Genomic DNA, 224,889 nt, shown 5'->3' on the forward strand with positions numbered 1-224,889 from the left:
GGTGCGCTCAGACCGGTCGGAAATCGGTCGTAGAGTATAAAGGCAAAAGCGCGCTTGACTGCGAGACACACACGTCGAGCAGGTACGAAAGTAGGTCTTAGTGATCCGGTGGTTCTGTATGGAAGGGCCATCGCTCAACGGATAAAAGGTACTCCGGGGATAACAGGCTGATACCGCCCAAGAGTTCATATCGACGGCGGTGTTTGGCACCTCGATGTCGGCTCATCACATCCTGGGGCTGAAGCCGGTCCCAAGGGTATGGCTGTTCGCCATTTAAAGTGGTACGCGAGCTGGGTTTAGAACGTCGTGAGACAGTTCGGTCCCTATCTGCCGTGGACGTTTGAGATTTGAGAGGGGCTGCTCCTAGTACGAGAGGACCGGAGTGGACGAACCTCTGGTGTTCCGGTTGTCACGCCAGTGGCATTGCCGGGTAGCTATGTTCGGAAGAGATAACCGCTGAAAGCATCTAAGCGGGAAACTTGCCTCAAGATGAGATCTCACTGGAGCCTTGAGCTCCCTGAAGGGCCGTCGAAGACTACGACGTTGATAGGTTGGGTGTGTAAGCGCTGTGAGGCGTTGAGCTAACCAATACTAATTGCCCGTGAGGCTTGACCATATAACACCCAAGCAATTTGCGCGTAAGCCGAATTGTGGTGGTGAAGACGAAGCAACCGAAGATTCGTAAGACCACAAATATCGCATATCCGAATTGGCTGGCATGTCTGCAAGGACGTACTGGCAACCGAATTTCTTGACGACCATAGAGCATTGGAACCACCTGATCCCATCCCGAACTCAGCAGTGAAACGATGCATCGCCGATGGTAGTGTGGGGTTTCCCCATGTGAGAGTAGGTCATCGTCAAGATTCATTTCGCAAAACCCCTATCTGCGCGAGCAGGTAGGGGTTTTGTCTTTGTGCTTTTGGTAAGTCACCCCTCCCTTGTAGGAGCGCGTCGTCTGCAGCGCCATCGCTAGCCCTTTTCCTATGCAAGCCCTCGGGGCGTGGCTATCATGCCAGCCTTATTCCGAGTCGAGATTGGCATGCTGAAGTTGTTGAACCTCCTCAAGGATGGCCGGTTCCATTCCGGAGAAGCCCTGGGGGCCGCCCTTGGGGTGAGTCGCAGCGCCGTTTGGAAGCAGCTGCAGCACCTGGAGAGCGAACTGAACCTGACCATTCACAAGGTCCGTGGCCGCGGCTATCAGCTTGCGGCGCCGTTGAACCTGCTCGAAGCGCAGGCGATCGCCAAGTTCTCACATGGCGAGCCATGGCCGGTGTTCATTCACGAAACCATCGACTCCACCAATGCCGAAGGGCTGAGGCGGATAGCGCAAGGGCAGGCGGCGCCGTTTCTGGTGCTGGCCGAGCGCCAGAGTGCAGGTCGCGGTCGTCGTGGGCGCCCGTGGGTCAGTCCTTTTGCTGAAAACCTCTACTACAGCCTGGTCTTGCGCATCGATGGCGGCATGCGTCAGCTCGAGGGCTTGAGCCTGGTGGTCGGCCTGGCGGTGATGCGTACACTGCAGGCGTTCGGGCTAAAGGATGTGGGGCTCAAGTGGCCCAATGATGTCCTTGCCGGCGGGCGCAAGATCACCGGAATACTCCTAGAGCTGGTCGGGGATCCTGCGGACGTCTGCCATGTGGTGCTGGGTATTGGTATCAATGTAAACATGCAGGGCAACGAACAGATCGATCAGCAATGGGCCTCGATGCGTGGTGAAGCTGGGCAGCTGGTGGATCGAAACCACCTGGTGGCGGTGCTCAGCCAGCAGTTGCAACACGAACTTGGTCGCCATCGCCGCTATGGTTTCGCTGCGTTCCAGGAGGAATGGGAGCAGGCGCACCTGTGGCAGGGGCGTAAAGTTTCGCTTGTCGCGGGCACTTCGCGTATCGAAGGCGTCGCGCTGGGGGTGGATGGGCAGGGCGGCTTGCGTCTGGAGGTCGATGGTGTGGAGAAGAGCTTCAGCGGCGGTGAGCTGAGCCTGAGGTTGCGTGATGATTCTTGAGCTCGATTGTGGAAACAGCTTTATCAAGTGGCGCGTCATCCATGCAGCCGACGCCACCATCAGCGGTGGTGGCATCGTGGACTCCGATCAGGCATTGGTCGCAGCTGTCGCAGGGCTCTCCAGTCTGAGTCTGACTGGTTGTCGCATGGTCAGTGTGCGCAGTGAAGAGGAAACTTCATCGCTGTGCGCACTGATCCAGGCCTCGTTCGGAGTCGAGGTAAACGTGGCTCAGCCTGTGCAGGAAATGGCCGGCGTGCGCAATGGCTATGACGATTATCAGCGTCTGGGCATGGACCGCTGGCTGGGCGCGCTGGGCGCCTATCACCTGGCCGGGCGTGCTTGCCTGGTCATCGATTTTGGCACTGCGGCCAAGGCCGATTTCGTCGCGGCCAATGGTGAGCACCTTGGTGGCTACATCTGCCCGGGCATGCCGCTGATGCGTAGCCAGTTGCGTACCCATACCCGGCGTATTCGCTATGACGATGCGTCGGCCGAGCGCGCCCTGAACAGCCTGGCACCGGGGCGCTCGACCGTCGAGGCGGTCGAGCGTGGTTGTGTGCTGATGCTCCAGGGCTTCGCCCGTACCCAGATCGAGCAGGCCAGGGCGATGTGGGGTGAGGACTTCACTGTCTTTCTGACCGGTGGGGATGCGCCCTTGGTGCAGGAGGCGGCGCCGAAAGCTCGGATCGTGCCGGACCTGGTATTCGTCGGTTTGGCCATGGCCTGTCCATTGAACTGAGGTGACTGACTATGCGCTGGTTGTTTCTGCTGTTGGTTGTGCTCAACGTCTTTTATTACGTGTGGCATCAGCAGGAAGCTCCCCTGAAGGTCAAGGAAGTCGCCCCGTTGGCTTTGTACAAAGGTTCCCAGCAGGAAATCCGCCTGTTGCGTGAAACCGGAGTTGCGGCGCCCGCCCGGCGCCGTGACGAATGCCTGGTGGTTGGGGGCATGGCTGCGCCCGAGCAGCTCGAGGCCTTGCGTCAGCGGCTGGTGAGCCTGGATATCGCTGCCCTGCCAGTGGTTGGTCAGCTGCCGGGTGCCGACGGGCTCTGGCTCAAGGTTGCCCCAGAAAGCGAGCGTTTGCTGGACCCGGCTGTGCTCTCGACTCTTTCCAAGGATTTCAAAGACTTAAAACACAAAATTATTTTGTGCGAGGGTATTGCAACTGCCGAATAGCTTGATAGAATGGCGCCCGCTTCACAGGGAACATCACTTAGGTGGTAGATCTGGAGGCAGTGTCAAAGCAGCTAAGTTTCAGATTTGATTGAAAAAATTTGAAAAAACGCTTGACACTGGGGCGGCAGACAAATAGAATGCCGGCCACATCTGGAGGGATTCCCGAGCGGCCAAAGGGGACGGACTGTAAATCCGTTGCGAGAGCTTCGAAGGTTCGAATCCTTCTCCCTCCACCAGTTTTAGCGAGAGCCGCAAGCTCCGCGGGTATAGTTTAGTGGTAGAACCTCAGCCTTCCAAGCTGATGATGCGGGTTCGATTCCCGCTACCCGCTCCAAGTTTGCTGTTGTTGCACAAAGTGTTTCGCTCTTGTAGCTCAGTTGGTAGAGCACACCCTTGGTAAGGGTGAGGTCAGCGGTTCAAGTCCGCTCAAGAGCTCCATATAAACAAGGCAGATATGAGAATATCTGCCTTTGTTTTATCAGCGGTATGACTATTTCTTCTGCGGAGGACTGTATCGATGGCTAAGGAAAAGTTTGATCGTTCGCTACCTCACGTTAACGTCGGCACCATCGGCCACGTTGACCACGGTAAGACCACTCTGACTGCAGCGCTGACCCGCGTCTGCTCCGAAGTTTTCGGTTCGGCCGTCGTTGAGTTCGACAAGATCGACTCGGCTCCGGAAGAAAAAGCTCGCGGTATCACCATCAACACCGCGCACGTCGAGTACAACTCGAACATTCGTCACTACGCTCACGTTGACTGCCCAGGTCACGCTGACTACGTGAAGAACATGATCACCGGTGCTGCCCAGATGGACGGCGCGATCCTGGTTTGCTCGGCCGCCGATGGTCCGATGCCACAAACCCGTGAGCACATCCTGCTGTCCCGTCAGGTTGGCGTTCCGTACATCGTGGTCTTCCTGAACAAGGCTGACCTGGTAGACGACGCTGAGCTGCTGGAACTGGTCGAGATGGAAGTTCGCGACCTGCTGTCCACCTACGACTTCCCAGGCGACGACACCCCGATCATCATCGGTTCGGCTCGTATGGCGCTGGAAGGCAAAGACGACAACGAAATGGGTACCAGCGCTGTCAAGAAGCTGGTAGAAACTCTGGATGCCTACATCCCTGAGCCAGTTCGTGCCATCGACCAGCCGTTCCTGATGCCAATCGAAGACGTATTCTCGATCTCGGGTCGTGGTACCGTTGTTACCGGTCGTATCGAGCGTGGTATCGTCCGCGTTCAGGACGCCCTGGAAATCGTTGGTCTGCGTGACACCACCACCACCACCTGCACCGGTGTTGAGATGTTCCGCAAGCTGCTGGACGAAGGTCGTGCCGGCGAGAACTGCGGCGTTCTGCTGCGTGGTACCAAGCGTGACGACGTTGAGCGTGGTCAGGTTCTGGTCAAGCCAGGTTCGGTTAAGCCGCACACCAAGTTCACCGCAGAAGTCTACGTCCTGTCGAAGGAAGAAGGCGGCCGTCACACTCCGTTCTTCAAAGGCTACCGTCCTCAGTTCTACTTCCGTACCACTGACGTGACCGGTAACTGCGAACTGCCGGAAGGCGTTGAAATGGTAATGCCAGGTGACAACATCCAGATGACTGTCACCCTGATCAAGACCATTGCAATGGAAGATGGTCTGCGTTTCGCCATCCGTGAAGGCGGTCGTACCGTCGGCGCTGGTGTCGTAGCAAAAATTATCGAATAAGTAGTTGATTTACTTGATTAGGCCGGTATAATGGCCGGCCTGATACAGCGTTACAGGTCAGTAGCTCAATTGGCAGAGCGACGGTCTCCAAAACCGTAGGTTGGGGGTTCGATTCCCTCCTGACCTGCCATTCACCTCGGTGTGATTGGCTTTCTTCTTACAGGATCCTCCCCGATGACTCCCAAAACTGAAGCCCAAGAATCGCGTTTCGACTTGTTCAAGTGGCTGGCTGTAGTGGCTTTGGTGGTTGTCGCCGTTGTGGGTAATCAGTATTACTCCGCGTCGCCGATCCTGTACCGCGTTCTTGCACTTCTCGCCCTGGCTGCGGTTGCAGGCTTCGTTGCCTTGCAGACTGCGAAGGGTAAGTCGTTCTTCACGCTGGCGAAGGAAGCGCGGACCGAGATCCGTAAAGTCGTGTGGCCGACCCGCCAAGAAACCACTCAGACCACGCTGATTGTCGTGGCTGTTGTTCTGGTTATGGCGCTGCTGCTGTGGGGTCTCGACTCCCTGCTCGGCTGGGCGGTCTCCTTGATTGTTGGCTAAGGGTGTCCCGTGGCTAAGCGTTGGTACGTAGTGCATGCTTACTCGGGTTACGAGAAGCATGTGATGCGCTCCCTGATCGAGCGCGTCAAGCTGGCTGGCATGGAAGACGAATTCGGCGAGATCCTGGTTCCGACCGAAGAAGTTGTTGAAATGCGCAACGGCCAGAAGCGCAAGAGCGAGCGCAAATTCTTCCCTGGCTATGTATTGGTCCAGATGGAAATGAACGAAGGGACTTGGCACCTTGTCAAGGATACCCCTCGGGTCATGGGGTTCATTGGTGGTACCGCAGACAAGCCTGCGCCGATCACTGATAAAGAGGCCGAGGCCATCCTCCGTCGCGTTGCCGATGGTAGTGACAAGCCGAAGCCGAAGACGTTGTTCGAGCCGGGTGAAGTGGTTCGAGTCGTTGATGGTCCGTTTGCTGACTTCAATGGCACCGTCGAAGAGGTTAACTACGAAAAGAGCCGCCTGCAGGTTGCAGTGCTCATTTTCGGTCGCTCTACTCCGGTGGAGCTCGAGTTCGGCCAGGTCGAGAAGGTCTAGCAGGACGAAGCATCCCATACCCCGCAGCCCTATGTGCTGCGGGGTTTTGTCGTCACTGGGATAAAACGCAAGTCATCCGGGGAGCCATCTGGCGTTTGTACCCGATTTTGGAGTAGCTCATGGCTAAGAAGATTCAGGCTTACATCAAGCTGCAAGTAAAGGCCGGCCAGGCCAACCCAAGCCCACCCGTTGGTCCAGCACTGGGTCAACACGGTGTTAACATCATGGAATTCTGCAAGGCCTTCAACGCCCGTACTCAGGGTCAAGAGCCAGGTCTGCCGACTCCAGTGATCATCACTGTCTACAGTGACCGTAGCTTCACCTTCGAAACCAAGAGCACCCCTGCCTCGGTTCTGCTGAAGAAAGCTGCTGGCCTGACCAGTGGTTCGGCTCGTCCGAACACCGTTAAAGTCGGTACCGTTACCCGCGCTCAGTTGGAAGACATCGCGAAAGCCAAACAGGCTGACCTGACTGCCGCTGACCTGGACGCTGCTGTACGCACCATCGCTGGCTCTGCCCGCAGCATGGGCCTGAACGTGGAGGGTGTGTAATGGCTAAGCTGACCAAGCGCCAAAAGGCAATCGCCGAAAAAATCGAAGCAGGCAAGGCCTACAACTTCGAAGAAGCGGCAACTCTGCTGGCCTCGCTGCCTGCTGCCAAGTTCGTCGAGTCCTACGACATCGCCGTCAACCTCGGTGTTGACCCGCGTAAATCCGACCAGGTCGTACGTAGCGCTACCGTGCTGCCGCACGGCACTGGCAAGACCGTACGTGTTGCCGTCTTCACCCAGGGCCCGGCTGCTGAAGCCGCTCTGGCTGCCGGCGCTGACCGCGTAGGTATGGACGATCTGGCTGCCGAAATGAAAGGCGGCGACCTGAACTATGACGTCGTTATCGCATCGCCTGATGCCATGCGTGTTGTAGGTCAGCTGGGTCAGGTTCTGGGTCCTCGTGGCCTGATGCCTAACCCGAAAGTCGGTACCGTTACCCCAGACGTAGCCACTGCCGTTAAAAACGCCAAGGCTGGTCAGGTTCGCTACCGTACCGACAAGAACGGTATCATCCACACCTCCGTTGGCAAGATCGGCTTTGAAGCTGGCAAGCTGAAGGAAAACGTTGAAGCCCTGATCGCTGATCTGAAGCGTATCAAGCCGGCTTCCTCGAAAGGTATCTACGTCAAGCGCGTTACCCTGAGCACCACCATGGGCCCAGGTCTGATCATCGATCAGAGCTCGCTGGACGTGTAAGACCATGCCGGCGAGTGTAAGCTCGCCGGCAGCAAAAATTGGGGTCCCTGCCTGGCGGGGGCTATCCAAGACCGTAGGCGGCGCAAGCCTTAAACATCCAGCCTACGCAGATGGTGCTCCCGGTTCCTTACCGAATCAGACACCAAAACGACATCCGGCTTCGGCCAGATGAAACGGTAACAAGCAGGAGTTTTACCCGTGGCAATTAAACTCGAAGACAAGAAGGCCATCGTCGCTGAAGTCAACGAGGCTGCCAAAGTCGCTCTGTCCGCTGTCGTGGCTGATGCCCGTGGTGTGACTGTAGGCGCAATGACCGGACTCCGTAAAGAGGCTCGTGAAGCTGGCGTATACGTACGTGTCGTACGTAACACCCTGCTCAAGCGCGCTGTTGCCGACACTGAATTCAGTGTCCTCAACGACGCCTTCACTGGCCCGACCCTGATCGCTTTCTCCAACGAACACCCGGGCGCCGCTGCTCGTCTGTTCAAAGAGTTCGCCAAGGGTCAGGACAAGTTCGAGATCAAGGCAGCTGCGTTTGACGGCAAGTTCATTGCAGCGAACCAGATCGACGTGTTGGCTACCCTGCCGACCCGCGACGAAGCCATCGCGAAGCTGATGAGCGTGATTCAAGGCGCTACCAGCAAGCTGGCCCGTACCCTGGCAGCCATTCGCGACCAGAAAGAAGCCACCGCTGCCTAAGGCACCGGAAACTCTTTCAAATCATACGTTTAATTTGATAGCTGCGTAGGCTGTCACCCCAATACAGGATTTAAGTCATGTCTCTGACTAACGAGCAAATCATCGAAGCAATCGGCCAGAAAACCGTTCTGGAAGTTGTTGAGCTGATCAAAGCAATGGAAGAAACCTTCGGCGTTACCGCTGCTGTTGCCGCTGCCGGCCCAGCTGCTGCCGCTGCCGTTGTTGAAGAGCAAACCGAGTTCAACGTTGTCCTGGTTGAAGCCGGCGACAAGAAAGTGAACGTGATCAAGGCCGTTCGCGAGCTGACCGGTCTGGGCCTGAAAGAAGCCAAAGAGAAAGTCGATGGCGCTCCTCAGGTTGTAGCTGAAGGCGTTTCGAAAGAAGCCGCTGAAGACGCTAAGAAGAAGCTGGAAGAAGCAGGCGCTAAAGTCGAGCTGAAGTAATTTCGACTTTGCGATGCCAGCCCGAGCGTTGAGCGAAGGGCTGATGGCTGGTGGCTTATGCCACCGGCCTTTTTCCGTTATTGGTGGCCGATCAGGTCGGCCCCGATAACGAGCTGCAAGACACCCAAGAGGGTGGCGCAAACCAAGGGGTTTGCACGATTTTCTGGCTGCTCCCGCCGGGAGATGCCAAACAAGCAGGTGACCAAGCTGGGGAATGCTGATGGCTTACTCATACACTGAGAAAAAACGTATCCGCAAGGACTTTAGCAAGTTGCCGGACGTCATGGATGTGCCGTACCTCCTGGCCATCCAGCTGGATTCGTATCGCGAATTCCTGCAGGCGGGAGCATCCAAGGATCAGTTCCGCGACGTCGGTCTGCATGCGGCCTTCAAATCGGTATTCCCGATCATCAGCTACTCCGGCAATGCTGCCCTGGAGTACGTCGGCTATCGCCTGGGCGAGCCGGCTTTCGATGTGAAGGAATGCGTCCTGCGCGGTGTGACTTTCGCGGTCCCGCTGCGGGTGAAGGTGCGCCTGATCATCTTCGACAAGGAATCGTCGAATAAAGCGATCAAGGACATCAAAGAGCAAGAAGTCTACATGGGTGAAATCCCCCTGATGACTGAAAACGGTACCTTCGTTATCAACGGTACCGAGCGTGTGATCGTATCCCAGCTGCACCGTTCGCCTGGTGTGTTCTTCGACCACGACCGTGGCAAGACGCACAGCTCCGGTAAGCTGCTGTACTCCGCGCGCATCATCCCTTACCGCGGTTCGTGGTTGGACTTCGAGTTCGACCCGAAAGACTGCGTGTTCGTACGTATCGACCGTCGCCGCAAACTGCCGGCCTCGGTACTTCTGCGTGCCCTGGGTTACAGCACCGAAGAGGTTCTGAACACCTTCTACACCACCAACGTGTTCCACCTTTCCGGCGAGAAGCTCAGCCTGGAACTGGTACCTCAGCGTCTGCGTGGTGAAGTTGCGGTCATGGATATCCATGACGACAGCGGCAAGGTCATCGTCGAGCAAGGCCGCCGTATTACCGCGCGCCACATCAACCAGCTGGAAAAAGCTGGCGTGAAAGAGCTGGACGTTCCGCTGGAGTACGTACTGGGTCGCACCACCGCCAAGGCGATCGTGCATCCGGCTACCGGCGAGATCATCGCCGAGTGCAACACCGAACTGACCACCGACCTGCTGGTGAAGATCGCCAAGGCTCAGGTCGTTCGCGTCGAGACGCTGTACACCAACGACATCGACTGCGGTCCGTTCATCTCCGATACCCTGAAGATCGACACCACCAGCAACCAACTGGAAGCGCTGGTCGAGATCTACCGCATGATGCGTCCAGGCGAGCCGCCAACCAAGGACGCTGCCGAGACCCTGTTCAACAACCTGTTCTTCAGCGCCGAGCGTTACGACCTGTCCGCCGTTGGCCGCATGAAGTTCAACCGTCGTATCGGTCGCACCGAGATCGAAGGTTCGGGCGTGCTGAGCAAGGAAGATATCGTCGAGGTCCTCAAGACCCTGGTCGATATCCGTAACGGCAAAGGCATCGTCGACGACATCGACCACCTGGGTAACCGTCGCGTCCGTTGCGTCGGCGAGATGGCCGAGAACCAGTTCCGCGTTGGTCTGGTGCGTGTTGAGCGCGCGGTCAAAGAGCGTCTGTCGATGGCTGAAAGCGAAGGCCTGATGCCGCAGGACCTGATCAACGCCAAGCCGGTTGCGGCGGCGGTGAAAGAGTTCTTCGGTTCCAGCCAGCTCTCGCAGTTCATGGACCAGAACAACCCGCTTTCCGAGATCACCCACAAGCGCCGCGTTTCCGCACTCGGCCCTGGCGGTCTGACCCGTGAGCGTGCTGGCTTCGAAGTCCGTGACGTACACCCGACCCACTACGGCCGCGTGTGCCCGATCGAGACTCCTGAAGGTCCGAACATCGGTCTGATCAACTCCCTGGCGGCCTATGCCCGCACCAACCAGTACGGCTTCCTGGAAAGCCCGTACCGCGTGGTGAAGGAAGGCGTGGTCAGCGACGACATCGTGTTCCTGTCCGCCATCGAAGAGGCCGATCACGTGATCGCCCAGGCTTCGGCCGCGATGAACGACAAGAAGCAGCTGATCGATGAGCTGGTAGCTGTTCGTCACCTGAACGAATTCACCGTCAAGGCGCCGGAAGACGTCACCCTGATGGACGTTTCGCCGAAGCAGGTAGTTTCGGTTGCCGCGTCGCTGATTCCGTTCCTCGAGCACGACGACGCCAACCGTGCGTTGATGGGTTCCAACATGCAGCGTCAGGCTGTACCGACCCTGCGCGCCGACAAGCCGCTGGTAGGTACCGGCATGGAGCGCAACGTTGCCCGTGACTCCGGTGTCTGCGTGGTTGCTCGTCGCGGTGGTGTGATCGACTCGGTCGACGCCAGCCGTATCGTCGTTCGCGTCAATGACGACGAAGTCGAGACCGGCGAAGCTGGTGTAGATATCTACAACCTGACCAAGTACACCCGTTCGAACCAGAACACCTGCATCAACCAGCGTCCGCTGGTCAGCAAGGGTGACAAGGTTCAGCGCAGCGACATCATGGCCGACGGCCCGTCCACCGACATGGGTGAGCTGGCACTGGGTCAGAACATGCGCATCGCGTTCATGGCGTGGAACGGCTTCAACTTCGAAGACTCCATCTGCCTGTCCGAGCGTGTGGTTCAGGAAGACCGCTTCACCACGATCCACATCCAGGAACTGACCTGTGTGGCCCGTGACACCAAGCTTGGCCCAGAGGAAATCACCGCGGATATCCCGAACGTCGGTGAAGCTGCGCTGAACAAGCTGGACGAAGCCGGTATCGTCTACGTGGGTGCCGAAGTCGGCGCTGGCGACATCCTGGTCGGCAAGGTCACTCCGAAAGGCGAGACCCAGCTGACTCCGGAAGAAAAACTGCTGCGTGCGATCTTCGGCGAGAAGGCCAGCGACGTCAAAGACACCTCCCTGCGTGTGCCGACCGGCACCAAGGGTACCGTCATCGACGTACAGGTCTTTACCCGTGATGGCGTTGAGCGCGACAGCCGCGCCCTGGCCATCGAGAAGATGCAGCTGGACGAGATCCGCAAGGACCTCAACGAAGAGTTCCGCATTGTCGAAGGCGCGACCTTCGAGCGTCTGCGTTCCGCTTTGAACGGCCAGGTGGTCGACGGTGGTGCGGGCCTGAAGAAAGGCACCGTGATCAGCGACGACGTGCTGAACGGTCTGGAGCACGGCCAGTGGTTCAAACTGCGCATGGCCGAAGATGCACTGAACGAGCAGCTGGAAAAGGCTCAGCAGTACATCGTCGATCGCCGTCGCCTGCTGGACGACAAGTTCGAAGACAAGAAGCGCAAGCTGCAGCAGGGCGATGACCTGGCTCCGGGCGTACTGAAGATCGTCAAGGTCTACCTGGCAATCCGCCGTCGCATCCAGCCGGGTGACAAGATGGCCGGTCGTCACGGTAACAAGGGTGTCGTCTCGGTAATCATGCCGGTCGAAGACATGCCGCACGACGCCAACGGTACTCCGGTCGACGTCGTACTGAACCCGCTGGGCGTACCTTCGCGTATGAACGTCGGTCAGATCCTTGAAACCCACCTGGGCCTCGCGGCCAAGGGGCTGGGCGAGAAGATCGACCGCATGATCGAAGAGCAGCGCAAAGCCGCTGAACTGCGCACCTTCCTCACCGAGATCTACAACGAGATCGGTGGTCGTCAGGAGAACCTGGAAGAGTTCACCGACGAAGAGATCATCGCCCTGGCGAACAACCTGAAGAAAGGCGTGCCGATGGCCACCCCAGTCTTCGACGGTGCCAAGGAGCGTGAGATCAAGGCCATGCTGAAACTGGCAGATCTGCCAGAGAGCGGCCAGATGGTGCTGTTCGATGGCCGTACCGGCAACAAGTTCGAGCGTCCAGTGACCGTTGGTTACATGTACATGCTCAAGCTGAACCACTTGGTGGACGACAAGATGCACGCGCGTTCCACTGGTTCCTACAGCCTGGTTACCCAGCAGCCGCTGGGTGGTAAGGCGCAGTTCGGTGGTCAGCGTTTCGGGGAGATGGAAGTGTGGGCGCTGGAAGCATACGGCGCGGCATACACCCTGCAAGAAATGCTCACAGTGAAGTCGGACGACGTGAACGGCCGTACCAAGATGTACAAGAACATCGTGGATGGCGATCACCGTATGGAGCCGGGCATGCCCGAGTCCTTCAACGTGTTGATCAAAGAGATCCGTTCCCTCGGTATCGATATCGATCTGGAAACCGAATAACACGTGACGCGAGGGGAGTGGGCAGGTAATGCCCACTCCCTGCTCCGCCAGGAGGAAAGGCCTTGAAAGACCTACTGAATTTGCTGAAAAACCAGGGTCAAGTCGAAGAGTTCGACGCCATCCGCATCGGTCTGGCGTCGCCTGAAATGATCCGTTCGTGGTCGTTCGGTGAAGTCAAGAAGCCGGAAACCATCAACTACCGTACGTTCAAGCCTGAGCGTGACGGCCTGTTCTGCGCCAAGATCTTTGGCCCAGTCAAGGACTACGAGTGCCTGTGCGGCAAGTACAAGCGCCTCAAGCACCGCGGCGTGATCTGCGAGAAGTGCGGCGTTGAAGTTGCCCTGGCCAAGGTTCGTCGTGAGCGCATGGCGCACATCGAACTGGCCTCGCCGGTTGCCCACATCTGGTTCCTGAAGTCGCTGCCGTCCCGTATCGGCCTGCTGATGGACATGACCCTGCGTGACATCGAGCGCGTGCTCTACTTCGAGAGCTACGTGGTGATCGATCCGGGCATGACCACCCTCGAGAAGGGTCAGCTGCTGAACGACGAGCAGTACTTCGAAGCGCTGGAAGAGTTCGGTGACGACTTCGACGCCCGCATGGGTGCCGAGGCTGTCCGCGAACTGCTGCACGCTATCGACCTGGAGCACGAGATCGGTCGCCTGCGCGAAGAAATTCCGCAGACCAACTCGGAAACCAAGATCAAGAAGCTGTCCAAGCGCCTGAAGCTGATGGAAGCTTTCCAGGGCTCGGGCAACCTGCCTGAGTGGATGGTCCTGACCGTTCTGCCAGTCCTGCCGCCGGACCTGCGTCCGCTGGTACCGCTGGATGGCGGCCGCTTCGCGACCTCCGACCTGAACGACCTGTATCGTCGGGTGATCAACCGTAACAACCGTCTGAAGCGCCTGCTCGATCTGTCGGCGCCGGACATCATCGTGCGCAACGAAAAGCGCATGCTGCAGGAAGCGGTCGACGCCCTGCTCGACAACGGCCGTCGCGGTCGCGCCATCACTGGTTCGAACAAGCGTCCGCTGAAGTCCCTGGCCGACATGATCAAAGGTAAGCAAGGTCGCTTCCGTCAGAACTTGCTCGGTAAGCGCGTGGACTACTCCGGTCGTTCGGTAATTACCGTAGGCCCGACCCTGCGTCTGCACCAGTGCGGTCTGCCGAAGAAGATGGCCCTCGAGCTGTTCAAGCCGTTCATTTTCGGCAAGCTGGAAATGCGTGGTCTGGCGACCACCATCAAGGCCGCCAAGAAGATGGTCGAGCGCGAGCTGCCGGAGGTGTGGGACGTTCTCGCCGAGGTGATCCGCGAACACCCCGTACTGCTCAACCGTGCGCCGACCCTGCACCGTCTGGGTATCCAGGCCTTTGAACCGGTACTGATCGAAGGTAAGGCTATCCAGCTGCACCCGCTGGTCTGCGCCGCGTACAACGCCGACTTCGACGGTGACCAGATGGCCGTTCACGTGCCGCTGACCCTGGAAGCCCAGCTCGAAGCGCGCGCGTTGATGATGTCGACCAACAACATCCTGTCGCCAGCCAACGGTGAGCCAATCATCGTTCCGTCGCAGGACGTGGTACTGGGTCTGTACTACATGACCCGTGAAGCCATCAACGCCAAGGGCGAAGGTCGCGTATTCGCCGACCTGCAGGAAGTCGACCGCGTATTCCGCGCCGGCGAAGCCGCCCTGCACGCGAAAATCAAGGTTCGTATCAACGAAACCGTGAAAGATCGTGATGGCAGCATCACCAAGAACACCCGTATCGTCGACACCACCGTCGGCCGTGCGCTGCTGTTCCAGGTAGTACCGGCCGGCCTGCCGTTCGACGTCGTCAACCAGTCGATGAAGAAGAAGGCGATCTCCAAGCTGATCAACCAGTGCTACCGCGTGGTGGGTCTGAAAGAGACCGTGATCTTCGCTGACCAGCTGATGTACACCGGTTTTGCCTACTCGACCATTTCCGGCGTTTCGATCGGCGTTAACGACTTCGTTATCCCGGACGAGAAAGCCCGCATCATCGGTACCGCTACCGACGAAGTGAAGGAAATCGAGAGCCAGTACGCCTCCGGCCTGGTAACCCAGGGCGAGAAGTACAACAAGGTCATCGACTTGTGGTCCAAGGCGAACGACGAAGTGTCCAAGGCGATGATGGCCAACCTCTCGAAAGAGAAGGTCGTCGATCGCGAGGGCAAGGAAGTCGAGCAAGAGTCCTTCAACTCGATGTACATGATGGCCGACTCCGGTGCGCGTGGTTCCGCCGCTCAGATCCGTCAGCTGGCCGGTATGCGTGGCCTGATGGCCAAGCCGGACGGCTCGATCATCGAGACGCCGATCACCGCGAACTTCCGTGAAGGTCTGAGCGTACTGCAGTACTTCATCTCGACCCACGGTGCTCGTAAAGGTCTGGCGGATACCGCGTTGAAAACCGCGAACTCCGGTTACCTGACTCGCCGTCTGGTAGACGTTGCCCAGGATCTGGTCGTGACCGAGATCGACTGCGGCACCGACCAGGGCCTGCTGATGACCCCGCACATCGAAGGCGGTGACGTTGTCGAGCCGCTGGGTGAGCGCGTACTGGGCCGTGTCATTGCCCGTGACGTGTTCAAGCCAGGCACCGAGGACGTCATCGTCCCGGCCGGTACCCTGGTCGACGAGCAGTGGGTCGAGTTCATCGAGCTGAACAGCATCGACGAAGTCGTCGTGCGTTCGCCGATCAGCTGCGAAACCCGCTACGGCATCTGCGCCAAGTGCTACGGCCGCGACCTGGCGCGCGGTCACCAGGTGAACATCGGTGAAGCTGTCGGCGTTATCGCTGCACAGTCGATCGGTGAGCCGGGTACCCAGCTGACCATGCGTACGTTCCACATCGGTGGTGCTGCAAGCCGTACTTCGGCTGCCGACAGCGTCCAGGTGAAGAACGGCGGTATGGTGCGTCTGCACAACCTGAAGCAGGTCGAGCGCGCCGATGGCAACCTGGTTGCCGTATCGCGTTCCGGCGAGCTGGCCATTGCCGACGAATTCGGCCGTGAGCGTGAGCGTTACAAGCTGCCTTACGGTGCCGTGATTTCGGTCAAGGAAGGTGACAAGGTCGAAGCTGGCGCCATTGTCGCCAAGTGGGACCCGCACACCCACCCGATCGTTACCGAGCTGAAAGGTACCGTGACCTTCGTGGGCATGGAAGAAAACATCACCATCAAGCGTCAGACCGATGAACTGACCGGCTTGACCAACATTGAGGTTCTGGACGTCAAGGATCGCCCTGCCGCAGGCAAGGAAATCCGTCCGGCAATCAAGATGGTCGACGCCAATGGCAAGGACCTGTACCTGCCAGGTACCGACGTACCTGCCCAGTACTTCCTGCCGGCCAACGCCCTCGTCGGTGTGGCTGACGGTGCCCAGATCGGCGTCGGTGACGTTATCGCGCGTATCCCGCAAGAAACGTCGAAGACCCGTGACATCACCGGTGGTCTGCCACGCGTTGCCGACTTGTTCGAAGCGCGCCGTCCGAAAGAAGCCTCGATCCTGGCTGAAGTCAGCGGCACCATTGCGTTCGGTAAAGAGACCAAGGGCAAGCGTCGTCTGGTCATTACTCCGACCGACGGTAGCGATCCGTATGAAGAGCTGATTCCGAAGTGGCGCCACCTGAACGTCTTCGAAGGCGAACAGGTAAACCGCGGCGAAGTTATCTCCGACGGTCCGAGCGATCCGCACGACATCCTGCGTCTGCTGGGTGTGAGCGCGCTGGCGAAGTACATCGTCAACGAGATCCAGGACGTTTACCGTCTGCAAGGCGTGAAGATCAACGACAAGCACATCGAGACCATCCTGCGTCAGATGCTGCGCAAGGTCGAGATCTCCGAGTCGGGCGATTCCAGCTTCATCAAGGGCGACCAGATGGAACTGACTCAGGTCCTGGTAGAGAACGAGCGTCTCGCCGGCGAAGACAAGTTCATCTCCAAGTTCACCCGCGTGCTGCTGGGTATCACCAAGGCCTCGCTGTCCACCGAATCGTTCATCTCGGCGGCTTCCTTCCAGGAAACCACCCGCGTACTGACCGAAGCGGCGGTAACTGGCAAGCGTGACTACCTGCGCGGCCTGAAAGAGAACGTGGTCGTGGGTCGTCTGATCCCGGCCGGTACCGGTCTGGCCTATCACAGCGAGCGCAAGCGTCGCCGTGATGCCGACAAACCGCTGCGTGTGAGCGCCAGTGAGGTGGAAGCCGCACTGACCGAAGCACTGAATTCCAGCGGTAACTAAGTACAGGGCAGGGCCCCGGCAAGCCTCGGGCGGGCATCGGCGACATGATTTGTTGCCGATGACCGGGCGAGGAGGGCCGGGGCCTCGTCTTGACTGGGTGCAAGATCCTCTTTAGACTTTTGTACCCTTAAATTTGGTGAGGCTCCGTCTCGCCAATTTTTGGCTTTCTTGCAAGACAATAGAGTCGCAAGACAATCAGTGGAGCTAGTAGATGGCAACTATCAACCAGCTGGTACGTCAGCCGCGTAAGCGTTCGGTCGAGAAGTCCGACGTTCCTGCGCTGCAGAACTGCCCGCAGCGTCGTGGCGTGTGCACCCGCGTGTACACCACCACGCCGAAAAAACCTAACTCGGCACTGCGTAAAGTATGCCGTGTGCGTCTGACCAACGGTTTCGAGGTTTCCTCGTACATCGGTGGTGAAGGCCACAACCTGCAAGAGCACAGCGTCGTCCTGATCCGTGGCGGCCGTGTAAAAGACTTGCCAGGTGTTCGTTACCACACCGTTCGCGGCTCTCTGGATACTTCGGGCGTCAAAGGCCGTAACCAGGGTCGTTCGAAGTACGGTACCAAGCGTCCGAAGTAATCGGCCGTTTGCACATATCCAATTTTTTGAGTCGATAAGAGTAAGGTCGGGCAGGGGTCGAAGACCCACGTCCCGGGCTAACCTGAAGACCGTTTGAGGGCTTATCATGCCAAGACGTCGTGTAGCAGCAAAACGTGAGATCCTGGACGATCCGAAGTACGGATCCCAGATCCTCGCCAAGTTCATGAACCACGTGATGGAAAGCGGCAAGAAGGCCGTGGCCGAGCGCATCGTTTACGGTGCCCTGGACGCAGTCAAAGCACGCAAGAACAGCGACCCCCTGGAAATCTTCGAGAAAGCTCTCGACGCCATCGCTCCGCTGGTCGAAGTAAAGTCCCGCCGTGTCGGCGGTGCCACTTACCAGGTCCCGGTTGAAGTTCGTCCGTCCCGTCGTAACGCTCTGGCAATGCGCTGGCTCGTAGACTACGCCCGCAAGCGCGGCGAGAAGTCGATGGCTCTGCGCCTGGCCGGTGAACTGCTGGATGCTGCCGAAGGCAAAGGTGCTGCAGTCAAGAAGCGTGAAGACGTTCACCGTATGGCTGAAGCCAACAAAGCGTTCTCGCACTACCGCTTCTAATTCAAGCATCAATCATTTTGCGAGGGCTTTATGGCTCGTACTACAGCAATTAACCGCTACCGTAACATTGGTATCTGTGCCCACGTTGACGCGGGCAAGACCACCACTACCGAGCGGATCCTGTTCTACACAGGTCTGAGCCACAAGATGGGCGAGGTGCATGACGGCGCCGCGACCACCGACTGGATGGTGCAGGAGCAGGAGCGCGGTATCACCATTACCTCCGCTGCCGTTACCACCTTCTGGAAAGGTTCCCGTGGTCAGTACGACAACTACCGCGTAAACGTCATCGATACCCCCGGCCACGTTGACTTCACCATTGAAGTAGAGCGTTCGCTGCGTGTACTCGACGGCGCGGTCGTTGTGTTCTGCGGTACCTCCGGCGTTGAGCCGCAGTCCGAAACCGTATGGCGTCAGGCCAACAAGTACGGTGTTCCACGTGTTGTCTACGTGAACAAGATGGACCGTGCTGGTGCCAACTTCCTGCGCGTTGTCGGTCAGATCAAGAACCGTCTGGGTCACACCCCGGTTCCGGTCCAGCTGGCTATCGGTGCGGAAGACGACTTCCAGGGTCAGGTTGACCTGATCAAGATGAAAGCCATCTACTGGAACGACGACGACAAAGGTACTACCTACCGCGAGGAAGAGATTCCTGCTGAGCTGGTGGACCTGGCCAACGAATGGCGCAGCAACATGGTCGAGGCTGCTGCCGAGGCCAACGAAGAGCTGATGAACAAGTACCTTGAAGAAGGTGACCTGTCCGTCGAAGACATCAAGGCTGGTCTGCGCGCCCGTACCCTGGCGAGCGAGATCGTTCCTGCTGTCTGCGGTTCCTCGTTCAAGAACAAGGGTGTTCCCCTGGTTCTCGACGCCGTTATCGACTTCCTGCCTGCGCCAACCGAGATCCCTGCGATCAAGGGTATCCACCCTGATCTGATCGACGTGCCGAAGGATGAAGTTACTCCGGAGCAGTACGACGAGCGTCCTGCTGACGACAACGAGCCGTTCTCGGCCCTGGCGTTCAAGATCGCTACCGACCCGTTCGTTGGTACTCTGACCTTCGTCCGTGTCTACTCGGGCTTCCTGACCTCCGGTGACTCTGTCATCAACTCGGTCAAGGGCAAGAAAGAGCGCGTTGGTCGTATGGTGCAGATGCACGCCAACCAGCGTGAAGAGATCAAGGAAGTACGTGCAGGCGACATCGCTGCTCTGATCGGCATGAAGGACGTCACCACCGGTGACACCCTGTGCAACGCCGACAAGCCGATCATCCTTGAGCGTATGGACTTCCCTGAGCCGGTGATTTCGCTCTCCGTAGAGCCGAAGACCAAGGCTGACCAGGAGAAGATGGGTATCGCACTGGGCAAGCTGGCCCAGGAAGACCCGTCGTTCCGCGTCAAGACCGACGAAGAAACCGGCCAGACCATCATCTCCGGTATGGGTGAGCTGCACCTGGACATCCTCGTTGACCGCATGAAGCGCGAGTTCAACGTCGAGTGCAACGTCGGCAAGCCGCAGGTTTCGTACCGCGAGAAGATCACCAAGTCCAACGTCGAGATCGAAGGTAAGTTCGTTCGTCAGTCGGGTGGTCGTGGTCAGTTCGGTCACTGCTGGATCCGTTTCTCGGAGCCGGACGTCGACGAGAAGGGCAACATCACCGAAGGTCTGGTGTTCGCCAACGAAGTCGTTGGTGGTGTGATTCCTAAGGAATTCATCGCCCCGATCCAGAAGGGTATCGAAGAGCAGATGAAAAACGGCGTTGTTGCCGGCTATCCGCTGCTCGGCCTGAAGGCTACGGTATTCGACGGTTCGTACCACGATGTCGACTCCAACGAAATGGCGTTCAAGATCGCCGCTTCGATGGCGACCAAGCAACTGGCCCAGAAGGGCGGTGGCGTGGTCCTTGAGCCGATCATGAAGGTCGAAGTTGTAACCCCGGAAGACTACCTGGGTGACGTGATGGGTGACCTGAGCCGTCGTCGCGGGATGATCCAGGGTAATGAAGACTCGGTGTCCGGCAAGGTAATCACTGCTGAGGTACCGCTCGGAGAGATGTTCGGTTACGCAACCGACGTTCGTTCCATGTCTCAGGGTCGCGCAAGCTACTCCATGGAATTCTCCAAATACGCCGAAGCTCCGTCGAACATCGTCGAAGCACTCGTTAAAAAACAAGGCTAATCCCCTTTAGGCAAGAGGTTCACTGTCGTGGCTAAAGAAAAATTTGATCGTTCCCTTCCCCACGTTAACGTCGGCACCATCGGCCACGTTGACCACGGTAAGACCACTCTGACCGCAGCTCTGACCCGCGTCTGCTCCGAAGTTTTCGGTTCGGCCGTCGTTGAGTTCGACAAGATCGACTCGGCTCCGGAAGAAAAAGCTCGCGGTATCACCATCAACACCGCGCACGTCGAGTACAACTCGAACATTCGTCACTACGCTCACGTTGACTGCCCAGGTCACGCTGACTACGTGAAGAACATGATCACCGGTGCTGCCCAGATGGACGGCGCGATCCTGGTTTGCTCGGCCGCCGATGGTCCGATGCCACAAACCCGTGAGCACATCCTGCTGTCCCGTCAGGTTGGCGTTCCGTACATCGTGGTCTTCCTGAACAAGGCTGACCTGGTAGACGACGCTGAGCTGCTGGAACTGGTCGAGATGGAAGTTCGCGACCTGCTGTCCACCTACGACTTCCCAGGCGACGACACCCCGATCATCATCGGTTCGGCTCGTATGGCGCTGGAAGGCAAAGACGACAACGAAATGGGTACCAGCGCTGTCAAGAAGCTGGTAGAAACTCTGGATGCCTACATCCCTGAGCCAGTTCGTGCCATCGACCAGCCGTTCCTGATGCCAATCGAAGACGTATTCTCGATCTCGGGTCGTGGTACCGTTGTTACCGGTCGTATCGAGCGTGGTATCGTTCGCGTTCAGGACGCCCTGGAAATCGTTGGTCTGCGTGACACCACCACCACCACCTGCACCGGTGTTGAGATGTTCCGCAAGCTGCTGGACGAAGGTCGTGCCGGCGAGAACTGCGGCGTTCTGCTGCGTGGTACCAAGCGTGACGATGTTGAGCGTGGCCAGGTTCTGGTCAAGCCAGGTTCGGTCAAGCCGCACACCAAGTTCACCGCAGAAGTCTACGTCCTGTCGAAGGAAGAAGGCGGCCGTCACACTCCGTTCTTCAAAGGCTACCGTCCTCAGTTCTACTTCCGTACCACTGACGTGACCGGTAACTGCGAACTGCCGGAAGGCGTTGAAATGGTAATGCCAGGTGACAACATCCAGATGACTGTCACCCTGATCAAGACCATCGCAATGGAAGACGGTCTGCGTTTCGCCATCCGTGAAGGCGGTCGTACCGTCGGCGCCGGCGTCGTAGCCAAAATCATCGAGTAATCACTCGACCGATTGAAAAAGCCCCCGCTCAGCGGGGGCTTTTTTTATTGGGTTGACACTAAATTGGGGCGTCTATAGAATCACGCCTCCTTTTAGCGGGCGTAGTGCGTCCGTTGGGAACAGCCTGGAGTCTGAAATCCAATGCAAAATCAGCAAATCCGTATCAGGTTGAAGGCTTTCGACCATCGCCTGATCGACCAATCCACCCAGGAAATCGTGGAAACCGCGAAACGTACTGGTGCACAAGTGCGTGGTCCAATTCCACTGCCTACCCGCAAAGAGCGTTTCACCGTTCTGGTCTCCCCGCACGTCAACAAAGACGCGCGTGACCAGTACGAGATTCGCACTCATAAGCGTGTTCTGGACATCGTCCAGCCAACGGATAAAACCGTTGACGCGCTGATGAAGCTCGATCTGGCGGCCGGCGTGGAAGTACAGATCAGCCTCGGCTAAGACTTCGGTCTGGTCGTGTAACGCTCTGAAATGGGCGGCCATAGCGGGTGAAAGCCCCGTACACTCATGAGGTTTACAACATGACTATTGGTGTAGTCGGTCGGAAAGCGGGCATGACCCGTATTTTCACCGAAGAAGGTGTCTCCATTCCGGTCACGGTCATCGAGATCGAGCCGAATCGCGTCACCCAGTTCAAAACCGAAGAAACTGATGGCTACCGTGCAGTGCAAGTCACTGTCGGCGAGCGTCGTGCTTCGCGTGTGACCGCCGCTCAGGCAGGCCACTTTGCCAAGGCCAACGTTGCCGCTGGTCGCGGTGTCTGGGAGTTCCGTCTTGAAGAAGGCGATTTCCAGGCTGGCGATCTGATCAAAGCTGAACTCTTCACTGCAGGCCAGCTGGTAGACGTAACCGGTCAGTCCAAAGGTAAAGGCTTCGCCGGTACCATCAAGCGCTGGAACTTCCGTGGTCAAGATAACACCCACGGTAACTCCGTATCGCACCGTGTCCCTGGCTCCATCGGCCAGTGCCAGACTCCTGGTCGTGTATTCAAGGGCAAGAAAATGTCCGGTCACATGGGCGCTGAGCGCGTGACTGTGCAGTCCCTGGAAGTAGTACGCGTAGACGCTGAACGCAACCTGCTGCTGATCAAGGGTGCCGTTCCAGGCGCTACTGGCGGCGACGTGGTTGTGCGTCCAGCTGTCAAGGCTCGCGGGTAAGGGGAAACTGACATGCAACTTAATGTAAATGACGCTCAGGCGATCGAAGTTTCCGAACTGACTTTCGGTGGCGAATTCAACGAGACGCTGGTACACCAAGCAGTCGTGGCCTACATGGCCGGCGGCCGTCAGGGCACCAAGCAGCAGAAGACCCGTTCTGACGTGGCCGGTGGCGGTAAGCGCCCATGGCGTCAGAAAGGTACTGGCCGTGCTCGTGCCGGTACTACCCGTGGTCCGATCTGGCGTGGCGGTGGTGTAACCTTCGCAGCTCGTCCTCAAGATCACTCGCAGAAGCTCAACAAGAAGATGTACCGCGCAGCCCTGCGCTCCATCCTCGCTGAGCTGGTGCGTAGCGACCGTCTGGTCGTGGTTCAGGACTTCGCTGTTGAAGCACCGAAAACCAAAGATCTGCTGAACAAGCTGAACGGCATGGGTCTGAGCGACGTACTGATCGTTTCGGACGCTGTTGATCAGAACCTGTACCTGGCTGCTCGTAACCTGCCGCACGTCGACGTACGTGACGTTCAAGGTTCCGACCCGGTCAGTCTGATCGCATACGAGAAAGTGTTGATCACTGTCTCGGCCGTGAAGAAATTCGAGGAGCTGCTGGGATGAACCAGGAACGCGTATTCAAAGTCCTCCTTGGCCCGCACGTTTCCGAGAAGGCTACCGTTCTGGCTGAGAAAAAAGGCCAGTTCGTATTCAAGGTTGCTACCGATGCAACCAAGCTGGAAATCAAGAAAGCTGTCGAAGGCCTGTTCAACGTAAAAGTTGAAAACGTGTCGACCGTTAACGTTCTGGGTAAAACCAAGCGTACCGCACGTGGTCTGGGCAAGCGTAATGACTGGAAGAAGGCGATTGTCTCCCTTCAGCCAGGCCAAGATCTCGATTTCAGCAGCAGTGCTGAGTAAGGAAGGGGTGCATCATGGCAATCGTTAAATGCAAACCGACTTCCCCTGGCCGCCGTTTCGTGGTCAAGGTGGTCAACAAGGAGCTGCACAAAGGCGCTCCTCACGCACCGCTGATCGAGAAGAAATCGAAGTCTGGTGGTCGTAACAACAATGGCCGCATCACCACGCGTCACGTGGGTGGTGGTCATAAGCAGCACTACCGTCTGGTCGACTTCCGTCGCAACGACAAAGATGGCATCCCAGCCACTGTCGAGCGTATCGAATACGATCCAAACCGTACTGCTCACATCGCCCTGCTGTGCTACGCAGACGGTGAGCGTCGCTACATCATCGCCCCTAAAGGCGTGAGCGCTGGCGACCAGCTGATCGCAGGTGCCCTGGCCCCAATCAAGGCCGGTAACTCCCTGCAACTGCGCAACATTCCAGTAGGTAGCACCATTCACGGCATCGAACTGAAGCCGGGTAAAGGTGCTCAGATCGCTCGTTCCGCTGGTGCCTCGGCTCAGCTGATCGCTCGCGAAGGTGTCTACGTGACCCTGCGTCTGCGCTCTGGTGAAATGCGTAAAGTCCTGGCTGAGTGCCGTGCGACCCTGGGCGAAGTCTCGAACTCCGAGCACAGCCTGCGTTCGCTGGGTAAAGCTGGTGCCAAACGCTGGCGCGGCGTTCGCCCAACCGTTCGTGGTGTTGCCATGAACCCGGTTGACCACCCGCATGGTGGTGGTGAAGGTCGTACCTCCGGTGGTCGTCATCCGGTATCGCCATGGGGCTTCCCAACCAAGGGTGCTAAAACCCGTGGTAATAAGCGTACCGACAACATGATCGTCCGTCGTCGCAAGTAACTAGAGGGATACGACAGTGCCACGTTCTCTGAAAAAAGGTCCTTTTATCGATCTTCACCTGTTGAAGAAGGTCGAAGTGGCGGTGGAGAAGAACGATCGCAAGCCAGTTAAAACCTGGTCGCGCCGTTCGATGATCCTGCCACAAATGGTCGGTCTGACCATCGCGGTACACAACGGTCGCCAACACGTCCCAGTTCTCGTGAACGAAGACATGGTCGGCCACAAACTGGGCGAGTTCGCCGGTACCCGCACCTACCGCGGGCACGTGGCTGACAAGAAAGCCAAGCGTTAAGGGGTAAGGAAATGGAAGTAGCCGCTAAGTTGTCGGGCGCTCGCATCTCCGCCCAGAAAGCCCGCTTGGTCGCCGACCAGATCCGCGGGAAGAAGGTGGGCGAAGCGCTCAACCTGTTGGCCTTCAGCAGCAAAAAAGCCGCTGAAATCATGAAGAAAGTCCTCGAGTCGGCCGTTGCCAACGCCGAACACAACGAAGGCGCAGACGTTGATGACCTGAAGGTCTCCACCGTCTTCGTCAACGAAGGGCGTTCGCTGAAGCGCATCATGCCACGTGCCAAAGGCCGTGCTGATCGCATCGTCAAGCGGTCTTGCCATATCACTGTCAAGGTTGCGGACAAGTAACGGAGTCGATCAGATGGGTCAGAAAGTACATCCCACTGGCATTCGCCTGGGAATCGTCAAGGAGCACACCTCCGTCTGGTACGCAGACGGCGCGACTTACGCAGATTACCTGCTGAAGGATCTGCAAACTCGCGAGTACCTCCAAGACAAACTAAAAAGCGCGTCCGTTAGCCGTATCGATATTCATCGCCCGGCTCAAACTGCACGCATCACCATCCACACCGCTCGTCCCGGTATCGTTATCGGCAAGAAAGGTGAAGATGTTGAGAAGCTGCGTCAGGACCTGACCAAGCAGATGGGTGTGCCTGTGCACATCAACATCGAAGAGATCCGCAAGCCGGAACTCGACGCCATGCTGGTTGCTCAGAGCGTAGCCCAGCAGCTGGAGCGCCGCGTAATGTTCCGTCGCGCCATGAAGCGCGCCGTGCAGAACGCCATGCGTATTGGTGCCAAGGGCATCAAGATCCAGGTGAGCGGTCGTCTCGGCGGTGCCGAGATCGCACGTACCGAGTGGTATCGCGAAGGTCGTGTGCCCCTGCACACCCTGCGTGCCGATATCGACTACAACACCTACGAAGCTCACACCACCTACGGTGTGATCGGTGTGAAGGTTTGGATCTTCAAAGGCGAAGTTATTGGTGGTCGCCAGGAAGAGCTGAAGCCGCAAGCACCAGCGCCTCGTAAAAAAGCTGCTAAGTAAGGGGTACGCCAAATGTTGCAACCAAAGCGTACAAAATTCCGCAAGCAGATGACCGGCCACAACCGTGGTCTGGCACTGCGCGGTAGCAAGGTCAGCTTCGGCGAGTTCGCTCTGAAAGCTGTCGCCCGCGGTCGTCTCACCGCTCGCCAGATCGAGTCGGCACGTCGTGCCCTGACCCGTCACGTTAAGCGTGGCGGCAAGATCTGGATCCGTGTGTTCCCGGACAAGCCGGTTACCAAGAAGCCTCTCGAAGTGCGGATGGGTAAAGGTAAGGGTTCCGTGGAATACTGGGTTGCCCAGATTCAGCCAGGCAAAGTCCTGTACGAGATCGAGGGTGTTTCTGAAGAGCTGGCGCGCGAAGCTTTCGCCCTGGCTGCTGCAAAGCTGCCACTCGCCACCTCCTTTGTTAAGCGGACGGTGATGTGATGAAAGCGAATGAACTTCGTGAAAAATCCGCACAGCAACTGAATGAGCAACTGCTCGGCTTGCTGCGCGACCAGTTCAATCTGCGCATGCAGAAAGCAACTGGCCAGTTGGGGCAGTCGCACCTGCTCTCGCAAGTTAAGCGTGACATCGCTCGCGTGAAAACTGTGCTCAACCAGCAGGCAGGTAAGTGATCATGGCTGAAGCTGAAAAAACCGTCCGTACGCTGACTGGCCGTGTCGTCAGCGACAAAATGGACAAGACCATCACCGTTCTGATCGAGCGTCGCGTAAAGCACCCGATCTACGGTAAATACGTTAAGCGTTCGACTAAGCTGCACGCGCACGACGAAGCCAACCAGTGCAAGATCGGCGACAAGGTTTCCATCCGTGAAACCCGTCCGCTGGCCAAGACCAAGTCCTGGGCACTGGTTGAAGTCCTCGAACGCGCTGTTGAAGTCTAAGGGCTAGGGGTCGGAGAAATTTTATGATTCAGACTCAATCCATGCTCGATGTGGCCGATAACAGCGGCGCTCGTCGCGTCATGTGCATCAAGGTGCTCGGCGGTTCCCACCGTCGTTACGCCGGTATCGGTGACATCATCAAAGTTACCGTCAAGGAAGCAATTCCTCGCGGTAAGGTCAAAAAAGGCCAGGTGATGACCGCTGTTGTCGTCCGTACCCGTCACGGTGTACGTCGCGCTGACGGTTCCATCATTCGTTTCGACGGCAACGCTGCTGTTCTGCTGAACACCAAGCAAGAGCCGATCGGTACTCGCATCTTCGGGCCAGTGACCCGTGAACTTCGTACCGAGAAGTTCATGAAGATCGTTTCGCTCGCCCCTGAAGTGCTCTAAGGAGATCCGACATGCAAAAGATTCGTCGTGACGACGAGATCATCGTGATCGCCGGCAAAGACAAGGGTAAGCGCGGTAAGGTGCTGAAGGTTCTGGCTGATGACCGTCTGGTCATCGGTGGCGTGAACCTGGTCAAGCGTCATACCAAGCCTAACCCGATGGCGGGCGTTCAGGGCGGTATCGTCGAAAAAGAAGCGCCACTGCACGCTTCCAACGTTGCCATCTTCAACAGCGAAACCAACAAGGCTGACCGCGTTGGCTTCAAAGTAGAAGAAGGCAAGAAAATTCGTGTCTTCAAGTCGACCCAAAAAGCGGTTGATGCTTGAACACTGCTAGGTAGAAGACCATGGCACGACTGAAAGAGATTTACCGGAACGAAATCGCTCCTAAGCTTAAGGAAGAACTTAAGCTGTCGAACGTGATGGAAGTTCCGCGCGTTACCAAAATCACCCTGAACATGGGTCTGGGCGAAGCGATCGGCGACAAGAAAGTCATCGAGCACGCTGTTGCCGACCTGGAAAAGATCACCGGTCAAAAGCCGGTCGTGACTTTCGCTCGTAAATCCATCGCGGGCTTCAAAGTCCGTGAAGGCTGGCCGATCGGCGTCAAGGTGACCCTGCGTAGCGACAAGATGTACGAGTTCCTGGACCGCCTGCTGGCGATCTCCCTGCCTCGGGTTCGCGACTTCCGCGGCCTGAATGCCAAGTCCTTCGATGGTCGTGGCAACTACAGCATGGGCGTGAAAGAGCAGATCATCTTCCCGGAAATCGACTACGACAAGATCGATGCTCTGCGCGGTTTGGACATCACCCTGACCACCACTGCTCGTTCGGACGACGAAGGCCGCGCTCTGCTGCGTGCTTTCAAGTTCCCGTTCCGCAACTGATTGGAGTAGGAAAATGGCCAAGAAGAGCATGAAAAACCGCGAGCTGAAGCGTCAGCTCACGGTAGCCAAGTACGCCAAAAAGCGTGCCGAGCTGAAAGCGACCATCGTCAACCTGAACGCCTCTCCAGAAGAGCGTTTCGCTGCCGTTGTCGCCCTGCAGAAGCAACCACGTGACGCCAGCGCTTCGCGCATGCGTAACCGTTGCCGCATCACCGGTCGTCCGCACGGCGTGTACCGCAAGTTCGGCCTCGGCCGTAACAAGCTGCGCGAAGCCGCCATGCGTGGTGACGTGCCGGGTCTGGTCAAGGCCAGCTGGTAATCCCGGTTGGTGTGACCACCGGTGGAAGGGGAGCGATCTTCCGACCGCCGGTGACCTCGCATTGAAACAAGCCCCTATATGGGGCTTGTTTCGTTTCTGCCTTGTGTCTAGAATGACCGGCTCACCTGAGCCCGGGTTTTTTGCCCTGCCTGTTCGGGTGGTTGTGATAGCCGCAAGGCTAATAATTCTTGTATCAGGAGCATCTAGCCCATGAGTATGCAGGACCCGTTAGCGGACATGCTAACTCGCATCCGTAATGCCCAGATGGCTGAAAAGTCTGTCGTAAGCATGCCTTCTTCTACCCTGAAGGTCGCGGTTGCCAAAGTACTGAAAGACGAAGGCTACATCGCTGGCTACGAAGTCAACGGCGAAGCCAAGCCTTCCCTGTCGATCGAACTGAAGTACTTCGAAGGCCGTCCGGTCATCGAGGAACTGAAGCGTACCAGCCGTCCTGGCCTGCGCCAGTACAAGGCCGTCACTGAGCTGCCGAAAGTACGTGGCGGCCTGGGCGTGTCTATCGTCTCCACCAACAAAGGTGTGATGACTGACCGCGCTGCGCGCGCTGCCGGTGTCGGCGGCGAAGTTCTGTGCACAGTGTTCTAAGGGGAGATAGGCATGTCTCGCGTCGCTAAGAACCCCGTTAAGCTGCCAGCAGGCGTCGAAGTCAAATTCGCCGGTCAGCAGCTTTCGGTGAAGGGTGCCAAGGGCACTCTCGAACTGAACGTTCACTCGTCTGTTGAAGTTACCGAAGAAGCTGGTGAGCTGCGTTTCGTCGCTCGCAACGGTGACCAGCAAGCTCGCGCCATGGCCGGTACTACCCGCGCCCTGGTGAACAACATGGTCCACGGCGTAAGCCAAGGCTTCGAGCGCAAGCTCCAGCTGGTCGGTGTTGGTTACAAAGCTCAGGCCAAAGGCACCGTCCTGAACCTGGCTCTGGGCTTCTCGCACCCAGTGGATTACGAACTGCCAGCCGGTATCACCGCTGAAACCCCAAGCCAGACCGACATCCTGATCAAGGGTATCGACAAGCAGCTGGTGGGTCAGGTGGCCGCTGAAGTCCGCGGTTTCCGTCCGCCAGAGCCTTACAAGGGCAAGGGTGTGCGTTACGCGGACGAAGTAGTCCGTCGTAAAGAAGCCAAGAAGAAGTAGGGCCTAGCAAATGACCGACAAAAAAGTTATTCGACTGCGTCGCGCTCGCAAAGCACGCCTGAAAATGCACGAGCTCGAAGCCGTGCGTCTGTGCGTGTTCCGCTCCTCGCAGCACATCTATGCCCAGGTCATTTCGGCCGACGGCAGCAAGGTTCTGGCAAGCGCCTCGACCTTGGACAAAGAACTGCGTGATGGCGCCACTGGCAACATCGACGCGGCCACTAAGGTTGGCAAGCTGGTAGCTGAGCGCGCGAAAGCCGCCGGTGTATCTCAAGTTGCCTTTGACCGTTCCGGCTTCAAGTACCATGGCCGCGTCAAAGCGCTGGCTGATGCTGCTCGTGAAGGCGGGCTGGAGTTCTAAGTTATGGCAAATAACGATCAAAAGCGCGACGAAGGCTATATCGAGAAGCTGGTTCAAGTTAACCGCGTAGCCAAAACCGTTAAAGGCGGCCGTATCTTCACCTTCACCGCGCTGACCGTGGTAGGTGATGGCAAGGGTCGTGTTGGCTTTGGCCGTGGCAAATCGCGCGAAGTACCTGCCGCGATCCAGAAAGCCATGGAAGCTGCTCGTCGCAACATGATTCAGGTTGACCTGAAGGGCACCACCCTGCAGTACGCCACCAAGGCCGCCCACGGCGCCTCGAAGGTCTACATGCAGCCTGCCTCGGAAGGTACCGGTATCATCGCCGGCGGCGCAATGCGTGCCGTCCTGGAAGTTGCTGGTGTTCAGAACGTCCTGGCCAAGTGCTACGGTTCGACCAACCCGGTGAACGTGGTTCACGCCACCTTCAAGGGTCTGAAAGCCATGCAATCCCCTGAGTCCATTGCTGCCAAGCGCGGCAAGACTGTTGAGGAGATCCGCTGATCATGGCAACCGTCAAAGTAACGCTGATCAAGAGCGTCTCGGGCCGCATCCCTAACCACAAGCTGTGCGTGAAGGGTCTGGGTCTGCGTCGTATCGGTCACACTGTAGAAGTCCAGGATACTCCCGAGAACCGCGGGATGATCAACAAGGCTTACTACATGCTGAAGGTCGAGGGTTAATCGATGAAACTCAATGATCTGAGTCCAGCGCCGGGTTCCCGTCGCGAGAAGCACCGTCCGGGCCGTGGTATCGGTAGCGGTCTGGGCAAGACTGGTGGCCGTGGTCACAAAGGTCAGACTTCCCGTTCCGGTGGCTCCATCGCTCCAGGCTTCGAAGGCGGTCAACAGCCGCTGCACCGTCGCCTGCCGAAGTTCGGCTTCGTTTCCCTGAAAGCCATGGACCGCGCAGAAGTGCGTCTGTCCGAGCTGGCCAAGGTGGAAGGCGATCTGATCACCGTTCAGTCCCTGAAGGACGCCAACGTGATCGGCCAGCACGTACAGCGTGTGAAAATCATGCTGTCGGGCGAAGTCACTCGCGCAGTCACCCTCAAGGGTATCGCCGTCACCAAAGGTGCACGTGCGGCTATCGAAGCAGCTGGCGGCAAGTTCGAGGAATAAATGGCTAAGCAAGGTGCTCTCTCTTCGCTCGGTAAGGGCGGGATGTCGGAACTCTGGGCTCGTCTGCGTTTTCTGTTCATGGCGATCATCGTCTATCGGATTGGCGCGCACATCCCGGTACCAGGCATTAACCCGGACCGTCTCGCGGATCTGTTCCGGCAGAATGAGGGGACCATTCTTAGCTTGTTCAACATGTTTTCCGGCGGCGCGCTGGAGCGCATGAGCATCTTTGCACTGGGGATCATGCCGTACATCTCGGCATCGATCATCATGCAGCTCATGACCGCTGTCAGCCCGCAGCTGGAGCAGTTGAAGAAGGAAGGTGAAGCTGGCCGTCGCAAGATCAGCCAGTACACCCGCTACGGCACCGTTATCCTGGCGCTGGTTCAAGCCATTGGCATGTCCATTGGCCTGGCCAACCAGGGCGTGGCGTTTTCTGTTGGCCTCGGCTTCCATGTCGTCGCCGTCTCCACCTTCGTGGCGGGCGCGATGTTCATGATGTGGCTGGGCGAGCAGATCACCGAGCGCGGTGTGGGCAACGGTATCTCGATGTTGATCTTCGCAGGTATCGTTGCCGGTCTTCCGAGAGCAATCGGGCAGTCTTTCGAGTCTGCACGCACAGGCGATATCAACATCTTCGCCCTGGTCGCAATCGGTTTGCTGGCAGTAGCGATTATCGGCTTCGTGGTGTTCATCGAGCGTGGTCAGCGTCGTATCGCCGTTCACTACGCCAAGCGTCAGCAGGGCCGCAAGGTCTTCGCTGCGCAGACCAGCCACCTGCCGCTGAAAGTGAACATGGCGGGCGTAATCCCGGCCATTTTCGCGAGCAGCATCTTGCTGTTCCCGGCTTCGCTGGGTGCCTGGTTCGGTCAGTCTGAAGGTATGGGCTGGCTGCAGGACATCTCGCAGTCGATCGCTCCTGGTCAGCCGTTGAACATTCTGCTGTTTAGTGCAGGGATCATTTTCTTCTGCTTCTTCTACACAGCGTTGATGTTCAACCCGAAAGACGTAGCGGAAAACCTGAAGAAGTCCGGTGCCTTTATTCCGGGCATCCGTCCTGGTGAGCAGTCGGCGCGCTACATTGATGGCGTTCTGACCCGTTTGACCATGTTCGGTGCTCTTTACATGATGGCCGTGTGCCTTCTGCCCCAGTTCCTGGTGGTAGCAGCAAACGTGCCGTTCTACCTTGGCGGGACCTCGTTGCTGATTGTGGTAGTGGTTGTGATGGACTTCATGTCCCAAGTACAATCGCACCTCGTTTCGCACCAGTACGAATCCCTGATGAAGAAAGCCAACCTGAAAGGCTACGGCGGCAGCGGTCTGCTGCGCTGATTTAGCCCCTTAAGGTTCGAGGAGTCGGTAATGAAAGTTCGTGCATCGGTGAAAAAGCTGTGCCGCAACTGCAAGATCATTCGTCGCGAAGGTATCGTGCGCGTGATCTGCAGCGCGGAACCGCGTCACAAGCAGCGCCAAGGCTGAGTGTGATCCGCGCTTCAAACCCAGCAGCTAGTGTGCTGCTGGGTTGATTATTCGTTTCTACAGCGATATTATCTCGCGCCCTATTTCTTGGCTTCCGGGGCGTAGGTAGCTGTCAATTGGAGTCCCACTGAATGGCCCGTATTGCAGGCGTCAACATTCCAGATAACAAGCATACTGTTATCTCGCTGACCTACATCTATGGTGTCGGTCGCACAACTGCACAGAAAATCTGTGCGGATGCTGGTGTAAACCCAGCCGCTAAGATCAAGGATCTGAGCGACGAGCAAATCGAAACCCTGCGTGGCGAAGTCGCGAAGTTCACCACCGAAGGTGACCTGCGCCGTGACATCAACATGAAGATCAAACGCTTGATGGACCTGGGTTGCTACCGCGGCCTGCGTCATCGTAAAGGTCTGCCGGTTCGCGGTCAGCGCACCAAGACCAACGCACGCACCCGTAAGGGCCCGCGTAAGCCGATCCGCAAGTAATCGCCCAGGAATATAGACATGGCAAAACCTGCTGCTCGTCCTCGTAAAAAAATCAAAAAGACAGTGGTTGATGGCATCGCCCACATCCATGCGTCTTTCAACAACACCATCGTGACCATCACCGACCGTCAGGGCAACGCACTGTCCTGGGCTACTTCCGGTGGTTCGGGTTTCCGTGGTTCGCGCAAATCCACCCCGTTCGCAGCACAGATCGCTGCTGAGCGTGCTGGTCAAGCTGCGCTGGAATACGGTCTGAAGAACCTCGACGTGAACGTCAAGGGTCCAGGTCCAGGTCGTGAGTCCGCCGTTCGTGCACTGAACAGCTGCGGCTACAAGATCGCCAGCATCACCGACGTGACGCCAATCCCGCATAACGGGTGCCGTCCGCCGAAGAAGCGTCGCGTGTAATCAGGAGACAGATAAATGGCACGTTACATTGGTCCAAAATGCAAACTGTCTCGCCGTGAAGGCACTGACCTGTTCCTGAAGAGCGGCGTTCGCGCTCTGGAATCGAAGTGCAACATCGAAGCAGCCCCAGGTATCCACGGCCAGCGCCGTGGCCGTCAGTCCGACTACGGTACCCAGCTGCGCGAGAAACAAAAAGTCCGTCGTATCTACGGTGTTCTGGAGCGTCAGTTCCGCGGTTACTACCAAGCTGCTGCCTCGAAAAAAGGCGCAACCGGTGAGAACCTGCTGCAACTGCTCGAGTGCCGTCTGGATAACGTCGTTTACCGTATGGGCTTCGGCTCGACTCGTTCCGAGTCCCGTCAGCTGGTTTCGCACAAAGCGATCAGCGTCAACGGTAAAACTGTAAACATTCCATCCTACCAAGTTCGTCCGGGTGACGTGGTCGCCGTTCGCGAGAAATCGCTGAACCAGCTGCGCATTGTTCAAGCCCTTGAACTGTGCGCCCAGCGTGGCCGCGTTGAGTGGGTAGACGTAGATTCCGCTAAGAAGTCGGGCGTTTTCAAGAACGTTCCTGCTCGCGGCGACCTGTCTGCCGACATCAACGAAAACCTGATTGTCGAGCTCTACTCCAAGTAAGGGCTAGAAAATAGGTGCATCCATGCAGATTTCGGTAAATGAGTTTCTGACACCCCGCCACATTGATGTGCAGGTTGTCAGTCCAACCCGCGCCAAGATCACGCTCGAGCCTCTCGAGCGTGGCTTCGGCCATACCCTGGGCAACGCGCTGCGCCGCATCCTGTTGTCCTCCATGCCTGGCTGTGCAGTAGTCGAGGCCGAGATCGATGGCGTACTCCACGAGTACTCCGCGATCGAAGGTGTACAGGAAGACGTCATTGAAATCCTGTTGAACCTGAAAGGCCTGGCTATCAAACTGCACGGTCGTGACGAAGTTACGCTGACCTTGTCGAAAAAGGGTTCGGGGGTGGTTACCGCTGCCGATATTCAGCTGGATCACGATGTCGAGATCGTCAACCCCGATCACGTAATCGCGAACCTGGCGTCCAACGGCGCCCTGAACATGAAGCTCACCGTAGCTCGTGGTCGCGGTTACGAGCCGGCCGACTCCCGTCAGACCGACGAAGACGAAAGCCGCAGCATTGGCCGTCTCCAGCTGGACGCTTCGTTCAGCCCGGTGCGTCGTATCGCCTACGTGGTCGAGAACGCCCGTGTTGAGCAGCGTACCAACCTGGACAAGCTGGTCATCGATCTGGAAACCAACGGTACCCTGGATCCTGAAGAGGCCATCCGTCGTGCCGCGACCATCCTGCAACAGCAGCTGGCCGCGTTCGTCGACCTCAAAGGTGACAGCGAGCCGGTTGTGGTCGAGCAGGAAGACGAGATCGATCCGATCCTGCTGCGCCCGGTTGACGACCTGGAACTGACCGTACGTTCGGCCAACTGCCTCAAGGCGGAGAACATCTACTACATCGGCGACCTGATTCAGCGTACCGAAGTAGAGCTGTTGAAGACTCCTAACCTGGGCAAGAAGTCCCTGACTGAAATCAAGGACGTCCTGGCCTCCCGTGGTCTGTCTCTCGGCATGCGCCTCGACAACTGGCCGCCTGCAAGCCTTAAGAAAGACGACAAGGCGACTGCCTGATCGTCGTAATCACCGAACGTTGTGTTTGGTAAGGAATGAATCATGCGTCATCGTAAAAGTGGACGTCACCTGAGCCGTACCAGCTCTCACCGCAAAGCTATGTTCCAGAACATGGCTGTGTCGCTGATCGAGCACGAGCTGATCAAAACCACCCTGCCGAAAGCCAAGGAACTGCGCCGCGTTGCCGAGCCGCTGATCACCCTGGCCAAGGAAGACAGCGTTGCCAACCGTCGTCTGGCCTTCGACCGTACCCGTTCGAAGTCCGCCGTTGGCAAACTGTTCAACGACCTGGGCAAGCGCTACGCCACCCGTCAGGGCGGCTACCTGCGTATCCTGAAGTGCGGTTTCCGCGCTGGCGACAACGCGCCTATGGCGTACGTCGAGCTGGTTGATCGTCCGGTCGGTGGTGCTGTAGAAGCTGCCGAGTAAGACGTTCTGTCTGCTACAAGAAACCGGGCCTAGGCCCGGTTTTTTGTTGTCTGGTGAATTGTTATTTTCTATTGATATAAGTCACTTAATGAATTTGTCCTTGTAACCTCGCTCGACAATACTCTCCTCAAGCCGATTAGCCGGCAATTCAAGACCGATCAGGAGAGCCCATGAGCAAGATTCTCACTACCGCCAGCGGTGCACCCGTAGCCGACAACCAGAATTCCCGTTCCGCAGGCCCCCGTGGCCCGCTGCTGCTCGACGACTTCCACCTGCTCGAGAAGCTTGCCCACTTCAACCGCGAGAACATCCCGGAGCGCCGCGTGCACGCCAAGGGCTCCGGCGCCTACGGTACCTTCACCGTCACTCGTGATATCACCGAGCTCACCAGTGCCAGGCTGTTCGACGCTATCGGCAAGCAGACCGAGACGTTCCTGAGGTTCTCCACCGTGGGTGGCGAGCGCGGTTCCGCGGACACTGAACGCGACCCGCGTGGTTTCGCGGTGAAGTTTTACACCGAGGAAGGTAACTGGGACATCGTCGGCAACAATACCCCGGTGTTTTTCATTCGTGATCCGCTGAAGTTCCCCGACTTCATTCACACCCAGAAGCGCCACCCGCAGACCAACCTGAAGAACGCGCAAATGATGTGGGACTTCTGGTCGCATTCGCCCGAGGCACTGCACCAGGTCACCATCCTGTTCTCCGATCGCGGGATTCCCGATGGCTACCGCCACATGCACGGCTTCGGCAGCCACACCTACAGCCTGATCAACGCCCAGGGCGAGCGGACCTGGGTCAAATGGCACTTCAAGACCCAGCAAGGCATCAAGAACCTGGCGCCGGCCGATGCCGCCCGCCTGGCCGGGAGCGACCCGGACTACGCCCAGCGTGATCTGTTCGAGTCCATCGAGCGCGGCGATTCCCCGCGTTGGACCGTGTGCATCCAGGTGATGAGCGAGGCCGAGGCGGCCAGCCGCGACGAAAACCCGTTCGATGTGACCAAGACCTGGTCGCAGAAGGACTACCCGTTGATCGAAGTTGGTGTGCTGGAGCTCAACCGCAACCCGCTCAACTACTTCGCCGAAGTCGAGCAGGCGGCGTTCGGGCCCAGCAACATGGTCCCCGGGGTTGGCCTGTCGCCAGACCGCATGCTGCAGGGCCGTGTGTTCGCCTATGCTGATGCGCATCGCTACCGCGTGGGCACCAACCACCAGCAACTGCCGGTCAATGCGCCGCGTAGCCCGGTGAACAGCTACCAACGCGATGGCTCCATGGCCATTGGCGCATACGGCGGTGCTCCTAACTACGAGCCCAACAGCCATGCAAGCGCGCCGAAGCAATCGCCGCGGCACGCCGAGCCCGCACTGGCCCTGAACGGCTCGGCGGATCGTTACGATCACCGTGAGGACAACGATTACTACAGCCACGCCGGGGCGTTGTTCCGCCTGATGAACGATGAGCAGAAGGCGCTGTTGATCAACAACATCGCCTGGGCCATGGCCGGTGTCAGCGACGATGTCATCCAGCGTCAGCTGCAGTACTTCTTCAAGGCTGATCCGGCCTATGGGGAAGGGGTCGCCAAGGCATTGGGTGTGAATCTCGGCTAAGTCGAAGTGATAAGAAGAACCGCCCTCATTTGGGCGGTTTTTCAATGAATATCACTACTGTTTAGCCGATTTTTTGCTTCTAATTGCGCGTTTTTCAGTGACCGCGAGCAAAACCTGGTTCACACTAGGCCCTATTGACGTATTCACACGGAGAAGCAGGGCAATGCAAGGTCACCCGGACGTAATCAACTATCTCGTCACGTTGCTGAAGGGCGAACTGGCAGCACGCGATCAGTACTTCATTCACTCGCGCATGTACGAAGACTGGGGCCTGACCAAGCTCTACGAGCGTATCAACCACGAGATGGAAGAAGAGACGCAGCACGCCGATGCCCTGATGCGCCGTATCCTCATGCTCGAAGGTACTCCGGACATGCGCGCCGACGACCTGGAAGTGGGCAGCACCGTACCGGAAATGATCGAGGCCGATCTCAAGCTCGAGTACAAGGTGCGTGCCGCGCTGTGCAAGGGCATCGAGTTGTGCGAGCTGCACAAGGACTACATCAGCCGCGACATCCTGCGCGCGCAGCTAGCCGACACCGAAGAAGATCACACCTACTGGCTGGAGAAGCAGCAGGGTCTGATCAAGGCCATTGGCCTGGAGAACTATCTGCAGTCGCAGATGTAAGTTATCCACAGCCCTACGAAAAAGCCCCTGGCACCGACGGTACCAGGGGCTTTTTCATGTCAGCGACTCCACTCAGGCCCGGTCACGTTCCAGCAGTGGCTTGAGGTAGTGGCCGGTGTACGACTGCTTCATCTTGCTCAGCTCCTCTGGGGTGCCACAGGCAATGATCTGGCCACCCTTGGACCCGCCTTCCGGCCCCAGGTCCACCAGCCAGTCGGCGGTCTTGATCACATCCAGATTGTGCTCGATCACCACCACGGTGTTGCCGTGGTCACGCAGGCGGTGCAGTACATCCAGCAGTTGCTGGATATCGGCGAAGTGCAGGCCGGTGGTCGGCTCGTCGAGGATATACAGGGTCTTGCCGGTGTCGCGCTTGGACAGCTCGCGAGACAGCTTGACCCGCTGTGCTTCGCCGCCTGACAGCGTGGTCGCCGATTGCCCCAGCTTGATGTACGACAGGCCTACATCCATCAGAGTCTGCAGCTTGCGCGCCAGGGCAGGCACCGCGTCGAAGAATTCGCGGGCATCCTCGATGGTCATTTCCAGCACCTCGTGGATGTTCTTGCCCTTGTACTTGATCTCCAGGGTCTCGCGGTTGTAACGCTTGCTCTTGCACACGTCGCATGGCACGTAGATGTCCGGCAGGAAGTGCATCTCCACCTTGATCAGGCCGTCGCCCTGGCAGGCCTCGCAGCGCCCACCCTTGACGTTGAACGAGAAACGCCCCGGGCCGTATCCGCGCGAGCGCGATTCCGGCACGCCGGCGAACAGCTCGCGGATCGGCGTGAAGATGCCGGTGTAGGTAGCCGGGTTCGACCGTGGCGTACGGCCGATCGGGCTCTGGTCGATATCGACCACCTTGTCCAGGTGCTGCAGGCCATCGACGCTGGCGTGCGGCGCCGCTTCCAGGCTGCTTGCCCCGTTGAGCGCAGTGGCGGCCAGGGGGAACAGGGTGTTGTTGATCAGCGTCGACTTGCCCGAGCCGGACACACCGGTCACGCAGGTCAGCAGGCCGATCGGCACTTCCAGGTCGACGTTCTGCAGGTTGTTGCCACGCGCGCCCTTGAGCTTGAGCGACAGCTTCTTGTTGCGCGGGGTGCGCTTGGCCGGCACGACGATCTTCTTGCGCCCGGACAGGTATTTGCCGGTCAGCGAGTCGGGATGCGCCATCACCTCCTCGGGCGAGCCCTCGGCGACGATCTGCCCGCCATGCACGCCAGCGCCCGGGCCGATGTCCACCACGTAGTCGGCCAGGCGGATGGCGTCCTCGTCGTGCTCGACCACGATCACTGTGTTACCGAGGTCGCGCAGGTGGTTGAGCGTCGCCAGCAGGCGGTCGTTATCGCGCTGGTGCAGGCCGATCGAGGGCTCGTCGAGGATGTACATCACTCCCACCAGGCCTGCGCCGATCTGGCTGGCCAGGCGGATGCGCTGGGCCTCACCGCCAGACAGGGTATCGGCGCTGCGGTCGAGGGTCAGGTAGTCGAGGCCGACGTTGACCAGGAACTGCAGGCGTTCGCAGATCTCCTTGAGGATCTTCGCCGCGATCTCTCCACGCCGACCGGTGAGGCTCAGCGCGCCGAAGTAATTACTGGCTTCGCCGATCGGTAGGTTGGTCACTGCCGGCAGGGTCTTCTCGCCCACCCAGACATGGCGCGCTTCGCGGCGCAAGCGGGTGCCGCGGCAATCAGGGCAGGGCTGGGTGCCGAGGAACTTGGCCAGCTCTTCACGCACGGTGGCCGACTCGGTCTCGCGATAGCGACGCTCAAGGTTCGGCACGATACCTTCGAACGGGTGCGAGCGCTTGACGATGTCGCCTCGGTCGTTGAGGTATTTGAAGTCGACACTCTGCTTGCCACTGCCTTGCAGGATGACCTTCTGGTGCTCGGCGGACAGCTCGCCGAATGGTTCTTCCAGGCTGAAGCCGTAATGCGCGGCCAGCGAGCCGAGCATCTGGAAGTAATAGACGTTGCGCCGGTCCCAGCCGCGAATCGCGCCTTCGGCCAAGGTCAGCTCGGCATTGACCAGGCGCTTGGTGTCGAAGAACTGCTTGACCCCCAGGCCGTCGCAGGTCGGGCAGGCGCCAGCCGGGTTGTTGAAGGAGAACAGCTTCGGCTCCAGTTCGCTGATCGCATGGCCGCACACCGGGCAGGCGAAGCGCGCCGAGAAGATCACTTCTTCGCCTTCCTCGTCGTCCATCGGCGCCACCAGGGCGATGCCGTCGGCCAGCTTGAGCGCGGTCTCGAAGGACTCGGCCAGGCGCTGCTGCAGGTCGGCGCGGACCTTGAAGCGGTCTACCACCACATCAATGCTGTGTTTCTTCTGTTTGTCGAGCTTGGGCAACTCGTCGAGCTCGTAGAGCTTGCCGTTGACCCGGGCGCGTACGAAGCCCTGGGCGCGCAGCTCGTCGAACACCGCCAGGTGCTCACCCTTGCGCTCGCGGATCACCGGCGCCAACAGCATCAGCTTGCTGCCTTCGGGTTTTTCCAGCACCAGGTCGACCATCTGGCTGATCGTTTGCGCCTCGAGCGGGATGTCATGGTCCGGGCAGCGTGGGGTGCCGACGCGGGCATAGAGCAGGCGCAGGTAGTCGTAGATCTCGGTGATGGTGCCTACGGTCGAGCGCGGGTTGTGCGAGGTCGACTTCTGCTCGATGGAGATGGCCGGCGACAATCCTTCGATGGTGTCGACGTCGGGTTTCTCCATCATCGACAGGAACTGCCGGGCATAGGCCGACAGCGACTCGACATAGCGGCGCTGGCCTTCGGCGTACAGCGTGTCGAACGCCAGCGAGGACTTGCCGGACCCGGACAGGCCGGTGATCACGATCAGTTTGTCCCGGGGCAGGGTCAGGTCGATGTTCTTCAGGTTGTGGGTACGCGCCCCACGGATCAGGATCTTGTCCACTACGGCCTCGCTCGGCGGGCATAAACAAAGCAGTATACGGCGCGCTGCCAGTACGCGGCAAAGCGTCGCGTATATGCCGTCAAGGCGTCGGACTGATAGAATCGCCGCCGGTTCACACGAGGTTAATCCATGCACGACACCCACAACGAGCGCATGAGTGGCAGCGAAACCCGCGCCGCGAGCGGCCTGGCCCTGGTCTTTGCCTTTCGTATGCTGGGCATGTTCATGGTGCTGCCGGTGCTGGCCACCTACGGTATGGACCTGGCCGGCGCCACACCGGCCCTGATCGGCCTGGCCATCGGCGCCTATGGTCTGACGCAAGCGTTGCTGCAGATTCCGTTCGGGGTGATTTCCGACCGTATCGGTCGCCGGCCGGTGATCTATGTGGGGCTGGTGATCTTCGCCCTGGGCAGCGTGCTGGCGGCCCAGGCCGACTCGATCTGGGGCGTTATCGCCGGGCGCATCCTGCAGGGTGCGGGGGCGATTTCCGCAGCGGTCATGGCGCTGTTGTCCGACTTGACCCGCGAACAGCACCGGACCAAGGCCATGGCCATGATCGGCATGAGCATCGGCTTGTCGTTCGCCGTGGCGATGGTGGTCGGTCCGTTGTTGACCCGCGCCTTTGGTTTGTCAGGATTGTTCCTGGCCACTGCAGGACTTGCCCTGGTCGGCATCGCGCTGATCGCCTTCGTCGTGCCCAGCTCGCACAGTGTGCTGAGCCATCGCGAGTCCGGTGTCGCCCGCCAGGCCCTCGGCCCGACGCTGCGCAATCCGGACCTTCTGCGTCTGGACATCAGTATTTTCGTGCTGCACGCGATCCTGATGGCCAGCTTCGTGGCGCTGCCCCTGGCCTTCGTCGAGCGTGGCGGGCTGCCCAAGGAGCAGCACTGGTGGGTGTACCTGACCGCGCTGCTGGTTTCATTTTTTGCAATGATCCCCTTCATCATCTACGGGGAAAAGAAGCGCAAGATGAAACGCGTGTTGCTCGGTGCGGTCAGTGTCCTGCTGCTGGTGGAGGTGTTCTTCTGGCAGTGGGCTGACAACTTGCGCGGACTGGTGATCGGCACCGTGGTATTCTTTACTGCATTCAACCTGCTGGAGGCATCCTTGCCTTCGCTGGTCAGCAAGGTGTCGCCTGCCGGCGGCAAGGGCACGGCGATGGGGGTGTACTCCACCAGCCAGTTCCTTGGCGCGGCACTGGGTGGCATCCTCGGTGGCTGGTTGTTCCAGCACGGTGGCTTGAGCATGGTGTTCCTCGGCTGCGCTGGCTTGTGCGCCTTCTGGCTGCTGACGGCGTTGCGCATGAACGAGCCGCCGTACGTGACCAGCCTGCGCATGCCGCTGACGCCGGAAGCGGTCCGGGAAGCCGGGCTGACCGAGCGCCTGATGGCCGTGCCGGGTGTGACCGACGCCGTGGTGGTGGCAGAAGAAGCCGCCATCTATATCAAACTGGATACGAAAATTTTGGACCGTGCGACCCTCGAGCGTCTGGTGAACCCAGCCTCTGCGGCGTGCGAAGCCTAGGAGAACGTTATGGCCCGTGGGGTTAACAAAGTCATTCTGGTCGGTACCTGCGGTCAGGATCCCGAAGTCCGCTACCTGCCCAACGGTAACGCCGTGACCAACCTGAGCCTGGCCACCAGCGAGCAGTGGACCGACAAGCAGTCGGGCCAGAAGGTCGAGCGCACCGAGTGGCACCGTGTCTCGCTGTTCGGCAAGGTCGCCGAAATCGCCGGCGAATACCTGCGCAAGGGTTCGCAGTGCTACATCGAGGGCAAGCTGCAGACCCGCGAGTGGGAAAAGGACGGCATCAAGCGCTACACCACCGAGATCATCGTCGACATCAACGGCACCATGCAGCTGCTCGGCGGTCGTCCGCAGGGCCAGCAGGGTGGTGGCGACCAGTACAACCAGGGTGGTGGCAACAACTACAACCAGGGCGGTCAGCAGCAACAGTACAACCAGGCTCCGCGCCAGCAGGCCCAGCGCCCGCAACAAGCGCCGCAGCGCCCAGCGCCGCAACAGCCGGCTCCGCAGCCTGCCGCTGACTTCGACAGCTTCGACGACGATATTCCGTTCTGATCCTTTCCTGTGGGCACTAGGTGCCACAGGTGAACGGAGCTGTGGCAAGAAACCCGCTTCAGGCATGAAGCGGGTTTCTTTTTGCCTGTCAGCTTTCTTCGAGCGCCGCCTGGGCAAACTGTGCATCAAGCTCTGGTGTTGCTCCGCTGATGCCTATACCGCCGATATGCCTGCCGTTCGCATCCATGATTGGCAACCCGCCTTCCAGCAAAGTGAAGCCGGGCAGCGAAGCGTAGGGATTGGCTGGCAACCCAGCGCTGCGTTCACCCAGTGAGCGGGATGAAAGTGGAAAGCGTGCAGATGTAGCGGCTTTGAGCTGCGCTACCTGGATGCTGCCGCTGCTGGTGCCGTCCATGCGGTGGAAGTGCTTCAGGTTGCCATGGTTATCGACAATGCTGATGACGATGGCGAAGCCCTGGGCGCGGGCGGCGCGTTCAGCGGCATTGGCGATGGAGCGTGCTTGTTCGGCGGTGACTTGAGGCGCGGTGTCACTGTCCAGAGAGGTTGCCACGGTGAGGGAGGGGAGTATCGCGGCGCCGAGCAGAAGGCTGCCGAGTGAGCGTTTCACGTTCATGATAAATACCTCGTCCATGTTGTACTACCAACCTAGCAAGCAAGTTCATGCACTTGGTTTAAGACCTTTCCTAATGTTGTGTAGGGGCATTTGCTCTGCTACTGCATGCGCCATCTCATCCTGTTTAAAGGTAATCGTTCAGCTACTCGGCGGTTAAGCACCGTCACTCTGGTAGTTTTGTGTGTTTCCAAGGGGTGAGATTGATTCGAGATGTCGGTTTGGCATTTTGAAATACATGCTGGGTAAGCGAAATACTTAGGAAATAGTAATGTAGGACAGTTCTGGATTTACTTTTGCGGCGGCCAGGAGAGAGGCGTGGTTTAAACTGTTGGACTTTTTCTGCTGGGGTGTAAAGATGACCGCTGAAGATAAGCAGGAAATCGACATGCAGCTGAATTCTATGGCCGGAGATGATGTGTAGAGGGCTTGGAGGACGCCTGCGCCACCAATCTCTAGGATGAGGAAGGTGATGAGGCTTACAACGGCTGGCTTGTGTGGTTCATCGGTCTGATAGTCGCGGCAGTAGGTGTTGTGACGCTGATCTTCGGGCCGGAAACCATTACATATGATTGGGGAGTTGGGCCGAGCCTGATTCAACATGTACAGATGTATCCGGGTTCTACTACAACTATTGGCAGCTTTATAGTTATGGCAGGTATTTAAGGTGATCTGTCTTGCAGTCAGGCCTGATAAAGGGCAAGCACAGCCATGCAGTCGAACTCTGATTGTGATGCAGGACTTTGCCATTGCCGATTCAAGGCTGCCCTTGAGTACCTGAATTTTAATTGGGGAGAGGCGATGGCTATCGTCACCCCCCCTCCATTCAGGAATTGAGGCATGGATGTACTAATGGGGTTGCTGGCTGCCGCACTCTGGGGGGCCACCGACTTTCTGGTTGGCATGAATGCCCGGGCGGTCGGCGTGAGGCGGGCGGTATTCTTCGGGCAATTGTTGGGCCTGTTGTTGATGGGGCTCATCATTGCCGGATCTTCCCAGCAGCTCTCCAAGATGGTCGCGGCCCCGACGAGCGTGCTGCTGTTCGCCTGTGTGGCGGCAATGTGTACCCTGATCGGCGCATTGGCGCTTTCGAAGGCGTTCGCGATCGGCCAGACATCGGTGGTGGCGCCGTTGGTGACTTCCTATGGCGTGTTCACCACGCTGCTGGCGTGGTTGGGGGGCGAGGTGCTGGGCACCTGGCAGATCTTCGGCTTGCTGACCTGCTTTCTGGGCGTGGTCCTGGCCAGCCGTGAGGCAAAGGGTGGCAGTGGGCAAGCGCCCGCGGGCAGTCGCCTGTCGGTCGGTTTCGCCCTGCTGGCCGCGCTGCTGTATGGCATCAGCTTCTGGGTCCAGGGTAAGTACGTATTACGGGTGCTGGGGCCAGTGAACATGCTGGCGCTCGGCTATGGGGTGGGAGTCCTGTTCCTGCTGCCCGAAGCGCTGCGAATGTTTCGAGGCCAGATTACGGTCAGGCTCAAGACCTGGGGGACCTTGTGTGGTGCCAGTCTTTTCAATCTGGGGGGGTTCTCGGCGTTTTCCTGGGGCGCGCTGCATGGCTCGATTGCAGTCGTTACGGTGATCAGCACCTTGTCCGGAGGCATTGCCGCCATTCTTGGCTTCCTGTTCTACCACGAGCGTCTGTCCCTGCTACAGGTCGTCGGGGTGGCCCTGGTGCTGGCGGGCGCTGTACTTCTGCACCTGTATGAATAAGGTGGCGATTTACCTACAACCTGATCCATATCACCCCACTTCCCAGATTCTTGACTAGGCTTAACAGTTGGCGGTCTCTACCCACCGCCACCGTGAAGTCCCTGAGGCGCCGGCCATGTCCCGTGCGCCCGAGAACCTGATCAGGAGTGCACGATGGACCTCAACCGTCGGCAATTCTTCAAGGTCGCCGCCGTCGGCCTTGGAGGCTCGAGCCTCGCGGCGTTGGGCATGGCCCCGACACCGGCATTCGCCGAGCAGATACGCCACTTCAAGCTGGCGCATACAAAAGAAACCCGTAACACCTGCCCCTACTGCTCGGTCGGCTGCGGCCTGATCATGTACAGCCAGGGCGATGTGGGCAAGAACGTCAAACAGAACATCATCCATATCGAGGGCGACGCAGACCATCCGGTCAACCGCGGCACCCTATGCCCGAAAGGCGCGGGCCTGCTGGACTTTATCCACAGCCCGAGCCGCCTGCAGTACCCCGAGGTGCGCAAGCCGGGCAGCAACGAGTGGACCCGCATCGAGTGGGACGAAGCCCTCGACCGCATCGCCGACCTGATGAAACAGGACCGCGACGCCAACTTCATCGAGAAGAACGCCCAAGGCCAGACGGTCAACCGCTGGCTCACCACCGGGTTCCTTGCCGCGTCCGCCGCTTCCAGCGAAGCGGGCTACCTGACGCACAAGGTGATCCGTGCAACCGGCATGCTGGGGTTCGATAACCAGGCGCGTGTCTGACACGGCCCGACGGTGGCAAGTCTTGCCCCGACGTATGGCCGTGGCGCGATGACCAATCACTGGTCTGATATCGCCAACGCAAACCTGGTCCTGGTGATGGGCGGCAACGCCGCTGAAGCGCACCCGTGCGGCTTCAAGTGGGTGACCGAAGCCAAGGCGCACAACAAGGCGCGGCTGATCGTGGTCGACCCGCGGTTCACCCGTACCGCCTCGGTGGCCGATTTCTACGCGCCGATTCGCACCGGCAGCGACATCGCCTTCATGGGCGGGCTGATCAACTACCTGCTGAGCAACGACAAGATCCAGCACGAGTACGTGCGCAACTACACCGACGTGTCGTTCATCGTCAAAGAGAGCTATGGCTTCGAGGACGGGCTGTTCAGCGGCTACGACGCGACCAAGCGCGTGTATGCCGACAAGTCCGGCTGGGGCTATGAGCTGGGCGAGGACGGCTTCGCCAAGGTCGACCCGACCCTGCAGCACCCGCGTTGCGTGTACCAGCTGATGAAGCAGCACTACAGCCGCTACACGCCGGAGCTGGCGAGCATGACCTGTGGCATGCCCCAGGACCAGATGATGAAAGTCTGGGAAGAGATCGCCACCTGCTCGGTGCCGGGCAAGACCATGACGATCCTCTACGCCCTGGGCTGGACCCAGCACTCGATCGGCGCGCAGATCATCCGCAGCGCGGCGATGGTGCAGTTGCTGCTGGGCAACGTCGGCATGCCCGGCGGCGGGGTCAACGCCTTGCGCGGGCACTCCAACATCCAGGGCCTGACCGACCTGGGCCTGCTGTCGAACTCGCTGCCGGGCTACCTCACCCTGGCCGGCGACGCCGAGCAGGATTACGCCACCTACATCGACAAGCGCGCCTCCAAGCCGTTGCGCCCGGGGCAGCTGTCGTACTGGCAGAACTACGGCAAGTTCCACGTCAGCCTGATGAAGGCCTGGTACGGCGCCAACGCCACGGCGGAGAACAACTGGGGCTATGACTGGCTGCCCAAGCTCGATGTGCCGGCCTACGACGTGCTGCGCATGTTCGAGATGATGGGCCAGGGCAAGGTCAACGGCTACATGTGCCAGGGCTTCAACCCGATCGCCGCGTTGCCGGACAAGAACCGCGTCACCGCCGCGCTGGCCAAGCTCAAGTGGCTGGTGATCATGGACCCGCTGGCCACCGAAACCTCCGAGTTCTGGCGCAGCGCCGGCCCGTTCAACGACGTCGACACGGCCAACATCCAGACCGAGGTGATCCGCCTGCCCACCACCTGTTTCGCCGAAGAGGACGGTTCGCTGGTCAACAGCAGCCGCTGGCTGCAGTGGCACTGGAAGGGCGCCGATGGGCCGGGCCAGACCCGTACCGACGTGCATATCATGAGCGAGCTGTTCCTGCGCCTGCGCAAGCGCTACCAGGCCGAGGGCGGCGCCTATCCGGACCCGCTGCTCAACATCAGCTGGCCGTACAAAGTCCCTGAGGAGCCTTCGCCGGAAGAACTGGCCAAGGAGATGAACGGCTGGGCGGTCAGCGATCTCACCGACGCCACCGGCGCCACGCTCAAGGCCGGGCAACAGCTCGCCGGCTTCGCCCAGATGAAGGACGACGGCAGCACCGCCTCCGGTTGCTGGATCTTCGCCGGCAGCTGGACCGAGCAGGGCAACCAGATGGCCCGTCGCGACAACAGCGACCCGTATGGCATGCACCAGGTGCAGAACTGGGCCTGGGCCTGGCCGGCCAACCGCCGCATCCTCTACAACCGCGCCTCCAGCGACCCGCAAGGCAAGCCATGGGACCCGGAGAAGAAGCGCCTGGTGTGGTGGAACGGCAAGGCCTGGACCGGCACCGACGTGCCCGACTTCAAGGTCGACTCGCCACCTGAAGCGGGAATGAACCCGTTCATCATGAACCCCGAGGGTGTGGCGCGCTTCTTCGCCATCGACAAGATGGCCGAGGGGCCGTTCCCCGAGCACTACGAGCCATTCGAGACGCCGATTGGCATCAACCCGCTGCACCCGCAGAACAAGAAGGCCACCAGCAACCCGGCCGGGCGGATCTTCGATTCGGTGTGGGACACCTTGGGCACCCACGACGAGTTCCCCCATGCGGCGACCACCTACCGGCTGACCGAGCACTTCCACTTCTGGAGCAAGCATTGCCGGCTCAACGCCATCGCCCAGCCCGAGCAGTTCGTCGAGATCGGCGAGGTGCTGGCGAACGAGAAGGGTATCAAGGCCGGTGACCGGGTGCGGGTGTCGAGCAAGCGCGGGCATATCGACGCGGTGGCGGTGGTGACCAAGCGGATCCGTCCGCTGCAGGTCAACAACCAGACCGTGCATCAGATCGGCATCCCGTTGCACTGGGGCTTCACCGGCAGCACGCGGCACGGCTACCTGACCAACACCCTGGTGCCGTTCCTCGGTGATGGCAACACGCAGACGCCGGAGTCCAAGTCGTTCCTCGTCAAAGTGGAGAAACTCTGATGGCCAGCCAAGACATCATTGCCCGCTCGGCCACCACCACCGTGCCGCCTTCGGTACGCCAGCAGCAGGAAGTCGCCAAGCTGATCGACACCACCAAGTGCATCGGCTGCAAGGCCTGCCAGGTGGCGTGCTCGGAGTGGAACGAACTGCGTGACGAGGTTGGCCACAACCATGGCACCTACGACAATCCCCAGGATCTCAGTGCCGAAACCTGGACCCTGATGCGCTTCACCGAGCATGAGCGCGACGACGGCAACCTGGAATGGCTGATCCGCAAGGATGGCTGCATGCACTGCGCCGATCCGGGTTGTCTGAAAGCGTGCCCGAGCCCGGGGGCGATCATCAAGCATGCCAACGGTATCGTCGACTTCAACCAAGACCACTGCATCGGTTGCGGCTACTGCATCACCGGCTGCCCGTTCAACATCCCGCGCATTTCGCAGAAGGATCACAAGGCGTACAAGTGCACCCTGTGTTCCGACCGCGTCAGCGTGGGCCTGGAGCCGGCCTGCGTGAAGACCTGCCCGACCGGGGCGATCGTCTTCGGCAGCAAGGAAGAGATGAAGGTGCATGCCGACGAGCGCATCGTCGATCTGAAGTCGCGGGGCTACGACAACGCCGGGTTGTACGACCCGGACGGTGTCGGCGGCACCCATGTGATGTACGTACTGCACCATGCCGACACGCCGCGGATCTACGCCGGCCTGCCGGACCAACCGGTGATCAGCCCGCTGGTCGGGCTGTGGAAGGGCTTCAGCAAGCCGCTGGCGCTGCTGGCCATGGGCGCGGCGGTGCTGGCCGGGTTCTTCCACTACGTGCGTGTCGGCCCGCAGCGGGTCGAGGAAGACGAGCATCCGGCACCTGTGGATAACGATGTCCACCAGGTGGATCCGGCGGTGCATGTCTATGATCCGAACCGCCCGGGCGGGCAGGGGGAGCAGCGGCCATGAACGACAACAAGCCTATCCTGCGCTACAACGCCAACGAGCGGAGCAACCACTGGATCGTCGCGATCCTGTTCGTGCTGGCTGGCCTGTCGGGGCTGGCGCTGTTCCACCCGGCGCTGTTCTGGCTCAGCCACCTGTTCGGCGGCGGCCCGTGGACGCGGATCCTCCACCCGTTCATCGGCGTAGCGATGTTCGTGTTCTTCCTTGGTCTGGTGCTGCGTTTCTGGCGCGCCAACTTCATCACCGCCAACGACCGCCTGTGGCTGCGCCGCATCGACCGGGTGATGCTCAACAAGGAAGAGGGCGTGCCGCCGATCGGCAAGTACAACGCCGGGCAGAAGCTGCTGTTCTGGACCTTGCTGGCGTGCATGCTGGTGCTGCTGGTCAGTGGCGTGGTGATCTGGCGCGCGTATTTCAGCCATTGGTTCGGTATCGACGTCATTCGCCTGTCGGCGCTGCTGCATGCCCTGGCGGCGTTCGTGCTGATCCTCAGCATCATCGTGCATATCTACGCCGGGATCTGGATCAAGGGCTCGATCGGCGCCATGCTGCATGGCTGGGTCAGCCGCGCCTGGGCGCGCAAGCACCATGAACTGTGGTACCGGGAAGTCACCGGCGACAAGACGCCGCACAACCACGGTAGAAAAGAAGGATGAGCGTTTGAGCACGATTCTCGAACCCGGGCAGATCGAAGCGTCGGCGGTGATGCCGCCGTTCCTGCATCTGCCGCCCGCCAACCTGTTCGCAGTGCGGGCCGCGCGCCTGGAGCACCTGGCCGAGGGCAATGCCCTTGGCGAGTATCTGCATCTGGTCGCGCGGCTGTGCCGGATCCAGCAGCAGCTTGTGGATAACCCGCCCGGCGCGTTGCCGGTGGCCGAAGAACGTCAGCGCCTGTGCATAAGTCATGGCCTGCCGCCCCTGGCAGCGGACGGCCTGGTGCGCGAAGGGCAGTGGCTGGTGTGGCTGCAAGCGCTGCTCGATCGCTTCGAGCCGGCGCCCGAAGGGCCACTGGCAGCGGCGCTGGGCAGCCTGCGCGAGAGTGGTGACGAGCAGCGCAAGGGCTGGGCCGTCGCGCTGCTCGGTGGCCAGTACGACGCCGTACCGGCGGCCGTGGTGCCCTTCCTGGGCGCGGCGTTGCAGGCCGCCTGGTCGAGCTGGTTGCTGGCGCTGCCAGAGCCTGAGCTCAAGCCCGCTGGCAGCCTGGCCCAGTGCCCGGCCTGCGGCTCGCCGGCCATGGCCGGTGTGGTGCGCAATCGCGGCAAGCACAACGGCCTGCGCTACCTGGCCTGTTCGCTGTGTGCCTGCGAATGGCATGTGGTGCGGGTCAAGTGCGTGTACTGCGAGTCGAGCAAGGACCTGCGCTACAGCAGCCTCGAGGATGACCGCCATGCGCCGGGCAAGGCACCGCTGCGCGCCGAGTGCTGTCCGGGGTGCCAGAGCTACCTGAAGCAGAGCTACCTGGAGAACGACGCGGCGGCCGAGCCGTTGGCCGATGACCTGGCGAGCCTGGCGCTGGATATGCGGCTGGACGAGGAGGGCTTCCATCGGCTGGCGCCGAACCTTATGTTGGCGCCGGGTGGTGGGTGAGTGTCTACACTTCGCTATCGAGTTGCCCCCATCGCCGGCAAGCCGGCTCCCACAGGTACAGCGCAAGCCTCGAGTCTGGCGCTGGAGCTGTGGGAGCTGGCTTGCCAGCGATAGGGCCCGAACAGACAACGGATCAGTCACAGGTAGTACCGCATGTCTCCAAGCCCCGCCAGCGACACCCCACGCTTGCCCTCCATCGACACCCTGCTGCGCCATCCGGCCTGCCAGCCGCTGCTCGACCGTCATGGCCGCGACGCTACCCTGGCCACCCTGCGCCAGCTCCTCGACGACTTGCGCGAACCCGCCCGTCTGGGTCAGCTTGGCGCCGTGGAACTGAGCGCCGACGTCCTGCTCGGGCGCACGGGCGAGCGCCTGGCCATCCAGCAACGCAGCCAGGTGCGCCGGGTATTCAACCTCACCGGCACGGTGCTGCACACCAACCTCGGCCGCGCCTTGCTGCCGGAGGAGGCGGTGGAGGCGATGCAGGTCGCTGCCCGCTATCCGCTGAACCTGGAGTTCGACCTGGCCACCGGCAAGCGGGGTGACCGCGACGACCTGATCGAAGGCCTGATCCGCGAGCTGACCGGCGCCGAAGCCGTCACCGTGGTCAACAACAATGCCGCCGCCGTGCTGCTGGCGCTCAACAGCCTGGGCGCACGCAAGGAGGGCATCATCTCCCGCGGCGAGCTGATCGAGATCGGCGGTGCGTTCCGCATCCCCGACATCATGGCCCGCGCCGGGGTGAAGCTGCACGAGATCGGCACTACCAACCGCACCCACGCCCGCGACTACGAAGCCGCGATCAACCCGCGTACCGGCCTGCTGATGCGCGTGCATTGCAGCAACTACAGCATCCAGGGCTTCACCACCCAGGTACCCACCGCCGAGCTGGCGCGCATCGCCCACGACCATCAGTTGCCGCTGCTCGAAGACCTGGGCAGCGGCAGCCTGCTCGACCTGACCCGCTGGGGCCTGCCGGCCGAGCCGACGGTGCGCCAGGCGCTGGCCGACGGCGCCGACATCGTCACCTTCAGCGGCGACAAGCTGCTGGGCGGCCCGCAGGCGGGGATCATCGTCGGGCGCAAGGAGCTGATCGCGAAGATCAAGAAGAACCCGCTCAAGCGTGCCCTGCGGGTCGACAAGATCACCCTTGCCGCGCTGGAAGCGGTGCTGCAGCTCTATCGCAACCCCGATCGCCTGGCCGAACGCCTGCCCAGCCTGCGCCTGCTGACCCGTGCGCAAGCCGAGATCGCCGCCCAGGCCGAGCGTCTGGCGCCTGAGCTGGCCGCTCGCCTCGGCGCGCAATGGGTGGTGAGCGTCGAGCCGGCCCTGGGCATGATCGGCAGCGGCAGCCAGCCGGTGGCGCGTCTGCCCAGCGCGGCGCTGTGCCTGCGCCCGCAGGTGTCGAAGAAACTGCGCGGGCGTAGCCTGCATGTGCTGGAGCGTGCGTTGCGCGACCTGCCGGTGCCGGTGCTCGGGCGTATCGACGACGATGCCCTGTGGCTCGACCTGCGCCAGCTGGACGACGAGGCCCAGTGGCTGGCGCAACTGCCGGCGTTGCAACTGGGGCCGGTGCAGTGATCGTCGGGACTGCCGGCCACATCGACCATGGCAAGACCGCGCTGCTCCAGGCCCTGACCGGCCAGGCCGGCGACACCCGCCGTGAGGAGCGCGACCGGGGCATGACCATCGACCTCGGTTATCGTTACGCGGCGCTGGCGCAAGGGGCGCCGCTGACAGGCTTCATCGATGTGCCGGGCCACGAGCGGTTTATCCACAATATGCTGGCCGGTGCCCATGGTATCGACCTGGTACTGCTGGTGGTGGCCGCCGACGATGGGGTGATGCCGCAGACCCGTGAGCACCTCTCGATCATCGAGTTGCTGGGCATTCCCCAGGCGCTGGTGGTGATCAGCAAGTGCGACCGGGTCGAACCGTCGCGGTTGAGCGAAGTCCGGGCCCAGGTCACCGAACTGCTCGCGCCCGGCCCCTACGCCGGGGCCAGGCAGTTTGCGGTTTCGAGCCTGTCCGGCGAAGGGATCGACGCCCTGCGCGAGGCTTTGCTGGCGGCCGAGGTGCATGTTCGCCAGCGCAGCGTGCGCGGCGGGTTCCGCCTGGCGGTAGACCGCGCTTTCGCGGTTTCCGGAGCGGGAGTCGTGGTCACTGGCACGGCGCTGGCCGGGCAGGTCAGCGTGGGCGATACCTTGCTGCTCGGCAAGGCCGGCAAAGCGGTGCGGGTGCGTGGCCTGCATGCCCAGAACCAGGCGGCCCTGGTCGCCGCAGCCGGGCAGCGGGTGGCCTTGAACATCAGCGCGGAAAAGCTCTCGGCCGAGCAGGTGCATCGTGGCGACTGGCTTGTGCCAGAGTGGCTGCATGCGCCCAGCGTGCGGGTCGATATCGAGTTCACCCTGCTGCCGGGCGAAACCCGCACCTTCGAGCATTTCAGCGCGGTACATGTGCATCTGGGCACCCAGGATGTCACCGCCCGGGTTGCTTTGCTCGAAGGTGAACGGCTCGCCGCCGGCCAGCGCATGTTCGCCCAGTTGCTGCTCAATGCCCCGCTGCAGGCGGTGCATGGGGATCGCCTGGTACTGCGTGACCAACGCGCCCAGCGCACGCTGGGTGGTGGCCGTGTGCTCGACCCGTTCGCCCCGAGCCGGCAACGGCGCAGCGAGGCGCGCTTGCGTCAGTTGCAGGTGCTGCGCGAAGCCGACAATCTCGAGCAAGCGCTGGCGGCCCTGCTGCAGGCGGCCCCTGGCGGTCTCGAGCCTCGGCGTCTGGAGCGCCAGTTCAACCGCCTGCGCGAGAGCTGGCAGTTGCCGGACTCGGTGCTGGTGATTGCCACCCGTCAAGGTCAGCTGTTGTTCGATCGCTTACAGTGGCAGGCGCTCAAGCGACAGGTGCTGGAGCGTCTGGCGCAGTTCCATGAGCAGGAACCCGATCAGCTTGGCCCGGACCGGGACCGCTTGCGCCGCTTTACCGCCTTGCCATTGGAGCGCCCCGCGTTTGTCAGCTTGCTGGATGAGTTGCTGGGCGCAGGCGCGATCAGCAGCAGCGGCCCATGGCTGCACCTGCCGGACCATCGGGTCCAGTTGAGCGACGCGGACAGCGCGTTGTGGGCGCGTCTGTTGCCGCGCCTGTTGGCAGGTGACTTCGACCCGCCCTGGGTACGGACCCTGGCCGGCGAGGAGGGCTGCGAAGAGGCTGATGTCCGGCTGTTGTTGCGCAAGCTGGCCCGGCTGGGCCTGGTGCATCAGGTGGTGCGTGACCTGTTCTACCCGGAGACGACGCTCAGGCGCATGGCAGAGCTGTTGTTGCGCCAGGCCGCGACATCGCCGATAGTGCAGGTCGCGGCGTTTCGCGATGGTTTGGCCATCGGTCGCAAGCGCAGTGTGCAGATCCTCGAGTACTTCGACCGCATCGGCCTGACCCGACGGGTTGGTGACCTGCGGCAGGTTCGCGCCGACAGCGCACTGGCCCAAGCGCAACACGGGCACTGATTTCAAGGAAGGCAATCGCGCCCGGTGGCGCGGCCGGGCTTCAAACCCGGTTGGGGACGGCAGCCGTTCCCGGGCAGGTTCGACTCCCGCTGCCTTCCGCCATTTTTCCCGGATACCAAACGCTCGCGGGCGTAACGCTTAAGCGCGCTCCCCGCACAGATCCAGCGCAAACCAGTGCTCTGCCGAGTCAGCGTCCAACCCCGCCCCGAGCAACGCAAACAGCTTGCCCAGCGCCGCCTCGCGGGTCATGCCGCCGCCACTGACCAGCCCGGTGTCGCGCAGGCGGCTGCCGGCGGCGTAGGTGTCGAACACCACCGAGCCTTCCGGGCATTGGCTGATGGCAACGATCATCACGCCGCCCTGGCGGGCGTCATGCAGTGCGTCGAGCAGCGCCTGGTCATCCGACGGGCCGGTGCCGCTGCCGTAGCACTCCAGCACCAGGCCCTGGATGCCGCTGTCGAACAGGCCGCGCAGGTGTTCGGCGGCAAGGCCCGGGAACACCGGCATGACCGCCAGCTTGACCGGCTGGCGTGGCTGGCGGTAGTCCAGGCGGGTCGGCAGTTCCGCGGCGCGCTCGCCATCACGATGGCGCGGCAGCACGGTGAAGGCGTCGAACGCCTCGCTGCGCAGTTTCGAGGCGCGGCAGCCGTGCAGCAACTGGCCATGGAAATACAGCTGCACGCCGTCTTCCAGACCGTTTTCGAACAGATTGAGCGCGCCGACCAGATTGGCCCAGGCATCGCTGTCCGGCGCGCCGGCCGGCAGCATCGAGCCGGTAAGCAGCACCGGCACCGGCAGGCCCAACAGCAGGAACGACAGGGCAGCGGCGCTGTACGCCAGGGTGTCGGTGCCATGCAGCACCAGCACGCCGTCATGCCCGTCGCGTTCGACCGCCTCGACGATGGCATCGCGCATCGCCAGCCAGTTGGCCTGTTGCATGTTGGCGCTGTCGATCAGCGGATTCAGTTCACGCAGCGCCCATTGCACCTTGGGCGCATCGCCGCAGGCGGCAAAGTGTTCGCGCATGCGCGCTTCGAAGCCACCGGCCGGCGCGAGGCCTTCGGCGGTCTGCAGCATGCCGATGGTGCCACCGGTATAGAGGACGAGGAGATTCTTGACTGCACGCATGGGAGGATTCCGTAGCGATGTAGCGAAGGAAAGAGACAACCGCCCCGAGTGGGGCGGCTGTGGCAGGGCAGGGTATCAGTGCTGCGCTGGCGCCGGGGCGGCGGCTTTGTCAGCGGCTGTTTCAGCCTGCGGGTTGGCCGGCCAGGCGGCGCGGTCCAGGTCCAGGTCGGCGAACTTGCTGGAGTCGAACACCGGCTGCTTGATGCCCGCCTTGCGTTGTGCGTCGTAGTCGCGCATCACGCGCAGGCCGACCTTGAACAGCATGGCCAGGGCGATCAGGTTGACGAAGGCCAGGCAGGTCATGGTGATGTCGGCGAAGGCGAACACGGTCGACAGGTCCTGGGTCGAACCCCACACCACCAGCGCCAGCACCAGGCCACGGAAGGTCATCAGCACGGCACGGTTGCGGCTGAGGAATTGCAGGCTGTTCTCGCCCAGGTAGTAGTTGTAGAGGATGCAGGTGAAGACGAACAGCGACAGCGCGACGCTGACGAAGATGCGGCCCCAGTCACCGACCACGGCGGCCAGCGAGTTCTGGGTCAGGACGATGCCGTCACCTTCGAAGCCCGGGGTGTAGAAGCCCGACAGCAGGATCAGCAGCGCGGTGCAGGTGCAGATCACGAAGGTGTCGAGGAACACGCTGAAGGCCTGGACCACGCCCTGGGCGCCCGGGTGCTTCACGGCGGCCACGGCGGCCACGTTCGGGGCGCTGCCCAGGCCCGCTTCGTTGGCGAACACGCCGCGCTTCACGCCCATGACGATGGCGCTGCCGAGCAGGCCGCCGAACGCCGGGTCGAGGCCGAAGGCGCTCTTGAAGATGGTTTCCAGCATGGCTGGCACGTGTTCGATCTGGGTGCCGATCACGTACAGGGTCACGCCGATGTAGGCCAGGGTCTTGACCGGTACCAGCAGGTCGGACACAGCGGCGATGCGCTTGATGCCGCCGATGAAGGTGATGGCCAGCAGCACGGCGAGGACGATGCCGGTTTGCTTGGGATCGAAGGCGAAGGCGTTCTGCAGCGAGTGGGTCACGGTGTACGACTGCAGGCCGATGAAGGCGAAGCCGTAGGTGACCAGCAGCAGGATCGAGAACACGATCGCCATGCTTTTCAGCTTCAGGCCGTGCTGGATGTAGTACGCCGGGCCGCCGCGGTACAGGCCGTCGCCGTCGGCGCGCTTGTAGACCTGGGCCAGGGTGCATTCGAAGAAGCTACTGGACATGCCCACCAGTGCGGTGACCCACATCCAGAACACGGCGCCTGGGCCGCCGAGGGTCACGGCGATACCGACACCGGCGATGTTACCGGCGCCGACGCGGCCGGCGAGGCTCAGCATCAGGGCCTGGAACGAGCTCAGTTGGCCTGCCTGGCCGCGAAGGGATTCCTTGAAGACGCCGAACATGTGGCCGAAGTGGCGGAACTGGACGAACCGCGAGCGGATGGTGAAGTAACCGCCGAGTCCGACGATCAGCACGATGAGGAGTTTCCCCGAAAGGAAATCGTTGAGTGCTTCGAGCATTGGAAAATGACCTCGATTCTTATTCTTCGCATGGAAAGACCAGCGGACGGCAGGCGCACCGCTATTCATTGGGGGCGCATGGTTGGCTATGACAACTGTGGTTACAATTTCGCGGGTTGCTCCATTTTGGTGCGACTTGATGCTAGAATGGCGCCACTCGCATCATCCGGACCGGCGTATCATGGGCGATCACTTCGCTATCAACCTCAAATTGGCCTGCAGCCACTACCGCTCTATCTCCGAGGTTTGCCGGCAGCTGTCGATCAACCGGGCGCAATTCAACAAGTACCTGAGCGGCCAGAGCCGTCCGACGGCCTACAACCTCAAGCGCATCGGCGACTTCTTCGGTGTGGAGGATTACGAGCTGGGCCTGCCGCCCGAGCAGTTCGCCCGTTTGATCGGCGCACGCAACCAGGAACAGCCTGTCGGCCCACAGGACGACCCCATCAGCGAGCTGTTCAAGCCACTGCATAAAGAGGCCGGCAATCTCTCGCGCTACTGCGGCTATTACTTCGAATACTCCAACTGCATGTCGGTGCCCGGTTCGATCCTGGTGTCGCTGGTACACCTGTGGGAGGAGCGCGGCAGTTTCCTGTTCGAGCGCCAGGAGCGCCAGGAGCGCAGCAGCGGCCTCGACCGGCATGCCGAGGTGCGCTGCCGCTACCTGGGCGCGGCGTTCCAGCTGCAGGACCGGATGTTCCTGATCGACTATGAGTCGCTGACCCTCAACGAGATGAGCCAGACCGTGCTCATCCCCAGTTTCAAGAGCCGCATCAGCCGCCTGAACGGCCTCAAGACCGGAGTCTCCAGCGGCGACCGGCGCAACCCGGCCTGCACCCGGGTGGTGTGGGAATACCTGGGCGAGGAGATCAACCGCATCAACGCCTTCCGACAGATCAAGTTGTACCGCCCGGACGATCCGCGCATCGACGACGATATCCGTGATCGGCTGAGCGCGGGGATGGTCAGCAACGGGTTGTTCGAGATCGAGTGAGCCATCATTGATGGCGCATTGACTTGTAGGCGCGGGCTTGCCCCGTGATAGCGTCCGACCAGGAACCTTGCCGTGGCCATCGCGGGGCAGGCTCGCGCCCTCGCGATGGACGCTATAAGGCTATTCGAGAATGAAAGCCGCCACCGCATCGGCGACTTTGTCCGCCACCTGCGGGCGGTCACGCAGGTGCGCGGCGATGCCGTGGTCGCAATCGGTCAGCATCAGGCATTCGACATGGGGCGCGGGAACCGAGCGTAGCAAGGTGTGGGTGACCTCTTCGGGAATCGGGCTGTAGCGCTCGACCCCTGCCAGGCGTCGGGTGCCGGCCGAGGTGCCGGGGCCCTGGCCATGCACCTTGGAGTTGAGCCCGTCGTATTCGCCGATCACCAGCAGCACCCGGCCCTGGAACTGGCGCAGGAACGCATAGCTGTCGCATTCGAGGAAGGCGAAAGGCTTGCGGATCGCTTCGCTGAAGGCCGGTCCGAAGGGGGCAGCATGGGCTGCATCGGGATAAACCGCCGGGCAGATCAACACCAGCTTGCGTACGCCTGGGCGGTGCGCCGCCAGCTTGAGGGCAATGGCGGCGCCGAGGCTGTGGCCGATCAGGGTGTCGCTGCGCGCGTCCAGATGCTGGTGAAAGCGCAGGGCTTCCTGCAGGTTACTGGCCAGCGACGCATCCCTTGCACCTGGCTCGCTGGCCAGGCTGTGGCCGGACAGGTTGCCGGTCAGCGAGCCAATGCCTCGTTGTTGCAGGCGGTACAGCAATGGGTTGAGGCGGGTGAAGTCCGAGCGGGCGCCGCCGAGCACGAAGACCGGGGGTGCGTACTCATCGTCTGGCAGCAGCAGGCGTGCCTGTTGGCGATAGCCATCGAAGTCCTCATTGATGAACCGCTCGGCACCAGGCGCGGGTTCGTCGTGCTGCCAGCGTGGCCGCTGCAGTGAATTCACCTCGTATTCCATCAACTCCTCCCAAGCGGTTTTAGCGCGTCTCCGAGGCTCATAAGCATGAGGGGTGAGCCTGGGCGCATCAAGTTTTCGCAGTGTCCATTCTTTGAAGACTAATGGGTAGTGTCTTTCCTACTGGAGTGGATGGGTTTTCTGTTATGGGCAGGAGCCTCTTCCTCGGGCTCAGGCATTGTGCTGAGAAACAGGCGCTATAAAATCGAATGCGAACGTTAGACGTTCTTTTATAAGGAGATAGTAGATGTATAACGTCTTTGGAGTTGCCGCGGTATTAATGCTTGGCGTATCGGTCGCCGAAGCTTCTGTCAGTCACACTAAGGAGCCTTTGTTGTTGACCAGCAAGGAGCAGCCATCCGTACCGCCTACGATAGTTTTGGCCAGCTGCAGTGGCACCCATGCCCGAATGCTGCCGCGTTGCCATAACTGAGTGCGTTGGGCTGGAGAGATATCTCCAGCCCACATTACGGAAGAAAGTAAGTGATGGATGACTTGATCTATTATTGCGGTAAAGTGCCCGCCGGCGTTATCGCGCCCTCTACGGCTTATGCATTTGATGGCGCGCGTGTCCTGATCGATGGGCCCGAGGGTATTACCTCTGCCGATCGAAACGACGAGCGTGAACTACGCCAGGCACTCCAGGCCTCGGGCGCTTTGGTGGTGGGTTCCGCGCAAGAGGTGGGAAACGTGATCGCCTTGCTCAGTGCGCCGCAGAGCAGTCGAACGGCCAGTTATCTGCTGTGCTCCGCGTCCCAGTGCGCACAGGTCATTGGCGACCTGCGCACGCTGAGCGCCGCTCGGATCATGGTAGTGGGGTGCGGTGGTATCGGCAGTTCGCTATGCATGCTGTTGGCGGGTGTCGGAGTGCGAAATTTTATATTGGTCGATGCGGATACGATCGAGCAGAGCAATCTTAATCGGCAATTTTTCTGGACATTGGCAGATATCGGTCGCAGCAAGGTAACGGTGCTGAAGGCTGCGCTCGAGGCCAGGTTCGAGAGTATGCAGATAGAGTGCCTCTGCGCTCAACCCGGCATTGCTGACCTCATCGCCTTGAGCTGCGGTAATGTCGATGCTGTTGCCGTGACGGCGGATAATCCGCCCACCTTGGCGAGGGACAGTTGGGAAATCGCCGAGCGCTGTAATATTCCGGTCGTTGCGGGTGGCTACCTGCATCACAGGTGTAGTGCATTTTGCTTTATACCGGATGACTGTGCAGAAGTGGAAAGTTCCAGAAAGTTGTTTGAGGAAACTTACGCAGGCTTGCCCAGTGCCATTATGCCGAGTTATGGGCCAATGAATGTTTCACTTGCGGCTGTCTTGGCAACCCAGATGATTATGGCGCTTGCAACGTTAACGTTTGGACTGCCCAGGACACGTGTCGATACCTGGGATTCCCGAGGAGAACATGGCTTTGACTGCTAACGTAACGCCTGGGGCAGATATGTGCATTTTTTGCGATATCGGCTGTGGCCATGAACCCGCTCATATTTTTTGGCAGAGTGAAACGCATATGGCTTTTCTGTCGATCTTTCCTAATACGCCAGGGGTGACGGTGGTCATTCCGAAGCGGCACTACTGCAGTTATGCATTCGATCAGGACGATCATGTGCTTGCCGGGCTGATGGTTGCGGCCAAGGAGGTGGCCCGCTTGCTCGACTCGGCCTTGAAAGATGTCGGCAGGACAGCAATGGTGCTCGAGGGGTATGGCATAGATCATCTGCATGCCAAGTTGTTTCCCCTGCATGGCACAGGTGAAAGTAGTGCGTTCAGAACCATCTCATCGGATAGACACGACTACTTCGATCGCTATGAAGGCTATGTCTCCTCGCATGATTGTCGCCGGGCGGATGATCGACAGCTCGCCTCCTTGGCGTGGCGGCTCGCGAAGGCGGGCGGCAACGGGGGGACTGGTAAGAGCATCAAGACGTCCTGATGTTGGACTTGGCCGGCCCATGTTGGACTTCCCCTCGCGGAAACAGCAAAATGCCCCTTTCCCCCTTAGACTTGAGCGGACCCGTTGACTCTATGCGTATGCGCCTGATGCTGTTGGGTGGTGGCAATGCCCTCGGGCAAGCGCTGATTCGTCTCGGGGCCGAGGAAGACATCGCCTTCCTGGCGCCTCGTCCTCCGGAACACGGCTGGGATCCGGCCAGCCTGACCCTGCTGCTCGACGAGCAGCGCCCGCACGCCGTGATCAACCTGGCCTACTACTTCGACTGGTTCCAGGCCGAGTCGGTCAGCGAGCAACGCCTGGCCCAGCAGGAGCGGGCGGTGGAGCGGCTCGCCGAACTGTGCCAGCACCACGAGATGATCCTCGTGCAACCGTCCAGCTATCGGGTGTTCGATGGTTCGCGTGCCACGGCCTATAGCGAGAAGGACGAGCCGGTGCCGCTCGGCCTGCGTGGCCAGGCGCTGTGGCGTATCGAGCAGAGTGTGCGGGCCACCTGCCCGCAGCATGTGCTGGTGCGTTTCGGCTGGCTGCTGGACGAAAGCATCGATGGCGCGCTCGGGCGTTTCCTGACTCGTGCCGAACAGCCCCAGGAACTGCTGCTGGCCGATGACCGTCGTGGCAACCCGACGCCGGTGGACGATGCCGCGCGAGTGATCCTCTCGGTGCTCAAACAGCTCGATTGCCAGGCGCCGCTGTGGGGGACTTACCACTACGCCGGCAACGAGGCCACCACGCCGTTGGTGCTCGGCCAGGCGATCCTCACCGAAGCCACACAGTGGCGCAAACTGGCCGTACAGGCGCCCACCGCCCAGGCCCACGCCGCCCGCCCGGATGCCAGCGAGGAGCCGCAACACGCGGTACTGGCCTGCAAGAAGATCCTTCATACCTTCGGCATCAAGCCACGCGCCTGGCGCGCCGGTTTGCCGCCCCTACTGGACCGATTCTACCGACATGGCTGACGCCCCCATCCTGATCACCGGCGGTGCCGGCTTCATTGGCTCGCACCTGTGCGACGCGTTGCTGGAGAAAGGCTACGCGGTGCGCATCCTCGACGACCTGTCGACCGGCAAGCGCAGCAACCTGCAGCTCAGCCATCCACGCTTGGAACTGCTCGAGGGCGATGTCGCCGATGCCGCGCTGGTGGCCCGTGCCGCCAGTGGTTGCCAGGCAGTGGTGCATCTGGCCGCGGTGGCCTCGGTGCAGGCCTCGGTGGAAGACCCGGTGAAGACCCACCAGAGCAACTTCATCGGCACGCTGAACGTGTGCGAGGCGATGCGCCTGAACGGCATCCGCCGCGTGCTGTTCGCTTCCAGCGCGGCGGTGTACGGCAACAACGGCGAAGGCCAGTCGATTGCCGAGGACACGCCCAAGGCGCCGCTGACCCCCTACGCGGTGGACAAGCTGGCCAGCGAGCAGTACCTGGACTTCTACCGCCGCCAGCACGGACTGGAGCCGGTGGTGTTCCGCTTCTTCAACATCTTCGGGCCACGCCAGGACCCTTCCTCGCCGTATTCCGGGGTGATCAGCATCTTCTGCGAGCGCGCCACCAGTGGCAAACCGATCACGGTGTTCGGTGATGGCGAGCAGACCCGCGACTTCCTGTTTGTCGGTGACCTGGTCCAGGTAATGGTGCAGGCGCTCGAGCAGCAGGCGGTGGAAGAGGGCGCGGTGAACATCGGCCTCAACCAGGCGACCTCGCTGAACCAGTTGCTCAAGGCGCTGGAACAGGTGGTGGGCGGTCTGCCTGCAATCAGCTACGGCCAAGCACGCTCGGGGGACATCCGCCATTCGCGGGCGGACAACTCGCGTTTGCTGGCACGTTTCGCATTTCCCGAGCCGACGCCGTTTGTCGAAGGTCTGGCCCGCTTGCTCGGCAAAGCTTGAGCCTCTCGCGGGGCTTGCCCCGCGATGACGTCACTAATGCCGGATCAGCTGTCGCCGGCAATCCTCCGGCCCCACCACTCGCCCATCTCGGGCCCGCACCTGTAACGTCTCCAGCCCCTGGCCGCGATCATCGACCAACTGCGAGCGTGATTCCCCCGGCCTGAACAGGTACCGCTCCCCCCATTGGCGCAAGCCGATCACGATCGGAAACACCGAACGGCCCTTTTCCGTCAGCACATATTCCTTGTAGGCACTGCCATCGGATGCAGGCTGCTGTGCCAGCAGCCCGGCCTCCACCAGCAGTTTCAGGCGCGAAGCGAGGATGTTCTTCGCCAGCCCGAGGTTTTTCTGCAATTCGCTGAAGCGGCACGGGCCATCGAAGGCATCGCGCAGGATCATCAGCGCCCAGCGCTCGCCGAGGACTTCCAGGGCGCGGGCCACTGGGCATTGCTGGTTGTTCTCGTCGAGCATGAGGCGTTCCTTGGCTGTGATCTGGTTGCAGAATAAAACCATGTTTGCTAGAAATCCAGTTTCATGGTTTTAAATTGAAACCAGTTTTGGAGGGATTGCCGATGCCACCGCTCACCCGCGGATTGACGCTGTTGTTGGCTGCCGCCTGCGCCCTGGCCGTTGCCACGGTGTACCTCGCCCAGCCGCTGCTGGAGGCCATGGCCGCGAGCCTCGGCGTAAGCGCTGCGCGCGCCGGCCTGGTGGTGGGCATGACCCAGGCAGGCTATGCCTTGGGTCTGTTGCTGATCGTGCCGCTGGGCGACCTGGTCGATCGTCGGCGGCTGATTGTCGGCCAGTTGCTGGCATCGGCTGGCGCGCTGTTTGCCGTGGCGTTTGCCGTGGAATGGGCCATGTTGCTGGCGGCGATGGCCATGGTCGGCCTGGCTGCGGTGGTGGTGCAGGTGATGGTCGCGCATGCCGCCACACTGTCCACGCCAGCCCAGCAGGGGCAGGCGGTGGGGACTGTCACCAGTGGCGTGGTGCTGGGCATTCTGTCAGCGCGCTTGGTTTCTGGCGCATTGGCTGACCTGCTGGGCTGGCACGGCGTGTACGTCGTGGCGGCGGGGCTGGCGTTGGCCATGGCGTTGTTGCTGGCCTGGCGCTTGCCTGCTGTCAGGCCGCAGGGGCCGAGGCAGCGCTATCGGGCACTGCTGGTCTCAGTGCTGCGCTTGTACCGGCATGACCGTCTGCTACGTCAGCGCGGTGTGTTTGCGGTGCTGATCTTCGCGGCGTTCAGCGTGCTGTGGAGCGCGATGGTGTTGCCCCTGAGCGCCCCGCCGCTGGCGCTCGATCACACCCAGGTCGGGTTGTTAGGCCTGGCCGGGGTGGCTGGCGCGCTGGCGGCTTCGCGTGCCGGGCGCCTGGCAGATCAGGGGCAGGGCCGGCGGGTGAGCGGCTGGGCCCTGGGGCTGTTGACGCTGTCATGGCTGCCCAGCGCCTACCTCGAGCAGTCATTGCTGGCGCTGGTGATCGGCGTACTGATGCTGGACCTGGCCGTGCAGGCCGTGCATGTGACCAACCAGAGCCTGTTGCTGGCGGGGCGTGGCGAGATGGCCGGCCGGCTGATCGGCGCCTACATGTGTTGCTATTCAGTGGGTAGCGGGGTGGGTGCGGTCGTGGCGACCTGGGTGTACGGCAAGTGGGGCTGGGTGGCGGTGTGCGGGCTGGGGGCGGGGATAAGCGCGGTTGCCTGGGGCTACTGGGGATATCTCTGGTGGGCCGAGGTGAAGCGGAGCAAGCCCGCTCCAGAAGGAACGGGCTTGGCTGCGGATCAGAACTTGTAGCCGATGCCGACCATGTAGACCCAGGGATCGACGTCCACGTCGACCTTGGTCTTGCCCACGCCCAGGGCGCTCGGGCCATCGATGCTGGCCTTGGTGTCGATGTCGACGTACCAGACCGCGGCGTTGACCAGCAGGTTGTCGGTGAGCATGTAGTCCATGCCCAGCTGGCCGGCGATGCCCACCGAGTCCTTCAGCTTCATGTTGCTGAAGCCCTGGGCCTTGCGGTTGCTGCTCAGGTCTTCATCGAAGAACATCGTGTAGTTGATGCCCACGCCGGCGTACGGCTGGAACTTCGAGGACGGTGCCATCGGGTAGTACTGCAGCGACAGGGTCGGTGGCAGCTGCTTGATGTCGGCCAGCTTGCCGTCCAGGCCAGGGCCGAGGCCCTTGACGCCGACAGTGTGCTGGAATGGCGTGGCAGCCAGCAGCTCGAGGCCGATGTGATCGGTGAGCATGTAGGCGAAGGCCAGGCCCAGCTGGGTGTCGCTGTCCAGGGTCGCCTTGGTGCCCGAGACCTTGGCGCCATCGAGTTTGATGTCGCCGCTGCTTTCGTTCGGCGCGGTGGTGATGGCGCCGGCACGGAGGATGAAATCCCCCGCCTGGTGGGCGTGGGCAACAGGGGCTGCGAGCGCCAACGCGACGAGCGAGGCACTGAGCAAGGACTTGTTCATGGAAGCTCCCAGAGGACGTGAGTAATCGAGTAGTCCAATGGTACGAAGCTGACTAAACAGAAAGTTTGACCCAGCTCAACGAAGCCTCTTCAAACAGGCGTGCGCAGTTCTCACTTCAGCTCATAAGCGTAGATTTTCTCGGCCTCCATCTGGTAACCCGCATCCGCCAGCTCGCTGCTGGATGCCTTGACCTGCATCGTGCCTTCGATCCAGTAGGGTTGATAGAGGTCTTCGATGCGCACGCCCATCTCGCTGAAAATATGCACGATCTGGTTAGAGGGCGGCGGTGGCACGTGGATGCAGGCGCCGTAGTAGGGCACCAGGAGGAACTCGGTGGTGCGGCCTTCGTCGCTGACCTCCAGCGGCACGATATAGCCGGGGATCTTCACCGGCTGGCCGTCCAGGGCCGTCACCACCGGGGCGTTGGGTGCCTGCTGGCGTGCCGCGGGAGCGGCCTCGGCGGACAAGGCGTCGCTGATCTGCGATAGGTCGTGCAACGGCGTCAGTTGCGGCGGGATGATCGGCGCGCCCTCGGGGATCAGCGCGGGCCAGTCCAGCTCACGAGGTTCGGCGGCACATACCGTGGATACCAGCAACACCACTGCCAGTAATAGGTAATGCCAAGCAGCGGGAGCTTGCCTGTTGTCCATGGACATCGCGGTCATGAAGGTTCTCAAAGATGAATCGACAGGCCATCGGCCAGCGACTGCCGGTAGGCGCGCCAGGCCGGCACACTGCCCATCAGCAGCGCCGCGCCAAGGATGATAGCCAACAGCGTCCACTCATGGACGCTTGGCCAGGCCAGTGGCAGGTACAGCCCGTAGTTGGCTTGCACGTAGCCCTGTGCCAGGGCGATGCCGGCATACAGCAAGCCAAGCCCGGCGGCGATGCCCGCCAATGCCAGGGCCAGTGCTTCGAGCACCAGCAGCCCGGCGATGTGCCAGGGACGGGCCCCCACCGAGCGCAGGATGGCCATTTCCCGGCGGCGTTCGTTGAGGCTGGTGAGAATCGCGGTAAGCATGCCGATCAGGCCGGTGAGCACGACGAACAACGACACCACGAACAATGCCTGCTCGGCCGTGCCCATCAGGCTCCACAGCTCCTGCAGGGCCACGCCGGGCAGGATCGCCAGCAGGGGCTCGGCACGGTACTCGTTGATTTCACGCTGCAGGCTGAAGGTGGCGATCTTGCTGTTGAGCCCGAGCATGAAGGCGGTGATGGCGGTGGGCTGCAGGTCCATGGTACGGGCCTGCTCGGCACTGATGCGCCCGGCGCCACGGGCTGGGATGCCGTCGTGCCAGTCGATGTGGATCGCCTCCATCCCTGCCAGGCTGATGTGCAGGGTGCGGTCCACCGGGGTGCCGGTGCGCTCGAGCACGCCGACCACGGTGAATGGCTTGTCGTCGTGCTTGACCAGGCTGATGGCTGCTACACCATGCGCCAGCACCAGCTTGTCACCCAGTTTGTAGTGCAGCGCCTCGGCGACTTCGGCACCCAGCACCACTTCGAACGGATCGTCGGCGAACGCCCGGCCCTGGTCGAGTGCCAGGTGCTGGCGGCGACCGAACTGGTAATGGCTGAAGTAGTCGGCGCTGGTGCCCATCACCCGGTAGCCACGGTGCGAATCGCCCAGGGAAATCGGGATCGCCCACTTCACCCGTGGATCCTTGGCGTAATGCTCGTAGCTGTCCCAGCGGATGTTGTTGGTGGCATTGCCGATGCGGAACACCGAGTACAGCAGCAGATTCACCGACCCCGAGCGGGCGCCGACGATCAGGTCGGTGCCGCTGATGGTGCTGGCGAAACTGGCGCGGGCTTCGGTGCGTACCCGCTCGACGGCCAGCAGCAAGCACACCGACAGGGCGATGGCGAACGCGGTGAGCAGTGCGGTGAAACGGCGGTTGGCCAGGCTGGCCAGGGCAAGGCGAAGCAGGTACATCAGGCCTCCCGGGGCTTGGCGGCGCGATTGAGCTCGGCCAGGGACAGATGGCGGTCGAACAACGGCGCCAGGCTCTGGTCATGGCTGACGAACAGCAGGCTGGCGCCGGCGTCGCGGCATTCGTCGAACAACAGGCGGATGAACGCCTCGCGGGTGTCGGCGTCGAGGGCCGAGGTCGGCTCGTCGGCGATCACCAGCTCGGGCTGGCCGATCAGTGCCCTGGCCGCGGCGACCCGCTGCTGCTGCCCGATCGACAGGCTGTCGGCGCGGCGGGCGAGCAGGGCCGGGTCGTCCAGGCCCAGGTGGGCTAGCAACTGGGCAGCGGCCTGGTCGATGCTGCCGTGGCGCTGGGCGGCGCGGGCGGCACGGCTTTTCGAGAAGCGGCAGGGCAGCTCGACGTTTTCGCGCACCGACAGGAACGGCAACAGGTTGAACTGCTGGAAGATGTAGCCGGTGTGATCGACCCGGAAGCGGTCGCGCGCGCCCTGGCCCAAGCTCGCCAAGTCCTGGCCGAGCAGGCGGATGCTGCCCTGGCCTGGGCGGTTGACCCCGCCCAGCAGGCCGAGCAGGGTGGTCTTGCCACTGCCGCTGGGGCCCTTGAGGAACAACGCCTCGCCGGGTTCCAGGCGAAACGCCGGGATCTCCAGCAGCGGCGCCTGGCCAGGCCAGGCGAACACCAGGTCATGCAGTTCGATCAGCGGCTGGCTCATTCAGAACTCGACCACGGCCTTGGCGGGGGTGGCTTCCGCGCCTTTCTGGCCATTCGGGCCGATCAGTTGCACGTTGATCTTCTGGGTTTGCGGGAAGGTTTTGAACAGGCGGCCGAGGTCGATCTGGGTGAGTTTGCCCGGGGTGGCGCAGGTCAGTTGGTAACGGGCATTGATGTCGGCGTGCTGGTGTGCGTCGCCGCCAGCTTCGGGGGCATTACCGAACAGCGGGCTTTCCAGCTCCTGGGCCTCCTCCTTGCAACCGGCTGCCTGGGCGATGGCGAACAACTTCAGGGGTTGTTCGAGCTGCTGGCGGGCGGCGGCGACCTTGGCTTTGTCGGCGTCGCTGCTGGCGGCGTGTTCGAAGCCGACCAGGTTCATCGCCGGGCTGTCCAGCGCCAGCTCGAGGACGTTGCCGTCGAGTACCGCGTTGAGCTTTGCCACGCCGTGCTCATGGGCGCCGAGGGTGCCATGGGCGTGATCGTGATCGTGATCGTGATCATGGTCGTGATCGTCGTGGGCATGGGCCACGGCCAGGGGAAGCAGGGCGAAGGGCAGGGCGAGCAACAGACGACGCATGGACGGCTCCACAGGCGGCTTGGAATGAATTTGTGATGTTATAACAATTTGCATTTGCCCCGCCAGCCTGCCTGGCACAGGTTTCATGTTCGTGGGAGCATGGCGCAATCGAGCCTGGAAACAAGGAAATCATCGTGAGAATTCGTGGACAGATCGGCGACTGGCCGGTGGACCTGACTGTCGAGCTGGAGCCGCATGAATGGGCGCAGCTGGGGCGTAGGATGGATGTCCAGGCCCCGGTGGAAGCTACGCTGGTCAGCGCCAGCCCGGCACCTCGACAGGATGACGGACAGTGGGCAGCGGCGCGTGAAGTGCTGCGTCAGGCGGGGCAGATGGGTGGTCCGGAGCTGCTGGAACGCCTGGAAGGTTTGGCCGGAAGCGTGGCGGCGGGCAAACGGCTGCTGGTGCGCTTGCGCCATAGCAGTGAGGTAAAAGTGGAAAGTGGCGTGGATGCGCCGGTGTATCGCTGGGTGGGATGAGGGGCCGCTGTGCGGCCCTTTCGCCGGCAAGCCGGCTCCCACAGGCACCGCCTGTTTCTGAGGGAGCAACTGTCCAAGCCATCCACAAGGATGGCGCTTGGCTAGAGGGCGCTGCGATCGGGGTGGGAGCCGGCTTGCCGGCGAAAGGGCTGCATAGCAGCCCCAGCAGCCTCAGAACAACGCAGAAGACAGCTTGCGGCGGTACACACTGACCAGCGGATGCTCGTTGCCCAGTAGCTCGAACACCTGTAGCAGCGCCTTCTGCGGCAGGCCGTTCTCGTAGGCGCGGTTGCGTTGGAACAGTTTCAGCAGACCATCCATCGCGGCCTCGTACTGCTGGCGTGCCAACTGTTGGATGCACAGCTGGTAGGCTGCTTCGTCATCTTGCGGATTCTGCGCCAGGCGGCTCTTCAGCTCTGCGGCTTCCGGCAGGCTGGCGGCCTGGCGCAGGAAGGTCAGCTGGGCCTTGGCGCCGGCCAGTGCGGCCTTGTGCTCGTCGGTCTTGACCGCGTCGAGCACCACCTGGGCCTCGCCCAACTCGCCGCGCTCGGCCAGGCAGCGGGCGTAGAGGATCAGCGCCTCGGCATTGCTGTTGTCTTCACTCAGCAGCACCTGCAGCAGGGCCTCGGCCTCGCTGAAGCGACTCTCGGCGAACAGCGCCTTGGCCTGCTCCAGCGGCGCGGCTGCGGGCGGCGCGGGCATCTGCACATGGGGTTCGAGCATGGCGCGGATGGCCGACTCGGGCTGCGCACCGGCAAAGCCGTCGACCGGTTGGCCATCCTTGAACAGCACCACGGTCGGCAGGCTGCGGATGCCGAACTGGGCGACGATCTGCTGCTCGACGTCGCAATTGATCTTGGCCAGCAGCAGCTCGCCCTGGTAACCCTCGGCGATCTTCGCCAGCAGCGGCATCAGCGCCTTGCACGGCGCGCACCACTCGGCCCAGAAGTCGACCAGCACCGGCTTGTGGAAAGAGTTCTCGATGACCAGTTGCTGGAAGTTGGCATCGGTGGCATCGAAGATAAATGGTGTTTCCTGGCTCATCGTGACTCTCGCAAATCCGTGAATGCCCCCACTATAAGGGCTCGCGGCTGGCGTGGTACAGGCTGACCCGGCGGAATTCGTGCGGCTCGGCCAGATCCGGCAGGGTCAGCGCCTCCAGCACGCCGAGCGGGCGGTACAGCGGATGGTTGAAATCGCGCACCCGCGAGTCGGCCACCAGCGCCTGGCGGCCACGGCCGAGGAATGCGTCCAGCAACGGCAGGTTGGCGCGGTCGTAGAGCACATCGGCGACCAGGATCAGGTCGAAGCGGTCGGCCTCGGCGAAAAAATCGCTGCTGTAGCCCAGCGTCACGCCGTTCAGCGCGGCGTTGGCGCGGCAGGCGTCCAGGGCCAGCGGGTCGAGGTCGCAGGCCACCACCTCCAGCGCGCCGGCCCGGGCGGCGGCGATCCCGGCGATGCCGGAGCCGGCGCCGAAGTCCAGCACGCGCTTGCCACGCACCCAGTGCGGCTGCTCGGCCAGGTAGCGCGCCATGGCCAGGCCGCTGGCCCAGCAGAAGCTCCAGTAGGGCGGCTCTTCGAAAATGCGCCGGGTTTCCTCGCTGCTGAATGCGCGGTCCATGTTCTGGTCGTCGATCAACCAGAGTTTCAGGTCGCACTCGGGCAATTCACTGACGATCAGGCGTGCTTCGCCGATCAGGCCGCTCAAGGCCTGTTGCAGGGCCAGCGGGGCCATCTACGGTGCCTTTTCGAAACGCAGCGGGCCGGTGGCCTGGGTCTGGGCCTGGGCGATGGGTACCGGAGGCAGGTGCAGGATCAACTGGCCGGAGCGGCTGGCGCGGCCGCGCAGTTCGACCCGCGCGCCGGCCGGGAAGGCTTCGGGGTTGAAGCGCAAGCGGTAGGGCAGGGCCTGGCCGGTGCCGCTCAGGGTGCTGCTGGCCAGTAGTTGCTGCGGCCGGCCGCGCTCGTCGATCACCAGCAGGGCCAGCTCCACATCGGCACCTGCCGGGATTTCCATCAGGGTACCGCTCAGCTCGCGCTGGTAGGCCGGCAGCGGGCCCAGGGGTTCGGTCTTCTTCGCCACCTTGGCCGGCACCGGCGCCGGGGCTTGCTCCGGCTTGGGGCGGTCGCTGCCGCAGGCGGCGAGCAGGGCGGCGCAACACAGCACGACGAGCGCTCGAGGGTACATGGGGTCGTCCTTCACGGGCAGATTTGCATGGATGGTAACCCCTTTGGCTTGTCTTGCCAGTGCAATGCGCTACCATGGCCCTCCCTTTTTTTGTTGCCTGCCACCATGCACTGTCCGTTTTGCGGCGCCAACGACACCAAGGTCATCGACTCGCGCCTGGTCGCCGAGGGCGAACAGGTGCGTCGCCGTCGCGAGTGCGTCGCCTGCGGCGAACGTTTCACCACCTTCGAAACCGCCGAGCTGGTCCTGCCGCGGCTGATCAAGCAGGACGGCACGCGCCAGCCCTTCGATGAAGACAAGCTGCGCGCCGGCATGCAGCGCGCGCTGGAAAAGCGCCCGGTCAGCGTCGAGCGCCTGGAAGCGGCGCTGGCGCACATCAAGAGCCGCCTGCGTGCCACCGGCGAGCGCGAAGTGAAGTCGCTGGTGGTCGGTGAGATGGTGATGGCCGAGCTGCGCAAGCTCGACGAAGTGGCCTACATCCGATTCGCCTCGGTCTACCGACGTTTCCAGGACCTCGACGAATTCCGCGAAGAAATCGACCGCCTGGCCCGCGAGCCAGCCAAAGAGTAAGCATGTCCAGCCAAGCCATTCTCGACGCCCACTACATGGCCCGGGCCGTGGAACTGGCCCGCAAGGGCCTGTACAGCACCCACCCAAACCCCCGCGTCGGCTGCGTGATCGTGCGCGATGGCGAGGTGGTCGGCGAAGGCTGGCATGTGCGTGCCGGCGAGCCGCACGCCGAAGTTCACGCCCTGCGCCAGGCCGGCGAGCGCGCCCGTGGCGCCTGTGCCTACGTCACCCTCGAGCCCTGCAGCCACCATGGGCGCACGCCGCCGTGCGCCGAAGCCCTGGTCAACGCCGGGGTGGCGCGGGTGGTGGCGGCCATGCCAGACCCCAATCCGCAAGTGGCCGGCAATGGCCTGCGCCGTCTGCGCGAGGCCGGCATCGAGGTCGCCAGCGGGGTGCTCGAAGCCGAGGCCCGCGCCCTCAACCCAGGCTTCCTCAAGCGTATGGAGCACGGCCTGCCGTTCGTGCGCGCCAAGCTGGCCATGAGCCTGGACGGTCGCACCGCCATGGCCAGTGGCGAGAGCCAGTGGATCACCGGCCCCGCCGCCCGCGCCGCGGTGCAGCGTCTGCGCGCCCGGTCCAGCGTGGTGCTGACCAGCGCCGAGAGCGTGCTGTTCGACAAGGCCCGCATGACCGTGCGTGGCGAGGAGCTGGGCCTGGATGAGGCGCTCACCGCCCTGGCCGTGTCGCGCCCGCCACTGCGAGTGCTGATCGACGGGCGCCTGCGCCTGTCACTGGACGCGCCGTTCTTCCAGGCCGGCCCGGCGCTGGTGGTGACCGCCGCCGGCGAGGACTCTCGTTATGCGGCCGCCGGCCATGAGCTGCTCGACCTGCCCGGCAGCGACGGCCGCGTCGACTTGCCGGCCTTGCTGCGGGTGCTGGCCGAGCGCGGCGTCAATGAAATCCTCCTGGAAGCCGGCGCCGGCCTGGTCGGCGCCTTCGCCCGCCAGGGCCTGGTCGACGAGTACCAGTTGTTCGTCGCCGGCACCTTCCTCGGCTCCGACGCCCGTCCGTTGCTGGACTGGCCGCTGTCGAAAATGAGCGAGGCGCCGCGGCTGAAGATCACCGACATGCGCGCGGTCGGCGATGACTGGCGAGTCACTGCCATCCCCCTGCCGGCCCCCGGCGTATAATGCCTGGCTTGCTTCGCGCAGCCCGTACTTGAGGAGAACAGCATGTTCACCGGCATCATCGAATCCATCGGCACCATCCGCAGCCTCACCCCCAAGGGCGGTGACGTGCGCGTCTACGTTGAAACCGGCAAGCTCGACCTGGCCGACGTCAAGCTCGGCGATAGCATCGCGGTCAACGGCGTGTGCCTGACCGCCGTCGAGCTGCCCGGCGACGGCTTCTGGGCCGACGTCAGCGTCGAGACCCTCAAGCGTACCGCCATGGTCGACCTCAAGAGCGGCAGCCGGGTCAACCTGGAAAAGGCCCTGACCCCGACCACCCGCCTGGGCGGCCACCTGGTCAGCGGCCACGTCGACGGTGTCGGCGAGATCGTCTCGCGCGCCGATAACGCCCGCGCCATCCAGTTCCGCGTGCGTGCGCCCAAGGAACTGGCCAAGTACATCGCCCACAAGGGCTCGATCACCGTCGACGGCACCAGCCTGACGGTCAACGAAGTCGATGGCGCCGAGTTCGAGCTGACCATCGTCCCGCACACCCTGTCCGAAACCATCATGGCCGACTACCGCGCAGGGCGTCGGGTGAACCTTGAGGTCGACCTGCTGGCCCGTTACCTGGAGCGTCTGCTGCTGGGCGACAAGGCCGCCGAGCCGAGCAAAGGCAGTGGCATCACCGAAAGCTTCCTGGCCGCCAACGGCTTCTTGAAATCCTGATTGAGAAGGGGGTGCCGCGTGGCGCTCAACAGCATCGAAGAACTGGTCGAAGACATCCGCCAGGGCAAAATGGTCATCCTCATGGATGACGAAGACCGCGAGAACGAAGGCGACATCATCATGGCGGCCGAGTGCTGCCTGCCCGAGCACATCAATTTCATGGCCAAGCACGCCCGTGGCCTGATCTGCATGCCGATGACCCGCGAGCGCTGCGAAACCCTGAAGCTGCCGCTGATGGCGCCGCGCAACGGTTCGGGCTTCGGCACCAAGTTCACCGTGTCGATCGAGGCCGCCGAAGGCGTCACCACCGGCATCTCCGCCGCCGACCGCGCCCGCACCGTGCAGGCCGCCGCGGCCAAGGACGCCAAGGCCGAGGACATCGTCAGCCCTGGGCATATCTTCCCGCTGATGGCCCAGCCCGGCGGCACCCTGGCCCGCGCCGGCCATACCGAGGCCGCCTGCGACCTGGCGCGCATGGCCGGTTTCGAGCCAAGCGGGGTGATCTGCGAGGTGATGAACGACGACGGCACCATGTCGCGCCGCGCCGAGCTGGAAGTGTTCGCTGCCGAGCATGGCTTGAAGATCGGCACCATCGCCGACCTGATCCACTACCGCATGATCCACGAGCGCACCGTGCAGCGCGTTTCCGAGCAGCCGATCGAGAGCGAGCTGGGCGAATTCAACCTGGTCACCTACCGTGACGCGGTGGAAGGCGACGTGCATATGGCTCTGACGCTGGGCAAGATCTGCGCCGAAGAGCCGACCCTGGTGCGGGTGCATAACATGGACCCGCTGCGCGACCTGCTGCTGGTCAAGCAGCCGGGCCGCTGGAGCCTGCGCGCAGCCATGGCCGCGGTGGCCGAGGCCGGCAGCGGCGTGGTCCTGCTGCTGGGGCACCCGCTGGACGGCGACGTGCTGCTGGCGCACATCCGCGAAAGCGCGGGCGATGCGCAGCCTAAGGCACCCACCACCTACAGCACCGTCGGTGCCGGTTCGCAGATCCTGCGCGACCTCGGTGTGCGCAAGATGCGCCTGATGAGTTCGCCGATGAAGTTCAATGCGATATCCGGATTCGATCTGGAAGTTGTAGAATACGTGCCCTCCGAGTGACTTGAGGCGGCCTGATCGCCCTTAAGCTCGAGTCAAAACCCTCCCGAGGCCGCCACAGCGCGGCCTCGCTCTTGAAGATGAGAACTCCGGAATGACCCTGAAGACCATCGAAGGTACCTTCATCGCCCCCAAAGGTCGCTATGCTTTGGTGGTTGGCCGCTTCAACAGCTTCGTCGTCGAAAGCCTGGTAAGCGGTGCAGTCGATGCCCTGGTACGCCACGGCGTCAGCGAAAGCGACATCACCATCATCCGTGCCCCGGGCGCGTTCGAAATCCCGCTGGTGGCACAGAAAGTCGCCCAGCAGGGCGCTTATGACGCGATCGTCGCCCTGGGCGCGGTGATCCGTGGCGGTACCCCGCACTTCGAATACGTGGCGGGCGAGTGCACCAAGGGCCTGGCCCAGGTGTCCATGGAGTTCGGTGTTCCGGTGGCCTTCGGCGTCCTGACTGTCGACTCCATCGAACAGGCCATCGAGCGTTCCGGCACCAAGGCCGGCAACAAAGGTGCCGAAGCTGCCCTGTCCGCTCTGGAAATGGTCAGTCTGCTGGCGCAGTTGGAGGCCAAGTGATTAGCGACGAAAGCGATCGTTTCAACCCGCGCGATCCAAAACCCGCGGATGCCGGCAAGCCCTCGAAGAGCGCCAAGCGTCGCGAAGCCCGCAAGCTCGCCACGCAAGCGCTCTATCAGTGGCACATGGCCAAGCATTCGCTGAACGAAGTGGAAGCGCAGTTCCGGGTCGACAACGATTTCACCGATGTCGACGGCGCCTACTTCCGCGAGATCCTGCACGGGGTCCCGGCGAAGAAGGGCGAGATCGACGAGGCGCTCAAGCCTTGCCTGGACACGCCGCTGGAAGAGCTCGACCCGGTCGAACTGGCCGTGCTGCGCCTGTCCACCTGGGAGTTCATGATGCGCGCCGACGTGCCGTACCGCGTGGTCATCAACGAAGGTGTGGAACTGGCGAAAGTCTTCGGCGCCACCGACGGCCACAAGTTCGTCAATGGCGTGCTCGACAAGCTGGCTCCGCGTCTGCGTGAGGCGGAAGTCAAGGCGAACAAGCGCTGATCGCGGCGCTGACCAGCCATGGGTGAGTTCGAGCTGATCCGTCATTACTTCGCCGCCGCGCCCTGTGCGCAGGGCGGCGAGGGCGTGGCCCTGGGGATCGGCGACGACTGTGCCCTGCTGGACCTGCCTGCCGGCGAGCAGCTGGCGATCTCCACCGACACGCTCGTGGCCGGTGTGCATTTTCCCGCAGTCTGCGACCCGTTGCTGCTCGGCCAGCGCTCGCTGGCCGTGGCGGTCAGCGACCTGGCGGCCATGGGCGCCACGGCCGTCGGCTTCACCCTTGCCCTCACCTTGCCCCAGGTCGGCGCGCAATGGCTTGCCGGCTTTGCCGACGGCCTCGGCCGCATGGCCGCGCGCTGCGGTATCAGCCTGATCGGTGGCGACACCACCCGCGGCCCGTTGAGCATCACCGTGACCGTGTTCGGCCGGGTGCCGACCGGCCAGGCGCTGCGTCGCAGCGGCGCGCAGCCGGGCGACCTGCTGTGTGTCGGTGGTTTTCTGGGCAATGCGGCGGGGGCCTTGCCGCTGGTGCTGGGCGAACGCGAGGCGCCTGCCGATGTGGCCGGGCCATTGCTCGAGCATTACTGGTCGCCCTTGCCGCAACTGCAGCTGGGCGAGCGTCTGCGCGGCCTGGCCACGGCGGCGCTGGATATTTCCGACGGCCTGCTGGCCGACTGCGGGCATATCGCCAAGGTGTCCGGCGTTGCGTTGGAGGTGAACCTGACGCAGGTCCCCGTGTCTGCTCCTTTACAGGCTTTCCTCGGTCGAGAAGCGGCCTTGCATGCAGCGCTCACCGGTGGTGACGACTACGTGCTGGCGTTCACCGTGCCGGAAAGCGCACTGACCGCCCTGGCCCGTGAGGTGCATGTCATCGGTCGTGTATTGGAAGGCCAGGGCGTGACCTTGCGTGACCCGCAAGGCCAGGACATCACCCCCGTGCAACGGGGCTATCAACATTTCAGGGAGACACCGTGACCGACCACCCCAACCAGGTGCCTGCGGAGTTCGTTCCGCCCTCGGTCTGGCGCAACCCGTGGCACTTCATCGCCTTCGGCTTCGGCTCGGGCACCCTGCCCAAGGCGCCGGGAACCTGGGGTTCGCTGGTGGCGCTGCCGTTCATCCCGTTGTGGCAGATGCTGCCCGACTGGGGCTACTGGCTGTTGCTGGGCATCAGCATGCTGTTCGGCGTGTGGTTGTGCGGCAAGGTGGCCAACGACTTGCGCGTGCATGACCACGAGGGCATTGTCTGGGACGAGATCGTCGGCATGTGGATCACCCTGTGGCTGGTGCCGGAAGGTTGGCAGTGGCTGTTGGCGGGGTTCCTGATGTTCCGCTTCTTCGACATCCTCAAGCCGTGGCCGATCCGTTGGGTCGACCGCCATGTGCATGGTGGGTTCGGGATCATGCTCGACGATATCCTGGCCGGTGTGTTCGCCTGGCTGGGTATGCAGGTTCTGGTGTGGGCGGTGGCCTGATACAGGGAGCGTTGCGATGTCCTTGAGGAATGTGTTGCTGGCATTGATGCTGCTTGTCGCGGTGCCCGGCGCCATGGCGCAGGAGCAGCAGGTGCGCCTGGTCAGCGAGGAATGGCTCGACTACACCAATGCCGACGGTACCGGGCTGGCCTGGGACGTGCTGCGCAAGGTGTTCGAGCCAGCCGGCGTCAAGGTCAAGGTACAGAGTGCGCCGTACAGTCGTGCGGTCGGTCTGGTGAAGCGGGGCGAGGCGGACGCCTGGGTCGGCTCCTACAGGGAAGAGAACGACGACAACCTGTACCCGCGCTGGCATTTCGACATGGACCATATCTACGCCCTGGGCCTGGCCGGCAAGCCGCAGCCCACGCTGGAGACCGTTGGCCAGTATCGCCTGGCCTGGGTGCGAGGCTATGACTACTCCAGCTATTTGCCCAACGTGCGCAACTTCCGCGAGGTCCAGCGCCGCGAAGGCATCCTGCCGATGCTCGAGCATGACCGGGTAGACTTCTACATCGACGCGCAGACCGAGGTCGAGTACGTGCTTGGTCAGGCGCCCGAGCCCCAGCGTTTTCGCAGCACCCATGTCGCCGAGCTACCGCTTTATCTGGCGTTCACCCGCAGTGCGCAGGGCGAAGCCTTGCGTGACCTGTTCGATCGGCGCATGGCGCAGTTGGTGCGCAGCGGTGAACTGAAGCCGATATTCGAGCGTTGGAAGCAGCCCTATCCGTTCACAGCGGACAGCCAGCCGCACCCGTGAGGGGTGTTCGGCCTGCGCTGGGGAGGCCATATGCATCGAACTTTTCGATCTTAAGCCACGATATTCATCCTGCGCACCTGCGCCGGGCTGCTGATACAATCGGCCGATCTGAAAAATCCTACTGCCAGGAGCACAACGTGCCCGTCGTCTTTGTTGCCGCCTCGAAACTCCCGACTCCCTTTGCGACCTTCACCATGCATGGCTTCCTCGACGAAGCCACTGGCCGCGAGCACGTGGTGCTCAGCCTGGGTGATATCGCCGACGGCGAGCCGGTGCTAGGGCGTCTGCACTCCGAATGCCTGACTGGCGATGCGCTGTTCAGCCAGCGTTGCGACTGCGGCTCGCAGCTGGAGGCCGCATTGCAGGCCATCGCCCGTGAAGGCCGTGGCGTGCTGCTGTACCTGCGCCAGGAAGGCCGCGGCATCGGCCTGCTGAACAAGATCCGCGCCTACGAGCTGCAGGATGGCGGTGCCGATACCGTCGAGGCCAACGAGCGCCTGGGCTTCGCCGCCGACCAGCGTGACTATGCCATGTGCCTGCCGATGCTCGAGCACCTGGGCGTGAAGTCGCTGCGTTTGATGACCAACAATCCGCGCAAGGTCAAGGCGCTGACCGACATGAGCATCAAGGTCGCCGAGCGGGTGCCGCTGCACACTGGCCATAACCCGCACAACCGCCTATACCTGGCCACCAAGGCCGACAAACTCGGCCACATGATGGGCAACAAGCACCAGGGCGAGGTTCCCCAGGCGTGACGCGCACAGAGGTGAAGCGGCGGCTGGCGCTGGCCTGGTGGCAGTACCTGGCCGTGGGGTTGCTGCCACTGCCGGTGATGGCCTGGGCCTTCGGTGGCGGCGAGGCGCTGATTCCGGTGCTGGCCATGCCGCTGTTCATCGCCGGTGCCGCCAGCATGTTCCTCAGCCTGCCGCGCTTCAGTGCGTACAAGCGGGCGTTGATCGCCACCGACAAGGCGCTGGGCAGCGCCGAAGAGCCGGCCGCCTGGATCGAGTTGGCGCGGGTGCGCCGCCTGGCCATGCTGTTCGCCTGCTTCCCGGCCTGGGTTGCCGCGCTGTCGGTGCTGGTCGGGCTGGAGGCAGTGCCGCAGATTCTCCTTGCCCTGTCCACCGTGGTGCTGCTGTACCTCTATCGCATTCCTCGCCAGCTCGGCTGATGCGGGCGCTGCTCGCCGGGTTTTCGCTACTGTGCCTCGGCGCCTTGGCCGAGGCTGCGCCGCGGGTGGTCAGCCTGGCGCCATCGATGACCGAGATCGTTCTGGAGCTGGACGCCGGCGAGTTGCTGGTCGGTGTGCTCGATGGTGGCGAGCGTCCGCCGGCGCTGGCCCGGTTGCCCTCCGTCGGCCGCCATGGCCAGCTCGACATGGAGCGTCTGTTAAGCCTCAAGCCCGACCTCTTGCTGCTGTGGCCCGGCAGCGTACCGCCAGCCCAGCGCGACCAGCTCAGGCGCCTGGGCATCGCCACATTCAGCGGCGAGCCCGGCAACCTCGACCAGTTGATCGACCAGATCGAAGCCATCGCCCAGCGTATTGGCCGTGACCAGCAAGGCCGCGCCTATGCCGCCAGCCTGCGTGAGCGGCTGCAGGGGCTGCGCGACCGCTACCGGCGTGAGGCGCCGCTGCGGGTGTTCTACCAGGTCTGGGACAAGCCGCTGTACACCTTGGGTGGCCGCCAAGTGGTCAGCGACGCCTTGCGCGTGTGCGGGGCGCGCAATGTGTTCGACGACCTGGCCCAGCCCGCCCCGCAGGTCAGCGTGGAGTCTGTGCTGCTGCGCGACCCCGAGGTGATCCTGGCGGGCGATGAGGCGCAACTGGCCAGTTGGCGCAACTGGCCGCGGTTGAGCGCTGTGAAGGGCGAGCGCTTGCTGGTGGTGCCGGACAAAGGCCTGGAGCGCCCCAGCGGGCAGATGATCGAGGCCACTGCTCGGCTGTGTGCGTTGCTCGATGCTAGAGCGCCGGTGTCCAGGTAAGGCTCAACAGCCAGGTGCGGCCCTCTTCGCGGTAACCGTAGTCATTGCCTTGGTAGTTGTAGAGGTTACGGCTGTAACGCTTGTCCAGCAGGTTGTCGAGCTTCAAGTCGAGCTTCAGCTCGCGAGTGGCAGCCCAGCCGCCGCGAATGCCCAGCAGCCCGTAACCGCCGATGGGGGCGTTGTTGGTTTCGTCGTTGTAGCTGCCGCTGACGGCCTGCCAGCTGGCGCCAACATTGAAGCTGTCGAATTGACGGTCGACATCCAGGCTCAGCGTACGCCGCGCGCGCCGGGACAGCGTGTGGCCACTCTTTCGGTCACGCGGGTCGATCAATGCCAGGCCCAATGTCGAGGTCCAGGCCCCCCATTGCTGGTCCAGCGCCATCTCGAAGCCGTTGATACGGGCTTGGGCAACGTTGCCCATGGTGTTGGCATCTGCGTCGTAGCTGATGGCGTCTCGCAAGTCGGTGCGATAAAGCGAGGTTTCCAGGCGGCTGCTGTCGGTCAGTTGACTGCGCCATTGCACCTCATAGGATTTCGAGTGCTCTGGCTTGAGATCGGGGTTGCTGAAGCCCGGGTAGTACAGGTCGTTGAACGTGGGGGCGCGGAACCCCTCGCTGTAGGAAAACAGCAAGTCATTACGGGCGTTCAATGGCAGGGTCAGGCTGCCGCTCCAGGTGGTCTGGCCGCCGAACTGCTGGTTCTCGTCGTGGCGCACGCCCAGTTCGGTCGAAAAGCGCTCGCCGTGGAAGCGATGCTGGGCGAACACCGCGCGGTTCCAGCGGCTGTCCTCGTTGAAATCGGTACTCGAATGCACCCGGTCCTCATACCACTCGCCACCCAACAACACGCTGTTGTCGGCATCGATGGTCAGATCGTTCTGCCAGGTGACTTGATCGCGGTAAGTGTTGAACGGCGAGCTTTGGTGCGTGAGCTTGTCGCGGCTGTCGTCGCGGTTCTCGCTGTGGGCTATCTCCAGTCGGGAGTGCCACAGATCGGTAAGTTGGGCATCGAAGTAACTGCCCAGGCTGCTGACGGCGAAGTTCGAGTAGGGCACTTGCGGGCTGCTACCACGAGGTTCGTCGAACTCACGACGCCCACGGCTGTCGAGCAGGTTCAGGCCCGCTTCGAAGCGCTCGTTGAAGCTGTGGCTCAAGCTCAGGTTCAGCGAGCGGTTGCGATAGGCGTCATGGTCGCCATCGCTGGCATACGACGGCCCGGTCGAATCGATGCCGACCGTCTCGTCCAGGCTGGCGCCGAGGTTGAAGCGGGTCGCGCCATCGCCACCGGACAGGCCCAGGCTGCGCTGCCAGGTCTGGTTGCTGCCGGCCGCCAGGCGCAGGCGCGGTTGCAGGCCCTGGCCCTCGCCACGCCGGGTGAAGATCTGGATCACCCCGCCGATGGCGTCGCTGCCGTATACCGCCGAGCGCGATCCGCGCAGCACTTCCACCCGTTCGATCTGGTCGATGTCGAGGAACTGCAGGGCGCTGTCGCCGGAAGTGGCGTTGGCGATGCGCACGCCGTCGACCAGCACCAAGGTCTGGGCGGCCTTGGTGCCGCGCACGAAGATGCCCGGTAGGCTACCGCGACCGCCGGTGGGCGCGACCTGCACGCCGGGCACGCGGGCGAGCAGGTCGGTGACGCTGCTGGGTTGCAGGCGGTCGATGTCGGCACGGGTGAACACTGTGTTGGCGGCGCTGGTGGCGGTACGCGACTCGACCTGGCGGCTGGCGCTGATCAGTACGTCGGGGAGCTTGAGGGCGTCGTCGCGTTCGGCGGCCAGTAGCGGCAAGGGGAGGCAGAGCAGGGTAGTGAGGCTTGGGAATTTCATGGGTAGTTCCAACGCAATCGCCGCGGTTCGTCGCCACGACAAGCCGGCTCCCACAAGAGACTGCGATACCTGTGGGAGCCGGCTTGTCGTGGCGACGAACCGCGGCGATGGGCTGCAAAGCGGCCCCAGGGATTACAGGCCGAGCTTGGCCATGCGGGCCTTCACCGATGCTTCGATGCCAGCGGCATCCAGTCCACATTCCGCCAGCATCTGCGCAGGCTTGGCATGCTCGACATAGATATCCGGCAGCCCCAGGTGCAGCAGCGGCTTGACCACCGCTTCGCGGGCCAGGAACTCGCCCACCGCCGCGCCAGCGCCGCCCATGATGGCGTTCTCTTCGATCGTCACCAGCAGCTCATGGCTGGCGGCCATTTCCAGCACCAGCGCCTCGTCCAGTGGCTTGACGAAACGCATGTCGACCACGGTGGCATCGATCTGCTCGGCCACCTGCAGGGCCTCGGCCAGCTGTACGCCGAACACCAGCAGGGCGACCTTGCCACCCTGGCGGCGGACCACGCCCTTGCCGATTTCCAGCGGCTCCAGGTCGCCGCTGATCGGCGCGTTGGGGCCGGTGCCACGTGGATAGCGCACGGCGGCCGGGCCCTTGTAGTGGTGGCCGGTGCTGAGCATCTTGCGCAGCTCGTTCTCGTCGCTCGGGGTCATCACCAGCATGCCGGGGATGCAGCGCAGGTAGGACAGGTCGTAGGCACCGGCGTGGGTCGGGCCGTCCTCGCCGACCAGGCCGGCGCGGTCGATGGCGAACAGCACATCGAGGTCCTGCACCGCCACGTCGTGGATCAGCTGGTCATAGGCGCGCTGCAGGAAGGTCGAGTAGATCGCCACCACCGGCTTGGCACCCTCGCAGGCCATGCCCGCGGCCAGGGTGACCGCGTGTTGCTCGGCGATGGCGACGTCGAAGTAGCGCTCCGGGTAGCGTTCGCTGAAGTCGATCAGGTCCGAGCCTTCCTTCATCGCCGGGGTGATGCCCACCAGGCGATTGTCGGCGGCGGCCATGTCGCACAGCCACTGGCCGAACACCGAGGCGTATTTCGGGCCGCTGACCTTCTTCGGCGCGACCGGCTTGTCGGCCGGCTCCAGCTTGGTGATCGCGTGGTAGCCGATCGGGTCGACCTCGGCCGGGGCGAAGCCCTTGCCCTTCTTGGTCACCACGTGGAGGAACTGCGGGCCCTTGAGGTCGCGCATGTTGCGCAGGGTGGCGATCAGGGTCGGCAGGTCGTGGCCGTCGATCGGGCCGATGTAGTTCCAGCCCAGCTCCTCGAACAGCGTGCCCGGCACCAGCATGCCCTTGGCGTACTCTTCGGTGCGGCGGGCGATTTCCCAGGCACCGGGCAGGCGCGACAGCACTTTCTTGCTGCCTTCGCGCATGCTCGCGTAGGTGCGGCTGGAGAGGATCTTGGCCAGGTAGTTGGACAGGCCGCCGACATTGCGCGAAATCGACATGTCGTTGTCGTTGAGGATCACCAACATGTCGGCGTTGACTTCCTGGGCGTGGTTCAGCGCCTCGAAGGCCATGCCGGCGGTCAGCGCGCCGTCGCCGATCACCGCGATCGACTTGCGCGGGTCGTTCTGCAGACGGGCGGCGATGGCCATGCCCAGCGCGGCGCTGATCGAGGTGCTGGAGTGGCCGACGCCGAAGGTGTCGTACTCGCTCTCGCTGCGGCGCGGGAAGGCGGCGATGCCGTCTTTCTGGCGCAGGCTGAGCATGCGCTCGCGCCGGCCGGTGAGGATCTTGTGTGGGTAGGCCTGGTGGCCGACGTCCCACACCAGCCGGTCATCCGGGGTGTCGAAGACGTAGTGCAGGGCGATCGTCAGCTCGATGACGCCCAGGCCCGCACCAAAATGCCCACCGGTCTGCCCAACGGTATAGAGCAGGTCCTGGCGCAGCTCGTCGGCCAGGGTCTCCAGGTCGGCTTCGGCCAGCCGGCGCAGGCCGGCGGGCGTGTCGGCGCGGTCCAGCAGCGGCGTGACCGGGCGTTCGCGGGGGATCTCTTGAAACGTCGTGGGCATCAGGCGAGTCGTTATAGGTGTGAAGACGCGGCAGTTTACCCCATTGTAGGAAAAGCTGCCCATTCAGTCGGGTGTTGAGCGGGGGCTGCTGCGCACCCCATCGCCGACAAGCCGGCTCCCACAGGTATCGCGTTGTCCGTGAGCGCTGGTATGTCGGCAGCGGCGCTGATCAGTGGCGGCGCTCGACGATGTAGCGGGCCAGCGCCCGCAGAGGCTCGGCGTTGTCGCCAAAGCCTGCCAGCGCGGCCAGCGCCTGGTCGCGCAGCTCCAGGGCATAGGCCTTGGCCGCCTCCAGCCCGAGCAGCGCCGGGTAGGTCGGCTTGTCGCGGGCGATATCGGCGCCCTGGCGCTTGCCCAGGGTGGCGGTGTCGCTCTCCACGTCGAGGATGTCGTCCTGCACCTGGAACGCCAGGCCGATGGCCTGTGCATAAGTCTGCAGAGAATCGAGCTGGGCTTGCTCGGCGCGTGCGCTGGCCAGGGCGCCGAGGCGCACACTGGCTTCGATCAGCGCGCCGGTCTTGTGCCGGTGCATGTACTCCAGGGCTTTCTGGTCGAGCTTCAGGCCCACCGAGCCGAGGTCGATGGCCTGGCCGCCGACCATGCCCGCGGGGCCGGCTGCCTTGGCCAGGGCCTGGACCATCTGCAGGCGGATCGCATCGGGCTGTGGGCTCAGGCGCGGGTCGAGCAAGGCGCTGAAGGCCAGGCTCTGCAAGCCGTCGCCGGCGAGGATCGCGCAGGCTTCGTCGAAGGCCTTGTGGGTGGTCGGCTGGCCGCGGCGCAGGTCGTCGTCGTCCATGGCCGGCAGGTCGTCGTGTACCAGCGAGTAGGCGTGGATCAGCTCTACCGCGCAGGCGGCGCCGTTGGCCTGCTCCGCCGGCACGCCGAAGGCCTCGCAGGCGGCATAGGCCAGCAGCGGACGCACGCGCTTACCGCCGTTCATCACGCTGTAGCGCATGGCGGCGTAGAGGCGTTCGAACTCCTTCGACGGCGCCTGGAACAGCGGTTCGAGGGCGGCGTCGACTCGTGTCTGGGCGCTCTGCTGGTATTGGCTGATCATGCCTCGGGCTCCGCATCGAACGGCTGGGCTGCCAGCTCGCCGTCACGCTCCAGCAGGATCTGCACCTTCTGCTCGGCCTGGGCCAGGGCGCCCTGGCAATCGCGGGTCAGGGCAATGCCTTGCTCGAAGGCGGCCAGCGACTCCTCCAGCGACAGTTCGCCGTTCTCCAGGCGCTCGACCAGGGCTTGCAGGTCGGCGAGGGATTGTTCGAAATCGATGGAGGCTTTTTTGCGGGCCATGGCGACAGTCTCGGTGGTGTCCAGAACGGCGCGACACTAGCAGAGCGGGGCAGGGGGAGCAAATTGCAGGGGGGTAGTCGCATTTTGTTGCACTTGCCCTGGCGGGCCGTCTTGCAATCCGCGCAGCAATCGAATTGTGGGGGGCGGCGGCCCTCTGCCATAATCCGCGCGCTCTGGCCCGCGGGCTAGCGGCTTCCCTTCCCGACGTCATGTAATGGACTACGTTGTGAGCTTCCTCTCGATCGAATTCGGCCTCTGTTTCACGCTGTTCTTCATTCTTTATTGGAGCCTGTGCTGGAGTGTCCGGCTGCAGAACCTCCTGCTACTGGGCGCCAGCTATGGCCTGGTGGCCAGCTTCGGCCTGCCGTCGTTGTACATCCTGCTGGGCTACAGTGCGCTGGTGTACCTGCTTGGCCTGCTGGCGGGGCGCTACCCGGGGCGTTGGTTCAACCGCGTGATGCTGTTGACGCTGGTTCTGGGGTGCTTCTACCTGTTCAAGTACCAGACCTTCTTCGTCGAAGGGGCGCAGTCCGTGCTGGCCCGCGCCGGGTTCGAGGTCACCTTGCCGTTGCTCGAAGTGCTGGTGCCGATCGGCCTTTCGTTCTATGCCTTCCATTCGGTCAGCTACCTGGTGTCGATCGGTCGCCGCGAGCTGGCGCCGGCCGCGCCGTTGGACCTGGCGTTGTACCTGGCGTTCTTCCCCAGCCTGGTGGCCGGGCCGGTCAACCGCGCCCTGGACATGCTGGCGCAGATCCGTCCGCCGGCCATGCGCCAGGTGCTGGAGCCACAGCGGGCACTGGGGCTGATCGCGATGGCGGTGGTCAAGCTGTTCTTCCTCAGTGCCTGGCTGGGCAGCGAGTGGGTGGACCCGGTGTTCGACACCCCGGGCAGCGCCACCCCCGAGCAGGTGCTGCTGAGCGTGTACGGCTACAGCCTGCTGATCTACTTCAACTTCAGCGGCTACACCAACCTGGTCACCGGCATCGCCCTGTTGCTGGGGTTTCGCCTGCCGGACAACTTCGACGCGCCGTACGCCGCGCGCAACCTCAAGGAATTCTGGGGGCGCTGGCATATCAGCCTGTCGCGCTTCATCCGCGACTATGTCTATATCCCCCTGGGCGGCAACCGCCAGGGCGTATGGCGCGGCAACCTGAACATGCTGCTGGCGATGCTGGTGTCCGGACTGTGGCACGGGGCGAGCGTGAACTTCATCATCTGGGGCGCGCTGCACGGCGTGGGCCTGGCCATCTCCAAGCTGTTCAGCCAGTGGTGCCCGGGGTTCTCCCGCCTGCCGGGATCGGGCTTGCTGGCGCGGTTGATGACCTTCCACTACGTGGCCTTCGCCTGGATCTTCTTCCGCAGCCCGACGCTGGAGGGCGCGCTGGAGATGCTCGGCGACATCGCCCAGCTGAGCCTGGCGGGGCTGAACAGTGGCACGGGCCTGATGCTGCTGGCCTGCGTGCTGTTCGTGGCCAGTTACCCACAATGGCTGGCGCTGTTGCGCCAGAGCGGCGCGGCCTTCCAGCGCCTACCGTGGCAGCTGTATCCGATCCCGCTCGGGGTCGGCGTGTCGCTGGTGATTTTCGCTTCGCAGTCGGGCGTGCCGGGGTTCATCTATGCAAGCTTCTGATAGCAAACAGCTGTTCCAGGTGCAGATGGGCGCCGCCCGTGGCTTGTATGCGATCGTGGTCATCACCGCGCTGTTGTTCTGGCTGAACCAGGACTCGATCAAACTCTACTGCCAGCAGAGGTACCACCAGAGCTGTGAAATCCCGCTGCTGGGCCAGATGCCGGCCTGGCGCACGGGCGCGCAACTGACAGCACTGCTCGAGGCGCGCCGCGACGACCTGCTCGAACGCCTGCAGCCGGCGCCGCAGGTGGCCACAGCGCCGTTGCCCGAGGTTCTGCCTGCGCCGATACCGGTGGTCACGGTCGACCTGCAGACCCCGGCGGCACTGGCCAAGCCGCTGCCGCATGGGGCGGCGCACACGCCCGCGCCTGTTCACGTGCCCGCGCCCGTCGCTGTCGCTCAGCCCGTCGCGGCAGCGCCAATGCCAGAGGCAACTCCCATAGCAGACCCTGCGCCAACATTGCTGCAACCGGGCACCGTGGCCTCGCTGGCTGCCGGTGACGAGGTGTTCCTGGTCGGCGATTCGCTGATGCAGGGCGTTGCCCCGCACCTGGCCAACAGCTTGCGCAAGCGTTACCAGATCCGCACCGTCAACCTCAGCAAGCAGAGCACCGGCCTTGCCTACCCGGGCTTCTTCAACTGGCCGAAGACCGTGGCCGAGACCCTCGACCACGAACCGAACGTGCGCTTGATGGTGGTGTTCCTCGGCCCCAACGACCCGTGGGACATGCCCCAGGGTAAGGGCAAGCCGTTCCTGCGCTTCAAGTCGCCGGAATGGGAGGTGGCCTATCGCGCGCGGATCGATTCGATCCTCGAGCAGGCCCGCACGCACAACGTGCAGGTTATCTGGGTTGGGCCGCCGAACATGGAGAAGGCGCGGCTGTCCACCGCCATGGGCTACCTCAGCGGGCTCTACCAGGAGCAGACCGCGCTGTACGGCCAGCACTACGTGTCGGCCAACCCGATCCTCGGCTACGCCGACGCCAGCTTCTCTTACACGGTGCAGACCGCGCAGGGCAAGCGGGTCAAGGTGCGGGTCGACGACGGCATTCATTTCACCATCACAGGCCAGAAGATGATCGCCGAACAGGTGTTGTCGCTGATCAGCTTCCCTGGTCTGACCGTAACAGGACATTGAGATGCGCCAATGGCATCACCTGCTGGGCCTGGCCCTGCTGATCAGCGCCGCGCCGGGTTGCAGCACCGGCGCCAACAGCGTGAGCGCCCAGCCCGCGGCGCGGCCCACCGCCACGCCCGTCACTCGCCAGGACGGCAACGTCGCCCTGCTCGCCGGCAAGTTGCGCAATGCCGGGCGTGCCCCGGTCGGCATCGTCCAGCTGGGTGACTCGCATACCGCCGCCGACCTGTTCAGCGGCGAGCTGCGCAAGCTGCTACAGGCGCGCTACGGCGATGGCGGCATCGGCCTGGTGCCGGCCTCGCCGGTGCCGGGGATCCGCAACGACCGGGTGATCATCAAGAGCGAGAAGCGCCAGTGGGAGCTGGTGTCGGCGCGCAATCAGCAGAGCCAGCAGTTTCCCCTGGGTGGCTACCTGTCGCTGCCGCAGGCCAACCGTGCCAGCGTGATGCTGCAGGCGCGTGACGAGGACCGCCAGCGCTACAAGGTCTCGGCGCTGTACCAGTCCAGCGGGAGTTCCAGCCTGCTGGTCAATGGCGGCCAGCGCCGGGTGCTGCCGGCCAGCAACGGCCAGTGGCGCTTCAGCCCGGCGTTCGCCAATGTCGGCCTGCCGGTGCAACTGACGGTGGAAGGTGGCCGTGGCGTCGCCTTGGGTGGCTGGTACCTGCAGGGGCAGAAGAATGCCGGGGTGACCTACTCGACGCTGGGCATCAACGGCGCGCGCCTGGAAGTGGTGGACAAGTGGCAGGCGGGTTGGCGCGACAGCCTCAAGGCCGTGCGGCCGGACCTGGTGATCCTGGCCTACGGCACCAATGAGGCGTTCGACGACAAGCTCGACCTGGCGCTGTACCAGGCGCAGTTGGAGGCGACCCTCACGGGCTTGCGCAAGGACCTGCCGCAGGCGGCGATCCTGCTGGTTGGCCCACCGGACTCGATCAAGCAGCGCAAGGCGCGCAGTTGCGCGGCGCGCCAGCCGCAACCGCTGGCCTCGGTGATCCGTATCCAGCAGCAGCAGGCGCGCAAGCACAAGGCGCTGTTCTGGGATTGGCAGGGGTTCATGGGCGGGCCGTGCTCGATCGCCGGCTGGCAGGCGCAGGGGCTGGCGCGGCCTGATCTTGTCCATCTGACAGCCGATGGCTATCGCAAGAGTGCGGCGGGCTTGTATGAGTTTCTGAAGGGGCCGTTGGGATTGCGTTGAGGGCGGGGCAATCCCGCTCCCACAGTGACCGGGAGCGGGCTTGCCCAGGTATCAGGCCGGCTCGGCCTCGAGTTCCACCATCGCCTCGCGATAGCGCGCCAGCTCCTCGATGGTCAGCACCGGCAGGTTGTACTGCCGCGCATACACCGCCACTTGCTCGCCGCGGGCCATGCTGCCATCGGGGTTCATCAGTTCGCACAGCACCGCCGCCGGGCGCAGGCCGGCCAGGCGGGCCAGGTCCACCGAGCCTTCGGTGTGGCCGCGACGGGTCAGCACGCCGCCGTCACGGGCGCGCAGCGGGAATACATGGCCGGGGCTGACGATATGGCGCTGCTGCGCGGTGGAGCGCAGCGCGGCCTCGATGGTGGTGATGCGGTCCTGTGCCGATACGCCGGTGCTGACGCCCTCGGCGGCTTCGATGGTGACGGTGAAGCCAGTGCCGTGGCGGGCCTGGTTGTTCTGCACCATCGGCGCCAGCTGCAGGGCGTCGACGGTGGCTTCGTCCAGGCACAGGCAGACGATGCCGCTGCAGTCGCGGATCATCATGGCCATGGTCTGCAGCGAAAGGTTCTCGGCAGCGGCGACGATGTCGGCTTCGTCCTCGCGGTCGTCGTCGTCGAGCAGCAGCACTGGACGCCCGGCCTGGAAGGCGGCGATGGCGGCGCTGACGTTGGGGAATTGCTTGTTAAGCGGGGTGGACATGAAACGCTCCTCGTGAATGATCGATGAACGTCTCGGGGCGAACAAAATGCGCGCGCAAGGGCGCCTGGACGGCCCCTGCCAAACGCCTTCTTTCATCCGGACTATGACCGTCGGCCCTGGAATCTCACCAGATCTGCTGACCCCCGGCATGGCCGGGGCGCTCGCGGGCTCATCTTTCGATTTACCGCCGGTGGGGACTTTCACCCCGCCCTGAAGACCGGGCAAGCATACCCCACGGTGGCGGTCTGCTGGCAAGCCCTACGACTTTAGTTGCTGCCAGTCGAGCCCGAACCGCGCCAGGTACTTGCGCAGGCGGTCGGCGTCGTTGGGGTTGGCCTTGTCCTGGCGCGACACCGCGAACAGCTGGCGCCCGGCCTCGGACAGGCTCGGGGCGCGGCGGCACGCATCGATCACCGCCCGCAGTTGTACCTGGTCGAACAGGTCCAGCTCGCGGCCGTCCAGCAGCGGCTCGGTTGCCGATTCCAGGCCCCAGGCATAGCGCAGCCGCTCGATCTCTTCCTCGACCAGTGCTTCGTCGATGCGCCCGCTGTCGGCCAGGGTCGCCATGCGCGTGATCGATGCCGACAGCTCGCGGAAGTTGCCGGCCCAGCGTGCTTCGCTGGCGTGGGCGAAGGCCAGGTAGCGGCGCTTGGCTTCGAGGTTGAAGCGCACTTGGCGGCCTTGCTCGCGGGCATGGCGCTGCAGCTCGAAATCCAGGTTCGGCTCGATGTCCTCGCGCCGCTGGGCCAGGCCCGGCAGGGCGAAGGTCCACAGGTTGATGCGGGCGAACAGGTCTTCGCGGAACGAGCCGTCGGCGACCTTGGCGCGCAGGTCGCGGTGGGTGCCGGCGATCAGTTGGAAGTCGCTTTCCACTTCACGGTCGGCGCCCAGCGGGAAGAAGCGCTTTTCTTCGATGGCCTTGAGCAGCATGGCCTGTTCGTCGGCGCCCAGCTCGCCGATTTCGTCGAGGAACAGCATGCCGCCGTCGGCGGCGCGCAGCAGGCCGTCGCGGGCGTTCTGCGCGCCGGTGAAGGCGCCTTTGGCGTGGCCGAATAGGGTCGACATGGCGCCGTCGCCGCGCAGGGTGGCGCAGTTCACCTCGATGAAGCGACCGCCCAGTTGGTGACGACCGCGCTTGAGCTCATGGACGCGGCGGGCGAGGAACGACTTGCCGGCGCCGGTCGGGCCGACCAGCAGCATCGGCGCCTTCGAGCGCAGGGCGACCCGTTCGATCTGCTCGATGGTGCGGTTGAAATCCGGGTTGCGCGTGGCGATGCCGGACTTGAGCAGCGACTGCCCCTCGACCTGTTCGCGGCGAAAGCGCGAGGCGATCGGGTCGTAGCGCGACAGGTCGAGGTCGATCAGGGTGGCGATGCCGGCCGGGTCGCTGTTTTCGTCGTGCTTGCGCGAGGGCGAGGTCTGCACCAGGCGCGCCGGCAGGTAGCGCGCCTCGGTGAGCAGGAACCAGCAGATCTGCGCGACGTGGGTGCCAGTGGTGATATGCACCAGGTAGTCCTCGTGCTCGGTGTCGAAGCTGTAGGCGCTGGCGAAGTCGTGCAGGGCGCCGTAGACCTCCTCGAAATCCCACGGGTTGCGCAGCGCCAGCGGGTGCAGGCGCACCTCGGTGCCGGGCGAGACCTGCTGGATGTCGGCGCGGATTCGCTCGGCCAGGCCGAGATCGCGTGCGCTGGGGCCGTGGATAAGTTCCAGGCGGTCCAGAGGCAGGTCGGGTTGCTGGCACAGGCCGATGGTTGGCCGCCACTTGTTCCAGCGCGCGGCACCCTTGCCGTTGCGGTCGAGGGTGGTGCCGAGAAAACCGATGGCGACGAGGGACTTGGTCATCCGTGATTATCCAAAAAGATAAATATGTATCGCAGGATATACGAAAAATTGAATAGGCATGACGCTTCGTAATGCACACGCTACCGCGAAATAAGAAATAAATGCTTATAAATCATTTAGTTAAAAGATTTTTTCAAGGGCGAGTGAAAACCTGGCACGCCGCTCGCTATATCCCTCTCGACCGCATCGCCAGGCAGGCCCTCGGGAAAGGGGAACCCCCCGCCGGTGCATGTACCCACCTTCAGGTGTCGGTGTCGTGCATGCCGCCGCCGCAACGACCGGTCATTGCTGCGCTGGGCCCCTGGAAAGGCCGGCGCAGACGCTCGCCGGGCAAAGCCCCGGCACTACCCTCCTAAGGTAGCTACAACCGCAACACCCGCAGGTGGGGCACAGGCAACGCAACCAGGGCCAGGATGGTCCGCTTTTGCGAAGGACGCCTGGGCCACCGCTGGCCCACCCGGCCCGCCGGCCGGGCCTGGCGCAACGATGGAGGCCGCCGGAGCAAGCGCTCCCGGCCCCGGACTCCGCCAGGCTTCGCCCACGGCGCTCGGTGAGTCGGCGACCCCTGCAACCAAGGACATTGATAAAAGGATGAGCAAGATGAAACTGTTGAAACGCTTTGTGGTGAAGAAGAACGAACGTGGCCTACTGATGAGCGAAGGCGACTTCGTGTCGATTCTCGAGCCTGGCCAGTACTCGCGTTTTGACTGGAAAGACCGGCTGGCGGTGACCACCTTCAGCCTCCAATCCCCACTGTTCGACCACCCGCTGGCGCAGTACCTGCGCGGGCAGGAGCCAGCTCTGGTCGAGCAGCATTTCGAAGCCATGGACCTGGCGCAGCACGAGGCCGGCCTGCGTTTCGAGGACGGCCGCCTGGTCGAGTTGCTGCCACCGGACAGTCGCCGCCTGTACTGGAAAGGCCAGGTCGAGCATGGCTTGCAGCGCATCGACCTGAATCAGGGCCGGCGCCTGGACGATGAACTGGTGGTTCGCCTGAGTCGCCCTGGCGTGGCCGGCACGGATCTGGTGCTGCTGGCGCTGGTGCCGGCGTTCCATGTCGGCGTGCTGAAGATCGACGGCGTGGTGGCCGGGTTGCTCGAGCCGGGCCGGCATGGCTACTGGCGCTGCGGCAGCCAGGTAGCGGTGGAGATGGTCGACACCCGCCTGCAGGCGCTGGAGGTCAACGGCCAGGAGATCCTCACCCGCGACAAGGTCAGCCTGCGCCTGAGCCTGGTGGCCAACTGGCGCTACACCGATGTACTCGGCGCCCACGGGCAGATGAGCAAACCGGTGGAGCACCTGTACCGCGAACTGCAGTTCGGTTTGCGTGCCGCGGTGGGCACCCGCACCCTCGACGAACTGCTGGAAGACAAGCAGTCCATCGACGGTAGCGTCACCGAGCACCTGCTGGCGCACCTGCAAGGCAGTGGCCTGGAGGTGAGCAGCCTGGGGGTGCGCGACATCATCCTGCCGGGCGAGATGAAAACCCTGCTGGCCCAGGTGGTGGAGGCGGAAAAGGCCGCCCAGGCCAACGTGATCCGCCGGCGTGAGGAAACCCAGGCGACCCGCTCGCTGCTCAACACCGCCAAGGTGATGGAAGGCAACCCGACGGCCCTGCGCCTGAAGGAGCTGGAAACCCTGGAGCGGGTGGCCGAGCGCATCGACCGGATTTCGGTGTTCGGTGGCCTGGATCAGGTATTGAATGGCATGGTCAGCCTCAAGGCGGGTTGACCCTTTGCGACACGACGTAACGCAACAAGGAACAAGGCAATGAACATACTCGAAGTGGCGGGCGGCAAGCCGATCAAACTGTGGACCGACGGCGTGCCGGTCGAGGACGACGCCCGCAAGCAGCTGATGAACACGGCGAAGATGCCGTTCATCTTCAAGCACCTGGCGGTGATGCCGGACGTACACCTGGGCAAGGGCTCGACCATCGGCAGCGTGATCCCCACCGTGGGCGCGATCATCCCGGCGGCGGTGGGCGTGGACATCGGCTGCGGCATGATCGCCGCGCGCACCTCGCTGCACGCCCGCGACCTGCCCGACAACCTGCATGGCCTGCGCACGGCCATCGAGAAGGCCGTGCCCCACGGCAAGACTTTCGGTCGTCGCGACCAGGGCGCCTGGGACAACGTGCCGAACCAGGCCGACCAGGTCTGGAGCGGCCTGGCCGGGCGCTTCAAGGCGATCACCGACAAGCATCCACGGCTGGAGAAGACCAACAACCGTCAGCACCTGGGGACACTGGGCGGTGGCAACCATTTCATCGAGGTCTGCCTGGACGAGGCCGACCGCGTCTGGTTCATGCTGCACAGTGGCTCGCGTGGCGTCGGCAACGCCATCGGCAACCTGTTCATCGAATTGGCCCAGGCTGATATGCGCCAGCACATGGTCAACCTGCCAGATCGCGACCTGGCGTACTTCGAGGAAGGTAGCCGGCACTTCGCCGACTACGTCGAGGCGGTCGAGTGGGCGCAGGACTTCGCCCGGCACAACCGCGAGCTGATGATGCAGGCGGTGGTCGCCGCCACCCGCAAGGTGCTGGGCAAACCGTTCGAGGCGAGCCTCGAGGCGGTCAACTGCCACCATAACTATGTGCAGAAAGAGCAGCACTTCGGTCGCGAGGTGCTGGTGACCCGCAAGGGCGCGGTGTCGGCGCAGAAGGGCCAGTTGGGGATCATCCCCGGCTCCATGGGCGCCAAGAGTTTCATCGTGCGTGGCCTGGGCAACGAGGAATCGTTCTGCTCGTGCAGCCATGGTGCGGGCCGGGTCATGAGCCGCACCAAGGCCAAGAGCCGCTTTACGGTCGAAGACCAACAGCGCGCCACTGCCCATGTGGAGTGCCGCAAGGACAAGGATGTGATCGACGAGATCCCGATGGCCTACAAGGATATCGATGCAGTGATGCAGGCCCAGCGTGAGTTGGTCGAAGTGGTGCATACCCTGCGTCAGGTGGTGTGCGTGAAAGGTTGAGACGGGCGCCGGGTGGCGCCCAGTACAAGGAACGAAGACATGTATCAGGACGACCCCCATCCACTGCCCGAGGCGATGCGCGCCCGGGTGCTCGATGAACTGCAACGTATCGAGCGCGAGCACCAGGTGACCGTGCTCTATGCCTGCGAGTCCGGCAGCCGAGCCTGGGGCTTCGCCTCGCCGGACAGCGACTACGACGTGCGCTTCGTCTACGTGCCACGCAACGACTGGTACCTGCGGGTGGACGAGCCTCGCGATGTGATCGAGCGTCCACTGAGCGACGAACTGGACATCAGCGGCTGGGAGCTGCGCAAGACCCTGCGCCTGATGCGTGGCGCCAACCCGAGCCTGCTCGAGTGGCTGGGCTCGCCGCTGGTGTATCGCGCCGATGCCGAGGCCACCGCGCGCCTGCGTGAACTGGGCGAGGCCTTCTACTCGCCGCGCGCGGTGCGCCATCACTACTTGTCGATGGCGCGCAAGAACCTGCGTGGCTACCTGATGGGCGAGACGGTGCGTTTCAAGAAGTACCTGTACGTGCTGCGGCCGTTGCTGGCGGTGCGCTGGATCGACCAGGGGCTGGGAATGCCGCCGACGGCGTTTGCCGAGTTGATGGCACGCACCGTCGATGACCCGCGATTGCAGGCGGCGATCGATGCATTGCTGGCCGTGAAACGACGCAGTGGCGAGGCGGCGCATGGGCCGCGGGACGAAGTGCTGCACGGATTCATCGAGGCCGAGCTGGCGCGGGCCGATGCGGCGGGAGAGGTGCCGGTGACGCGGGGTGACAGCGAACTGTTGGATGCGTTTTTGCGGGACACGGTGCGCAAGTGTCACGCCTGATTCTGTAGGAGAGGACGCCGCCGCTCCTACAGGTTCCCGTCATGCCGGGACATCCGGTCCATCACGAACCGCAGCGAGGCCGGCAACATCGGCCCGTGGCCGAGGCCGTCGAACGGCTTGAAAGCCACCTGCAATCCCTTCATTTCGGCCAACCTGGCCACAAGCTCCCGAGCAGGTCGTTGCGCATCCCCTGGCAACGACGTGCGGGGATTGGCCGGCTCATCCGTGCCGCGCATCAGCAACAGACTCGGTCGGCTTGTGCCCAGCCGCTCCTGCAATCCGTTGCTCTCCTCGACGATGGCGCCATCGTTCCACCAAAGCGATGGGCTGGCTGCCGCATAGTGGCTGAACAGAGCTGGGCGGGTGAACAGCGCGTGAAGCACCGCGAGCCCGCCGTATGAGTGACCCCAGAGCGTCTGCTGGCGGGCGTCGATGGACGCCAGGCCGGCGACCATCGGGCGCATGCGCTGCTCCAGCAGGTCGAGGAACGCATCGACACCACCACTGGCTTGGCCTGTCAGCGGATCACGCTGCTCGGCCAGCCCAGGCACGACTGGCGTGTAGTCATAGGTGCGTGCGGCGCGCTCGATGCGTTGTTCGGTCTGGTAGCCGATGGCGACCAGCAGCGGCGCCTGGCCGTTGGCGAGTGCTTGCAACTGTTGTGGTGCCAAGGCGCTGATCGCGGCGTTGCCATCGAGCATCCACAGCACCGGATAGCCGCTGGCGGGTGCCGGGCGCTGAGGCTTGCCGATCCACAGCCGGTAATGGCGCTGGCCATCCCGCGAGTCCAGGTCGAGATGGCTGAAGCGATAGGCCAGGTCATGGCGTTGCAGCAGGGTAGTGTCCATCTTCTGCTCGGGGTGCGGCTGCGCCAAAGCCGTGCCGGTCAGCAGCAATGCCAGGACAAGGGTCGGGATCTTCATCAGGCGTTCTCGTGGTGTCGTCCATGACACACCGCCGTCGCATCGCGTGAGGCAACGGCGGCGCGGGTTCAGAAGGAGGCGGTCAGGCTGGTGTAGAGGGTTCGGCCGGGTTCGTTGTAAGTGGCCGCCCCGGCGCCTTCGATGCCGTTGACCGCCTGGGCGTTGCCGGCACGGTACAGGCGTTTGTCGAACAGATTGTCGATGCCGGCAGTCAGGCTCAGGTTCTTGGTCAGGGCGTAGGTGCCGCTGGCGCCGACCAGGGCGTAGGGGGCCACCTGATCGTTAGCGCTGCCGGTGACGCGCTTGCCCTGGTAGTCATACTTCTTCGGCGTCTGCTTGCCGTACCAGGCCACGCTCAGTTGCAGTGACAGGTCGTCCGTGGTTTGCCAGTCGAGCATCGAGTTGAGGGTGTAGGCGGGGGTCACCGACAGGGTCTCGCCGGTGGTCTTGTTCTTCGATTGCAGCATGTAGGTGAAGTTGTTGCTCCACTTCAACTGCTCGCTCAGCGGGATGGTCAGGGTGCCCTCCAGGCCTTCGACCAGTGCCTTGGGGATGTTCTCCCACTGGTAGAGCGTCGCGTTGGCGTTGCCGCCGACGCCGCCGGATGCCTTGCCGATACCGCTCAGGCCGGAGTCGATCTTGTTCTTGTAGTCGTTGCGGAAGTAGGTCAGGCCCGCCACCCAGCCGTTGTCCTGGAACTCGATGCCCAGCTCCTTGTTGACGCTGGTCTCGGCCTTCAGATGCTCGTTGCCCTGCAGGTAGCAGCTGGTGGTCTGTCCGTAGCACCCCTGGCCACGGCTGTAGAGCAGGTAGTCGGGGTTGAGCTGGTACAGGTTCGGCGCCTTGTAGGCGCGGGCGATGCCGGCCTTGAGGGTCAGGGTGTCGGTGAGCGCGTGGGACAGGTTGAGCGACGGGCTCCAGTTGTCGCCGACGATGCTGTGGTGGTCGAAGCGCAGCGCCGGGGTGAGCATGGTGCCGGGCAGCAGTTCGATGTTGTCCTCGGCGAACAGCGAGAAGATCTGCGCCTGGGTGCTGGTACTGCGACCGCTGCTGGTCAGGCCGGGTACACTGCCGCCTTCGCTGGTGCTCTGGGTAGTGGCGCTGGGGTCATCCAGCTTTTGCTGGCTCCATTCGCTGCCCAGGGTCAGGGTCTGGTCGCGCCAGGCATGCAGCGGCAGGTTGAGCTCGCCGTGGGCGGTCAAGTCGCGCAGGGTCGAGGTGGCGAAAGGGCCATTGAACTGGCCTTCGGTACCGCCTGCGAGGCCTTCGCCCAAACGCGAGTTACGCGTCTTCTCGTACTGCAGGTACGCCATCGAGCTGCCGAAGTCCCAGTCGCCGTGATGGGTGATCGCGTAGTGCTCTCGGTACAGGCGATTGGTTTCGTGACCAATCATGCTTTTGACCTGGGCGTTGCTGTTGGTGTTCTGGGTATCGCCGGCATAGATGTTGCCCTGACGGCTGAAGCCGGCCTCGAAGTCGAGCCGCTGCTCTGGATTCAGGCGCCAGCTGAGCAGGCCGTTGACGTCCTTGTTGCGTACACCTTCACGACCGGCGGGCAGGGTGCCGATCTGATTGCCGGTGCGTCGAGACTCATGACCTTGGTTGATGTCCCAGTCGTCAGAATCCGTGGTGGCGACATTGCCGTAGACGCGGTAGCTGAGACTGTCGGTGAGCGGGCCATTGAGACCGAAGCTCATGCGCCGGGTTGCGCCTTCATCGCCATGTTGCGGGAAGTTCTGGTACAGCGTGGCATTGCCGTGGGTTTCGCTGGACGCCTGCTTGGTGATGATGTTGACCACCCCGCCCATGGCGCCGGAACCGTAACGTGCGGCAGCCGGGCCGCGGATCACTTCGATGCGCTCGACCTGGTCGGCCGGCACCCAGTTGGTGTCGCCGCGCGAGTCGCGCTCGCCACGCCAGCCGTAGCGTACCGAGCTGCGGCTGCTGACTGGCTTGCCGTCGACCAGGATCAGGGTGTTTTCCGGGCCCATGCCGCGAATGTCGATCTGGCGGTTGTTACCGCGTTGGCCGCTGGTGGAATTGCCGGTCAGGTTGACCCCCGGCATGGTACGGATGATCTGCGACAGGTCGTTGGCCGGTGGGCGCTTCTTGATGTCCTCGGCGGTGATGATCGACACCCCGGGCGCCTGCTTGGTCTCTTCCAGCGCGGTGGCCACCACGTTCTGGCTTTCCAGCTCGATCGGTGCGGGCTGGTTGGCGGCATGCACGGCGCTGCTCAGCAGGCAGCTGGACAGCAGCAGGAAGGGCGACAGGCAAAGCGGGCGGGGCGACATGTGTGATCTCCGGCGCGGCGGGCTGATTTCAAGAGATCACAGATGGTAATAGCTCTTATTTGAGAGTAAAGCGCATTAACTTTCTAAACACTTTCGGTCGCGGGCAGTAGCAGGTGCAGGCACAACCCAGGGTAGCCATTGCTCGCCCACAGCCGTCCGCCCTGTAGCTCGATGGCGCGCCGGGCGATGGCCAGGCCCAGGCCGAAACCGGCGCCGCTGCCGGGCAGGCGGCGATAGGCCTGGAAGATCGGTTCAAGTTCCGCCTCCGGCACCCCAGGCCCGTGGTCGCGCAGGCACAGGTGCCAATGCGTGCCCTCGCGCCAGCCTTCCAGGCTGACGTGGCCACCTGCGGGCGAATGGCGGATGGCGTTGCGCAGCAGGTTTTCCAAGGCCTGGGCCAGGCTGTCCAGGTGAGCCTGCACCTGGCAGTCGAGGCCGAGCGAGCAGGGCAGCCGGTCCTTCGCCCAGCCGCTCTCGAAGCTGCTGTCCTGGACCAGCGCTTCCCACACCGAGAGCACCAGCACCGGCTCGGTCGCCAGTTGCGGCTGCTCGGTGTCCAGCCACGCCAGGTCGAGGGTGTCCTCCAGCAGTTTCTGCATGTCGGTCACTTCCCGGTCCAGGCGCTGGCGCAACTGCTCCGGGGGCAGGCCGCTGTCATGGGCGATGCGCAGGCGCGCCAGCGGCGTGCGCAGTTCGTGGGACAGGGTGCGCAGCAGCAGGCGTTGCTGGTCCAGGCTCCTGCGCAGGCGTACGGCCATGTGCTCGAAGGCCTGGGCCAGCTCGCCCAGTTCGTCGCGACGCTCCTGCAGGGGCAGGCCGGGGCCGTCCAGGTCGTCGGCACGCAATGCGTGGGCGCGGTCGCGCAGGCGGTTGAGGGGTACGACCAAATGGCGGTACAACGCCAGGCCCAGCAGCAAGGCGAGCAGGGCGGGGGCAACGCCGTGGGTGATCACGTGGGTCCAGGGGGTCAACCCGGTGGGCAGCAGGTGTTCAGGGAGCTGGATGACCAGGCGGCCGTCCTGGGGGCGGGTGGGGAACTCGATGCTCACATAGGGCAACTCGTCCTGCAGGCGGCGGCTCATCGGCCAGTCGAGCTTGCGCATGAAGGTCAGGCGGCTGGCCTCCTCTGCGCTCAACGGCGTGGTACCGAGGCTCTGCAGGTGTGGGCCGATGATGGCGACCCAGGTGTCCTCCTCGGCTTGTAGCCGGCGGCGCAGGCGCTCCACGCCGTTGGCGCCGTCTGTGCGCCAGGCCTGCTCGGCCTGTTCGGCGAAGCCTGCCAGGTACACCCGGTCGGCGGGGGCGAGGAAGTAGGTGCTGCGCTCGACCGACAGCCCCCAGGTCCAGATCAGCCAGGTCAGCAGCAGGCAGAAGCACACCTGCAGCAGCGCCAGTTTCCACAGCAGCGGATGCCGGCGCATCAGGCGCTACCTGTGTCGACCAGGATATAGCCCTGGCCGCGCACGGCCTGGATCTCCAGGTGCCCCGCACCGATGGCGGCGAGCTTGCGGCGCAGATTGCAGACATGCACGTCCAGGCCACGGTCGAGACGGGTGTAGGCCCGGTGCAGGACGCTCTGGTAGAGAAAGGCCTTGCTCAGCGCCTCGCCGGGGTGGGCCTGCAAGGTCGCCAGCAAGCGGTACTCGGAACCGGTCAGCCCGGCGCTCTGGCCATGGTGCGCGACATCATGCTTGGCCGTGTCGAAGTCCAATGCGCAGGCATTGCGCGGGGCGGCTGGGCGCCGGTCCAGCGCCACCCGGCGCAGCAGGGCATCGACCCGGGCATCCAGCTCGGCCAGGCTGAAGGGCTTGGGCAGGTAGTCGTCGGCGCCACGGGTGAAACCGCTGATGCGATCCTGCTCGGCACCCAGGGCCGACATCAGCATCACCGGCACGGCCTGGTGCCGGCGCAGTTCGTCGAGCAGGCTGAGGCCGTCGACACCCGGGAGCATGATGTCCAGCAGTAGCAGGTCGAAGTGTGCCTGGTGTATCGCATTCAAGGCCTGGGTGCCGTTCTCGCAGGCCTGGACACGGAAGCCACGGCGCAGGAAGTGCTGTTCCAGGTCCTGGCGCAGGCGGGGGTCGTCTTCGGCAAGGAGAAGCTTGGGGGACACGGGGTGACCTTGATGAGAATGCGTTGCAAATACGAATCATCCCATTGGCGACGGTGCCGCGGCAATGGCCAGGTGCTGGCATTTCGTCGCGTTACACGGTACCGGCAGGGGCGGCCTGGGTGATGTCAGCGGCTGATGAATATCCCGCCGGCCTCGCTGCGGGTACGCAGCTTATGGCTCTGGGCCAACATGGCCAGGGCCAGGGGCAGGTCGTCGATCGGGAAACTGCCCGAAACCCGCAACTCGGCCAACGCCGGGTCGCAGACCAGGCGTTGGTCGCTGTAGCGCATCAGTTCCTGGGTCCATTGCAACAATGGCATCTCGTCGATCACCAGCAGGCCATTGCGCCAGGCCAGCTGGGCGTCGCGGGCCTCTTCCAGCGGATCGAGCCGGTTGCGGCTGAAGCGCAACTGCGAGCTGGCGTGGACGATGAGGCCACCGCTGGATTCAGGCTGGACCTGCACGGCGCCTTCGTAGACCGCGAGCAGGGTTTCATCGGGGAGCTGGCGTACGCTGAAGCGGGTGCCCAGCGCCTGCATGACGCCTTGCCCGGTGCGCACCCGCAAAGGCCGCGACGGGTCCGCCGCGGTGACGATGTATATCTCGCCCCGGCGCAGGTGCAGCAGGCGCTGCTCGGCCGTGAAGCGCACGCTCAGCTCGCTGTCGCTGTTTAGAGAAACCTGGGTGCCATCGGCCAGCAGCACGTCCCGGCGTTCGCCCAGGGCGGTCAAGTAGTCGATACCACCTTCATTGCGCCGCCATACCCACCAGCCCAGCGGTGCAGCGCCCAGCAATACCAGCAGGCTGCGCAGCACGGTGCGCCGGCTGCTGTCCGGGCGCACCAGCGTCTGCCGGGCCAGGGTGGGAGGCAAGGTGCCGAGGCGGGTGAGCAGGCGCTGCGCCCGGTTCCAGGCGCGTTCGTGCTCGGCGTCGCTGCATCGCCAGTGCTCCAGTTCGAGCTGTTGCGCCGGCGTCAGCGGCCCTTCCTGCATCAGCAGCAACCAGGCGGCGGCCTGGGCCAGTACCGCCTGGGCGATGGGGTTCTGGTCACTCATCGGGCATCTGGCTCAGGCAGGCCACGTAGCCCTCGTGGATGTATTTCTTCACCGTCGGCAAGGCGATGTTCAGTGCCTGGGCGATGTCTTTCTGCTTCATGCCATCCAGTGTTGCCATCAGAAAGGCTTGCCTGACCCGTGGCCGCAGGCTGTCGAGTACGGCATCGATCTCGTGCAGGGTCTCGAGAATCACGCTCTGCTGCTCGGGCGACGGATGTTCGACTTCGGGCACCAACGCCAGGGCCTCGAGCCAGGCCTGCTCAAGGGAATGCCGCCGCCGCCAGCTGACCAGCACGCAATTGGCGATACGGGCCAGGTAGGCACGTGGCTGGCGCAAGGTATCAGGCTGGGTGGTGTCGCGGCTGGCCAGCACGCGCACGAAAATGTCCTGGGCCAGGTCATCGGCCACGCCACGTCCCCAGGAGCGCAAGCGGTACGCCAGCCAGCCGCGCAACCAGGCATGGTGTTCGACGTAAAGCGTGGTGACGGCGCAGTGCTCGATGTGCCGTGGCGGGTTCTTGAAGAGGGTCATGGTCAGCGGGATCAAGGGTGTAAATGCAAACAATTATCACTAGATTTGGCTAAATCACAAGATCAAGTGAAAATGCGAATCGCACGCATATACCTTTTTCGCTGTCGTGCGACAGAAGGGGTGCAAGCCCGCATCGAGTGCCGGGCACTGACCTCACGAGCGAGAAAAGCATGCCCGCCAGCTATCGGCTTCCCCCTGTTTCGCGCCCATCGCAACGCTTGTCCCCGATCAGCTTCGCCGTGCGCTGCGCGGTGCTCGGCTGCTTGCTGGGCTCTGGCGCAAGCCTGGCCCAGGCCGCCCCGGCGGCAACCGAGAACAGCCGGCCCGACGACGCCACGCGCCGCGACTACGATATCGCCCAGGGGCCGCTGGGCACCTCGCTGGGCGTGTTCGCCAAGCAATCGGGGCTGTTGCTGTCCTACGACCCCGATCTGACCCGCGGCCGCGCCGCGCCAGCGCTCAAGGGGCGCTACACCGTGCAGGAGGGCGCCCGGCGCCTGCTGGCCAATACCGGCCTGCAACTGCTGCCCAACTCACGGGGGGCGTACATCCTCATCCCGCAGGCCCAGGCATCGGCGACGGCAACCGAGCTGACACCGACCGTGGTCGCCTCCAGCGAAATGGTCGACCCGCAGCGCGACACCTACCGTGCGCCGCGTTCGACGGTGCATCTGTCGCGTGAAGACCTCGACCGCTTCAGCACCGTGTCGGTGGGCGACATGCTCAAGGGCGTGGCCGGCGTGCAGGTGGGCGACAGCCGCAACGGCGGCGCGCTGGACGTCAACATTCGCGGCATCCAGGGGCAAAGCCGGGTGGCGGTCAGGGTCGATGGCTCGGAGCAGGCGGTGGATGTCTACCGGGGCTACGGCGGCACCCAGCAGCGCAGCTACATCGACCCCGACCTGATCAGCAGTGTCACCGTGAACAAGGGCCCCAGCACGCGCTCCGGGGCGATCGGTGGTTCGGTGGAGATGAAGACTATCGGCGTCGATGACATCCTGGTCGATGGCAAGGATGTCGGCGTTCGCCTGACCGGCAACCTTTGGAACAACGGCGTCGAACCCGAGCACCGCAGCCGCCATTCCCGCGACGAGGATCTGAGCGCGGTGCCGCGTGATGAGCGCGGTAGCCTGTTCGGCTCCAAGGCCGAATCCGGCAGCGCCGCCTTCGCCTATTCCCAAGAGCGCTTCGACCTGGTGGCAGCCTATGCACACCGCAACCAGGGCAACTACTTCTCCGGCAAGAAGGGCCAGGACCGTTACCGGCTCTATGACCGCGATGGTGACGAGCAACCCAGTGTCGCCAACACCTACAATGCCGGCGAGGAGGTGCTCAACTCGTCGTTCGAGACCGACTCCTACCTGCTCAAGACCACCTGGCGGCTGGCCGACGACCACACCCTGGACCTCGGTTACCGTCGCTTCGACGGCCACATGGGCGAGATCATGCCGTCGGACATCTTCCGTTATGGCACCGCCGGTATCTACCAGTACCCCACCAGCGAAATCGAGATCGACACCTACACCGCGCGCTATCACTACCTGCCCGAGGGCAATCCGTGGGTGGACCTCACCAGCCACCTGTGGATGACCGACTCGAAGACCAGCACCTTGAGCGCGGCCTGGATGGCGCCCAAGTCGCAGCTGTTCCGCACCGACCGAGCCTGGTCGCGCCAGGACAACCGCCGCATTGGTGGCGACCTGAGCAACGTGTCGCGCTTTACCACCGTCCATGGCGATTTCAAGCTCGACCTGGGCGGCGCCTTCCAGCTCGAGGACTTGCAGCCGCAGAAGAGCGTGGTCTCCACCCAGCACGACATCAATGCCAACCGCATGCTGCGCGATGCATCGCGCCAGGAATTCAGCTTCAACGGCAATCTGGAGTACAAGCCCACTGACGCGCTGACGCTGTGGGGGGGCGGTCGCTATGCCCACTACCAGACCAAGGACAACACGGTGCTGGCCGAGGCGCGCCGAGAGGAGCGGGAAATGCGCTGGATCACCGCCAGCAGCCCGGGACACTGGGGCAGCATGATGTGGTTCCCGGATCAGAACGGCCAGTACACCGATGCCACCGACCCACGCCTGAACAACGGCATCGTCTTCGAGAACAGCAACGAGCCGTTCAATGGCGTGCCGTTCAACGAGTCCGGCGCGACCAACGTCGTGGTCCATCCTGAAGGTGTAAGCCGAGTGGTCACCGGCTACGACTACACCCCGCAGGGCAAGAGCAGAGGCGGTGGCTTCGCACCGGCCTTCGGTATCAACTTCGAGTTCCTCCCAGATACCTTCGTCTATGCCTCCTACACCGAGGGTCTGCGCCTGCCGTCGCTGTTCGAGACCAGCCAGGGCACCCAGCAGGTCACCCCGGGCAAGCACCTCAAGCCCGAGCGCTCGCGCAGTTGGGAAGTGGGCGTGAGTGCCTTGCGCAGCGACCTGCTGACCGCGGGCGACGAGGCGTCAGCCAAGCTGGCCTGGTTCGACAACGACATCAAGAACTACATCACCCGCTACTACGACCCGAGCCCGGGCCTGTGGGGGCAGATGACCTTCAGCAACACCGACAGCTTCCACACCCGCGGCCTGGAATTGCAGTCGCACTACGATGCCGGACGGGTGTTCGCCGACCTGTCGGCCACCTACTACCTGATGACCGAGACCTGCGACGCGGCCTTCGCCGGCAAGCTGCGCGCCAGCGCCAATCAGTACCAGCGCACCCACGACGCCCCGGACTGCACGCCGGGCAGCTACATGGGCTCGTACACCAACACGCAGAACCCGCCACGTTTCTCGGCCAACCTGCTGACCGGCTTGCGCTTCTTCGACGAGGCGCTGACCGTGGGCGGGCGCATGACCTATACCTCGGGGCCCACCGCGCAGATGGACAAGCCTTGGCAGACCGGCGCGACCACGCCGCAGATCGATTACCGCTCGGTGGCGCTGTTCGATCTGTTCCTCAAGTACAAATTGCTGGAACACACCGAGCTGAACGTGTCGGTGCAGAACCTGACGGACCGCTACTACCTGGATCCGCTGGCGCAGAGCTTCATGCCAGCACCTGGACGGACCTGGCGGGTGGGGATGGTGGCGAGATTCTGAGTGGCGCCTTGCTTGTCGACAGGCATTGAAAAGCCGGCTTGTGGCCGGCACCGATGTTCCCGTCAGCACAGAAGATCAAGGCACCGACGCTCGGCGGCACTCTATCTCCCAGCTTCACAATGTAGAGCACTGATTTGCATCCGAAGCCACCAGCGGAGCAACGATGGCCACACAGCGGCCCGGTTTTGCGGACTTCTTCGCCTACCCATTTTCCTTGGGGGGGAGCTTAAGCGGCCCGCAGGGGCCGCCTTCGACGACAACTAGGGTAGTGCTGTTCAGTCTTCGCTGATTGTTTCCTCGTTAGCTTCCTCGGAAAGACTCGGATCCTCCCTTCGTTGAACGTCACGACGATAGTCTCCCAAGTGGATCACGACTTGATCACCTTGATAGCTGGCGCGAATATCAAGAAGGGCAATGCTTTTCCTGCCGCTGCCGAACTCACATGCAGTCTCGAAACGGCTTATGTCCTCGATCGGTCGGCGAACGTACTTCTCGATGAATTTCGACATTACCTCGCCAGCTTCTTCCTCAAGATGCTCCCACGCATCTTCGCCGAGATAGGCGCGGCCTCCTTTGGCCTCGTAAGCTTTCTGCAAGTCCCCAAGCCTCGGGTTCATAGTCGGGTCTAGAACAACGAGGATGGGGATTGCTCCGGAATTGTGCGCATCTACGGCGAATTGGGTTTCTTCACCAAAGCGGCCTTGGCCGCTTGCTGCAATGGTCACCCGCAGCTTGAATTCATATGCCAGCCTCTCCCCACTGGGTAGCACTTTCCAGCAGTCAACCTGGCGCCCCTTGGTTGCATCCCCGGTGCGTGTTACAACTTTTGTTCTTGCGCTCTTTTGCTCCCCTCCAATGGCTGCTGCCAGGATCGGCTCGAACAAGTAGCCGGTCTCTTGCGCGGAGCGATTGTCGAGGTCATAGAAGAACTTTCGCCACGTCAGCCAGGATGCAAGAGCTTCAGGCTCGGTCGAGCCGTACTCAACCAGTGATCGAGGGGAAATCTGCACCATTGTTGGCATTGGTTGAGCTGACAAGATCATGCTGTACTTTCGCCTGCGCTTGTGAAGCTCGCTCAAACATCTCAAATAAGTGGTGAAGTCTTCAATTTGTTCTTCGCCAGTTTTGATAAGTGCAACGTGTTGCTCTGCTTCGAGCGCTATCTCCTCAAGAAACCAGTCTTCTGGAAGCTCGTAGTAATCAGCGGGTGGTGCAATCTTTGCCCACAGGCCTGGGTGCTGCTCTTCAAGCGCCGGCCCGCGTCCAGTGTCGTGGTAGATGATGCCGATAAGCTTTGCCAGCTCGCTAGGGGTCATCATTACCGGGAGGTTGGTTCCAAGCCCCATGGTCATGACTTTGGTGAGCAGCTTGGATTCTTCTGCACTCAGTCTTAATGTTTTTCTTTTCATGTGTGCTCAAGTTCGCGCTGTAAAATTCCTTTTAGGAGGGAGTCCGTTTTCTTCAGGGCCTCACTCATGCCGGTAGCTTCTGTCAATTGGTATCCGAGGAGCCTGGGTGACTGTACTTGAGGCAATGTGGATAGGTCGGAGCCATGCATGCCATCAAGCTCTTGAAGGTGTTTGGCGAAGACGGCAGCAGCTATTGGAGGGACCGCATTGCCAATTTGCTGCATGACGCTGGAGGCGTTCCCTGAAAACTCATATTTGTCTGGAAAGGACTGAATGCGCGCGCACTCACGAATCGTCAGAGGTCGGTCTAGACTCGGGTGGATAAATTCGCGACAAGCTGCTCCAGTAATGGTCAGGCTTTGCAAGTCACCATGAAGACGTTTGATACCAGAGGGCGCTCCTCCTCGTTTCTCCGTGGGCGTTCCATCTTGCACGCGGCGAAAAGCTCGCCTGCGAAAACTATCATGCCAAAGCTCTTCAGGAAGATCCTTCATTGTCTGACCGCACGCTAGAAGGCTGTAGCGGCGCGTATCCTCGGCGTTAGTGCTGTCAAAGTGCTCAGTCACTAAGCCAGACTGATTGCCTTCACGCATCAACGCGTCGTAAAGGTTCGTAGGTGAAGAACTGGAGTACTCAGCGGTATGCTTCCTTTGCTCGGCTGCTGTGCCGAGTCCGCCGATAGATTCCAATAGCGTGGGTGCGAATGGATTGTTAGAACTCTTTTTTGTTTTTCCCGAATTGTAGGAGAACTGCTCTTCAGGGAAACGGAAGACTGAGCCGATCCGATTGCCAATTATCAGGACTCGCTTGCGTGTTTGAGGTACGCCATATCCTGCTAGGTTGACCTTTTCGACTCGGACGCTGTAGCCAATCTTTAGGAACTCTCGAACGAGCGAAGATACAGCCTCACCATGCCCGGAGGTCAACAGCCCCTCGACGTTCTCAAAGATGAACCAGCGTGGTTTTACTTCCTCAACAATATGCAGGTAGTTGTAGATGAGTCTGTTGCGCGGGTCGGTAGCGTTTCTTGAACCGGCAGTGCTGAAGCCTTGGCATGGTGGTCCTCCGATAATGGCGAAGGGTTCTTTACCGTCAAGCAAGTCTTTGAAAAACGAAGGCGGCGTTTGCGAAAGGTCCACGTTATGACACGTGCTTCCCACGTTGGCTTCGTAGCTTTGGCAGGCACTCTTGTCTAGCTCCGCACCACATAGGGGCTTGAGCCCTGCTGAGGCGAATCCATAAGAAAAACCTCCCGCTCCGGAGAACAGCGTTAGGACATGATCAGATCTTGAATTCATCGATTTGTAGTCTTTCCAAGCTACGTCGTTGAGTGCATTGGGGGGCATCTTACGTCAATGGTGAGGGTCTGGTGGAGCGTACGCGACGTTCTGCCTTCCGATGTCCGATGGACGTAAGGCCTTAGAGGTATGGGTAGGGTATGGGCCGGGTTAAGCGCGCTCTGGCGCCCTTGCGGCGGAGAATATCGGCAATTAAAAAGCCGGCTTGTGGCCGGCTTCTCGGGGACGTTCTTGGCTCATTTTTGATGAGCCGCAAACGCCTTAAACGGTTGGCAACATGGCCTGAAAAAGATGGCGGACGGCTGTGTGAGGCGTCGCCAGGCCCTCTGGAATGCGGCTTGCACCAACAGGGGGCATGATGTGCCGCGTAGCATACCCGTGTGCGTGGCCTCTGCCCAGCAAAAAGTGGGGTGAGGCGCTTCAGTCGGGGCGAGCAGGGCGCAGACATGACCACCAGAACACCCAACCGAGGATCTCCACGTTCTGCACGCGGCGCTGGTAGGCGGTGTAGCGTTCGGTGGGGTGGTTGAGGCGGTCATGGCTGTGCAGGCACAGGGTGCCGTTGTGGCCGAGGGCGAGATGTTGCACACGCAGCCGGCCATTGTGCAGCAGCGCGTAGCATTCACCCTCCACGATCCGGGTAAAGCTGCGATCGATGGCCAGCAGGGTGCCCTGGGGCAGCAAGGGTGCCATGTTGTTGCCTGGCATGCCGAGGCAGATAGCTTTCTCCGCCGTGACCTGCAGGGCTTCCATGGCCCGCCGGGGAACCGGCTGGTAGTGCCCGGGCAAGGCTTGCAGGCGGCCTTGCTCCAGGTGATGCAGGGGGAGATGCGCCATGTCGGTGTCCAGCGCCAGCAGTGGCGGCGGCAGGGGAGTGGCCGCAGGCGCGGAGCGGGCGGGGGTCAGCGGGGTGGGATGCTTCGGGCCTTCGCCACTGCGCAGCCAGCGCCCGCGTACGCAGAACAGCTCGGCGATCTCCTCGAGCCGGGCTTGAGGTACGCCGCGCTTGAACCAATTGTTGACGTGCTGAGGGGTGATCTTGCGCTGGGCGGCAAAGTCGGAAGGGGTCAGGTTGCACTCCAGCAGGAGGGCTTTGAGACGGTCGCCGGATGTTTTCATGACGGCGAGTCTATAGCCCCTGGAACGGTGTGGAAATCAACCCGATGTCGAGGTGATCTGTAGGAAATGTGGCGTGTTGTAGGGCTCTACTTAGGACCGAGTAGGATATTTCGATATTGCATCGACTCACGGCGAGCGCCGATAAAAAAACCCTGCCGGAGCAGGGTTTTCTTGGTGTCAGGTTCAGCCCTTGTAGGCTGCGACCGACTTGGTGATCGCGGCGCGGGCGGCGTCGGCGCCTTCCCAGCCCTCGATCTTGACCCACTTGCCCTTCTCGAGATCCTTGTAGTTCGCGAAGAAGTGCTCGATCTGCTGGATCAGCAGGGCGGGCAGGTCGGTGTATTCCTTCACGTCGACGTACAGCTGCGACAGCTTGTCGTGCGGAACGGCGATGACCTTGGCGTCGCCGCCACCGTCGTCGGTCATGTTCAGTACGCCGACCGGACGGGCGCGGATTACCGAGCCTGGGGCGACCGGATAGGGGGTCACCACCAGCACGTCCAGCGGATCACCGTCGTCGGCCAGGGTGTTGGGAATGAAGCCGTAGTTGGCCGGGTAGAACATCGGGGTGGCCATGAAGCGGTCGACGAACAGGGTGTCGCTGTCCTTGTCGATCTCGTACTTGATCGGCGCGTGGTTGGCCGGGATCTCGATGGCGACGTAGATGTCGTTCGGCAGGTCTTTGCCGGCTGGAATCTTGCTATAGCTCATTGGGCAATGCCCCCGTGTTTGATCAAAAAAGTGGCGGCGATTATAGGCACATTCCCACCGTGGGTGCCACGCCCGGCCTGATCTGCGGGCGATCAGCGATAGTCCGGGTGCTCGGCCTGCAGGCGCGCCAGGCGCTTCAGCGGATCCTGGCGGTAGAACAGCGACAGCTGCTGGTAGACCTTCGGGTAGGTCTCATGCAACACGTCGGGCGCGCTGAAGAAGTACTCACTGGTGACGGCGAAGAATTCGGCCGGGTTTTCCGCGGCGTAGGGGTCGATGGCGGTCTCGGCGTCGGGGTTGGCGTCTAGTTGGCGGTTCATATCGTCGTAGGCCTGCTGCATCGCCTGGGCCCAGTCCTCCACGCGCATGCCGGCATGCAGGGGCGGCAGGCCGTTGGCGTCGCCATTGAGCATGTCCAGCTTGTGCGCCAGCTCGTGGATGACCAGGTTGTAGGCTTCCCAGCCACCGCTGCCGAGAACCCCAGGCCAGGCGAGGATCACCGGCCCTTGCTGCCAGGCTTCGCCGCTGTGCTCGGCGTCCCAGACGTGCTCGACCCCGCTGCTGTCGCGGTGGCGCTGCGGGCTCTTGAAGTCGTCGGGGTAGAGGATGATCTCGTGGAAACCCTGGTACCAGTTCAGCGCGTCCAGGTGCAGCAGTGGCAGTTGGGCCTGGGCGGCGAGGAACAGACGCTGCTCGTCGTCCAGCTCGACGCCGGGCAGGGCGGTCAGGTGCTTGTCGTGCAGGAACAGCACGCAGGCGTCACGCAGCCAGCGGTCTTCTTCGTCGCTGATGCCGTCGAGCAGCGGCAGGCGTTGGCGGATCACCTGCCACAGCTGTGGGTCGACCGCATAGCGGGCCAGGGTACGCCGGCGCCGCCAGGCGCTGAACGACCACATGCCCAGGTCAGTGGGCCTTGGCCGTGCGGCCGAAGCGGCCGCGCAGCAGGCCGAGGATCATCGGTATCAGCGACAGCAGGATGATCGCCACCACCATCAGCGACAGGTGCTGCTTGATGAACGGCACATTGCCGAAGAAGTAGCCCAGGGTCACCAGGCCGCCCACCCACAGCAGCGAGCCGGCCACGCTGAACGCCAGGAAGCGCGGGTAGTGCATGTGGGCGATGCCGGCGACGAACGGCGCGAAGGTGCGCAGGATCGGCAGGAAGCGCGCCAGGGTGACGGTCTTGCCGCCATGGCGCTGGTAGAAATCGTGGGTACGCTGCAGGTAGTCCTTGCGGAAAATCTTCGAGTTGGGGTTGCGGAACAGGCGCTCGCCCGCCGTGCGCCCGATCACGTAGTTGGTGCTGTCGCCGAGGATTGCCGCGGCCATCAGCAGGCCCGCAAGCAGCACCGGGTCCATCCCGCCACCGGCGGCCACGGCGCCGGCGATGAACAGCAGCGAGTCACCCGGCAGGAAGGGCATGACCACCAGGCCGGTCTCGCAGAAGATCACGGCGAAGAGGATGGCGTAGATCCAGGGACCGTAATTGTTGACCAGCAGATCGAGGTAGGCATCGAGATGCAGGATAAGGTCCAGCGGGTTGAAATCCATGTACAGCACCTGTGTTCTTGACCCGCTTCCACGGGCACGCGATGACGGACAGCGCCATGGTTGCGGAAGATTCCCGGTTAAATCGGTAACTTTTCGCACATGGCAGGAGGGGGATTATACGGCGAAGTCCTGATCGTGCCCGGAGAGTTTGTAGCGAGGGGTTACGACTCTGCGATTGCTTCGTATCCGTGGGCGCGGGCTTGCCCCGCGATGGCGCAATCGCGGGCAAACCCGCGCCCACGGTACGTGGCCTGCTCAATCCTGGCTGATCGGCAGGATGTAGTTCTCGAACTCGGTGTCCTTGCGAAAGCCCATGGATTCGTAGGTTTTCTTCGCCACTTCGTTGTCGCTGCTGGTGGATACGCGCAGGCGCACGGCATTGGATTGCTTGGCCATCTTCTTGGCCTCGCGCATCAGGTTGTCGGCCACCAGCATGCGCCGCGAGTCTTCGGCCACGTAGATGTCGTTGAGGATCCATACGCGCTTGAGCGACAGCGAGGAAAAGCTTGGGTAGAGCTGGCAGAAGCCCATCAGACGGTCATCGCCATCATCCGGCAGGGCCAGGTAGATGATCGACTCCTTGCGCTTGAGGCGCTTCTCGAGGAAGGCTCGCGAACTGTCCGGGTAAGGCAGTTGCCCATAGAACTCGCGGTATTTCACGAACAGCGGGGTGAGCAGGTCAAGGTGTTCCAAGGTTGCCTGGATGATGCGCATGGGCGGGCCTCTGAGTCCATTGGGGATACGGCGGATTGCCAGCAGCGTCCATTGGCATGCTGCCTAAAGCAGGCTAGAAGCGCAATCCGCCTTCCGTGACATGTTTTTTACCCTTCACCGAGCAGGAAGTTTCCACTTTTTCCGGCAGATTCCTCGCTGTCGATACTATGAACCTCCGCTTCGTCCTTCAGATTCACCCCCGACAGCTGGCGCCTGCAGGCCTCGCGCATCAGGTACAGCAGGCGATGAGCGGCCATGCCATAGCTGAGGCCTTCCAGGCGCACGTTGGAGATGCAATTGCGGTAGGCGTCGGTTAGCCCGACCTTGGGCGCATAGGTGAAGTACAGACCGAGGCTGTCGGGGGAGCTCAGGCCCGGCCGTTCGCCGATCAGCATCACCGTCATGCGCGCGCCGAGCAGCTCGCCCACTTCGTCAGCCACCGCGACTCGGCCTTGCTCCACCAGGACCACCGGGGCGCTGCTCCAGCCATCGGCGGCGGCCTGCTCCTCGAAACGACTGAGGAAAGGCAGGGTATGACGGTGTACGGCCAGCGCCGAAAGGCCGTCGGCGACGACGATCGCCAGGTCGACGCCGCCCGGGTTGGCCTTGGCGTGCTCGCGCAGGCACTGGGCCGAGTCCTCGTGCAGGCGCCGGCCCAGGTCCGGGCGTTGCAGATACTGGTGGCGGTCGCTGGCGGCGCTGTGCAGCAGCAGGCTGTCGCGTCCGCGCTCACTGAGCTGCTGGCGCAGGCCGACATGGTCGAAGGGCAGGTGTACGGCATCGCGGGCCTGGGCATGGGCGAACTGGAAGTCCAGTTGGGCGCCGGTCGGCAGGCTGATGCCGGTACGGCCCAGGGCGATGCGTGCCGGCGTCAGGTTGCGCAGGGCCAGCCAAGGGTTGTCGGGGGTGGGGGTGTGTCGTTCCATGGTCACCTCTAGGCCAGCTGTGCCAGGGCCTGGCGGAAGGCCGGCGGCAGGTTGTCGCCGAAGCGGATGCGGCCATCGGCCTGGGTGAAGATACCGGTGCGTTCCAGCCACGCCTCGAATTCCGGCCCGGGCTTGAGGCCCAGCGTCTGCCGTGCATAGAGCGCGTCATGGAACGAGGTGGTCTGGTAGTTGAGCATGATGTCGTCGGAGCCGGGGATGCCCATGATGAAGTTGATCCCGGCCACGCCCAGCAGGGTCAGCAGGGTGTCCATGTCGTCCTGGTCGGCTTCGGCGTGGTTGGTGTAGCAGATGTCGCAGCCCATCGGCACGCCCAGCAGTTTGCCGCAGAAGTGGTCCTCGAGGCCGGCGCGGATGATCTGCTTGCCGTTGTACAGGTACTCCGGGCCGATGAAACCGACCACGGTGTTGACCAGGAATGGCTTGAAGTGGCGGGCAACGGCGTAGGCGCGGGTTTCGCAGGTCTGCTGGTCGACGCCGTGGTGGGCGTTGGCCGACAGGGCACTGCCCTGGCCGGTCTCGAAGTACATCAGGTTCTGCCCCACCGTGCCGCGCTTGAGTGACAGGCCGGCCTCGTAGCCCTCCTGCAACACGTTGAGGTTGATGCCGAAGCCGGCGTTGGCCGCCTCGGTGCCAGCGATGGACTGGAACACCAGGTCCAGCGGCACGCCGCGGTTGATCGCCTCGATCGAGGTGGTGACATGGGTCAGCACGCAGGACTGGGTGGGGATGTCGTAACGCTGGATGATCGCATCGAGCATTTCCAGCAGCGCGCAGATCGAGGCGATGCTGTCGGTGGCCGGGTTGATGCCGATCATCGCATCGCCGTTGCCGTACAACAGGCCGTCGAGAATGCTCGCGGCGATACCGGCCGGTTCGTCGGTGGGGTGGTTGGGCTGCAGGCGGGTCGACAGCCGCCCGCGCAGCCCCATGGTGCCGCGGAAGGCGGTGACCACGCGGATCTTCTGCGCCACCAGCACCAGGTCCTGCACGCGCATGATCTTTGACACCGCCGCGGCCATTTCCGGCGTCAAGCCGGGGGCCAGGGCGCTGAGGCTGTGTTCGTCGGCCTTGTCGCTGAGCAGCCAGTCGCGCAAGCCGCCGACGGTCAGGTGGCTGACCGCGGCGAAGGCCGCGGCATCGTGGGTGTCGATGATCAGGCGGGTGACTTCGTCCTGTTCGTAGGGGATCAGTGCCTCGCTGAGAAAGTGCTTGAGCGGGATGTTGGCCAAGGCCATCTGCGCGGCCACTCGCTCGCCGTCGTTGCTGGCGGCGACGCCGGCCAGGTAGTCGCCCGAGCGTGCCGGGCTGGCCTTGGCCATCACCTCCTTGAGGCTGTCGAAGCGGTAGACCTGGTGGCCCACGGTATGCGTGAAACTTGCCATACAGAATCTCCAGGGCGCCGCAGGGCTGGCCTGCGGCGCAAGTCGGCAATCAGTGCAGGGCCTCTTCGGCCTTCTGGATCGCGGCGAATTCCTCTTCCGGTGTACCGGCAACCAGGTGGTGGCGGCTGTAGAACGCAAAGTAGGCAATTAATACTGCATAGATCACTGCGGCGCCAATCACCACCCGTGGGTCGACCAAGAAGCCGGCGACCACGGCGATGCAGGCCAGTACCAGGGCCACGCTCGAGGTGAAGATACCGCCGGGGGTGCGGTAAGGACGCTCCATTTTCGGGCGGCGGATACGCAGGGTGATGTGCGCGGCCATCATCAGCACGTAGGACAGCGTGGCGCCGAACACCGCCACCAGGATCAGCAGGTCGCCCTGGCCGGTCAGCGACAGGGCGAAGCCGATGATCCCGGGGATCACCAGGGCCAGTACCGGGGCCTTGCTCTTGTTGGTCTCGGACAGTTTGCGTGGCAGGTAGCCGGCGCGGGAGAGCGCGAAGATCTGCCGCGAATAGGCATAGATGATCGAGAAGAAGCTGGCGATCAGGCCGGCCAGGCCCACCAGGTTGACGAAGCCGCCCATCCAGGTCGAACCGCCGTAGGCCTTCGACAGCGCCTCGACCAGCGGGTTGCCCGAGGCCTTGAGGGCTTCGGAACCGGCGCCACCGGGGCCGACCACCAGGATCAGCAAGGCGAAGGCCAGCAGCACCAGCATCGCGCCGATCAGGCCACGGGGCAGGTCACGCTTCGGGTTCTTGGTCTCTTCGGCGGCCAGTGGCACGCCTTCGACCGCGAGGAAGAACCAGATCGCGTAGGGAATCGCCGCCCACACACCGACATAGCCGAAAGGCAGGAAGCTGCTGGCGCCGACGGCGTCGGTCTTGGCGATATCGAACAGGTTCGCCGCATCGAAATGCGGCACCATGCCGATCAGAAACACCGCCAGGGCGATGGCGGCGACCGCGGTGATGATGAACATCAGCTTCAGCGCCTCGCCGACGCCGAAGATGTGGATGCCGATGAACACGATGTAGAAGGCCAGGTAGATCATCCAGCCGCCGATGCCGAACAGCGACTGGCAGTAGGCACCGATGAACACGGCGATGGCTGCGGGCGCGATGGCGTACTCGATGAGGATCGCCGTGCCGGTGAGGAAGCCGCCCCAGGGGCCGAAGGCGCTGCGGGCGAAGCCGTAGCCGCCGCCGGCGGTGGGGATCATCGACGACAGTTCCGCCAGGGAAAAGCACATGCACAGGTACATGGTGGCCATCAGCAGGGTGGCGAGGAACATGCCGCCCCAGCCGCCTTGTGCCAGGCCGAAGTTCCAGCCGGCGTAGTCGCCGGAGATCACATAGGCCACGCCCAGGCCCACCAGCAGGACCCAGCCCGCGGCGCCTTTCTTCAGTTCACGTTGCTGGAAATAGTCCGAGCCGACCTTTTCGAAGTCGACGGAGGAGCTTGCCGGCGCGCCGGCGGAATGATCGCTTGGCATAGGGTTCACCTGTTGTTTTTCTTAGGTTGCCGGAGGGACTGCCGGCTACTGGTGATTCGTTTTGCAGGAAGCGGGCCAGAGCGGTTGCTGCACGGCAACCGCAAATGCCGTCATAACGATGGTGGCTTCATCGCCGCTCCCACAGAGCACTGCGCAGTCCCTGTGGGAGCCGGCTTGCCGTGGCGACGAACCGCGGCGAAAGGGCTGCAAAGCAGCCCTAAACCACGGTCTAGAAGAAGCCCAGCGGGTTGATGTCGTAGCTCACCAGCAGGTTCTTGGTCTGCTGGTAGTGGTCGAGCATCATCTTGTGGGTTTCACGGCCGACGCCGGACTTCTTGTAGCCACCGAACGCGGCATGCGCCGGGTACAGGTGGTAGCAGTTGGTCCATACGCGGCCGGCCTTGATGCCGCGGCCCATGCGATAGGCGCGGTTGATGTCGCGGGTCCACACCCCGGCGCCGAGGCCGAACTCGGTGTCGTTGGCAATCGCCAGGGCTTCGGCTTCGTCCTTGAAGGTGGTGACGCTGACCACCGGGCCGAAGATCTCCTCCTGGAACACGCGCATCTTGTTGTTGCCCTTGAGCAGGGTCGGCTGGATGTAGTAACCGCTGGCCAACGCGCCTTCGAGTTGCTCCACCTTGCCGCCGGTAAGCAGCTCGGCGCCCTCTTCCTGGGCGATCTTGAGGTAGGACTGGATCTTCTCGAATTGCTGCTGCGAGGCCTGGGCGCCGACCATGGTGTCGGTGTCCAGCGGGTCGCCGCGCTTGATCTGCAGCACCTTCTTCATCACCACTTCCATGAACTGCGGGTAGATCGACTCCTGCACCAAGGCACGCGACGGGCAGGTGCATACCTCGCCCTGGTTGAAGAACGCCAGCACCATGCCTTCGGCCGCCTTGTCGATGAAGCTCGGCTCGGCCTGCATGATGTCCTCGAAATACACGTTCGGCGACTTGCCGCCCAGTTCGACGGTGGAGGGGATGATGTTCTCGGCGGCGCATTTCATGATGTGCGCGCCGACCGGGGTGGAGCCGGTGAAGGCGATCTTGGCGATGCGCTTGCTGGTGGCCAGGGCCTCGCCCGCTTCACGGCCGTAGCCTTGCACCACGTTGAGCACGCCCTTGGGCAGCAGGTCGCCGATCAGTTCCATCAGCACGCTGATACCCAGCGGGGTCTGTTCGGCGGGCTTGAGTACCACGCAGTTGCCGGCGGCCAGGGCCGGGGCGAGCTTCCAGGCGGCCATCAGCAGCGGGAAGTTCCACGGGATGATCTGGCCGACCACGCCCAGCGGCTCGTGGATGTGGTAGGCCACGGTAGTTTCGTTGATCTCGGCGGCGCCGCCTTCCTGGGCGCGGATGCAGCCGGCGAAGTAGCGGAAGTGATCAACCGCCAGTGGGATGTCGGCGTTGAGGGTTTCGCGGATCGGCTTGCCGTTGTCCCAGGTTTCGGTGATGGCCAGCAGCTCGAGGTTCTGTTCGATGCGGTCGGCGATGCGCAGCAGGACGTTGGAACGGTCCTGCACCGAAGTGCGGCCCCAGGCATCGGCGGCGGCGTGGGCCGCGTCGAGGGCCTTTTCGATGTCTTCGGCGGTGGAGCGGGGGAACTCAGCGATCAGCTTGCCGTTGACCGGGGAGGTGTTCTCGAAATACTGCCCCTTCACCGGCGCCACGAACTCACCACCGATGTAGTTGCCGTAGCGGCTCTTGAAGTTGACCTTCGCGCCTTCGGTGCCGGGATGTGCATAACGCATGATGTGTCTCCTGGTCGTTGTGATTGTTGCGGAGTTACCAAGCGTAGAGCAAAGGTCGGGCCAGTGCCTGGAGGCCCTTGTGTATCAATGACTTGGGTCAAGGACGGCGCCGCTATCGAAATGACCTGTGCCAGCCTCGGCACGGCCAGGGTGACACTTTGTACCCTTTGCGACACGGGCCGTGACCGCAGGGTCGGTGCAACGTTGCAAAGCGTTCACGCCTGGAGGATGCTGACGGCACGCTCTATCTGCGGAGAACAACAAGAAATGCAGAGCAATCCGTTCAGCCGCCATGCCCAGCAAGTGCTCACGGTCGCCCAAGGCCAGCCCAGCGGGCCGGGCAGCGACCCGTCCATCGCCCGCTCCTGGCTGCGTTGCCTGGAGGACTACCACCTCGATCCCGCGCGGGTCCAGGCACCGGTGGTGCTCGAACACGGCCGCCTGCTTGAGAGCCGCGAGCGCCTGCGCCAGGTGCTGCAGATCGCCGACAACGAGATGAACAGCCTGCATCAGCAATTGTCCGGTGCCGGGCACGCGGTGCTGCTGACCGATGCCCGCGGGGTGATCCTCAACTGCGTCACCGCGCCCAGTGAACGGCGCATCTTCGAGCGTGCCGGGCTGTGGCTCGGCGCCGACTGGAGCGAGGCCCGCGAGGGCACCAACGGTATCGGTACCTGCCTGGTCGAGCGCCAGGCCCTGACCATTCACCAGGACGAGCACTTCCGTGGCCGCCATACCGGGCTGACCTGCTCGGCCAGCCCGGTATTCGACCCACACGGCGAGTTGCTGGCGGTACTCGATGTGTCGTCGGCGCGTCCCGATGTCTCGCGCCAGAGCCAGTTCCACACCATGGCGCTGGTCAACCTGTCGGCGAAGATGATCGAGAGCTGCTACTTCCTGCGCCACTTCGAGCAGCAATGGCTGCTGCGTTTCCACTTGCAGGCCGAGTCGGTCGGGCTGTTCAGCGAGGGCCTGCTGGCCTTCGATGGCGACGGGCGGATCTGCGCCGCCAACCAGAGTGCGTTGAACCTGCTGGGGACCATCCGCGGTGGAGTGCTGAGCAAGCCATTGGACAGGTTCTTCGCCTGCAGCCACGACGAAATGTTCAGCCGCGCCACTCTCCAGGGCAGCACTGCCTGGCCGCTGTATACCCGCGACGGTCGTCAGGTATTCGCCAGCCTGCGCGGCCAGGCGCGGGCGCCGGCGTGGTCGGTGCCGGTGGCCTTGCCCCAGACCGCTGCGCCGGGCATCTGCCTGCTCGATCCGGCCTTGCGCGAGGACTTCCGCCGCGCCGTGCGAGTGTTCGAGCGTGACGTGCCGCTGCTGTTGCGCGGCGAGACCGGTTGCGGCAAGGAGGCCTTCGCCCAGGCTGTGCATCAGGCCAGCGCACGCCGTGACAAGCCATTCGTGGCGATCAACTGCGCATCGATCCCGGAGAGCCTGATCGAGAGCGAGCTGTTCGGCTATCGCGGCGGCAGCTTCACTGGTGCGCGCAAGGAAGGCATGCGCGGCAAACTGTTGCAGGCCGATGGCGGCACCTTGCTGCTGGATGAGATCGGCGATATGCCGTTGGCGCTGCAGACTCGCTTGCTGCGGGTACTGGAAGAGCGCCAGGTGGTGCCGATCGGCGGTGAGCCGCAGGCGGTGGATGTGCGGATCATCAGCGCCACCCACCGTGACCTGCTGGAGCGGGTGGCGCAAGGCGGGTTCCGCGAAGACCTCTATTACCGCCTCAATGGCCTGGAGGTGGCCCTGCCGGCGCTGCGCGAGCGCAGCGACAAGGCGCCGCTGCTGGACTTCCTGCTGGCGCAGGAGGCCGAAGGGCAGGTCATCGAAATCGAACCGAGAGCACGACAAGCGTTGCTGGACTTTGCCTGGCCAGGGAACGTGCGGCAGTTGCGCAATGTGCTGCGCACGCTGGTGGCGTTGTGCGAGGAAGGGCGGATCGAGTATCCGGACCTCCCGCAAATGGTGCGCAGCGTGGGAGCGGGCCCTGCCAACGCCATCGTGGGGCAAACCCGCTCCCAGGATGGTCGTGTCTGTCTTGGCGATGCCGAACGCCAGGCCTTGCTCAGCGCCCTGGAGGCAAACCACTGGCACATGACCCGCGTCGCCGAGCATCTGGGCATCAGCCGCAATACCTTGTATCGAAAACTGCGCAAACATGGCATAGCCAAGGTCTGCTGAGCGAAACAGCGGGTGCGATTTCCCTCGCCCTGGGCTACCCTGCCTCGACGTTTTGCGAGGTCGATCATGCACATTCATATTCTCGGTATTTGCGGCACTTTCATGGGCTCGCTGGCCGTGCTGGCCAAAGAACTGGGCCACCGCGTCACCGGCTCCGACGCCAACGTATATCCGCCGATGAGCACCCAGCTCGAAGCCCAGGGCATCGAGCTGACCCAAGGCTACGACCCGGCCCAGCTGGAGCCGGCACCTGATCTGGTGGTGATCGGCAACGCCATGTCGCGGGGCAACCCGGCAGTGGAGTACGTGCTGAACAAGGGTTTGCCGTACGTATCGGGCCCGCAGTGGCTGGCCGACCATGTGCTGCAGGGGCGTTGGGTACTGGCCGTGGCCGGCACCCATGGCAAGACCACCACCAGCAGCATGCTGGCCTGGGTGCTGGAACACGCCGGCATGAGCCCGGGTTTCCTGATCGGCGGCGTGCCGCAGAACTTCTCGGTGTCGGCGCGCCTGGGCGATACGCCGTTCTTCGTCGTCGAGGCCGACGAATACGACAGCGCTTTCTTCGACAAGCGTTCGAAGTTCGTGCATTACCACCCGCGCACCGCGATCCTCAACAACCTCGAGTTCGATCACGCGGACATCTTCCCCGACCTGGCATCCATCGAGCGGCAGTTCCACCACTTGGTTCGCACCATCCCCAGTGAAGGCCTGGTCATCCATCCGACCACCGAGCAGGCACTGGAACGTGTTATCGGCATGGGCTGCTGGACCCCGGTGCAGACCACGGGCGAGGGCGGCCAGTGGCAGGCGCGCCTGCTCAGCGCCGATGGCTCGCGCTTCGAAGTGCTGTTCGAAGGCCAGGCGCAAGGCGTAGTGGACTGGGCGCTGACCGGCCAGCACAACGTCGCCAACGCGCTGGCCACTCTGGCTGCCGCCCGCCATGTCGGCGTGGCGCCGGCCATGGGCATCGAGGGCCTGAGCGCGTTCAAGAGCGTCAAGCGCCGCATGGAGCTGGTTGCCGAGGTTCAGGGCGTGACCATCTATGACGACTTCGCCCACCATCCGACCGCTATCGCCACCACCCTCGACGGCCTGCGCAAGCGCGTCGGCGAGGCCCCAGTGATCGCCGTGATCGAGCCACGCTCCAACTCCATGAAGCTGGGCGCGCACCGCGATGGCCTGCCGGAAAGCGTCAACGACGCCGACCAGGTGATCTGGTACGCACCGCCCAACCTGGGCTGGGACCTGGCCGGCACCGCCGCGCAGTGCAAGGTGCCGAGCGTGGTGGCCGACAGCCTCGAGGCGATCATCGAACGCATCAAGGGCCAGGCCCGTCCGGGCACCCACGTGGTGATCATGAGCAACGGCGGCTTTGGCGGCCTGCATGGCAAGCTGGCCGAGGCGCTGAAGTGAGCGGACCGGAGCGCATCACCCTGGCCATGACCGGCGCCTCCGGGGCGCAGTATGGCCTGCGCCTGCTCGATTGCCTGGTGCGCGAGGACCGTGAGGTACATTTCCTCATCTCCAAGGCCGCGCAGTTGGTAATGGCCACCGAGACCGACGTGCTGTTGCCGGCCAAGCCCCAGGCCATGCAGGCGTTCCTGACCGAATACACCGGCGCGGCCGACGGGCAGATCCGCGTGTATGGCAAGGAAGACTGGATGTCGCCGGTGGCCTCGGGCTCCGGCGCGCCGGCGGCGATGGTGGTGGTGCCGTGTTCCACCGGCACCCTGTCGGCGATTGCCACCGGTGCCTGCAACAACCTGATCGAACGGGCTGCCGACGTGACCCTCAAGGAGCGTCGTCAGTTGATCCTGGTTCCGCGCGAGGCGCCGTTTTCCACCATCCACCTGGAGAACATGCTCAAGCTGTCGCAGATGGGGGCAGTGATCCTGCCGGCGGCCCCGGGCTTCTATCACCAGCCACAGACGATCGACGACTTGGTCGATTTCGTCGTGGCGCGCATCCTCAACCTGCTGAATATCCCGCAGGACATGCTGCCGCGCTGGGGCGAGCATCATCATGGGGTCGATGATTGAGGCGGTTTGTGCTGGGGTTGCTGGTGCTGGCCCAGCTCGGTGGCTGCGCCACGGTGCGCACCCTGGATGCCAACAAGCCCGGGGCGCCGGTGGTGTATGCCGGGACACGGCTTGACCTGTACGTGATCAATGGCGGGTGCTGCCCAGAGGACAGGTTCGGCGCCGAGGCGCCGGCCTATCCGGGGCTGGACCTGCCGGGGAGCGCGTTGCTGGATACCTTGCTGCTGCCGTTGTCGTTGTTGACGGCGGCGGGGGTGGGGTTCAACGCCACGGGCGGTCTTTGATAACCAAGGGCTGCTGCGCAGCCCAATCGCCGGCAAGCCGGCTCCCACAGGGTTACGCAATCACCTGTGGGAGCCGGCTTGCCGGCGATTGGGGCGGATCAGGATTGACTATTTCTTCCCCAGCTTGCGCAACTCGTCCGACTCGACCACGCGAATCCCATCTTCCTCCTCCAACGCCAGGCGCCACAGCGCCCGGGCCAGGGTGCAGGCCTCGATGCCGCGGTACTTGCCCGGTATCAAGCGGGCAAACGGTGCAGCCATACGTTCACCCAGGCGCGGCTCGATGCGCTCACCCAGCAACAGCGAAGGGCGCACGATGGTCAACTGCGGCCAGTCCTGTTGCTTTAGGGCTTCCTCCATCTCGCCCTTGACCCGGTTGTAGAAGATCGACGACTTCGGATCGGCGCCCAGCGCGCTGATCACCAGTAGATGGCGGGCGCCCATTTCTCGGGCGCGCTTGCTGAAGGCCACGACCATGTCCAGGTCCACGGCGCGGAAGGCGGTTTCGGATCCCGCCTGCTTGAGCGTGGTGCCCAGGCAGCAGAAGGCGATATCGACACGGCCGCCCAACTGCGGGAGAAACACGGCCGGGTCGCCCACCGGGTTTTCCAGGTGCGGGTGCTCGGCCAGCGGGCGGCGGGTCGGCGCCAGCACGCGGCTGATGGTAGGCTCGTTGAGCAGGCGGTCGAGCAGGTGTTCACCTGTCAGACCCGTGGCACCGGCAAGCAGGACATGCTGAGGCGTCAGGTACATGGTGTCTCTCCCTCGTTACTACTCAGCTTAGTGGGCGCCAGGTGTTTTCGCCTGTTCCCCCGAAGCTGGCTGGGCTTCATTGCGCAGGGCTTGCTCGGCTTGTTGGCGGCGCAGGCGCTGCCAGTGGCTGATCACCGCCGGCGGCGCCCAGAGCTGCGGCTCAGAAGCTTCGAAACCTTCCCTTCGTTCTCGTTCGGCAACGCTTTGCCGCGCCAGTTCAAACGCCTGTTTCAGATCGTCGGTCTGGTTCAGCGCCTGGGCGAACAGGGCGTCGCCGAAGTAGGTGAAGTCGGCCTCTTCCGAGCAGCCGAACGAAACCCGATCGGGGCGGGCGGCGGTCATGATCAGGGTTCGGTCGTCCTTGAGCGGGGCGATGTAGCCACCGGAGTAGCAGGCGGAGATGACGATCACCTTGTCGCGGTCCTTCAGCGGGGCGAGGGCGCTGGCCAGCTCGTCGGCGGAGAGGTCGGCCAGTTGCAGGCGTGGCTGGTCGAGCACCAGTTGGTGATCGTGGCTGCCATGGCTGGTCAGGTAGATGAACACCAGATCCTCGGGGCCGCTGCGCTCGGCCAAGGTGCGGGCAGCGCGGGTAATGTTCTCGCGGGTGGCCATGGGCCGGTCGGCCAGATGGTCGCGATGGTTGACCAAGGTGATCTGGCCATGGGCGCCGAAACGCACCTTGAGCATGTTGCTGACATAGTCGGCCTCGCGCAGGAACACGCTCTGCTGGCCGTCGCCGGCCACCACCAGGCTGTACAACTGCACTGGCGGGACTGACGTCGGCACCTTGGCCAGCGCATCGGCCAGCAGCTTGCCCTGGTTGAGCAGGGCCAGGTCGAGCGGGTCGGGCAAAAGCTTGCCCTGGGCGTCGCGCACGCGCACGCCGTTGACCCAGGTACCGGCTTCGCTGCGACCGTCCGGGTGGGTCAGCTTGCCACGCCCGTGGTAGGCATCGTCGGCGAAACCGCCGACATACTGGCTACCGTCGGCCAGTTGCAAGGTGCCGGTGCCAGCGAAGCGCCAGTCACGGAAGCCACCCTTGTAGCGGCTGCCATCGCTACCCAGCAGTTCGCCCTGGCCCACCAGCGAGCCATCCTTGAAGTCGCCTATCCAGACGTCGCCATCGGCGCTTTCATAGCGACCGCGGCCTTCGAGGCGATTGTCCTTGAACTCGCCGATGTACTGTTCGCCATCGGCGCTGTCGTAGGTGCCGGCCCCCTGTAGCTGACCATCGATGAAGTGGCCGCTGAACTGGTTGCCGCTGGCGTCGCTGCGCACCCCGGCGCCGTTGGGCTTACCTTTGGCGAACAGGCCCTGGTAGCGGCTGCCGTCAGCCAGCTCCAGCTGCCCCGCGCCTTCGTACTGGTCGTCCTTGAACTGACCGCGGTAGGTCTGGTCGTGTTGCTTGAGGGTGCCTTCGCCATCCCTGCGGCCATGCTTGAAGGTGCCGGCGTAATGGCTGCCGGGCGTGGTCAGGTCGCCCAGGCCCTGAAACAGGCCTTCACTGAACTGGCCACGGTAGACCTCGCCGTTGCTGCCATGCCACTCACCCTGGCCGTGCCACTGGCCGTCCTTGAAGGTGCCGGCGTACCAACTGCCGTTGGGGTAGTCGATGCGTCCCTCGCCCTGCAGCAAGCCGTTCACCACCTGGCCACGGTAGCGGCCGCCGTCGGGCAGGCGCGCGTCCGGCGGAGACAGGGATTCGCCTTCGCCACAGGCGGCGAGCAGCAGGATCAGGGTCAGGGGTAGCAGGGGGCGCATGGCGGCTTCCGGGGAAAACGATGCGCCGAGTATGCCGCAGAATACGCCAGGCCGTGAATTGGGGCGCTGCGCGCCCCATTCGCCTGTTCCAGGCGTGGTGTGACGATCAGACGAAGCAGAGTGACAGCGGCTCGGCGATGTAGGCAGGCTTCTCTTCGCCTTCAATTTCCAGGGTGACCGTGGCCTTCAGCAGCCACTGCCCAGGTTTCTTCTCGGTCGCGTCGGTCAGGTCGACCTTGAGTCGTACTTGACTGTCGACCTTCACCGGCTGGATGAAGCGCACGCTGTCCAGGCCGTAGTTGACCACCATCTTCAGCCCCTCGGGCAGCACGAGGATGTCTTCCATCAGTTTGGGGATCAGTGAAAGGGTGAGGAAACCGTGGGCGATAGTGGTGCCGAACGGGGTCTTCTTCGCCTTTTCGGGATCGACATGGATGAACTGGAAATCGCCGGTGGCCTCGGCGAACAGGTTGATGCGTTGTTGGTCGATCTTCAGCCATTGGGAACGACCCAGCTCCTTGCCAACGTACTGCGAAAGCTCTGTAACGGGTACATAGGGCATCGCGACATCTCCAGATTGTCATTTGGTACGAGTGTGCAAGATCAGCACGGCGAACCGTTTCAGTCAAGTTGCCCGCTTTTCGCCGAACATCGCCTTATAGGCAGTTGCTTAGCGTGCTTATAATGGCCGCCATGCTCTGACGGAGGTCCGTATGCTGTTGCGTGGTTTGACCTGGCTGGTGCTGTTCCAGTTGCTGGGGACGGCGATCAACCACTTGTTCCTGCACATCCTGCCCGGGCCCATCATCGGCCTGTTGCTGCTGCTGGTGTTCCTGATGGTTCGTGGCGAAGTCGGCCAGCCGCTCAACGAAGCCGCCGGCAGCCTGCTGCGCTACCTGCCGCTGCTGCTGGTGCCGCCGGCGGTGGGGGTGATGGTCTATGCCAGGGACATCGCCGCCGATTTCTGGGCGATCGTCGGGGCGCTGTTGATCTCCTGCCTGGCGACCCTGGTGTTCGTCGGCGTGCTGATGCAGAAGCTCATCCAGCGCCAGGGCAGGCATGAGGAGCAGCCATGACCCTCGATTGGCACGGCGCGCTCGACGCGGTCATCCACCATCCCCTGTTCGGTATCGGCATCACGTTGGCCGCCTACCAGCTGGTGCTGGCAGGTTATGAAAAGACCCGCTGGATCTTCCTGCAACCGGTGCTGGTGTCGATGCTGGTGGTGATCGGCATCCTGCTTGTCTGCGGCATCGACTATGCCGAGTACCGCAAGAGCACCGAGATCATGAACATCCTTCTGGGCCCGGCCACCGTGGCCCTGGCGGTGCCGCTCTACCTGAACCTGCGGCGGATCCGCCAGCTGTTCTGGCCGACATTTACTACGCTGGTAATCGGAGGCCTGTTCGCCACCGTGGCATGCCTGGCGCTGGGCTGGTGGTTCGGCGCCGAGCACATGATCCTGATGACCATGGCGCCGAAGTCGGTCACCTCGCCGATCGCCATGCTGGTGGCCGAGCAGATTGGTGGTGTGGCGGCCCTGGCCGCGGTGTTCGTGCTGATCACCGGGGTGATCGGCGCGATCTTCGGCCCGGCGCTGCTGAGCCGCTTCGGCGTGCTCAGCCCCGAGGCCCGGGGCATGGCGCTGGGCGTCACCGCTCACGCAGTGGGCACGTCGGTGGCCTTGCAGGAAAGTGACGAATGCGGCGCCTTCGCCGCGCTGGCGATGAGCCTGATGGGGGTGGCCACGGCGGTGTTCCTGCCGTTGGCGGTCAGCCTGGTGGCTTGAGGAATCGAGATGACATTACCGCTGTTTCCCCTCAATACCGTGCTGTTCCCCGGTTGCCTGCTCGATCTGCAGATCTTCGAGGCGCGCTACCTGGACATGATCGGCCGTTGCATGAAACAGGGTGAAGGCTTCGGCGTGGTATGCATCCTGGAAGGCGAGCAGGTGGGCAAGGCGGCGCCGGTGGTGGCGTCGGTCGGCTGCGAGGCACTGATCCGCGACTTCGTGCAGCAGGACAACGGCCTGCTGGGTATTCGCGTCGAAGGCGTGCGGCGTTTTCGTGTCGAGCGCACCGAGGTGCAGAAGGACCAGTTGATGGTCGGCGAGGTGCAGTGGCTGTCGGAACTGGCGGACGGCCCGCTGCAGGAGCAGGACGATGACCTGCTGGCGCTGCTGCTGGCCTTGGGCGAACACCCGATGGTCGAGGCGCTGGACATGCCGCGGGATGTCGACGGGCGACAGGCGCTGGCCAACCAGTTGGCCTACCTGTTGCCGTTCGTGGAAGAGGACAAGCTCGACCTGCTGGCCATCGACTCGCCGCAGTTGAGGCTGCAAGCGATCCAGGCGTTGCTGGAGCGGATCCAGGGCGAATTGTTCGCCTGAACCATCCAGGCCCGCTCCGATGTTCGGTAGGAGCGGGCTGCCCAGTGATGGCCGTCAGTATTGGTAGCGCAGCAACGCCTTGGGCAGCGCGTGCAGGGCAAAGAACGTCAGCAACGCGATGCACGCTGGCAACACCAGCCACCATACCCGCTGCGGCAGCGCCGTGAGCGGCTGGCGATATTGCACCAGGGTCAGGCCCAGCGCGCACACGCAGCATGCCAGCAGCGCGCCGGCGAGGATGTCGGTCGGCCAGTGCGCGCCCAGGTATACCCGCGACAGCGCGATGGCCAGGGCCGGAATGCATCCCAGCAGCACCCAGGTCAGGCGCATGCGCGGCGGCTGGCCGCGCCCGGCCAGCACCGCCAGCACCAGGAAGAAGGCGAACGATGCCGAGCTATGCCCGCTGGGCATGCTGTAGCTGGTCAGCGGGTCGGTCAGCACCTCGGGGCGGGCGCGGGCGAACAACCATTTCAGCGTGCCGTTGGCCAGGGCTGTGCCGATCAGTGTCGCGCCGGCGAACAGCGCGTGGCGCCATTGCCGGGCCAGCAGCAACAGGCCCGTGAGCAGGCCACCGAGGAAGAACTGGGTACGGAAGTCTCCCAGGCGGGTAATTACCACCACGGCGCCGTCGATGGCCTGGCTGCGGTGCTCCTGCACCAGGGTCATCACGCCCTGGTCGAATTCGCTCAAGTAGCGCCAGCCGATGAACAGCGCGGCTACCGCCAGGCCGCTGAGGGCGGCGATCAGGCGGGTGCCGTGGCGTTGATCGCGGATGCTGGTGCTCAGGCTCAGGCCGATCAGCACCGCCAGGGTGCCCATGACAATCCCCGCGTCCAGCCAGAAGCCCTCCGGCAGTGGCAGGCGCATCGCCGCGCCGGTGGCCCAGCCGGGCAGCAGGTAGGCCACCGACCAACCGGCGCCAGCCACCAGGCTTACCGCGATGAAGCGCGGCAGGGGCATGTCGAACATGCCGGCGACCATCGGCAGCATCGGCCGCAGCGGGCCGATGAAGCGGCCGACCAGCAGGCTGGCGATACCATAGCGCTGGAAGTACGCCTCGGCGCTGCCGATCCACTCCGGGTGGCTGCGCAGCAACGGCAGGCGGCGGATGTTCTGGTGGAAGTACTTGCCGATGGCGTAGGAGATCGCGTCGCCGAGCATGCCACCGAGGAAGCCCAGCAATAGCGTTTCGCCCAGGCTGAAGGTGCCGCTGCCGGCCAGCACGGCGACCGCGAACAACAGCACGGTGCCGGGCACGACGATGCCGGCGATGGCCAGGCATTCGACGCAGGCCACGACGAAGATTGCCAGGCCCAGCCACTGTGGGTTGGCGCCAAGCCAGGTGGTCAGGCTGTCCAGCCATTGGCCCATGGTTCAGTTTCCTTGTTCAAGCATGAAGAAGTCTTGCCCTTCGACCTGGCCGCGTCGCAGCGGGTTTCGGGTGCAGTGGCGGGCGTAATCGGCATCTACGAAGCGGTAGGGCAAATGTTCGTCGCGGCCATGGGGTATGCCCAGGCGGGTGGTCTGGATCACCCGGGGGACCGCGATGCCGCAATCCTCGACGTACAGGCGCTCGGGGTCGAAACGCCGGGCATCCCAGTGCGGCACCTTCAGGCCCATGGCGCGGCACAGCAGGGTCTGGCCGTTGCACAGGCGCTCGGGCGGGCGCAGGTTGCCGCTGGCGTCGGGGTTGTTCAGTTGCATCCGGGCCAGGCTGTTGGCGTCGGAGATGGCGTCGATCCAGGGATAGGCGGACTTGATCAGCACCGCGTTGCCCGGGCCCTGGGCGCTGAAGTTCAGTGAGTCGCCGCCGCGGGCGTAGTACATGTAGATATGCCCGCCATCGAGGAACAGCGCCTTGCGCTTCTCGGTGAAACCCAGGGACGCATGGCTGCCCTTGTCGGTGAGGTAGTAGGCCTCGGTTTCGATGATGCGCGCCGCCAGCCAGAGCTCGCCCTGGCGGTGACGGATGACTTTGCCCAGCAGGTCGCGGGCGAGGGTCTGCGCATCGCGATCGAAGAAACTGTCGGGCAGGGCGCGGGCCGGGCAGGGGGCTGGGGCGGGCATACGAGCGGTTCGTGGCTGTGAAGGCGGCGATGATAGCAATGAATGGCTTAATCGAGGCTGAATCAGATTGACGCCATCGCCAGGCAAGCCGGCTCGCGCAATGTTGCCTGGAGCGCGCGACGGGCGTGGGGTTCGCGATGAAACTGAGGTGTTTTCCGATACGGGTGGTTACATCTTTCCTACGTAAAGCCGGCAAGCATTTTCTACCATCCGCCACCCGCCGCTGGGCGTACCCGAGCGCTCCAGTTATAATCAGCCGATTTCCCCTTTGCCAAGACACCGAACCCATGACCGAGTCCGTTCTTGACTACATGACCCGCCTGGGTCGCGCCGCCCGTGAGGCCTCGCGGGTGATCGGCCGTGCCAGCACCGCGCAGAAGAACCGCGCCCTGCAGGCCACCGCCGACGCTCTCGACGCGGCCCGCGACGCGCTCACCGCAGCCAACGAACAGGACCTGGCCAATGGCCGTAAGAACGGCCTGGAAGCCGCGCTGCTCGAGCGCCTGGCGCTTACCCCGGCGCGCATCGACGGCATGATCACCGGCCTGCGCCAGGTGGCCAGCCTGCCGGACCCGGTCGGTGCCCTCCGCGACATGAGCTACCGCCCGTCGGGGATCCAGGTCGGCAAGATGCGCGTGCCGTTGGGGGTGATCGGTATCATCTACGAGTCGCGCCCCAACGTGACCATCGACGCCGCCAGCCTGTGCCTGAAATCGGGCAACGCCACCATCCTGCGCGGCGGCTCCGAAGCCATTCATTCCAACCGTGCCATCGCCACCTGCATCCAGCGTGGCCTGGCCGAGGCCGGCCTGCCGCCGGCAGTGGTGCAGGTGGTCGAGACCACCGACCGCGAAGCCGTGGGCGCGCTGATCAGCATGCCGGAATTCGTCGATGTCATCGTGCCCCGTGGCGGCCGCGGCCTGATCGAACGCATCAGCCGCGATGCCCGTGTACCGGTGATCAAGCACCTGGACGGTATCTGCCACATTTTCGTCGATGCTCATGCCGACCTGGACAAGGCCTGGCGGGTTGCCTTCAACGCCAAGACGTATCGCTACGGTATCTGCGGCGCGATGGAGACGCTGTTGGTGGATGCGTCGGTGGCCGAGCGCTTCCTGCCGGAAATGGCCCGCCGTTTCCAGGACAAGGGCGTCGAACTGCGCGGTTGCGAGCGCACCCGGGCGTTCATCGACGCCAAGCCGGCCAGCGAAGACGACTGGCACACCGAATACCTCGACGCGATCCTGTCGATTCGCGTCGTCGATGGCCTGGAGCAGGCCATCGAGCACATCAACCATTACGGCTCGCACCACACCGATTCGATCATCACCGAGCATCAGGGCCAGGCCCGGCGCTTCATGGCCGAGGTCGACTCGGCGTCGGTCATGCTCAACACCCCGACCTGCTTCGCCGACGGCTTCGAATACGGTCTGGGCGCGGAAATCGGTATCTCCACCGACAAGTTGCATGCCCGCGGCCCGGTCGGCCTGGAAGGCCTGACCTGCGAGAAATACGTGGTGATCGGCGATGGCCAGCTGCGCGGCCAGGAGCCGTGCTGAGTTGAGCAACCCTGTCGCAGTCCGGCGCGTCGGCATTCTCGGCGGCACCTTCGACCCGGTGCATATCGGTCACCTGCGCAGTGCGCTGGAAGTCGCCGAATTCATGTGCCTGGACGAACTGCGCCTGCTGCCCAACGCCCGGCCGCCGCACCGCGACACCCCGCTGGTGGCCGCGCAGGACCGCCTGGCCATGGTGCGTGGCGCCGTGCAGGGTGTCGAGCGCCTGAGCGTGGATGCCCGCGAGCTGGCCCGCGACAAGCCGTCGTACACCATCGACACGCTGGAGTCGATCCGCGGCGAACTGAACGCGCACGACCAGTTGTTCCTGGTGCTGGGCTGGGACGCATTCTGCGGCCTGCCCAGCTGGCATCGCTGGGAAGAGCTGCTGCAACACTGTCACATCCTGGTGCTGCAACGCCCGGATGCCGATGTCGAACCCCCTGACGAGCTGCGCAACCTGCTGGCGGCGCGCTCGGAGAGCGATCCCACCGCCATGTCCGGCCCGGCGGGGCACATTTCGTTCGTCTGGCAGACCCCGCTCGCGGTGTCCGCCACGCAGATCCGACAGCTGCTGGCCAGCGGCAAGTCGGTGCGGTTCCTGGTGCCGGACGCAGTACTGGCCTACATCGAGGCGCACGACCTGTATCGTGCGTCCAACTGACGGCGCCCGTGGGCGCCTCAATCAATGAGTTGAACGAGTTTTATATGACCAAGCAGAAAATCAACGGCATCAGCGGCGAAGAACTGGTCGAACTGACCAAGGCCGCGCTGGAAGACGTCAAGGCCCAGGACATCCAGGTCATCGACGTGCGTGAAAAGCACAGCCTGACCGACTACATGATCATCGCCACCGGTACTTCCAACCGCCAGATCAACGCGATGCTGGAAAAGGTCCGTGAAGCGGTCAAGGCCAAGGGCGCACAGCCACTGGGCGAAGAAGGCAAGGGCGACAGCGACTGGGTGCTGCTGGACCTGAACGACGTCATCGTGCACATGATGACCGCCGCCGCCCGCCAGTTCTACGACCTGGAGCGCCTGTGGCTGGGCGCCGAGCAGAGCCGTGCCAACGACGGCAAGCACCACAGCCCGGAGCACGCTCACGAGTACTCCGACAAGCTCAAGGACCGGGAATAAGGAAGCGTCGTGCGTCTGCGCCTGATCGCGGTCGGCTCGCGCATGCCCAAGTGGGTCGAGGAAGGCTGGCATGAATATGCCAAGCGCCTGCCCCCGGAGCTTGCGCTGGAGCTGGTGGAAATCCCGCTGAACACCCGCGGCAAGAACGCCGATGTCGCCCGCCTGATCCGTCAGGAGGGCGAGGCGATGCTGAGCAAGGTGCAGCCCGGGGAACGCATCGTCACCCTCGAGGTCCATGGCAAGCCCTGGAGTACCGAGCAACTGGCGGGCGAGCTGGACCGTTGGCGCCTGGATGCGCGTACGGTCAACCTGATGGTGGGCGGCCCGGAAGGGCTGGCGCCGGAAGTCTGCGCACGCAGCGAGCAGCGCTGGTCGTTGTCGCCGCTGACGTTGCCGCATCCGTTGGTAAGGATACTCATCGGCGAGCAGATCTACCGCGCCTGGACCGTTTTGTCCGGGCATCCCTACCACAAATGAACCTGTAAGCCTGTCCGATGCCGCAGCAGATCCGCCTCAAGGACCACGAGAAAGACGCCCGCCTGGTGCGCAACCGCGTCGTCGTGGGCGCCGTGGCGGTGGTGCTGCTCGTCTGCGTATTGATCGCCCGGCTGTATTACCTGCAGGTCATCCAGTACGACTATCACTCGACGCTGTCGGAGAACAACCGGGTGCATGTGCAGCCGATCCCGCCGACCCGCGGGCTGATCTTCGACCGCAACGGCGTGGTGGTGGCCGACAACCGCCCCAGCTTCAGCCTGGTGATGACCCGCGAACGCGCCGGTAACGCGGGCAAATGGCAGGATGTGCTGGACGTGATCGTCGAGGTGCTCGAGCTCACCCCTGACGACCGTGCCCTGTTCGAAAAGCGCATGAAGCAGGGGCGCAGGCCGTTCGAGCCGGTGCCGATCCTGTTCGAGCTCAACGAAGAACAGATCGCCCGTATCGCGGTCAACCAGTTCCGTTTGCCTGGTGTGGAGGTAGCGGCGCAGCTGGTTCGCCACTATCCCCAGGGCGCGCACTTCGCCCATTCGGTGGGCTATGTCGGGCGGATCAACGAGAAGGAACTCAAGACCCTCGACCCGGTGAACTACAGCGGCACCCACCATATCGGCAAGACCGGTATCGAGCGCTTCTACGAAGACGAACTGCATGGCCAGGTGGGCTACGAGGAAGTCGAGACCAACGCTCGGGGCCGGGTGCTGCGAGTGCTCAAACGCACCGATCCGAAGCCGGGCAAGGATATTGTCCTGGGCCTCGACATCAAGCTGCAGGAAGCCGCCGAGCAGGCGTTGGGCGGGCGCCGTGGCGCCATCGTCGCCCTCGACCCGCGCACCGGCGAGGTGCTGGCGATGGTCAGCCAGCCGAGTTTCGACCCCAATCTTTTCGTCACCGGCATCGGCTTCAAGGCCTACGCCGAACTGCGCGACTCGATCGACCGGCCGCTGTTCAATCGCGTGCTGCGCGGTCTCTACCCGCCGGGCTCGACGATCAAGCCGGCAGTGGCGATTGCCGGGCTCGACAGTGGCGTGGTGACGCCGGGCAGCCGGGTGTTCGACCCGGGTTACTACCAACTGCCCAACTACGATCACAAATACCGCAACTGGAACCGCACCGGCGATGGCTGGGTTGATCTGGATGTGGCGATCATGCGGTCAAACGACACGTATTTCTACGATCTTGCGCACAAGATGGGTATTGATCGGCTGTCCAGCTACATGAACAAGTTCGGTATCGGGCAGAAGGTTGCCCTGGACATGTTCGAAGAGTCGCCCGGCTTGATGCCTTCCCGCGAGTGGAAGCGCGCGACTCGCCGCCAGGCCTGGTTCCCCGGCGAAACCCTGATTCTCGGCATCGGCCAGGGCTATATGCAGACCACGCCGCTGCAGTTGGCCCAGGCCACCGCGCTGATCGCCAACAAGGGCGTGTGGAACCGCCCGCACCTGGCCAAGACCATCGAGGGGCAGCCGCCGGTGGACGAGAACCCCATGGAAAACATTGTCCTGCGCGACAAGTCGGACTGGGCGCGGGTCACCCACGGCATGGAACAGGTGATGCACGGCGCCCGAGGCACCGCCCGCAAGGCCGCCATCGGCTCGCAGTACCGCATCGCCGGCAAGAGCGGTACCGCCCAGGTGGTGGCGATCAAGCAGGGCGAGAAGTACGACCGCAACAAGCTCCAGGAGCGCCACCGCGACCACGCCCTGTTCGTCGCTTTCGCCCCGGCCGATGATCCGAGGATCGTGGTCTCGGTGATGGTCGAGAACGGCGAGTCCGGCTCCGGTGTCGCCGCCCCCGTGGTACGTCAGGTCATGGATGCCTGGCTGCTTGACGAGAATGGCCGGCTCAAGCCCGAGTTCGCCCCCGCCACAGTTGCCCAGGAACCGGCCCCGTGAAGAACAACTTCGACCGCATGCTCTCCAGCGAGGACGTGATGCGCAGGCGCGCCAGCTTCCTGCAGCGCATCCATATCGACGGCCCCTTGCTGATTATCCTGCTGACGCTCGCCGCCGGCAGCTTGTTCGTGCTGTATTCGGCCAGCGGCAAGAACTGGGACCTGCTGATGAAGCAGGCCAGCTCGTTCGGCATCGGCCTGGTGTCGATGTTCATCATCGCCCAGCTCGAGCCGCGCTTCATGGCGCGCTGGGTGCCACTGGCGTACCTGGCAGGGGTGTTCCTGCTGATCGTGGTGGATGTCATGGGCCACAACGCCATGGGCGCCACACGGTGGATCAACATTCCCGGGGTGATCCGCTTCCAGCCCTCGGAATTCATGAAGATCATCATGCCGGCGACCATCGCCTGGTACTTGTCCAAGCGCACCTTGCCGCCGCACCTCAAGCATGTGGCGATCAGCCTGATCCTGATCGGCGTGCCGTTCATTCTCATCGTGCGCCAGCCCGACCTGGGCACGGCGCTGCTGATCCTCGCCTCCGGCGCCTTCGTGCTGTTCATGGGGGGGCTGCGCTGGCGCTGGATCGTCAGCGTGATCGCGGCGGCGGTGCCGGTGGCGGTGGCGATGTGGTTCTTCGTCATGCACGACTACCAGAAGCAGCGCGTGCTGACCTTCCTCGACCCGGAAAGCGACCCGCTGGGCACCGGCTGGAACATCATCCAGTCGAAGGCGGCGATCGGTTCTGGCGGCGTGTTCGGCAAGGGCTGGCTGCTGGGCACCCAGTCGCACCTGGACTTCCTGCCCGAGAGCCACACCGACTTCATCATCGCCGTGCTCGGCGAGGAGTTCGGCCTGGTCGGCATCTGCCTGCTGCTGCTGATCTACATCCTGTTGATCGGTCGCGGGCTGATGATCACCGCCCAGGCCCAGACCCTGTTCGGCAAGCTGCTCGCGGGCAGCCTGACCATGACCTTCTTTGTTTATGTGTTCGTCAATATCGGTATGGTCAGCGGCCTTCTGCCTGTGGTGGGCGTGCCGCTGCCCTTTATCAGCTATGGCGGAACTTCGTTGGTGACGCTGCTGTCAGCGTTTGGCGTTCTGATGTCGATCCATACGCACCGCAAATGGATCGCACAGGTTTGAAAAAGGTGAAGAATTTCATGCAAGCAGTGCGTGGCTGGGCTGCCCGCCTGGCGCCGTGGTTCGGCGCGTTGGGTCTGCTCGGCGCAGTTCAGCAGGCCAATGCCGGTGACTATGACGGGTCGCCGCAAGTGGCCGAGTTCGTTGGCGAGATGACTCGCGACTACGGCTTTGCCGGCGAGCAACTGATGGGTGTGTTTCGCGAGGTGCAGCGCAAGCAGGCGATCCTCGACGCGATCTCGCGGCCGGCCGAACGGGTCAAGCCGTGGAAGGAATACCGCCCGATGTTCATCACCGATGCGCGCATCGCCCGGGGCGTGGACTTCTGGCGTCAGCATGAGGCCGTGCTAGCCCGCGCCGAGCAGGAATACGGCGTGCCGGCGCAGGTGATTGTCTCGATCATCGGGGTGGAAACCTTCTTCGGCCGCAATACCGGCAACTATCGCGTCATCGACGCGCTGTCGACGCTGGGCTTCGATTACCCGCCACGCGCCGAATTCTTCCGCAAGGAGCTACGCGAATTCCTTCTGCTGGCCCGCGAAGAGCAACTTGACCCGCTCACGCTCAAGGGCTCCTACGCCGGCGCCATGGGCCTGCCGCAGTTCATGCCGAGCAGCTTCCGTGCCTATGCCGTGGACTTCGACGGCGACGGGCACATCAATATCTGGAACAACCCGGACGATGCCATCGGCAGTGTCGCCAGCTACTTCAAGCGCCACGGCTGGGTGGCCGGGGAGCCTGTGGTCAGCCGTGCCACCGTGCGTGGCGAGCGCGCCGACGAAGGCCTGACCAGCGGCATCGAGCCGGTGAAGACGGTCGCGCAGTTGCGGGCGCTGGGCTGGTCGAGTCATGATGCGCTGCGCGATGATCTGCCGGTCACCGCCTTCCGCCTGGAAGGTGAATATGGCCCTGAGTACTGGATGGGCCTGAAGAATTTCTACGCGATCACCCGCTACAACCGCAGCGTGATGTATGCCATGGCGGTGCATCAGCTTTCGGAACAGCTGGTTCTGGCACGGGGCGTCAAGTAAATGCGCGAACTCTTCACTGCAAATGCCGCAAAACTGCTGACCTGCGTCGCCGTCGGCCTGGTGCTGGCCAGTTGCTCATCGAGCCGGCCCTCCACTCCGCAGAGCGGCAACACCGTGCGTGCGCAACCGGGGCTGGACATCAACCGTGCGCACAAGGACGGAGCCCCTTGGTGGGACGTGGACGTCAACAAGATCCCCGACGCCACCCCGACCGTGCATACCGGCAACTACAAGGCCAACCCCTACACGGTGCTGGGCAAGACCTACTACCCGATGCAGGACTCGCGCAACTACCGCGCCGAGGGCACCGCGTCGTGGTACGGCACCAAGTTCCATGGCCAGAACACCGCCAACGGCGAGCTCTATGACCTCTACGGCATGAGCGCGGCGCACAAGACCCTGCCGCTGCCGGCCTACGTGCGGGTGACCAACCTGGCCAACGGTCGTAGCGTGATCCTGCGCGTCAACGATCGCGGCCCGTTCTACTCCGACCGTATCATCGACCTGTCCTATGCCGCCGCGAAGAAGCTTGGCTATGCCGAAAGCGGCACCGCGCACGTGCGCGTCGAGGGCATCGACCCGCAGCAATGGTGGGCCCAGCGTGGCCAGCAGCCGCCGATGGTGCTCAAGGAGCCGCAGGTGGCCCAGGCCCAGCCGATCGCCGCCAGCACCGGGCGTGTCGAGCAGTGGACCCCGCCGCCGCAGCAGCACGCGGCGCCGGTGGTGCCGGTGCAGGTGGGCGGCAACAATGTGCCGAACGCCAGCGGCGGCAGCATCCTGCAAGTGGGCGCGTTCGCCAACCCGGACGCCGCCGAATTGTTGCGTTCGAAGCTGAGCACCATGGTCAGCGCGCCGGTGTTCATCAGCTCCGTCGTGCGTAACCAGCAGACCCTGCACCGTGTGCGGTTGGGGCCGATCAACAGCCAGGGCGAGATCCAGCAAGCCCAGGACAGCATTCGCCTGGCCAATCTCGGCCAGGCGAAAGTCGTGACTGACTGATCGTCATCACGTAGCGAACCTGCTGCCATGCCAGGCGGTCCGCACGGTATGGCAGCGGGCTTGGCCCGCAATGAATCAACACACCGACCTGTCGGTTTGTTCATGAATTGCCGGTCGCAGGTATGTACAATGCCGCTTTTGCCCGCAGCGGCATTACGCCGCACTTTTGGGCCAGGCCACAGGCCATAAAACTAGACTGACGGGGCGCTGGGCAAACGAACTTGCCCACGGAACATCAGACCATTAGCGATTTACGAGAGACGGATGAACATCACCAACCTTGCCAAACGACTTTGCCTGCCTGTTCTGCTGCTGATCACGCCTGCTGCTTTCGCAGCGGAGCAGATGATGCCGGCACCTCCACAACTGGCCGCCAAGTCCTATGTACTCATGGACGCGTCCAGCGGCAACGTGCTGGTCGAGAACAATGGTGACGAGCGCCTGCCGCCAGCCAGCCTGACCAAGCTGATGACCGCCTATATCGCCACCCTGGACATCCGTCGCGGCCAGATCGGCGAGAACGACCCGGTGACCGTCAGCGAGAACGCCTGGCGTACCGGCGGTTCGCGCATGTTCATCAAAGTCGGTAGCCAGGTGACCGTCAGCGACCTGCTGCACGGCATCATCATCCAGTCCGGCAACGATGCATCGGTCGCCCTGTCCGAGCACATCGCCGGCAGCGAAGATGCCTTCGCCGACATGATGAACAAAACCGCCACCGACCTGGGCATGGCCAATAGCCACTTCATGAACCCCACCGGCCTGCCGAACCCGGAGCACTACTCCTCGGCTCACGACATGGCCCTGCTGGCGCGCGCGATCATCAACGAAGATCCGGCGCACTACGCCATCTATTCGCAGAAAGAGTTCTTCTGGAACAACATCAAGCAGCCTAACCGCAACCTGCTGCTGTGGCGCGATAAGACGGTCGACGGCCTGAAGACCGGCCACACCGACGAAGCCGGTTACTGCATGGTCGCCTCGGCCGTACGTGATGGCCAGCGCCTGATCGCCGTGGTGTTCGGCACCAACAGCGAGCAGTCCCGCGCCGCCGAGACCCAGAAGCTGCTGACCTACGGCTTCCGCTTCTTCGAAACCCAGACCTTCTACCAGAAGGGTACCGAGCTGACTCAAGCCCAGGTTTGGAAAGGCGCGACCAACCAGGTCAAGGCCGGTCTGGCCAACGACCTGACCATGACCATGCCTAAAGGCCAATTGAAGCGCCTCCAGGCTTCGATGACCATGAACCCGCAACTCACCGCGCCGATCGCCAAAGGTGACGTGATCGGTAAAGTGGAAGTCAAACTGGACGAGAAGGTGGTTCATAGCGCTGACCTCATCGCCCTGGATGGTGTCGAGGAAGCTGGTTTCTTCGGCCGTATGTGGGACAGCATCCGCCTGTTCTTCTACGGTTTGTTCAACTGATACGTGACTTGCACGCCCCCGTGAACCAGGCGGGGGCGCTGCTGCCACGGCTTACGAGGCCGTTTCCGCCATGAGCGAAGAAGACGTCAAGTCGCACAAGATCGAATTCCCCTGCGAGGATTACCCGATCAAGGTGATCGGCGATACCGTTGTCGGTTTCCGCGACACTGTGATCGAGATCCTCAGCAAGCACGCCAAGGTCGACCTGTCGACTCTGGCCGAACGCCAGAGCAAGGAAGGCAAGTACACCACGGTGCAACTGCATATCGTTGCCGAGAGCGAGAACCAACTGCACGACATCAACAGCGCCCTGCGCGCTACCGGCATCGTGAAAATGGTGCTGTGATGCCTGGCGTGCTCGGTATTCGCGATCTTGGCCTGCAGCCCTATGAACCGGTGCTGGAGGCCATGCGTCGCTTTACCGAGCAGCGCGGCCCGGACAGCCTGGACGAAGTCTGGCTGGTCGAGCATCCTCCGGTGTTCACCCAGGGCCAGGCCGGCAAGGCCGAGCACCTGCTGATACCTGGCGAGATACCGGTGGTGCAGACCGACCGCGGTGGGCAGGTCACCTACCATGGCCCCGGCCAGTTGGTGGCCTACCTGCTGTTGGACGTGCGCCGTCTGAGTATCGGTGTGCGCGAGTTGGTCAGCCGCATCGAGCTGACCCTCATCGACCTGCTCGCCAGTTACGGTGTGCAGGCGGTGGCCAAGCCCGATGCCCCGGGCGTCTACGTCGATGGCGCGAAGATCGCGTCACTTGGCCTTCGAATTCGCAATGGCCGTTCGTTTCACGGCCTTGCCCTGAACGTGGACATGGACCTTGCGCCATTCCGCCGAATCAACCCCTGTGGGTATGCGGGGCTGGCCATGACCCAGCTGCGCGACCTGGCAGGCCCGATCGAACTCATTGAGGTCAGGACAAGGCTGCGCGGACAGCTGGTCAAGCACCTCGACTATGCTGAGCAGACGACCCTGACGGGCGGAATCGACTGATTATGACAACTGTGCAAGAAGCCGTGCCGAACCTGATCCCGACGCAAGACGTCACCCCGCGCCCTGCTCCTAAGAAAGTGGAAGCCGGCGTGAAGCTGCGTGGCGCCGACAAGGTGGCACGTATCCCGGTGAAGATCATCCCCACCGAAGAGCTACCGAAAAAGCCCGACTGGATCCGCGTGCGCATTCCGGTTTCCCCGGAAGTCGACCGCATCAAGCAACTGCTGCGCAAGCACAAGCTGCACAGCGTCTGCGAAGAAGCCTCCTGCCCGAACCTGGGCGAGTGCTTCTCCGGCGGTACCGCGACCTTCATGATCATGGGCGACATCTGCACCCGCCGCTGCCCGTTCTGCGACGTCGGTCATGGGCGGCCTAAGCCGCTGGACCTGGACGAGCCGAAGAACCTGGCTGTGGCCATCGCCGACCTGCGCCTGAAGTACGTGGTGATCACCTCGGTGGACCGCGACGACCTGCGTGACGGCGGTGCCCAGCACTTCGCCGACTGCATCCGCGAGATCCGCGCGCTGTCGCCGGGCGTGCAGCTTGAGACCCTGGTGCCGGACTACCGTGGCCGTATGGACGTGGCGCTGGAAATCACCGCGCAGACCCCGCCGGACGTGTTCAACCACAACCTCGAGACCGTACCGCGCCTGTACAAGGCTGCGCGTCCAGGTTCGGACTACGACTGGTCGCTGGACCTGCTGCAGAAGTTCAAGCAGATGGTCCCGCACGTACCGACCAAGTCCGGCCTGATGCTGGGCCTGGGCGAGACCGACGAGGAGGTCATCGAGGTCATGCACCGCATGCGCGAGCACGATATCGACATGCTCACCCTCGGCCAGTACCTGCAGCCGTCGCGCAACCACTTGCCGGTACAGCGCTTCGTGCACCCGGACACCTTCGCCTGGTTCGCCGAGGAAGGTTACAAGATGGGCTTCAAGAACGTCGCCTCCGGCCCGCTGGTACGCTCGTCGTATCATGCCGACCAGCAGGCCCACGAAGCCAAGATCAAGCTCTGAGTCGGGTTTGAGCGGAACATGCCGATGCGCGCCGGAAGGCGGCATCGGCATTTTCGTTTTTGAGCTACGAGTTTCAAGCGACAAGCTGCAAGGAGTGGCGTGATGAATTGCCTGAAAACTGCTGAATACCTGTTGCCCAAGGCCTTGCCTGACAACGCCCGTTTCGCCATCGTCGCCCCGGCCGGGCCGGCGCGGCTTGATACCGACAAGGCCCGCCAGTGGTTCGACAGCCGTGGCCAGCAGTGCCGCATCTACCCTGGGGTGCTGCAGGCGGACGGTTACCTCGCCGGCAGCGACGAGCAGCGTTTGCGTGACCTGCACGATGCGTTCAGCGCCCCGGACATCGATGCCATCCTGTGCATGCGCGGCGGCTACGGCAGCATGCGTTTGCTGGATCGCATCGACTTCGAGCTAATCCGTCGCAATCCCAAGCCGCTGGTGGGTTACAGCGACATTACCGCTCTGCATTCGGCGATCAACCGGCATGCCGGGCTGCTGGCCTTCCATGGCGCCATGCTCAATGCCGACCTGTTAGGGGGCAAGCTCGAGCCTACCGTCAGCTCAATGCTCGGTCAGCTGCGGGGGCGGCTGGGCGCGGGCGATGTGATCGACCATCCTGCGGCGTTTCCGCTCTCCAGCGTGGTGCCTGGGGTTGCCAGCGGGCGTCTGGTCGGTGGCAACCTGTCGCTGCTTGGCAGCACATTGGGGACGCTGGCGGAAGTCGACACCCAGGACAGCATCCTGTTCATCGAAGACGTCAACGAGCCGCTCTACCGTGTCGACCGGTTGCTGACCCAGCTACGCCTGGCCGGCAAGCTGGAAGGGGTGCGCGGGGTGCTGGTGGGGGATTTTGCCGGGATCACCGTGGCGGCCATGACGCCTTTGCTGCTAGACATCTTCGGCCCGCTTGGGGTGCCGGTGCTGGCGGGGTGGCGCAGTGGACATTGTGACCCGAATCTATGCCTGCCATTGGGCGCGCGGGTGAAGCTGGACAGCGAAAGACAGTGCTTGGTCTTGGCACAGGATCTGGCCAAGGCGTGAATGTTTTGGGGCCGCAGAGCGGCCCCGGCGCTTTCTAGCGACGCAGGCTGTCGAGCAGTTTGTGGGTCGGATAACCATCCGCTGGCCAGCCCTGCGCTTGTTGCGCGTTGCGGATGGCCTTGCGGGTATTGGCTCCGATAATCCCGTCGGGATTGCCCGCCTCATGGCCACTGGCGTTGAGCAAGGTTTGCAGCTCGATCCGCTCGCTGCGGCTTAGCGGCAAGTCCTCTTTCGGCCAACTTCCGGCGATGAAGCCCCAACCGTAGAACCGATCACCCAGCAGGCTTACTGCCAGCGCGTACGACGACGAATTGTTGTACTTGAGGATCGCGCGGAAGTTGTCCAGCACCAGGAACGCCGGGCCCCGGGCGCCGGCGGGCAGCAGCAGGGCAGCGGACAATTGGTTGCTGCCAGCAGGCAGCACGGTGCCGGCGGGCAGTTTCACGCCCAGCTGCAGCCATTCGCTGACACTCTTGCGCTGACTGCCGTCGGCCAGCCAGTAGTCGAAGCCGGCGGGCACCTGCACCTCGAAGCCCCAGGGCTGGCCACGTTTCCAGCCGGACGCCTGCAAGTAGTGCGCGGTGGAAGCCAGGGCGTCGGCGGTGCTGTTCCAGATGTCACGGCGGCCATCACCGTCGAAATCCACCGCGTGGGTGAGGTAGGTGGTCGGGATGAACTGGGTCTGGCCCATGGCGCCGGCCCAGGAGCCGCGCATCGCGTCAGGCTGGATGTCGCCGTTTTGCAGGATCTGCAGGGCGGCGATCAGCTGGTCCTGGGCGAACTGGGGGCGACGGCCTTCATAGGCCAGGGTGGCCAGCGAGCGGATCACCGACTTGCTGCCTTGGAACTGGCCGAAGTTGCTCTCCATGCCCCACACCGAGACCAGCACCTGGCGGTCGACGCCGTAGCGTTGCTCGATGCGTGCCAGCAGCTCGGCATTCTGTTCGAGCAGCTTCTTGCCGTTGCGTACGCGCAGCGGCGACAGGGCACCGTCCAGGTATTCCCAGACCGGGCGGGTGAACTCCGGTTGGCTGCGGTCGGCCTTGATCACGTCCATGTCCGGGGTGACGCCGAGGAAGGCACGGTCGAACAGGCTGGCGCTGATCCCGGCTTGCAGGGCTTGCTCGCGGAAACCGGCCTGCCATTGGGCGAAGGTTTGCAGGGGCTGGATTTCGCTGCTGCTATCGGGCGTGGCGCCGGGCAGCGTAACGATCGGTGCGGGCTGGGCGGGTGCCAGCGGCAGGGCATCGGCGGCGGTGGGTTTCTCGGCGCAGGCGACGAGCAGGATAAAGCTTGTGGCCGCGATCAGCTGGCGGGGTTGCCAGCGGAGAGTGAGACGAGAGGGCATGCACAGATCCAGAGTTGCAGGTCAGGTGCCGACCATACCATGCCTGCGCATTTCATGCCTTTTCAGGCGGCCATAAAGCAAGAAGCCTCCCAATCTCTCGATTGGAAGGCTTCGCGGCGGTAGCTGCCTTTGCCTTTTTCCGGTCGTTCCTGGCGGCAGCGGAACAGCGGTTGGGCGATGATCGACTTGGCCTTGTTGGGGCCGTGCTTTTTCGGCTTCTTGCTCATGGCGGGTTCCCGGTTGGGTTGGGTTTCGGGGCGCACTTTAGGCGTGAGGGTAGGGAAGGGCCAATTGATTGTGTTTATGGCTGGCAGACGTTGCGGTGGCAGGCTTGCGCCGTAACGCGCTTCACTCGGCAGGCAGTGCCAGACGCTGCCCGGCCATGAGCAGCGACAACCGCGCCAGGCTGGTCCACGGCGAGCCTTCGGCCTGCCCCTTGATCTGCGCATCGATGCGTTGGGCATCCTGCAGCAGCATGGCCCAACGTTGCGCCGAGAGACGCTGCAGGGCCTTGCTCACCAGCGGTCGACGCTTGTCCCACACCGGTGGGCGTGCCTGACTGAAGGCCTTGTCCAGCGGCACACCCTGGCTGAACTGCTGCGCGAGGCCGGCCAGCAGGCGCAGTTCGCGGGCCAGGGCCCAGAGAATGACCGGCGGCTCGACACCTTCGCCGCGCAGCCCTTCGAGCATGCGCAGGGCATGGGCTGCTTCGCCATTGAGAATGGCATCGACCAACCCGAACACATCGAAGCGGGCGCTGTCGGCGACAGCGGCCTGGACGGTTTCGACGGTGATCTGGTTGCCCTCGGCCAGCAGCTTGAGCTTCTCGATCTCCTGGGCGGCGGCCAGCAGGTTGCCCTCGACCCGAGCGGCGATCAGGTCGATGGCATCGCGCTGGGCCGACAGGCCGGCCTGGGACAGGCGCTGGTTGATCCACTGCGGCAATTGCTGGGCATCCACCGGCCAGATCTGGATGAACTGGCAGTGCGCGCCCTCGGTCAAGGCCTTGCCCCACTTGGTTTTCTGCGCGCTGCCATCGAGCTTGGGCAGGCTGATCAGCAGCAGCGTGTCCTCGGCCGGGTTGGCGCAGTACTCCATCAGTGCGGCAGCGCCCTTGTCGCCGGGCTTGCCCGAGGGCAGGCGCAGTTCCAGCAGGCGGCGTTGGGCGAACAGCGACAGGCTGGCGCCGGCCAGCAGCAGGTTGCCCCAGTCGAAGTTGGCGTCGGCGCTGAACACCTGGCGTTCGTCGTAGCCCTGTTGGCGCGCGGCGCCGCGGATGGCGTCGGCGGCTTCCTGGCACAGCAGCGGGTCGTCGCCGCTGACGATATAGACGGGCGCCAGCTGGCCTTGCAGGTGCTTGTTGAGTTGGGCGGGGGAGAGCTTCATGGCGAAGGGCGGGGCACCTCAGGTGCCCCGTTCAGGCTCAGGGAGCCGGGATTTCCATTGGCGACTGCTGGGGCGTCTCGTCCTGGATGCGCTGGGCTTCCTTGAGCGCACGAGCCTCCGCTTCGGCACGCTCGTTGGCCTTGCGTTGCAGTTCGTCGAGGCGTTCCGGGGTCAGCTGCTGCAGGCGGGCCATCATGCCCTGCACCAGATCGCGACGCATTTCCTCACGGACTTGGTTGGCTTCCTGGCCCGAACCATTGACGTTGTTGCCGTTGTAGACGTAGTACTTCTGCACTTGCAGCTTGTCTTCAAGCAGCATGCTGTCGTTCTGGCCTTCGATCGTATAGTTCAGCACGGTCGTCAGTTCGTACTCGGCCGAACGGTTGCCACCGCTGTAGGTTGCAGCGCGCTGGGTTTCCTGCTCGTTGGTGAGCACCAGCTTGTAGGGGGCGCCGGAATAGACTTTCACGCCGCTGCTTTGCAAGGTGCGACGTAGCTGCATGACGGTTGGGCCGTATTCGTTACGGGCGCCGAGGTCGATTTCCTTGATGCTCAGTTCGTTGGTGCCGGTGCCGCGCAGCTGGAAACCGCAGGCGCTGAGCAGGACAGCCAGGCCCATCACCAGCAAATTGCGTTTGATCATGTGTGTGTTGCTCCCTCGTGGACCGATTACGCCCGCCTGTGGTTGCACAGGCGGGCGTTGCCATCAGTTGGCGACGATGTTGACCAGTTTGCCCGGGACGACGATGACCTTGCGGATGGTCAGACCGTCGGTGAAGCGCAGGACGTTCTCGTTGTTGCGAGCGGCGGCCTCTACTTCCTCGCGGCTGGCGGCGGCCGGCATTTCGACCTGGCCACGCAGCTTGCCGTTGACCTGCACCACCAGGGTCACGGTGTCTTGCACCAGGGCGCTTTCGTCGATCGTCGGCCAGGCCGCGTCGATCGCCGCCTGGTCATGGCCCAGCGCCTTCCACAGTTCGTGGGAGATGTGCGGGGTGATAGGTGCCAGCAGCAGGGTGACGGCCTCGAGACCTTCCTGCAACAGGGCACGGTCCTGGGCAGTGGCCTGCGGCGCCTTCTCCAGCACGTTCATCACGGTCATCACCTGGGCAATGGCGGTGTTGAACTTGTGGTACTGGCCCACGTCGGTGCTGGCCTGCTTGATCGCGGCATGGATGGCACGGCGGATGACCTTCTGCTCGTCGCTCAGGGCGGCGGTGTCCAGCGCGCCCGGCAGGCCCTGGGCCACGTGGGCCTGGGCCAGGCGCCAGACACGGCGCAGGAAGCGGCTGGCACCTTCGACGCCGGAGTCGGACCATTCCAGGCTCATGTCGGGCGGCGAGGCGAACATCATGAACAGGCGGCAGGTATCGGCGCCGTACTGCTCGATCATCGACTGCGGGTCAACGCCGTTGTTCTTCGACTTCGACATCTTCTCGGTGCCGCCGATTTCCACCGGCAGGCCGTCGGTCTTCAGGCGAGCGCCGATGATCTTGGCCTTGGCATCACGCTCGACTTCGACGTCTGCCGGGTTGAACCAGTCCTTGCCGCCGTTGCTGGCGACGCGGTAGTAGGTTTCGGCGACGACCATGCCCTGGGTCAGCAGGTTCTTGAACGGCTCGTTGGAGGTGACCAGGCCTTCGTCACGCATCAGTTTGTGGAAGAAGCGCGCATACAGCAGGTGCAGGATGGCGTGCTCGATGCCGCCGATGTACTGGTCGACCGGCAGCCAGTGGTTGGCGGCTTTCGGATCTACCAGGCCCTTGTCGTAGTTCGGCGAGGCGTAGCGGGCGAAGTACCAGGACGACTCGACGAAGGTGTCCATGGTGTCGGTTTCGCGCTTGGCCGCGGTGCCGCATTTCGGGCAGGTGCACTCGTAGAACTCGGGCATGCGTGCCAGGGGCGAACCGGCACCGTCCGGTACCACGTTTTCCGGCAGGGTGACCGGCAGCTGGTCTTCCGGCACCGGCACGTCACCGCAGGATGGGCAGTGGATGATCGGGATCGGGCAGCCCCAGTAGCGCTGGCGGCTGATGCCCCAGTCGCGCAGGCGGAACTGGGTGCGCGACTTGCCGAGGTCTTTGCGGATCAGCGCGGCTTCGATGGCGTCGAAGGCGCCCTGGAAGTCCAGGCCGTCGAACTCGCCGGAGTTGATCAGCTGGCCATGCTCGCCGTAGGCGGCCAGCCATTCGCTGCCGACTTCGTCGCCGACGCTGGTGCGCACCACCGCCTTGACCGGCAGGTTGTACTTGTGGGCGAATTCGAAGTCGCGCTCGTCGTGCGCCGGCACGGCCATCACGGCGCCATCGCCGTAGTGCATCAGCACGTAGTTGGCGACCCATACCGGCAGTTTCTCGCCGGTCAGCGGGTGCTCGACGAACAGGGAAGTGGCCATGCCCTTCTTCTCCTGCGTGGCCATGTCGGCCTCGGCGACGCTGCCGCTCTTGCACTCGTCGATGAACGCCTGCAGTGCCGGGTTGCCCTGGGCGGCCTGGGTGGCCAGCGGGTGTTCGGCGGCGACGGCCACGTAGGTGGCGCCCATCAGGGTGTCTGGACGGGTGGTGAAGACTTTCAGGGTGCCCTCATGACCGATGCTCGCCTGGTCATAGGGGAATTGCACTTCCATGCCGCGGGACTTGCCGATCCAGTTGCGCTGCATGGTCTTGACCTGCTCGGGCCAGCCCGGCAGTTCGTCGAGGCTTTCCAGCAGCTCGTCGGCGTAGTCGGTGATGCGGAAGTAGTACATCGGGATTTCGCGCTTCTCGATCAGCGCGCCCGAGCGCCAGCCACGACCATCGATGACCTGCTCGTTGGCCAGAACGGTCTGGTCCGCCGGGTCCCAGTTCACCGTACCGTTCTTGCGGTAGATGATGCCTTTTTCGAACAGGCGGGTGAACAGCCACTGCTCCCAGCGGTAGTAGTCTGGCTTGCAGGTGGTGACTTCACGCGACCAGTCGATGGCCAGACCCAGGCTCTTGAGCTGGGTCTTCATGTAGTCGATGTTCTCGTAGGTCCACTTGGCCGGGGCGACGTTGTTCTTCATCGCGGCGTTTTCCGCCGGCATGCCGAAGGCGTCCCAGCCCATCGGTTGCAGGACGTTCTTGCCCAGCATGCGCTGGTAGCGGGCGATCACGTCACCGATGGTGTAGTTGCGCACGTGGCCCATGTGTAGCTTGCCGCTCGGGTACGGGAACATCGATAGGCAATAGTAGGTGTCTTTGCCTGGCTGTTCGGTGACAGCGAACGATTGTTGCTCGTCCCAGGCATTCTGGGCGGCGGCTTCTACATCACGGGGCGTGTATTGTTCGTGCATGGCTACTTTGTATTGAGAGATAAGAGACATGTTCCAGGCAGCTCGACCTCGCTGCGTCCGGCACTCCGGGATCTGCAAGAGTGAACGCCGTAGCATACATGAGCGCCGCGTATCGTGGGAAACCCTGATTGCATCGCCCGCCGCGCGGGCCGTTGGTCGCGGCGCCCGGTCGCTTTTACGAGTGACGCTAAGCTCATTTGTGGGGGGAGATATTCTTACCTTCAATGAGGTGAACGGATGGGAGAGTCGCAACTAACCGCAAGCAAACCGGAGCTATACGAACGCCTGATCGACCGCCTGGGCCTGGCACTGGAAGTGGCCAGAACCTCCGTGCGATTGCGCGACGAGATGCCTGCCGAACTGGAGTTGCGTGGCCTGAGCCACGCCGAGTTCGAAGTCATCAAGGCCTACCTGGAATCCCTCCCGGAAGGCCGTTTTGCCAGTGCCGGTGCCTACCCGCAACCGGAGCCGTCCTCGGCCAGGATCGTCTGGCTCAAGGACCGCAAGCGCTCCGGCGCCTCAGCCAGCTCCAGGACGTTGCCGTCCCGATAGCCGTTCAGGGTTGCAGGCGCGGGCCGACGCGCCGGTTTTCGCAATGCGCGCATCGATCGGCGCCGGTTGCCCTTGAGGCCCGGTGCCGATCCTCTTAGGCTGCACGCCTTCCATGGAGGTGTGTGATGCCGATCCGCTTTTTCATCAAACAATGGTTGATGCCGCCCGGCATCCTGTTCCTGCTGCTGCTGGCCGCCTGGTGGTGGCGCCGTCGTCGTCCGCGCCTGGCCGCGGCCTGTTTCACCCTGGGGCTGGGCGGCTTGTGGCTGATGAGCTTGCCACTGACGGTCGAGCAACTTGCCCGAACCCTTGAAACAGAACCTGCGTTGGCGCTCGAGGGGTGGGCAGGCCTGGCGTCCAGGGCCGACGCCATCGTGGTCCTCGGCGCCGGACGGGAGCGCGGCGATCCGGCCTGGGGTGGACTTGATCAGCCAACCTACGTCGCCCTCGAGCGCATGCGCTACGCCGCGCAACTGGCCAAGGCCTCAGGCCTGCCGGTGCTGACCAGCGGTGGCTTGCACTATGGCACGCCGCCCAGTGAGGCCCAACTGATGGCTGACCGCCTTGAGACGGATTTTGACGTAAAGGTTTCCTGGAAGGAGGAAGCCAGCCGCACCACCTGGGAAAACGCCGAGTTCAGCGCCAAGGTGTTGCAGCCGCTCGGTATCAAGCGGGTGGTGGTGGTGACGCAGGCCTGGCACATGCAGCGCTCGCGCTGGAGTTTCGAGCGGGCCGGGTTCGAAGTAGTGCCGGCGCCGGTGGGGTTCCTGGGGCGCGATCATGCGCGGCCGTTCGCGGGGTTGCTGCCGGAAAACCGGGCAATGTGGCAGAGCGGGCAGTTGCTGAACGAGGCGGCGGGGTTGGTAGGTTATCGCCTGTTCTACTAAGGACTGGGGCCGCTAAGCGGCCCATCGCCGGCAAGCCGGCTCCCACAGGTACTGTACAAGTCCTCAGATCGGCGCGATCGGGGTGGGAGCTGGCTTGCCGGCGATGGGCTGCGTAGCAGCCCCAGGGGTACCTCAGACGGTTCGCGCGATGCGCCCGGCCAGCAAGGCCCAGCCCAGCAGCAGCATGCAGACGATCGCCAGCGGCCAAGAACGCCATTGCAGGTAGGGCGTCAGTTGCTGCATTGGTACCACTTCGCCATACAGCACCGCACGTTGGAACTGCGGAATCTGCGCGGTGATCCTGCCGAACGGGTCGATCAGCGCGGTCACACCGTTGTTGGTGGCGCGGATCATCCAGCGGCCGGCCTCCAGCGCGCGCATCTGGGCCATCTGCAGGTGCTGCAGCGGGCCGATCGAGGTGCCGAACCAAGTGTCGTTGCTGATGGTCAGCAGCAGGTCGCTACGTGCGGCCAGGCTCGCGGCGAACTCGGGGTAGACCACTTCGTAGCAGATGTACGGGGCCACCTGGTACCCCTTGGCCTGCAGCAGCGGCTGGTCCGCGGGGCCACGGGCGAAGTCCGACATCGGTAGGTTGAAGAACTCGATCAGGCCGCGCAGCATGTCCTGCAAGGGCACGTACTCACCGAAGGGCACCAGCTTCTGCTTGAGGTAGGTGCCGTCGCCTTCGCCGGCCACGGTGATGCCGTTGAAGTAGCGGCGTTGGTGGTGAACCATCTGCCGCACCGGCACCCCGGTGATCAGCGCCGAATGGCGTTCGGCGGCGAAGGTGCCCATCATGTCGATGTAGCCCTGGGCCTGGTCCTTGAGCACCGGCACGGCGGTTTCCGGCCAGATCAGCAGGTCGACGGGTTTCGAGCTGAAGCTCATGTCGCGGTACAGCGCCAGTTGCGCATTGACGTGCGCCGGGTCCCACTTCAGGTCCTGCTCGACGTTGCCTTGCAGGGCAGCGACCTTCAGCGGATCGCCCGCCGGTTGCGTCCAGGCATGATCCTTCAGGGCCAGGCCGATGATCCACGGCGCCACCAGCAGTACTACACCAACGGCCAGGAACGAACGGCGCTCGCGCAGGCGATGGAGGTTGCACAGCAGGGCGGCGGTAAGCGCCAGGGCGAACGAGATCAGCCACACGCCGCCCAGTGGCGCGAGGCCTGCGAGGGGGCCATCGAGCTGGCTGTAACCTGCGTAGAGCCAAGGGAAACCGGTGAGGAACCAACCCCGGAAGGCCTCTTGCAGCAACCACAGGGCGGCAAAGCACAAGGCGTCGGCCAGCGGCGCCTCGTCGCGGCGCAGCCAGCGTGCCCAAAGCCAGGCGGGCAGGGCGAAGAAGAAGGCCAGGCAGGCGAAGAATGCCAAAAGCAGCAGGATCGCCAGCAGCGGCGAGGCGCCGCCGTAGGTGTTCATGCTGACGTAGATCCACCAGGTGCCGGCACCGTAGAGGCCGAAGCCGAAGCACCAGCCCCGGCCCAGGGCCTGGCGCGGGCTCAGTTCGCGCAGCCCTGCATAGAACAGCGCGAGGGACAGCAGGGCCAGCGGCCAGATGTCGAAGGGGGCCAGGGCCAGCAGGGTGGAGGCGCCGGCCGCCATGGCCAGCAGGTTACCGGGCCAGCCGGGGCGGGTGATCCAGCGCATGTTCGTCCTTAACGGTTGATCGGTGTCAGGCGCAGCAAGTGTATCCGGCGGCTGTCGGCATTGAGAATGCGGAAGCGGTAGCCGCCGATCTCGGTGGTTTCGTTACGTTTGGGCAAATGGCCGAACGCACTCATCACCAGGCCGCCGACGGTATCGAACTCGTCATCGGAGAACTCGCTGTCGAAGAACTCGTTGAAGTTCTCGATCGGGGTCAGTGCCTTGACCAGGAAGTCGCCGCTGGGCAGCGGCTTGATGTAGCTGTCTTCCTCGACGTCATGCTCGTCCTCGATGTCGCCGACGATCTGCTCGAGCACGTCCTCGATGGTCACCAGCCCCGCCACGCCGCCGTATTCGTCGATGACGATGGCCATGTGGTTGTGGTTGGCGCGGAACTCGCGCAGCAGCACGTTCAGGCGCTTGGACTCGGGCACGAAGGTGGCCGGGCGCAGCAGGTCCTTGATGTTGAAGCTGTCGCCATTCTCCTTGAGGATCAGCGGCAGCAGGTCCTTGGCGAGCAGGATGCCGAGCACATCGTCGTGGCTCTCGCCAATCACCGGGTAGCGCGAGTGCGCGGCATCGATCACTGCCGGCAGGAACTCGCGGGGCGACTGGTTGGCCTTGATGCTGATCATCTGCGAACGCGGCACCATGATGTCGCGCACCTGCAGGTCGGCGACCTGGATGGCGCCTTCGACGATGGTCAGCGCTTCGCTGTCGAGCAGCTTGTTCTGATGGGCTTCGCGCAGCAGCTCGAGGAGCTCCTGGCGGTTTTTCGGCTCATGGGCAAAAGCCTGGGTCAGCTTACCCAGCCAGGACTTTTGCCCGTTGCTCGATCGGTCTTCGCTCATGGCGGTTACTCGTGATCCTTGCAGTGTCAGTGTGTGATTGATTCGGTTTCGTCGTCGGCGTAAGGGTCCGGATGACCCAGTTCCGCCAGCAATTGCCGTTCCAGCGCTTCCATTTCCTCGGCCTCATCGTCTTCGATGTGGTCGTAGCCGAGCAGGTGCAGGCAGCCGTGGATGACCAGGTGCGCCCAGTGCGCCTCCAGGGACTTGCCCTGTTCGGCGGCCTCGCGCTCGACCACCGGTACGCAGATCACCAGGTCGCCCAGCAGCGGGATGTCGAGCAGCTCGTCGGGCACGTCGGCCGGGAAGGACAGCACGTTGGTGGCGTAATCCTTGTGCCGGTAGGTGTGGTTCAGCTCGCGGCCTTCGGCGGTGTCGACCAGGCGGATGGTCATTTCCGAGTCGGCGCTGCGCTGGCGCAGGGCGAGCTCGCACCAACGGCGGAAGGCGGCGTCATCGGGGGCAGCGGCGTCCGTGGCCCGTTGCAGGTCGAGTTCAAGCATCTTTGCCGGGTGCCTCGGGCTTGGACTGACGGGCTTCGAAGCGGTCGTAGGCTTCGACGATACGCTGCACCAATGGGTGGCGTACCACGTCCTTGGGCTGGAAATGGGTGAAGCTGATGCCTGGCACGTCCTTGAGCACCTCGATCACATGGGCCAGGCCCGACTTGGTGCCGCGGGGCAGGTCGACCTGGGTGATGTCACCGGTGATCACCGCGGTCGAGCCAAAGCCGATGCGGGTGAGGAACATCTTCATCTGTTCGAGCGTGGTGTTCTGGCTCTCGTCGAGGATGATGAAGCTGTTGTTCAGGGTGCGGCCGCGCATGTAGGCCAGCGGCGCGATCTCGATCACCTGGCGCTCGATCAGCTTGGCCACGTGCTCGAAGCCAAGCATCTCGTAGAGCGCGTCGTAGAGCGGGCGCAGGTACGGGTCGATCTTCTGGGCCAGGTCGCCGGGCAGGAAGCCGAGCTTTTCGCCGGCCTCGACCGCCGGGCGTACCAGCAGGATGCGGCGCACCTGTTCGCGCTCCAGCGCATCGACCGCGCAGGCCACGGCCAGGTACGTCTTGCCGGTACCGGCCGGGCCGATGCCGAAGTTGATGTCGTTGGCCAGGATCTCCTTGACGTAGCGCTGCTGGTTGACACCGCGCGGGCGGATGTTGCCCTTGCGTGTGCGCAACGAGACGCTGACTTCATTGACGGCCGGATTCTCGAGGTTCTCGACTGTCGACTCCTGGAGATAGAGGTGTACCGTTTCCGGCGACAGGTCGCTGGCCTTGGTCTCGCGATAAAGGCGGCGCAGCAGCTGTTCGGCAGCGGAGGTGGTCTTGGGTTCGCCGATCAGTTCGAACTGATTGCCGCGGTTGCGGATCTCGATGGCCAGGCGTTGTTCGATCAGGCGCAGGTGCTCGTCGAACTGGCCGCAAAGGTTGGCGAAACGATGGGCCTCGAAGGGCTCGAGGATGAAACGATGGGGTTGTATGGGTGCGTTCAAGGTCGTTTTTAGCCGCTCGACGGCAATGAATGTGAGCTCAAGAATAACCCTTGAGTGGCAGTGGCGAAAGCACTGAAACGATCAAGGGTCGCTGCGAGGCGTCCGGTCCGCGCGTCGAGCATGGCAGGGCAAGTTGACGAATCGATGATGCCAGGGCCAGCGTCGGTCCGGGCAACGGTTCAGGGAAGGGGCGAGAAGGGCGTGCGTCCTTCGGCGTTCTGCAGTTCCAGCAGGTATTTGCGGAAGATCTGGCCGAGTACCTGGGTGGCGTGCTCGAGCTCGTCGCGGGGCATTTGCTCGGTGACTTCGTCGGCCATGTCCAGGGCGTCTTCGGCACCGTTGACCGCGGCAATCTTCAGCAGGATGTAGGCCTGCACGTTGTTGGCCTTGACCCCTTCGCCGTGGAAGAACATCGAACCGAGGCGGTACTGGGCCTGGGCCTGGCCTTGCAGCGAGGCTTTCTCGAACCACTTGAGCGCGTTGTCGAGTTGGCGCGGTGTGCCGCTGTAGTAGAACTCGCCCAGCTCGTACTGCGCTTCGGCATCCCCTGATTGCGCGGTCTGCTCGCAGGCCTTCAGGGCATTCTGCAGGTCCTCGGGTGCGGTATCGAGGGCACAGCGGCCCGTCGCTGGAATCAGCAACGAATTACCGCCCTCCGCCAGGGCCAGCAGGGGCTGAAGAAGCAACAGGCAGCCCAGGGTAAGGGCGCGGCCGGTGCGGTTCATGGGGATCGACTTACCTCTGCAAAGCTACGGCCAATGTCTCTGGTGGCACATTATGGGATAAGCAGCGCCTACCTTACAAAGTTTTACTCGAATTTCTACAGCAGGATGGGACGTGGCGGGTTGTGATGGGGTTCACAGGGTTGCTCGCTCCGGCCTATCGCGGTGTACGCTCGCGACAGGCCGGAACAGGAAAACCCTTACTTCAGCTTGGCAAACGCCCGTTCGGCCGCATCCAGGGTGATCTGCAGTTCCTTGTCACCATGGGCGATGGAGGTGAAGCCCGCTTCGAAGGCGCTTGGCGCAAGGTACACACCGCCTTCGAGCATCAGGTGGAAGAAGCGCTTGAAGCGTTCGGCGTCGCTGGCCATCACGTCGTCGAAGGTGACGATATCGTCGGCGCCACTGAAGTACAGGCCGAACATGGCCCCTGCCTGGGTGGTGACGAACGGGATGCCGGCGGCATCGGCACGCTGTTGCAGGCCATCGAGCATACGGCTGGTGAATGCGCTCAGTTCGTCGTGGAAGCCCGGGCGGCTGATGAGCTTGAGGGTCGTGAGGCCCGCAGCCATGGCCAGCGGATTGCCCGACAGGGTGCCGGCCTGATAGACCGGGCCCAGCGGGGCGATGCAGCCCATGATCTCGCGCTTGCCGCCGAAGCAGCCGACCGGCATCCCGCCGCCGACGATCTTGCCGAAGGTCGACAGGTCGGGGGTGATGCCGTAGTGGCCCTGGGCACCGCCGAGGGAAACGCGGAAGCCAGTCATCACCTCGTCGAAGATCAGCACCACGCCATGTTTGTCGCACAGTGTGCGCAGGCCTTCGAGGAAGCCCGGCGCCGGCGGCACGCAGTTCATGTTGCCGGCCACCGGCTCGACGATGATGCAGGCCACGGTCTGGCCGACGTCGGCCAGGGTCTTCTCGACGGCGGCGATGTCGTTGAACGGCAGGGTCAGGGTATGCTTGGCGAAGTCCGCCGGCACCCCGGCCGAGCTTGGCACGCCCTGGGTCAGCAGGCCGGAGCCGGCCTTGACCAGCAGGCTGTCGGAGTGACCGTGGTAGCAACCTTCGAACTTGATGATGGCGTCACGGCCGGTGTAGCCACGGGCCAGGCGGATGGCGCTCATGGTGGCTTCGGTGCCGGAGCTGACCATGCGCACCATCTCCATCGACGGCACGATCGAGCAGACCAGGTCGGCCATCTCGGTTTCCATGGCGGTCGGCGCGCCGTAAGACAAGCCGTGCTCCAGCTGCTTACGCACCGAGTCCAGTACCTCTGGATGGGCATGACCGAGGATCATCGGCCCCCAGGAGCCAACGTAGTCGACGTAGCGCTTGTCGTCTTCATCGATGACGTAGGCGCCTTCGGCGTGCTTGAAGAACAGCGGGGTGCCGCCGACGCTCTTGAAGGCGCGCACCGGCGAGTTGACGCCACCGGGGATGTGCTTCTGGGCTTGGGCGAACAGGGCTTCGGAACGGGACATGGGATCTTCTCTCGAAATCAGCAAGCGAACAGGGCATTGAAGGCGCGGGCGCGGCGGGTGACTTCCTGCGCGCTGTCGGCACCGAACAGGCCGTGGATCACCGCCAGCAGGTCGGCGCCATGGGCGACCAGCGGGGCGGCGTTGTCGAGGGTGATGCCGCCGATCACCGCGATCGGCAGCTTGACCTGGGCGCGGGCCTGCTCAAGCAGCTCGACGCTGGCGGCGGGCGCGCCCGGTTTGGTGACGGAATTGAAGAAGCGACCGAAGGCGACATAGCTGGCGCCCTCGTCGGCGGCCTGCTGCGCGAGGTCGAGGCTGGCGTGGCAGGTCGAGCCGATGATCGCCTGGCGGCCGAGCAGGGCGCGGGCCGGCGTGAGCGGACCGTCGGTCTGGCCCAGATGCACGCCGACGCCCAGGCGGGCAGCCAGTTCAGCGTCGTCGTTGATGATCAGCTCGGTGCCGTAACGCTCACAGAGCGTCTTCAGCGCTTCGGCCTCGCGCAGCCTGTGGGCGGCATCGTCGCTCTTGTCGCGGTATTGCAGCAGACGAACGCCACCTTCCAGTGCCGCTTCAACGTGGGAGAAAAAACGGCCGGCCAGCAGTTGGCTGTCGGTGATCGCGTACAGACCGCGGAGCTTCATCGGGTGGCCTCGAGTCAGGAACAGAAATCCAGGGGCAGGCGGCGCGGTACGTACTGGCCCTTGCCCAGTTGCTCGGCGTCGCGCAGGGTCCGCCAGGTGTAGTCCAGGGCGCTGCGCACGGCGCTGGTCAATGCTTCGCCCAGAGCCAGGCGGCCGGCCAGAGCGCTGGCCAGGGTGCAGCCCGAGCCGTGGTAGCTGCCCGGCAGGCGCTGGCAGGTCCAGGTGTGCTGCTGACCGTCGCGGCTGTACAGGCGGTTGTGGATTTCCACCTCGTCGCCGTGACCGCCGGTAATCAACAGGTGTCTACAGAACGGCAGCAGTTTCTCGGCGCACTCGTCCGCGGTGCCTTCGGGCAGTTCCGCCAGAATGCGTGCTTCCGGCAGGTTCGGCGTGGCGATGGTGGCCAGCGGCAGCAGGCGTTCGCGCAGCGCGTAGCCGACCTCGTCCTTGCCCAGGCGGCCACCGCCACCGGCGCGCAGCACCGGGTCGCAGACCAGTGGCAGGTGCGGGTGGGCGGCCAGCAGTTCGGCGACGGTGTCGACCATCTCGATCGAGCCGAGCATGCCCAGCTTCACCGCGGCCACCGTGGAGTCGGCCAGCACGGCGTTGGCCTGGGCCAGCACCCACTCGCGGTCGAGCACGCGGAAGTCGGAAACGTTGACGGTATCCTGCACGGTCAGGGCGGTCACGGCGGGTGCGGCGTGACAACCCTGGGCGATCAGGGCTTCGATATCTGCCTGCAGCCCGGCGCCACCACTGGGGTCGTGGCCGGAGAGACAGAGGACAACGGGGCGGGAGCTGTAGGTATTCATGGTCGGCGAGCTTATCACCAAACCTTTTTGTGCGGTTCGGTCGCGGCGAGAGAATTGCTGATCAAGTGGTCAGGTTGGTTCTGCTTGGTATTCTGAAACATGCGTTCTAGAGCCTCTGCATGCAATTTCTAGGTGGCTGATGGCCAGTGCTAGAGGCTATGCTAGAGTGCTCGGATAACTCGATAAACGGGTTCTGCCGGATCATGTCGTCTCAAAGGGAAGGGAGGCAATCGCGACGCGACCGGACAGGCCATGCTGGGGCTGTATGCGCTATTTGCTGATTGTGCTTCTGGGCTGCTTGCCCCTGCTCGCCGGAGCGGTCGAATTCGACGACGCCACCGGGCGCTTGCCGCTGGGCCGCTACATGCAGGTCTATGAAGACCACGATGGCAATGCCAGCATCGCCCAGGTCAGTGCCGCCGCATTCGCCGGACGCTTCCATACCCATCACGATGACGTGCTCAACGCCGGTTATTCGACTTCGGTGTTCTGGCTGCGGGTCGATCTCGCCTATGCCGCCACCCCTTCGGCAGCGCCGCGTCAATGGCTGCTGGAGCTTGCCTACCCGCCGCTGGATCATCTGGAGCTCTATCTGCCGGACGCCCAGGGCACTTATCGGCTGGCCCAGCGCACGGGTGATGCCCTGCCCTATGCCAGCCGGCAGATCCGCCAGAACAACTACCTGTTCGAACTGCCACTGCGCCCCGGCCAGGCGACGACCGCCTACCTGCGCCTGCACAGCCAGGGTTCGATCCAGGCGCCGCTGACATTGTGGTCGGCCCAGGCCTATCTGGAAGACCAGCCCACGCGCCTTTATGTGCTGGGCATGATCTACGGCGTGCTGCTGGTAATGCTGGTGTACAACCTGTTCCTCTACCTCAGCGTGCGTGATGTCAGCTATCTGTACTACATCCTCTACATCGCTTCGTTCGGCCTTTATCAGGTCTCGGTCAATGGTGCCGGCATCGCCTACTTCTGGCCGGACAACCCCTGGTGGGCCAACGCCGCCACGCCATTTTTCATCGGCGCCGCCGGGTTGTTCGGCTGCCAGTTCGCCCGTCACTTCCTGCAACTGGGCAACCTCAGCCGTGGGCTTGACCGCCTGCTGAAGGGGTTGATGGCTGGCGGCGCGCTGGTGATGGTGCTGGCGGTGACCCTGCGTTACGGCGTGGCGCTGCGCATGGCCACGCTGCTGGCGCTGTTGTTCACCGTGAGCATCTTCAGTGCCGGGTTGTATGCCTGGTGGCGCGGCTTGCGCGTGGCGCGCTGGTTCATCATCGCCTGGACGGCCTTCCTCGTCGGCGGGCTGGTCAACACCTTGATGGTGCTGGGGTATCTGCCCAACCTGTTCATCACTATGTACGCCAGTCAGTTGGGCGCTGCGCTGGAGGTGGCGCTGTTGTCGCTGGCCCTGGCCGACCGCATCAACAGTTTGCGTGAGCAGCAGGCCCAGGCCCTGCGCGACACTGGGCGCACCCTTGAGCAGTTGAACCTGCAACTGGCCCGCAGCAACCGGCTCAAGGACGAGTTCCTCGCCACCGTGACCCACGAACTGCGCACGCCGATGAACGGCGTGATCGGTTCGCTGGAGCTGCTGCACACCCTGCCCATGAGCGCCGAGCAGGCTCAGTACCATCGCACCGCCAGCGGCTCGGCCCAGGACATGATGGCGATGGTCGACGATATCCTCATTCTCACCGAACTACAGGCCGGGCGCCTGCGCAACCATGGCACGGCGTTCAGCCTACGGCGGCTGCTCCAGGAACTGCGGGCCGGTTATGCCAGCCAGGCGCTGGCCAAGGGCCTGTACCTGAGCCTGGACATCCCCGCCGACCTGCCCGACAGCCTGGTCGGCGATGCGCAGAAGCTCGCCCGCTGCCTGGCGTGCCTGGTGGACAACGGGCTGAAGTTCACCCACCAGGGCGGCGTTACCGTGCAGGCCCGTGGCCGGCGTACCGGACCTGACAGCCTGGCCCTGAGCCTCACGGTCAGCGACAGTGGCATCGGTTTCGACGACCTGGACCAGGCGGTGCTTTACCAGCGCTTCTTCCAGGTGGACGGTTCGATGACCCGGCGCTATGGCGGATTGGGGATCGGCCTGTCCATCTGCCGCCAGTTGAGCGAGTTGATCGGCGCCACGTTGTCCCATGAGTCCACCCAGGGGCTGGGCAGTCGCTTCGAGCTGACGCTGCCCCTGAAGGTGGCACAGGTGCAGGCTCCACCGGCGCGTGCCGCCTCGAGCCTGGAGCGCTTCTGAACAGAGGTGCCTCCGATGTAGTCCGTTTTGTCACTTTGACTGACCGGCCCGCGGTGCTTCACTGGGTTATCCAGGCATGACCGGATCCAGGAGGCCCACGATGAACCTGCACCAGTTCGCTGAAACCCACGAAGTCACCAACCAGCCGCCGTCCCTCGACGGTGCCAACCTCTACCGCCTCGACCAGCCCTTGCAGGAGTGGTCGCGGCGCTTCGGTGCCGGCTGGGCCGAGTCGCGGATCGACGCCTACGGCGCCCTGGCCGGTGGCCCGCTGATGGCGGCGGGTTTCCTGGCCAATGCCCACAAGCCCGAGTTCAGCAGCCATGACCGCTATGGCCACCGCATCGACCTGGTGGAGTTTCACCCCGCGTATCACCAGTTGATGCGTACCGCGGTCGAGCACGGCCTGCCCTCGTTGCCATGGGCTGAGCCACGGGACGGTGCCCACGTGGCCCGGGCCTCGATGACCTACCTGCACAGCCAGGCCGAAGCCGGTACCGGCTGCCCGCTGACCATGACCTTCGCCGCCGTGCCGGCCCTGCGCCTGCAGCCCGAGCTGGCCGGCTACTGGCTGCCCAAGGTCCTCGCCCGCGAATACGACCCGCGCAATGTCGGCGACCGGCACAAGGCCGGCGTCACGATCGGCATGGCCATGACCGAGAAACAGGGTGGTACCGATGTGCGAGCCAACACCACCCGCGCTTACCCGGTCGGCGCGCCCGGGCCGGGCCAGCCCTATGAACTGGTGGGGCATAAATGGTTCTGCTCGGCACCGATGTGCGATGCCTTCCTTACCCTGGCGCAGACCGACAAGGGCCTAAGCTGCTTCCTGTTGCCGCGCCACCGCCCTGACGACAACCGCAACCAGTTCTACATCCAGCGCCTGAAGAACAAGCTCGGCAACTGTTCCAACGCCTCCAGCGAAGTGGAGTTTCGTGGCGCCCTGGCCTGGATGGTGGGCGAGGAGGGGCGCGGCGTGCCGACCATCATCGAGATGGTGGCCATGACCCGCTTCGATTGCATGGTCGGCTCCAGCGCCTTGATGCGCCAGGCCCTGACCCAGGCCGCGCATCACTGCGCCCACCGCAAGGTCGGTGGGCGCGTGCTGGCCGAACAGCCCTTGATGCAGAACGTGCTCGCCGACCTTGCCCTGGAAAGCGAGGCCGCATTGGCCCTGAGCCTGCGCATGGGCCAGGCGCTTGATCGGCTCGACGACCCGCAGCAGGCACATTTCGCTCGCCTGGTGACGGCCGTGGGCAAGTACTGGATCTGCAAGCGCGCCCCCGGAATGATCAACGAGGCCGCCGAGTGCCTGGGCGGTGCTGGCTACGTCGAGGACAGCATCCTCCCGCGGCTGTACCGCGAGGCGCCGGTCAACTCGACCTGGGAGGGCTCGGGCAATGTGCAGTGTCTGGACGTGCTGCGCGCCTTGTCGAAGGAGCCGGGTGTGCTGGAGGCACTTTTCACTGAGCTCGGGGATGGTCATGGCGACCCACGCCTGGCTGCGTTCATCGGCAATCTCAAGGGCGCCTTTGCCGATACCGGCGATATCCAGTACCGCGCCCGGCAGCTGACCGAGGACATCGCCGTGGCGTTGCAGGCCAAGCTGTTGCTGGAGGCGGGCAACGCCACGGTAAGCGATGCTTTCATCGGCAGCCGGCTGAGCGCTGGCGGGCGGGTGTATGGTGCGTTGCCGCGCGGGGTGGATGCTGCGGCGTTGGTGGCCAGGGCCACGCCGGCGTGGGCTGGGTAACGCCATCGCGGGGGTGTTTTTACCCTGCAACGCAGGCAAGATGGTGGTCATGCATTCCATAAGACAGGAAGCCCAGCGTGAGCCAAGCGTTTGTAGTCGTTGATACCCCCGAACAGGCCGTCGACCGTCTGGCGGCCTTGCATGAACAGGCCACCGGGGCCCTGAGCCAGGCCCTCAAGCGCTACCTGAAAGACCGCACCGAGCCCGGTGACGAAGAACGCGCGCTGTTTCGCTACCCGGCCCTGCGCCTCATCTATTCCAGCCAGGGCGAAGTCGCCGCGACCACCCGCGCCTACGCCAAGGTCCAGGTGGATGGTACCTACAGCGTCACCGTCACCCAGCCCGCGGCGTTCCGTGGCTATCTGCTCGAACAGCTGCGCCCGTTGATGCACGACTACACCGTGATCGTGGAAGTCGGCGTCAGCGAGCAGAACATCCCGTACCCCTACGTGGTTGACCAGGGCGATGAGCTGGCGGGCAGCGGCATCACTGCGGCCCAGCTGGCACGCGTGTTCCCCAGCACCGACCTGTCGGCGGCCACCGACAACACCGCCGATGGCCTGTACGACTGGGAAAGCGCCGAGACCCTGCCGCTGGCGCTGTTCGACGCCGCCCGCGTGGACTTCTCCCTGCGGCGCCTGGTGCATTACACCGGCAGCGACTGGCGGCACATGCAGCCGTGGATCCTGCTCACCAACTACCACCGCTACGTCGACCAGTTCATCGCTCATGGCCTTGAGCAACTGCGCGAGGATCCGCGTTTCGTGCGCATGGTTCTGCCGGGCAACGTGGTCATCGAGAAGGGCATGGACAACGGCGAGGCCCAGGCCCTGGTTGCCAGCGTGGTCTGGCACCGCTACCAGATGCCGGCCTACCACCTGATCGCTGCCGACGGCGATGGCGTGACCCTGGTCAACATCGGCGTCGGCCCGTCCAACGCCAAGAACATCACCGACCACCTGGCGGTGCTGCGTCCGCACTGCTGGCTGATGATCGGTCACTGCGGCGGCCTGCGCCAGTCGCAGACCATCGGCGACTATGTGCTGGCCCACGCCTACATGCGCCGCGACGGCATCCTCGACCGGGTAGTGCCGCCGAACATCCCGATCCCGGCGCTGGCCGAGGTGCAACTGGCGTTGCAGGAAGCGGCCGCGCAAGTCACCGGGGAGCGTGGCGAGCAGCTCAAGAAGCGCCTGCGCACCGGCACTGTGCTCACCTACGACGACCGCAACTGGGAGCTGCGCTGGGCCCAGGAGCGCCCGCTGATCAACCTGTCCCGCGCCGTGGCGGTGGACATGGAGAGCGGTACCATCGCCGCCCAGGGCTATCGCCTGCGCGTCCCCTACGGCACCTTGCTGTGCGTCTCCGACAAGCCGCTGCACAGCGAGATCAAGCTGCCGGGCTCGGCCAACGCCTTCTACAACCGCGCGGTCAGCCAGCACTTGAAGATCGGCATCGCCGCCCTCGACCTGCTGCGCACCGAGCTCAACTCGCTGCACTCGCGTAAACTGCGTAGCTTCGATGAGCCGCCGTTCCGTTGAGGATCCATGCCCCTGCCACCCCGTAGCACCCCGCGTCGCCCTGCGGCGCGACCCACCGGCCCGCGTCGCCAGTCCAAGGCGCCGCCGGCCGAGCCGCGCCTGATCCTGTTCAACAAACCATTCGATGTGCTCACCCAGTTCAGCGACGGCGAGGGGCGCGCCACGCTCAAGGATTTCATCGACATCCCCGGCATCTACCCGGCCGGGCGCCTGGACCGCGACAGCGAAGGCCTGCTGCTGCTGACCAATGACGGGCGCCTGCAGGCGCGGATCGCCGACCCCAAGCACAAGCTGGCCAAGACCTACTGGGTGCAGGTGGAGGGCGAGCCGAGCGAGGAGCAGCTACAGCGCCTGCGCGAGGGCGTCGAACTCAACGACGGGCCCACGCTACCGGCGCAGGCACGCCTGCTCGAGGAGCCCGAGTTGTGGCCGCGCAATCCGCCGGTACGTTTTCGCAAGAGCGTGCCGACTGCCTGGCTGGAACTGGTGATCCGTGAAGGGCGCAACCGCCAGGTACGGCGGATGACGGCGGCGGTGGGGCTGCCGACCTTGCGTCTGGTGCGGGTGCGTATCGGTGACTGGACGATCGAAGGGTTGCAGCAGGGATGTTGGCGGGAGGTGGCGGCGAAGCTGTAGTCGCCGCCCCGGGTGGGGGGGTCAGACCCCTTCCAGGAACCCCACCACCACGCTCTTGATGATGAACGCCAGCACGCCGAGGCCCAGCACGAAGAACAGGATCAGCGTGCCGAAGCGGCCGGCCTTGGACTTCTTCGCCAGGTCCCAGACGATGAAGCCCATGAAGGCGATCAGCACGGTGACGAGGACGATCATCATCCATTCTTCGAATACGGCGGGATCCATCGGTTTACTCCAGGCAGGCGGAAAGCCCGATCATACGCCGGGCGCGCAGGGATTCAACGCAGGTGGGTCAATGGCAGCTCAGTGCTGGCCAGCACTTGGTTGAGCACGAAGCTGGAGCGCACACTGGTCACCCCTTCGATACGGGTCAGGCTGCCTAGTAGCAATTTTTGATAGTGGTCCATGTCCGGCACCACCACCTTCAGTTGATAGTCGGCATCCATCCCGGTGACCAGGCTGCACTCGAGCACCTGTGGCAGGCTGCGGATCGCCGCCTCGAAGGTTTCGAAACGTTCGGGGGTGTGCCGGTCCATGCCGATCAGCACGTAAGCGGTAAGGCTCAGGCCGAGCTTTTTGCGGTCCAGCAGGGCCACCTGGCGCGAGATATAGCCGTCGTCTTCAAGTTGCTTGACCCGACGTGAGCACGGGGAAGGCGACAAGCCGATGCGCTCGGCCAGTTCCTGGTTGGAGATGCGCGCATCGCGCTGCAATTCAGCGAGGATGCTCAGGTCGTAGCGGTCGAGCTTGCTCATGGAAAGGGCCTTTTCTGTTCGGATTGCGGCGAATTATCAATCCTGAGTGAAAAATTGCGCAAGCGCTATTTATCAGAGCAATCTTCGCAATCCTCTGCCCCAGCGTCTGCCCTATCTTTATCAACAGAATCACTGCCCGGACATCAGTCCACGGCGACGCGCCCTAGGCGGGCGATCGCGGCCAGCCATCCAACAGGATCCGCCAGGCCCCCGGGCTACGCACTGTCCAGAAGACGGCGCGAGGTGAGCCGGTGCCACAAGTGCCGAGCACGGACGACAATTCCCGAAGGGAGGCCGCGAGGCCTCCCTTTTTTATTGCGCCTGCGCTGGCGTCGCCTGGCGGCGACCGACCACGGCCAGCGCCGCCAACAACACCAGCAAGCCGCCGATCACGGCAATCACGAAGCCACTGCGCGCTGTCGTGGCGTCCACCCACTGGCCGGCGCTTGCCGCACCGACGGCCACGCCGACATTCAGCCCGGCGAGCAGCCAGGTCAGGCCCTCGGTCAGCTGACGCTCTGGCACGCTGCGCTCGACCAGGGCCATGGCCACGATCATGGTCGGGGCAAAAAACATCCCGGCCAGTAACACTGCCGCTGCGAGCAGGGCGATATTGCCGACCAGGAGCAGCGGCAGGGTGCTGAGGGTGGTGGCCAGTGCGCCGACCAGCAACTGACGAGGTAGCGACATCTGCCAGCGCAGGGTGCCGAACAGCAGCCCGGAAACGCAGGAGCCCACGGCATAGGCCCACAACACCAGGCTGGCGGCGGCCGGTTGCCCTTGTGCGCCGGCGAAGGCGACGCTGACGATGTCCACGGTGCCGACGATCATGCCCATTGCCACCATCAGCAGGATCAACTGAGGCATTCCTGCGCATCGCCAGGCCGGCAGGTCAGGTCTGGCCGAGGTTTCGGCAGGGGCCACCGGTGGTTCGCTGGCGGTCTGCAGGGCTAGCGCCAGGGTGCCCAGCAGCAGTAGTGAAGCGGCAGCCAGCAGCCCGGCCTGCGGCCACAGCGCCACGCTGAGCCCGACCGCCAGCGGTGGGCCGGCAATAAAGCTGACTTCATCGAGTACGGTTTCCAGCGAGTAGGCAGTCTGCAGTTGCGGCTGGCCGCGATACAGGTGGGTCCAGCGCGCCCGGACCATTGCCGACATGCTTGGCATGCAGCCGGCCAGCAGGGCGGCGACGAACAGCAGCCAGTCGGCGCTGCGCCACCAGGCGCAGGCGGCCATCAGCAGCAGCCCCAGCACGCTCAAGAGACCGGCCAGCGGCAGCACGCGGCGCTGGCCCAGGCGATCGACAAGGCGTGACACCTGCGGCGAGAGCACGGCATAGGTCAGCACGAAGCAGGCCGACACCGCGCCGGCCAGGGCATAACTGCCGCGCCATTGCGCCACCAGCGTGATGATGCCGATACCGGTCATGGGCAGCGGCAGGCGGGCCAGCAAGCCGGCCAAGGTGAACCCGATGGTTCCGGCCGGGACGAACAAGTGTGCATAAGGGTTGGGCATGTCGCTTCCTCCGTGAGACGGCCCGCTTGCCGACGACAAGGCGGGGCGTGAATAATACGTACAGTGCGTATGATTAAATATTCATACGGGCTGAATGTAAATATTCATACGAACTGTACGTAAAGGAGAGGCCATGGTTCGCCGCACCCGCGCCGAGATGGAAGAAACCCGCGCCGCCTTGCTGGCAATGGCCCGCCAGGTCTTCAGCGAACAAGGCTACGCACAGGCGTCCATGGATGACCTGACTGCTCGCGCCGGGCTTACCCGTGGCGCGCTCTATCACCATTTCGGCGACAAGCAGGGCCTGCTGGCGGCCGTGGTGGCACAGATCGATGGTGAAATGGATGCACGTCTGCTGGCTATCTCCGCATCCTGCGATGACCCCTGGCAAGGCTTCTGCCAGCGTTGCGAGGCCTACCTGCGCATGGCCCGCGAGCCGGAGATCCAGCGCATTGTCCTGCGTGACGCGCGCGCCGTGCTGGGGGCGGTGACCCCCGAGGCGCAGCAGCATTGCATTGCATCGCTACAGCGGATGTTGAGCGGGCTGGTCCAGCAGGGTGTGGTTGCCGAGGCCGATCCCTGGGCATTGGCGGCGCTGGTACATGGCAGCTTGTCGGAGGCGGCGTTCTGGATCGCCCAGGCAGAGGACGGCGATACCCGGCTCGGCCAGGCCCTGGTCGCCCTGGAGTTGACGCTGCGTGGCTTGCTGGCGCGCTAGGCTGTCGGCTATTTCATCTGCCGGTCGCGGTCTGCGCAGTAGACTGCGAACGGTAAAGCAGGCGTTTTCATCGAGAGGAACAACATGAGTTCGCGCATCTGGCGGTTGGCAGGTGTTGGTGTGCTGGGCCTGGGCATCAGCCTGGGGGCCCTGGCAGAAGGGCCCGGAGACGGGCATGACGGTCATGGCGGCCAGCAGGAGCAGGGCGGTGGTGAACGGCGCGGATCGCCGCTCAATTCACGTGACGAAGTGCGCCAGACGCAACCGCCGCGCCAGGGCTACTACCAGGACATTCCCCGGCGTTATGGCGACAACCGTCACTGGGAAGCGGGTGGTCCGGGTCAGCGCCCCGGCGGCGATTGGTCGGGACGGCCCGATGGTCATGGCAATGGCTGGGGGCCAGGGCCGCAGTATCACCCCGGGCACACCGTCGATCGCTTCCCGGACCGCTACTGGAAGGTGCCTTATCGTGGGCAGGACTACTTCTACTCCGGCGGTTACTGGTATCGGCCCCATAGCGGCGGCTACGTGGTGGTCACGCCGCCTTACGGTGTGCGGGTCGGCTATTTGCCGCCCTATGCCCGCGAGGTGTGGTTGAGTGGTGCGTTGTTCTTCCTGGTGGCCGACACCTACTACCAGTACCTCGCCGACAGCCGCGAGTACGTGGTGGTCAACCCACCCAGCGTCGCGCCTGCACCGCAGCAGCAGGGCAGTGGCTATGATGTGATCGCCTACCCGATGTACGGCCAGGGGCCGGAGCAGCAGGAGCAGGACCGCTACGAGTGCCACCGCTGGGCGGTGAGCCAGTCGGGGTTCGATCCGGCGACTGCGACCTATGCGCCGCCGGCCAATGTGGCGGACAATTACAGGCGGGCATTGGGCGCGTGCCTGAGCGGGCGCGGCTACAGCGTCAATTGATACGGCACTTGCGCTAGCGGGCTACACCGGGTCGGCGTGAACCATCACATCGGCCCGCGGATAGCGCTGGCGAATGACCTGCGAGGCCTGCACGCACAGTTCATGGGCGGCATGCAGCGGCATTTCACCGGGTAGTTCCAGATGCAGTTGCACGAACCACTGGCTGCCGGACACCCGCGTGCGCAGGTCATGCACGCCCTTTACCCCCGGGATCGCCAGCACCACGTCGAGCATGCGCTCGCCGACATCGGCCGGCAGCTCCTTGTCCATCAGGATCGCCGTACTCTCGCGGGCGATCTGCAGCGCGCTCCACAGGATGTACAGGGCGATCCCGAGGCCGAACAGGGCGTCGAGCTGAGGCCAGCCGAAGCGCGCCAGCAGCAGCGCCAGGAGGATGCTGGCGTTAAGCAGCAGGTCTGAGCGGTAGTGCAGCGAGTCGGCGCGCACGGCCGTGGAGCCGGTCGCGCGGATGACCTTGCGCTGGAATGCCAGCAATGCGAGGGTCAGCGCCAGCGACAGCAGCATCACCGCGATGCCGGCGGCGGTGTCGCCCAAAGGCTCCGGCGACTTCAGCCGATCAACCGCCTGGACCCCGATCAGCACCGCACTGACCCCGATGAACAGCGCCTGGGCCATGCCAGCGAGGGCTTCGGCCTTGCCGTGGCCGAAACGGTGGTCGTCGTCGGCGGGGCGCAGTGCGTAGTGAACAGCCAGCAGGTTGAGAAAGGAGGCGGCGGCATCCAGCGCCGAGTCGGTCAGCCCGGCCAGCAGGCTGACCGAGCCGCTCAGCCACCAGGCCACGGCCTTGCTCAGCACCAGGATGCAGGCGACGCTCAGCGAAGCACGGGTGGCCAGGCGCAGCAGGCGTTGGTGTTCGGCGGTGACGGTCATGCGCAGGGGATCGTCCGTGGTCAGGTCAAGCGGCGGGCACCAGGCCGTAGCTGGCCAGTTGTTCGAAACTGCCACGGTGCTGGATCAGCCGTGGGTCGTTCAATGGCAGGCGCTGGCCCAGCTCGCTTTCGAGGATAGCCTGCAGCTTGGTCCTGTCGACTTGGCCGTCGGCATTGATCGCCGGCTTGAGCTTGGCCGGGTCGATCTGCGCGCTCTTGCCGCCAGGGTAATAGATGGCGCCAGTGGCGAAGTCGATCCCGAAGGCGATCAGGCCAGGGAGCACGTAGAAAAGAATACCGATGGCATCCATGGCCGCGACCACAGGGTCGATCTTGCCTTCGATCTGGCCGCGACGGTCAGGGTAGAACAGGGTGCCGCAGGCCGTCAGCTGGGTCAGCAAGGTGGCGATGAGGGCGCCACCGATGACGCGGGAGGGGATGCGCATGTGAATCTCCGAAAGGTAACGACGATCAAGGGCGCGGCAATCGCCGGCGCCTGAGGTTAAGACCATGATAGGGCAGCCTCGGTTCGCCGTTATACTCGGACGATTGTTCGAGGACCACCATGATTTCATTACCGATCGATGCCGTACTGTCCGACCTGCGCCAAGCCCTGGCCGAACGTGACGAAGCGGTGCTAGAGGCGCCGCCCGGCGCCGGCAAGACCACCCGTGTACCGCTGGCGCTGCTCGACGAGCCCTGGCTGGCCGGGCAGACCATCCTCATGCTCGAGCCGCGGCGCCTGGCCGCCCGCGCAGCCGCCGAACGCCTGGCCAGCGAGCTGGGCGAGAAGGTCGGCGAAACCGTGGGCTATCGCATCCGCCTCGACAGTAAGGTCGGCCCGGACACGCGCATCGAAGTGGTCACCGAAGGCATCCTCACCCGCCGCCTGCAAAGCGATCCTGCGCTTGACGGCGTGGGCCTGGTGATCTTCGACGAGTTCCACGAGCGCAGCCTGGATGCCGACCTGGCCCTGGCACTGAGCCTCAACGGTCGGGCACTGCTGCGTGACGAACCGCCGCTGAAGATCTTGCTGATGTCGGCGACCTTGGAGGGCGAGCGCCTGTCGCGCTTGCTCGACGATGCACCGATCATCAGCAGCCAGGGGCGCATGCATCCGGTGGATATCCGCTGGAGCCGGCCGTTCCAGCCAGGCGAGCTCGTCGAGCCGCGGGTGGTCGATTGCGTGTTGCAGGCGCTGGCGGACGAACAGGGTAGCGTGCTGGTGTTCCTCCCCGGCCAGGCGGAGATCCGTCGCGTTCATCAGGCGTTGCAGGAAACCTTGGCCGAGCGCCCCGGCATCCTGCTCTGCCCGTTGCACGGTGAACTCGACCTCGGCGCCCAGCGCGCCGCCATCGAGCCGGCGCCCATGGGCCAGCGCAAGGTGGTGCTGGCCACCAACATTGCCGAAACCAGCCTGACCATCGACGGTGTGCGCGTGGTGATCGACGCAGGTCTGGCGCGGGTGCCGCGCTTCGATCCCGGCAGCGGCATGACCCGCCTGGACACCCAGCGCATCTCCCGGGCCAGCGCCACCCAGCGCGCCGGTCGTGCCGGGCGCCTCGAGCCCGGCGTGTGCTATCGGCTGTGGTCCGAGGCGCAGCATGACCAGCTGGCGGCCCACGGCAGCGCCGAAATCCTCCAGGCCGACCTGGCCGGGCTGGCCCTGCAACTGGCGCGCTGGGGCGTGCCACCGGAGCAACTTAGCTGGCTCGACCAACCGCCAGCGGCCGCCTTTGCGCAAGCTCAGGACTTGCTGGCCCGCCTCGGCGCCTTCAAGCCGGGTTGCCGCGACAATCTGAGCGCCCATGGCCAGGCCATGGCCGAGCTGCCTGCGCATCCACGCATCGCCCATTTGCTGCTGCGTGGTCAGGATCTCGGGTTGGCCGACCTGGCGTGCGATGTCGCAGCGTTGCTGGGCGAGCGCGACATCCTGCGCGGCGGCGGTGCCGACCTGCACAGCCGGCTGGCTTTGCTCAGCGGTGAGAGCCGGGCCTCGCGAGGCGGGCAGGGCGGCGTGCAGCGCGCCCGGCAACTGGCTCGTCAGTACCGTGGTCAGTTGCGTGGCAAATCGCGCAGTCCGGTTGCCGACCCCGACCATCCACGCTGGCTGGGCGCGGTGCTGGCGCTGGCTTATCCCGACCGGGTGGCGCAACAACGTCGCGAAGGTGGCGCCGAGTATCGCCTGGCCAATGGCCGGGCGGCGCTGTTCGCCGAAGCCGACGTGCTGATGAAAAGCCCGTGGCTGGTGATTGCCGACCTGGGCAGCCGTCAGGGGCAGCGTGAAGAGCGCATCTATCTGGCCGCCGAGTTCGACCCGGCACTGTTCGACGGAGTGCTGGCCGAGCAGGTCGAGCAACTCGACCTGCTCGACTGGGACGAACGCGAGCAGGTGTTGCGCGCCGAGCGCCAGCGCAAGGTCGGCGAGCTGGTGCTCAGCCGCGAGCCGTTGCCGGGGCTGGACGACGAGGCGCGGGCCAAGGCGTTGCTCGGCCTGGTTCGGCGCAAAGGCCTGAACCTGCTGACCTGGACCCCGGAACTGCGCCAGTGGCAGGCCCGCGTCGCGCTGCTGCGTCAGTTGGATCTGGAAAAGGACGGCCACAGCGAGTGGCCCGATCTGGGTGACGATGCCTTGTTGGCCAGCCTGGAAGACTGGCTGCAACCCTACCTCGGCAAGGTATCGCGGCTGAGCCATTTCTCCAGCCTGGATCTGTCCTCGATCTTGCGCAACCTGCTGCCCTGGCCGCTGCCCCAGCGCCTGGACGAGCTCGCACCGTCGCACTTGGCCGTGCCTTCGGGCTCAAGCATCCGCCTGGATTACAGCGAGCATCCGCCGATCCTTGCCGTGCGCCTGCAGGAATTGTTCGGCCTGGCCGACACCCCGCGCATCGCCAATGGGCGACAGCAGGTCAAGCTGCACCTGCTGTCGCCAGCGCGTCGACCGGTGCAGGTGACCCAGGACCTGGCCAACTTCTGGCGGACCACCTACGCCGAGGTCAAGAAGGACCTGAAAGGGCGTTATCCCAAGCACTATTGGCCGGACGATCCGCTGGTAGCGGAAGCCACGGCAAGGGCCAAGCCGAGGAAAGCCTGAACGTGTGCGATCAGTTGGCTGCGCCCGCCTCACTCTCCAGCAGCATGAACAACCTGTACAGCACCACGGTGCTGAACAGTTGCAGGAAGCCGCTGAGGCTGTCCAGCGCCAGTTGCACGCCGGCCTGCGGCTCGGGGAACAGCTGCAGCAGCAGGCCATCGATCAGCCACAGCGGCGCCAGCACCGAGAGCATGCAGACCATGATGCGCAGGAAGTGCCCGGTGGTCATGCGCGCGCTGGTGCGCATCGCCTCGATCACCGGCAGGCCGCGCAGCACCAGCAGGTACTCGGCGAACACCAGGTTCACCATGATCCACACGCCGGGGAAGATGAGCAGCGCCAGGCCGGCCATGATCAGCAGCGAGCTGATCACGATCAGTAGGGCCAGCATCGGCCATAGCTGCAGGGCGCGGGCGAACAGGTCGCGCTTGGCGGTGTCCTGGCCATTGCTGCGGGTGTCGAGGTAGAGGATCAGCGCGGCGCTGTACAGCGGGTAGAACAGCAGGCTGACCAGCATGCCGTAGGCCGGCGAGGCCTGTTCGCCCAAGTGGTTGTAGAGCAGCTGGGTGCCGAGGGCCTCGAGTACCACCAACGGCAGGCACAGCTGGAGGATGCTCGTCAGGTGACGGCGGAAGAAGTACAGGGAGTCGCGCAGAACGCTCAACGGATTCATCGGTCAACATCGCATGGCGGAAAAAGCAGGGCGTAACTTTAGCCCAGACCGCCCGCTTGCTGAAAAAAGTTTCATGGCCGGGGCAATTGAATCGCCGCGCCCGGCCCCCCATCTTTGACGCTGTCCGATGCCCTGTTCAGCGCACGAGGTTGCCCCGATGAACACTGAAGAACAAACCCTGATCGATGGCCTGTTCGGCCGTCTCAAGCAAGCCGAAGACTCGGCCCAGCCGCGCGATGTCCAGGCCCAGGCGCGCATCGAGGAGCACCTGCGCCAGCAGCCGGCGGCGCCGTACTACATGGCCCAGGCGATCCTGGTTCAGGAAGCGGCGATCAAGCGCCTGGACGAGCAGAACAAGCAGCTCGAGGCCGAGCTCAAGCAAGCGCGGGCGCAACTGGAGGCAAGTCGCCCCAGTGGCAGCGGCGGCGGTTTTCTTTCCAGCATCTTCGGCGCGGGAGCGCGCAACCCGGAGCCGCAGCGGCCGGTTGCAGCGGCTTCGAATTCCACAGGAGGCTGGCGTGAGCCGGCGCCGCAGGCTTATGCCCCGCCGCCACCGCAACAGGGTTTCGGTGCGGCGCCTGCTCCGGCGCGCAGCGGTGCCAGCAGCTTCCTCGGCGGGGCAATGCAGACTGCTGCGGGGGTGGCTGGTGGCGTGTTGCTGGCTCAAGGTATCAGTAGCCTGTTCAACCACAACTCGCAGCCTGAAGAAATCGTCGAGGTGATCAAGGAAGAGCCGGCGCCGGCCAGCGATGCTGGCGGCTGGAACGATCAGGACAGTCAGCGCCAGGTGGCCGACAACGGTGGCTGGGGCAATGACCAGGGCGGGTTCGCCGATACCGACTATAGCGGCGGCGACGATGGCGGCTTCTTCTCGGACGACGACTACGTCTGAGGGCTCTGGCATACTGCAGCGTCTGATCGCGGGGCAATCCCGCCCCTACGCAAGCGTGGGAGCGGGATTGCCCCGCGATTGTCTGCCACCGCCAGAGAGAGGCTCCCGGTGAAGAAAATCGCGCTGTTCGCCGATGTACAGAACCTCTACTACACGGTTCGCCAAGGCCATGGCTGCCATTTCAACTACGCCGCGCTGTGGGCCGACGTCAGCCGCGAGGGCCAGATCGTCGAAGCGGTGGCCTATGCCATCGACCGCGGCGACAGCAAGCAGCAGCAGTTCCAGCAGATCCTGCGCAACCTCGGTTTCGAGGTGCGCCTCAAGCCGTTCATCCAACGTGCCGACGGTTCGGCCAAGGGTGACTGGGACGTGGGCATCACCCTCGATGTGATCGAGGCAGCAGCGCGGGTCGACCAGGTAGTGCTGGCCTCCGGCGACGGTGATTTCGACCTGTTGCTGGAGCGGGCAATGCAACGCCATGGCGTGGAAACCGTCGTGTACGGCGTGCCGGGGTTGACTGCGTTGTCGGTAATCCGCGCCGCAAGCCGCTACGTGCCGATCGAGGGCAGGCTGCTGCTGCGTCACTGAACCCAGGCTCAGGTTTTTTTGCCGTTGCCCCCCAGATGCCCCAGCGGCACCCTTCGTGCCACCGCGCTAGACAGGATGATCGAGGTCTTGGTGAAGCCCAGCTGCGACACGCGGTTGATCAGCGCCTCCAACTCGCCCATGGACGTGACGGCCGCTTGCATGATCACGCAGGGGTCACCGGTCACCCGGTGGCACTCGGTGAGTTCAGGGATCTTCTCCAAGGCCTCGTAGGCCTGCTGGTTGCCATGGCTGGCCAGGCGCAGTTCCATCACGCACTGGATCGGCAGGCCGATTTTTTCCAGGTCGACCTTGGCCGTGTAGCCGCTGATAACACCGCTGGCCTCCAGCTTGGCCACCCGCTCGGCCACCGCCGGGGCGGAGAGATTGACCTGGCGCGCCAGCTGCGCGTAGGTGGCCCGGCCGTTTTCCAGCAGCGCGGCAAGAAGCATCCGATCGTACTTGTCCATGGCGATTCCAGGTGACCTTGCAATCGACGGTGAAGCGTCTGCATAACCGCGCATTGCAAAGTGTTTCGGTGTTTTAAACGTGTTTTGTAACTTAAGTTTGCGCGAGGGCCTTTCTAAACTAATCCACCCGTAAACGGATTTCGAGCCCTGCCATGTCCACCGCCCGCCGCTTCCCGCTGTTGCTCATCGGAGCCTTCCTTGCCTTGTACCTGGTGTGGGGCTCGACCTACCTGTTCATTCGTATCGGCGTGGAGTCCTGGCCGCCGATGCTGATGGCTGGGGTGCGTTTCGTGATTGCCGGCAGCCTGCTGTATGGCTTCCTGCGCTGGCGCGGCGCGCCGGCGCCGACCTGGCCGCAGTGGCGCGCGGCCGGCGCCATCGGCTTTCTCCTGCTCAGTTGCGGCAACGGTGGCGTGACCCTGGCCGAACACGCCGGGGTCGCTTCGGGCGTGGCGGCGCTGGCGGTAGCCACGGTGCCGCTGTTCACCCTGGTGTTCGGGCTGTTCTTCGGCCATCGCAACTCGCGCCTGGAATGGGCGGGGATCGTCCTCGGGCTGGTCGGCATCGGTATGCTCAACCTGGGCTCGAACCTGCAGGCCAGCCCCATGGGCGCGGCGCTGATCCTGTTCGCTGCGGCGGCCTGGGCCTTCGGCTCGGTGTGGAGCAAGAGCCTGCCGCTGCCCCAGGGCGCCATGGCCAGTGCCGCGGAAATGCTGGTGGGCGGCGCCGCGTTGCTGATCGGCAGCGCCGTGAGCGGCGAGCGCCTGACCGAGATGCCCACGGCCGCCGGTTGGGGTGCGCTGGCCTACCTGGTGTTCTTCGGTTCGATCCTGGCGTTCAGTTCCTACATGTACCTGCTCAAGCACGTGCGCCCGGCGGCCGCCACCAGCTACGCCTACGTCAACCCGGCGGTGGCGGTGCTGTTGGGGATCGTCTTCGCCGGCGAGCAGATCGGCGCCGAAGAGTGCGTGGCCATGGCGGTGATCATTGGCGCGGTGGTGCTGATCGGCCTGCCGCAATGGCGTAGGGCGCCACAGCAGCCGGTGCCGTTGAAAGGCGAAATGTGCAAGTAGGGCAGGGCGTTGCGGTAAACTTGCCGCCTTCGCTGAACCCCCTGACGGTATTGCCATGAATTTCGCCCAACTCGGCCTGATCGAACCGCTGCTGCGCACCCTGCAGACGCTGGACTACACCACGCCCACCCCGGTCCAGGCCAAGGCCATCCCCGCCGTGCTCGCTGGCCGTGACCTGATGGCCGCCGCCCAGACCGGCACCGGCAAGACCGCCGGTTTCGCCCTGCCGGTGCTGCAGCGCCTGGCCCTGGAAGGAGAGAAGGTCGCCAGCAACTCGATCCGTGCGCTGGTGTTGGTGCCGACCCGCGAGCTGGCCGAGCAGGTGCATAACAACGTGCGCGAGTACGCCGAGAATCTGCCGCTGAGCACCTACGCGGTGTACGGCGGGGTCAGCATCAACCCGCAGATGATGCGCCTGCGTCGTGGCGTCGACCTGCTGGTGGCGACCCCAGGCCGCCTGCTCGACCTCTTCCGCCAGAACGCGGTGAAGTTCAACCAAGTGCAGACCCTGGTGCTCGACGAAGCCGACCGCATGCTCGACCTGGGTTTTGCCGAAGAATTGCAATCGGTGTACGCGGCGTTGCCGCGCAAGCGCCAGACACTGCTGTTCTCCGCCACCTTCTCCGAGCAGATTCGCCTGCTCGCGGGCCTGGCGCTGAACGACCCGCTGAGCATCGAAGTGAGCCCGCGCAACGCCGCCGCGAGCACGGTCAAGCAGTGGCTGGTGCCTGTGGATAAAAAGCGCAAGGCCGACCTGTTCATCCACCTGATGCGCAAGCAACGCTGGAAGCAGGTGCTGGTGTTCGCCAAGACTCGCAACGGCGTCGATCAACTGGTCGAGCGCCTGTTGGCCGAGGGCGTGAATGCCGACGGCATCCACGGCGACCGTCCGCAGGCCACCCGCCAGCGTGCCCTGGACAGCTTCAAGGCCCGTGAGATTCAGGTACTGGTGGCCACCGACGTGGCCGCTCGCGGCCTGGACATCGACGACTTGCCACTGGTGGTCAACCTCGACCTGCCAATCGTCGCCGAAGACTATGTGCACCGCATCGGCCGTACCGGCCGCGCAGGGAACAAGGGCGAGGCGATTTCGCTGGTGTGTGCCGACGAGGTGCAATTGCTGGCCACGATCGAGACCCTGATCCGCCAGGTGTTGCCACGGCATGAGGAGCCGGATTTCATCCCCGATCACCGGGTGCCGGTGACCGATGCCAGTGGCCAGGTACTGAAGAAACCGAAGAAGCCCAAGAAGCCCAAGGAGAACAGCGCCAAGCGTGGCTTGGGGCGTTGGATGGACAGCGAGGGCGCGGGGGCTTCGGCGCCGGCGGTCAAGGCGGTACGCAAGGTGCCGGCGTTCGGTGGCAAGCCGCGCAAGCCCAAGCCTTGAGATCCTCGGGGCTGCGTAGCAGCCCCGGTATTCCTCAGGTCAGGCGCGTCAGCCAATCAGCCGCCGCATTTCCCGCCCGCAATCCACTGGCGAAACACGCCGTCAGCAGATAGCCGCCAGTCGGCGCTTCCCAATCCAGCATCTCCCCTGCGCAGAACACGCCGGGCAGGTTGCGCACCATCAGTCCCTCGTCCAACCCCTCGAACCGCACTCCGCCGGCACTGCTGATCGCCTCGTCCAGCGGCCGGGTCCGCACCAGCACGATCGGCAGCGCCTTGATCGCCGCCGCCAGGCACGCGGGGTCGGCAAAGGTCGCCTGGTCGGTCAGTTCGCGCAGCAACGCCGCTTTCACCCCGTCGATGCCCAGCTGACCGTGCAGATGCTTGGCCATCGAGCGCGATCCCCGCGGCTTGGCCAGGGCCTGGGCAATCTTGTCCACAGGCCGGTCCGGCAGCAGGTCCAGCAGCAGGGTTGCTCGACCGTCGCGGTTGATCGCCTCGCGCAGCGCCGCCGACCAGGCATACACCAGGCTGCCTTCCACTCCCTGAGCGGTGAGGATGAACTCGCCCTTGCGCGGCGCGGCGCCGGGGACGCTCAAGGCGATGTTCTTCAGCGGGGCACCGGCGAACTTGTCCTTGAGCAGCGTGCTCCAGCCTTCGACTTCGAAGCCGCAGTTGCTCGGTTGCAGCGCTGTGATATCCACACCCCGTTCAGCCAGCAGCGGCACCCAGGCGCCGTCCGAACCCAGGCGCGCCCAGCTACCGCCACCCAGGGCCAGTACCACGGCGTCTGCCTGCACCTGCCGCTCGCCCTGTGGATAACCGATCCGCAAGGCACCCTCGTCGGTACAGCCCAGCCAACGGTGGCGCGTGTGGATAATCACCCCTGCCTCACGCAGGCGCTTGAGCCAGGCACGCAGCAGCGGCGCTGCCTTCATATCGCGGGGGAACACCCGGCCCGAGGTGCCGACGAAAGTTTCGATACCCAGGCCGTGAATCCACTGGCGCAGTGCGTCTGCGTCAAAGTCGTGCAGCAGGGTATCGATCTCACGGTGGCGCGTGCCATAGCGGCCGACGAAGGCGGGGTAGGGCTCGGAATGGGTGATGTTCATGCCGCCGACGCCGGCCAGCAGGAACTTGCGGCCCACCGAGGGCATGGCGTCGAACACTTCGACCGCCATCCCGCGCCGAGCCAGGGCTTCGGCAGCCATCAGGCCGGCGGGGCCGCCACCGATCACGGCGACAAGGGGGCGGGAGGCGGGGCGAGGATCGTTCATGGCGGGCGGCAGGCTGTGGAAAAGAGCGCGCATTCTACCCCAGCGGGACGGCTCGCGGCACTGCTCAAAAAACGATCAACTCTTTGCAGCTCAGGCAGTTAAAGGGCTGGAGCGGCTTTCCCGCAGGTTATCCACAGGCGGTTCCACAGTCATTGTGCACAACCGAGCACCCGCGCCGCGCTGTGGTGGAGGATGCCGTGGCGCCGGGCCAGGGCCTGGCGGTCCTTGCTGTAGCCGCCACCGATCACCCCTACCACCGGGATGTCGCGGCCCAGGCATTGACGCAGCACATGCTCGTCGCGGGCAGCGAGGCCTGCGTCGGTCAGTTGCAGGTAGCCCAGGGCGTCGTCCTTGTGCACATCGACGCCGGCGTCATACAGCACCAGGTCTGGCTGGTACAGCGGCAGCAGGTAGTTCAGCGCATCCTCGACCACCTTGAGATAGGCACCGTCATGCATGCCGCGGGGCAGGGGGATGTCCCAGTCGCTCTGGGCCTTGCGCGCCGGGAAGTTCTGCTCGCAGTGCAGCGATACGGTGATCGCCTCCGGCGTGTCGTGGAGAATGCGCGCGGTGCCGTCACCCTGATGCACGTCGCAGTCGAAGATCAGTACCCGGTGTACGCGGCCGGCTTCCAGCAGGTAGCGGCTGATCACCGCCAGGTCGTTGAAGATGCAGAAGCCGGCCGGGTGGTCGTAGTGGGCATGATGGGTGCCGCCGGCCAGGTGGCAGGCGATGCCATGCTGCAGCGCCTGTTCGGCGGCCAGCAGCGAACCACCCACCGCACGCACGGTGCGTCGGGCCAGCGCTTCGCTCCAGGGCAGGCCCAGGCGGCGCTGGTCTTCGCGGGACAGCTCGCCATTCATGTAGCGCTCGATGTAGGCGCGGTCATGGGCCAGGGCGAGGATGTCGTTGGGGCAGATTTCAGGGCGCAGCAGGGCGGCGTCGGTGGTCAGGCCGCTGTCTACCAGGTGATCGCGCAACAGGCGGAACTTGTCCATCGGGAAGCGATGGTCCGGCGGGAATTCGGGGCTGTAGTCGTCGTGGTAGATCAGCGGCAGGGGCATGGTATCGGCGCGGCTAAGGTGAGCGCCGATCTTGCCAGCATTGGTGGTGTCGGTGCCAACGCAATCGCGGGATCACAAACGATCATCGACCGCTGGACGCCAACACTCTTTGCCAGTCCGGCGCATTCATTCGCCCGAGGATCCGCGCCTTGCCACTGCCATCCACCGACACGAACAGCGCACTGGCGTAGCCGCTCTCACGCTCGCCGCCCGGCACCTGCTGCTGGCGCGCGAAGTGGTCGATGCAACCGTTGTGGGTCACCAGCACCAGGTTGTGCCCGGGCCGCTTGCGGGCCATGGCCTCGGTGGGGAACGGACGGTCGCAGCGCTCCAGCCAGTCTTCGCTGGCCACGGCCTGGCCAAGGATGAAATGCGCGGTCTGGCGGGTACGCAGCTTTGGGCTGCTGAGCAGATCGGCACCGGTCAGCCCCAGTTGCCGCAGGCCCTGGCCGACCCGCTGCGCCGCCTGGCTGCCGGCCACGGTGATACCGGTCGCATCGTCGAGGCAAGGGCCTGGGGCGCTGTCGCAGCGCTCGGCATGACGGATCATCACGATCACCGCGCCGTCCTTCCAGTCCTGCAACAGGCCGCTGTCGCTCAATTGTTGCTCGTTGCCAAGGTTCACGATGTGCGTCCTCGTCGCTAGCCAGGTGCTGGCCCCGGCCATTGCCAGGAGCAGGCCGATGGCGGCGCCGAGCGTGATGCGTGAACGGCGGCGCTTGGGACGGGCCAGCAGGGCCGGGTTGTGCAGGGTGTTGCTGGGGTGCATGCGTCACTCCGATGGCAGTGCGGCGTCGACGAAGGCCGCGGTAGGTGCCGGCATTGTGCGAAGGCGCCTGTCGGGGGGCGGTGAAGCCGATGTGAAAAAAGCATCGGCTGGACGAGGGACGCGGCCTACGCTGTACACTGCCAGACCGTGATTTCGGAGCCGCGCCGATGACCCCCATCCTTGAACTGGAAAGCCCGCGCCTGGTGCTGCGCCAATGGCAGGACGACGACCTGGGCGAGTTCGCCGCCCTGTGCGCCGACCCCCAGGTGATGCGTTACTTTCCCGCACCGATGACCCGGGTCGAGGCGGCCGCGCTGATCGGTCGGGTGCGCGGTCATTTCAACGAATACGGTTTCGGCCTCTGGGCTCTGGAGCGCAAGGACAGCGGTGCCTTCATCGGCATGACCGGCCTGCTCAACGTCAATTTCGACGCGCCCTTCGGCCCGGCGGTGGAAATCGGCTGGCGCCTGGCCCGTCGGCACTGGGGGCTGGGCTTCGCCAGCGAGGCGGCCTGGGCCTGCCTGCGCTGTGCCTTCGCCCAGCTGCATCTGGACGAGGTGGTGTCGTTCACCGCCGAGGGCAACTTGCCGTCGCAGAAAGTGATGCAGGCCATCGGCATGGTCGAGGACCTGGCGGGCAGCTTCGAGCACCCGCGCCTGGCGCCGGGTGACTTGCTGCGCCCTCATGTGCTCTACCGCATCGACCGCGCCCGCTGGCAACAGAACCTGCGCGGCTGAATAGGTGGCCATTCGTGCGGCGGGACTACAGACAAACCCTGTATCATTTGCCGCCATAACAGCGCCGTATTGCCTTGCCAGGAGAACCCCATGAGCCACGTACTCGACGATCTGGTCGACTTGCTGAGCCTCGAGTCCATCGAGGAGAACCTGTTCCGCGGACGCAGCCAGGACCTTGGCTTCCGCCAGCTGTACGGCGGCCAGGTGCTCGGCCAGTCGCTGTCGGCGGCCAGCCAGACGGTCGAGGACGCGCGCCATGTGCATTCGCTGCATGGCTACTTCCTGCGCCCGGGTGACGCCAGCATGCCGGTGGTGTACTCGGTTGACCGCGTGCGTGACGGCGGCAGTTTCAGCACCCGGCGGGTCACGGCGATCCAGAAGGGCCAGCCGATCTTCACCTGCAGCGCCTCGTTCCAGTACGACGAGGAAGGCTTCGAGCACCAGGCGTCGATGCCCGATGTGGTTGGCCCGGAGAATCTGCCCAGCGAGGTCGAGCTGGCCAGCGCCATGGCTGACAAGCTGCCCGAGCGCATCCGCGAGAAGGTGCTGTGCGCCAAGCCCATCGAGATCCGCCCGGTCACCGAGCGCGACCCGTTCAATCCCAAGCCCGGCGATCCGGTCAAGTACGCCTGGTTCCGTGCCGACGGCAACCTCCCGGACATTCCGGCGCTGCACAAGTACCTGCTGGCGTACGCCTCGGACTTCGGCCTGCTGACCACGGCCTTGCTGCCCCATGGCAAGTCGGTGTGGCAGAAGGATATGCAGATCGCCAGCCTCGACCACTCGCTGTGGTTCCACCGAGACCTGCGCGCCGACGACTGGCTGCTGTACGCCACCGACAGCCCCTGGGCCGGCAACGCCCGTGGCTTCTGCCGGGGCAGCATCTTCAACCGCGCCGGGCAACTGGTGGCCTCGTCGACCCAGGAAGGCCTGATCCGCCATCGCAAGGACTGGGCATGAGCCTGGGCGACATCCGCCACTGGGTGTTCGACATGGACGGCACCCTCACGGTCGCCGTGCATGACTTCGCGGCCATCCGCGAAGCGCTCGATATCCCGTCCGAGCACGACATCCTCACCCACCTGGCAGCCTTGCCGGCAGCGGAGGCGGCGGCCAAGCATGCCTGGCTGCTGGAGCATGAGCGCGACCTGGCGATTGCCTCCAAGGCCGCCGATGGTGCCGTGGAACTGGTGCGCGAACTGGCCCGACGTGACTGCCGGCTGGCCATTCTCACGCGCAATGCCCGCGAGCTTGCCCACGTGACCCTCGAGGCCATCGGCCTGGCTGACTGCTTTCCGGTCGAACATATCCTCGGTCGCGACGAGGCGGCCCCCAAGCCCAGCCCGGACGGATTGTTGCAGATCGCCCGGGCCTGGGGTGTGAGCCCCGGAGCAATGGTGATGGTCGGTGACTACCGCTTCGACCTCGACTGCGGCCGGGCCGCAGGCACCCGCACCGTGCTGGTCAACTTGCCGGACAATCCCTGGCCGCAGCTGGCCGACTGGCACGCGGCCGATTGCCGGGCGTTGAGGGCGTTGCTCGGCTGACGGCTCCGCGTTCGTTCAGAGCTGTCTAAGCTGCACTGCATCTTTCCCCTCGATGGAGACCCATCCCATGAGCACCAAGGCCCTCTACGTCCTGCCCGGCGGCGGCTACGACAAGGTCCAGGTCGGCACCTGCGAAACCGCCGCGCCCAAGGCCGGCGAGATCACCGTGCGCCTGCACGCCAGCTCCCTCAACTACCACGACTTTGCCGTGGTCAGTGGCATGTGGGGGCCGAGCGAGCGGCGCATCCCGATGGCCGATGGCGCCGGTGAAGTGATCGCGGTGGGGGCCGGGGTCAGTGAGTTCCAGGTTGGCGATGCCGTGGTCAGCACGTTCTTCCCCGACTGGCTCGACGGCCAGGCCCAGGTCGAGGGCTTCGCCAGCGTGCCGGGGGATGGCATCGATGGCTACGCCCGCGAGCAGGTGACCGCCCGGGCCACCTCCTTCACCCTTGCGCCCAAAGGCTACAGCCATGCCGAGTCGGCGACGCTGACCACCGCCGGCCTTACCGCCTGGCGCGCCTTGATGAGCGACGACTATCTCAAGCCCGGTGACAGCGTGCTGGTGCAGGGCACCGGTGGTGTGTCGATCTTCGCCCTGCAGTTCGCCAAGCTGGCCGGCGCCACGGTGATTGCCACCTCGTCCAGCGATGCCAAGCTCGAGCGGCTCAAGGCACTGGGCGCGGATCAGCTGATCAACTACAAGGCCACGCCTGCCTGGGGTGAAAAGGTCCGTGAACTCACCGGCGGGCGCGGCGTGGATCATGTGATCGAAGTAGGCGGCCCGGCCACCCTGGAGCAGTCGATGATCGCGGCGCGCATCGGTGGCCACGTGTCGTTGATCGGCATCCTCACCGGCGTGGCCGGGCAGTTGCCGTTGGTGCAGGCGCTGGTGCGGCAGATCCGCCTGCAGGGCGTGCTGGTGGGCAGCCGCGCCCAGCAGCAGGCGATGGTCCGCGCCATCGACGCCAACGGCCTGCGGCCGGTGGTGGACAAGCATTTCGAACTGGAGCAGATGGTCGAGGCGTTCCGCTACCAGGAGAGCAACCGGCATTTCGGCAAGATCTGCCTGACCTGGTGAAGGTCTGTGCGAGGCCCTGTGAAGAGACGATGCGCTGTTTGGCGGGGGGCCAGTCAGGTATGGGACAGCAATGGAAACATCAGCGCCTGTCCATCGACACTGGTGGGTGCCGCGCCCCAGACGAACAGCGCATCATCGCTATCCACAACTCGGGTCGCGAAGCCCTCGCTATTGCGCGGTGCGAACCCCAGCACCACCTCCCGGGTCGTTGCCGTGACCAGTTCAGCCATCACATCGGCCAGCACCAGTTCTCGTTCGCAGAACACGTCCACCAGCACCATCCGCTCGCCATCATGTTCGATCATCACATAGGCCTCATGCACTGAGGAGTGGAACACCGCCTCCCGGTATGGCCCATCGCAATAGAACATCGTCAGCGGCACATTCGGCACCAGGCTCAATCGCGCCTGCGGACAACTCTTTTCCAGCGCATCGATGAAGCGTTGACGTTGTTCGCCATCATCCAGATTCACCGGGTGGAAGGTCGTGGCCCGTTGCTGCGCCGACCAGGGTTGGTAGTACTCGTGTTCGACCACTCGGCGAAAACCGAACTTGGGATAGAGATCGAGTACGGTGCTGTTGGCGAACAGGTACAGCAGGTCGCATTGGCCTGCCCAGCGCTCCACCAGCACTTCCATCAGATAACGGCTGTAGCCACGGCCCCGTGCTTCGGGCGTAGTCATCACCGTGCCGATCTGAACGCAGCGCAGATGTTGGCCATCGAGGGTGAAGTCGAGCAGGTTGGCCGAGGCGTTGGCCAGCATCTTCCCGTCGCGAACCAGAGAGCACGGCTGGTTGTCGGCTTGCCAGAAGCCGGCCTGGTACCAGGCTTCGAAGTCGAAGCCGTAGGTCTGGCGGGTGAGGGCGTTGAGTTCGGCGCGCAGATGCGGGTTGTCGCGGTAGCGCTCGACCAGCGCGAGCGCGGGGTCGTCGAGGATGATTGCCATGGCGTCCATACCTTTCCGTGAAGTGAAGGTGAACGTTAACCGTAGCGTGGATGAAGAGTTGTAAGGGTTTGTACCCTCTTAGGTGCCTGGCGTCAGTCCGGCACCAGTCGATCCCGGCTGTTGGACAGATGCAGGCACATGGCTGCCCGCGCCGCGTCCGGGTCTTGCCGGCGGATGGCATTGAGGATCGCCTCGTGTTCCAGGTTCGCCAGGTACGCGTGCCTGGCCAGCCTGGCCCCGGCACGCTCGGCCTGGGCGATACGATTGCGCGGGATCAGCGCCTTGCCCAGGTGCGCCATCATCTCGCCGAAGTACAGGTTCCCGGTGGCCTCGGCGATCAGCAGGTGAAAGCGCCGGTCGGCTTCGATGCAGCTGTCGCCGGCGGCGGCCAGGTCCTGGTAGTCGTCCAGCGCCTGGCGCATCTGCGCCAGCTGGCGCTCGTCGCGGCGCAGGGCGGCGAGGGCGGCAGCCTGACCCTCCAGGCCGAGGCGCAACTCCAGCAGGTCGCGCACGCTGGCCGCGCTTTCCGGGGCCACCCGCAGCCCGGACTGGGCCTGGCGTTCGATGACGAAGGTGCCGATACCGTGGCGTGTTTCCACCAGGCCCGAGGCCTGGAGTTTCGACAGCGCCTCGCGGACCACGGTGCGGCTGATGGCGTGATCGCGCACCAGGGTATTTTCCGAGGGAAGCCGGTCGCCTGGTGCGTAGGTACCGAGGAGGATCTGCTGGGTCAGGCGGGAGACCAGGTCGTGGGCGCGGGACATCAGAGGTTCTCAGGTGATGTGGGCTTGCCTGGCGATTGCCATTGAGACTGCACGAACACCGTCAATCTACTTGTCTGACAAGTAGCGTGCAAAGATTTTTTTGATCTGGAAATTGGCTGCTTATTGTCAACCTCAGAGTCCTGGTTTGTGAGTTTTTTGCCGATCTTATCTAGTAAATAGCTTGTATTTTGCGATTTATAAGAAAAATTGCCGTTGTCGTACAACTGCCTCGGGAATATGCTTCTTCGCACCTGGAGGTCAGACAACTCTCTGTACTTCACCAGTCCCCAATAAAAACAATGAGTGGGAGCCCCCCATGAACGACACCCCAGATCCGTCTGCGCACGCGCTCGCCAGCGCCGTGGCCAAGGTCAAGCGCCATGTCCTGCCACTGTTCGTCATCATGTTCATCGTCAACTACCTCGACCGCGTCAATATCGGCTTTGTCCGCCCGCACCTGGAGAGCGACCTGGGCATCAGCGCGGCGGCCTATGGCTTCGGCGCCGGCCTGTTCTTCATCGGCTATGCCCTGTTCGAAGTACCGTCGAACATGCTCCTGCAGCGGGTCGGCGCACGCCTGTGGCTGACCCGTATCATGTTCACCTGGGGGCTGGTGGCCACCGCCATGGCCTTCGTGCAGACCGAAACCCAGTTCTACGTGCTGCGTTTTCTGCTCGGAGTCGCCGAGGCCGGCTTCTTCCCCGGAGTGATCTACTACTTCACCCGCTGGCTGCCGGCCGCCGAGCGTGGCAAGGCCATCGCCATCTTCCTCAGCGGTTCGGCCTTCGCCTCGCTGATCTCCGGGCCTTTGGCCGGGGCGCTGATGCAGATCCAGGGCATGGGCCTGCACGGCTGGCAATGGATGCTGTTCATCGAGGGCATGGCCTCGGTGATGCTGTGCTTCTTCGTGTTCTTCTGGCTCGACTCCAAACCCCACGACGCCAAGTGGCTGAGCCGCGAAGAGCAAGACGCGCTGGTGGCCGCCATCGACCTGGAGCAGCGCGAACGCGAGGCCGGCGGCGTGGCCAAGGTCTCGGCCTGGCGCCTGCTCAAAGACCGGCAGATTGTGCTGTTCTGCCTGATCTACTTCTGTATCCAGCTGACCATCTACGCTGCCACTTTCTGGCTGCCGAGCATCATCAAGCGCATGGGTGAGATGAGTGATCTGCAGGTCGGATTCTTCAACTCGATCCCCTGGCTGATCTCGATCATCGCCATGTATGCCTTCGCCGCCTGCGCCAAGCGCTGGCGGTTCCAGCAGGCCTGGGTCGCGGCGGCATTGCTGGTGGCCGCCTGCGGCATGTTCATGTCCACCACCGGCGGGCCGGTGTTCGCTTTCGTCGCGGTGTGCTTCGCCGCCATCGGTTTCAAGGCCGCGTCGTCGCTGTTCTGGCCGATCCCCCAGGGCTACCTGGATGCACGCATCGCCGCGGCGGTGATCGCCCTGATCAACTCGGTGGGCAACCTCGGCGGTTTCGTCGCGCCGACCACCTTCGGTTTACTCGAGCAACAGACCGGATCGATCCAGGGCGGCCTGTACGGCCTGGCGGTGACCTCGGTGCTGGCCGCCATCGCGGTGTTCTTCGTACGCATGCGCCCCAAGGGCGTGGCTTCCCCTGACTTCAAGGCCGCTTCGGCCAACTGACCCCGAGAGAGACTTCATGAACATGCAGACAACCCCGCAGGCTCACCTCGGCACGCCAGTGGTCACCGAACTGCGCGTGATCCCGGTGGCCGGACACGACAGCATGCTGCTCAACCTCAGTGGCGCCCATGGCCCGTTCTTCACCCGCAACGTCGTGGTATTGCGCGACAGTGCCGGCAACACCGGCCTGGGCGAGGTGCCCGGCGGCGAGAAGATTCGCCAGACCCTCGAGGACGCCCGCGCCCTGGTGGTCGGCCAGCCCATCGGGCACTACCAGCGCGTGCTCAACGCCATGCGCCAGGCTTTTGCCAACCGTGATGCGGGTGGGCGCGGGTTGCAGACGTTCGACCTGCGCATCACCGTGCATGCCGTCACTGCCATCGAGTCGGCCCTGCTCGACTTGCTCGGACAGTACCTGGGCGTGCCCATGGCCGCGCTGTTGGGCGAGGGCCAACAGCGCGAGGCGGTCAAGATGCTGGGTTACCTGTTCTACATCGGTGATCGTCGTCGCACCGACCTTGCATATCGCAACGATGCCGATGCCGACGACAACTGGTTCCGGCTGCGCCATGAGCAGGCGCTGACCCCGGAAGCAGTGGTGCGCCTGGCCGAGGCGGCCCAGGCCCGCTATGGCTTCAACGACTTCAAGCTCAAGGGCGGCGTGCTGCGCGGCGAGGAAGAAATGGAGGCGGTCACGGCGCTGGCCGAGCGCTTCCCCGAGGCGCGCATCACCCTCGACCCCAATGGCGCCTGGTCACTCAAGGAGGCCATCGCCTTGTGCCGCGACAAGCACGCCGTGCTGGCCTATGCCGAAGACCCTTGCGGAGCCGAGAACGGCTATTCCGGGCGTGAGGTCATGGCTGAGTTCCGTCGTGCCACTGGGCTGCCCACCGCCACCAACATGATCGCCACCGACTGGCGGCAGATGGGCCATGCGATCCAGTCACAGGCGGTGGACATCCCTTTGGCCGACCCGCATTTCTGGACCTTGCAGGGATCGGTTCGGGTGGCGCAGATGTGCCATGACTGGGGGCTGACATGGGGCTCGCACTCGAACAATCACTTCGATATCTCGCTGGCGATGTTCACCCAGGTGGCGGCGGCCGCGCCCGGCGAGATCACCGCGATCGACACCCACTGGATCTGGCAGGACGGCCAGCGCCTGACCCGCGAACCGTTGCGCATCGTTGATGGTCATGTGCGCGTGCCGGAGCGTCCGGGGCTCGGAGTCGAGCTGGACGAGGACCAGTTGGCCCAGGCCCATGAGTGCTATCGCAACATGGGGCTGGGGGCTCGGGATGACAGCGTGGCCATGCAGTATCTGATCCCGGGGTGGGCTTTCGATAACAAGCGGCCTTGCCTGGTGCGCTGATCAAACACTTACCGGCAAACATTTCCTGCTGCCACCGGCGTTGCCGGTCGGGCGTAGGCAGACGCCTGTGCAGCACCGCCCCGGCCAGCCGGGGCTTTTTTCGTTTACGCCGCCGTTGCGTACACCACCACCGCCGCCCGCAACTTGCGCCCGCCGAACAGGCTCATGCGCTGGAACTCCTGGTGGCTGACCGGCAGGTGCTGGCAGTCCAGGGCCTGCCGGTGGCGAGCGTGGTCGGTGTCGGGGTCGTGCAGGTAGACGAAGTCGTCGTCGCAGGCGGTGACCAGCACCCAATGCGGCGCCTTGCTGCCGGTCAGCCGGTAGTTGCTGATCAGCACCAGCGCCAGGCCGCCTGCGGCCAGTACCCGGGGCAGGTCGGGGGCCTGCCGGACGATCACCACGTCGCTGTCCTGCAATTCGGCGCAGAAGTCCTCATGAACCAGACGCATGACCTCCTTCTTGCCGGGCTGGCGCACGCCATCGAGAAACAGTGGCCCTTCGGTATTGAGCAGCAGGCGCACGCGAAAGCCCCGACGCCATGCGGCCAGCGCCAGACCGTGGGGGCTGCAGCCACCGTGGCCGGAGGTCATGAACACGGTGGTCGCCTCACGCCACAGGCGCAGTTCCTCGCGACGGCTTGGCTGGCGCTGCGCTTGCAGCGCAGCCATGGCCATCAGCAGGCAGGCCGGGCCGCAGGTGAAGTCGGTGGTCTGGGCGTAGTAGGGCACCGGTCGCGTTTCGCCCGTCGGGTGCTGGAGGATGCGCTTCTCGTAGCGCAGGGCGCTGGTGTGGTCTTGGTAATAGTCGTCGATCTGGGCGAAGCGCCGGTAGCCATGGCGTTCGTACAGGGCGATGGCCTTGGGGTTGTCGGTGCGCACCTCAAGACGCAGGTAGGCACGCTCGTGCTCCAGGGCGCAGCGTTCGGCCTGTTCCAGCAGGCGGGCGCCAAGGCCATGGCCACGGGCCTGTTCGGCAATGGCGATGGAATACAGCCGGGCCAGCGAGGTGCCGCGGTGGAACAGCAGCAACGCATAGCCCATCAGCTGGCTGTCGCGTTGCGCCACCAGCAGGCTGGCGTTGGCGTGGGACAGCATCCAGCGGAAGCTGCGCGGGGTAAGACGGTCCGAGGCAAAACACTGGTTTTCCAGCGCCAGCAGGGCCGGCAGGTCGTCAAAAGTTGCCAGGCGAAATTCGATATGCATAGGGCCGCCGTAAAAGTTGCGTAATGAAACGGGACATTCGAAAAACTTCGTGCTTAATAGAAACCGTGTCTACCCAACACAGGGCTTCAATAATGTCATCGTTTCAGGAACCCTTACCTGGCTGGCCCGGGGAAAGTTCACACTCAAGTACGGCTGGTGTTATTTATCCTCTGACCCTGGATAACAAGTCAAGTCAGCTGGTAATTATCGTGGAACGACGTGAGGACTGGGCTTCCTATCTGCCCAGCGAGGACGTAGTGACGGCTCAGGAGTACCTGGAAGAGCCGCGCGAGGCTGACAGCGGCAAGCGTGTACAAGTGATTAACCTATGCCGTAATTACAAGTATCTAGGTCATGGTTATTATTGTTCGTTGTTGGCCGAGGCGCGCGGGCATAAAGTTATTCCCTCGGTTAGAAGTATCAGTGAGTTGACCCGGAAGTCGTTATACGGATTGGCCCTCGACGACATGGCGCGCAGCCTCGAGAGTGCCTTGGCCAATCACCCCTACGGCGAAACCGAGGGGTTCACTCTGACCCTGTATTTCGGCCGTACCGATCTGGAACCGCTGCAGGACATCGCCCGCCAGCTGTTCGAAAGTTTCCCGTGCCCGATCCTGCTGGTGGAGTTCCGCAAGACCAGCACCTGGCATATCGCCGGGGTCAAGGCCGGTGCGCTGCACAAGTTGCGTGAAGACCAGCAGGACCCGTTTGCCAACGCTCTGGACGGCTTCAGCCGCAGGATCTGGCGCCAGCCACGCTCGCGCCGGATGGCGCGCTACGACCTGGCGATCCTCCACGACCCTGACGAAGCGCTGCCGCCTTCCAACCCCAAGGCACTGGAACACTTCGTCCGCGCCGGGCGCCAGTTGGGCGTCGACGTCGAGCTGATCGGCAAGAAGGACTACGCCCGCCTGGCCGAATACGACGCGTTGCTGATCCGCGAGACCACCAGCGTCGACAACCACACCTACCGCTTCGCCAAGAAGGCCGAGAGCGAAGGGCTGGTGGTAATGGACGACCCGGCGTCGATCCTGCGCTGCACCAACAAGGTGTACCTGACCGACCTGCTGCGCAGCCATCGCCTGGCCATGCCGGCCAGCGAGATCCTCTACCGCGACAACCCGCAGGCGCTGGAAGGTATCGGTGAACGGCTGGGCTTCCCATTGGTGCTGAAGATTCCCGACGGCTGTTTCTCCCGGGGCGTGATCAAGGTCAATGACCCGGAAGAACTCCAGGCCGCCACCACCGAACTGTTCGAGCACTCGGTGCTGCTGCTCGCCCAGGAATACCTCTACACCGAGTACGACTGGCGCATCGGCGTGCTCAACCGCAAGCCGATCTTCGCCTGCCAGTACTTCATGTCCAAGGGCCACTGGCAGATCTTCAACCACCAGGCCCAGCGCGACGAGGTCAACGGCGAATGCCGCACCCTGGCGGTACACGAGGCGCCGCGGGCGGTGGTGGAGCTGGCGGTGAAGGCCGCCAACCTGATCGGCGATGGCCTGTACGGCGTCGACCTCAAGCAGGTCGGTGAGCGGGTGGTGGTGATCGAGGTCAACGACAACTCCAACCTCGACGCCGGCATAGAGGACGCCTACCTGCACGACGATCTCTACACGCTGGTGCTGGAGGAATTCATCCGCCGCCTGGAGCAGAAGCGCCGGGGGCAAGCCTGGTAACGAGGTGCTGGCATGATCAAAAGCTACAGCTTGGCCCATGGCCAGTTGCGCAAGCGCAAGGGGCTCGATTGCGAGGTGCTGCTGTTCGTCGAACCGGACAGCGCCGAGCGTGAACTGTTGCAGGCATGGTTCCACCTGGATGCCCATGCCCTGGCTTCGGCACTCGACCCGGACGAAGTGTCGCGCCTCGAACTGCACCGCGATGGCCTGTTCCTGATCTGGAAGCGCCCGGAGAGCTACACCGGCGGCGACAGCTTCGCCTTCCAGGTGTCCTCGTTCGGCATGCTGATGGTCGATGGCCACCTGGTGCTGATCGCCCCGGACGCCTCCCTGCTCGACGGCCTCGGGCAACGCCATGCGCTGCACGATCCGATGGATGTGCTGCTGGCCATCCTGCTGGACAACCTGCATCACTACCTGGGGCACCTGAAGGTGATCAAGATGGTCGCCCGCGAGCTGCAGCAGCGTTTCGAGCAGTCGCTGGAAAACCACCACCTGATGCAGATGTTCAACCTCAGCGAGAGCCTGATCCACTACATCAATGCCATCCACAGCAATGGCGCGGTGCTCTCGCGCTTGCGCGCCCATGGCGAGAAGCGCCATTTCAACCCTGAGGTGCTGGCGCTGATCGACGACCTGGTCATCGAGAACAACCAGTGCCACAAGCAGGCCGAAATCTACTCGACGGTGTTCGCCGGCTTGATGGACGCCCGCGGCAACCTGGCCAACAACGCGATGAACGAAACCCTGCGCAAGCTCACCCTGATCAACGTGGTGTTCCTGCCGCTGAACCTGATCGCCAGCATTGGCGGCATGTCCGAGTTCAGCATGATGACTGCGGGCGTGCCGTGGTGGCTGGCCTATGCCTTGCTGGTGTTGGCGATGATGCTGCTTGGTGTGCTCATGGTGCTGGCGCTCAAGCGCCTGGCCCGTGGGCGCGGTTGCGCGGTAGTCCCTGCGCACGCCGAGCGCTCCGCTGCGCGGCCAACCCCTTCTTTCCCTGGCATCGCCAATTGGAGAACGCCATGAGCAATCTGCAGATCGGCCTAATGATCGTCACGGTGATCGTGGTGTTCGCGGTGGTGAACTTCTACTGGGATTACCTGCGTGACCGCGACTGACGCAATCAGGCATGTCGAGGGGCTTGACTGACGTGGATGGGCACGTGGTGTCGTGATCGAACAGTTGTCTGACGTTTTCGAGCATTTTGCTCGCGCCGCGCGCGGCTTAAAGTGAAGCCCGCATCCCCATGGTGCGTTGCCCCAGGCGCATGAGAAGGCCGTAACAGAGCGTGTGCAACGTACTCCGCCTTTTGCCGAGGAGACCGTTTCGCCTACGCCTGCCCGTCCCTTCCTTGTGTCAGCAAAAAGAGAACAAGACCAATGAACACCGTGGGAACTGATGGCAACCTTGCTCAAGGTTTCAAGCCACGTCACGTAACGATGCTGTCCATCGCTGGCATCATCGGCGCGGGACTTTTCGTCGGCTCCGGGCATGCCATCGCGGCTGCCGGGCCGGCCACCATAATTTCCTATTTCGTGGCCGGCACCCTGGTGGTGCTGGTCATGCGCATGCTCGGCGAAATGGCCGTGGCCCACCCCGACACCGGCTCGTTCTCCACCTATGCCGACCAGGCCATCGGGCGCTGGGCCGGCTACACCATCGGCTGGCTGTACTGGTGGTTCTGGGTGCTGGTGATTCCCATCGAGGCGCTGGCCGCGGGGCATGTGCTCAACGCCTGGTTCCCCCAGGTGGACAGCTGGATCTTCGCCCTGGCCTCGGTGCTGCTGCTGGCCTGCACCAACCTGTTCAGCGTGGCCAAGTATGGTGAGTTCGAATTCTGGTTCGCCATTCTCAAGGTCACCGCGATTCTCGGCTTCATCGGCCTGGGTTTCGCCGCACTGGCGGGCTGGTTGCCGGAGCGCGAGGTCAGTGGGTTGAGCACGCTGGTTGACGAGCACGGCGGCTTCGCGCCCAAGGGCTGGTCGGCGGTGGTCGGTGCCTTCATCACCGTGATGTTCAGTTTCATCGGCACCGAGGCGGTGACCATCGCCGCCTCCGAGTCCAGCGACCCGGCGCGCAACATCGCCAAGGCCACCCGGTCGGTGATCTGGCGCATCAGTACCTTCTATATCCTGTCGATCTTCGTGATCATCTCGGTGGTGCCGTGGAACGACCCGCAGCTGGCGGTGGTGGGCTCGTACCAGCGCGCGCTGGAGATCATGAATATCCCCAACGCCGCGCTGATGGTCGACTTCGTGGTGCTGATCGCGGTGACCAGTTGCATGAACTCGTCTATCTACATCGCCTCGCGGATGATGTACTCGCTGGCCAAGCGCGGCGATGCGCCGGCGCTGTTGAAGAACACCTCACGGGTTGGCGTGCCGCGTGCGGCGGTGTTCGGCAGTACCCTGATCGGCGCGGCCATCGCCATCCTCAACTACTTCGCGCCCAAGGGCGTGTTCGAGTTCCTGCTGGCCAGCTCCGGCGCCATTGCCCTGCTGGTGTATCTGGTGATCGCCATTTCGCAACTGCGCATGCGTGGGCGGCTGGAGCGCGAGAACGCCAACCTCAAGTTCCGCATGTGGCTGTTCCCCTGGCTGACCTGGGCGGTGATCCTGTTCATCGGCGGCGCACTGGCCGTGATGATGTTTACCGAGGAACACCGCGCCGAGGTCACCGCCACCTTGAGCCTGGCGATCGTGATCTCGTTCCTCGGCATCATCACCACCCGGGGGCATGGGCGGGGTGTCGTGACGGCGCGCTCGCCGGGGTAAGTTGATGCTGCGCAAGCGGGCTTGCCTCTCGCGGGGCCAGCCCGCTTGCGCATGTTTGCGCGTCGCTTATCGAAGGACGTCCATGGCCTGTCGAGCGCCCTGGATCTTCATCGGCGTGATATATCCGTGCCATCATTTTTTGTCTTACACTCCGGCCATCAGCTCGCAAGGGAGTGCGCAACATGCTTCGCGGTTTCCGTCTGGCTTTGACCCTGGGTCTGTTGCACCTGCCGCTGGCGCAGGCCGGCGACCCGCCCGCCGACCCCTTGCTCGATACTCCCGCAGCGTCCAGCGCCGGACAGAATCCCCGTGGTGTACTGCGTGCCCGCGACCAGGCCGTGTTGTCCAGTGAGCTGGCCGGGCGCATCGTCGAGATGCCCTATGCCGATGGCCAGGACTTCAAGCAGGGCAGCACCCTGGCGCGCTTCGATTGCAGCGCCTACCAGGCCCAGCTCAACGCCGCCCAGGCCGCCGTTCGCGCTGCTCGCGAAGAACTCAACCACAACCGCCAACTGGCCGCGCTGAAGTCGGTCGGCCAGTTCGAAGTGTCGCTGGCCGAGGCCAAGCAGGCCCAGGCCCAGGCCGAGGCCCAGGTGTACCAGGTGCAGGTCAGGCGCTGCGTGGTCAGCGCGCCGTTCGATGGCCGGGTGGTGCAGCGCCGGGCCCAGCCCCATGAAAGCGTGGCCAGTGGCGCGCCGCTGCTCGAGGTGGTGGACAACCGCTCGCTGGAGATCCACTTGCTGGTGCCTTCGCGTTGGCTGGGACAGCTCAAGCCTGGCCAGCCGTTCGAGTTCGTTCCCGATGAAACCGGCAAACCGCTGCAGGCCCAGGTCAAGCGCGTCGGCGCGCGGATCGACGAGGGCAGCCAGACGCTGCAACTGATCGGCGAGCTGCCCCGCGACAGTCAGGGGCTGCTGGCCGGCATGAGCGGCACCGCCCACTTCCCGGAACAGCCATGACCGTCGCAGCGGGCGTGGCCGAGCACGCCTTCGCGCTGTTCCTCGGTTTGCAGCGCCAGGCCCGGCAGGCCGCGAGCAGCGAGCAACTGGCCTATGCCATGGTCAACGATGGCCAGGCGCTGTTCGGCTTTCGCCATGCCGCCCTGCTGATCGCCGGCAAGGTCCAGGCGCTGACGGGCATCAGCGTGGTGGAGCCCCATGCGCCGTTCGTGGCATTCGTCGAGCGCGCCGCCCACACACTGCAGGGCGCAGGCGTGGCAGGCCAGGCCGGCAGCGTCGACCCCACTCGGCTGGATGCCCAGGCCCTGGCCGACTGGCAGTCGCTGTCGGCTGCCCACGCCTATTGGCTGCCACTGCTTGATCGCCAAGGTGAGATGTTCGGCGGCCTTTGGCTGGCCCGGGATCAGGCGTTCAACCCTGCCGAGCAAGCCCTGCTGAATCAACTGGCGGATACCTACGCCCATGCCTGGCTGGCCTTGCGCCCGGCCCGGCCCTGGCGTCTGCGCTGGCCAAGGCGGCGCCTGCTGGCGATGGCGGGGGCGTTGCTGCTGGTGCTGCTGGTGCCGGTGCGTCAATCGGTGCTGGCGCCGGCCGAGGTCGTGCCGCGGGCGGGGCGTGTGGTCGCCGCGCCGCTGGACGGGGTAATCGCCGAGTTCCTGGTCAAACCCAACCAGACCGTCGCCATGGGTGATGTGCTGGTGCGCTTCGATGCCACCACCCTCAGGGCCCAGGCCGATGTCGCCGCGCGCGCCCTGGGGGTGGCCGAGGCCGAGCTCAAGGCCAGTACCCAGCGTGCATTCAGTGATGCAGAGTCCAACGCCCGGCTCGATCTGCTGGCCGCTCGTGTGGAGCAGAAGCGCGCTGAGCTCGATTACGCCCGCCAGCTTCTGGGGCGTAGCGAGATCCGCGCCGAACGTGCCGGGATCGCCGTGTTCGCCGATGCCGAGCGTTGGATGGGCAGGCCGGTGCAGACCGGCGAGCGCCTGATGCAAGTGGCCGACCCGCAGATGGCCGAGTTGCGCATGGAGCTGCCGGTGGGCGACGCCATCGCCTTGCAGCCTGGTGCCGAAGTGGCGCTGTTCCTCGATAGCGACCCGCTGCACCGCCACGCCGCGCGCCTGGAACGCGCCGCCTACGAAGCCCAGGCCAGCGCCGCCGGGCAGTTGGCCTACCGCCTCGATGCCGGCTTCGATGACGCGCCGCCACGCATCGGCCTGCGCGGCACCGCCAAGCTGTACGGCGAGCGTGCGCCGCTGGTGTATTACCTGCTGCGCCGGCCGTTGGCGGCGTTGCGCCAGGGGCTTGGACTATGAGCCTGCCGCCGCTGCGGGCCGACCTGCAGCTGTCGGCGGCGGCGCCCGGCCATGACGGCGCGCCACAATGGACCCTCGCCGACCCGCTGCGCGGGCGTTATTTCAAGCTGGGCGCCGCCGCCGTGCGGCTGTTGCAGCACTGGCGGTTGGGCGACCCGCAACGGGTGCTGGCCGCCGCCAACGCCGAGCCCGGCCAGGCAGTCGATGGGCAGGCGCTGGAAGAGTTGCTGTCGTTCCTCGGCCAGCATGACCTGATCAGCGCCGAGGACGCCCGTCAGCGCGACAGCTACGCGACCAAGGCCGCCGCCACCCGGCAGAGCCTGTGGACGCGCGTGCTGCACCAGTACCTGTTCTTTCGTATTCCGCTGTGGCGCCCGGACGCCTTCCTCAACCGTACCTGGCCGCTGCTCGAGCGCCATGCTGGCTGGCTGCTGCGCATCGCCCTGCCGCTTTTGCTGACGTTGGGCGTGTTTTTGGTGATCCGCGACTGGTCGCGCTTCGTCGCCACTTTCCCACACCTGTTCAGCCTGGGGGGCATCCTTGCCTTCGGCGTGGCGCTGGGGTTCGCCAAGCTGTGCCACGAGTTTGGCCATGCCTTCATGGCCAAGCGTGCCGGCTGTCGGGTGCAGAGCATGGGCCTGGCGTTCATGGTGCTGCTGCCGATGTTCTACACCGATGTCAGCGATGCCTGGCGCGTCCGTGACCGACGTTCGCGGTTGCTGATCGACGCTGGTGGGGTGTTCGCCGAACTGGTGCTGGCGGTGCTGGCGCTGCTGGCCTGGTCGCTGCTGCCCGATGGCCCGGCGCGCACGGCGGCGTTCATGCTGGCCAGCGCCACCTGGATCACCACGCTGCTGGTCAACCTCAACCCTTTCATGCGCTTCGACGGCTATTTCCTGGTCAGCGACCTGTGGGGCGTGGAGAACCTGCAGCAGCGCGCCTTCGCCCTGTGCCGCTGGCGCCTGCGCGAAGCGTTGTTCGGCTATGGCGAACCCGCCCCCGAAGCCTGGCCAGCCTTCATGCGCCGCCGCCTGCTGGTGTGGGGCTACGGCGCCTGGCTATGGCGCGCGGTGCTGTTCTTCGGTATCGCCCTGGCGGTCTATCACCTGTTCTTCAAGGTGCTGGGCATCTTCCTGATGTTGGTGGAACTGGTGTGGTTCATCGGCTTGCCAGTGTGGAAGGAGTTGCAGCAGTGGTGGCTGCGCCGTGGCCAGGCAGCGCCGGGCAAGACCTTGCGGGTCGCCGGCGGGCTGGCGTTGCTGCTCGCCGTGCTGTTGCTGCCCTGGCGCGGCGCGGTGGACGTGCCGGCGATGCTCGAGGCATCGCGTGTCAGTGCCTTGCACGCGCCGGTGGCGGCACGGGTGAAAAGCCTGCTGGTGGGCGAGGGGCAAAGGGTTGCCCAGGGTACTCTGCTGCTCGAGCTGGAGTCGCCCGACCTGGCGTCGCGCCAGTCCATCGTGCGTCGCGAGATCGACATCCTGCAGTTGCTGTTGCGCCGCCAGGCCGGGCGCAGCGAGACCGCAGGCGATGTCGGCGTGCTCGAACAGCAGCTGGCCGAAGCCGTGGCCGAATACCGTGGCTTGGCGGCCCAGCGTGAACGCCTGCAACTGCGCGCGCCGCGCAGCGGGGTATTGCGCGACCTGCCGCCCGAGCTTGTGCCCGGCCAGTGGGTCAACCCGGCCCAGACCCTGGGGCGGATCGTCGAGCCGGGCGTGCGCCTGCGCGGTTACCTGGCCGAGGCCGACTTGTGGCGGGTGGCGGTCGGCAGCGAAGGGCGCTTCATCGCCGATGACCCGGCGCGGCCGGCAGTGCCGGTACGGGTGGAGCAGGTAGACGCCACTGGGGTGGCGGTACTGGAGCTGGAAGCGTTGGCCTCCGACCGTCATGGGCCGGTGGCCGTGCGGCGCGATGGCCAGCAGCGCGCGGAGCCGGTGCAGGCCCAGTATGGGGTGCGCCTGATGCCGCTGGTCGAAGTGCCCGATGTGGCCCAGCCATTGCGTGGGGTGGTGGTACTGGAGGGCGCGCGGGAGTCGTTGCTGGGCACCGCCTGGCGTCGGCTGGCGGCATTGGGCGTGCGCGAGAGCGGTTTCTAGGAAGCATTCACTGCGAGGAGCCTTCAATGACCGAGGTCACATTGCCGCGTTGTTCCCAACTGGCCCTGGCCACGGACCTGTCGGCATTGCTGCAGGCCTTGGCCCAGGTCCGGGCCGAGGCCTGGCAGGCGCATTTCAACAGCGGTTATCACGAGGGTGACTGGAGCGGGGTGGCGCTGGTCGCCGCCGAGGACGCGCCCTTGTTGCTGGCCCCAGGCCAGGGCGAACCGAGGCAACTGCCCTGGTGGCAGGAGGAACCAGCCTGGCAGGCGGTGCTGGCGCCGTTTCTGCCTTCACTGCGCGCCGCTCGCCTGTTGCGCCTTGGCGAGCGCGCGCGCATCCATGAACATTGCGACCCCGACCTGGGCCGCCCTGGCGGCTGCCTGCGCCTGCACATACCGCTGCTGAGCCCACCCAGCGTGGAATTCCTGGTGGAGGGCCTGCAGGTGCCGATGCGTCCGGGCGAGTGCTGGTTCATCGACCTGTCGCGTCCCCATCGGGTCAACAACCCCGGGCCCGGTGAACGCATCCACCTGGTGCTCGATTGCGCGGCCGATCCGTGGCTGCTGACCTTGATCGAGAATGGTCTGGCGCAGACGCCGGTATTGCAGCCTGGCAGGGCAATGCAGGCTTTCGCACAGTTCCGTCTGTTGGTGGCCCAGATACCAGCGTTGGCCGAGCGCTTGCAGGTGCAGGAGCAGGCGCATGACTTCGTGGCCGAGGCCGTGCGTTTGGCAGCGGAGCACGGGTTGGCGTTCACCGAAGCAGAAGTGACCGGCGCCATGCGCCGGGGCAAGCAGGCATGGAGCGATCAATGGCGAGTGTGAACACCGCGATGGACTTTCACGGTTGGCTGCCCATTCGCCTCTGGCAGGGTGAGGCCGGGTGGCGGGTGGACTGGTGCTGGTTCGGCGAACGGCGCCTGACCCGCCCGTTTTTCCGCGATGACGTCGACCAGGCGCTACGCCTGCCGTTCAACCAGGCCATGCGCCGCGACACCGATGTCCAGGCGTTGCTCGATTGGCACGCCCGTAGCCCGGGTATGGCGCCCTCGGCCTTGGTGTTCCACGCTTCGCGCTGTGGCTCGACGCTGATCGCCCAATTGCTCGCCAGCCAGGCCCGCAATATCGTGCTTTCCGAGCCGCCGCCGCTGGACAACCTGTTGCGTGCCGCACGCCAGGACCCGTCCGCCGCTGCTTGGCAGGCCGATGCGTTGCGGGCGCTGTGTTCGGCCTACGGTCAGCGTCGTAAGGGCGACGAGCACCAGCTGCTGATCAAGCTCGATGCCTGGAACATTTTCGACGCACCGCTGCTGATGGCGCTGTATCCCGACGTACACCGGGTGTTCCTCTACCGCGACCCGCTGGAAATCGTCGTTTCGCAACTGCGCCAGGCGGGCATGCACCGGGTGCCGGGATTGCTCGGCGCCTCGGGCCTCGACAGCCTGCTGCCTGGCTCCCGGACCATGGGCCCGCTGGAATACACCTGCCGGATGATTGGCGAAATCCTCACGGCTGGCCTAGCGTTGTGCGAACGCTACGGTGCCAACGCGGTGAACTACAGCGAATTGCCCGATGCCGTCTGGGGACGCCTCGGGCCGCTGTTCGGCATCCAGCCAGGTGAAGTGGCGGACCTGCGCGCTGTCGCGGCTTTCGATGCCAAGCAACCGGCCATGAATTTCAGTGCCGACAGCCTGCGCAAGCGCGAGGAGGCCAGCGACGAAATTCGCGAAGCGGTCGCCCGTTGGGCCCAGCAGCCCTACAACGCATTGGAATCCATACGGTTGCGAAACGTCTAGGAAATGGCGTCAAACTACCTCGAACGGGTGTTTGAGAAAAAAGTTGGAAAGACCCTGCCGAGGTAGTGGCTATTTGCCTTGTTCTTCGGCTACGCTGCTGCAGATTGTGTAGGACAATTCACTTGGATGTGCGCCCCTCACCATGGGGTAACCTTACGCAGGGAAGCCATACCCGATGTCCATCCCCGAGGTGAACCTTCGTCCCATCGTGGACGCCGACCGGGCGTTCCTGCGCACACTCTATGGCACCACCCGTGCCGCCGAAATGGCCCTGCTGCCGTGGCCGCAGGCCGCCATCGATGCCTTTCTCGACCAACAGTTCCAGGCCCAGCACGATCACTACCAAGCCCAGTTCGTCGGCGCCGACTTCCTCGTCATCGAAGTGGCGGGCGAGCCCATTGGCCGCGCCTACCTGCACTGGGCGGACAGCCACGTGCAATTCATCGACATAGCCCTGCTGCCCGCCTGGTACGGGCGTGGCATCGGCAGCCGGCTGCTCGGCCAGTGGCTGGCACGTGCCGATGAACGGGGGCTAAGCGCCGGCCTGCATGTCACCTCCCACAACCCGGCCTTGCGGCTCTATCAGCGCAGTGGGTTCCAGGTGGTCGGTGAGAACGGCCTCTCGCTGAAGATGAGCCGGCCAGCGTCCATTGCCGCGATTGATGAAACCGGTGAGCCCCGATACCCAAGGGGGCCGGAGCTCCAGACGATTTTCCACGCCGATCGGCAGCTCTGAGCGTGCCTGTCACGAACGTGATTACCTGCGGGCCTTGAGGCCCGTCCTTGCCGCGTTGTCAAAGGAGTGCAGTAAATGAGTGAGCCATACATCGGTCAGATCTTATTGTTCGCGGGAAATTTCGCCCCACGTGGTTGGATGTTTTGCCAAGGGCAGCTGCTAAGCATCGCCCAGAACTCCGCGTTGTTCTCGATTCTGGGTACGACCTACGGTGGCAATGGCCAGACTACGTTCGCCTTGCCTGACCTGCGGGGCCGCGCACCTGTCCAGCAGGGGCAGGGGCCAGGCTTGCCGAGTGTCGTGCTGGGCGAGGCAGCCGGCACGCCGACAACCACGCTGACTTCGCTGAACATGGCGTCGCAGGCTGTGAACATTCCTGCCCAGACCGTATCGGTCGCCATCCCTGCCGCGGAAGGTGACGCCGACCTGCCGGCCCCCTCGACCACCGGCGTGCTGGCCAAACCGAAGGACTCGTCCGGATCAGGTGTGTCGATCGACATCTACGCCTCCACCGCCAGCAATACCACGCTCAAGCCGTTCAACCTCACCATCCCTGCTACGACGGGCGCGACTGTGCCAGGCAACCAGCCGTTCTCGAACCAGAGCCCTTACCTGGGCATCAACTTCATCATCGCGATCGAAGGGATCTTCCCATCCCGTAACTGAGGCCGGGATATAGGCAGGCAGGGCAGCGGGGCGCGCATCGGCGCCCCGTCGTCCGTTCAGGATTACCAGACAAGGACAGGCCGTCCTCATCTGCAAGGACGGCAGGCATAAGCAGCCGCAGGGCTGAGCGAGGGCATCATGGCATTCTGGAAACGCGGTAAAGACACCCACACACCCAACGTTTCCGCGAGCCGGCCCAGTCTCATCCAGGCCCTGGAACCGCGCATGATGTTCGACGCCTCGGTGGGCGTGGTCGCCGATCAGGGGGCTCAGGCGGTCGAAGCCGCCGCAGCCGCCACCGGAGGCAAGAACACCAGCACCGCCAGCGACGCGGCCAGCACCCGCGACAGCGCCAGCCACGAGCCGGTCCACGAGGCGGCACCGGCCACCGCGCCGGTCACGGCGGCCTCGGGCAACCACGAAGTGGTGTTCATCGACTCGGCCGTCAGCGACTACCAGAAACTCATCGCCGGCTTGCCCGCCGGGGTCGAGGTGGTGGTGCTGGAGAACGGCAAGGACGGTTTCAAGCAGATCGCCGATTATCTCAACGGCCGCAGCGACATCACTTCGGTCGACATCATCAGCCACGGCGACCAGGGCTATGTCTACCTGGCCGGCAACGCCATCTGGGCCAACCAGCTGGCCAGCCATGGCGCGGACCTCGCGCGCATCGGCGCGAGCCTGGCGCCGGGCGGCGACATCCGTTTCTTCGCCTGCAACACCGGCGCCGGCAGCGACGGCCAGCTGTTCGTCAACGAAGTGGCCCGGCTCAGCGGCGCCGACGTCGGGGCATCCTCCGACTCGACCGGCAACCGCGCCGGCGAGGACTGGGCGCTGGAGACCGTCTCCGGGGTGGTGGCCAGTGGCGTGGGCGTGCAGCGTGGCGACCTGTCGGCGTTCAGTACCTCGCTGGCGACCATCACCGTCACCAGCAAGAACGCTTCACTCATCGCAGCCGGTGATGGCGTGACCCTGGCCGAAGCCATCCAGGCCGCGAACACCGACACCTCGGTGGATGGCTCCGCCGCAGGCAGCGGCGCCGACATCATCGTGTTCCACCAGAACCTCAAAGGCGAGACCATCCGCTGGACGACGTCTTCGGCGCTGCTCGTGACCAGCAACATCACCATCAATGGCGATGTCGACGGTGACGGCAAGGGCGACATCATCTTCAGCGGCGATGCCAACGACAACGGCATCCGCGATAGCGCAGACGCGTCGGGCCTGCAGAGCAATAGCGGTGGCGTGTTGACCGTGCGCAACCTGGATTTCCGCTATTTCTCCAGCAACATCGCCGGTGGCACCATCCGCGCCTTTGGCGGTTCCATCACGGTCGAAGACTCCAACTTCCAGGAGAACTACGGCACGGTGATCAACTCGGCTACCACGGCGGGGTCCACCGTGGTGGTGCGCAACAGCACGATCCACGACAACAACGCCAGTATCCTCGGCAGCACCGGCATGTCGACCCTGGTGCGCCTGGGCGGCGCCAACAACCATGTGTTGGAAAACGTCGCCATCTACAACAACACCGGCACCTACGGCGCCACCGGCACGGTGGCGGCCGGCTCTATCATCGTGCTGGGCAACAGCGGCGGCACGGTGCGCATCACCAACAGCACCGTGGCCAACAACGTGTTCCTCAACACCAGCAGCGGCAGCATCACCTCGGGCGGCCTGGGCTGGGTCAGTGGCCAGGCCGGCACGGTGACGGTGCAGAACAGCATCTTCACCGGCAACACCGTCAACGGCACCCAGCTCGATGCCGCCACCAACGGCGGCGTCGGCGGTGGCTACACCAGCACCACCAACCTGATCGGCGCCTCGGTCAACTTCGTCAATACCGCCGCTGGCGACTATCGCCTGGCCAGCACCGCCAGCAACGCCATCGACCAGGGTACCCTCACCGGCGCGCCGGCCACCGACCTGCGCGGCTTCGACCGGCCCCGTGGTGGTGGCGTGGATATCGGCGCCTACGAGGTGCTGTACTCGGCGCCACCGGTGGTCGACCTGGATACCGGTAGCGGCGGCAATGACAGCACGGTCAACTTCACCGGCAGCCCGGTGGCCATCGTGCCGAACATCAGCCTTACCCAGACCGACGGCGATACCCAGGTCAGCGGCGCCACCCTCACCTTGGGCGGCGTGCTCGACGGCGGCAACGAAACCCTGTCGCTCAGCGCCGGGCAGATCGCCACGGCGGCCAGCTACGGCATCACCATCAGCGGCTCCGGCACCACGGTGTTGTCGCTCAGCGGCGTGGCCACCCTGGCCCAGTACCGCTCGATCCTCGCCGTGGTGGCCTACGGCAACAGCACCGGGGCCTATACCAGCGGCACGCGCAACGTCACCGTCAGCGTCAACGACGACATGGGCAGCACCACCCGCACCGCCTCGGTGGTGGTCCAGCCGCCCAATGCCGCGCCGGTGATCGCCAACCTCAACGGCGATAGCCAGACCTTCACCCAGGGCAGTGGCGCCGTGCTGCTCGACAGCGGCAGCAACGCCACGGTCACCGATAGTGACTCGGCGGACTTTGCCGGCGGTAACCTGACCGTGGCGGTCAGCGGCAACGGTGTGGCCGGCGAAGATCTGCTGGGCATCCGCAACCAAGGCACCGGCGCCGGGCAGATCGGCGTCAGCGGCAACACGGTGAGCTACGGCGGAGTGGCCATCGGCACCTACGCCGGTGGCACGGGCGGCGCCAACCTGGTGCTGACGTTCAACGGCAACGCCACGGCTGCAGCGGTCCAGGCGGTGGTGCGCAACCTCACCTACGACAACAGCAATGCCGCCAACAGCATCGGCCAGGCCACCCGCACCCTAACCGTCACCGTCAACGATGGCGACGGCGCCACCTCCAGTGCAGCGTCGGTCACGGTGGCCATCCACGAGACGGTTCCGCCAACCGCCACCATTACCCTCAGCGACTCGGCCCTGAAAGTGGGCGAGACCGCGACTGTGACCATCACCTTCAGCGAGGTGGTGAGCGGCTTCACCAACGCCGATCTGACCGTGGCCAACGGCACCCTGAGCGCGGTGTCCAGCAGCGATGGCGGCAAAACTTGGACCGCCACCTTCACCCCGACCAACAGCATCACCAGCGCCAGCAACCTGATCACTCTGAACAACGCCGGTGTCACCGACCTGGCCGGTAACGCTGGCGCAGGCACCACCAGTTCGGCCAACTACAGCATCGACACACAGCGCCCGACGGCGACCTTGGTGGTCAGCGACAGCAACCTGGCCATCGGCGAAACGTCGCTGGTGACCATCACGTTCAGCGAGGCCGTGACCGGCTTCACCAATGCCGACCTGACGGTGGCCAACGGCACCCTGAGCGCGGTGTCCAGTAGCGATGGCGGGATCACCTGGACCGCGACGTTCACCCCGACCAGCGCCATCAGCGACGCGACCAACCTCATCACCCTGGACAACACCGGGGTGAGCGATGCCGCTGGCAACGCCGGCAGCGGCACCACCAACTCGAACAACTACGCCATCGACACCCAGCGCCCGACCGCGACCATCGTGGTGGCCGACAGCAGCCTGAGCATCGGTGAAACGTCCCAGGTGACCATCACCTTCAGCGAGGCCGTGACCGGTTTCAGCAATGCCGACCTGACGGTGGCCAACGGCACCTTGAGCGCCGTGTCCAGCAGCGACGGTGGCCTCACCTGGACCGCGACCTTCACCCCGACCAGCGCCATAACCGATGCGACCAATATCATCACCCTGGACAACACCGGGGTGGTCGATGCCGCTGGCAACGCCGGCAGCGGCACCACCAACTCGAACAACTACGCCATCGACACCGTGCGCCCGACCGCGACCATCGTGGTGGCCAACCCCACCCTGGCCATCGGCCAGACGTCGCTGGTGACGTTCACCTTCAGCGAGGCGGTGAGCGGCTTCAGCAATGCCGATGTGACGGTGGCCAACGGCACCTTGAGCGCGGTGTCCAGCAGCGACGGCGGGATCACCTGGACCGCGACCTTCACCCCGACCAGCAACATCACCGACACCAGCAACCTGATCACCCTGGACAACAGCGGCGTGACCGACCTGGCCGGCAACGCCGGTAGCGGTAGCACCGACTCGAACAACTACAGCATCGACACCCAACGCCCGACCGCGACCATCGTGGTCGCCGACAACAATCTCACCGTCGGCGAGACCACCACGGTGACCATTACCTTCAGCGAGGCGGTCACTGGCTTCACCCTGGCCGATCTGACGGCGCCGAATGGCAACTTGAGCGGGCTTTCCAGCAGTGACGGCGGCATCACCTGGACGGCGACCTTCACTCCTTCGGTGAACGTGCAGGACGCCACCAACGTGATCGCCCTGAGCAACAGTGGGGTGGCCGACCTGGCCGGCAACGCGGGCAGCGGTACCACCAACTCCAACAACTACGGCGTCAGCACCTTGCAACCCACGGCTACCGTGGTGGTAAGCGATGCGGCGCTGCGTATCGGCGAAACCTCGCTGGTGACCATCACGTTCAGCGAGGCGGTGAGCGGTTTCACCAATGCCGACCTGACGGTGGCCAACGGCACCCTGAGCGCGGTATCCAGCGCCGACGGCGGTATCACCTGGACCGCCACTTTCACGCCAACGAGCAATATCCAGGATGCAACCAACCTGATCACCCTGGACAACAGTGGTGTGGTCGGGACGAGCAGCGGTAACGCCGGCTCCGGCACCACCGACTCGAACAACTACGCCATCGACACCGTGCGCCCGACCGCGACCATCGTGGTGGCCGACAGCAACCTGGCCATCGGCCAGACGTCGCTGGTGACCATCACCTTCAGCGAGGCGGTGACTGGTTTCAGTACCGCCGACCTGACCCTGGCCAACGGCACCCTGAGCGGGCTGAGCAGCAGCGACGGTGGCATCACCTGGACCGCGACCCTGACCCCGGCCGCCGGCATCACCGACACCAGCAACCTGATCACCCTCGACAACAGCGGTGTGACCGACCTGGCCGGCAACGCCGGCACTGGCAGCACCGACTCGAACAACTACGCCATCGACAGCCAGCGCCCGACCGCCACCATCGTGATCGCCGATCCCACCCTGACCGCTGGCGAAACCACCACGGTGACCTTCACCTTCAGCGAGGCGGTGACCGGCTTCAGCAACGCCGACCTGACGGTGGCCAACGGCACCCTGGGTGCCGTGAGCAGCAGCGATGGCGGCATCACCTGGACCGCGACCTTGACCCCGAACGCCGGGGTGCGCGACCTCAGCAACCTGATCATCCTGAACAACACCGGTATCACCGACCTGGCCGGCAACGCCGGTGTCGGCAGCACCTCGTCGGCCAACTACACGGTCGACACCGTGGTCCCCACGGCCACCATCGTGGTCGCCGACAATGCCTTGCGGGTCGGCGAAACGTCGCTGGTGACCATCACCTTCAGCGAGGCGGTGACTGGCTTCAGCAATGCCGACCTGACCTTGGCCAATGGCACCTTGAGCGCTGTCTCCAGCAGCGATGGCGGCATCACCTGGACCGCGACCTTTACCCCCACCAGCAACATCACTGACAGCAGCAACCTGATCACCCTCGACAACAGCGGCGTGGTGGGCGCGAGCAGTGGCAATGCCGGGGTCGGCAGCACCGACTCGAACAACTACGCCATCGACACGCAGCGCCCGACCGCGACCATCGTGGTGGCCGACAGCAGCCTGGCCATCGGTGAGACGTCGCTGGTGACCATCACCTTCAGCGAGGCGGTGAGCGGCTTCACCAGCGCCGACCTGACCGCAGCCAACGGCACCCTGAGCGGGCTGAGCAGCAGCGACGGTGGCATTACCTGGACCGCGACCCTGACCCCGACCGCTGGCATCACCGACACAAGCAACGTCATCAGCCTGGACAACAGCGGCGTGACGGATATCGCGGGCAATGCTGGCACCGGCAGCACCGATTCGAACAACTACACCGTCGACAGCCAGCGCCCGACTGCCACCCTGGTGATGGCCGACAGCGACCTGCGCGCCGGCGAAACGTCGTTGGTAACCATCACCTTCAGCGAAGCGGTGAGCGGGTTCAGCAACGCCGACCTGACCGTGGCCAATGGCACGCTAAGCGCTGTAAGCAGCAGCGACGGCGGCATCACCTGGACCGCCACCTTCACCCCGACCAGCGGGGTGCGCTCGGGCGCCAACCTGATCGTCCTGAACAACAGCGGCTACACCGACCTGGCCGGCAACGCCGGTGTCGGCAGCACCTCGTCGGCCAACTACACGGTCGACACCGTGGTCCCCACGGCGACCGTCGTGGTCACCGACACCGCCCTGCGCGCCGGCCAGTCGAGCCTGGTGACCATCACCTTCAGCGAAGCGGTGAGCGGTTTCACCCTTGCCGATCTGAGCGTGGCCAACGGCACCCTGAGCGGACTGAGCAGCAGCGATGGCGGCATCACCTGGACCGCGACCCTCACACCCACCGCCAATGTCGAGGACGCCAGCAACCTGATCACCCTGGACAACACCGGCGTGGTCGGCGCGGCCTCCGGCAACGCCGGGGTGGGCAGCACCGACTCCAACAACTATGCCATCGACAGCCGAGTGCCCAGCGTGACCAGTGTCGGTGGCCCGGTGGGTGTCTCCTACAATGCCGGTGACACCCTGGTGTTCGTGGTCAATGCCAGCGAAGCGGTGCAGGTGGCCGGCTCGCCGCGCCTGGCCCTGGACATTGGCGGGCACACGGTGTTCGCTGACCTGGTGGCCGGGGCGGGCACCACCACCTTGGTGTTCCAGTACACCGTCCAGCCTGGCGACAACGACAGCGACGGCATCACCGTCACCGCGCTCAGTGCCAACGGCGCGACCCTGACCGATGCCGCCGGTAACGCCATGGACCTGACCCTCAACGGCGTGGCCGACACCCATCAGGTGCTGGTCGACACCCAGGCGCCGACAGCGGTGGGTATCGTCACCCTCGACCCGTCGCCGAACAACGCCCAGAGCGTGCGCTTCACGGTGACTTTCAGCGAGCGGGTCAACGGTGTCGACCTGAGCGATTTCAGCCTGGCCACCACTGGCTCGGCCAGCGGCACATTGACCGGCCTGCAAGCGCTGGGCGGTGGCGTTTACGTGGTGACCGTCGGCGGCGTCAGCGGCACCGGCACCCTTGGGCTGAACCTGAAGGCCAGCGCCACGGGCATCACCGACGTGGCCGGCAATGCCCTGGTCGGCGGCCTGACCGGCGCCGTGTACAGCATCGACCGCGACGCGCCCACGGTGGGCAGCGTCAGCGTGCCGGTGGGCGTGCCTTACAACACCGGCGATGTGCTCACCTTCGTGGTCAACACCAACGAAGCCGTGCTGGTCGATGGCGTGCCGCGCCTGGCCCTGGATGTCGGCGGGCGCACCGTGTACGCCGACTTCGTGGCCGGTTCAGGCACGCCGACGCTGGTGTTCCAGTACCAGATCCAGGCCGGCGACAACGACGCCGACGGTATCCAGGTGCTGGGCCTGTCGGCCAATGGCGCGAGCCTGCACGATGCGGCCGGCAATCAACTGACACCGGGGCTGAACAATATTGGCGACAGCCACGGGGTCATTGTCGACAGCACGCCACCCGGCGTGGTCTCGATCGTGGCGAATCCGTCGCCGACGCCGGGCAGCCAGAGCTTCACCGTGACCTTCAGCGAGGACGTCAGCGGTGTGGACCTGGGCGACTTCGAACTGCTGGCCAGTGGCAACGCCAGTGGCACGCTGCAGTCGCTGGTACGCCTCGACGGCCATACCTGGCAGGTCAATGTTGCAGGGGTGGCAGGCAGTGGTGGCCTGGCCCTTGGGCTCAAGGCCAGTGGCACGGGCATCCGCGATGGCGCCGGCAACGCCATGGTCGGTGGCTTCGCCGGGCAAAGCGTGACATTGCAGTCGACCGATGGTGACCCGGAGTTCCGTGCCTACCCACCGGCGCGTCCAGGCCAGGCCAGCCCAGGCACACCGGTGGTGGTCGCACCGTTGCCGGTAACGGCACCGTTCCAGTCGCCGCTGCTGCCGCAGCCGCTGTTCGAGGTGCCGACAGCGGGCGGCGGGCTGCCGACCTTGGGCAATCTGTTCATCCAGAACGGTGCGCTGGCGCCGAGCTACCTGGCGCAGGTGTTCGCCGGCCAGCACGCCGACAGCGCTATCGGCAATGGTTCGGGAGCCGGTTTCCTCGGCTTTGGTGGCGGTGACGCCAATGTGTTCGGGGCCAGCAGCCTGGCCAACATCTTCGACAAGACGCTGCCGGACGACGGTGGCCAGTATGAACTGAGCGGAGGCAAACCATTCCGCCAGGGGGCAGAGACAGGGGCGGGCAAGGGGCTGACCGGGGCGCCGACCCTCGGGCAGCAGCTGCAGGCCTTCCGGGAGGGGGAGCAACACCAGGCCAGACAACTGGCGCAGGCGTTGGGGCAGGTCGAGGTACCTGTGCCGCAGGCCTGAGCCAGCGCACGCGAGCAATCAATTAGAAGAAAAGCAGTGCCGTACCAAGGGGGCGGACAGGGATGAGCAGAGCATCGAGGATTTTTGCGGTAAGCGTACTGGCACTGGCGGTGACGGGGTGCGCGGTCAAGACCCAACCCATCGACCGCAGCGTCAGCGAGCAGCGGGCGCGGGCCGACCTTGCCAGCATGTTCAAGGGCCAGGAGGCCTTGCACGGGCCGCTGACCCTGCACCAGGCCATGGCCCGTGCGGTCAAGTACAACCTGGAGGCACGCCTCAAGATCATGGAAGAGGCCCTGGCCCAGCGCCAGGTCGACCTGGCCACCTTCGACATGCTGCCGCGCATGGCCCTGTCGGCCGGTTACGCCGGGCGCAGCAATGTCAGTGCTTCGAGCAGCCAGAGCGTGCTGACCAATACCCAGTCCCTGGAGCCATCGACCTCCCAGGACCGCGACCGCGACGTGGCCGACCTGACCATGGTGTGGAACGTGCTCGACTTCGGTGTCAGCTATGTCAGCGCCAAGCAACAGGGCGATCAGCGCCTGATCGTCCAGGAACGCCGGCGCAAGGTGGTGCAGACCATCATCCAGGACGTGCGCTCGGCCTACTGGCGAGCGGTCGCCGCCGAGCGCCTGCTCAAGCAGATCGACGCGCTGATGGTGCGGGTCGAGCAGGCCCGGGACAACAGCCAGCGCATGGGTGACCAGCGCATCGGCGACCCGATCCAGGCGCTCAACTACCAGCGCTCGTTGATCGAGGCCACCCGCCAGCTGGAAGAGCAGCGCCGCGCGCTGTCGCTGGCCAAGACCGAACTGGGGGCGCTGATCAACCTGCCGCCGGGTAGCGAGCTGACCCTCGCCGCCACCGACGACTACAGCGTGCCGGAGCTCAAGGTAGGCCTCGAAGCGCTGGAGCAGCAGGCCCTGGCCACGCGCCCCGAATTGCGCGAGCAGGACTATCAGGCCCGCATCAGCGCCGCCGAGGTGCGCAAGTCGATGCTGCGCATGCTGCCGGGGCTGGAATTCTCGGCGGGCGGGCACTACGACAGCAACAGCTTCCTGACCAACCAGCACTGGGCCGACTATGGCGTCAAGGTCACCTGGAACCTGTTCAACGTGCTGTCGGGGCCGGCGTCGATCGATGTGGCCAAGGCCGGCGAGCAGGTGGTCGAGGCGCGCCGCCAGGCGATGTCGATGGCTATCCTGGCCCAGCTCTACGTGGCCAACGCCAACTACAACGAAGCTCGTCGCCAGTTCGCCACCAGCCAACAATTGGTCGCCCTCGACCAGCAGATCGTCGAGCAACTGCGCAATCGCCACCAGGCGCAGGGCATTGGCGAGCTGGAGCTGATCCAGGGGGAACTGAATGCGCTGCAGGCCGACCTGCGCCGCGACCTGGCCTATGCCGAGCTGCGCAACAGCTATGGCCAGGTGTTCGCCAGCGCCGGGCTCGACCCGCTGCCGCAGACCCTGCCGTCCGGCGAACTCGCCGACATTGCCCAGGCCCTGGGCAACAACGAGGCGCGCTGGCAGCGTGGCGATATAGCCCCGGGCAGTTGAGCGCAACCAGTAGGCGTAGGGCCAGCCCGCGCCTACTGTGGTTGGTGCAGCACTCGCTGCAGTACGTACTCCAGCAGTTGCGCCGTGGCCATCGGCAACGGCACTTGCGCAGTCTCCACCACCAGCTCCGGGCGCTCCGGCACTTCGTAGGGCGCATCGATCCCGGTGAAGGCCGGCAGCTCTCCGGCTCGGGCACGGCGGTACAGGCCCTTGGGGTCGCGGGCCTCGCAGGTGGCCAGGTCAGCCTTGATGTGTACTTCGTGGAAGCCCGCCTTGCAGGCCTGGCGTGCGGCGGCGCGTCCGGCGCGATAGGGCGAGATCAACGCGGCGATGCAGATCAGCCCGGCATCGGCGAACAGCGCCGCCACCTCGGCTGTGCGGCGGATGTTTTCGTGGCGATCCTCGGGCGAGAAACCCAAGTCGGCATTCAGCCCTGTGCGTAATACATCACCATCGAGCACGTAGCAGCCATGTCCCAGCTCATCGAGCTGTCGGGCCAGGGCCTGGGCCAGTGTCGACTTGCCCGCGCCCGAGAGGCCGGTGAGCCAGATGACCGCGCCAGATCGGGCACGTGCCGGTGGATGTTCATCGCTTCCTGCGTGATGCACCTTGGACGTCTCCGAAAGGGGGAGGGCCCGAGTGTACTGCGCGGCGTGGTGGAATGTCAGTGGCCGGGAAACAGCAGCTGGGCAACGCCTGGATCGGTCAGCAGGCGGGCGGGGTCATGGCCGATACCCTGCAGTACGTATTGACAATGTGCGAGCGCAATCGACCAGCGCTGGGCCAGAAAAGCCTCGTAGCGCAGGTAGTTGAGTTGCCGCTCGACCCGGTCACGGCCCTGGGCCTGGGCCGCACAGCTGCGATCCATGACCCGGCTGTGCCGGTGGTGGTCGAGTTCACCGACCAAGTAGGTCACGTCGCGTGCGGCGTAGCGGTCGAGCACCTGGCGGGCATCCAGATGTTGTGTGGCGAAGTAGCCTGGTGCGCCCGGCAGGCCATAGCGGTAACGGTCGTAGTCGGCGCACTGCGCGGCAGGTAAAGGGGCGAAGCCTTCGCCAAGCGGGCGGTTGGCATCCAGGTACAGGTAGGTGGAGGGGCTGGCGACGATGTAGCGCACATGGATGCCAAGGGTGCGCAGCGCCTGGTCGCCCGTGCCGAGCAGCGTGTAGCGCTGCAACAGTTGGCCGCCGGCGGAATGGCCGATCAAGGTGATGTCTTGAAGGTGTGGAAATCGATGACGATCGGCAAGGTAGGCGAGAAGGTCGTCGAGCACGGCAAATGCTGAGACACCGGTGTGTCCGGCCCCGGACTCGTGGCCCTGCAGCCATTGGCTTTTCACCCATAAGGGCGGAGTGGGCGTTGCCTGGGGATCGTCTTCGGTGAAGAAGCGGGGGGCCAGCAGCAGCGTGTCGTCCCGGGTGAGTCCCGCATTGCCGAGCAGGATCAGGCCGCTGCGGTAATAGTGGTCGGCATCACGGTGTATGCCATGCAACACGATCACCGCGCGTTTGACCGGCGGGAGCATGTCGAGCCGGGCATTGGCATAGGTGAAGAAAGGGTAGGGCTCTGCCTTGCCCAGCTTCATGGTCTGCATGGCGTCGCCGGCCCACGCGGGCAAGGCCAGGCAGGCGAACAACATTAGCGCCCGGCAACAGGTACGTAGGTGATCATTCGGCACCTTGGCGCACTCCTTCTATATAGCGCAGCACTGCAGGCGACTTTTCGAAGCGGCGATGCACCAGGCTCAGCCATGAACTTGCCTGGGCGTCGGCGATGGGCCGGTAGTTGACCTGCGGCAGGCTGATGCGCTGGACCACCGACGCCGGTACCACGGCCACGCCCTGGCCCAGTGACACCAGGGTGAGCACCGCCACCAGGCTGCCCGGTTGCGGCCCCAGGCGCGGGGTGAAACTGCCCTGGCTGGCGATTGCCAGTGTGCCGGAGATCTGCTCGGGCAAGATGAAGGTTTCGTCGGCCAGGCGTGAGGCCGGGATGGTCTTCAGTTCGTTGAGGCGCGAGTTGGCCGGCAGTGCCAGGACGAAACCTTCCTGATGCAGGGCGATGGCATTCAGGGTCTGCGGCAGCTCCATCGGCGAGCGCAAGTAGGCGAGGTCGAGTTGGCCCTCGTCGACAAGAGAGGGGAGCTCGAGCATGGGCACTTCGCGAATGTTCAGTTGTACGCTGGGATAGGCCTGGACAAACCGACTGACCTGTTGCTGCAGGGTGCCGGAGTAAGCCGCCGAGGCAACGTAGCCGAGTTCGATCCGCCCACTGTCGCCGCGACCGGCACGCTGCGCACCCAACTGTGCGGCGTCGAACTGCTGCACCGCCTGTTCGGCCTCGGTGAGCAAGGCCTGGCCGGCGGCGGTGAGGCTTACCTCGCGCTGGCTGCGTTCGAACAGCCGCACGCCCAGCTCACGCTCCATGTCCTGGATCTGCCGGCTCAGAGTCGGTGGAGCGATGCCCAGTTGCTCGGCTGCACGGGTGAAGTGGCCGTGGCGGGCCACGGCAAGGAAGTAGCGGAAGTGACGTATCTCCATGGGGCCTCGTTAGCCAGGCGCTAATGACGCGGGACGTGCTGGCTAACAAGCCAGGCGCCCGGCGGCGTTATGGTTGAGGCAACACTACAAGGCTGGCGTCGTGGCGGTAAAGCGGCGACGACCTGCCTGCTCTCTGTAACGGAGCCTTGCCATGCCTGCAGCCGCCTCACCACGCTTCACCCTGTTCACCGCCTCGGCGGTGTGCGCCGTGATCATCCTCGACACCAACATCGTCGCGGTCAGCCTGCCCAGCATTGCCCGCGATCTGTCCGGATCGTTCAGCGACATCGAATGGGTGGTCAGTGCGTACTTGCTGGCGTTCGCTGCCTGCCTGCTACCCGCTGGCAGCCTGGCCGACCGCTTCGGCAGGCGGCGCATGCTGCTGCTCGGCCTGGCGCTGTTCGGCGCTGCCTCGCTGGCGTGCGGCGCCGCGCCGAGCCTGTTGTTCCTTGAGCTGGCCCGCGCAGCCAAAGGCATCGGTGCCGCGTTGTTGCTGACTGCCGCGCTGGCCGCCATCGGCCACCGCTTCCATGCGCCGCAGGAACGCATGCGGGCCTGGGCCTTCTGGGGCGCCTGCATGGGTGCGACCATCACCTTCGCGCCGCTGCTCGGTGGGCTGATCGCCAGTACCTTGGGCTGGCGCTGGATCTTCTATATCAACCTGCCGCTGGTGATCGTGCTGGCGTTCATGGTCGTACGCAGTATCGAGGAGTCCCGCGACGGTTCGGCAGCGCGGTTCGATCCACTGGGCAGCCTGACTTTCGCCGGTGGCCTGGGTTACCTGATCTGGGCTCTGATCGATGCCAATCGGGTCGGTTGGGATAGCGCCCCCACTTTGGGGCGTCTGCTGATCGCTGTGTTTCTGCTTGGTTTGTTCGTGATGATCGAGCGTAGCCAGGAGCGTCCGATGGTCGACCTCGGCTTGATGCGCAGCGGGCGCTTCATCGGTGCCTTGCTGGGGATGTTCGCCTATGCCGCCTGTGCGCAGGTGATGATGACTTTGCTGCCGTTGTATCTGCAGGGCGGTTTGCAGCTCTCGGCCTTGGCCGCGGGTGCGGGCATGCTGCCGTTCGCCGTGGCCATGCTGCTTACGCCTCGGCTGGGCATGCGCATGGCTGCTCGGCTGTCGCCGGCCCAGGGATTCGCATTGGGGTTGTTCCTGGTCGGGGTGGGCAACCTGGCCTGCGCCTGGGCCACCGGCCAGGGTGGCTATGCCGCGTTCGCCCTGGCCAGTGTGGTGCTGGGTGCCGGAGCCGGGCTGCTCAATGGTGATACGCAGAAGAACATCATGGCCTGCGTGCCGCGTGAGCGTACCGGTATGGCTTCGGGGCTGAGCACCACCACGCGCTTTGGGGCCATCGTCCTTGCCATAGGCATTCTCGGCGGCATCCTCGCGGCGCGCAGTGGGCAACTGCTGCGCGATGCCCTGGCGATCCAGGCACCCGAGGCGTTGGGTGCGGCGGGGGAGATGGCCACGCGGGTGGCTGCGGGGGATCTGCAGGCCGCGTTGGCGTTGCTCGACCCAAGGCTGAGAGAGGTGGCGGCACCACTGGCGCGCCAGGCGCTTATCGGCGGCTTCGAGGCGGTGCTGTGCAGTGCCGGTGTCGCGGCGCTGATCTTTGCGCTGCTGGTGGGGGTACTGCTGAACAAGCCCTTGCCGATCGGGCAGGCTCTTCATCAGCCTGAAGCGGACATTGCAAATATATGAAATTAACGGTTGACGGGGTTTCAGATCCCCTTATAATGCGCCCCACTTCCAGCGACATCGGAACGAAAAACTCCTTGAATATCAATGAGTTGATCGATCAAGATGGTTGCGGGGGTGCTTCGGTCGTCAGATCGGCAGCGGTGAAAAAGGCAGTTGACAGCAGGTTGTAACGCTGTATGATTCGCCTCCCGCTACGAGAGATCGCAGCGAGTCAAGTGTTTGAAGTTGAACGGGTTTCTCGCAAAATACTTCGAAATAAACGCTTGACAGCAAATGAGGAAAGCGTAGAATGCGCGCCTCGGTTGAGACGAAAGATTCTTAACCAACCGCTCTTTAACAAATTGAATCAAGCAATTCGTGTGGGTGCTTGTGAGTACGGACTGATAGTCGCCAAGATTATCAGCATCACAAGTGGCCATGCGAGAAATCACATAGTCATTTGAGATTGCTGAGCCAAGTTTAGGGTTTCTTAAAAACCCAAGCAGTATTGAACTGAAGAGTTTGATCATGGCTCAGATTGAACGCTGGCGGCAGGCCTAACACATGCAAGTCGAGCGGATGACGGGAGCTTGCTCCTTGATTCAGCGGCGGACGGGTGAGTAATGCCTAGGAATCTGCCTGGTAGTGGGGGACAACGTTTCGAAAGGAACGCTAATACCGCATACGTCCTACGGGAGAAAGCAGGGGACCTTCGGGCCTTGCGCTATCAGATGAGCCTAGGTCGGATTAGCTAGTAGGTGAGGTAATGGCTCACCTAGGCGACGATCCGTAACTGGTCTGAGAGGATGATCAGTCACACTGGAACTGAGACACGGTCCAGACTCCTACGGGAGGCAGCAGTGGGGAATATTGGACAATGGGCGAAAGCCTGATCCAGCCATGCCGCGTGTGTGAAGAAGGTCTTCGGATTGTAAAGCACTTTAAGTTGGGAGGAAGGGTTGTACGTTAATACCGTGCAATTTTGACGTTACCGACAGAATAAGCACCGGCTAACTCTGTGCCAGCAGCCGCGGTAATACAGAGGGTGCAAGCGTTAATCGGAATTACTGGGCGTAAAGCGCGCGTAGGTGGTTCGTTAAGTTGGATGTGAAAGCCCCGGGCTCAACCTGGGAACTGCATCCAAAACTGGCGAGCTAGAGTATGGTAGAGGGTGGTGGAATTTCCTGTGTAGCGGTGAAATGCGTAGATATAGGAAGGAACACCAGTGGCGAAGGCGACCACCTGGACTGATACTGACACTGAGGTGCGAAAGCGTGGGGAGCAAACAGGATTAGATACCCTGGTAGTCCACGCCGTAAACGATGTCAACTAGCCGTTGGAATCCTTGAGATTTTAGTGGCGCAGCTAACGCATTAAGTTGACCGCCTGGGGAGTACGGCCGCAAGGTTAAAACTCAAATGAATTGACGGGGGCCCGCACAAGCGGTGGAGCATGTGGTTTAATTCGAAGCAACGCGAAGAACCTTACCAGGCCTTGACATGCAGAGAACTTTCCAGAGATGGATTGGTGCCTTCGGGAACTCTGACACAGGTGCTGCATGGCTGTCGTCAGCTCGTGTCGTGAGATGTTGGGTTAAGTCCCGTAACGAGCGCAACCCTTGTCCTTAGTTACCAGCACGTTATGGTGGGCACTCTAAGGAGACTGCCGGTGACAAACCGGAGGAAGGTGGGGATGACGTCAAGTCATCATGGCCCTTACGGCCTGGGCTACACACGTGCTACAATGGTCGGTACAGAGGGTTGCCAAGCCGCGAGGTGGAGCTAATCTCACAAAACCGATCGTAGTCCGGATCGCAGTCTGCAACTCGACTGCGTGAAGTCGGAATCGCTAGTAATCGCAAATCAGAATGTTGCGGTGAATACGTTCCCGGGCCTTGTACACACCGCCCGTCACACCATGGGAGTGGGTTGCACCAGAAGTAGCTAGTCTAACCTTCGGGAGGACGGTTACCACGGTGTGATTCATGACTGGGGTGAAGTCGTAACAAGGTAGCCGTAGGGGAACCTGCGGCTGGATCACCTCCTTAATCGAAGACATCAGCCTGCTGATGAGCTCCCACACGAATTGCTTGATTCATTGTGTAAAGACGATGCTGTAACGCGACCCTGTTATAGGTCTGTAGCTCAGTTGGTTAGAGCGCACCCCTGATAAGGGTGAGGTCGGCAGTTCAAATCTGCCCAGACCTACCAATTACTTGGTGCGGCTGGTCAATGGGGCCATAGCTCAGCTGGGAGAGCGCCTGCCTTGCACGCAGGAGGTCAGCGGTTCGATCCCGCTTGGCTCCACCACTCTTTCAGGTTTCGCAGCACTGCTCAGAACTTAGAAATGAACATTCGGTGATGAATGTTGATTTCTGACTTTTGTCAGATCGTTCTTTAAAAATTCGGATATGTGATAGAAATAGACTGAACACCAGTTTCACTGCTGGTGGATCAGGCTAAGGTAAAATTTGTGAGTTCTGCGCGAAAGCGCGACGTACGAATTTTCGGCGAATGTCGTCTTCACAGTATAACCAGATTGCTTGGGGTTATATGGTCAAGTGAAGAAGCGCATACGGTGGATGCCTTGGCAGTCAGAGGCGATGAAAGACGTGGTAGCCTGCGATAAGCTTTGGGGAGTCGGCAAACAGACTGTGATCCAGAGATCTCTGAATGGGGGAACCCACTCAGCATAAGCTGAGTATCTTGTACTGAATACATAGGTGCAAGAGGCGAACCAGGGGAACTGAAACATCTAAGTACCCTGAGGAAAAGAAATCAACCGAGATTCCCTTAGTAGTGGCGAGCGAACGGGGACCAGCCCTTAAGCTGGTTTGAGATTAGTGGAACGCTCTGGAAAGTGCGGCCATAGTGGGTGATAGCCCCGTACACGAAAATCTCTTGCCAGTGAAATCGAGTAGGACGGAGCACGAGAAACTTTGTCTGAACATGGGGGGACCATCCTCCAAGGCTAAATACTACTGACTGACCGATAGTGAACCAGTACCGTGAGGGAAAGGCGAAAAGAACCCCGGAGAGGGGAGTGAAATAGAACCTGAAACCGTATGCGTACAAGCAGTGGGAGCCTACTTTGTTAGGTGACTGCGTACCTTTTGTATAATGGGTCAGCGACTTATATTCAGTGGCGAGCTTAACCGAATAGGGGAGGCGTAGCGAAAGCGAGTCTTAATAGGGCGCTTTAGTCGCTGGGTATAGACCCGAAACCGGGCGATCTATCCATGGGCAGGTTGAAGGTTAGGTAACACTGACTGGAGGACCGAACCGACTACCGTTGAAAAGTTAGCGGATGACCTGTGGATCGGAGTGAAAGGCTAATCAAGCTCGGAGATAGCTGGTTCTCCTCGAAAGCTATTTAGGTAGCGCCTCATGTATCACTGTAGGGGGTAGAGCACTGTTTCGGCTAGGGGGTCATCCCGACTTACCAAACCGATGCAAACTCCGAATACCTACAAGTGCCGAGCATGGGAGACACACGGCGGGTGCTAACGTCCGTCGTGAAAAGGGAAACAACCCAGACCGTCAGCTAAGGTCCCAAAGTCATGGTTAAGTGGGAAACGATGTGGGAAGGCTTAGACAGCTAGGAGGTTGGCTTAGAAGCAGCCACCCTTTAAAGAAAGCGTAATAGCTCACTAGTCGAGTCGGCCTGCGCGGAAGATGTAACGGGGCTCAAACCATGCACCGAAGCTACGGGTATCACCTTTGGTGATGCGGTAGAGGAGCGTTCTGTAAGCCTGTGAAGGTGAGTTGAGAAGCTTGCTGGAGGTATCAGAAGTGCGAATGCTGACATGAGTAACGACAATGCGAGTGAAAAACTCGCACGCCGAAAGACCAAGGTTTCCTGCGCAACGTTAATCGACGCAGGGTTAGTCGGTCCCTAAGGCGAGGCTGAAAAGCGTAGTCGATGGAAAACAGGTTAATATTCCTGTACTTCCAGTTATTGCGATGGAGGGACGGAGAAGGCTAGGCCAGCTTGGCGTTGGTTGTCCAAGTTTAAGGTGGTAGGCTGAGATCTTAGGCAAATCCGGGATCTTAAGGCCGAGAGCTGATGACGAGTGCTCTTTAGAGCGCGAAGTGGTTGATGCCATGCTTCCAAGAAAAGCTCCTAAGCTTCAGATAACTGGGAACCGTACCCCAAACCGACACAGGTGGTTAGGTAGAGAATACCAAGGCGCTTGAGAGAACTCGGGTGAAGGAACTAGGCAAAATGGCACCGTAACTTCGGGAGAAGGTGCGCCGGTGAGGGTGAAGCACTTGCTGCGTAAGCCCACGCCGGTCGAAGATACCAGGCCGCTGCGACTGTTTATTAAAAACACAGCACTCTGCAAACACGAAAGTGGACGTATAGGGTGTGACGCCTGCCCGGTGCCGGAAGGTTAATTGATGGGGTTAGCGCAAGCGAAGCTCTTGATCGAAGCCCCGGTAAACGGCGGCCGTAACTATAACGGTCCTAAGGTAGCGAAATTCCTTGTCGGGTAAGTTCCGACCTGCACGAATGGCGTAACGATGGCGGCGCTGTCTCCACCCGAGACTCAGTGAAATTGAAATCGCTGTGAAGATGCAGTGTATCCGCGGCTAGACGGAAAGACCCCGTGAACCTTTACTATAGCTTTGCACTGGACTTTGAGCTTGCTTGTGTAGGATAGGTGGGAGGCTTTGAAGTGGGGACGCCAGTTCTCATGGAGCCATCCTTGAAATACCACCCTGGCAACCTTGAGGTTCTAACTCAGGTCCGTTATCCGGATCGAGGACAGTGTATGGTGGGTAGTTTGACTGGGGCGGTCTCCTCCCAAAGAGTAACGGAGGAGTACGAAGGTGCGCTCAGACCGGTCGGAAATCGGTCGTAGAGTATAAAGGCAAAAGCGCGCTTGACTGCGAGACACACACGTCGAGCAGGTACGAAAGTAGGTCTTAGTGATCCGGTGGTTCTGTATGGAAGGGCCATCGCTCAACGGATAAAAGGTACTCCGGGGATAACAGGCTGATACCGCCCAAGAGTTCATATCGACGGCGGTGTTTGGCACCTCGATGTCGGCTCATCACATCCTGGGGCTGAAGCCGGTCCCAAGGGTATGGCTGTTCGCCATTTAAAGTGGTACGCGAGCTGGGTTTAGAACGTCGTGAGACAGTTCGGTCCCTATCTGCCGTGGACGTTTGAGATTTGAGAGGGGCTGCTCCTAGTACGAGAGGACCGGAGTGGACGAACCTCTGGTGTTCCGGTTGTCACGCCAGTGGCATTGCCGGGTAGCTATGTTCGGAAGAGATAACCGCTGAAAGCATCTAAGCGGGAAACTTGCCTCAAGATGAGATCTCACTGGAGCCTTGAGCTCCCTGAAGGGCCGTCGAAGACTACGACGTTGATAGGTTGGGTGTGTAAGCGCTGTGAGGCGTTGAGCTAACCAATACTAATTGCCCGTGAGGCTTGACCATATAACACCCAAGCAATTTGCGCGTAAGCCGAATTGTGGTGGTGAAGACGAAGCAACCGAAGATTCGTAAGACCACAAATATCGCATATCCGAATTGGCTGGCATGTCTGCAAGGACGTACTGGCAACCGAATTTCTTGACGACCATAGAGCATTGGAACCACCTGATCCCATCCCGAACTCAGCAGTGAAACGATGCATCGCCGATGGTAGTGTGGGGTTTCCCCATGTGAGAGTAGGTCATCGTCAAGATTCATTTCGCAAAACCCCTATCTGCGCGAGCAGGTAGGGGTTTTGTCTTTGTGCCTGGAAAATCGGCCAGGTCATATCAACAGCAATCCGGTACCCCCAGGTACTGCGCAGCCGGCGATACGCCAGGCCATATCGACAGCAAGCCAGTTCTCACAGCTACTGCGCGGTCGGTGTGGGAGCCGGCTTGCCGGCGATGCGCCGCGTAAGCGGCGCCCTGAGGCCTACAGCCGCGCAAGCCCGCACCCACACGATTTATACTGCCCCCCATGCAAACGTTACCCTGGACTCTCAAATGAACTCCTTTGACGACCTGCTAGCCGAAGCCAACGCAGCAGATGTAACCGGCTGGGGCTTCGACTGGCTGGCAGGGCGCGCCTCTGAGCAGCGTCCACCTTGGGGCTACGCCCAGCTCCTTGCACAGCGTCTGGACGGCGTACGCGCCGCGCTGGATCTCGATACCGGCGGCGGGGAGGTGCTAGGTGAGGCTCCACGCTTCCCGCCCCTCATGTGCGCAACTGAAACCTGGCCACCCAACGCCCGGAAGGCGCAAGAGCGCCTGGGGCCACGCGGCGTTGAAGTCATTGAGGTAGCCCCCGGCACAGCGCTCCCATTCGCCGACGCCTCGTTCGAGCTGGTCACCTCACGCCACCCGGTGAATCCCGACTGGCACGAGATCCATCGCGTCCTCCGACCTGGTGGTCATTACTTCGCCCAGCACGTAGGCCCAGCCTCGGCTTTCGAGCTGATCGAGCATTTCCTGGGACCATTGCCACGTGAACGGAAAATGCGCGAGCCGCGGGATGAGATGGCAGCAGCGCAGGCAGCCGGGCTGACGGTGACTGACCTGCGGACAGCCCGCTGTCGCATGTTGTTCCATGATGTAGGCGCAGTCGTATGGATTCTTCGCAAATGCGTATGGTGGGTGCCGGGCTTCTCTGTGGACAAGTACCGCGCTGAGTTGCTGGCCCTGGATAGCCAGATGCGGCAGGGCAAGCCTTTTGTCGCGCATTCGACGCGTCATCTCATCGAAGCGAGGCGTTGAGCTGGTAAAACGGCGCAGGCACAAGAACGACGCCTTAGGTCGAGTTCTGAAGTGAAGTGTTATGGCGGTTTTTGCTTTCTCGTTTTTAGGAAATTTCCTTCCGCGTTAGCTGTTGCGAATCAATCCTGCCTAAGGCTACAGTCCCCAAGTCGCAGCAAAATCCGCGACCAGGTGTAGGAACCTGCTGGTAAACTTGGCGCACGCACTAGGCGCCCCATTGCAACGGCTGGCGCCTTTTTTGCGCCCGCTGCGATGTCATGGCGGCTGTGTGTGGGCAGGCTTCGGCCTGGCCGGGTTCCAAGTTTCCCGGTATTCCTACCCCATGCACAGCTGCCACCCAATCCCGTAGGAAGGATCGTGGTAGCTCCAAATCGCAAACTTGGAGTCTCATGCATGCTTATTCGCATTCTGAGCAGGATCCTCGCATTCGCTCTCCGCCGCCCAACCGCTGCGGCCACCCTATCCCCAACGTTTTACCCGATCGACAGCCAATCCCTCGCCGAACGCGCCAAGCAGGAGGTGTCCCATGACTGACCGTGAACGCCTGTCCTCAATCCAGAGCTACGTCTGGACTCTCGAGCTGCTAGGCGAGGTGCTGGTCCAGCATGACGAGGTGCTGGAATGCGAGCACAACCCGCAACTGAGCTTCCGCAACACAGCGGGCATTCATCAGGCGATCCGAATCATCAGTCGGCTGGCCAGCGAGCAGTTCGCCAAGCTGGAGGCGATGAAGGAGGACGGGGAAAGGTGACGGCGTGCTGCCGTTGAGGCACTGAATCCCAGGCACAAAAAAAGACGCCCTAGGGCGTCTTCTTCTTCGGATTTGGTGGGCCGGGGGAGGTTGAACTAGCTGCATAAGCAGCTGAATTCAATTGTTAAGTCTCGTTGGTTTTGTTTTTGGGATACCTCCTGGAGTACCAGGAAGGCTTTAAGATATTTGTTACGCTAATTTCCCCTTAACTCTGGCTAGGGAAAATTACATATGAGGAGGTGCGCGATATAGAGCAGAGTTACTATTTTGCGGTCAGCTAGCTGATTTAGATACGAATTATCTTACGAGTCTCACCTCCCTGCTACGATTCCAGGCCAATTTCTCTACACCCTATTCTCCCCAGTGTCCTCGCGTTGACGATCCTAAAGGAGCAGACAGAGCCTATGGGTTGCTGTATATTTGTACAGTGTATCGGGTTTGTCGCACCGGGGGCATAGGCGGTGTCGGCTTTTGTCAGGTTGATCAGCGCTTTTGGTCCTGCTGGGAAGCTAAAGCCCCCCGTTGTGATTGCTATCGGGTAGACTTCAGCCCCACAGATAGGAGGCAACATGGCAAAAGGCGCGCAGGTCTCGGCAGCATTGCTCGAGGCGCACCAAGCGGTAGAAACGGCTAATCAGGCACTAGGCACCGCGAAAATGATGGCCCGGGAGTTCGTCGCCAGCTTTCCCGAGTCGCGCCAGCTAATCGTTGCACGTTCATTTGGTCACGTGTTGGTGCAGTCTTGGTGGAGAAATCTGGCAGGTTTTTCAGGGCCCATGGCTGAATTGCGGGAACACATCGAAGCATTTGAAATGGTTGAGCTTCCCCCGCACGCCATTGATCTTGCTATATCTATTGGTGAAATCGCCTCACGATTCGATACTGAAACCGCAGCCTATGAAATTGGGCTGATTTACACGGCTATGCTCCCCTCTGAACATAGAGGGAATTACGGGGTTTTTTATACTCCTCCCGCACTCACCGAGCGTCTTATCGAGCTTGTAACAATAGCCGGCGTAAACTGGAAAACATCTCGCGTACTTGATCCTGCATGTGGTGGCGGAGCTTTCTTGGCACCTATCGCATCTAGAGTTATTGCTGACTTGGGAAAAAGCAAGCCCGAGAAAATCATAAATAATATAGCTAGCCGCTTGCAAGGTTATGAAATAGATCCTTTCGCTGGATGGCTGAGTCAAGTCGCATTGGATGCTGTAGTTTTACCTATCGCAAAATTGGCGGGAAAGCGCCTTCCGGTGCTGGTGACTGTTTGTGACTCTCTTCGTAAATCGGTAGATCTTGAGTCATTTGACCTTGTGATTGGTAATCCGCCATACGGTAAAGTTAAATTAGACTCTGGTGTTCGAGAGCTCTATAAGCGCTCTTTGTATGGTCATGCTAATTTGTATGGATTGTTCACGGACTTAGCACTTAGGAATGTTAAACCTGGCGGAATTATCGCCTATGTGACGCCGACATCTTTTTTAGCTGGCGTGTATTTTAAGAACTTGCGTAAAGTGATGGGGGCCAATGCTCCACTTGTCATGATTGACTTTGTCGAGACGCGCAAAAATGTATTTGATGACGTACTTCAAGAGACAGCGCTCGCTATATATAAGGCAGGTGAGAATTCTTCTTCAGTACTAGTCTCTGAAATTTCTTTAGACTCAGATGGTCTTGTTGTTTCTAACGTTGCGACCGTGGCGCTTCCGGAAGAGTGTTCGATGCCTTGGATCATGCCTCGCAATCAGTCTCAGGGGGCTATAGTTGGTAAAATGGCAAAAATGCCATCTCGATTAGCTGACTGGGGATACACTGTTAGCACCGGTCCATTAGTTTGGAATAGGCATAAGTCTCAACTCGCATTTTCGCCGGGGAAGAATAGGTATCCGCTGATATGGGCGGAAGCAATAACTCCCGATGGACGGTTTGTTTTCAGGGCCGAGAAAAAAAATCATGCGCCATTTTTTTCGTATGAAGCAGGAAATGAAAGTTTACTCATTTCTCGCTCGTGCGTTTTACTGCAAAGGACAACGGCCAAAGAACAAGCTAGGAGGCTAATAGCAGCACTCCTTCCGACTGAGTTTGTTGAAAAATACGGTGGGGTTGTCATTGAGAATCATATTAATATGATCCGCCCACTGATTGATAACCCACCCGTCAGTGCCGAAGTGGTTTCTGCATTTCTCAATAGTAAAGCTGCAGATGCGGCTTTTCGGTGTGTAAGTGGCTCAGTGGCGGTTTCGGCGTACGAACTAGAATCGTTGCCCTTGCCATCTCCGAAAGCTTTAGCTCCATTAAAAAAATTGGTTGCCGAATTAGCCTCTAAGGAAGCTATTGATGCGGCTTGTGATAAATTTTATTTAAGGAAAGCATGATGCTTCCGAAGTACTCAACCTGGGAGTTAGTGGCAGAACGGTTACCAGCAATATTTCCAGTGGGGACGGCTCAGAGGAATTACTGTATCCGTGAGCTGTCGGCTAAAACAATTTTTACCATGTTGTATATTGGGGCTATTGAAGGTACTGACGTTTTTCTCGGTCCGATCCACGTATATCGAATGACTGAAGAGCAATCCAAGTTGCCTTCTGATGAGGATCGTATTGCATATCGTTCCAATATGCTAAAAAAGAACTATCGTGTGGAGGGTAACCGCTGGTATGCGGATAATACTCGCGAGCCCATACGAGATGAGACCCT

At 63.4% G+C, this 224,889-nt stretch carries 208 protein-coding genes, 7 tRNA genes, 5 rRNA genes and 1 riboswitch (2 of these 221 only partly in view); of the genes, 149 read left to right on the top strand and 71 right to left on the bottom strand.

Going from position 1 to position 224,889, the window contains the following annotated elements; translation table 11 throughout:
- From KSS90_RS02370 to bfr, 52 genes are all read left to right on the top strand, one after another.
- A 23S ribosomal RNA gene (locus KSS90_RS02370) occupies positions 1-616 on the top strand (it extends 2,277 nt beyond the left edge of the window).
- A 134-nt stretch (positions 617-750) separates the two neighbouring features.
- Positions 751-866, top strand: a 5S ribosomal RNA gene (rrf, locus tag KSS90_RS02375).
- Positions 867-1,042: 176 nt separating this feature from the next.
- A complete protein-coding gene (gene birA / locus KSS90_RS02380; protein WP_217869721.1) occupies positions 1,043-2,002 on the top strand; it encodes a bifunctional biotin--[acetyl-CoA-carboxylase] ligase/biotin operon repressor BirA in 960 nt (319 codons plus the stop codon).
- Complete coding sequence (locus KSS90_RS02385; protein ID WP_217868084.1) at positions 1,992-2,741, top strand: pantothenate kinase; 750 nt, start codon at positions 1,992-1,994, stop codon at positions 2,739-2,741. The genes birA and KSS90_RS02385 overlap by 11 nt, the downstream gene beginning before the upstream one ends.
- Before the next feature lie 11 nt (positions 2,742-2,752).
- Complete coding sequence (locus tag KSS90_RS02390; protein WP_046857351.1) at positions 2,753-3,178, top strand: hypothetical protein; 426 nt, start codon at positions 2,753-2,755, stop codon at positions 3,176-3,178.
- A gap of 152 nt (positions 3,179-3,330) precedes the next feature.
- Positions 3,331-3,414 (top strand) — tRNA-Tyr (locus KSS90_RS02395).
- Between the two features lie 24 nt (positions 3,415-3,438).
- A tRNA-Gly gene (locus KSS90_RS02400) sits at positions 3,439-3,512 on the top strand.
- 28 nt (positions 3,513-3,540) lie between these two features.
- Positions 3,541-3,616 (top strand) — tRNA-Thr (locus tag KSS90_RS02405).
- A gap of 79 nt (positions 3,617-3,695) precedes the next feature.
- On the top strand, positions 3,696-4,889 hold the full coding sequence (tuf, locus tag KSS90_RS02410; RefSeq protein ID WP_217868085.1) for an elongation factor Tu: 1,194 nt from the start codon (positions 3,696-3,698) through the stop codon (positions 4,887-4,889).
- 54 nt (positions 4,890-4,943) lie between these two features.
- Positions 4,944-5,019: transfer RNA gene (locus KSS90_RS02415), tRNA-Trp, on the top strand.
- Positions 5,020-5,063: 44 nt separating this feature from the next.
- Complete coding sequence (gene secE / locus KSS90_RS02420; protein ID WP_023628745.1) at positions 5,064-5,432, top strand: preprotein translocase subunit SecE; 369 nt, start codon at positions 5,064-5,066, stop codon at positions 5,430-5,432.
- A 9-nt stretch (positions 5,433-5,441) separates the two neighbouring features.
- Positions 5,442-5,975, top strand: coding sequence for a transcription termination/antitermination protein NusG (nusG, locus tag KSS90_RS02425; RefSeq protein ID WP_023628746.1), 534 nt, complete (start codon positions 5,442-5,444; stop codon positions 5,973-5,975).
- Between the two features lie 119 nt (positions 5,976-6,094).
- On the top strand, positions 6,095-6,526 hold the full coding sequence (gene rplK, locus KSS90_RS02430) for a 50S ribosomal protein L11 (protein WP_011531881.1): 432 nt from the start codon (positions 6,095-6,097) through the stop codon (positions 6,524-6,526).
- Complete coding sequence (gene rplA / locus KSS90_RS02435) at positions 6,526-7,221, top strand: 50S ribosomal protein L1 (protein ID WP_023628747.1); 696 nt, start codon at positions 6,526-6,528, stop codon at positions 7,219-7,221. Before rplK ends, rplA begins: the two co-directional genes overlap by 1 nt.
- 198 nt (positions 7,222-7,419) lie before the next feature.
- Positions 7,420-7,920, top strand: coding sequence for a 50S ribosomal protein L10 (gene rplJ / locus KSS90_RS02440; RefSeq protein WP_023628748.1), 501 nt, complete (start codon positions 7,420-7,422; stop codon positions 7,918-7,920).
- Positions 7,921-7,997: 77 nt separating this feature from the next.
- Entirely contained in the window at positions 7,998-8,363 is a 366-nt protein-coding gene (gene rplL / locus KSS90_RS02445) for a 50S ribosomal protein L7/L12 (protein ID WP_003255496.1), read from the top strand.
- Positions 8,364-8,583: 220 nt separating this feature from the next.
- Complete coding sequence (gene rpoB, locus KSS90_RS02450) at positions 8,584-12,657, top strand: DNA-directed RNA polymerase subunit beta (RefSeq protein ID WP_046857918.1); 4,074 nt, start codon at positions 8,584-8,586, stop codon at positions 12,655-12,657.
- Between the two features lie 62 nt (positions 12,658-12,719).
- A complete protein-coding gene (rpoC, locus tag KSS90_RS02455; RefSeq protein WP_038707242.1) occupies positions 12,720-16,919 on the top strand; it encodes a DNA-directed RNA polymerase subunit beta' in 4,200 nt (1,399 codons plus the stop codon).
- A 211-nt stretch (positions 16,920-17,130) separates the two neighbouring features.
- Positions 17,131-17,502 carry a 30S ribosomal protein S12 gene (rpsL, locus tag KSS90_RS02460; protein ID WP_003255492.1) on the top strand — a complete coding sequence of 124 codons (372 nt, stop codon included), beginning with the start codon at positions 17,131-17,133 and terminating at the stop codon, positions 17,500-17,502.
- A 106-nt stretch (positions 17,503-17,608) separates the two neighbouring features.
- Positions 17,609-18,079, top strand: coding sequence for a 30S ribosomal protein S7 (gene rpsG, locus KSS90_RS02465; protein WP_023628750.1), 471 nt, complete (start codon positions 17,609-17,611; stop codon positions 18,077-18,079).
- A gap of 30 nt (positions 18,080-18,109) precedes the next feature.
- Positions 18,110-20,257 carry an elongation factor G gene (gene fusA, locus KSS90_RS02470; RefSeq protein WP_217868086.1) on the top strand — a complete coding sequence of 716 codons (2,148 nt, stop codon included), beginning with the start codon at positions 18,110-18,112 and terminating at the stop codon, positions 20,255-20,257.
- A gap of 27 nt (positions 20,258-20,284) precedes the next feature.
- Positions 20,285-21,478, top strand: a complete 1,194-nt coding sequence (gene tuf, locus KSS90_RS02475) for an elongation factor Tu (RefSeq protein WP_217868085.1) — start codon at positions 20,285-20,287, stop codon at positions 21,476-21,478.
- 141 nt (positions 21,479-21,619) lie between these two features.
- Positions 21,620-21,931, top strand: a complete 312-nt coding sequence (gene rpsJ, locus KSS90_RS02480; protein WP_003186070.1) for a 30S ribosomal protein S10 — start codon at positions 21,620-21,622, stop codon at positions 21,929-21,931.
- Positions 21,932-22,011: 80 nt separating this feature from the next.
- Positions 22,012-22,647, top strand: a complete 636-nt coding sequence (gene rplC / locus KSS90_RS02485) for a 50S ribosomal protein L3 (RefSeq protein WP_011531887.1) — start codon at positions 22,012-22,014, stop codon at positions 22,645-22,647.
- Positions 22,648-22,659: 12 nt separating this feature from the next.
- Complete coding sequence (gene rplD / locus KSS90_RS02490) at positions 22,660-23,262, top strand: 50S ribosomal protein L4 (protein WP_003255485.1); 603 nt, start codon at positions 22,660-22,662, stop codon at positions 23,260-23,262.
- A complete protein-coding gene (rplW, locus tag KSS90_RS02495; protein WP_003255484.1) occupies positions 23,259-23,558 on the top strand; it encodes a 50S ribosomal protein L23 in 300 nt (99 codons plus the stop codon). The genes rplD and rplW overlap by 4 nt, the downstream gene beginning before the upstream one ends.
- 14 nt (positions 23,559-23,572) lie before the next feature.
- On the top strand, positions 23,573-24,397 hold the full coding sequence (gene rplB, locus KSS90_RS02500) for a 50S ribosomal protein L2 (RefSeq protein WP_003255483.1): 825 nt from the start codon (positions 23,573-23,575) through the stop codon (positions 24,395-24,397).
- A gap of 16 nt (positions 24,398-24,413) precedes the next feature.
- Positions 24,414-24,689: a 30S ribosomal protein S19 gene (gene rpsS / locus KSS90_RS02505; protein ID WP_003255482.1), complete on the top strand. Its 276-nt coding sequence runs from the start codon at positions 24,414-24,416 to the stop codon at positions 24,687-24,689.
- Between the two features lie 11 nt (positions 24,690-24,700).
- Entirely contained in the window at positions 24,701-25,033 is a 333-nt protein-coding gene (rplV, locus tag KSS90_RS02510) for a 50S ribosomal protein L22 (RefSeq protein WP_003103908.1), read from the top strand.
- Between the two features lie 13 nt (positions 25,034-25,046).
- Entirely contained in the window at positions 25,047-25,733 is a 687-nt protein-coding gene (gene rpsC, locus KSS90_RS02515) for a 30S ribosomal protein S3 (RefSeq protein ID WP_011531889.1), read from the top strand.
- A gap of 12 nt (positions 25,734-25,745) precedes the next feature.
- On the top strand, positions 25,746-26,159 hold the full coding sequence (gene rplP / locus KSS90_RS02520) for a 50S ribosomal protein L16 (protein ID WP_009397508.1): 414 nt from the start codon (positions 25,746-25,748) through the stop codon (positions 26,157-26,159).
- The gene (gene rpmC / locus KSS90_RS02525; RefSeq protein ID WP_002555481.1) at positions 26,159-26,350 is read left to right on the top strand and encodes a 50S ribosomal protein L29; all 192 of its coding nucleotides are present in this window, start codon (positions 26,159-26,161) and stop codon (positions 26,348-26,350) included. Before rplP ends, rpmC begins: the two co-directional genes overlap by 1 nt.
- A 2-nt stretch (positions 26,351-26,352) precedes the next feature.
- Entirely contained in the window at positions 26,353-26,619 is a 267-nt protein-coding gene (gene rpsQ, locus KSS90_RS02530; protein WP_003255478.1) for a 30S ribosomal protein S17, read from the top strand.
- A gap of 23 nt (positions 26,620-26,642) precedes the next feature.
- On the top strand, positions 26,643-27,011 hold the full coding sequence (gene rplN, locus KSS90_RS02535; protein ID WP_008089810.1) for a 50S ribosomal protein L14: 369 nt from the start codon (positions 26,643-26,645) through the stop codon (positions 27,009-27,011).
- Positions 27,012-27,022: 11 nt separating this feature from the next.
- The gene (gene rplX / locus KSS90_RS02540) at positions 27,023-27,337 is read left to right on the top strand and encodes a 50S ribosomal protein L24 (RefSeq protein ID WP_023629180.1); all 315 of its coding nucleotides are present in this window, start codon (positions 27,023-27,025) and stop codon (positions 27,335-27,337) included.
- A 20-nt stretch (positions 27,338-27,357) separates the two neighbouring features.
- Positions 27,358-27,897 carry a 50S ribosomal protein L5 gene (rplE, locus tag KSS90_RS02545; protein WP_003255474.1) on the top strand — a complete coding sequence of 180 codons (540 nt, stop codon included), beginning with the start codon at positions 27,358-27,360 and terminating at the stop codon, positions 27,895-27,897.
- A gap of 13 nt (positions 27,898-27,910) precedes the next feature.
- Positions 27,911-28,216, top strand: a complete 306-nt coding sequence (rpsN, locus tag KSS90_RS02550; RefSeq protein WP_023629181.1) for a 30S ribosomal protein S14 — start codon at positions 27,911-27,913, stop codon at positions 28,214-28,216.
- 210 nt (positions 28,217-28,426) lie between these two features.
- On the top strand, positions 28,427-28,819 hold the full coding sequence (rpsH, locus tag KSS90_RS02555; RefSeq protein ID WP_046857345.1) for a 30S ribosomal protein S8: 393 nt from the start codon (positions 28,427-28,429) through the stop codon (positions 28,817-28,819).
- A gap of 12 nt (positions 28,820-28,831) precedes the next feature.
- Complete coding sequence (gene rplF / locus KSS90_RS02560) at positions 28,832-29,365, top strand: 50S ribosomal protein L6 (protein ID WP_038707244.1); 534 nt, start codon at positions 28,832-28,834, stop codon at positions 29,363-29,365.
- A gap of 10 nt (positions 29,366-29,375) precedes the next feature.
- Entirely contained in the window at positions 29,376-29,726 is a 351-nt protein-coding gene (gene rplR, locus KSS90_RS02565; RefSeq protein ID WP_023629183.1) for a 50S ribosomal protein L18, read from the top strand.
- 3 nt (positions 29,727-29,729) lie between these two features.
- Positions 29,730-30,230 (top strand): 30S ribosomal protein S5, encoded by a 501-nt coding sequence (rpsE, locus tag KSS90_RS02570; RefSeq protein ID WP_046857343.1) that lies wholly within the window; start codon positions 29,730-29,732, stop codon positions 30,228-30,230.
- A gap of 2 nt (positions 30,231-30,232) precedes the next feature.
- Entirely contained in the window at positions 30,233-30,409 is a 177-nt protein-coding gene (gene rpmD / locus KSS90_RS02575; protein ID WP_011531895.1) for a 50S ribosomal protein L30, read from the top strand.
- Positions 30,410-30,412: 3 nt separating this feature from the next.
- Positions 30,413-30,847, top strand: a complete 435-nt coding sequence (gene rplO, locus KSS90_RS02580) for a 50S ribosomal protein L15 (protein WP_011531896.1) — start codon at positions 30,413-30,415, stop codon at positions 30,845-30,847.
- On the top strand, positions 30,848-32,179 hold the full coding sequence (secY, locus tag KSS90_RS02585) for a preprotein translocase subunit SecY (protein WP_003257108.1): 1,332 nt from the start codon (positions 30,848-30,850) through the stop codon (positions 32,177-32,179). It begins immediately after the preceding gene.
- A gap of 30 nt (positions 32,180-32,209) precedes the next feature.
- Positions 32,210-32,326: a 50S ribosomal protein L36 gene (rpmJ, locus tag KSS90_RS02590; RefSeq protein ID WP_011531897.1), complete on the top strand. Its 117-nt coding sequence runs from the start codon at positions 32,210-32,212 to the stop codon at positions 32,324-32,326.
- A 131-nt stretch (positions 32,327-32,457) separates the two neighbouring features.
- The gene (rpsM, locus tag KSS90_RS02595; protein ID WP_003255457.1) at positions 32,458-32,814 is read left to right on the top strand and encodes a 30S ribosomal protein S13; all 357 of its coding nucleotides are present in this window, start codon (positions 32,458-32,460) and stop codon (positions 32,812-32,814) included.
- A gap of 18 nt (positions 32,815-32,832) precedes the next feature.
- On the top strand, positions 32,833-33,222 hold the full coding sequence (gene rpsK, locus KSS90_RS02600) for a 30S ribosomal protein S11 (RefSeq protein WP_012270237.1): 390 nt from the start codon (positions 32,833-32,835) through the stop codon (positions 33,220-33,222).
- Between the two features lie 15 nt (positions 33,223-33,237).
- Complete coding sequence (gene rpsD, locus KSS90_RS02605) at positions 33,238-33,858, top strand: 30S ribosomal protein S4 (RefSeq protein ID WP_027917844.1); 621 nt, start codon at positions 33,238-33,240, stop codon at positions 33,856-33,858.
- Positions 33,859-33,880: 22 nt separating this feature from the next.
- On the top strand, positions 33,881-34,882 hold the full coding sequence (locus KSS90_RS02610) for a DNA-directed RNA polymerase subunit alpha (protein WP_003255452.1): 1,002 nt from the start codon (positions 33,881-33,883) through the stop codon (positions 34,880-34,882).
- A gap of 42 nt (positions 34,883-34,924) precedes the next feature.
- On the top strand, positions 34,925-35,311 hold the full coding sequence (gene rplQ, locus KSS90_RS02615) for a 50S ribosomal protein L17 (RefSeq protein ID WP_003255451.1): 387 nt from the start codon (positions 34,925-34,927) through the stop codon (positions 35,309-35,311).
- A 170-nt stretch (positions 35,312-35,481) separates the two neighbouring features.
- Entirely contained in the window at positions 35,482-36,921 is a 1,440-nt protein-coding gene (locus KSS90_RS02620; protein WP_217868087.1) for a catalase, read from the top strand.
- A 163-nt stretch (positions 36,922-37,084) separates the two neighbouring features.
- On the top strand, positions 37,085-37,549 hold the full coding sequence (bfr, locus tag KSS90_RS02625) for a bacterioferritin (protein ID WP_028690240.1): 465 nt from the start codon (positions 37,085-37,087) through the stop codon (positions 37,547-37,549).
- Positions 37,550-37,621: 72 nt separating this feature from the next.
- Here bfr and uvrA read toward each other — a convergent pair whose 3' ends face one another.
- Complete coding sequence (gene uvrA / locus KSS90_RS02630; protein ID WP_046857340.1) at positions 37,622-40,456, bottom strand: excinuclease ABC subunit UvrA; 2,835 nt, start codon at positions 40,454-40,456, stop codon at positions 37,622-37,624.
- A 129-nt stretch (positions 40,457-40,585) separates the two neighbouring features.
- Between uvrA and KSS90_RS02635 the strand changes: the two genes are divergently transcribed.
- Together KSS90_RS02635 and KSS90_RS02640 are read left to right on the top strand one after the other, a co-directional pair.
- The gene (locus KSS90_RS02635; protein WP_217868088.1) at positions 40,586-41,980 is read left to right on the top strand and encodes an MFS transporter; all 1,395 of its coding nucleotides are present in this window, start codon (positions 40,586-40,588) and stop codon (positions 41,978-41,980) included.
- A 9-nt stretch (positions 41,981-41,989) separates the two neighbouring features.
- Positions 41,990-42,538: a single-stranded DNA-binding protein gene (locus tag KSS90_RS02640; protein ID WP_023629920.1), complete on the top strand. Its 549-nt coding sequence runs from the start codon at positions 41,990-41,992 to the stop codon at positions 42,536-42,538.
- A gap of 88 nt (positions 42,539-42,626) precedes the next feature.
- On the opposite strand, the gene KSS90_RS02645 is transcribed toward KSS90_RS02640, so the two are convergent.
- Positions 42,627-43,130: a GlcG/HbpS family heme-binding protein gene (locus tag KSS90_RS02645; RefSeq protein WP_225933122.1), complete on the bottom strand. Its 504-nt coding sequence runs from the start codon at positions 43,128-43,130 to the stop codon at positions 42,627-42,629.
- Positions 43,131-43,949: 819 nt separating this feature from the next.
- On the opposite strand from KSS90_RS02645, the gene KSS90_RS02650 reads away from it, so the two are divergent.
- The 8 genes from KSS90_RS02650 to KSS90_RS02685 all read left to right on the top strand — a co-directional run bounded on the left by KSS90_RS02650 (position 43,950) and on the right by KSS90_RS02685 (position 54,177).
- Complete coding sequence (locus KSS90_RS02650; protein WP_217868089.1) at positions 43,950-44,819, top strand: DMT family transporter; 870 nt, start codon at positions 43,950-43,952, stop codon at positions 44,817-44,819.
- A gap of 153 nt (positions 44,820-44,972) precedes the next feature.
- Positions 44,973-48,041 (top strand): formate dehydrogenase-N subunit alpha, encoded by a 3,069-nt coding sequence (gene fdnG, locus KSS90_RS02655; protein ID WP_217868090.1) that lies wholly within the window; start codon positions 44,973-44,975, stop codon positions 48,039-48,041.
- A complete protein-coding gene (fdxH, locus tag KSS90_RS02660) occupies positions 48,041-48,991 on the top strand; it encodes a formate dehydrogenase subunit beta (RefSeq protein WP_038707246.1) in 951 nt (316 codons plus the stop codon). Before fdnG ends, fdxH begins: the two co-directional genes overlap by 1 nt.
- A complete protein-coding gene (locus KSS90_RS02665; RefSeq protein ID WP_023629925.1) occupies positions 48,988-49,644 on the top strand; it encodes a formate dehydrogenase subunit gamma in 657 nt (218 codons plus the stop codon). Before fdxH ends, KSS90_RS02665 begins: the two co-directional genes overlap by 4 nt.
- A 4-nt stretch (positions 49,645-49,648) precedes the next feature.
- A complete protein-coding gene (gene fdhE, locus KSS90_RS02670; RefSeq protein WP_217868091.1) occupies positions 49,649-50,575 on the top strand; it encodes a formate dehydrogenase accessory protein FdhE in 927 nt (308 codons plus the stop codon).
- 153 nt (positions 50,576-50,728) lie between these two features.
- Positions 50,729-52,156, top strand: coding sequence for an L-seryl-tRNA(Sec) selenium transferase (gene selA, locus KSS90_RS02675; RefSeq protein ID WP_217868092.1), 1,428 nt, complete (start codon positions 50,729-50,731; stop codon positions 52,154-52,156).
- A complete protein-coding gene (selB, locus tag KSS90_RS02680; protein ID WP_217869723.1) occupies positions 52,153-54,075 on the top strand; it encodes a selenocysteine-specific translation elongation factor in 1,923 nt (640 codons plus the stop codon). The genes selA and selB overlap by 4 nt, the downstream gene beginning before the upstream one ends.
- A gap of 6 nt (positions 54,076-54,081) precedes the next feature.
- Positions 54,082-54,177, top strand: a tRNA-Sec gene (locus KSS90_RS02685).
- Between the two features lie 36 nt (positions 54,178-54,213).
- Here the strand turns inward: KSS90_RS02685 and KSS90_RS02690 are convergent.
- Together KSS90_RS02690 and KSS90_RS02695 are read right to left on the bottom strand one after the other, a co-directional pair.
- Positions 54,214-55,203: an asparaginase gene (locus KSS90_RS02690; protein ID WP_217868093.1), complete on the bottom strand. Its 990-nt coding sequence runs from the start codon at positions 55,201-55,203 to the stop codon at positions 54,214-54,216.
- Positions 55,204-55,278: 75 nt separating this feature from the next.
- A complete protein-coding gene (locus tag KSS90_RS02695) occupies positions 55,279-56,721 on the bottom strand; it encodes an alanine/glycine:cation symporter family protein (protein WP_023632679.1) in 1,443 nt (480 codons plus the stop codon).
- A gap of 181 nt (positions 56,722-56,902) precedes the next feature.
- Between KSS90_RS02695 and KSS90_RS02700 the strand changes: the two genes are divergently transcribed.
- Entirely contained in the window at positions 56,903-57,715 is an 813-nt protein-coding gene (locus KSS90_RS02700; protein ID WP_217868094.1) for a helix-turn-helix domain-containing protein, read from the top strand.
- A gap of 120 nt (positions 57,716-57,835) precedes the next feature.
- Here the strand turns inward: KSS90_RS02700 and KSS90_RS02705 are convergent, their stop codons facing one another.
- Positions 57,836-58,663 carry an alpha/beta hydrolase gene (locus tag KSS90_RS02705; RefSeq protein WP_225933123.1) on the bottom strand — a complete coding sequence of 276 codons (828 nt, stop codon included), beginning with the start codon at positions 58,661-58,663 and terminating at the stop codon, positions 57,836-57,838.
- A 495-nt stretch (positions 58,664-59,158) separates the two neighbouring features.
- On the opposite strand from KSS90_RS02705, the gene KSS90_RS02710 reads away from it, so the two are divergent.
- From KSS90_RS02710 to KSS90_RS02725, 4 genes are all read left to right on the top strand, one after another.
- Complete coding sequence (locus KSS90_RS02710) at positions 59,159-60,100, top strand: ThiF family adenylyltransferase (protein WP_217868096.1); 942 nt, start codon at positions 59,159-59,161, stop codon at positions 60,098-60,100.
- Positions 60,084-60,611: an HIT family protein gene (locus tag KSS90_RS02715; RefSeq protein WP_437180049.1), complete on the top strand. Its 528-nt coding sequence runs from the start codon at positions 60,084-60,086 to the stop codon at positions 60,609-60,611. The genes KSS90_RS02710 and KSS90_RS02715 overlap by 17 nt, the downstream gene beginning before the upstream one ends.
- Positions 60,612-60,703: 92 nt before the next feature.
- A complete protein-coding gene (locus KSS90_RS02720; protein WP_217868097.1) occupies positions 60,704-61,588 on the top strand; it encodes a sugar nucleotide-binding protein in 885 nt (294 codons plus the stop codon).
- Positions 61,581-62,513: an NAD-dependent epimerase/dehydratase family protein gene (locus tag KSS90_RS02725; protein WP_217868098.1), complete on the top strand. Its 933-nt coding sequence runs from the start codon at positions 61,581-61,583 to the stop codon at positions 62,511-62,513. Before KSS90_RS02720 ends, KSS90_RS02725 begins: the two co-directional genes overlap by 8 nt.
- Positions 62,514-62,546: 33 nt before the next feature.
- On the opposite strand, the gene KSS90_RS02730 is transcribed toward KSS90_RS02725, so the two are convergent.
- Positions 62,547-62,984, bottom strand: coding sequence for a winged helix-turn-helix transcriptional regulator (locus tag KSS90_RS02730; protein WP_217868099.1), 438 nt, complete (start codon positions 62,982-62,984; stop codon positions 62,547-62,549).
- Between the two features lie 101 nt (positions 62,985-63,085).
- On the opposite strand from KSS90_RS02730, the gene KSS90_RS02735 reads away from it, so the two are divergent.
- Positions 63,086-64,306 carry an MFS transporter gene (locus KSS90_RS02735; protein ID WP_217868100.1) on the top strand — a complete coding sequence of 407 codons (1,221 nt, stop codon included), beginning with the start codon at positions 63,086-63,088 and terminating at the stop codon, positions 64,304-64,306.
- Here the strand turns inward: KSS90_RS02735 and KSS90_RS02740 are convergent.
- From KSS90_RS02740 to KSS90_RS02760, 5 genes are all read right to left on the bottom strand, one after another.
- Positions 64,294-64,977 (bottom strand): OmpW/AlkL family protein, encoded by a 684-nt coding sequence (locus KSS90_RS02740; protein ID WP_217868101.1) that lies wholly within the window; start codon positions 64,975-64,977, stop codon positions 64,294-64,296. The two genes, KSS90_RS02735 and KSS90_RS02740, sit on opposite strands and share 13 nt — an antisense overlap.
- 110 nt (positions 64,978-65,087) lie before the next feature.
- Positions 65,088-65,642: a DUF3299 domain-containing protein gene (locus tag KSS90_RS02745; protein ID WP_225933124.1), complete on the bottom strand. Its 555-nt coding sequence runs from the start codon at positions 65,640-65,642 to the stop codon at positions 65,088-65,090.
- A gap of 8 nt (positions 65,643-65,650) precedes the next feature.
- On the bottom strand, positions 65,651-66,916 hold the full coding sequence (locus KSS90_RS02750; protein ID WP_217868102.1) for an ABC transporter permease: 1,266 nt from the start codon (positions 66,914-66,916) through the stop codon (positions 65,651-65,653).
- The gene (locus tag KSS90_RS02755; protein ID WP_217868103.1) at positions 66,916-67,626 is read right to left on the bottom strand and encodes an ABC transporter ATP-binding protein; all 711 of its coding nucleotides are present in this window, start codon (positions 67,624-67,626) and stop codon (positions 66,916-66,918) included. The genes KSS90_RS02750 and KSS90_RS02755 overlap by 1 nt, the downstream gene beginning before the upstream one ends.
- Positions 67,627-68,202, bottom strand: coding sequence for a DUF2796 domain-containing protein (locus KSS90_RS02760; protein ID WP_217868104.1), 576 nt, complete (start codon positions 68,200-68,202; stop codon positions 67,627-67,629).
- A 134-nt stretch (positions 68,203-68,336) separates the two neighbouring features.
- On the opposite strand from KSS90_RS02760, the gene KSS90_RS02765 reads away from it, so the two are divergent.
- A complete protein-coding gene (locus KSS90_RS02765) occupies positions 68,337-68,681 on the top strand; it encodes a hypothetical protein (protein WP_217868105.1) in 345 nt (114 codons plus the stop codon).
- A gap of 171 nt (positions 68,682-68,852) precedes the next feature.
- Here KSS90_RS02765 and trxA read toward each other — a convergent pair whose 3' ends face one another.
- The 3 genes from trxA to KSS90_RS02780 are packed head-to-tail and all read right to left on the bottom strand — an operon-like array spanning position 68,853 to position 70,869.
- A complete protein-coding gene (gene trxA / locus KSS90_RS02770; RefSeq protein WP_217868106.1) occupies positions 68,853-69,725 on the bottom strand; it encodes a thioredoxin in 873 nt (290 codons plus the stop codon).
- 31 nt (positions 69,726-69,756) lie between these two features.
- Entirely contained in the window at positions 69,757-70,416 is a 660-nt protein-coding gene (locus KSS90_RS02775; RefSeq protein WP_217868107.1) for a class I SAM-dependent methyltransferase, read from the bottom strand.
- Positions 70,417-70,869 carry a YbaY family lipoprotein gene (locus KSS90_RS02780; protein WP_038707256.1) on the bottom strand — a complete coding sequence of 151 codons (453 nt, stop codon included), beginning with the start codon at positions 70,867-70,869 and terminating at the stop codon, positions 70,417-70,419.
- Positions 70,870-70,974: 105 nt separating this feature from the next.
- On the opposite strand from KSS90_RS02780, the gene nrdR reads away from it, so the two are divergent.
- The 12 genes from nrdR to KSS90_RS02840 all read left to right on the top strand — a co-directional run bounded on the left by nrdR (position 70,975) and on the right by KSS90_RS02840 (position 79,667).
- On the top strand, positions 70,975-71,439 hold the full coding sequence (nrdR, locus tag KSS90_RS02785) for a transcriptional regulator NrdR (protein WP_009685710.1): 465 nt from the start codon (positions 70,975-70,977) through the stop codon (positions 71,437-71,439).
- A gap of 2 nt (positions 71,440-71,441) precedes the next feature.
- Positions 71,442-72,569: a bifunctional diaminohydroxyphosphoribosylaminopyrimidine deaminase/5-amino-6-(5-phosphoribosylamino)uracil reductase RibD gene (gene ribD, locus KSS90_RS02790; protein WP_217868108.1), complete on the top strand. Its 1,128-nt coding sequence runs from the start codon at positions 71,442-71,444 to the stop codon at positions 72,567-72,569.
- Positions 72,570-72,611: 42 nt separating this feature from the next.
- Positions 72,612-73,277, top strand: a complete 666-nt coding sequence (locus tag KSS90_RS02795; protein WP_023632720.1) for a riboflavin synthase — start codon at positions 72,612-72,614, stop codon at positions 73,275-73,277.
- Between the two features lie 18 nt (positions 73,278-73,295).
- Complete coding sequence (gene ribBA / locus KSS90_RS02800) at positions 73,296-74,387, top strand: bifunctional 3,4-dihydroxy-2-butanone-4-phosphate synthase/GTP cyclohydrolase II (RefSeq protein ID WP_038707258.1); 1,092 nt, start codon at positions 73,296-73,298, stop codon at positions 74,385-74,387.
- 91 nt (positions 74,388-74,478) lie between these two features.
- On the top strand, positions 74,479-74,955 hold the full coding sequence (gene ribH / locus KSS90_RS02805; protein WP_023631199.1) for a 6,7-dimethyl-8-ribityllumazine synthase: 477 nt from the start codon (positions 74,479-74,481) through the stop codon (positions 74,953-74,955).
- Entirely contained in the window at positions 74,952-75,452 is a 501-nt protein-coding gene (gene nusB / locus KSS90_RS02810; protein WP_217868109.1) for a transcription antitermination factor NusB, read from the top strand. The genes ribH and nusB overlap by 4 nt, the downstream gene beginning before the upstream one ends.
- 18 nt (positions 75,453-75,470) lie before the next feature.
- Positions 75,471-76,427: a thiamine-phosphate kinase gene (thiL, locus tag KSS90_RS02815; protein ID WP_217868110.1), complete on the top strand. Its 957-nt coding sequence runs from the start codon at positions 75,471-75,473 to the stop codon at positions 76,425-76,427.
- Complete coding sequence (locus KSS90_RS02820; RefSeq protein ID WP_023632630.1) at positions 76,424-76,927, top strand: phosphatidylglycerophosphatase A family protein; 504 nt, start codon at positions 76,424-76,426, stop codon at positions 76,925-76,927. Before thiL ends, KSS90_RS02820 begins: the two co-directional genes overlap by 4 nt.
- A 16-nt stretch (positions 76,928-76,943) precedes the next feature.
- Positions 76,944-77,684 carry a substrate-binding periplasmic protein gene (locus KSS90_RS02825; protein ID WP_217868111.1) on the top strand — a complete coding sequence of 247 codons (741 nt, stop codon included), beginning with the start codon at positions 76,944-76,946 and terminating at the stop codon, positions 77,682-77,684.
- A gap of 137 nt (positions 77,685-77,821) precedes the next feature.
- Positions 77,822-78,439, top strand: a complete 618-nt coding sequence (gene ribA, locus KSS90_RS02830; protein ID WP_023631163.1) for a GTP cyclohydrolase II — start codon at positions 77,822-77,824, stop codon at positions 78,437-78,439.
- Positions 78,436-78,855 (top strand): hypothetical protein, encoded by a 420-nt coding sequence (locus KSS90_RS02835; RefSeq protein WP_023631164.1) that lies wholly within the window; start codon positions 78,436-78,438, stop codon positions 78,853-78,855. Before ribA ends, KSS90_RS02835 begins: the two co-directional genes overlap by 4 nt.
- A complete protein-coding gene (locus KSS90_RS02840; RefSeq protein ID WP_217868112.1) occupies positions 78,855-79,667 on the top strand; it encodes a cobalamin-binding protein in 813 nt (270 codons plus the stop codon). Before KSS90_RS02835 ends, KSS90_RS02840 begins: the two co-directional genes overlap by 1 nt.
- Here the strand turns inward: KSS90_RS02840 and KSS90_RS02845 are convergent.
- From KSS90_RS02845 to KSS90_RS02860, 4 genes are all read right to left on the bottom strand, one after another.
- A complete protein-coding gene (locus KSS90_RS02845) occupies positions 79,645-81,495 on the bottom strand; it encodes a TonB-dependent receptor domain-containing protein (RefSeq protein ID WP_217868113.1) in 1,851 nt (616 codons plus the stop codon). The two genes, KSS90_RS02840 and KSS90_RS02845, sit on opposite strands and share 23 nt — an antisense overlap.
- A gap of 132 nt (positions 81,496-81,627) precedes the next feature.
- Positions 81,628-83,523: a 1-deoxy-D-xylulose-5-phosphate synthase gene (gene dxs / locus KSS90_RS02850; RefSeq protein WP_217868114.1), complete on the bottom strand. Its 1,896-nt coding sequence runs from the start codon at positions 83,521-83,523 to the stop codon at positions 81,628-81,630.
- Between the two features lie 169 nt (positions 83,524-83,692).
- Positions 83,693-84,580 (bottom strand): (2E,6E)-farnesyl diphosphate synthase, encoded by an 888-nt coding sequence (ispA, locus tag KSS90_RS02855; protein WP_217868115.1) that lies wholly within the window; start codon positions 84,578-84,580, stop codon positions 83,693-83,695.
- Positions 84,577-84,819 (bottom strand): exodeoxyribonuclease VII small subunit, encoded by a 243-nt coding sequence (locus KSS90_RS02860; protein ID WP_011531978.1) that lies wholly within the window; start codon positions 84,817-84,819, stop codon positions 84,577-84,579. The genes ispA and KSS90_RS02860 overlap by 4 nt, the downstream gene beginning before the upstream one ends.
- A 214-nt stretch (positions 84,820-85,033) precedes the next feature.
- Here KSS90_RS02860 and KSS90_RS02865 point away from each other — a divergent pair, with 214 nt between their 5' ends.
- From KSS90_RS02865 to KSS90_RS02875, 3 genes are read left to right on the top strand one after another with little or no spacing between them, the layout of a single operon-like run.
- Positions 85,034-86,449 carry an MBOAT family O-acyltransferase gene (locus tag KSS90_RS02865; protein WP_217868116.1) on the top strand — a complete coding sequence of 472 codons (1,416 nt, stop codon included), beginning with the start codon at positions 85,034-85,036 and terminating at the stop codon, positions 86,447-86,449.
- Positions 86,436-87,587: an SGNH/GDSL hydrolase family protein gene (locus KSS90_RS02870; protein ID WP_225933125.1), complete on the top strand. Its 1,152-nt coding sequence runs from the start codon at positions 86,436-86,438 to the stop codon at positions 87,585-87,587. Before KSS90_RS02865 ends, KSS90_RS02870 begins: the two co-directional genes overlap by 14 nt.
- Position 87,588: 1 nt before the next feature.
- A complete protein-coding gene (locus KSS90_RS02875) occupies positions 87,589-88,782 on the top strand; it encodes an SGNH/GDSL hydrolase family protein (RefSeq protein ID WP_217868117.1) in 1,194 nt (397 codons plus the stop codon).
- Between the two features lie 51 nt (positions 88,783-88,833).
- On the opposite strand, the gene ribB is transcribed toward KSS90_RS02875, so the two are convergent.
- Together ribB and rtcR are read right to left on the bottom strand one after the other, a co-directional pair.
- Positions 88,834-89,484: a 3,4-dihydroxy-2-butanone-4-phosphate synthase gene (gene ribB, locus KSS90_RS02880; protein WP_038707266.1), complete on the bottom strand. Its 651-nt coding sequence runs from the start codon at positions 89,482-89,484 to the stop codon at positions 88,834-88,836.
- A gap of 80 nt (positions 89,485-89,564) precedes the next feature.
- Positions 89,565-89,706: riboswitch (FMN riboswitch) on the bottom strand.
- A 36-nt stretch (positions 89,707-89,742) separates the two neighbouring features.
- Positions 89,743-91,326 (bottom strand): RNA repair transcriptional activator RtcR, encoded by a 1,584-nt coding sequence (gene rtcR / locus KSS90_RS02885; protein WP_217868118.1) that lies wholly within the window; start codon positions 91,324-91,326, stop codon positions 89,743-89,745.
- A 600-nt stretch (positions 91,327-91,926) separates the two neighbouring features.
- Between rtcR and KSS90_RS02890 the strand changes: the two genes are divergently transcribed.
- The 3 genes from KSS90_RS02890 to KSS90_RS02900 are packed head-to-tail and all read left to right on the top strand — an operon-like array spanning position 91,927 to position 95,142.
- Positions 91,927-93,057, top strand: a complete 1,131-nt coding sequence (locus KSS90_RS02890; RefSeq protein ID WP_217868119.1) for a slipin family protein — start codon at positions 91,927-91,929, stop codon at positions 93,055-93,057.
- A gap of 39 nt (positions 93,058-93,096) precedes the next feature.
- Positions 93,097-94,302 carry an RtcB family protein gene (locus KSS90_RS02895; RefSeq protein ID WP_217868120.1) on the top strand — a complete coding sequence of 402 codons (1,206 nt, stop codon included), beginning with the start codon at positions 93,097-93,099 and terminating at the stop codon, positions 94,300-94,302.
- A 39-nt stretch (positions 94,303-94,341) separates the two neighbouring features.
- Positions 94,342-95,142: a nucleotidyltransferase domain-containing protein gene (locus KSS90_RS02900; protein WP_217868121.1), complete on the top strand. Its 801-nt coding sequence runs from the start codon at positions 94,342-94,344 to the stop codon at positions 95,140-95,142.
- Positions 95,143-95,168: 26 nt separating this feature from the next.
- Here the strand turns inward: KSS90_RS02900 and KSS90_RS02905 are convergent, their stop codons facing one another.
- From KSS90_RS02905 to KSS90_RS02930, 6 genes are all read right to left on the bottom strand, one after another.
- Entirely contained in the window at positions 95,169-96,065 is an 897-nt protein-coding gene (locus tag KSS90_RS02905) for an alpha/beta hydrolase (protein ID WP_217868122.1), read from the bottom strand.
- A 68-nt stretch (positions 96,066-96,133) separates the two neighbouring features.
- Complete coding sequence (locus KSS90_RS02910; RefSeq protein WP_217868123.1) at positions 96,134-98,359, bottom strand: TonB-dependent siderophore receptor; 2,226 nt, start codon at positions 98,357-98,359, stop codon at positions 96,134-96,136.
- An 83-nt stretch (positions 98,360-98,442) separates the two neighbouring features.
- Positions 98,443-99,780, bottom strand: a complete 1,338-nt coding sequence (locus tag KSS90_RS02915; protein WP_217868124.1) for a HAMP domain-containing sensor histidine kinase — start codon at positions 99,778-99,780, stop codon at positions 98,443-98,445.
- Positions 99,780-100,472: a response regulator transcription factor gene (locus KSS90_RS02920; RefSeq protein ID WP_217868125.1), complete on the bottom strand. Its 693-nt coding sequence runs from the start codon at positions 100,470-100,472 to the stop codon at positions 99,780-99,782. Before KSS90_RS02920 ends, KSS90_RS02915 begins: the two co-directional genes overlap by 1 nt.
- 125 nt (positions 100,473-100,597) lie before the next feature.
- Entirely contained in the window at positions 100,598-101,527 is a 930-nt protein-coding gene (locus KSS90_RS02925; protein WP_217868126.1) for a FecR family protein, read from the bottom strand.
- Entirely contained in the window at positions 101,520-102,059 is a 540-nt protein-coding gene (locus tag KSS90_RS02930; protein WP_198754411.1) for a sigma-70 family RNA polymerase sigma factor, read from the bottom strand. Before KSS90_RS02930 ends, KSS90_RS02925 begins: the two co-directional genes overlap by 8 nt.
- Positions 102,060-102,229: 170 nt before the next feature.
- Here KSS90_RS02930 and KSS90_RS02935 point away from each other — a divergent pair, with 170 nt between their 5' ends.
- The gene (locus KSS90_RS02935) at positions 102,230-105,157 is read left to right on the top strand and encodes a TonB-dependent receptor (RefSeq protein WP_217868127.1); all 2,928 of its coding nucleotides are present in this window, start codon (positions 102,230-102,232) and stop codon (positions 105,155-105,157) included.
- 275 nt (positions 105,158-105,432) lie between these two features.
- On the opposite strand, the gene KSS90_RS02940 is transcribed toward KSS90_RS02935, so the two are convergent.
- From KSS90_RS02940 to exaC, 11 genes are all read right to left on the bottom strand, one after another.
- Complete coding sequence (locus tag KSS90_RS02940; RefSeq protein WP_217868128.1) at positions 105,433-106,566, bottom strand: ApaLI family restriction endonuclease; 1,134 nt, start codon at positions 106,564-106,566, stop codon at positions 105,433-105,435.
- Positions 106,563-107,912: a DNA cytosine methyltransferase gene (locus tag KSS90_RS02945; protein WP_217868129.1), complete on the bottom strand. Its 1,350-nt coding sequence runs from the start codon at positions 107,910-107,912 to the stop codon at positions 106,563-106,565. The genes KSS90_RS02940 and KSS90_RS02945 overlap by 4 nt, the downstream gene beginning before the upstream one ends.
- Before the next feature lie 372 nt (positions 107,913-108,284).
- Positions 108,285-108,983 (bottom strand): LexA family transcriptional regulator, encoded by a 699-nt coding sequence (locus KSS90_RS02950; RefSeq protein ID WP_217868130.1) that lies wholly within the window; start codon positions 108,981-108,983, stop codon positions 108,285-108,287.
- A 183-nt stretch (positions 108,984-109,166) separates the two neighbouring features.
- Entirely contained in the window at positions 109,167-109,694 is a 528-nt protein-coding gene (gene ppa, locus KSS90_RS02955; RefSeq protein WP_003255365.1) for an inorganic diphosphatase, read from the bottom strand.
- A 92-nt stretch (positions 109,695-109,786) separates the two neighbouring features.
- On the bottom strand, positions 109,787-110,590 hold the full coding sequence (locus KSS90_RS02960; protein WP_217868131.1) for a M90 family metallopeptidase: 804 nt from the start codon (positions 110,588-110,590) through the stop codon (positions 109,787-109,789).
- A gap of 7 nt (positions 110,591-110,597) precedes the next feature.
- A complete protein-coding gene (locus tag KSS90_RS02965) occupies positions 110,598-111,245 on the bottom strand; it encodes a DedA family protein (protein ID WP_217868132.1) in 648 nt (215 codons plus the stop codon).
- A 255-nt stretch (positions 111,246-111,500) separates the two neighbouring features.
- Positions 111,501-111,959, bottom strand: coding sequence for a GNAT family N-acetyltransferase (locus KSS90_RS02970; protein ID WP_217868133.1), 459 nt, complete (start codon positions 111,957-111,959; stop codon positions 111,501-111,503).
- A gap of 107 nt (positions 111,960-112,066) precedes the next feature.
- Positions 112,067-112,885, bottom strand: coding sequence for an ethanolamine ammonia-lyase subunit EutC (gene eutC / locus KSS90_RS02975; RefSeq protein WP_217868134.1), 819 nt, complete (start codon positions 112,883-112,885; stop codon positions 112,067-112,069).
- 8 nt (positions 112,886-112,893) lie between these two features.
- Positions 112,894-114,288: an ethanolamine ammonia-lyase subunit EutB gene (locus tag KSS90_RS02980; protein ID WP_217868135.1), complete on the bottom strand. Its 1,395-nt coding sequence runs from the start codon at positions 114,286-114,288 to the stop codon at positions 112,894-112,896.
- A 49-nt stretch (positions 114,289-114,337) separates the two neighbouring features.
- Positions 114,338-115,786 (bottom strand): ethanolamine permease, encoded by a 1,449-nt coding sequence (gene eat / locus KSS90_RS02985; RefSeq protein WP_110703262.1) that lies wholly within the window; start codon positions 115,784-115,786, stop codon positions 114,338-114,340.
- A gap of 229 nt (positions 115,787-116,015) precedes the next feature.
- Positions 116,016-117,536, bottom strand: a complete 1,521-nt coding sequence (gene exaC, locus KSS90_RS02990) for an acetaldehyde dehydrogenase ExaC (protein ID WP_102683797.1) — start codon at positions 117,534-117,536, stop codon at positions 116,016-116,018.
- Positions 117,537-117,803: 267 nt separating this feature from the next.
- Here exaC and KSS90_RS02995 point away from each other — a divergent pair, with 267 nt between their 5' ends.
- The 4 genes from KSS90_RS02995 to KSS90_RS03010 all read left to right on the top strand — a co-directional run bounded on the left by KSS90_RS02995 (position 117,804) and on the right by KSS90_RS03010 (position 122,049).
- Positions 117,804-119,723 (top strand): sigma-54-dependent Fis family transcriptional regulator, encoded by a 1,920-nt coding sequence (locus KSS90_RS02995; protein ID WP_217868136.1) that lies wholly within the window; start codon positions 117,804-117,806, stop codon positions 119,721-119,723.
- A 66-nt stretch (positions 119,724-119,789) separates the two neighbouring features.
- Positions 119,790-121,139: a UDP-N-acetylmuramate:L-alanyl-gamma-D-glutamyl-meso-diaminopimelate ligase gene (gene mpl / locus KSS90_RS03000; RefSeq protein ID WP_217868137.1), complete on the top strand. Its 1,350-nt coding sequence runs from the start codon at positions 119,790-119,792 to the stop codon at positions 121,137-121,139.
- Positions 121,136-121,765, top strand: a complete 630-nt coding sequence (gene ubiX / locus KSS90_RS03005; protein WP_217868138.1) for a flavin prenyltransferase UbiX — start codon at positions 121,136-121,138, stop codon at positions 121,763-121,765. Before mpl ends, ubiX begins: the two co-directional genes overlap by 4 nt.
- Complete coding sequence (locus KSS90_RS03010; protein ID WP_038707275.1) at positions 121,762-122,049, top strand: YceK/YidQ family lipoprotein; 288 nt, start codon at positions 121,762-121,764, stop codon at positions 122,047-122,049. The genes ubiX and KSS90_RS03010 overlap by 4 nt, the downstream gene beginning before the upstream one ends.
- Before the next feature lie 108 nt (positions 122,050-122,157).
- On the opposite strand, the gene KSS90_RS03015 is transcribed toward KSS90_RS03010, so the two are convergent.
- From KSS90_RS03015 to KSS90_RS03025, 3 genes are all read right to left on the bottom strand, one after another.
- Complete coding sequence (locus KSS90_RS03015) at positions 122,158-122,802, bottom strand: oxidoreductase (RefSeq protein ID WP_217868139.1); 645 nt, start codon at positions 122,800-122,802, stop codon at positions 122,158-122,160.
- A gap of 27 nt (positions 122,803-122,829) precedes the next feature.
- Positions 122,830-124,563, bottom strand: coding sequence for a C13 family peptidase (locus tag KSS90_RS03020; RefSeq protein ID WP_217868140.1), 1,734 nt, complete (start codon positions 124,561-124,563; stop codon positions 122,830-122,832).
- Positions 124,564-124,669: 106 nt separating this feature from the next.
- Positions 124,670-125,125 carry a MaoC family dehydratase gene (locus tag KSS90_RS03025; RefSeq protein ID WP_217868141.1) on the bottom strand — a complete coding sequence of 152 codons (456 nt, stop codon included), beginning with the start codon at positions 125,123-125,125 and terminating at the stop codon, positions 124,670-124,672.
- A gap of 151 nt (positions 125,126-125,276) precedes the next feature.
- Between KSS90_RS03025 and KSS90_RS03030 the strand changes: the two genes are divergently transcribed.
- The 3 genes from KSS90_RS03030 to KSS90_RS03040 are packed head-to-tail and all read left to right on the top strand — an operon-like array spanning position 125,277 to position 126,952.
- Positions 125,277-125,639 (top strand): CidA/LrgA family protein, encoded by a 363-nt coding sequence (locus KSS90_RS03030; protein WP_046857288.1) that lies wholly within the window; start codon positions 125,277-125,279, stop codon positions 125,637-125,639.
- Entirely contained in the window at positions 125,636-126,352 is a 717-nt protein-coding gene (locus KSS90_RS03035; RefSeq protein ID WP_046857287.1) for an LrgB family protein, read from the top strand. Before KSS90_RS03030 ends, KSS90_RS03035 begins: the two co-directional genes overlap by 4 nt.
- Positions 126,353-126,361: 9 nt before the next feature.
- Entirely contained in the window at positions 126,362-126,952 is a 591-nt protein-coding gene (locus KSS90_RS03040; protein ID WP_217868142.1) for an LON peptidase substrate-binding domain-containing protein, read from the top strand.
- A 54-nt stretch (positions 126,953-127,006) separates the two neighbouring features.
- Here KSS90_RS03040 and KSS90_RS03045 read toward each other — a convergent pair whose 3' ends face one another.
- A complete protein-coding gene (locus KSS90_RS03045; protein WP_217868143.1) occupies positions 127,007-128,323 on the bottom strand; it encodes a bifunctional DedA family/phosphatase PAP2 family protein in 1,317 nt (438 codons plus the stop codon).
- A 3-nt stretch (positions 128,324-128,326) separates the two neighbouring features.
- On the bottom strand, positions 128,327-129,019 hold the full coding sequence (locus KSS90_RS03050; protein ID WP_217868144.1) for a DNA-3-methyladenine glycosylase: 693 nt from the start codon (positions 129,017-129,019) through the stop codon (positions 128,327-128,329).
- Positions 129,020-129,306: 287 nt separating this feature from the next.
- On the opposite strand from KSS90_RS03050, the gene KSS90_RS03055 reads away from it, so the two are divergent.
- The 13 genes from KSS90_RS03055 to KSS90_RS03115 all read left to right on the top strand — a co-directional run bounded on the left by KSS90_RS03055 (position 129,307) and on the right by KSS90_RS03115 (position 141,752).
- Positions 129,307-130,578 carry a glutamate-5-semialdehyde dehydrogenase gene (locus tag KSS90_RS03055; RefSeq protein ID WP_217868145.1) on the top strand — a complete coding sequence of 424 codons (1,272 nt, stop codon included), beginning with the start codon at positions 129,307-129,309 and terminating at the stop codon, positions 130,576-130,578.
- Positions 130,547-131,239, top strand: a complete 693-nt coding sequence (nadD, locus tag KSS90_RS03060) for a nicotinate-nucleotide adenylyltransferase (protein WP_046857282.1) — start codon at positions 130,547-130,549, stop codon at positions 131,237-131,239. The genes KSS90_RS03055 and nadD overlap by 32 nt, the downstream gene beginning before the upstream one ends.
- Positions 131,240-131,283: 44 nt before the next feature.
- Positions 131,284-131,712 carry a ribosome silencing factor gene (gene rsfS, locus KSS90_RS03065; protein WP_031315360.1) on the top strand — a complete coding sequence of 143 codons (429 nt, stop codon included), beginning with the start codon at positions 131,284-131,286 and terminating at the stop codon, positions 131,710-131,712.
- 9 nt (positions 131,713-131,721) lie between these two features.
- Positions 131,722-132,189 carry a 23S rRNA (pseudouridine(1915)-N(3))-methyltransferase RlmH gene (gene rlmH / locus KSS90_RS03070; RefSeq protein ID WP_023631106.1) on the top strand — a complete coding sequence of 156 codons (468 nt, stop codon included), beginning with the start codon at positions 131,722-131,724 and terminating at the stop codon, positions 132,187-132,189.
- 17 nt (positions 132,190-132,206) lie between these two features.
- Positions 132,207-134,105, top strand: a complete 1,899-nt coding sequence (mrdA, locus tag KSS90_RS03075) for a penicillin-binding protein 2 (RefSeq protein WP_217868146.1) — start codon at positions 132,207-132,209, stop codon at positions 134,103-134,105.
- A 38-nt stretch (positions 134,106-134,143) separates the two neighbouring features.
- On the top strand, positions 134,144-135,247 hold the full coding sequence (rodA, locus tag KSS90_RS03080; RefSeq protein WP_217869727.1) for a rod shape-determining protein RodA: 1,104 nt from the start codon (positions 134,144-134,146) through the stop codon (positions 135,245-135,247).
- A 17-nt stretch (positions 135,248-135,264) separates the two neighbouring features.
- The gene (gene mltB, locus KSS90_RS03085; RefSeq protein WP_031315361.1) at positions 135,265-136,275 is read left to right on the top strand and encodes a lytic murein transglycosylase B; all 1,011 of its coding nucleotides are present in this window, start codon (positions 135,265-135,267) and stop codon (positions 136,273-136,275) included.
- Entirely contained in the window at positions 136,276-137,274 is a 999-nt protein-coding gene (locus KSS90_RS03090) for a septal ring lytic transglycosylase RlpA family protein (protein WP_217868147.1), read from the top strand.
- Positions 137,275-137,538: 264 nt separating this feature from the next.
- A complete protein-coding gene (locus KSS90_RS03095) occupies positions 137,539-138,699 on the top strand; it encodes a D-alanyl-D-alanine carboxypeptidase family protein (RefSeq protein WP_217868148.1) in 1,161 nt (386 codons plus the stop codon).
- A gap of 70 nt (positions 138,700-138,769) precedes the next feature.
- On the top strand, positions 138,770-139,045 hold the full coding sequence (locus KSS90_RS03100; RefSeq protein WP_011535839.1) for a DUF493 domain-containing protein: 276 nt from the start codon (positions 138,770-138,772) through the stop codon (positions 139,043-139,045).
- Positions 139,045-139,692 (top strand): lipoyl(octanoyl) transferase LipB, encoded by a 648-nt coding sequence (gene lipB, locus KSS90_RS03105; RefSeq protein ID WP_217868149.1) that lies wholly within the window; start codon positions 139,045-139,047, stop codon positions 139,690-139,692. Before KSS90_RS03100 ends, lipB begins: the two co-directional genes overlap by 1 nt.
- 2 nt (positions 139,693-139,694) lie before the next feature.
- Positions 139,695-140,711 carry a lipoyl synthase gene (gene lipA, locus KSS90_RS03110; protein ID WP_102683780.1) on the top strand — a complete coding sequence of 339 codons (1,017 nt, stop codon included), beginning with the start codon at positions 139,695-139,697 and terminating at the stop codon, positions 140,709-140,711.
- Between the two features lie 102 nt (positions 140,712-140,813).
- On the top strand, positions 140,814-141,752 hold the full coding sequence (locus KSS90_RS03115; protein ID WP_217868150.1) for a S66 peptidase family protein: 939 nt from the start codon (positions 140,814-140,816) through the stop codon (positions 141,750-141,752).
- A gap of 34 nt (positions 141,753-141,786) precedes the next feature.
- Here the strand turns inward: KSS90_RS03115 and KSS90_RS03120 are convergent, their stop codons facing one another.
- From KSS90_RS03120 to leuS, 5 genes are all read right to left on the bottom strand, one after another.
- Positions 141,787-143,100: a lytic murein transglycosylase gene (locus tag KSS90_RS03120; RefSeq protein ID WP_217868151.1), complete on the bottom strand. Its 1,314-nt coding sequence runs from the start codon at positions 143,098-143,100 to the stop codon at positions 141,787-141,789.
- A gap of 62 nt (positions 143,101-143,162) precedes the next feature.
- Positions 143,163-143,327 carry an alternative ribosome rescue factor ArfA gene (gene arfA, locus KSS90_RS03125; RefSeq protein ID WP_050707056.1) on the bottom strand — a complete coding sequence of 55 codons (165 nt, stop codon included), beginning with the start codon at positions 143,325-143,327 and terminating at the stop codon, positions 143,163-143,165.
- Between the two features lie 121 nt (positions 143,328-143,448).
- On the bottom strand, positions 143,449-144,486 hold the full coding sequence (gene holA, locus KSS90_RS03130; RefSeq protein WP_217868152.1) for a DNA polymerase III subunit delta: 1,038 nt from the start codon (positions 144,484-144,486) through the stop codon (positions 143,449-143,451).
- A 37-nt stretch (positions 144,487-144,523) separates the two neighbouring features.
- On the bottom strand, positions 144,524-145,129 hold the full coding sequence (locus tag KSS90_RS03135) for an LPS-assembly lipoprotein LptE (protein ID WP_217868153.1): 606 nt from the start codon (positions 145,127-145,129) through the stop codon (positions 144,524-144,526).
- 63 nt (positions 145,130-145,192) lie between these two features.
- Positions 145,193-147,799, bottom strand: a complete 2,607-nt coding sequence (gene leuS / locus KSS90_RS03140) for a leucine--tRNA ligase (RefSeq protein ID WP_217868154.1) — start codon at positions 147,797-147,799, stop codon at positions 145,193-145,195.
- A 237-nt stretch (positions 147,800-148,036) separates the two neighbouring features.
- Here leuS and KSS90_RS03145 point away from each other — a divergent pair, with 237 nt between their 5' ends.
- A complete protein-coding gene (locus tag KSS90_RS03145) occupies positions 148,037-148,351 on the top strand; it encodes a hypothetical protein (RefSeq protein ID WP_217868155.1) in 315 nt (104 codons plus the stop codon).
- A 125-nt stretch (positions 148,352-148,476) separates the two neighbouring features.
- Positions 148,477-149,238: a YdcF family protein gene (locus KSS90_RS03150; RefSeq protein ID WP_217868156.1), complete on the top strand. Its 762-nt coding sequence runs from the start codon at positions 148,477-148,479 to the stop codon at positions 149,236-149,238.
- Between the two features lie 132 nt (positions 149,239-149,370).
- Here the strand turns inward: KSS90_RS03150 and lnt are convergent, their stop codons facing one another.
- The 8 genes from lnt to KSS90_RS03190 all read right to left on the bottom strand — a co-directional run bounded on the left by lnt (position 149,371) and on the right by KSS90_RS03190 (position 156,886).
- Positions 149,371-150,888 (bottom strand): apolipoprotein N-acyltransferase, encoded by a 1,518-nt coding sequence (gene lnt, locus KSS90_RS03155; RefSeq protein ID WP_217868157.1) that lies wholly within the window; start codon positions 150,886-150,888, stop codon positions 149,371-149,373.
- Positions 150,889-150,896: 8 nt separating this feature from the next.
- Entirely contained in the window at positions 150,897-151,736 is an 840-nt protein-coding gene (locus tag KSS90_RS03160; protein ID WP_023630352.1) for a CorC family transporter, read from the bottom strand.
- A 26-nt stretch (positions 151,737-151,762) separates the two neighbouring features.
- Positions 151,763-152,236, bottom strand: a complete 474-nt coding sequence (ybeY, locus tag KSS90_RS03165) for an rRNA maturation RNase YbeY (RefSeq protein WP_217868158.1) — start codon at positions 152,234-152,236, stop codon at positions 151,763-151,765.
- On the bottom strand, positions 152,229-153,227 hold the full coding sequence (locus tag KSS90_RS03170) for a PhoH family protein (RefSeq protein ID WP_217868159.1): 999 nt from the start codon (positions 153,225-153,227) through the stop codon (positions 152,229-152,231). Before KSS90_RS03170 ends, ybeY begins: the two co-directional genes overlap by 8 nt.
- 179 nt (positions 153,228-153,406) lie before the next feature.
- The gene (locus KSS90_RS03175) at positions 153,407-153,952 is read right to left on the bottom strand and encodes a tetratricopeptide repeat protein (protein WP_139668306.1); all 546 of its coding nucleotides are present in this window, start codon (positions 153,950-153,952) and stop codon (positions 153,407-153,409) included.
- Positions 153,953-154,149: 197 nt separating this feature from the next.
- Positions 154,150-155,433, bottom strand: a complete 1,284-nt coding sequence (gene hemL, locus KSS90_RS03180; RefSeq protein WP_217868160.1) for a glutamate-1-semialdehyde 2,1-aminomutase — start codon at positions 155,431-155,433, stop codon at positions 154,150-154,152.
- Positions 155,434-155,450: 17 nt separating this feature from the next.
- Positions 155,451-156,074, bottom strand: a complete 624-nt coding sequence (thiE, locus tag KSS90_RS03185; protein ID WP_217868161.1) for a thiamine phosphate synthase — start codon at positions 156,072-156,074, stop codon at positions 155,451-155,453.
- A 14-nt stretch (positions 156,075-156,088) separates the two neighbouring features.
- Positions 156,089-156,886 (bottom strand): hydroxymethylpyrimidine/phosphomethylpyrimidine kinase, encoded by a 798-nt coding sequence (locus tag KSS90_RS03190; RefSeq protein WP_038707286.1) that lies wholly within the window; start codon positions 156,884-156,886, stop codon positions 156,089-156,091.
- A gap of 265 nt (positions 156,887-157,151) precedes the next feature.
- Here KSS90_RS03190 and KSS90_RS03195 point away from each other — a divergent pair, with 265 nt between their 5' ends.
- From KSS90_RS03195 to KSS90_RS03210, 4 genes are all read left to right on the top strand, one after another.
- Positions 157,152-159,143 carry a sensor histidine kinase gene (locus KSS90_RS03195; RefSeq protein WP_217868162.1) on the top strand — a complete coding sequence of 664 codons (1,992 nt, stop codon included), beginning with the start codon at positions 157,152-157,154 and terminating at the stop codon, positions 159,141-159,143.
- Between the two features lie 100 nt (positions 159,144-159,243).
- The gene (locus tag KSS90_RS03200) at positions 159,244-160,896 is read left to right on the top strand and encodes an acyl-CoA dehydrogenase family protein (RefSeq protein ID WP_217868163.1); all 1,653 of its coding nucleotides are present in this window, start codon (positions 159,244-159,246) and stop codon (positions 160,894-160,896) included.
- 77 nt (positions 160,897-160,973) lie between these two features.
- Positions 160,974-162,437 (top strand): AMP nucleosidase, encoded by a 1,464-nt coding sequence (amn, locus tag KSS90_RS03205; RefSeq protein ID WP_217868164.1) that lies wholly within the window; start codon positions 160,974-160,976, stop codon positions 162,435-162,437.
- A gap of 6 nt (positions 162,438-162,443) precedes the next feature.
- Positions 162,444-163,073: a pseudouridine synthase gene (locus KSS90_RS03210; protein ID WP_225933126.1), complete on the top strand. Its 630-nt coding sequence runs from the start codon at positions 162,444-162,446 to the stop codon at positions 163,071-163,073.
- 21 nt (positions 163,074-163,094) lie between these two features.
- Here the strand turns inward: KSS90_RS03210 and KSS90_RS03215 are convergent, their stop codons facing one another.
- The 3 genes from KSS90_RS03215 to KSS90_RS03225 form a co-directional block, all read right to left on the bottom strand.
- Positions 163,095-163,298 (bottom strand): DUF2788 domain-containing protein, encoded by a 204-nt coding sequence (locus KSS90_RS03215; RefSeq protein ID WP_011535816.1) that lies wholly within the window; start codon positions 163,296-163,298, stop codon positions 163,095-163,097.
- A gap of 53 nt (positions 163,299-163,351) precedes the next feature.
- Positions 163,352-163,828, bottom strand: a complete 477-nt coding sequence (locus KSS90_RS03220; RefSeq protein ID WP_011535815.1) for an Lrp/AsnC family transcriptional regulator — start codon at positions 163,826-163,828, stop codon at positions 163,352-163,354.
- 312 nt (positions 163,829-164,140) lie between these two features.
- Complete coding sequence (locus KSS90_RS03225) at positions 164,141-165,340, bottom strand: MFS transporter (RefSeq protein ID WP_217868165.1); 1,200 nt, start codon at positions 165,338-165,340, stop codon at positions 164,141-164,143.
- 133 nt (positions 165,341-165,473) lie between these two features.
- On the opposite strand from KSS90_RS03225, the gene KSS90_RS03230 reads away from it, so the two are divergent.
- On the top strand, positions 165,474-166,058 hold the full coding sequence (locus KSS90_RS03230) for a TetR/AcrR family transcriptional regulator (protein ID WP_217868166.1): 585 nt from the start codon (positions 165,474-165,476) through the stop codon (positions 166,056-166,058).
- 84 nt (positions 166,059-166,142) lie between these two features.
- Positions 166,143-166,976, top strand: coding sequence for a DUF6515 family protein (locus tag KSS90_RS03235; protein WP_217868167.1), 834 nt, complete (start codon positions 166,143-166,145; stop codon positions 166,974-166,976).
- 21 nt (positions 166,977-166,997) lie between these two features.
- Here the strand turns inward: KSS90_RS03235 and KSS90_RS03240 are convergent, their stop codons facing one another.
- Together KSS90_RS03240 and pmcY are read right to left on the bottom strand one after the other, a co-directional pair.
- Complete coding sequence (locus tag KSS90_RS03240; RefSeq protein ID WP_217868168.1) at positions 166,998-167,867, bottom strand: cation diffusion facilitator family transporter; 870 nt, start codon at positions 167,865-167,867, stop codon at positions 166,998-167,000.
- Between the two features lie 25 nt (positions 167,868-167,892).
- Entirely contained in the window at positions 167,893-168,312 is a 420-nt protein-coding gene (gene pmcY / locus KSS90_RS03245; protein ID WP_217868169.1) for a periplasmic Zn2+ metallochaperone PmcY, read from the bottom strand.
- A gap of 119 nt (positions 168,313-168,431) precedes the next feature.
- Between pmcY and hrpB the strand changes: the two genes are divergently transcribed.
- A complete protein-coding gene (gene hrpB / locus KSS90_RS03250; RefSeq protein ID WP_217868170.1) occupies positions 168,432-170,960 on the top strand; it encodes an ATP-dependent helicase HrpB in 2,529 nt (842 codons plus the stop codon).
- A gap of 10 nt (positions 170,961-170,970) precedes the next feature.
- Here hrpB and KSS90_RS03255 read toward each other — a convergent pair whose 3' ends face one another.
- Positions 170,971-171,633: a YciC family protein gene (locus KSS90_RS03255; protein ID WP_217868171.1), complete on the bottom strand. Its 663-nt coding sequence runs from the start codon at positions 171,631-171,633 to the stop codon at positions 170,971-170,973.
- Positions 171,634-171,790: 157 nt separating this feature from the next.
- On the opposite strand from KSS90_RS03255, the gene KSS90_RS03260 reads away from it, so the two are divergent.
- A complete protein-coding gene (locus KSS90_RS03260) occupies positions 171,791-172,525 on the top strand; it encodes a DUF2076 domain-containing protein (RefSeq protein WP_217868172.1) in 735 nt (244 codons plus the stop codon).
- A gap of 108 nt (positions 172,526-172,633) precedes the next feature.
- Positions 172,634-173,113, top strand: coding sequence for an NYN domain-containing protein (locus KSS90_RS03265; protein WP_023631362.1), 480 nt, complete (start codon positions 172,634-172,636; stop codon positions 173,111-173,113).
- An 8-nt stretch (positions 173,114-173,121) separates the two neighbouring features.
- On the opposite strand, the gene KSS90_RS03270 is transcribed toward KSS90_RS03265, so the two are convergent.
- Positions 173,122-173,580 (bottom strand): Lrp/AsnC family transcriptional regulator, encoded by a 459-nt coding sequence (locus KSS90_RS03270; protein ID WP_023631363.1) that lies wholly within the window; start codon positions 173,578-173,580, stop codon positions 173,122-173,124.
- Positions 173,581-173,732: 152 nt separating this feature from the next.
- On the opposite strand from KSS90_RS03270, the gene yedA reads away from it, so the two are divergent.
- Positions 173,733-174,653, top strand: a complete 921-nt coding sequence (gene yedA, locus KSS90_RS03275; protein ID WP_217868173.1) for a drug/metabolite exporter YedA — start codon at positions 173,733-173,735, stop codon at positions 174,651-174,653.
- A 55-nt stretch (positions 174,654-174,708) separates the two neighbouring features.
- Positions 174,709-176,040 (top strand): RNA helicase RhlE1, encoded by a 1,332-nt coding sequence (gene rhlE1 / locus KSS90_RS03280; RefSeq protein ID WP_217868174.1) that lies wholly within the window; start codon positions 174,709-174,711, stop codon positions 176,038-176,040.
- Between the two features lie 34 nt (positions 176,041-176,074).
- On the opposite strand, the gene KSS90_RS03285 is transcribed toward rhlE1, so the two are convergent.
- The 3 genes from KSS90_RS03285 to pmrG form a co-directional block, all read right to left on the bottom strand.
- Complete coding sequence (locus KSS90_RS03285; RefSeq protein ID WP_217868175.1) at positions 176,075-177,316, bottom strand: TIGR03862 family flavoprotein; 1,242 nt, start codon at positions 177,314-177,316, stop codon at positions 176,075-176,077.
- A 149-nt stretch (positions 177,317-177,465) separates the two neighbouring features.
- Entirely contained in the window at positions 177,466-178,380 is a 915-nt protein-coding gene (locus tag KSS90_RS03290; protein WP_217868176.1) for a histone deacetylase family protein, read from the bottom strand.
- Positions 178,381-178,462: 82 nt separating this feature from the next.
- Positions 178,463-179,149, bottom strand: coding sequence for a lipopolysaccharide core heptose(II)-phosphate phosphatase PmrG (gene pmrG, locus KSS90_RS03295; RefSeq protein ID WP_217868177.1), 687 nt, complete (start codon positions 179,147-179,149; stop codon positions 178,463-178,465).
- A gap of 167 nt (positions 179,150-179,316) precedes the next feature.
- Here pmrG and KSS90_RS03300 point away from each other — a divergent pair, with 167 nt between their 5' ends.
- From KSS90_RS03300 to KSS90_RS03315, 4 genes are all read left to right on the top strand, one after another.
- Complete coding sequence (locus KSS90_RS03300) at positions 179,317-179,886, top strand: GNAT family N-acetyltransferase (RefSeq protein WP_217868178.1); 570 nt, start codon at positions 179,317-179,319, stop codon at positions 179,884-179,886.
- A 90-nt stretch (positions 179,887-179,976) separates the two neighbouring features.
- The gene (gene tesB, locus KSS90_RS03305) at positions 179,977-180,846 is read left to right on the top strand and encodes an acyl-CoA thioesterase II (protein WP_046857248.1); all 870 of its coding nucleotides are present in this window, start codon (positions 179,977-179,979) and stop codon (positions 180,844-180,846) included.
- Positions 180,843-181,433 (top strand): HAD family hydrolase, encoded by a 591-nt coding sequence (locus KSS90_RS03310; protein ID WP_038707297.1) that lies wholly within the window; start codon positions 180,843-180,845, stop codon positions 181,431-181,433. Before tesB ends, KSS90_RS03310 begins: the two co-directional genes overlap by 4 nt.
- 67 nt (positions 181,434-181,500) lie before the next feature.
- A complete protein-coding gene (locus tag KSS90_RS03315) occupies positions 181,501-182,511 on the top strand; it encodes a zinc-dependent alcohol dehydrogenase family protein (protein ID WP_217868179.1) in 1,011 nt (336 codons plus the stop codon).
- 53 nt (positions 182,512-182,564) lie between these two features.
- On the opposite strand, the gene KSS90_RS03320 is transcribed toward KSS90_RS03315, so the two are convergent.
- Positions 182,565-183,458 (bottom strand): GNAT family N-acetyltransferase, encoded by an 894-nt coding sequence (locus tag KSS90_RS03320; protein WP_217868180.1) that lies wholly within the window; start codon positions 183,456-183,458, stop codon positions 182,565-182,567.
- A 92-nt stretch (positions 183,459-183,550) separates the two neighbouring features.
- Positions 183,551-184,222, bottom strand: coding sequence for a FadR/GntR family transcriptional regulator (locus KSS90_RS03325; protein ID WP_217868181.1), 672 nt, complete (start codon positions 184,220-184,222; stop codon positions 183,551-183,553).
- Positions 184,223-184,538: 316 nt separating this feature from the next.
- Here KSS90_RS03325 and KSS90_RS03330 point away from each other — a divergent pair, with 316 nt between their 5' ends.
- Together KSS90_RS03330 and gudD are read left to right on the top strand one after the other, a co-directional pair.
- Complete coding sequence (locus tag KSS90_RS03330; RefSeq protein ID WP_217868182.1) at positions 184,539-185,867, top strand: MFS transporter; 1,329 nt, start codon at positions 184,539-184,541, stop codon at positions 185,865-185,867.
- Positions 185,868-185,883: 16 nt separating this feature from the next.
- On the top strand, positions 185,884-187,239 hold the full coding sequence (gudD, locus tag KSS90_RS03335; RefSeq protein ID WP_217868183.1) for a glucarate dehydratase: 1,356 nt from the start codon (positions 185,884-185,886) through the stop codon (positions 187,237-187,239).
- Positions 187,240-187,343: 104 nt separating this feature from the next.
- Here gudD and rimI read toward each other — a convergent pair whose 3' ends face one another.
- Positions 187,344-188,441 (bottom strand): ribosomal protein S18-alanine N-acetyltransferase, encoded by a 1,098-nt coding sequence (gene rimI, locus KSS90_RS03340; RefSeq protein ID WP_217868184.1) that lies wholly within the window; start codon positions 188,439-188,441, stop codon positions 187,344-187,346.
- A 92-nt stretch (positions 188,442-188,533) separates the two neighbouring features.
- Between rimI and KSS90_RS03345 the strand changes: the two genes are divergently transcribed.
- The 12 genes from KSS90_RS03345 (at position 188,534) to KSS90_RS03400 (ending at position 210,475) form a co-directional block, all read left to right on the top strand.
- Positions 188,534-190,120: a RimK family ATP-grasp domain-containing protein gene (locus tag KSS90_RS03345; protein WP_225933127.1), complete on the top strand. Its 1,587-nt coding sequence runs from the start codon at positions 188,534-188,536 to the stop codon at positions 190,118-190,120.
- 12 nt (positions 190,121-190,132) lie between these two features.
- Positions 190,133-191,149: a magnesium transporter CorA family protein gene (locus KSS90_RS03350; RefSeq protein ID WP_217868185.1), complete on the top strand. Its 1,017-nt coding sequence runs from the start codon at positions 190,133-190,135 to the stop codon at positions 191,147-191,149.
- A 353-nt stretch (positions 191,150-191,502) separates the two neighbouring features.
- The gene (gene gabP / locus KSS90_RS03355; RefSeq protein ID WP_217868186.1) at positions 191,503-192,897 is read left to right on the top strand and encodes a GABA permease; all 1,395 of its coding nucleotides are present in this window, start codon (positions 191,503-191,505) and stop codon (positions 192,895-192,897) included.
- A gap of 182 nt (positions 192,898-193,079) precedes the next feature.
- Positions 193,080-193,856 carry an efflux RND transporter periplasmic adaptor subunit gene (locus KSS90_RS03360; RefSeq protein ID WP_217868187.1) on the top strand — a complete coding sequence of 259 codons (777 nt, stop codon included), beginning with the start codon at positions 193,080-193,082 and terminating at the stop codon, positions 193,854-193,856.
- Entirely contained in the window at positions 193,853-195,169 is a 1,317-nt protein-coding gene (locus tag KSS90_RS03365; protein WP_217868188.1) for an efflux RND transporter periplasmic adaptor subunit, read from the top strand. Before KSS90_RS03360 ends, KSS90_RS03365 begins: the two co-directional genes overlap by 4 nt.
- Positions 195,166-197,262, top strand: coding sequence for a site-2 protease family protein (locus tag KSS90_RS03370; protein WP_217868189.1), 2,097 nt, complete (start codon positions 195,166-195,168; stop codon positions 197,260-197,262). Before KSS90_RS03365 ends, KSS90_RS03370 begins: the two co-directional genes overlap by 4 nt.
- Positions 197,263-197,288: 26 nt before the next feature.
- Entirely contained in the window at positions 197,289-198,089 is an 801-nt protein-coding gene (locus KSS90_RS03375) for an aspartyl/asparaginyl beta-hydroxylase domain-containing protein (protein WP_217868190.1), read from the top strand.
- Positions 198,077-199,060: a sulfotransferase family protein gene (locus tag KSS90_RS03380; protein WP_217868191.1), complete on the top strand. Its 984-nt coding sequence runs from the start codon at positions 198,077-198,079 to the stop codon at positions 199,058-199,060. The genes KSS90_RS03375 and KSS90_RS03380 overlap by 13 nt, the downstream gene beginning before the upstream one ends.
- Before the next feature lie 175 nt (positions 199,061-199,235).
- The gene (locus KSS90_RS03385) at positions 199,236-199,796 is read left to right on the top strand and encodes a GNAT family N-acetyltransferase (protein WP_217868192.1); all 561 of its coding nucleotides are present in this window, start codon (positions 199,236-199,238) and stop codon (positions 199,794-199,796) included.
- 75 nt (positions 199,797-199,871) lie between these two features.
- A complete protein-coding gene (locus KSS90_RS03390; protein ID WP_217868193.1) occupies positions 199,872-200,462 on the top strand; it encodes a phage tail protein in 591 nt (196 codons plus the stop codon).
- Positions 200,463-200,600: 138 nt separating this feature from the next.
- A complete protein-coding gene (locus tag KSS90_RS03395; RefSeq protein ID WP_217868194.1) occupies positions 200,601-208,916 on the top strand; it encodes an Ig-like domain-containing protein in 8,316 nt (2,771 codons plus the stop codon).
- 62 nt (positions 208,917-208,978) lie between these two features.
- Positions 208,979-210,475 (top strand): TolC family protein, encoded by a 1,497-nt coding sequence (locus KSS90_RS03400; RefSeq protein ID WP_038707307.1) that lies wholly within the window; start codon positions 208,979-208,981, stop codon positions 210,473-210,475.
- 32 nt (positions 210,476-210,507) lie between these two features.
- On the opposite strand, the gene cysC is transcribed toward KSS90_RS03400, so the two are convergent.
- Genes cysC through KSS90_RS03415 form a run of 3 tightly spaced genes read right to left on the bottom strand, consistent with a single transcriptional unit; the run spans position 210,508 to position 213,015 of the window.
- Positions 210,508-211,083 (bottom strand): adenylyl-sulfate kinase, encoded by a 576-nt coding sequence (gene cysC, locus KSS90_RS03405; RefSeq protein WP_217868195.1) that lies wholly within the window; start codon positions 211,081-211,083, stop codon positions 210,508-210,510.
- Positions 211,084-211,139: 56 nt separating this feature from the next.
- Positions 211,140-212,153 (bottom strand): hypothetical protein, encoded by a 1,014-nt coding sequence (locus KSS90_RS03410; protein ID WP_225933128.1) that lies wholly within the window; start codon positions 212,151-212,153, stop codon positions 211,140-211,142.
- On the bottom strand, positions 212,143-213,015 hold the full coding sequence (locus tag KSS90_RS03415; protein ID WP_217868196.1) for a LysR family transcriptional regulator: 873 nt from the start codon (positions 213,013-213,015) through the stop codon (positions 212,143-212,145). Before KSS90_RS03415 ends, KSS90_RS03410 begins: the two co-directional genes overlap by 11 nt.
- A gap of 151 nt (positions 213,016-213,166) precedes the next feature.
- Between KSS90_RS03415 and KSS90_RS03420 the strand changes: the two genes are divergently transcribed.
- From KSS90_RS03420 to KSS90_RS03465, 10 genes are all read left to right on the top strand, one after another.
- Entirely contained in the window at positions 213,167-214,723 is a 1,557-nt protein-coding gene (locus KSS90_RS03420) for an MFS transporter (RefSeq protein ID WP_217868197.1), read from the top strand.
- A gap of 489 nt (positions 214,724-215,212) precedes the next feature.
- Positions 215,213-216,749: ribosomal RNA gene (locus tag KSS90_RS03425) — 16S ribosomal RNA — on the top strand.
- An 86-nt stretch (positions 216,750-216,835) separates the two neighbouring features.
- A tRNA-Ile gene (locus tag KSS90_RS03430) sits at positions 216,836-216,912 on the top strand.
- Positions 216,913-216,935: 23 nt separating this feature from the next.
- Positions 216,936-217,011, top strand: a tRNA-Ala gene (locus KSS90_RS03435).
- Positions 217,012-217,256: 245 nt separating this feature from the next.
- Positions 217,257-220,149: ribosomal RNA gene (locus tag KSS90_RS03440) — 23S ribosomal RNA — on the top strand.
- Between the two features lie 134 nt (positions 220,150-220,283).
- Positions 220,284-220,399: ribosomal RNA gene (rrf, locus tag KSS90_RS03445) — 5S ribosomal RNA — on the top strand.
- Together the 16S, 23S and 5S rRNA genes with 2 tRNA genes alongside form the textbook arrangement of a ribosomal RNA operon.
- Before the next feature lie 292 nt (positions 220,400-220,691).
- Positions 220,692-221,441 (top strand): class I SAM-dependent methyltransferase, encoded by a 750-nt coding sequence (locus tag KSS90_RS03450; RefSeq protein WP_217868198.1) that lies wholly within the window; start codon positions 220,692-220,694, stop codon positions 221,439-221,441.
- A gap of 526 nt (positions 221,442-221,967) precedes the next feature.
- Positions 221,968-222,192, top strand: a complete 225-nt coding sequence (locus KSS90_RS03455; protein WP_217868199.1) for a hypothetical protein — start codon at positions 221,968-221,970, stop codon at positions 222,190-222,192.
- 569 nt (positions 222,193-222,761) lie between these two features.
- Positions 222,762-224,567, top strand: coding sequence for an HsdM family class I SAM-dependent methyltransferase (locus KSS90_RS03460; protein ID WP_217868200.1), 1,806 nt, complete (start codon positions 222,762-222,764; stop codon positions 224,565-224,567).
- Positions 224,567-224,889, top strand: the start of a protein-coding gene (locus KSS90_RS03465; RefSeq protein WP_217868201.1) for a BsuBI/PstI family type II restriction endonuclease. Its footprint extends 730 nt past the window's final position; only the first 323 of its 1,053 coding nucleotides appear in the window; the start codon lies at positions 224,567-224,569; its stop codon lies off the right edge, out of view. Before KSS90_RS03460 ends, KSS90_RS03465 begins: the two co-directional genes overlap by 1 nt.

It is taken from the genome of Pseudomonas maumuensis, from assembly GCF_019139675.1.
Taxonomy (GTDB): Bacteria; Pseudomonadota; Gammaproteobacteria; order Pseudomonadales; family Pseudomonadaceae; genus Aquipseudomonas; species Aquipseudomonas maumuensis.

What these genes read in the sequence shown, in the direction of transcription:
- birA (WP_217869721.1), top strand. Translation starts at nt 1,043, where the DNA reads ATGCTGAAGTTGTTGAACCTCCTCAAGGATGGCCGGTTCCATTCCGGA.
- KSS90_RS02385 (WP_217868084.1), top strand. Translation starts at nt 1,992, where the DNA reads ATGATTCTTGAGCTCGATTGTGGAAACAGCTTTATCAAGTGGCGCGTC.
- KSS90_RS02390 (WP_046857351.1), top strand. Translation starts at nt 2,753, where the DNA reads ATGCGCTGGTTGTTTCTGCTGTTGGTTGTGCTCAACGTCTTTTATTAC.
- tuf (WP_217868085.1), top strand. Translation starts at nt 3,696, where the DNA reads ATGGCTAAGGAAAAGTTTGATCGTTCGCTACCTCACGTTAACGTCGGC.
- secE (WP_023628745.1), top strand. Translation starts at nt 5,064, where the DNA reads ATGACTCCCAAAACTGAAGCCCAAGAATCGCGTTTCGACTTGTTCAAG.
- rplK (WP_011531881.1), top strand. Translation starts at nt 6,095, where the DNA reads ATGGCTAAGAAGATTCAGGCTTACATCAAGCTGCAAGTAAAGGCCGGC.
- rplA (WP_023628747.1), top strand. Translation starts at nt 6,526, where the DNA reads ATGGCTAAGCTGACCAAGCGCCAAAAGGCAATCGCCGAAAAAATCGAA.
- rplL (WP_003255496.1), top strand. Translation starts at nt 7,998, where the DNA reads ATGTCTCTGACTAACGAGCAAATCATCGAAGCAATCGGCCAGAAAACC.
- rpoB (WP_046857918.1), top strand. Translation starts at nt 8,584, where the DNA reads ATGGCTTACTCATACACTGAGAAAAAACGTATCCGCAAGGACTTTAGC.
- rpsL (WP_003255492.1), top strand. Translation starts at nt 17,131, where the DNA reads ATGGCAACTATCAACCAGCTGGTACGTCAGCCGCGTAAGCGTTCGGTC.
- rpsG (WP_023628750.1), top strand. Translation starts at nt 17,609, where the DNA reads ATGCCAAGACGTCGTGTAGCAGCAAAACGTGAGATCCTGGACGATCCG.
- fusA (WP_217868086.1), top strand. Translation starts at nt 18,110, where the DNA reads ATGGCTCGTACTACAGCAATTAACCGCTACCGTAACATTGGTATCTGT.
- rpsJ (WP_003186070.1), top strand. Translation starts at nt 21,620, where the DNA reads ATGCAAAATCAGCAAATCCGTATCAGGTTGAAGGCTTTCGACCATCGC.
- rplC (WP_011531887.1), top strand. Translation starts at nt 22,012, where the DNA reads ATGACTATTGGTGTAGTCGGTCGGAAAGCGGGCATGACCCGTATTTTC.
- rplD (WP_003255485.1), top strand. Translation starts at nt 22,660, where the DNA reads ATGCAACTTAATGTAAATGACGCTCAGGCGATCGAAGTTTCCGAACTG.
- rplW (WP_003255484.1), top strand. Translation starts at nt 23,259, where the DNA reads ATGAACCAGGAACGCGTATTCAAAGTCCTCCTTGGCCCGCACGTTTCC.
- rplB (WP_003255483.1), top strand. Translation starts at nt 23,573, where the DNA reads ATGGCAATCGTTAAATGCAAACCGACTTCCCCTGGCCGCCGTTTCGTG.
- rplV (WP_003103908.1), top strand. Translation starts at nt 24,701, where the DNA reads ATGGAAGTAGCCGCTAAGTTGTCGGGCGCTCGCATCTCCGCCCAGAAA.
- rpsC (WP_011531889.1), top strand. Translation starts at nt 25,047, where the DNA reads ATGGGTCAGAAAGTACATCCCACTGGCATTCGCCTGGGAATCGTCAAG.
- rplP (WP_009397508.1), top strand. Translation starts at nt 25,746, where the DNA reads ATGTTGCAACCAAAGCGTACAAAATTCCGCAAGCAGATGACCGGCCAC.
- rpmC (WP_002555481.1), top strand. Translation starts at nt 26,159, where the DNA reads ATGAAAGCGAATGAACTTCGTGAAAAATCCGCACAGCAACTGAATGAG.
- rpsQ (WP_003255478.1), top strand. Translation starts at nt 26,353, where the DNA reads ATGGCTGAAGCTGAAAAAACCGTCCGTACGCTGACTGGCCGTGTCGTC.
- rplN (WP_008089810.1), top strand. Translation starts at nt 26,643, where the DNA reads ATGATTCAGACTCAATCCATGCTCGATGTGGCCGATAACAGCGGCGCT.
- rplX (WP_023629180.1), top strand. Translation starts at nt 27,023, where the DNA reads ATGCAAAAGATTCGTCGTGACGACGAGATCATCGTGATCGCCGGCAAA.
- rplE (WP_003255474.1), top strand. Translation starts at nt 27,358, where the DNA reads ATGGCACGACTGAAAGAGATTTACCGGAACGAAATCGCTCCTAAGCTT.
- rpsN (WP_023629181.1), top strand. Translation starts at nt 27,911, where the DNA reads ATGGCCAAGAAGAGCATGAAAAACCGCGAGCTGAAGCGTCAGCTCACG.
- rpsH (WP_046857345.1), top strand. Translation starts at nt 28,427, where the DNA reads ATGAGTATGCAGGACCCGTTAGCGGACATGCTAACTCGCATCCGTAAT.
- rplF (WP_038707244.1), top strand. Translation starts at nt 28,832, where the DNA reads ATGTCTCGCGTCGCTAAGAACCCCGTTAAGCTGCCAGCAGGCGTCGAA.
- rplR (WP_023629183.1), top strand. Translation starts at nt 29,376, where the DNA reads ATGACCGACAAAAAAGTTATTCGACTGCGTCGCGCTCGCAAAGCACGC.
- rpsE (WP_046857343.1), top strand. Translation starts at nt 29,730, where the DNA reads ATGGCAAATAACGATCAAAAGCGCGACGAAGGCTATATCGAGAAGCTG.
- rpmD (WP_011531895.1), top strand. Translation starts at nt 30,233, where the DNA reads ATGGCAACCGTCAAAGTAACGCTGATCAAGAGCGTCTCGGGCCGCATC.
- rplO (WP_011531896.1), top strand. Translation starts at nt 30,413, where the DNA reads ATGAAACTCAATGATCTGAGTCCAGCGCCGGGTTCCCGTCGCGAGAAG.
- secY (WP_003257108.1), top strand. Translation starts at nt 30,848, where the DNA reads ATGGCTAAGCAAGGTGCTCTCTCTTCGCTCGGTAAGGGCGGGATGTCG.
- rpmJ (WP_011531897.1), top strand. Translation starts at nt 32,210, where the DNA reads ATGAAAGTTCGTGCATCGGTGAAAAAGCTGTGCCGCAACTGCAAGATC.
- rpsM (WP_003255457.1), top strand. Translation starts at nt 32,458, where the DNA reads ATGGCCCGTATTGCAGGCGTCAACATTCCAGATAACAAGCATACTGTT.
- rpsK (WP_012270237.1), top strand. Translation starts at nt 32,833, where the DNA reads ATGGCAAAACCTGCTGCTCGTCCTCGTAAAAAAATCAAAAAGACAGTG.
- rpsD (WP_027917844.1), top strand. Translation starts at nt 33,238, where the DNA reads ATGGCACGTTACATTGGTCCAAAATGCAAACTGTCTCGCCGTGAAGGC.
- KSS90_RS02610 (WP_003255452.1), top strand. Translation starts at nt 33,881, where the DNA reads ATGCAGATTTCGGTAAATGAGTTTCTGACACCCCGCCACATTGATGTG.
- rplQ (WP_003255451.1), top strand. Translation starts at nt 34,925, where the DNA reads ATGCGTCATCGTAAAAGTGGACGTCACCTGAGCCGTACCAGCTCTCAC.
- KSS90_RS02620 (WP_217868087.1), top strand. Translation starts at nt 35,482, where the DNA reads ATGAGCAAGATTCTCACTACCGCCAGCGGTGCACCCGTAGCCGACAAC.
- bfr (WP_028690240.1), top strand. Translation starts at nt 37,085, where the DNA reads ATGCAAGGTCACCCGGACGTAATCAACTATCTCGTCACGTTGCTGAAG.
- KSS90_RS02635 (WP_217868088.1), top strand. Translation starts at nt 40,586, where the DNA reads ATGCACGACACCCACAACGAGCGCATGAGTGGCAGCGAAACCCGCGCC.
- KSS90_RS02640 (WP_023629920.1), top strand. Translation starts at nt 41,990, where the DNA reads ATGGCCCGTGGGGTTAACAAAGTCATTCTGGTCGGTACCTGCGGTCAG.
- KSS90_RS02645 (WP_225933122.1), bottom strand. Translation starts at nt 43,130, where the DNA reads ATGGACGAGGTATTTATCATGAACGTGAAACGCTCACTCGGCAGCCTT.
- KSS90_RS02650 (WP_217868089.1), top strand. Translation starts at nt 43,950, where the DNA reads ATGGATGTACTAATGGGGTTGCTGGCTGCCGCACTCTGGGGGGCCACC.
- fdxH (WP_038707246.1), top strand. Translation starts at nt 48,041, where the DNA reads ATGGCCAGCCAAGACATCATTGCCCGCTCGGCCACCACCACCGTGCCG.
- KSS90_RS02665 (WP_023629925.1), top strand. Translation starts at nt 48,988, where the DNA reads ATGAACGACAACAAGCCTATCCTGCGCTACAACGCCAACGAGCGGAGC.
- selA (WP_217868092.1), top strand. Translation starts at nt 50,729, where the DNA reads ATGTCTCCAAGCCCCGCCAGCGACACCCCACGCTTGCCCTCCATCGAC.
- KSS90_RS02690 (WP_217868093.1), bottom strand. Translation starts at nt 55,203, where the DNA reads ATGCGTGCAGTCAAGAATCTCCTCGTCCTCTATACCGGTGGCACCATC.
- KSS90_RS02695 (WP_023632679.1), bottom strand. Translation starts at nt 56,721, where the DNA reads ATGCTCGAAGCACTCAACGATTTCCTTTCGGGGAAACTCCTCATCGTG.
- KSS90_RS02700 (WP_217868094.1), top strand. Translation starts at nt 56,903, where the DNA reads ATGGGCGATCACTTCGCTATCAACCTCAAATTGGCCTGCAGCCACTAC.
- KSS90_RS02710 (WP_217868096.1), top strand. Translation starts at nt 59,159, where the DNA reads ATGGATGACTTGATCTATTATTGCGGTAAAGTGCCCGCCGGCGTTATC.
- KSS90_RS02715 (WP_437180049.1), top strand. Translation starts at nt 60,084, where the DNA reads ATGGCTTTGACTGCTAACGTAACGCCTGGGGCAGATATGTGCATTTTT.
- KSS90_RS02720 (WP_217868097.1), top strand. Translation starts at nt 60,704, where the DNA reads ATGCGTATGCGCCTGATGCTGTTGGGTGGTGGCAATGCCCTCGGGCAA.
- KSS90_RS02725 (WP_217868098.1), top strand. Translation starts at nt 61,581, where the DNA reads ATGGCTGACGCCCCCATCCTGATCACCGGCGGTGCCGGCTTCATTGGC.
- KSS90_RS02730 (WP_217868099.1), bottom strand. Translation starts at nt 62,984, where the DNA reads ATGCTCGACGAGAACAACCAGCAATGCCCAGTGGCCCGCGCCCTGGAA.
- KSS90_RS02735 (WP_217868100.1), top strand. Translation starts at nt 63,086, where the DNA reads ATGCCACCGCTCACCCGCGGATTGACGCTGTTGTTGGCTGCCGCCTGC.
- KSS90_RS02740 (WP_217868101.1), bottom strand. Translation starts at nt 64,977, where the DNA reads ATGAACAAGTCCTTGCTCAGTGCCTCGCTCGTCGCGTTGGCGCTCGCA.
- KSS90_RS02745 (WP_225933124.1), bottom strand. Translation starts at nt 65,642, where the DNA reads ATGACCGCGATGTCCATGGACAACAGGCAAGCTCCCGCTGCTTGGCAT.
- KSS90_RS02750 (WP_217868102.1), bottom strand. Translation starts at nt 66,916, where the DNA reads ATGTACCTGCTTCGCCTTGCCCTGGCCAGCCTGGCCAACCGCCGTTTC.
- KSS90_RS02755 (WP_217868103.1), bottom strand. Translation starts at nt 67,626, where the DNA reads ATGAGCCAGCCGCTGATCGAACTGCATGACCTGGTGTTCGCCTGGCCT.
- KSS90_RS02760 (WP_217868104.1), bottom strand. Translation starts at nt 68,202, where the DNA reads ATGCGTCGTCTGTTGCTCGCCCTGCCCTTCGCCCTGCTTCCCCTGGCC.
- trxA (WP_217868106.1), bottom strand. Translation starts at nt 69,725, where the DNA reads ATGAGCCAGGAAACACCATTTATCTTCGATGCCACCGATGCCAACTTC.
- KSS90_RS02775 (WP_217868107.1), bottom strand. Translation starts at nt 70,416, where the DNA reads ATGGCCCCGCTGGCCCTGCAACAGGCCTTGAGCGGCCTGATCGGCGAA.
- KSS90_RS02780 (WP_038707256.1), bottom strand. Translation starts at nt 70,869, where the DNA reads ATGTACCCTCGAGCGCTCGTCGTGCTGTGTTGCGCCGCCCTGCTCGCC.
- nrdR (WP_009685710.1), top strand. Translation starts at nt 70,975, where the DNA reads ATGCACTGTCCGTTTTGCGGCGCCAACGACACCAAGGTCATCGACTCG.
- ribD (WP_217868108.1), top strand. Translation starts at nt 71,442, where the DNA reads ATGTCCAGCCAAGCCATTCTCGACGCCCACTACATGGCCCGGGCCGTG.
- KSS90_RS02795 (WP_023632720.1), top strand. Translation starts at nt 72,612, where the DNA reads ATGTTCACCGGCATCATCGAATCCATCGGCACCATCCGCAGCCTCACC.
- ribH (WP_023631199.1), top strand. Translation starts at nt 74,479, where the DNA reads ATGACCCTGAAGACCATCGAAGGTACCTTCATCGCCCCCAAAGGTCGC.
- thiL (WP_217868110.1), top strand. Translation starts at nt 75,471, where the DNA reads ATGGGTGAGTTCGAGCTGATCCGTCATTACTTCGCCGCCGCGCCCTGT.
- KSS90_RS02825 (WP_217868111.1), top strand. Translation starts at nt 76,944, where the DNA reads ATGTCCTTGAGGAATGTGTTGCTGGCATTGATGCTGCTTGTCGCGGTG.
- KSS90_RS02840 (WP_217868112.1), top strand. Translation starts at nt 78,855, where the DNA reads ATGCGGGCGCTGCTCGCCGGGTTTTCGCTACTGTGCCTCGGCGCCTTG.
- KSS90_RS02845 (WP_217868113.1), bottom strand. Translation starts at nt 81,495, where the DNA reads ATGAAATTCCCAAGCCTCACTACCCTGCTCTGCCTCCCCTTGCCGCTA.
- dxs (WP_217868114.1), bottom strand. Translation starts at nt 83,523, where the DNA reads ATGCCCACGACGTTTCAAGAGATCCCCCGCGAACGCCCGGTCACGCCG.
- ispA (WP_217868115.1), bottom strand. Translation starts at nt 84,580, where the DNA reads ATGATCAGCCAATACCAGCAGAGCGCCCAGACACGAGTCGACGCCGCC.
- KSS90_RS02860 (WP_011531978.1), bottom strand. Translation starts at nt 84,819, where the DNA reads ATGGCCCGCAAAAAAGCCTCCATCGATTTCGAACAATCCCTCGCCGAC.
- KSS90_RS02865 (WP_217868116.1), top strand. Translation starts at nt 85,034, where the DNA reads ATGGACTACGTTGTGAGCTTCCTCTCGATCGAATTCGGCCTCTGTTTC.
- KSS90_RS02870 (WP_225933125.1), top strand. Translation starts at nt 86,436, where the DNA reads ATGCAAGCTTCTGATAGCAAACAGCTGTTCCAGGTGCAGATGGGCGCC.
- KSS90_RS02875 (WP_217868117.1), top strand. Translation starts at nt 87,589, where the DNA reads ATGCGCCAATGGCATCACCTGCTGGGCCTGGCCCTGCTGATCAGCGCC.
- ribB (WP_038707266.1), bottom strand. Translation starts at nt 89,484, where the DNA reads ATGTCCACCCCGCTTAACAAGCAATTCCCCAACGTCAGCGCCGCCATC.
- rtcR (WP_217868118.1), bottom strand. Translation starts at nt 91,326, where the DNA reads ATGACCAAGTCCCTCGTCGCCATCGGTTTTCTCGGCACCACCCTCGAC.
- KSS90_RS02890 (WP_217868119.1), top strand. Translation starts at nt 91,927, where the DNA reads ATGAAACTGTTGAAACGCTTTGTGGTGAAGAAGAACGAACGTGGCCTA.
- KSS90_RS02895 (WP_217868120.1), top strand. Translation starts at nt 93,097, where the DNA reads ATGAACATACTCGAAGTGGCGGGCGGCAAGCCGATCAAACTGTGGACC.
- KSS90_RS02900 (WP_217868121.1), top strand. Translation starts at nt 94,342, where the DNA reads ATGTATCAGGACGACCCCCATCCACTGCCCGAGGCGATGCGCGCCCGG.
- KSS90_RS02905 (WP_217868122.1), bottom strand. Translation starts at nt 96,065, where the DNA reads ATGAAGATCCCGACCCTTGTCCTGGCATTGCTGCTGACCGGCACGGCT.
- KSS90_RS02910 (WP_217868123.1), bottom strand. Translation starts at nt 98,359, where the DNA reads ATGTCGCCCCGCCCGCTTTGCCTGTCGCCCTTCCTGCTGCTGTCCAGC.
- KSS90_RS02915 (WP_217868124.1), bottom strand. Translation starts at nt 99,780, where the DNA reads ATGCGCCGGCATCCGCTGCTGTGGAAACTGGCGCTGCTGCAGGTGTGC.
- KSS90_RS02925 (WP_217868126.1), bottom strand. Translation starts at nt 101,527, where the DNA reads ATGAGTGACCAGAACCCCATCGCCCAGGCGGTACTGGCCCAGGCCGCC.
- KSS90_RS02930 (WP_198754411.1), bottom strand. Translation starts at nt 102,059, where the DNA reads ATGACCCTCTTCAAGAACCCGCCACGGCACATCGAGCACTGCGCCGTC.
- KSS90_RS02935 (WP_217868127.1), top strand. Translation starts at nt 102,230, where the DNA reads ATGCCCGCCAGCTATCGGCTTCCCCCTGTTTCGCGCCCATCGCAACGC.
- KSS90_RS02940 (WP_217868128.1), bottom strand. Translation starts at nt 106,566, where the DNA reads ATGAAAAGAAAAACATTAAGACTGAGTGCAGAAGAATCCAAGCTGCTC.
- KSS90_RS02945 (WP_217868129.1), bottom strand. Translation starts at nt 107,912, where the DNA reads ATGCCCCCCAATGCACTCAACGACGTAGCTTGGAAAGACTACAAATCG.
- KSS90_RS02950 (WP_217868130.1), bottom strand. Translation starts at nt 108,983, where the DNA reads ATGAAAACATCCGGCGACCGTCTCAAAGCCCTCCTGCTGGAGTGCAAC.
- ppa (WP_003255365.1), bottom strand. Translation starts at nt 109,694, where the DNA reads ATGAGCTATAGCAAGATTCCAGCCGGCAAAGACCTGCCGAACGACATC.
- KSS90_RS02960 (WP_217868131.1), bottom strand. Translation starts at nt 110,590, where the DNA reads ATGTGGTCGTTCAGCGCCTGGCGGCGCCGGCGTACCCTGGCCCGCTAT.
- KSS90_RS02965 (WP_217868132.1), bottom strand. Translation starts at nt 111,245, where the DNA reads ATGGATTTCAACCCGCTGGACCTTATCCTGCATCTCGATGCCTACCTC.
- KSS90_RS02970 (WP_217868133.1), bottom strand. Translation starts at nt 111,959, where the DNA reads ATGCGCATCATCCAGGCAACCTTGGAACACCTTGACCTGCTCACCCCG.
- eutC (WP_217868134.1), bottom strand. Translation starts at nt 112,885, where the DNA reads ATGGAACGACACACCCCCACCCCCGACAACCCTTGGCTGGCCCTGCGC.
- KSS90_RS02980 (WP_217868135.1), bottom strand. Translation starts at nt 114,288, where the DNA reads ATGGCAAGTTTCACGCATACCGTGGGCCACCAGGTCTACCGCTTCGAC.
- eat (WP_110703262.1), bottom strand. Translation starts at nt 115,786, where the DNA reads ATGCCAAGCGATCATTCCGCCGGCGCGCCGGCAAGCTCCTCCGTCGAC.
- exaC (WP_102683797.1), bottom strand. Translation starts at nt 117,536, where the DNA reads ATGCGTTATGCACATCCCGGCACCGAAGGCGCGAAGGTCAACTTCAAG.
- KSS90_RS02995 (WP_217868136.1), top strand. Translation starts at nt 117,804, where the DNA reads ATGCAGAGCAATCCGTTCAGCCGCCATGCCCAGCAAGTGCTCACGGTC.
- mpl (WP_217868137.1), top strand. Translation starts at nt 119,790, where the DNA reads ATGCACATTCATATTCTCGGTATTTGCGGCACTTTCATGGGCTCGCTG.
- KSS90_RS03015 (WP_217868139.1), bottom strand. Translation starts at nt 122,802, where the DNA reads ATGTACCTGACGCCTCAGCATGTCCTGCTTGCCGGTGCCACGGGTCTG.
- KSS90_RS03020 (WP_217868140.1), bottom strand. Translation starts at nt 124,563, where the DNA reads ATGCGCCCCCTGCTACCCCTGACCCTGATCCTGCTGCTCGCCGCCTGT.
- KSS90_RS03025 (WP_217868141.1), bottom strand. Translation starts at nt 125,125, where the DNA reads ATGCCCTATGTACCCGTTACAGAGCTTTCGCAGTACGTTGGCAAGGAG.
- KSS90_RS03030 (WP_046857288.1), top strand. Translation starts at nt 125,277, where the DNA reads ATGCTGTTGCGTGGTTTGACCTGGCTGGTGCTGTTCCAGTTGCTGGGG.
- KSS90_RS03035 (WP_046857287.1), top strand. Translation starts at nt 125,636, where the DNA reads ATGACCCTCGATTGGCACGGCGCGCTCGACGCGGTCATCCACCATCCC.
- KSS90_RS03040 (WP_217868142.1), top strand. Translation starts at nt 126,362, where the DNA reads ATGACATTACCGCTGTTTCCCCTCAATACCGTGCTGTTCCCCGGTTGC.
- KSS90_RS03045 (WP_217868143.1), bottom strand. Translation starts at nt 128,323, where the DNA reads ATGGGCCAATGGCTGGACAGCCTGACCACCTGGCTTGGCGCCAACCCA.
- KSS90_RS03050 (WP_217868144.1), bottom strand. Translation starts at nt 129,019, where the DNA reads ATGCCCGCCCCAGCCCCCTGCCCGGCCCGCGCCCTGCCCGACAGTTTC.
- KSS90_RS03055 (WP_217868145.1), top strand. Translation starts at nt 129,307, where the DNA reads ATGACCGAGTCCGTTCTTGACTACATGACCCGCCTGGGTCGCGCCGCC.
- nadD (WP_046857282.1), top strand. Translation starts at nt 130,547, where the DNA reads ATGGCCAGCTGCGCGGCCAGGAGCCGTGCTGAGTTGAGCAACCCTGTC.
- rsfS (WP_031315360.1), top strand. Translation starts at nt 131,284, where the DNA reads ATGACCAAGCAGAAAATCAACGGCATCAGCGGCGAAGAACTGGTCGAA.
- mrdA (WP_217868146.1), top strand. Translation starts at nt 132,207, where the DNA reads ATGCCGCAGCAGATCCGCCTCAAGGACCACGAGAAAGACGCCCGCCTG.
- rodA (WP_217869727.1), top strand. Translation starts at nt 134,144, where the DNA reads ATGCGCAGGCGCGCCAGCTTCCTGCAGCGCATCCATATCGACGGCCCC.
- mltB (WP_031315361.1), top strand. Translation starts at nt 135,265, where the DNA reads ATGCAAGCAGTGCGTGGCTGGGCTGCCCGCCTGGCGCCGTGGTTCGGC.
- KSS90_RS03090 (WP_217868147.1), top strand. Translation starts at nt 136,276, where the DNA reads ATGCGCGAACTCTTCACTGCAAATGCCGCAAAACTGCTGACCTGCGTC.
- KSS90_RS03095 (WP_217868148.1), top strand. Translation starts at nt 137,539, where the DNA reads ATGAACATCACCAACCTTGCCAAACGACTTTGCCTGCCTGTTCTGCTG.
- KSS90_RS03100 (WP_011535839.1), top strand. Translation starts at nt 138,770, where the DNA reads ATGAGCGAAGAAGACGTCAAGTCGCACAAGATCGAATTCCCCTGCGAG.
- lipB (WP_217868149.1), top strand. Translation starts at nt 139,045, where the DNA reads ATGCCTGGCGTGCTCGGTATTCGCGATCTTGGCCTGCAGCCCTATGAA.
- lipA (WP_102683780.1), top strand. Translation starts at nt 139,695, where the DNA reads ATGACAACTGTGCAAGAAGCCGTGCCGAACCTGATCCCGACGCAAGAC.
- KSS90_RS03115 (WP_217868150.1), top strand. Translation starts at nt 140,814, where the DNA reads ATGAATTGCCTGAAAACTGCTGAATACCTGTTGCCCAAGGCCTTGCCT.
- KSS90_RS03120 (WP_217868151.1), bottom strand. Translation starts at nt 143,100, where the DNA reads ATGCCCTCTCGTCTCACTCTCCGCTGGCAACCCCGCCAGCTGATCGCG.
- arfA (WP_050707056.1), bottom strand. Translation starts at nt 143,327, where the DNA reads ATGAGCAAGAAGCCGAAAAAGCACGGCCCCAACAAGGCCAAGTCGATC.
- holA (WP_217868152.1), bottom strand. Translation starts at nt 144,486, where the DNA reads ATGAAGCTCTCCCCCGCCCAACTCAACAAGCACCTGCAAGGCCAGCTG.
- KSS90_RS03135 (WP_217868153.1), bottom strand. Translation starts at nt 145,129, where the DNA reads ATGATCAAACGCAATTTGCTGGTGATGGGCCTGGCTGTCCTGCTCAGC.
- leuS (WP_217868154.1), bottom strand. Translation starts at nt 147,799, where the DNA reads ATGCACGAACAATACACGCCCCGTGATGTAGAAGCCGCCGCCCAGAAT.
- KSS90_RS03145 (WP_217868155.1), top strand. Translation starts at nt 148,037, where the DNA reads ATGGGAGAGTCGCAACTAACCGCAAGCAAACCGGAGCTATACGAACGC.
- KSS90_RS03150 (WP_217868156.1), top strand. Translation starts at nt 148,477, where the DNA reads ATGCCGATCCGCTTTTTCATCAAACAATGGTTGATGCCGCCCGGCATC.
- lnt (WP_217868157.1), bottom strand. Translation starts at nt 150,888, where the DNA reads ATGCGCTGGATCACCCGCCCCGGCTGGCCCGGTAACCTGCTGGCCATG.
- KSS90_RS03160 (WP_023630352.1), bottom strand. Translation starts at nt 151,736, where the DNA reads ATGAGCGAAGACCGATCGAGCAACGGGCAAAAGTCCTGGCTGGGTAAG.
- ybeY (WP_217868158.1), bottom strand. Translation starts at nt 152,236, where the DNA reads ATGCTTGAACTCGACCTGCAACGGGCCACGGACGCCGCTGCCCCCGAT.
- KSS90_RS03175 (WP_139668306.1), bottom strand. Translation starts at nt 153,952, where the DNA reads ATGAACCGCACCGGCCGCGCCCTTACCCTGGGCTGCCTGTTGCTTCTT.
- hemL (WP_217868160.1), bottom strand. Translation starts at nt 155,433, where the DNA reads ATGTCCCGTTCCGAAGCCCTGTTCGCCCAAGCCCAGAAGCACATCCCC.
- thiE (WP_217868161.1), bottom strand. Translation starts at nt 156,074, where the DNA reads ATGAAGCTCCGCGGTCTGTACGCGATCACCGACAGCCAACTGCTGGCC.
- KSS90_RS03190 (WP_038707286.1), bottom strand. Translation starts at nt 156,886, where the DNA reads ATGAATACCTACAGCTCCCGCCCCGTTGTCCTCTGTCTCTCCGGCCAC.
- KSS90_RS03195 (WP_217868162.1), top strand. Translation starts at nt 157,152, where the DNA reads ATGCGCTATTTGCTGATTGTGCTTCTGGGCTGCTTGCCCCTGCTCGCC.
- KSS90_RS03200 (WP_217868163.1), top strand. Translation starts at nt 159,244, where the DNA reads ATGAACCTGCACCAGTTCGCTGAAACCCACGAAGTCACCAACCAGCCG.
- KSS90_RS03210 (WP_225933126.1), top strand. Translation starts at nt 162,444, where the DNA reads ATGCCCCTGCCACCCCGTAGCACCCCGCGTCGCCCTGCGGCGCGACCC.
- KSS90_RS03215 (WP_011535816.1), bottom strand. Translation starts at nt 163,298, where the DNA reads ATGGATCCCGCCGTATTCGAAGAATGGATGATGATCGTCCTCGTCACC.
- KSS90_RS03220 (WP_011535815.1), bottom strand. Translation starts at nt 163,828, where the DNA reads ATGAGCAAGCTCGACCGCTACGACCTGAGCATCCTCGCTGAATTGCAG.
- KSS90_RS03225 (WP_217868165.1), bottom strand. Translation starts at nt 165,340, where the DNA reads ATGCCCAACCCTTATGCACACTTGTTCGTCCCGGCCGGAACCATCGGG.
- KSS90_RS03230 (WP_217868166.1), top strand. Translation starts at nt 165,474, where the DNA reads ATGGTTCGCCGCACCCGCGCCGAGATGGAAGAAACCCGCGCCGCCTTG.
- KSS90_RS03235 (WP_217868167.1), top strand. Translation starts at nt 166,143, where the DNA reads ATGAGTTCGCGCATCTGGCGGTTGGCAGGTGTTGGTGTGCTGGGCCTG.
- KSS90_RS03240 (WP_217868168.1), bottom strand. Translation starts at nt 167,867, where the DNA reads ATGACCGTCACCGCCGAACACCAACGCCTGCTGCGCCTGGCCACCCGT.
- pmcY (WP_217868169.1), bottom strand. Translation starts at nt 168,312, where the DNA reads ATGCGCATCCCCTCCCGCGTCATCGGTGGCGCCCTCATCGCCACCTTG.
- hrpB (WP_217868170.1), top strand. Translation starts at nt 168,432, where the DNA reads ATGATTTCATTACCGATCGATGCCGTACTGTCCGACCTGCGCCAAGCC.
- KSS90_RS03255 (WP_217868171.1), bottom strand. Translation starts at nt 171,633, where the DNA reads ATGAATCCGTTGAGCGTTCTGCGCGACTCCCTGTACTTCTTCCGCCGT.
- KSS90_RS03260 (WP_217868172.1), top strand. Translation starts at nt 171,791, where the DNA reads ATGAACACTGAAGAACAAACCCTGATCGATGGCCTGTTCGGCCGTCTC.
- KSS90_RS03270 (WP_023631363.1), bottom strand. Translation starts at nt 173,580, where the DNA reads ATGGACAAGTACGATCGGATGCTTCTTGCCGCGCTGCTGGAAAACGGC.
- yedA (WP_217868173.1), top strand. Translation starts at nt 173,733, where the DNA reads ATGTCCACCGCCCGCCGCTTCCCGCTGTTGCTCATCGGAGCCTTCCTT.
- rhlE1 (WP_217868174.1), top strand. Translation starts at nt 174,709, where the DNA reads ATGAATTTCGCCCAACTCGGCCTGATCGAACCGCTGCTGCGCACCCTG.
- KSS90_RS03285 (WP_217868175.1), bottom strand. Translation starts at nt 177,316, where the DNA reads ATGAACGATCCTCGCCCCGCCTCCCGCCCCCTTGTCGCCGTGATCGGT.
- KSS90_RS03290 (WP_217868176.1), bottom strand. Translation starts at nt 178,380, where the DNA reads ATGCCCCTGCCGCTGATCTACCACGACGACTACAGCCCCGAATTCCCG.
- pmrG (WP_217868177.1), bottom strand. Translation starts at nt 179,149, where the DNA reads ATGCACCCCAGCAACACCCTGCACAACCCGGCCCTGCTGGCCCGTCCC.
- KSS90_RS03300 (WP_217868178.1), top strand. Translation starts at nt 179,317, where the DNA reads ATGACCCCCATCCTTGAACTGGAAAGCCCGCGCCTGGTGCTGCGCCAA.
- tesB (WP_046857248.1), top strand. Translation starts at nt 179,977, where the DNA reads ATGAGCCACGTACTCGACGATCTGGTCGACTTGCTGAGCCTCGAGTCC.
- KSS90_RS03310 (WP_038707297.1), top strand. Translation starts at nt 180,843, where the DNA reads ATGAGCCTGGGCGACATCCGCCACTGGGTGTTCGACATGGACGGCACC.
- KSS90_RS03315 (WP_217868179.1), top strand. Translation starts at nt 181,501, where the DNA reads ATGAGCACCAAGGCCCTCTACGTCCTGCCCGGCGGCGGCTACGACAAG.
- KSS90_RS03320 (WP_217868180.1), bottom strand. Translation starts at nt 183,458, where the DNA reads ATGGCAATCATCCTCGACGACCCCGCGCTCGCGCTGGTCGAGCGCTAC.
- KSS90_RS03325 (WP_217868181.1), bottom strand. Translation starts at nt 184,222, where the DNA reads ATGTCCCGCGCCCACGACCTGGTCTCCCGCCTGACCCAGCAGATCCTC.
- KSS90_RS03330 (WP_217868182.1), top strand. Translation starts at nt 184,539, where the DNA reads ATGAACGACACCCCAGATCCGTCTGCGCACGCGCTCGCCAGCGCCGTG.
- gudD (WP_217868183.1), top strand. Translation starts at nt 185,884, where the DNA reads ATGAACATGCAGACAACCCCGCAGGCTCACCTCGGCACGCCAGTGGTC.
- rimI (WP_217868184.1), bottom strand. Translation starts at nt 188,441, where the DNA reads ATGCATATCGAATTTCGCCTGGCAACTTTTGACGACCTGCCGGCCCTG.
- KSS90_RS03345 (WP_225933127.1), top strand. Translation starts at nt 188,534, where the DNA reads ATGTCATCGTTTCAGGAACCCTTACCTGGCTGGCCCGGGGAAAGTTCA.
- KSS90_RS03350 (WP_217868185.1), top strand. Translation starts at nt 190,133, where the DNA reads ATGATCAAAAGCTACAGCTTGGCCCATGGCCAGTTGCGCAAGCGCAAG.
- gabP (WP_217868186.1), top strand. Translation starts at nt 191,503, where the DNA reads ATGAACACCGTGGGAACTGATGGCAACCTTGCTCAAGGTTTCAAGCCA.
- KSS90_RS03360 (WP_217868187.1), top strand. Translation starts at nt 193,080, where the DNA reads ATGCTTCGCGGTTTCCGTCTGGCTTTGACCCTGGGTCTGTTGCACCTG.
- KSS90_RS03365 (WP_217868188.1), top strand. Translation starts at nt 193,853, where the DNA reads ATGACCGTCGCAGCGGGCGTGGCCGAGCACGCCTTCGCGCTGTTCCTC.
- KSS90_RS03370 (WP_217868189.1), top strand. Translation starts at nt 195,166, where the DNA reads ATGAGCCTGCCGCCGCTGCGGGCCGACCTGCAGCTGTCGGCGGCGGCG.
- KSS90_RS03375 (WP_217868190.1), top strand. Translation starts at nt 197,289, where the DNA reads ATGACCGAGGTCACATTGCCGCGTTGTTCCCAACTGGCCCTGGCCACG.
- KSS90_RS03380 (WP_217868191.1), top strand. Translation starts at nt 198,077, where the DNA reads ATGGCGAGTGTGAACACCGCGATGGACTTTCACGGTTGGCTGCCCATT.
- KSS90_RS03385 (WP_217868192.1), top strand. Translation starts at nt 199,236, where the DNA reads ATGTCCATCCCCGAGGTGAACCTTCGTCCCATCGTGGACGCCGACCGG.
- KSS90_RS03390 (WP_217868193.1), top strand. Translation starts at nt 199,872, where the DNA reads ATGAGTGAGCCATACATCGGTCAGATCTTATTGTTCGCGGGAAATTTC.
- KSS90_RS03395 (WP_217868194.1), top strand. Translation starts at nt 200,601, where the DNA reads ATGGCATTCTGGAAACGCGGTAAAGACACCCACACACCCAACGTTTCC.
- KSS90_RS03400 (WP_038707307.1), top strand. Translation starts at nt 208,979, where the DNA reads ATGAGCAGAGCATCGAGGATTTTTGCGGTAAGCGTACTGGCACTGGCG.
- KSS90_RS03415 (WP_217868196.1), bottom strand. Translation starts at nt 213,015, where the DNA reads ATGGAGATACGTCACTTCCGCTACTTCCTTGCCGTGGCCCGCCACGGC.
- KSS90_RS03420 (WP_217868197.1), top strand. Translation starts at nt 213,167, where the DNA reads ATGCCTGCAGCCGCCTCACCACGCTTCACCCTGTTCACCGCCTCGGCG.
- KSS90_RS03450 (WP_217868198.1), top strand. Translation starts at nt 220,692, where the DNA reads ATGAACTCCTTTGACGACCTGCTAGCCGAAGCCAACGCAGCAGATGTA.
- KSS90_RS03455 (WP_217868199.1), top strand. Translation starts at nt 221,968, where the DNA reads ATGACTGACCGTGAACGCCTGTCCTCAATCCAGAGCTACGTCTGGACT.
- KSS90_RS03460 (WP_217868200.1), top strand. Translation starts at nt 222,762, where the DNA reads ATGGCAAAAGGCGCGCAGGTCTCGGCAGCATTGCTCGAGGCGCACCAA.